Raw genomic sequence first — 225,917 nt, forward strand, 5'->3', positions numbered from 1 at the left:
CGTGCCGGGAAGCTTCCGTTCGATTTCCAGGATTGCATCGACGCCCGCGCCCAGATTGAAGACCGCCTTCAGATCCGGCCGGTTCGCGAACAACTCGGCTGGCGCGCGCCAGACGACGGCGTAGTCCGCGGGGGCGTTGTCGCCGGGTTGCCACAGGCGTACATCGGCGCCGGGAAGCGCGCGGGACAGATCGTCAAGCCAGAGCGAGGCTTCGGCGTGGTGCTCGTAGAGAATGATCTTCATCGAAAGTTCTTGTTCACGGGGGGAAAGGGCGCGCGGATCGAGCGTTGAATTGTGTCCGAAATTAAGCCTATTTTACGGTTTCGCCGCGTTTTTGCCGATTTGCACACGTAACGCGGGAGACTACGTGCGGCCATCGCCCGATCGCCGCCGATAACCAAATGACGAAAACTTGGTTCGCGCCGACGCGCTCACGCAGCAAAATTGTTCCTCACCATGCCGGCTACGAGCTGGCAGCGAGGTTCACATGAGTTCATGCAGCACATCCGCCTGGCCGCCGCGGCTCGTCACCGTACCGGGTCTGCACGGCAGCGAGGGCGCGCACTGGCAAACGTGGCTGGAGCGGCAATTTGCCAGATCTCGACGCGTCGAGCAGGACGACTGGGACGCGCCTCAACTGGACGCGTGGGCGCAATCGGTCGCGGATACCGTGACGAGCGTCCATGGTCCCGTGATTCTTGCAGCACATAGTTTCGGTTGCCTCGCGGCCGCGCATGCGATCGCACAAGGGCTAACTGGCGACGCCGTTGCCGGCGTGCTGTTCGTCGCGCCCGCCAGCCCGGACAAATTCCGTTTTGCCGGCGCGTTCGAATCGCGCCGTCTGGGTGTGCCATCGGTACTGATCGCGAGCATGACCGACCCGTGGATGCCCTTCGACCAGGCGATGCGCCTTGCGAGCCAGCTTGGCAGCGCGTTCGTGAATCTGGGAGACGCCGGGCACATCAACACGGCGTCAGGTTTCGGCCCTTGGCCGCGCGCAAAATATTTCGTCGATACCTTGATTCATTGCGCGGCCCCGGCCCATTTCGCGGAGCAGCCGGACATGTTCGACCAATTCGAGCACATCGAACAGGCGGCCTATGGATGAGTTGTCCGCTGAATTACATTCCTGACTTTTCGATAGAATCGCCGCTTCGCAGTGGTTTTCACTATTCGAACAATCGGGGGCTGTATGGCGGGTTTGAAGCATTGGGCAGCAATCGCGGCGCTGGGTTTCGCTACGTTCACCTCATTTGCTCACGCCGATACGGCGTTGCTCAACGTCTCTTACGACGTCACGCGCGAGTTGTACAAGGACATCGATACCGCTTTTATTGCCGACTATAAACAGAAGACCGGCGAGACGCTTTCCGTGCGCCAGTCGCATGGGGCGTCGAGTGCGCAGGCTTTGTCGGTGATGCAGGGTCTGCAGGCTGATGTGGTGACGATGAACCAGCCCAACGACATCGACTTGCTGGTCGAGCGTGGTGGTTTGGTGCCGGCCAACTGGCGCACACTTCTGCCGAATAACGCGGTGCCGTATACGACCACCATGGTGTTTCTGGTGCGTCATGGAAACCCGAAGAACATCAAGGACTGGAGCGATCTCGCGCGTCCCGGCGTGCAGGTCGTGATCGCGAATCCGAAGACGTCGGGTAATGGGCGTTATGCGTATCTGGCGGCGTGGGGCTACAAGAAGCAGCAAGGCGCAACCGATGAACAGGCTCAAGCGTTCGAGAAAGCCATCTTCAAGAACGTGCCGGTGCTGGATACCGGCGGCCGAGGCGCTACGACAACCTTCACGCAACGCGGTATTGGCGACGTGCTGGTGACGTTTGAAAACGAAGTCGCGTTGATGGATGCGGGCGCATCGGGCAAGGATTTCGACGCGGTGTATCCGTCAGTGAGTTTGTTAGCCGAGCCGCCGGTCGCGGTGGTTGCCAAGGTCGTGGACAAGCGCGGGACGCGCAAGGAAGCGCAGGCGTACCTGGATTATTTGTGGACGCCGGCGGCGCAGGAAATCATCGCGCAACATCATCTGCGGCCGCGTAATGCAGAGGTGCTGGCGAAACACGCCAGCGAATTCAAGCCGATCAAGACGTTCACGGTGGAGCAGGTTTTCGGCAACTGGCAGAAAGCACAGCAAACCCATTTCTCCGATGGCGGCACGTTCGATCAGGTGATCGTGGATAAGAATTGAGGGGTGGGAGCGGCATGAGCCTACCGGCATCAAGCACAATTATCATTCTTTCGATGCTACGCGACAAAATAGCTAGTTTTGGAGATGCCACGCGACATTTTCCGGGATTGTGGGCTCTTTCTTCGCTGGAAAGCGACATTTTCCCGCAAGCCCAACGGAAGGTAAAAATTTGAGTTTTTCGCTGCTACGCGACAAATAAGCTGGTTAAGGTGACGCTACACGACAAAATAGGGGGTTAGGTCTGTAAGATGTGACGTTACGCGACAACCGCTTCCGCTCCCATGAACGTCACGATCATCAAGAAGGCCGCTGCCGTCAAGCTCGCGACCGAGGACATCATTTTCCTGTCGCGCCTGAGTCCCGCCGCGCGACGCAAGGTGCAACGCAGCGCCGTTGGCGGAAAGCTGACCCGCGTGTTTAAAGGCCTGTACGCCAGCAACGAGGGTGGTCAGGCCGAAGTAGAACGGCGAGTGCGTGCGCAATGGGTGGAAATCGGCGGCATGCTCATTCCAGGGGGTGTCGTTTCGCATATCAGCGCCTTCCAAGGCCAGCCGCAAGACCATGTCTGGATGGTTTCGCACCCAAGCCTCGTGCGCAAAAAGCTCGAATTGCCCGGGCTCGCTTTCCAACTCGTCGAAGGGCCTGGGCCGCTGCCAGGGGATATGCCTCTCAGTCAGAGTGGACTGCACTGGGCGAGCCAGCCGCGGATGTTGCTTGAAAATCTTGGGCGCAAGGCGCCGCGCCGGGTAGGTCAGGAGGAGGTCGAGAAGTGGCTTATCGAGCGGCTAAATGCCTCAGGAGAAGCGTTCCTCAACGAGTTGCGTGACAAGGCTGCATCGCTGGCCGAGCCGCTTGGCATGAAGGAAGAACTCGAAACCTTGCGGGGCCTGATTGGCGAACTCCTTGGGACGCACGAGAAGGGTGAACTGAAGACGACTGAAGGGATTCTTGTATCGAAAGGCAAACCAGTCGATCGCGAACGTATCGAGCGCTTCGGCCTGCTTGCCGGCTACCTCCGTGGGGCTGCTCTGCCCCGCATCGCGGACGCTGTTCCGGCTGGTGTCGCACGGCATAACCGGGCTTTCGTCGAGTCGTATTTTTCGAACTACGTGGAAGGCACCAAATTTTCCATCGAGGAAGCGCGCGACATCGTCATCAACAACAAGGTCGTGACGACGCGCCCAAAGGACTCGCACGACGTCCTCGGTGTGTATCGGTTGGCGATCGAAGCACCTTACCGCCACAGTCCGCCAGTATCGGGAGAAGAATTTCTGCCCGCGCTGCTGGAGTGGCACGCAAAAATGCTTCATGCGCGGCCTGAGGCCAGCCCTGGAAAAATCAAAACGCAGACCAACTACGCCGGCACGACCCAGTTCGTGAACCCGGCGCAGGTACGGGGAACCTTCGAAGAAGGGTCGCGCATTGCGCTTAGCGTTCCGGAGGGACTAGCCCGCGCTATTTTCTATATGTTCCTGGTCGCCGAAATTCATCCGTTTGTCGACGGCAATGGGCGGGTGTCGCGGCTCGTGATGAATGCCGAACTCTCGCGTACAGGCTTGCACCGAATCATCGTGCCCACCCTGTTCCATCCGCAGTTCGTCGATTGTCTGCGCAAGCTCACGCAAGAAAACGAGCCCATCGACTTTGTGCGAAGCCTGGCCAAGATGGCGCGATGGTGTGCACAGTTTGACTACAGCAACCTGGACGTGGTCATTGAGAACCTGAAGAAGACCCATGCGATGGAGGAATCTCCGGCGCGGTTCCAACTGCACAACATTGACGGGACCCGCACGCTCACGGAGTGACGTCGTCAGTGCAATCGAAAAAATCCCCCGGATCAGACGATCGCGGGGGATTTCAGACCTATCAACTGCGCTTCAAGTCAGCAAATCAAGCGACTCGCCGATCACTGCACCTGCGCGTGCCCGCACTTAACCTCACAAGCCTCCGCCGCCTGCATCTGTTGCGACGCCTCCGCGCGCATCCCCAACCGCTCCAGCAACTTCCGGTCGGCTTCAGCCCGCGGGTTGCTCGTCGTCAGCAACTGGTCGCCGTAGAAAATCGAGTTCGCGCCGGCGAGGAAACACAGCGCCTGCAACGCTTCATCCATTTGCTCGCGTCCCGCCGATAACCGCACCATTGCCTTGGGCATCGTGATGCGCGCAACCGCGATGGTACGCACGAATTCAAACGGATCGAGCGGCGCGGTGCCCGTCAGCGGCGTGCCTTCCACTTGCACCAGATTGTTGATAGGCACCGATTCCGGATACGGCTCCATGTTCGCCAGTTGCGTAATCAGCCCTGCGCGCTCGCGCCGCGATTCGCCCATGCCGACAATCCCGCCGCAACACACGTTGATACCGGCATCGCGGACATGCTCGAGCGTATCCAGACGATCCTGATACGTGCGCGTCGAGATGATCTGGCCGTAGAACTCCGGCGATGTATCGAGGTTATGGTTGTAGTAGTCCAGCCCCGCGTCGCGCAGGCGTGCCGCCTGATGCCCTTCCAGCATGCCGAGCGTCACGCAGGTTTCGAGGCCCATCGCCTTCACGCCGCGAATCATGTCGGCGATCGGTTCCAGATGCTGATCCTTCGGATTGCGCCACGCCGCGCCCATGCAGAAACGCGTCGCGCCGTTTGCCTTGGCGATTTCGGCGGCCTTGAGGACTTCATCGACGGCCATCAGTTTGTCGGCCTTCAACCCCGTGTCGTGATGCGACGACTGCGGGCAGTAGGCGCAATCTTCCGGGCAACCGCCGGTCTTGATCGACAGCAGCGTGGAGAGCTGGACCGTGTTGGCATCGAAGTGTTCGCGATGCACAGCCTGCGCGCGAAACAGCAGGTCGTTGAACGGCAGGTCGTAGAGCGCGACGATATCCGCGACGCGCCAGCGAGCCAGGGTTTGCGGTGCGGAAGGTTGAGTCGTCTTCTCGGTAGATTGCACTTGCGTCATGTGAGGATCCTTATTCATATAGCGATGAATCATTGGCCCGCGCCGGCTGAACGAAGCGTGTCCAGCAGCAGGGAGGTATCGATATAAGTCGTAGCCGCGCGAGCATCCGGCGGCGTGAGGCGGGGAATCGTGCCAAGCAGCGGCGCGTTGTATTGACTGTCCAGCCGCAGCCGGATTGCTTCGATGTTTTCAGCGGGAAACAGCATGTCGGGATCGATCTGGTTAGCCACCCAGCCCACCAGATGCAGCCCGCGTGCCGCGATGGCCTCAGCGCTCAGCAACGCATGGCTGATGCAGCCGAGCCGCATGCCGACCACGAGCACGACCGGCAGGTTCAATGCGAACGCGAGGTCGGCGGTATCGTGGACATCGGTGAGCGGCACGCGGAATCCGCCCACGCCTTCCACCACGACCACGTCAGCTTGCTGCACGGCGAACTTGTGCGCGTCCACGATCCGCGCAATATCCAGCGACACATTCTCGCGGGCTGCCGCAATGTGCGGCGCGGCGGCGTCCTTCAGCAGGAACGGCGTGCGTATCGATGGTGGCAGTGCGACGTTCGCGGCGGCATCGAGTTGATCGGCGTCTTCGTTGTGCCACTCGCCGTCGCGTTCGAAAGCGCCGGCCGCGATGGGTTTCATCGCGGCGGCGCGCAGGCCGAGTGCAGCGAAGCCATGCAGCAAAGCAGCCGATACGAGCGTCTTGCCGATCTCGGTATCGGTGCCGGTGACGAAGAGAGAGAGCGGCGCGGTCATGATCGATTGCTCAGGGTTTGCAGTGCATCGTCGAGCTTCGCGAGGTCGTCGTGGCTATGCGCCGCGGAAAGCGAAATGCGTAGGCGCGATGTGCCAACGGGAACGGTCGGCGGCCGGATTGCGGGCACCCACATGTGGTGTTCATCGAGAGCCGCGGCGAGCTTCAGAGTCTCTTCATTGCCGCCGATGATCAACGGTTGAACGGCAGTATGCGAATCCACGGGCGACCAGCGCGTGCGTTGCAAAATGGCGCGCGTACTGTCGATCAACGTAGCAAGGTGCGCACGTCTTGCGTCGCCTTCCTGTCCGCCGATGATCTTCAAACTCGCCGATACCGCGTGCGCTACGGCCGGCGCCGATGCCGTCGTAAAGATGTACGGCCGCGCGCGCTGCACGAACCATTCGATCACCGTTTCATGCGCGATCACGAACGCGCCAGACACACCCGCTGCCTTGCCGAGCGTGCCGACATAAACCAGATGCGGCGAGTGCAACGCAGCCTCGGCCAGCGCGCCGCGGCCTTGCGGACCGAGCACGCCAAAGCCGTGCGCGTCGTCGACAACCAGCCACGCGCCGTGACGCTCCGCTAGTTTGAGCAGCTGCGCGAGCGGGGCGATATCGCCGTCCATGCTGAAGACGGAGTCCGTGACGATGATCTTCGTGCCGCCCTCATTCGCCGATGCCTCGAGCATGGCGTCGAGTGCTTCGGCGTCGGCATGAGGATAGATGCGAATCTCCGCGCGCGACAATCGCGCGCCATCGATCAGCGATGCATGGTTTAAAGCGTCGCAGAACATCAGCGCGTCGCGGCCGCCTGACTTACCCGCGGCGCCGAGCGTAGTCAGCGTCGCGAGATTCGCCATGTAGCCGGTGCTGAAATACAGCGCGCGCGCCTGGTCGACAAAACCGCCGGAAAACGCCGCGAGGTCGTATTCGAGTTGCGCATGTGCGCGCGAATGGCCGCCGAGCAGATGCGATCCGCCGCTGCCAGTGCCGTATTGTCGTGCGCCTTCCGCCAGTGCTTCGCGCAGCGTTTCATGCGCCGCGAGGCCGAGATAATCGTTGCTCGCGAAGCCGATGATCTCGCGCCCATCCACCGTCATGTGAGCGGCGCAGGCGCCATCGACAATGCGCCGGCGACGACGCAGACCGTTGCTATCGATATCGGCGAGACCTTGTTTCAGGGACTCGAAAAGAGCCGGCGATGTGTTGCTCATGCGGCCTCCGATAACGTGGCGTCGAAGACAATGCGGGTGCGTTCGGCGAGCAGCGCGAGTTCGTCGTCGCTGAGGATGTACGGCGGCATCAGGTAGACGGTTTTGCCTATCGGTCGCAACAATAGCTCGTGTTTCAGGGCCTTTTCGAAGAAGTGTCGTGAGAAAGAGCGTGCTTGAACAGGGTCTTCGATGATCGCATCGAACGCAAAGATGGTCCCGCGTTCGCGCAGGTTCCTGACGTGCGGATGATCCTGAAGTGGGCTAAGCGCATCGCGCAACACGGACGATTTACGGCGGTTCTCTTCGAGCACATTCCCGCTTTCGAACAGATCGAGCGTCGCCAAAGCGGCGCGGCAGGCGAGGGGATTGCCCGTGTACGAATGAGAGTGGAGGAAGCCGCGCGTCATGTCGTCGTCGTAGAACGCGGCGTAGATTTCATCGCGAGTTAGCACGATGGATAGCGGCAAATACCCGCCGCTGATTCCCTTCGATAAACACAGGAAGTCCGGCCAGATCGCGGCCTGTTCGCACGCGAAGAACGTGCCGCTGCGACCACAGCCGACAGCGATTTCATCGGCGATGAGATGCACGCCGTAGTCATCGCATAGCGCACGCAGGCCCTTCAAATATGAGGGATCGTGCATCGCCATGCCGGCCGCGCATTGAACAAGCGGTTCCACGATCACGGCTGCAAGCTGCGAAGCTTTGGCGTCGAACAGCGTTTTCATATCGGCGAGCGCGCGTTGTGCGACGTCGCGTGCAGTCTCACCTTCGCGGGCTTGCCGGGCATCCGGCGATGTCACCACGTGCGCATGTCGAATCAGCGGATCGTAGGCGTCCTTGAACAACGCGACGTCGGTCACGCCGAGCGCGCCGATGGTTTCGCCGTGATAGCTGTTCGCGAGGCAGACGAACTCGCGCTTCTCCGCGTGGCCGCTGTTGCGCCAGAAGTGGAAGCTCATTTTCAACGCAATTTCAACTGCCGATGCGCCATCGGATGCGAAAAATGCATGGCCTAGCGTTTGCTGTGTCAGGGCGTGCAGACGCTCGGCGAGCAGGACGGCGGGTTCGTGCGTGCAGCCGGCGAGCATCGCGTGTTCGAGCGTGTCGAGTTGATCTTTCAGCGCTGCATTGATGTGAGGATTCGCGTGGCCGAAGAGGTTGACCCACCACGAGCTGATGGCGTCGAGATATCGATGGCCGTCGTGGTCGTAGAGCCACGCGCCCTTGCCGCGAGCGATGGGCACGAGCGGTGTGCGCTCGTGATGTTTCATTTGCGTGCACGGGTGCCAGACGGCGCGTAGCGAGCGTGCGACCCAGTCATCGGGTGCAGGCTTTGGCTGGTTGTTCAGGTTCAAAACGACTCCAGGGGAGTGGCCGGTCATGCGGTCATACGAGCACTCAGGCAACACTCCCGATTACATTCAGGCGAGCCACGACGGCTTGCTCTTTTCCAGGAAACTGCGCACGCCTTCGCGCCCTTCGTCCGAGGCGCGAATGCGTGCGATACGGTCGGCGGTGTCCGAGATCAGCGATTCATTGATTGGCTTGTCCGCCAGATCGACAACGAGTTGCTTGCACTCGCGCACCGCGTTCGGGCTATTCGCGACGATTGAGGCTGCGACTGCGTTGACGGTGGCATCCAGCGCATCGGCTACAACGACCTGATGCACGAGGCCGATGCGCAGTGCTTCGGCGGCATCGAAACGTTCGGCGGTGACGAAGTATCGGTGCGATGCGCGCGCGCCGATTGCCCTGATCACGTAGGGCGCGATGGTGGCGGGCATCAGCCCGAGCTTCGCCTCCGACAGGCAGAAGTGCGCTGAATCCGCGCTGATGGCGATGTCGGCGACGGCTACGAGCCCCATGCCGCCTGCGTACGCGTCGCCCTGGACTTGCGCGATCACGGGTTTGTTGCAGGCGTAAATGGTGTTGAGCATGGTGGCGAGGCCGAGGGCGTCGGCGCGATTTTCTGCGTCCGAGTAGGCTGCCATGCGTTTCATCCAGTTGAGGTCGGCGCCTGCGCAGAATGCGGGGCCGTTTGCGGCGAGGATGATGACGCGGATGGCGTTGTCATCGGCGAGCGCGCGGAAGGCTGCGGTCAATTCGACGATGGTGGCTTCGTCGAAGGCGTTGCGGACGTCGGGGCGATTGAGCGTGACGCGTGCTACGTAGCCGTCGACGGTGACTTTCAGGCGCTGCAGGTTCATTGCATCGGTCATGGGGGTTTCTCGATGTGCGCGACACGGTTTCGCTGAGCACCAATTATCCCTAAATTCGCAGCGGGATTCGATTTTGGGAGGCCGGGGGACCTCCGGTGGGCGTGGGACGCGTTGGGTGATTGTCTGGCGTCGCTGCTAACTTCGCTTATCGTGGAGGGTGTTGGTGGGGTTTGGGGGTTATTTCGCGCTGGCGCTCGGTCAGAGGTTTTTCGCTCGCGCTTGGGGGCCAGGTTCCTGCATTAGCGGTCGGGGTCTATGCCGGGTTGCTGCTGCTTGGCTTGGCGGTCTGCGTGAGTGAGCTATTTTCTTTATCACTATTAGCCACTGCGCGTGGCGGCGCGTCATTTCTTTGTCCAAAGCGACAAAGAAACGAAGCAAAGAAAGCGCTTTCAAAACGAGGGCCCATAAGTTGACCTAGCGTGCAGTTTCCACGTTTTTGGCACCCCAAAAGCACGGTGCTCGCCAGAACGACGGATGTGTGAACCCCTCCTTCTCGCGAATTCTTACACGCACACGCTTCGCCCCGTACGCTCTCGGGCAAGCACCCTTGCCAAGAAACCCGCACGGCCCCACGCGTATTTACCGCTACAGGTCTTCATGGGTTAGCTGCTTAGTCGGCGTGATCGACCCGGTTATTTTTGCTGGTTGGGCCTCATCTATCCGAGCACCTTGTTTCGAGGCGGGTTGGTGACGTGGTTCGGCGTGCGTACAAATTCGGTGGGTGGTTGTCCGCGGATAGCGCGGGGTGCCCCTTGGGCAGATTCAGTCACTGGTGGCGAAGCGTGTGGGTATCGGTGTTCGGAGAAGGAGGGTTTCACACATCCGTCGCTCTTGCGAGCACCGTGCTTTTGGGGTGCCAAAAACACCAAAACTGCACGCTAGGTCAACTTATGAGCCCGCGTTTTGAAAGCGCTTTCTTTGCTTCGTTTCTTTGTCGCTTTGGACAAAGAAATGACGCGCCGCCACGCGCAGTGGCTAATAGTGATAAAGAGAATAGCCAACTCAGGCAGACCGCTAACCCCGAAAGCAGCAACCCGGCATAGACCCAGACCGCTAACCCCAGAACCTAGCAACCCGGCATAGACCCCGACCGCTAACGCAGCAACCTAGCAACCTAGCAACCCGGCACAACACCAACCGCCAGCAGAACCACCCCCAGCTACCAGCCTTTGGCTGCCTCAAAGGCCCCTACGCCCTACCGTGAGGCTGTCTGCGTCTGCGAAACATTCCGGTCATTCCACACCACAGCATTATCAACGGCATACAACCGGCATGGATCGCTGCTCTGCTTCTGGCACCCGTTCAACGCCACCGACATAGGGTCGTCGCCCCCTTCCGCCCACGACCACGCGCCTGAATCCGACACCGCGAACGCACGACTCGAATACTGATGCAGAAAATTCTCGTAGCCCTCGCGACCGCGCTCATCGAGGAACGGTACTGCCTTCACCGCATCCACGGATGCATAACCCGTCGGCGTGGGCGCTTGCGGATCCGAAACCTGATATTGCCGATCCGTCGGCATGCCGACATCCTCGAGGAACGTCTTCACGCGCGGCCACCAGATCGCCACACCGTCACGATCCCCCACCAGCCGATGCGCATCGTTCTTATACGCACCGAAGTTCACCATATCGGCCTTCGCGCCGTGCGCGCTATACGACGTGAACATTTCCTCAGGCAAGTTGCCCTGCCAAACGGAGTCGTTGGTCCCGTACATCCACAACGACGGCAACTTCACATGCTCACCGTATTCACCAAACGCGCTCGTCAGGTTCTTCTGCCAGCCGGGACACTCGTCCTGACGCAGGCCACCGGAGAAATTGATCAGGCCACGCACGCCCTTCGCCTCATGCGCGTCGCGGGCGCCATACGCCATGGTCACCAGCCCGCCATGCGAAGCGCCCGCCACCACTACATGCTGGCTGTCGACAAACGGCTGTTTGTCCATGTAAGCCAGCGTGGCCGTGACGTCGCGCGCTTGCGTGAAACCGTTGGCTTCGACATCGCAACCGTTGCCGGTATATTCGCCGCCCGAATCCGCAAAGCCACGGCGATTCGGCACAACGACGACATACCCATGACGCACGAACTCGCGCGCAAAGGCGATCGGACGCGCGCGCGCCTGGTCATGCGCATTGCCGGGGAGCTTGCCGTGATTGAAGACGACCATCGGGAACGGACCCGGGCCATCAGGTTTGAAGATGGTGGTTTCAAGCGAGACATCGCCTGAAGGCACTTCGACGACGGACTCGTTGAGGTTTGACTCAACGACCGGAAGCGAGGGATCGAACGACCGCGGCACCGTGCCGAAGGCGGGCCCCTCGAGCTTCGCGTACTGCTGCGCACCCGGGAACGGCTCTGCAAGCGCCGAGGCGGACACCGCCGCGAGCGCACACACCATGACACAACCTGACAACACTTGCCTCAATGCCATCCCCGAAACTCCACCCGCTTCTCGACCCGGCTGATTTCCCAAAGCACGAGCCAGCTTATTGTCACAATCCATCGATCCGGACGTTCGTACTGTAATTAGTATCGCTGGTCGGATCGTCAAGTCATGTCCCGAATAGACATGACAATGGGCTTCAATACGCAACACCGCTGCACTGACAGATATTTAGCTTATGAAACAGTGACTTAATATCATTCGCCAGTGACTGGCGAAAAGCTAGGGTACCCGGACAAAATGAATAGGCGCAATTAGAAAGTACCCGCGCGACAGACAAATTTCGGGGCGAAAGCAGTCGTTAAGGAAATTATTGCCGCGATGCAGCAAGTTTCGTCGCTATGACGTTTCAATCGCGGAGATCACCGTCAACATAACGCCACAACCCGGCGGCATCACGTTCGAAACGGCTCGTCTCATGCAAGCGGAATGCGCGGCCACCGAGCTTGTATCGGGCGACGAATTCGACCTCGGCGTGGTCCGCGTCAACGGGCGTGAAGCTTTTTATCTGTAAGCCGAGCCAGCGGGTGGCGGGATCAGCGGAGGTTTCCAGGTCGCGTGGGCAGGTGCTCTCGGCCCAGGTCGCGCGTAAATACGACGTGTTGCCGAGCACGTAGGCCGTGTAGCGCGAGCGCATCAACTCCATGGCGTTGCCCGCCGGCACGCCGCCTTCTATGAAGCGTCCGCAACATTCGGCATATTGAGGCGGGCGCTTGAGAGCGTTGTTCGATCCCGGCGACGCGCCGCCGCAAGGGCATTCCCCGACCTCCTTCATACGTCGACGCCCGGCATCTCGATGTGTCGCGGCTGCGCCTTTACGCGAGCCAGCCATGCGCGAATGGCGGGATACCGGCCAAGGTCGAGGTTGGCTTCATCGGCGACATGGGTGTACGCATACAGCGCAATGTCCGCGATGGTGTATTGCTCATCGACGAAATACGTCCGCGTCGCGAGATGCGTTTCCATCACGTCGAGCGCGCGATACGAACCCGCGGTTTTCTCGGGCAGGCGCGGATCGTCAGGGTGTTTGGCGAACTGAAGAATGAAGCGCGCAACCGCGATGTTGGGTTCGTGGCTGTATTGCTCGAAGAACATCCATTGCAGGACGCGCGCCCGCGAGAGACGGTCGGTCGGCAGTAGCGGCGTGCCTTCGGCGAGGTAATACAGGATCGCGTCCGATTCGAACAGGCACGTGTGCTCATCGATCTGCAGCACCGGCACCTTGCCGTTCGGATTCAACTGACGGAACGCCTCGGTGCGCGTGGCGCCGTTCATCATGTCTACTTCATGCCAGACATACGGCCGGCTCAGTTGTTCGAGTGCAAGCCGGACCTTGTAGCAATTCCCCGACGACGCCACGCCATGTACTTGATACGCCACTTCATGTCCTCTTCGTTTGTTTGAAATGCTCGCTTCGGAACCCGTACTGACGCACAGCACTCACCACGCGAGCGGCGTACCGTCGTACTGCACGAACGAACCATTAAATTTTTTAGGGTTCGCCGCCGCTGCTGCGATCACCGCGCGCATTCCGGAAATGCTGTGCGCCGGTTCGATCGCCGCCGACGCGCCGCCCATCTCGGTGCGCACCCATCCCGGATGCAAAGCGATGCAAGTCGAGCCGCGCACTTCCAGCGATGCCGCCTTCAACGCCGCATTCACCGCGGCCTTGCTCACCCGATACAGCCAGCCCGCCGTCCCGTTCATCTCCGCAATCCCGCCCATCTTGCTCGACACGACCGCGAGCACGCCATGCGCTGCGTCGGTGAGCGGCAGCAGAATGGGCAGCAATTGCATCGGGCCGCGGACATTGGTCTGCATGACCTGATCGAAATCTTCTGACAGCACGGTTTCCACGTGTTCGGTTCGCGGACCATACACGCCCGACACGATGATCGCGACATCCAGCTTCTCGCCGTCGAGGTGCCAGCCGAGCGCCGCGATCTGCTCGGGTTGGGTTGTGTCGACCGAGAAGGTTTTTGCGCCCATGGCCTCAAGTGCTTCCAGCGAAGCAGCGTTGCGGGCCGTGGCGAGCACGCGCCACCCATCGCGGCAATATCCTCGCACGAATTCGTGGCCGAGCCCGCGCGACGCGCCCACGATCAATACCGTTTTCATGATGTTCTCCTGCACGCTGCTTTAAACCAGTTCCTTAAACCAATTCGATACCCATCGCCGTAGCTTCCCCGCCGCCGATACACAAGCTCGCCACGCCTCGTTTCAATCCGCGCTGACGCAACGCGCCGATCAAGGTCACGAGAATCCGCGCGCCCGATGCGCCGATCGGATGTCCCAGCGCGCATGCGCCGCCGTTGACGTTGACCTTGTCGTGAGGCAAATCGTGTTCCCGCATGGCGGCCATCGCGACCACGGCGAACGCTTCGTTGATCTCGAACAGATCGACTTCGTTTGCGCGCCAGCCGTTTTTATCGAGCAGCTTGCGGATCGCGCCGACTGGCGCCGTCGTGAACAACGCCGGTTCTTGCGCGAAGGTGCTGTGTCCGACGACCCGCGCGAGCGGCGTGACGCCGAGCCGCTTCGCCGTGGATGCACGCATCATCACGAGCGCGGCGGCGCCATCGGAGATAGACGATGCGTTCGCCGCCGTCACCGTGCCGTCCTTTGCGAACGCGGGTTTGAGCGTAGAAATCTTGTCGATATTCGCCTTGAACGGCTGTTCGTCGTGGTCGATAACGGTATCGCCCTTGCGTCCCGCGACCGTCACCGAAGCAATTTCCCAATCGAACGAACCGTCTTCGTTTGCCCGCTTCGCACGACGCAACGACTCAACGGCAAACGCGTCCTGCGCTTCCCGCGAAAACTTGTACGACCCGGCGCATTGCTCCGCGAACGCGCCCATCAGCCGGCCTTTTTCATACGCGTCCTCAAGGCCATCGAGGAACATGTGATCGAGCACCTGACCGTGGCCCATGCGCATGCCGCCACGTGCCTTCGGCAGCAAGTACGGTGCATTGGTCATGCTCTCCATCCCGCCCGCGACAATCACGTCCGCCGAGCCGGCCAGCAACATGTCGTGCGCGAACATGGCGGCGCGCATGCCGGAGCCGCACATCTTGTTGACCGTCGTGCTGCCGACGGACAACGGCAAGCCCGCGCCGAGCGCGGCTTGCCGCGCGGGCGCCTGACCGAGTCCGGCGGGCAGCACGCAACCCATCACGGCTTCTTCGATCTGCTCCGGCTTGAGGCCGGCGCGCTCGACTGCGGCGCGAATCGCGATCGAACCAAGTTGCGGCGCTGTCACCGTGGCGAAGTCGCCTTGGAAAGCGGCCATCGGCGTACGCACAGCCGATACGATCACCACCGGATCAGTCACGAAATCAGTCATGTTTCAGCTCCTTGATCACACCTTTCACAATAGCGGGGATATCGCCGAGACGGGCGGCGTCGGAGGCGAGCACATCGTTTTCCGCTGAATGTTCGCCGCCGCGCGCCAGCGACGCGATGCATTGCTGATACGTCGGTTCCACTTCCTCCGATCCGCTGATCATCATCCCCAGGTTGCGCACACGGCCGTCGTGTACGCCGTAGGTCCAGCCATGAACCGTGATCTCCTGGCCACGCGCCCACGCATCGCGCAGGATGGTCGTATGGCACACGTTCACCGTCTGTTCGATGGTGTTCAACTCCACCAGCCGGCGATTCCGCGCGACGCCCATCGGCCATTCCTCGAGCAGCGCGGAATGCTTGTCACGCACGTCTTCCACGTGACGCAGCCAGTTATCGGCGAGACCGACGCGCCGGCCGAGGAGCGCCGCACCTACGCCGGAACAGCCGTAGTGTCCGACCACCATGATGTGCTTGACCTTCAGCAGGTCGACCGCGAACTGGATCACGGACAGGCAGTTGAGATCCGAGTGAACGACCACGTTCGCGATGTTCCTGTGCACGAACACCTCGCCCGGCGGCAAGCCGATGATCTGGTTAGCCGGCACGCGCGAGTCCGAGCATCCGATCCACAAGTACTCGGGCGCTTGCTGGTCCGCGAGACGTGAGAAATACTCGGCGTCTTCCGAGAGCTTGCGATCGACCCACTTCAGGTTGTTATCGAACAGGTGGGAGAGCGGGTTGTTGTCGTGGCTTTCAGGGCTGTCGATGTTTTCGCTATTGGACATGGTATTCAGTTCGGATAGGTTTCATGCGGCGCGTGCTGCGGGTGCGCCGGCCAGAAAACGCTCAGGATAACGAACGCAAAAACGGATACCGCGTTCGTACGGAAAGAAGTCGGCGAGCTCGCCGTTAAGGATCTGTTCCTTGTGCTTTTGCCAGAGAGCGGGGTCGAAGAAATCGGGGTGATGCTTCATGAACACGTTGCGCACGCGCGGGTCGCCGAGCAGGAACGTGTCGTAGGTTTCGGGGAAGATGTCATGCGGCCCGACGGTGTACCACGGCTCGCCCGACATCTCGTCTTCCTCGTTGCGCGCTTGCGGCACCCGGCGCACGTTGCAGTCGGTCAGGTACTCGATCTCGTCGTAGTCATAGAACACCACGCGGCCGTGGCGCGTGACGCCGAAATTCTTGTAGAGCATGTCGCCCGGGAAGATGTTGGCCTGGATCAGTTCCTTGATCGCGTTGCCATATTCCTTGATGCCATGCTCGATTTCCAGCAGCGTGCCGTTCTGCAAATACAGGTTCAACGGGGTCATGCGGCGCTCGATGTACAAATGCCTGATCACCAGGTTATCGCCTTCGTGTTCGATCATCGAAGGGACCTCTTTGATGAGCTCTTTGAGCAGCGCATCGTCGAGGCGCGACAACGGTAACGCGACGCTCGAATACTCGAGCGTATCGGCCATGCGTCCAAGACGGTCATGGCGTTTGACGAGCTGATACTTGTCCTGGATCTTCTTGCGCGTGGTTTCCTTGGGCGGCGGAAAGGTGTCCTTGATCAGCTTGAACACGTACGGAAAAGAGGGCAGCGTGAACACCAGCATCACGAGCCCCTTGATGCCTGGCGCGATGACGAATTTATCGCTGGAATGCGAGAGATGATGCAGCAAGTCGCGATAAAACAGGTTCTTGCCCTGCTTCTGCAAGCCCACCGATGTATAGATTTCCGCCTTCGGTTTGCCCGGCATGATCGAGCGCAGGAACTGCACATACGCCGACGGCACTTCCATATCCACGAGGAAATACGAATGCGAGAAGCTGAAGATGATCAGCACTTGTTCGCGTTGCAGCAGGACCGTATCGAGCGCAAGCAGGCCGGGCGACGCGTGACGTATGGGCACGACGAAAGGTATCACCAGATCACCGTTGATGATCCGCCCCACTATGTACGCCGCCTTGTTGCGAAAGAACAGCGACGACAGCACGTGAATCTGGAAATTAGGCGCAGCCTTGAACTCGCCGAACGCTTCGGTAATGGCTCGCATCAGGCATTGAACATCGCGCTGCAGATCCTCGAACGGCGGCTCGAGCTGGAAGTTCGTCACGATCCGTTCGAATGTCGCGGTGAGGCCATCTTTACCCGGGTAATACGCGCGATAGGTCGGCTTGGCCGCGGGCTCGTCGTTCTCGATGTACTCCGTCGAAATAGCGGGCCGCACGAAGATGAAGTCGTTGCTGAAGTACGAACGATGCAGGATCTTGCAGCACACGGAGTTGAAGAAAGTCTCCGCGCACTCGGGCTGCCGGTGCGAAGTCAGCAAGCCGATGTAATGCAGCTTGATCTGCTGCCAGATTTCATCGTCTATGTTCTCGGCGTCGTACTCGTCTTCCAGACGCATCACGCACTCTTCCACCCGATCGTCGTACGACGTGATGCGCTCGCGCGCCAGCCGCTGCAGCGCGTGCCAGTCGCCGGCCTCGAATAGCCCCTTCGCCGCGATGGCCGCATCGCGAAACACGCAATAGTGACGGTCGAAGCCTTCGAGCAGCGTTTCCGCGACATCGAAGCCAATCTGCGACGACAGCAACTTGGGAAAGTGATTCATTTCGACCCTGCACTTCGTGTGGTGTCGTCCGACATGCGCTCAGTGCGCTACGTGATTACGTCTTTGCGTTAGTGATAAGCATCAAACCCGACTTCGAATCCGGCCGACGAATCCGGCCGATATTGTATCGCCGGACGTTTTTGTTCCTCGACAGCAGCCGTTCTTGCCCGTTGCAAGCTCAGGGCACTTTCACCCGTGTCTCCGTCGGAACAGTCGAAACTGCCGCCTTGCCCGTGCGTTTTTCAGCGTTCGCTGAAAGCAGCGCACGGCCTTGCGTTTCGTACGCCGAGAGCTCGGCGAGCGTCGCGTTCAGGTCCTCCAGTTGCCGCTCCAGCACCGCGCGATGCGCCGCGATAGTGTCCAGGAACGCATGCAACTGTGCGGTCGTGCCGGTAGGCGAGTCGTAGAGATCGAGCAGCCTGCTCACCTCCAGCAACGTGAATCCAAGCCGTTTGCCACGCAGCGTCAGCTTGAGCCGCGTGCGGTCGCGCGCCGAATACACGCGACGCATGCCGTTCGTGCCAACGCGTGCCGGCGTGAGCAAGCCCTGGTTCTCATAGAACCGGATCGCCCGCGGCGTGATCTCGAATTCGCGTGCCAGTTCGGTGATGGTGTAGCGCGTGTCTGTCATTGAAATTACAAGGTTCCCAACGCTTTTCTGAAGCCGACGCTAAAATGAAGGTTAACGTTAGCGTCAACTTGGCGGCAATGCAACAACTGACAACCCGGAGACCCGACCCGCATGAACCCGCTCGAACAGCAACTCGATTACGTTTTCGCAGACCGTCTTCCTGAGAGCGGCCATTCGATGGAAGTCACGCCCGGCGTGTTCTGGGTGCGCATGCCGCTGCCGTTCGCGCTCGATCACATCAACCTGTGGGTCATGCGCGACGAGATCGACGGCGTGGCGGGCTGGACCATTATCGATTGCGGTATATCAGACGAAACGATCCGGGCGAACTGGGAGCGCATCTTCGACACGCTGCTGGACGGCCTGCCGGTGCTGCGCGTGCTCGTCACGCATTGCCACCCGGACCATCTCGGTCTTGCAGACTGGATCTGCAATGGCGGCGACAAGAAGCGATGGGAGCCGGTCAGGCTCTGGATGTCGCTTGGCGAGTACGCGATGGGCCGCGTAATGTCCGCCGGCGATGGTTCCGACGCGGGCGGCGAGCGCGCGGCGCGGCACTTCGCCCGGCATGGCATGACCGACCCGGCATCGCTTGAAGCGCTGCGCAAGCGCGATACGTATTACCCGAAGCTCGTACCGTCGATCCCGCCGGTTTATCGCCGGCTACGCGATGGCGATAAGGTGCAGATTGGTGGCCGCGAGTGGGAGGTGGTGACGGGCTTTGGTCATTCCCCTGAACATTGCGCGTTCTTCTGTGCTCAGACGAAGGTACTGATTTCCGGCGATATGGTGCTGCCGCGCATATCGACGAACGTCTCGGTGTTTGCAATCGAACCGGAGGGCAATCCGCTCGCGCTGTTCCTGGGTTCACTGGGCCGCTACGAGTCTCTTCCCGCCGACACACTCGTGCTCCCTTCGCATGGCAAGCCGTTTCGCGGCATGCATACGCGCATCGGACAGCTTCGGGATCACCACTCGGCGCGTTTGCAGGAAGTGCGTGAAGCTTGCGCGCTCAAACCGCAAAGCGCCGCCGACATCGTCCCGCTCATGTTCAAGCGCCCGCTCGATGTGCATCAGATGACGTTCGCACTCGGCGAAGCGCTGGCGCATTTGCACCTGCTTTGGCTGCAAGGCGAACTCGTGCGCCAAACCGACAACGAAGACGGCGTGATCCGGTTCGCGCCAAAGTAAAAAAGCCGGGCGTTTGCACGCCCGGCTTCATCAGTGAGCCACCGCAGTGACTACTGTACCGCGACGTTAGCGAAGTTCTGCCGTCCGAACGGACTCACGCGATATCCGCTGACATTGCTGCGTGTAAGCGCCGCTGCCGTCGGATAACCGAGCGGAATCCACAGCGCCTGGTCATGGATAATCTGCTGCGCCTCGGTATAAGCCTTGGTCCGCTTGCCTAGATCCGCAGTTTCCTTGCCTTCATCGATCATGCGGTCCAGCGTCGGATCGCAGAAACGCGCGAAGTTGATGCCCGAGCGCACGGCGGCACAACTGAAGAGCGGCGACAGATAGTTATCCGGATCGCCGTTGTCACCGGCCCAGCCCATGAACAACATGTCGTGCTGACCCTGCTTCGCTTCCTTGATCAGCTCACCCCATTCGATCACCTTCACCTGCGCCTTCACGCCGATCTTCGCCAGGTCCGCCTGCAGCAACTCCGCGCCCACCTTCGGATTCGGGTTCAGCACGCTGCCGTTCGGACGCACCCAGATTGTCGTGTCGAAGCCATTCGGGAAACCGGCATCGGCGAGCAGCTTTTTCGCGCGATCGACCGAATACGGATACGCCGTGATCTGCTTGTCGTAGCTCCAGGTGTTCGGCGGAAACGGATTCACAGCGGGCGTGGCGGTGTTTTCGAAGACCGTCTTCAAGTACGTCGTGCGATCGAAGGCGACGTTCAACGCCTCGCGTACCTTGGGGTTATCGAGCGGCTTCTTCTGCGTGTTCAACGCAACGAACGCCGTCATGAACGCCGGCGTCTCGACCACTTTCAACGAGCTGTCCTTCTTAGCGTCGATCACGTCCTGCGGTTTCGGCGACAACGCGATCTGGCATTCACCCGCCTTGATCTTCTGCGCGCGCACGGAGGCGTCGGGCGTGATGGCGTAGATCAGCCGGTCCACTTTAGGCTTGGGTCCCCAGTACGTCGGGTTGACGTCGTATCGGATCACGGCGTCTTTCGTGTAGCCCTTCAGAACGAACGGACCGGTGCCGATCGGCTTTGAATTCAGGTCGGTTTCATGGCCGGCCTTGAGCAGCTGGTCGGCGTATTCGGCCGAATAGATCGATGCAAAGCCCATGGTGAGAATGGGCACGAAGGTCGCGTTCGGCGTGTTGAGCTCGAACTTGACCGTGTTGTCATCGACCTTGGAGACGGACTTGATCAGCTTGATCAGGCCCATTGACTGCGCGTGCGGGAAGCCGCTCGCCCCCGCCACCTTGTGCCACGGGTTGCTCTCGGAGAGCATGCGGTCGAAGGAGAACACCACGTCGTCGGCGTTCAGTTTTCTCGATGGCGTGAAGTAGTCCGTGGTCTGGAACGCCACGTTCGGCCGCAGATGAAACGTGTAGGTCAGGCCGTCGGGGCTCACGTCCCATTTCTCGGCTAGCGCGGGCGTGACCTTTTTCGCGACTTCATCGTAGGAGACGAGCGTGTTGAAGATCACATCCGCCGATGCGTTGGTCGTCACCAGCGAATTGAATTGCACGACGTCGAAGCCATCCGGGCTCGACTCGGTGCACACAGTGAGCGGTTTCGCGATCGCGAGCACCGGCGCGATGGCCAGTACAGCGGCTGCGAGCATTCTGAAGCGCATGGGATCTCCCGTTACGAGCGTGGTCGCAAAGTGTTAGTCAGTCAGACGTTTCTTATCACGGCGGTTGCAGCCTATTGTACGGTGCGCTCGATCGGCTGCTTCAGCGCAACGAACGGCCCCCGTGGCCGTAGCTTACTGAACCGTTATTTCCGCTACAACGACCGATTCGGGATATCCATATGGGGTTAGTGACAGTTTCTTGAACATCCCTGCGGCCGGTTGCCTAATCCACGGACCCACGCTAAACTCGTGGCCGTCTTTGGGGAGTAGCCTTCCTTCCGCAATGGGAGGAGGACGCGTCAACATACTCGGCTTGTCTGCCGTGGCGCGTTCGACCGGTCAGGTTTGGCGAGACCATGGGTGCATCTTGTCGTTCACGGTCGGACGGCGCGGGATTGCATCCTGGTTCGCTGACGTCCGACCGTGAAATTATCGTGTCCCCAAAACAAAAACACCCCAGGCCTGCCCCAGGCCAACTTCTTCGTGCCTCGGTTTCCCTGCCGTTGTTCCGCCGTTTTCACTGCGTCCCCTGTTCGCTAGTTTCATCGCGAGGTGCCGCATGACGCTGCTTTTCGTGCAACTTGCGCTGATGCTCGTGGTGATCCTGGCGGCATCGGAACTCTTCACCAACGCGCTTGAACATCTCGGCGAAAAGCTGGGCATCTCCGAAGGGGTCACCGGTTCGCTGTTCGCGGCTATCGGCACGGCGCTGCCGGAAACTACCGTGCCGATCATCGCGTTGATGGGCGGCACGGCCAGCCGTGCGGTGAACGAGGAAATTGGCGTGGGCGCCATCCTCGGCGCACCGCTGATGCTCGCGACTTTGTCCACCTGCCTGATGGCCGTCGCCGTGCTCAAGATGCGCGGTTTCAAGGGGATCGTCGCGCCGGAACACAGCGGTTTCACGCGCGATCTCAACTTCTTCCTCTGCGCTTTCCTGATTGCCGCCGGCGCCATGTTCGTGCCGCATCACGCATGGCAAGTGCGCGCGCTGTTCGCCGTGGGGCTGGTCGGCGTGTACGTCGCGTATGTGGTGTCGACGTTCCGTGCGTCCGCCGGTCTTGTCGAAAAAGGCCACGGCACTGAAGCGCCCGAGCGGCTCCTGATCTCGCGCTTCGGGTTACCTACTTCGCTCGCGACCATCGTGTTGCAGATGGTTCTGGGCACGGCGCTGCTGGTTGGCGGTGCGAAGGGGTTTATCGCCGGCGTTGAAGGGGTCTCGCAGGTGCTGGGGATATCGGCGTTGCTCCTATCGCTGATCATCATCCCGATCGCAACCGAGCTGCCCGAGAAGGTCAATAGCATCATCTGGGCGCGGCGCGGCAAGGACACGCTCGCGTTCGGCAATATCACCGGCGCAATGGTCTTCCAGGGCACGCTGCTGCCGGGTATCGGCATCATGCTGACGCCGTGGGAACCGCGCGTGGAGGTGATGACCGGCGTTTTCATCACGCTCGCGGCGGCCGCATGGCTGCGCTTCAACGCGAAGAAGGGTGGGATCGTGCTGTGGGCGCTGCTGGTGAACGGCGGGCTTTATGCGCTGTATCTGGTGCTGACGCTCGGGCGTTAGCCCATAAGAAAACACCCCGGAAGCACGCAGGCGCCCGGGGTGCTGACGCGGCCAAAGCGCCAGGCGCGCGGGGTTTTTTGCTGCTGTAGCAGAACCAGGATAAGGCGCCGTCAGGTCAGAGCTTGGCGACCTGGTGATACTTGCTGGTAGCCTGGATTTTCTTCATCGCCGAACTGTATTCGACCTGCAATTCCGATTGCGTCGTCTTCGCATCCGCGGCAATGGCGACATCGATTGCCTGGATCCGGTTGATCACCTCCATGGCCGTGGCGTCCTGTTCCGGCGTCAATTCCATGAAAAGCGGCGTCCGCTCTTCAGTCAGGCGGGCGGCTTCCTGCCAGTCCGCCATGGCCGCTGCGTGCTGGATCGCGAGCGTCAACTCGAGCAGGCGGTCGATCAAACTGTTCTGTTCCATGTCGATTTATCCTCTGCGGACCTTGGCAGCTTAGCCGCTCGCCCCTGTTGCGAGTGCACCCGCGCTATTTGAGCCGCCGAACAGTTGCGTCAGGTACTGCGAATTGTTGTTCATCGTGGCCATCAGAGTATTGAGCGCGGTGAATTGCGCCTGATACTGGCTGGTCAACTGCGCCGTGTAGGCGGTCAGGCTGGTTTGCTGCTTCGTGACGCTCGCCAAGTCCGTGTTCACCGCACTCTGGCTGTTCGAAATCAAGCCGCCCGTGCCCAGCCACGAGTTAAGGCTCGTCGTCATTTGCGCAGCTACGCCGGTGGTCGAATTAAACAGGGCCGCGACCCCCGACGGATTGCTTTGAAGCGCTGCGGCGAGCTTGGTGGAATCGATTACCAGTGAGCCCGCCGGCTGCGTCGCGCTGGCTTGTCCCTGCAGCGTGATCCCCAGCGCCCCAAGAGAAATTGTGGAGCTGCCGTTCTTCACGCCGCTGCCGGCAATCTCCGCCAATGTGTTCTGGATGGTGGCAAGCATCGGGTTGGAGGCCAGCACGCCGCCCTGCGAACTCGCTGCCTGCGAGTTGTCGTTGCCGACCTGGCCGTACGTGGTGACCAGGGTGTTATAGAGGGTGACGAAGCTGTTGATCGCGGTCGATGCCGTGGCGGTGTTCTGCGCCACAGTCAGCGTCTGCGCCGTGCCGGCCGGTGTACCAATAGCCGCAGCCGTGAGGTTCAGGGTGACACCCTGGAGTGCGGTGGTCACCGAGTTGGTGGAACTCGTCGCTGCTGTCCCGTCGATAGTGAACGCGGCGTCTTGTGCGGCCGCGGTTTGCGTCCACGCGCTCGTGCTCACCGCCGACGTGAATGTCGATGGATTCCCGCTGGTGCCGGCAGTGGACGTAACGCCGAGGCTGGACAGGCCGGCATCGCTCGCGACGTTGCTCACTGAAACATTGATCGTGTTCGATGCCCCCGTGGCCGTCGAGCGCAAGACCAGATGCGCGCCGTCCGAGCCGGTCACGACCGTGGCCGTGACGCCCGGGTTGTTCGACGCCGAGTTGATCGCGCTGGCAATGCCGCTTACCGTGTTGTTCGACGACGTGATGGCGAGACTCATCGACTGGCTGCCGACCGAGATGTTCATCGTGCCGGTACCGAGCGCCGTCGTGCTGCCGAACGCGGCCGATGAAAGCGTCTGCGAGCTGGCAATTTGCGTGACCGCAACGGAATAAGTGCCCGCTGACGCAGTGCTGCCGGCGGTCGCCGTCAGTCCGGTACCGCTTGCGGTCGCGGTGTACTGGCCGAGAGCGGTGCCGTTGGAAAGTGAGGCGATACCAGCCTGCAAGGCGGACAGTGCCGCCTGCAACGCGCTGATGGCCGAAAGTTGGGTGTTGTCGTTCGTCTGCTGCGCGGAGAGCGTGGCGGTCTGACCTGCCACCTTCGCATTGACGAGGCTCGTCACGAGCGACGAGACATCCAGCGACGAATTTCCCGTAGAACCGCTGATGATGGATTGCGCGGCGGCCGCTTCGGCTGCCTGGGTGGCGGCTAAAGTGGCGGCTGCTGTGGCCGCGGCCGTGGCGGAGGCGCTGGAGGCGCCGGAAATCGTCGACATTGAGATGCTCCGTACGTCGGTTTTGCTTTTGAGCCTGAATGATAAACGTTTGTAAAACGTGTAGGGGAGGCAAGCCTCCCCAAGCAACACATTCGGCCGGCGCGTAGTGCGGTAGTGCGATGCGCCGCACTACGCGAGGGCCATTACCGCAAAAGCTATTACTGGAGAAGCTTCAGAACTTGCTGCGGGTTGGAGTTGGCTTGCGCCAGCACCGAGATACCTGCTTGTTGCAGCACTTGCGCCTTGCTCAGGTTAGCCGTTTCTGCAGCGAAGTCGGCGTCCGTGATTTGCGACTGGGCGCCCGACAAGTCGGTCGATTGCGATTGCTGTGCCGAGGAGATCGACGTGAAACGGTTTTGAGCAGCACCCAGGGTTGCCTGGATGTTGTTGACCGTTGCGAGCGCGTTGTCGATCGATTCCATTGCAGCGTTCGCGCCTGCCGTCGTGCTGACGTCGACTGCCGAAATTGCCGGCGGTGCATTGTTGCTGGCAACCTGGGTCAGCACGCCACCGGTGGTGCCCGTGCCACCGGCCGCACCCGGAGTACCAAGGGTTGAGGGTGCTTTACCGGCGACGAGCGCAAACGTCGCAGGCGTCGTGCCAGGAACAGCGGCCGTGATGGTGAAGTTGGTCGTCACAGCGGCGCTGTTGTTTGCGAGCTGATTGCCGTTCTGATCAAAGAACTGCAATCCCGAGTTGCCGTCCGACTTCACTGTAATCGACGTGATAGCGCTGGCGCTGGTCGACGCAGCTCCCGTGGAGGGGTCGATCGCGATGTTCGAAATCGTGCCAAGGGTTTCGCCGGCGGTCGCAGTAATGGTGTTCGCAGCGCTGATCGTGGTCACAGCATTCGCGGTAGTCAGCGGGTTAGTCGCTGTCGCGCTGTTGACCGTGAGTTGGCCGCTAGCATTCGTGGAGAACAACGCGCTCGACGTCGCTGTCGAGATGGCCTGGTTGTTCTGGTCCGTAAAGGTGTAGCCGCCGTTGCCATCGGACAAGACGTTGATCGACGTGATGGCGCCTGCTACGCCCGCGGCAGGAATCCCGCCGGCCGATGTCAAGTCAAGACCGGTAATCGTGCCCAGCGTGTTGCCCTTTTGCACCGTGCCGCCACCAAGCGAAGCTGCCGACAGGCTTTGCGTCAGGTTCAGGCTGATCGTCTGGCCGACGTTCGCGCCGACCTGGAAGCTCACGTTACCTGCGGAGCCGTCCAGAACGTTCTTGCCGTTGTAGTTCGTTTGCGATGCCACGCGGTTCACTTCAGCGACTTGCTGCGCTACTTCTTGTTGCAGAGCTGCCTGGTCGCTTGACGACAGCGAGCCGCTCGATGCCTGCACGGCCAGTTGACGAATGGTTTGCAAGCTCGTCGTGATCTGCGCCAGACCGCTCGATGCCGTCTGGATCATCGAAACGCCGTCGTTCGCATTCGAAACGCCTTGGTTCAAGCCGTTGATCTGCGTTTGCATACGGTTCGAGATCGCGAGACCAGCTGCATCGTCTGCTGCGCTGTTGATGCGCTTACCGGACGACAGGCGCGTGATGGCCTGCGACAGCGCGCTTTGCGAGGTGTTCAGGTTTTGCTGAGCGACCAGCGAGTTGATATTGCTATTGATACCGATCATTTGGATTTCTCCTGAAAGAACTTAAAGGGCTGTTATGGCTACTGCACGGTCCTGTTGCTTGGCGGTTCCGAGCGTGGTAGCCGGCCGCCTACATGGGTTAGCGGCCCATGAAAAAAAAACTTGAGGACTAAGGTAAGGATTTGTAGGGAGAATAGTGATTGCCCGGCCGCCTGCGAGCCGCGGGATTCGCGGGTATTCTTTTTCGTTCAGTTATCGCGCGTTTGCCTACAACAGCCCGGGAGCAACCATGCAGCAACGCACTATCGGTACGTCAGACCTCAAAGTCGCGCCGCTCGTTTTCGGCGGAAATGTATTCGGCTGGACCGCCGACGAACGTACGTCGTTCTCCATCCTCGACGCCTTCGTCGACCACGGTCTTAATTTCATCGATACCGCCGACGTCTATTCCGCCTGGGTCGACGGCCACCAGGGCGGCGAGTCGGAGACCATCATCGGCAAGTGGCTCAAGGAAAGCGGCAAGCGCGACAAGATCGTGCTGGCGACCAAGGTCGGCCTGCTGAGCACGCGGACGGGGCTGTCGGCGGCAAATATCGAGGCTGCCGTCAACGACTCGCTCAAACGCCTGAAGACGGATTACATCGACGTCTACTTTTCTCATCGGGACGACGATAAAACGCCCCTGCTCGACACGCTCGGTGCATATCAAAAGCTGATTACGGCTGGGAAAGTGCGCGTAATTGGTGCGTCCAATTACAGCGGCGAAAGACTGGAAGAGGCACTGAAGATATCGGCGAAAGAGGGGATCGCGGGTTATCAGGTGCTTCAGCCTGAATACAATCTCTACGATCGCGCTGGCTACGAGAACGACCTGGAACCGGTTATCAAGGCGCACAAGGTGTCGGTGGTGACGTATTACAGCCTGGCGAGCGGCTTTCTGAGCGGAAAATATCGATCCAAAGCCGATACCGAGAACAGTGCCCGAGGCGCGAAAGTGTCGGGCTACCTGAACGATAGGGGCTTGAGAATCGTGAACGCGCTGGTTAAAGTGTCAGACCGCCATGACACGGAGCCGGCGGCGGTCGCGCTTGCATGGCTGATCGCGCGGCCGGGCGTCACGGCGCCGATCGCGAGCGCGACATCGGTCAAGCAGCTCGAAACCTTGGCCCACGCGACCCGGATTACTTTGACGCCTGAAGACGTCGCACTCCTCGACGAAGCCAGCAATCCGGACTGAAATCGGCAAAAAGCACGCATCATCATGGGGTTGCCCGTCTCCAAACCTCCGTGCAGAGGTGTTTCGGGGTTGGCGACGGGGCGGCGATCTGATAACATCTCGCCCGAATCGAGATTTTTGCCCGATGGCGCAGCTATTTTTAAGCGACGCCGGGCGGCCCGAAGTGCGCTGTTCGTTTTCGACAGACTGCGCATGCCGTGATCGGCGGTGAAATCCCACCTCTCTCTTTTCCGGCCTCCGTGGCCGCTTTGCTCGTGTCCGCTGTTGTTGGGTGGACGATCGGAGTGCCGGCGCGCGGCGTTGCCTTAGTCGGTACGCTTCGCCGCGCAGTCAGAAAAACGTATCAGCGATTTAGGACATCCATGACCACTATTGTTTTGAAAGAAAACGAGCCGTTCGACGTTGCGATCCGTCGCTTTCGCCGGACCATCGAAAAGAACGGCCTGATCGCCGAACTTCGCGAACGTCAGTCGTATGAAAAGCCGACGACGGCACGCAAGCGCAAGAAAGCGGCAGCAGTCAGCCGTCTGCGCAAGCGTCTGCGCAGCCAGATGCTGCCCAAGAAGCTTCACTAAGTCTTGGCCGGTTGCAGCCGGATTGATAGGCTGCACCAAGCAAAACGGCGATGCCGCCCGCAAGGGTTGCATCGCCGTTTTGCTTGTCTGGTTTGATTTGCCGGTTTTAGTTCTGGCGTTACTTCGGCTCGCGGCTCAACTGGTCCGCCCGCCTTGGCTGGAATTCTGCGGCTGAATTTTGGATTCCTGGCTCACGCACGCCTGAGTGAACCTTCCTCATTTTTCGCTCTTGTCCCGCCTTGGCGAGCCATCGCCTGAGCTGGCGGGCGTCTATTCGCGCCTAAACAAACGCGTGCCGTTCGCCCACGCGCGCCAGGAGCTGGGGCCATTCGTCTACGTCGGAATCGTCGTGAACTTCTTCCAGTTCGATCAGCAACTCGACGATGTCCGGATCGTAGGCATCAACCTCCGACGCATACAGCGCGCGCAATAATGAGCCGTCCTTTGCGTGCCGGTAGTACGAGATTCCAACGCCCTCGATCTCCGGCCGATACAACTCGTCGGCGATCAGCGAACCGATAGCGCACTTGCGGCCGTTGCCGCTGCGCAGGCGGCACGAACCGTTTTCATCTTCTGACACAGCCCGTTGGGTAAGCAGATGGTTGCTCACGCGTTCGTAGATGTCTCTCGCGGTTAACATGGCATTGCTCGTTGCTTTGACTATTGCGTTACTCGCATGCGGCGTATTTATTTATTCGTTCGATATCTGCGCGGACACGGTTCCTTCATGGGTCAGTGCGAGGGAATCGTTTCAGCAACCTAAGTGCCCCGCGGAGCCTCTCAAATTCCTGCCCAGGTCCGCTCAGGCTGCTGACTTAAGTCGATCCGCCGACAAGTTGAACTGCCGGGCAATTGAGGCAAAGCGTTCACGCCATTCCCACTTGCCGAACACGTCGTGCACGTTTTGCAGGCAACTAAGCAGATCGACGGTTGTTGGATCGTAGACGTTGATGTTCGAGCGCAAAAGCGCGCGCTTCAGCGCAGCCACCCCGACGTCCATGTATGCCGGCACGGTTTCGGGCCCTTTGCCGACAAAGCGAATGGGCACGCCTTCCATGGCGGTCATGTAGTCGCGCGCCTTGATGAAGCTGCCGACAGGACAACCGCCGCAATAGCCGCGATATGCACCGCCGCCGTGCGGCAACAACACTGCGTGGCCCTGGCCAAACAAGTGATGCACGGCACGATCGAAGATTTCCTGGTGCGTCAAAAAGTGGAGGTTTTTCATTTTGGGTTCTCCCCTGCACCGACAACCGCGGTGCTTCATGGGTTTTCTTCCAACAGCGTTATCAGTATCGGACGCGGACTCGGTAGCCATAGCGCGGTCGACCACATAACCGCGTCATTTCTACGGGTTGGCTACTTTGCCGCGATCGTTCGCAAAGTCTGAATACGCTTTGGTAAGCAGAAGGAAGAGGCAGTTGCTTCGGAGTGCAACTGGCTCGCCGGAAAAAGCCGCTTACAGTGTATTTATAGCGGTTCTTTTCGGTAAAAAAGTAGTGCTATGTGCGGTTGGCCGCAATTCTGACATGATGTCTGACTTCTTGCACAGGGGCACAATTCCCTCAGAGGCTTTGTAGTAAAGGCTTCAGAGCATGATTCACCAAGCGGACACGGCTATCGTCGGGATTTTCCCTGACGAGGGCGTAAACCGCGGAAGATGTTGCGAAAACGCAATACGCGTATCGGAAATTGCTAGAGCAAAGTACCTAATTTGTTCGAGACTTGGCCGATTCGCGCTTGGGGACGGCTGTGCTGTTGCGTAACCGGCAGAAACAGGCGGTCTCGTGGTCGTTGACCATGCCGGTTGCCTGCATGAACGCGTAGCAGATGGTCGTTCCAACGAATTTGCAGCCGTATTTTTTGAGGGCGCGGCTCATGGCGTCGGAGATTTCGTTGGAGGCGGGCGCCTCCGCATAGGTTGGGCGCGGGGTGTCGATGGGCGTGTTGCCGACGAACGACCACACGAAATCCGCGAGCGAATTGTGTTCCGCCTGGATGCGCTGCACCGCGCGGGCGTTGGCGACGGCCGCGGAGATCTTCGCGCGATTGCGGATGATGCGGCTGTCGAGCAGCAATCGGGCCGCGTCGTCTTCACTGAAGGCGGCCACCCGGTCGATGTCGAAGTTGTGGAACAAAGCCCGGTAACCCTCACGCTTGTTCAAAATCGTCAACCACGACAGCCCGGCCTGCGCGCCTTCCAGTACGAGCATTTCGAACAGGTGACGATCATCACGGGACGCAACGCCCCATTCCTCGTCGTGATAGCGGGCGAGTGATTCGGTTGTTACCCAGCCGCAGCGGTGCGGCTCGGTGTTGTCGTCTGGACGGGCTTTCTTCGGGTTTGTCATGTCGGATTCGGGGAGTGCGTGGTTAGCGTTCGATCAGCATAGGCGCAAGGGCAAGGGGAGAACAGTCGGCCGATTGGCCGGGTTCTCGGGCGATTTGCCGCGTATGCCCCGTTTCCAGCGGCTCTCCGGACGCGTGGGTATAACGAACAAGCACAATGTTCAGTCCCAACGGAAGTTGCCCCATGACAGAAGGTTGCCCGATGGTTACCCGATACGCTGGTTGTCCTGCTGCGCGTCAGACCCCATAGCCCGTTTGGCCGAGTGGCGGCGCGCCGATCGTGCCGTTAAGCTTGCAGGCATGACTACTTCAATCTACACACATAAGTACCTGATCGGTGTCGATGGCGGCGGCAGCGGTACGCGCGTCGTCCTGGCGGACACGGAAGGCATTGAACTGGCACGTGCGATGAGCGGGCCGTCGGGCCTGGCGCTCGGCGTCGAGCGTGCATGGGACTCTATCGAAGTGGCGTGCTTGCGGGCGTTCGAAGCAGCGGGACTGCCGTTCGAGTGGAGCGCATGTGCGCTTGGCTGTGGCTTGGCCGGCGTGAACCACGCGGGTTGGCTGGCGCAGTTCCATGCAGCCGCGCCGGATGGGTGCGCGCTTGCCGTCGAAAGCGACGCTTTCACCACGTTGCTCGGCGCGCATGGAGGAGAACCGGGTGTGATCGTGGCGTTGGGAACGGGCAGTATCGCCGCGTCGCTGGATGCGGGCGGTCAGTTCGCGATTGCAGGCGGTTATGGTTTTCCGAGCGGCGACGAGGCGAGCGGAGCGTGGCTGGGCTTGCGGGCGGCCGTGCATCTGCAGCAGGTGCTGGACGGCCGGGCGCCCGCCGACGACTGGTCCGCGGCGTTGCTTGCGTGTACGGACGCGACTGATCGGGACAGCCTCGTCGTCTGGCTATGTGCGGCGAACCAAACGGCTTATGCAACGCTGGCGCCAACGGTTTTCGAACACAGAAAACACCCGTTTGCGGCGCGCCTTCTTGAGGAAGCGGGACGCGAGATCGCAAAAATGGTGTCGGCGCTGGACCCGGATCGGTCCCTGCCGGTCGCGTTGTGTGGCGGGTTGGCTGTACCGCTGGCGCCATTCGTTCCGGACGAACTCCGCAGCCGCTTGCGTCCGCCGCTCGCGGACTCCGCTGCAGGCGCTCTGCAACTTGCCCGCCGCGCCGCAAGCCGGAAATCGGCCCATGAGGGCTAAAATGCCAGGTTCCTAACGGCTTAAAGGAAAGCGCTTCCCATGTATTCCATTATCGCAACCGATCTCGACGGCACCTTGCTCAATAGCGACCATCAGGTCGACCCGTTCACTGTCGAAACGGTCCGCGAGCTGGAGGCGCGCGGTGTGCGTTTCATCATCGCGACGGGCCGGCATTATCGCGATGTGGTCGGGATTCGGAAAGTGCTCGGCATTGACGCGTATTTGATCACATCGAATGGCGCCCGCATTCACGCGCCGGACAACGAGCGTATCTACGCTCGCGACATCGCTCCGGCGGCGGTGCGCCGTCTTGCCCAACCCGATCTGGCGGGAAGCGAGCGCGTGATCGTGAATCTCTTCGCCGACGACGCCTGGCTGATCGACCGTCATGCACCCGAACTGCTGGCGTTCCATCAGGATTCGGGCTTTGACTACGACGTGATGGACCTGCGTGAGCACAACGGCGAGAACATTGCGAAGGTGCTGTATATCGGTGAGCCGGACGATCTCAAGGTGACTGCGGCGAATCTCGAACGTGAATTCGGTGATTCTGTCTACGTCACTTATTCGATGCCGGATTGTCTCGAAGTGATGACGTCTGACGTCTCGAAGGGGCGGGCGTTGCAGTTCGTGTTGGACCGGTTGGATATTGACACTGCGCATTGTGTCGCTTTTGGCGACAACATGAACGACATCGATCTGCTCGAAACCGCGGGCCGGCCGTTCATGATGAACAACGCAAATCCTGCGCTGAAAAAGCGGCTGCCGAATGTCCCGCGGACCGGCAACAACTTCGAGGCCGGCGTTGCGCATCAATTGCGTGCGTTGTTCGGCATGACGGATGAGCTCGCCGCGCCGGCTCGAGCTGACGAATAAAGCACCGAAGGCTACAGGCGCCGGGAACAACCGAGACCGTCACTCAATGCGGGGTCGGCCGGCATTGCAGGGGTAGCCTGAACCCGTAACAAAAAAGGGAGCGCCTCGATCAGCCGCTCCCTTCGTCCGAACAACCCTTAACGAACTTCTTCACCTCGCGTTACTTACCCGCGACGATTCCAGCCGTCGTGACCGTGGTCACTGTGATCCCAACCGGTACGGTTCCAGCGTCCGCGATCCGGTCCGCCCCGGCGATCGTCCCGATGACCCCAGACGGGCGGCGGAGCCTGATAGTACGGCGCGGGCTGGACATAGACCGGTGCAGGTTGCACATACCCGGGCACGCCTAGCGACAGCCCAATAGAAAGATCCGTGTGAGCTTGCGCGGCGCCAACAGCGCCTATCGCGAGACCGGTGGCAACCAGCAGATGAGTGACGATGCGCTTCATGGTGTTCTCCTTTTAGGGCGACGCGTGTCGCATGACTCCAATCTACGCAATGGCTGTTTTACGAGTATCGACGAGTTGTTAGCAGATGAAAGTGCTGCGAAAGTTGAAAGTCAGGGTTTGTCCGCAGAGTAAATACCAGTAAAGCCTTGCCAGCCCTCGTCTGTCGGACAATTCCCCTGCCTCATATAGGTAAACCCACATTTAAAACCCTCGCAGGCCGTAAGCCGCCATTACATTTGTCGCGGATTATTCATATTGCAGCATCGTATCGACGCGATAAAAACGAATTGCGTAATAAAAAACGGGCGCTTAGCGCCCGTTTTTTATCTGTGTTCACCGCTTTTTATTTATGCTGCAGCAAGCGCCCGGTTCTTCGCACCCGTCAGCAACGGATAAACCACACCCGCGATGATGGCGCCAACGATAGGAGCCACCCAGAACAGCCACAGTTGTTCCAGCGCCGCGCCGCCCACGAACAGCGCAGGGCCCGTGGAACGCGCCGGGTTTACCGACGTATTCGTGACCGGAATCGAGATCAGGTGGATCAGCGTCAGGCACAGGCCAATGGCGATTGGCGCAAACCCGGCTGGTGCGCGGCTGTCGGTGGCGCCCAGGATCACGAAGAGGAAGAAGAACGTCATCACGACTTCACACACGAGCGCTGCGATCATTGTGTAATGACCCGGCGAGTGATCGCCGTAACCATTGGTGGCAAAGCCGCTGGCAACCAGGTCGAAGCCCGGCGCGCCACTGGCGATCACCGACAACACGTACGCGCCGATCACGCCGCCCACGACCTGGGCCGCAATGTACGGAACCAGGTCGCGGACCGGGAAGCGTCCTGCGACCGTCAAACCGACGCTCACCGCCGGGTTCAGGTGGCAACCCGAAATGTGGCCGATGGCGTAGGCCATGGTGAGAACAGTCAGGCCGAACGCCAGCGCTACGCCCGCGAAGCCGATACCAAGTTGAGGGTAACCCGCGGCCAGCACTGCGCTGCCGCAGCCGCCCAGCACGAGCCAGAACGTACCAAACATTTCTGCGCCGAGGCGCTGTCCTAATCGCATGATTCGTATTCCTAAAAATATATAAAAAACCGAAACAATTCCGACGCTTGTGACCATGGGTATTTGTACGGATCACTGCGGCGGGTAAGCAGTGTAATCCGAGTCTCGGGACTAGTTGTCAACAATTGTTAAATCGTCAGGAACTAACGGAACTCTTATTAGGAATGCCCTATAGTTTCAAGACTCTTCTCATTCGCATTAGGACTTTTTGCAATTGCGTGTTCAAACGTTGCATCTTTTAATCGATGCCGCTACGCTTCTCAATAATCGCGGGCTATTAGAAAGGATTGGGAAATGTCGCAATACACCGAGCTCAAGGCGCAGATCGCCAAGCTTCAGGAACAGGCGGAGGAGGCACGCCGCGCAGAACTGGAAGCAGTACTGGCGGATATCAGGCGCAAGATCGTCGAATATGGGCTCACGGCCCAGGATCTGGGACTGACAGTCGTCCGTCGAGGCCGGCCTCCCAAGAAGGAGCCGCTGCCGCCGATCTATCAGGACCCCAAGTCAGGCAGCACCTGGAGCGGCCGCGGCAAACCGCCGAAATGGATTGCAGGAAAGAATCGAGAGCGCTTCCTGATTAGTCAGGCGCATTCTTAAAAGTGCTTGGTGACTGCATCGAATAGTGCAGACAAAAGTAAAACAAAATCTCGTCATCAATGACAACAAAAAAAATCCGCCCGAAAGGGCGGATTTTTTTGCCTTGCAATAAAACGGTGGGTGAATGATGCGACCAACGTTCATCGTCGTTTCCAATCGAATCGCCGCCGTAATTTAGAACAATTCCAAGCGGCGCCCGGTCTCCAGGCAGCCGAATAACTTAGCCGATCGCCACCCGGCGCAATACCGGACGCCTGGCGGCTTGCAACAACGCGGTATAGCTTTCGACGTAGTTCAGCGCCATGGTCTTGGCACTAAAGCGACGTTCGAATTGCGCGCGAATTTCGGTACGCGAGAGCTCGTCCAGGCGTTGAAGCGCGCCGACCGCGCCTTGCACGTCTTCGCAAATGAAGCCCGTCACCCCGTGGTCGATCACTTCCGGCACCGAACCACGATTGAACGCGATCACCGGCGTACCGCACGCCATCGCCTCGATCATGACCAGACCGAACGGCTCCGACCAGTCGATAGGGAACAGCAACGCCTTGGCGCCCGACAGGAACTCGGGTTTTTGCTGCTCGTTGATCTCGCCGACGAATTCCACACTGGCTTTCGACTCAGCCAGGAGCGGCTCGATCACGGTCTTGAAGTATTCCTGGTCGACCTTGTCTACCTTGGCGGCAATCTTCAGCGGAAGACCACTTTGCGCCGCGATCTTGATGGCGAGATCGGCCCGCTTTTCCGGACAGATACGGCCGAGGAACGCGAGATATTCTGGCTTCTTGTGCGTTTGCGGCGTCAGCAACTTTTCCGGCAGCCCGTGATAGATCGTGTTGAGCCATCCAGCCTGCGGAAGCGGCACGCGCTGCGAATCCGAGATCGATACGACCGACGCATCAGGAAACGCGCTGAACACAGGTTGCAGCTCGGGCAAATCCAGCCGGCCATGAAGCGTGGTCAGAAACGGCGTGTCCATTTGCGAGAAAATCGAGAACGGCATGTAGTCGAGGTGAAAGTGCAGCACATCGAACTCATGAGCCCGGCGGCGGACATTCTCAAGCAGAAGCGCATGCGGTGCATTCCAGTCGCGGATGGACGGATCCAGGCGCAACGCGCGCGGCCAGGCGGCTTCCAGCTTCGCCTTGGTTTGCGAGTCGCCGCTTGCGAATAGCGTCACATCGTGGCCGAGATCAACCAGTGCGTCTGTCAGATACGACACGACGCGCTCAGTGCCGCCGTAAAACTTCGGGGGGACCGCTTCGTGCAACGGTGCAATTTGTGCGATACGCATAACGTGACTCTCCTGTTCGTGAGGGCTTCGACGCGCAGTCTTCGGAACAAAAACAACGAAAACCGGTAAAGCCTTGGCAGACGGGCCAGCGTCAATGCTGCCGCCCCCTGAAAGTAGGACCCGGATGAATCGGGTTATCCCTTACGACCCATTATCGGGATGACCCTGTGCATCAACGAGTCATTTTTCAAACGCTTAACCTTGTTACAGGCCGAAACACCGGCCGTTACGAGGCTTGGGCGAATTGCCGACGTCCTTACTTGGCAAGCGATTGCGCCTTCGTCATCAAATTGCGCAGTGCAAGATGCATTGCCCAGGACGCCAAATACAGCAATGCGTGTGCCACCGCGCAGGCATGGTGGTCATGGCTCTCTTGTGTTGGCTTCAGCGCTTGCCCGGGAAATTAAATGCTCGCCGCGTAAAGATTTACCTGGGTTCGCCGTTACTCAGGCAGTCAGCCCGGCCGGCTCGAAACATCGATTCGTCCGATCTCGAAGCGCAAAAGCTTGCTTACAACTTGGTACCGATTCGTAAGCTTCGAATCGGCATCTTTGCCCGGGTTTCTTGCTGACGCGAGCCCCCGCGGCGTAGCAAGGCGGCCGAACCGGCTCGCCAGCCGACTGCCTTGGAGGCGTGAATGCACCGCCACTCAAGACGCTGCACGGTGTCCGACCCGCTGTCCCCATCCGCGATTTCCCTTCAAAGTTTTCCCGCCACTTGCCGTAAACCACTTAACGGCGGTTTCGCCGATGCAACCAAGAGGGTTCGATTGTGCTGATTTTCATCGGAACACTAGTGACGCTGTTGTCCGTTTTCGGCGGTTATGCGCTGGAAGGCGGCCATCTCGGCGCATTGGTCCAGCCCGTTGAAATCCTGATGATCGCCGGCGCCGGCGTGGGAGCGTTCATCCTCGGCAACGGCATGAAGACGATCAAGTCCACGCTGCGCGTGATCCCGACGCTCTTCAAGGGCTCCAAGTACAACAAGGACGTGTACATGGAGCTGATGGCGCTGCTCTATGTGCTGCTCGCAAAAGCGCGCAAGGAAGGCACGCTGACGCTGGAGTCCGACATCGACGATCCTTCCAAAAGCCCGATCTTCGGCCAGTACCCGAAGATCCTGGCGGATCACCACATCGTCGAATTCCTTACTGATTATTTGCGCCTGATGGTCGGCGGCAACATGAACGCGTTCGAGATCGAAAGCCTCATGGACGAGGAGATCGAGACGCATCACGCGGAAGGCGAAGGCCCGGCGCAGGCGCTGCACAAGGTAGGCGACGCAATGCCGGCGTTCGGTATTGTCGCGGCCGTGATGGGCGTGGTTCACACCATGGCGTCGGCCGACCAGCCGCCGGCCATCCTTGGCGAAATGATCGCGCAGGCGCTGGTCGGGACGTTCCTCGGCATCCTGCTTTCCTATGGATTGATCGGCCCGCTCGCGAGCGTCGCGGAACAGCGCGTGGCGGAGTCGACGAAGATGTTCCAGTGCATCAAGGTGACGATCCTGGCGAGCCTGAACGGCTACGCGCCGGCTATCGCGGTGGAGTTCGGCCGCAAAGTGCTCTTCTCCACCGAGCGTCCGTCGTTCTCCGAACTGGAAGAACACGTGCGCCGCGTGAAGGCGAAGTAAGCACCTTCAGCGACCGAGCGCCCCGAGCCCGCCATGCCGACCAACAAAGATCGTCCGATTTTCATCAAGCGCATCGTATCGAGCAAGAAATCGCATCACGGTGGTGCCTGGAAGCTGGCGTACGCCGACTTCATGACGGCAATGATGGCGTTTTTCTTGCTGATGTGGCTGCTGAGCGCGGTCTCGCCGGTGCAGCGCCAGGGGATTGCCGAGTATTTCAACATGCCGCTGAAGAACGCGATCATGGGCGGGCAGGGTAGCGGCATGGACTCCAGCATCATCAATGGCGGCGGGCGCGATATTTCAAGCCCCGAGCCGGGCACGACCCGCATGAGCGACGGTACGCGGCACGTGCAGCGGCTCGACGAACAGACGTTGAGAGCGGCGCAAGGTGAACTCGAACGGCGCGACCTGGCTCGCCTGCACGACCTGCAGGTCAAGCTGATGGCCGCGATTGAAGCAAACCCGGTGTTGCGCCAGTTCAGGCAGCAGATCCGGATTGATTCGACGCAGCAGGGTCTGCGCATCGAGATTGTCGATACCCAGAAGCGCCCGATGTTCGCGCTCGCAAGCAATAACGTCGAGCCCTACATGCGCGACATCCTGCGCGAGATCGGCAAGGCGCTCAACGACGTACCGAACCGGATCGTGGTGCAGGGACACACCGACGCCACGCAATATGCGGGCGGTGAAAAGGGTTACAGCAACTGGGAGCTGTCGGCGGACCGCGCGAACGCTTCGCGGCGCGAGCTGATCTCGGGCGGCATGGACGAGTCGAAGGTATTGCGGGTGCTTGGACTTGCATCGACGCAGAACCTGAACAAGCAGGATGCTTTCGATCCCGAGAACCGGCGCATCAGCATCCTTGTGTTGAACCACAAGTCGGAAGAGTCCATGACGCGCGAGGACCAGCCGGCGACCACGATTACCAGCAACGCAGGCGGCCCGGGCGAGCTCAAGCCCAACTTCGGCTCGCTGGCGCCGGCATTACCGGCCAAGCCGGCTGCGCCGTGACGGTTGCACCAGGACACACGCTCACGAGAACACGAGAGCACCAGAGGCACGACAAGAACATCGGACAGAGGGCTGCAAACATCATGATCAAGAACATTCTGGCTGTCGACGACTCGGCTGCCATGCGGCAAATCCTTTCGGCGACGTTTGTCGCGGCGGGGTATCGCGTGGTGGTGGCTTTAGATGGGGCGCAAGCGTACGAAGCGGCGCTCGCCGAACAGTTCGATCTCGTGATCACCGACCAGAACATGCCGGCAATGAGCGGCCTGGAGCTGATCGGAAAATTGCGCGGGCATCGTGCGTATGCGAATACGCCGATCCTCGTGCTGACAACCGAGTCGGGCGAGCCCTTCAAAGCCGCCGCGCGCGCAGTGGGCGCGACCGGCTGGCTCGAAAAGCCGTTCGACCCTGACATGCTGACCGAACTGGTCGTCACGTTGTCGGGAGCGGAACACCCGCACTGAAGCAAACCGTTTTTGCATGAAGCATCAGGCACGAAGAAAACATCAGCTTTTACGACGCGCATAGCGACGACAGACAAGGCATCCCGTGGTGACCCAGGCATGACACTCGACATTACGCAGTTCTATCAAACATTCTTCGACGAAGCCGACGAGCTGCTCGCGGACATGGAGCAGTTGCTGCTCGCGCTGGATCTGGCGAACCCCGATCCCGAAGATCTCGGTGCGATCTTCCGCGCGGCGCATTCGATCAAGGGCGGCGCGGCCACGTTCGGTTTTTCGGCGCTGACCGAGACCACGCACATCCTCGAGTCGTTGCTCGATCGGGCGCGCAATAACGAGCTGGTCCTGCGTCGCGACATGATCGATACGTTCCTTGAAACGAAGGACGTGCTGTCGGATCAGCTCGGCGCGTATCGCGCCAGTGCTGAACCGGACGCAGCGGCCGCGAAGGCGATCTGCGCAAAGCTTGAGTACTTGCGGGACAACGATCCGGCTGACGGCGCCGTCGCCGCGGCGGAAGTTGCGCAGCCGCAGCCGTCGTTCACGGAAGCCGCCGCGATCGCGCAGGATCTCGCGCAAGTCGCGCTGGCGCTCGGCCCGAACGAACCGCCGCCGCACGTCGTCGAGCAAGCGAACGAGGCGGTCGAGGAAGACGGCGAATGGGCCGAGTTTCCGGCTGCACCCGATGCAAGCCACGGTGCTGAAAGCGCCGGGCAAGAAGGTCCTCACCTGAAAATTACGCTACGGGGGGTGGGGGAGAAGGACCAGGCTCTGCTGACTGAGGAGCTTGGAAACCTGGGTACTGTCGTCGGGGAATTGAAGTCGGGTAGTGATTTGACGTTGTGGCTCGACTCGGATGTGTCCTCTGACGATATCGTCGCCGTGTGCTGTTTCGTGATCGATGAAGCGCAGATCGCGGTGAGCCGCGGCAATGCAGCCGATGCGGCGCCTGCTGGCGGGTCGCAAGCTGCTGCAGAGCAGGAAGACTTAGACGAGGTGGCAGCAAAAGCACCCGCACCTGAGAAGACGGAACCGGCGGCAGTCTCTGCTGCTGCCGCCGAGTCCCGCACCAAGATATCCGCAAGCCCGGCGGTGACGGAACCGTCCGAAGCGCCGAAGGCGCCGGAAGGCGACAAGAAAGCGAAGGCAGCCGCGCCGGCTGCCGCGGAAGGCAGTTCCATCCGCGTGGGTGTGGAGAAGGTGGATCAACTGATCAACCTCGTCGGCGAACTGGTGATCACGCAGGCCATGCTCGCCGAAACCACGAGCACCTTCGATCCCGCCTTGCACGACCGCCTGTTCAACGGCATGGCGCAGCTCGAACGCAATGCGCGCGACCTGCAGGAAGCGGTGATGTCCATCCGCATGATGCCGATGGACTACGTCTTCAGCCGTTTCCCGCGCCTCGTGCGCGATCTCGCCGGAAAGCTCGGCAAGGAAGTCGAACTCGTCACGTTCGGACAGGCAACGGAGCTGGACAAGAGCTTGATTGAACGCATCATCGACCCGTTGACGCACCTCGTGCGCAACTCGCTCGACCATGGCATCGAAACCGTGGAAGCACGGCGTGCGGCGGGTAAAGCGACGGCGGGGCAGCTGGTGCTGTCGGCGGCGCATCACGGCGGCAACATCGTGATCGAAGTCAGCGACGACGGCGCGGGCCTGCGTCGCGACAAGATTCTCGCGAAGGCGATGAAACAGGGCATGCAGGTCAGCGAACAAATGTCCGACGACGAAGTCTGGCAACTGATCTTCATGCCGGGCTTTTCCACCGCCGAGCAGGTCACGGACATCTCCGGCCGCGGCGTGGGCATGGACGTGGTGAAACGCAACATCCAGGCGATGGGCGGCCATGTCGAGATCCAGTCTCGCGAAGGCCGTGGCACGACCACGAAGATCGTATTGCCGCTGACGCTGGCGATTCTCGACGGCATGTCGGTGAAGGTAGGCGCCGAGATTTTCATCCTGCCGCTGAACTTCGTGATGGAGTCGCTGCAACCCGTTGCCGACGATATCTATACGGTTGCCGGCGGCGAGCGCGTGGTCCGCGTTCGCGGCGAGTACCTGCCGCTGGTAGCACTCCACCAGGTCTTTGAAGTGACCGATGCGCGCACCGAACCCACGCAGGGAATCATCACGATCATCCAGTCGGAAGGACGCCGCTTTGCCATGCTGATCGATGAACTGGTCGGCCAGCAGCAAGTGGTGGTGAAGAACCTGGAAACGAATTACCGCAAGGTGCACGGCATTTCCGCCGCGACCATCCTGGGCGACGGTCGCGTCGCACTGATCGTCGACGTCGCGGCGCTGAACCGTGAAAACCGCTCGGCGCATGGCGCGCTGACTCACTAAACAGATAGTCGGAACTCCCAACCAATTTTTGGAGGCTAACGTGGCAGCAGACATCCAATCGATTACTTCGGCAGTACAACGCCGTGACGTCCAACGTGTCAGCCAGGCCGAAGCGGCAGGACAGGAATTCCTCGTCTTCACGCTGGGCGCGGAAGAGTACGGCATCGACATCCTGAAGGTTCAGGAAATTCGCGGCTACGACAATGTCACGCGCATCGCCAATGCGCCGGCGTTCATCAAGGGCGTGATCAACCTGCGCGGCATCATCGTGCCGATCGTCGACATGCGCATCAAGTTCAATCTGGGTCGCGTGGAGTATGACAACCAGACCGTCGTGATCATCCTGAACGTCGCGCATCGCGTGGTCGGCATGGTGGTCGACGGCGTGTCCGACGTGCTCACGCTGCAAGCCGACCAGGTCATGCCGGCGCCGGAATTCGGCGCGACGCTCACGACCGAATACTTGACGGGCCTCGGCACCGTCGATGGCCGGATGCTGATCCTGATGGACATCGAAAAATTGATGACGAGCAAGGAGATGGAGTTGATCGACTCCGTCGCCGTGCCCGCCTGAGTCTTCATATAGTTGGTTACCAATACGTTGGTCGGGAAGAAGACATGCTTAAGAACTGGTCGATTCGTACCACGCTGACGCTCGTGGGCCTGCTGTTCGTCGGCTTTGCGGCAGTGGTGAGCGCGTTGTCGCTGAACGGCCTGCGCTCGGCCGGCAACTCGCTTTCCCTGTTGGCGGACAGCGACATGGTGTCCATGCGCGCGCTCAGCGACGCGTCGTCGAACCTGCTGCGCTCACGCGTGGCGCTCGACCGCGTGCGCGGGCTGACTGAGGCGAACAACGCCGACGAAGCCAAGAAGGTGCTCGAGCGCGGGCAGTTCCTGCTCGATAAATCGAACGAGAGCTGGAAGCTGTTCCTGTCGACGCCCAAGCCGATGTTGCCGCAAGCCACGCTCGACGACATCGTGACGAAACGCGACGCGCTGATGCATGACGGCGTCGAACCCGAGTTCGCAGCGATGCGCGCCGGCGACATGGCCGCGTATCACGCCATTGCGGACACCAAGATCAGCCCGATGTTCGTCGCCCTCGATGCAGCGACGGCCATCACGGCCGACTTGACGCAGAAGCACGCCGAGCAATTGCGCGCGGACGCGGCGGCGAACATTACGCTGCTGATCGAGGTGATCGTCGGCGTGATGGTGCTGGCCGTGCTCACGTTGATCGCCACCCGTGTCGCGCTGGGCGGCATGATCGTGCAGCCGATCAACGACGCGGTCGATCACTTCGAGCGCATCGCCAAAGGCGATTTGACGAAGTCGGCGCATACGGACAAGACAAATGAAATCGGCCGGTTGTTTTCGGGTATCGAACGGATGCGCACGAACCTGACCACGATGGTGGGATCGGTGCATCACGGAGCGGAATCCATCGATGTCGGCGCGCGCGAGATTGCGAGCGGCAACACGGATCTCTCGCAACGCACGGAAGAACAGGCGGCGTCGCTGCAGGAAACCGCGTCGAGCATGGAGCAGCTCACGAGCACGGTGAAGCAGAACGCCGAGAACGCGCGCCAGGCTTCGCAACTGGCTGTGAACGCGTCGGACATTGCGTCGCGCGGCGGTCAGGTGGTAGAGCAGGTCGTGGACACCATGAGCGCGATTTCATCGAGTTCGAGCAAGGTGGTCGACATCATCGGCGTGATTGAAGGCATTGCGTTCCAGACCAACATTCTCGCGCTGAACGCGGCCGTGGAAGCGGCGCGGGCAGGAGAGGAAGGGCGCGGTTTCGCCGTCGTGGCAGGTGAGGTGCGCAGTCTCGCGCAACGCAGCGCGGCAGCGGCGAAAGAGATCAAGTCGCTGATCGGCGACTCCACCGCGAAGGTGGAAAGCGGCTCCGTGCTGGTCGCACGCGCCGGCGAGACGATGGACGAAATCGTGCAGGCCGTGCGCCGCGTCACCGACATCATGGGCGAGATCAGCGCCGCGTCGGACGAGCAATCGCAAGGCATTGAACAGGTGAGCCGCGCCGTCGGGCAGATGGACGAAGTCACGCAGCAGAACGCGGCGCTGGTTGAAGAAGCGGCTGCCGCAGCGGCGTCGCTTGAAGAGCAGACGCGCAAGCTGAAGGACGTGGTCGGCCATTGGCAAGTCAGCAGCGACGCACCTTCCAGCGATCCGCGCTCGCGACTCGAACCGAAGGTTGTCGCCCGCGCGCATGCGAACGCAAATTCAAACGCAAGCCCGGCGATTAAAGTTGCCGCGCGGCCTAACGTCGCGGCCAATCGCGCCGTTAATAAGCTTAGTGCCTCACCGGCTCCGGCCGCTCCGGCACCGGCAACACTGGTCGCGAAAGCGCCCGCAGCAAAGCTCGCAGTGGCCGCGTCCGGCGACTGGGAAACTTTTTAAGGCAGTGTCAGACAGCATGCAGGCCCATCGAATCGCGCTCCTTGATGAGCATTTCAATGAAGCGCGACGGGCCGTGTGGTTGTCGAAGAGACGCGGTGCAACGCCCCATGGGAACCCGACCGGAGACCCGTACCGGGCCGCCGCCGATGCACGTTCCAGCAGAACAAAGGCTAGATGATGGCAACGCGCCCGCCCGTCGATTTACCCCGCGACCGGACCCGAAACGGTTCGGAAGTGGAACGCGACTTCGAATTCACCAGCGCCGATTTTGGCCGCATTCGCGACCTGATTCACCGGCGCGCCGGGATTTCGCTGTCCGAGCATAAACGCGACATGGCGTACAGCCGTCTCGCGCGACGTCTGCGCGCCTGCAATATCGATACGTTCCGCCTGTATCTCGACCGTCTCGAATCTCAGCCGGATAGCGACGAGTGGGAAGCGTTCACCAACGCGCTGACCACGAACCTGACCGCGTTCTTCCGCGAATCGCACCATTTCCCGATTCTCGCCACGTTCGCGAAAGGCCGCCCGCAGCCATTCTCGGTGTGGTGTTCGGCGGCATCGACGGGAGAGGAGCCGTATTCCATCGCCATGACGCTGATGGAAACACTTGGCGACGCCGGCGCGCGCCATTGCTCGGTGATTGCAACGGACATCGACAGCCAGGTCCTGCAGAAGGCCGACGCGGGCGTCTATACGCTTGATTCCGTGAAGACACTGGGGGCCGACCGCCTGAAGCGGTTTTTCCTGAAGGGCACGGGCGCGCATGCCGGGATGGTGAAGATCCGCCCGGAAGTGCGCGCGCTGGTGAAGTTCGAGCAACTGAACCTGACCGACGCGAAGTACGCGCTGCCCGGCCAGTTCGACGCGATCTTCTGCCGCAACGTGATGATCTACTTCGATAAACCCACGCAGGCGCAAGTGCTCGCGCGCTTCGAGCCGCTGATGAAGTCGGGCGGTTTGCTGTTCGCCGGGCACTCGGAAAACTTCACCTATGTGACGCAGGCGTTCAAGCTGCGCGGCCAGACGGTGTACGGTTTGTCGCGTGACGCAGCTGCTGCGGCAGCGTCACTCGCCGCGGCGAAGAAAGCGGGCAAGACGCTCGCCGGGGAGCTGGCATGAGCGGCTTGCCGATCGCATCGAATCTTTACTTCGACAACCATTTCAAGCTCCCGGGCGTGAAGCTGTTGCCGAACGAGTTCTACATGACGAGCGAAGACATGGTGCTCGTCACGGTGCTCGGTTCATGCGTGGCGGCATGTATTCACGATCGCTCGGCGGGCATTGGCGGAATGAACCATTTCATGCTGCCCGACGACGGTTCCGACGCGTCGCAATCCAGTTCGGATTCCATGCGTTACGGCGCCTATGCAATGGAAGTGCTGATCAACGAGATGATCAAGCGCGGCGGCCGGCGCGAACGCTTCGAAGCGAAAGTGTTCGGCGGCGGCGCGGTGCTGGCGGGCATGACGACGATCAATATCGGCGATCGCAATTCGGAGTTCGTGCGCCGGTATCTCGCGCTGGAAAAGATTCGCATCGTGGCCGAGGACCTGCAAGGCATGTATCCGCGCAAAGTCGCGTTCATGCCGCGCACCGGCCAGGCCATGGTCAAGAAACTCATCACGCAACAAGACCCGAGCGTGGTCGAACGCGAGCAGGCACTCGCGCGGCAAACACCTGAAGCACGCAGCGAACGGCTCGCGAAGGCGCGTGCGCGTGTCGAGATGTTCAGCCGGCCCAAAGCCAACGTTACCGATAAACCCCGCATCGAATTATTCGGTGCCGCAGCCGGCCTGCAGCGAACCGTCCGCACGAAGACGGCGGAGGAAGCATGACAACGGCCCGGAGCACGGAACCGAAAATCAGCGTGCTGTGCGTCGATGATTCGGCGCTGGTTCGCAGCCTGATGACCGAGATCATCAACTCGCAACCCGACATGCACGTGTGCGCAACCGCGCCCGATCCGCTGGTCGCGCGTGAGCTCATCAAGCAGCACAACCCCGACGTCCTGACGCTCGACGTCGAAATGCCGCGCATGGACGGCCTCGATTTCCTCGAAAAGCTGATGCGGCTTCGGCCGATGCCGGTGGTGATGGTGTCGTCGCTGACGGAGCGCGGCTCGGAAATCACGCTGCGCGCGCTGGAACTGGGCGCAGTGGATTTCGTGACGAAACCGCGCGTGGGCATTCGCGACGGCATGCTCGAGTACGCCGAAAAGCTCGCCGATAAAATCCGCGCTGCCGCCCGTGCACGGGTGCGGCAGACGCCTCACGTCGTGCACGCGGCGCCTGGCGCAAGCGGTGCGGCAGCGGCCACGAAACCCACGCCGAACCTGAACAATCCGCTGGTGAGTACGGAGAAGCTGATCATTGTCGGGGCATCGACAGGCGGCACCGAAGCGATCCGCGAACTGCTGGTGCCGCTGCCGCCCGACGCGCCCGGCGTGATGATCGCGCAGCACATGCCGCCGGGCTTCACGAAGTCGTTTGCACAACGTCTTAATGGCCTGTGCCGGATCGCGGTGAAAGAAGCGGAGCACGGCGAACGTGTACTGCCGGGTCACGCGTACATCGCACCCGGCGACGCCCATCTGGTGCTCGTGCGCAGCGGTGCGAACTACGTGGCGCATCTCTCCGATGCCCCGCCGGTCAACCGCCACCGTCCTTCGGTCGATGTGCTGTTCCGCTCCGCCGCGCAGAACGCCGGCAAGAATGCGCTCGGCGTGATCCTGACCGGCATGGGCCGCGACGGCGCGCAGGGCATGCTGGAAATGCAGCAAGCGGGCGCCTACACCTTCGCGCAGGACGAAGCGAGCTGCGTGGTGTTCGGCATGCCGCGCGAGGCTATCGCAACAGGCGGCGTCAGCGAGATCGCGCCGCTGGCGGAAATGACCCGGCGCGTGATGACGCGGCTCAGTTCAATGGGTGAACGCACGCAGCGCGTTTAATCGACGCCGGCAGAATTTGGATAGAAAACGCGGCGCGATGCGCCGCTTGCAGAAAACACAGGAACACAAGGAGCAGTGATGGTGGACAAGAACATGAAGATTTTGGTCGTCGATGACTTCCCGACGATGCGGCGGATTGTGCGAAACCTGCTGAAGGAGCTGGGTTTCTCCAACGTCGATGAAGCTGAAGACGGCGCGGCCGGTCTTGCGCGCCTGCGTGGCGGTGGTTTCGAGTTCGTCATTTCCGACTGGAACATGCCGAACCTCGATGGCCTCGAAATGCTCAAGCAAATTCGCGCCGACGCCGCGCTGTCCCATCTGCCCGTGCTGATGGTGACGGCGGAATCGAAGAAGGAAAACATCATCGCCGCGGCGCAGGCTGGCGCGAGCGGATACGTGGTCAAGCCGTTCACGGCGGCGACCCTCGACGAGAAGCTGCAGAAGATTCTCGAAAAGATGGCTAAGGCCGGGAGCTGATCGTGAACGAAATGACAAACCACGAGACGCTTATCGACGTCGAGCAAGAAGGCGATGCATCGAGCGACCGCATCCTGGCGCGCATCGGCCAGCTGACGCGGACCCTGCGCGATTCCATGCGCGAACTCGGCCTCGACAAACAAGTGGAAGCCGCCGCCGAGATGGTGCCGGACGCGCGCGACCGCCTGAAGTACGTCGCCACGATGACGGAGCAGGCCGCCGAGCGGGCGCTCAACGCCATCGAGCTGGCCAAGCCGCTGCAGGAGAACATGCAGCGTGACGCACAGGCGCTGGATGCGCGCTGGGAGCAATGGTATGGCGCGCCGCTCGAGAAAGCGGAAGTGAAGACCTTGCTCGCCGACACCCGGGGCTTTTTGCAACAAGTGCCGGTGCACACGGTCGCGACCAACACGCAGTTACTCGAAATCATGCTCGCGCAGGATTTCCAGGATCTGACCGGTCAGGTGATCAAGAAGATTACCGACGTGGTGTACGTGATAGAGCAGCAATTGCTCGGCGTGCTGCTGGAGAACATTGCGCCCGAGCGGCGGGAACAATTTGCGGCACAGGCAGCGGCGTTGGCGGCGGCATCGAGCGTGTCCGATACGTTGCTGAACGGTCCGCAGATCAATCCGGAAGGCCGCACCGACGTAGTCCAGGACCAGACTCAAGTCGACGATCTGCTCGCCAGTCTCGGTTTCTGACCATACGAACGCTCGACGCGCGCGGGCCTGGCGCTGCGCAGGTGCATGCGCAGATGCCGGCGCTTGCGCGCGTCGAGCCGCTTCCTGCGGCGTCAGCCCCCTGAAAGTATTCGGCGGCGCTCGACCATCCGCGTTTGTACGAGCCGTTGTTTTCCCGGTTCCGACTCAATCGGCTGGCATACTGACAGCGCTTTCTTATTAACTTTTGTGGCGCGGACGTTGCAGAAGGCAAAATAGCGAATATTGAGATAATCGAAACGAAGGAGCCGAAGTGAACACTTCGATCATTTCATTTAGCTTGCGGCGCGCAACGGCGCTCGCTAGCCTGGCAGCAGGGCTGACATTGAGCTTGCTAGCTGTATCGCCGGCTTATGCCGTGCTTGGCGGCGCGCCAATGACGCCGCCCGCCGACGCCACCGTGAGCAACGCCGTGTCGCATGCGGCAGTTTCCGCGGTTGCTTCGGCAGCGGGTGCTACGGCCAGTTCTTACACCGTGCGCACCACGACGCTCGCCGTCGGGACGGTGGTGAACGAGTATGTCGGCACGGACGGCGTGGTGTTTGGCATTGCGTGGCAAGGTCGAAGAATTCCCGACCTGCCGACCTTGCTCGGCAGCTATTTCCCTCAATACGTGCAAGGTATCCAGAATCAGCGCGCCAACGGCGGCGGCCGCGGACCTGTCAGCGTGGCAGGCAGCGCGCTGGTGGTCCGCTCAGGCGGCCACATGGGTGCATTTGCCGGGCAGGCCTACCTGCCGCAGTCCTTGCCCGCGGGCGTCAGCCCCAGCGACATCCAATAACGGACGGAGACTTTTATTATGCGTCCGACGATTTCCTCGTCCAATCCGACCTCGCGTTCGGGCTTGTTCCGGTGGCTTGCCGTGCTGAGCGTGTCGGTGTTACTCGCTGCCTGCGGCGGCGGAGGCGGCGATTCAGGCAGCAGTTCTGTCAGCAGCAGTAGCAGCGGTAGCGGCAGCAATAGCACGCCGGTCGTATCAACAGCGTCGAACACGGTGTCTATCACCGTCGGTCCCGGTGCTCAAAACTTCGTCAATATCCCGAACGTATCGGTGACGGTGTGCGCGCCCGGCACGAATACGTGCCAGACCATCAACAACATTCAGCTTGATACCGGTTCGTACGGCTTGCGGCTGGCCAGCGACGCTGCCACGCAGATTTTGGGCAGCTTGCCGGTGGCCCAGTCGACGAGCAATGGTCAACTGGCGGAATGCACGCAATTCGCCGATGGCTTCACCTGGGGCACCGTGCGTACCGCCGATGTGAAGATCGGCGGCGAAACAGCGAGCGGCATTCCGATCCAGGTCGTGGGCGATTTGCCCGATTCCACGGTGCCGCTCAATGGCTGTATCAACGGCAGCAACGAGAGCACCTCGCGGCAACTGGGCGCGAACGGGATTCTCGGCGTGGGTGTGGCGGCGACCGATTGCGGTGTGGACTGTACGAACGCCGCGACCAGCAACTACTATTCGTGCCCGAACGGGACAAACTGCTCGGCCATTGCCGTGCCGCTTGCCCAGCAGGTGGTCAATCCGGTTACGAAGTTCGCGGTGGACAACAACGGGGTGATCGTGCAATTGCCGTCGGTCGCGACGTCGGCGGCTTCTGCGACAGGCACGCTGGTATTCGGGATCGGCACGCAGAGCAACAACGCGCTGACTGGCGTGACGTCGTATCGCACGACGGATTTTGGCAACTTGATCGGCACCTATAAGGGCTCGTCGGTGACGACCATTGTGGATTCGGGTTCGAACGGCCTGTTCTTCACCGACAGCTCATTACCGACCTGTAAATCGACGTTTACCGACTTCTACTGTCCGACGAGTGCGCAAGCGCTCTCTGCGACCGTTACCGGGGTAAATGGAGTAACGACAGGCACGGTGAACTTCACGGTCCTGAACGCGCAGACGCTGGCCGCCAGCGGTACGAACTATGCGCTTAATGGACTGGCCGGCAGCATTGGCTCGTTTCCGACGCTGTTCGACTTCGGCTTGCCGTTCTTCTTCGGCCGAAATGTTTATTTCGGCATTAACTCCAACGGAAATTCGCCGTTCATCGCGTTTTAGCCAGCGTCATTTTTTAGCAGAAACCCGGCGGATGCTGACCTCGCCGGGTTTTTTATTTTCCGCTCCAGGCGCGCTCATTCGGGTTGCCGCGCAAGCTCCTCATCTCGCTTGATGTCTCTGCGCAAAAGGCTCGGGGCAATGCCTAGCCGTTGCGTAAAAGCAGCCGTCATGTGGGCGTGGGAGGCAAAACCCGCAGCGAGCGCGACTTCGCGCAAATCGTGGTTGGACGTGCGCAACAGCAAGCGGGCCTGCGCAAGACGCCGATCAATGAGATAGCTATGCGGGCTCTTTCCAGCCGCGGCTTTGAACGTGCGAATAAAGAATCCTTCTGACAGTCCCACTGCCGCAGCCATTTCCTGGACGCTCAGCTCCCGGCTGATGTTTGCGTCGATGAAGTCGTCGATTATTTTGAGGCGCGCCGATGTCATCCAGCGGGTAGCGACGGATTCGCTCAAAGAACCGGCGAGCTCGAGCTGAACCCGGTCGAACAGCTCCATCACCTTCTCCTCGATCGATAGGGCGGCGAGGACGTTGCCCAGAAGCGCGCTTCGGATGTCATGTGCCGCTGCGATGGCGGCCGGGTCTATCACATCATTGAACTGCCGGGACTTGATCCGGCCGATTTTCAAATCATTGTCGTTCGAGATGAGCAGATACTCCCCGCCTCTTGTTGAAGAAGAAAAGACCTCGCAACCGCTTGGCACAAAAGCGAGGCTGTTGGGCTTGGTACGAAATGGCTTGACCCTGTCGCTTGCGAACGCGTGGACACCGGATTGACTTTCAAAGGCGAATCCGATTGTGGATGTGTCAGGGTAATAGGATGCCTCGTATGCACGCTGTGGCAGCAACGTGATCCGAAACGTGCCCACCGTCGCCTCGCGAATTAACTTATCTTTTGCCTCGGCCATTTTTTGAGACAAGGGGCGCCCCTCTCGATTGCGATCACCAACTCTGCTGTCGGGACACATTTTAGGTCAGTTTTCTGATAGCGCTGTTTGCTGCGCGGTTTACGATAATAGACCCTAAGCATTCCATATCACATGGATGAAACACTCTCCGATGATTTGATCGGCCCTCATTGCGTCATCAAGGAGGAGATCGCGACAGGATCCATCGTCACGCTGAAAACTCAACTCCAGATTACCCGCGGGCCGCAATGCCGCGATATATGCAACCAGCTCCTCACCGCAGCGATAGAAAAATCATGTTTGCTCTGAATCGGAAAACACAGAAGCGGTATTACGACGATCCGTCTTTAGTGGAGTGCATCGCTCAAGTTGTGAAGGTGGACGGAAACCATGTCGAACTCGACGCAACCGTGGCCTATCCCGAGGGAGGCGGGCAGGATGCCGATCAGGGAGTGATCGTCCTTCCCGATGGCCATCAGATCCGCTTTGTTCATGTGCGGAGGATGTACGGAAATCGGGCACTGATCCCGGATTTTCCTGACATCCAGGTGGATGGAATCATCGAACATGTCGTTCACGATGACGATATGGCGCTCGTGGCGCTGCTCACAGCGGGCCAGCAGGTGGTGGTGCGCATTGACCGGTTGCGGCGGGCCCGGCTGTCACTTAGCCACACGGCATCGCATCTTCTTTATCTCGGGGTGATGGAAGTGCGGCCGGATGCCATTGCTGCGACGTTGGGGTGTCATATCCGGCCCGATGCCGCACGATTTGATTTCGGAATCGCCGATCGATTCACCGCCGAAGAAGTGGCTGAGATCGAGCGGCTTGCCAATGCGCTGGTGTCGCGTGGAAGCGCAGTGCGCGTGTATGCGCATGAACAATTTTCCGATGCGCGTTATTGGGAATGCGAAGGAAAAGTGATCCCGTGCGGCGGTACGCATATCCAGTCGACATCGGCAATCGGACCCATGCAGGTAAGTCGAAAAAGCTTAGGTAAGTGCAAGGAACGGCTGTCCGTCAATTTCCATGAAGCAATGTTCGAAGCTACTCTCGGTCATTTATGACTCTGGTCTATGGTACGCACCCGCTCTTCGATCTGCCGATAACGCACACACAGGACATCGCGTTTCGCTCATGCGATAGAGCCAGGCGTAATTGACTACTGGGCAGCGACGTTCGCGCGAGTGAGGCGCCGCGCCGTCCGGAGATACTAATTGTCTGTCGAAACGCTGATCTGATTGACGAAACCAACTCTGATGGCCGCTGCCCAAGGGAGCAGCTAGCAGGCGCCGCAGGGGTGTTGGATCTCGAGGCAAAGCCCGACGTCTCATTCCCCCGCGCGCGGTTTCCTCGGCGCCTTCTCCATCAGGCGGTCATACAGCCAGCGCGGCACTACGTGCAGCAGCGCGCCGGCTACGCGCATCTGCCAGGGAAACGTCGCAAACCGGACTTTCCTCGCGATCGCATCGGCGCTTTTGGCGGCAAATACATTAGCGTCCATCAGGAAGGGCATCGGATACGGATTGTGCTCGGTCATCGCGGTACGGATATAACCCGGTGCAATAGTCACCACCGATACCCCCTTCGGCCGCATCTCCACCCGCAACGCTTCGAGATACTTCAGCGCCGCCGATTTCGACGCGCTGTACGCGCCCGAACCCGGCAAGCCGCGAATGCCCGCCACGCTCGCGATGCCAACCAGTGTTCCGCGCCGCTCCGCGACCATGCGGGCGACAAACGGCTCAAACGTCGCGATCATCCCGAAGTAGTTGATATCCATCACGTCGCGAAAGGTATCGAGGTCGCCATGACCGGTCAGCGCGCCGCGGCTGACACCGGCGTTGGCGATCACCACATCGGCGCCGCCATGCTGCGCACAGAACTGCGCTGCGGCGTGGCCAAGCGCGGCGGCGTCGCGGACATCGGCCGGATAGATCGAGATGGAATGGGAGGGGAAGCGCGCGGCGAATGCCGCAAGAGTGTCGCCACGACGGGCAACGAGGCCAAGCACCGCACCGCGCCGCAGATATTCCTCGGCGAGCGCGAGGCCAATGCCGCTGGATGCGCCCGTGATAAAAACTCTCAGCCGGGCTAGCTCGGCATCCCTGCCATTGCCCGGCGTGTCCTTCATGGCGGCGCTCACGCCTTTACATCTTCTTCGCGCGGATCTGGGCGACGAGGAAATCGAGGACCTGGATCGTGCCCGGCAGGCTGTTCGTGGTGGCCGGACCCGTTTCGTACTTGCCCTGCACGGCGAGCGTCGGCACGCCGTCGATCTTGTAGTCCTGCATCAGCTTGGTATCACGTTGCAGATCGCTTTGCGTCGAGAAGGAGTTGTATGCGTCCAGGTACTTCTTCTTGTCGACGCCTTGCGTGGCGAGGAACGTAGCCTGCGCTTCCGGCGTCAGCAGGTAGTTCTTCTTCACGTGGATCTCGTTGAACACGGCGGGCGTCAGCTTGTCGGCGAGGCCGAGTGCGTCGAGTGCGTGGTACATCTTCGAATGCGGAATGAAGTCATCGCGGAACGCAACCGGCACGCGCTTGAAGACGACATCAGGACCTTGCTTCTTGATCCATGCTTCCAGATACGGGTCGAATTCGTTGCAGTGCGGGCAGCCATACCACATGAATTCGATCACTTCGATCTTGCCCTGCGCGTCCACCGGCTGCGCAGCTTGCAGCACCGTATAGTCGGTGCCCGCGACGGGCGCTGCCGGCGATGCGTGCGCCGCATTCATGGCGCTCAGGGTACCGGCTGCGAGGCCGAGGGACAGAGCGAGGGCGCTGAAGAATTTTTTCATAATGACCGAGAAAGGGCGTGGAGACGCGAAAGGGGAACACACGACGCTTAAAGGAGGCTTAAACCTGCCTGGCCGGGCCGTTACTACGGCCATGCCTTCATAGACCACGCCACTGTCTGCCATTGCTCAGTGGCGCTCGCCGCTCATGCTATCAACCCGCGCCAGCCTTTAACCAAAGGCCGCGCGGGCTGCGGGGTCTACTGCGCATTCACTGCTTGGAGAAGCGGATGACCGCAGTGTCCACGCCGGCATCGGAAAGCCGCTGGCGCACGTTGTTCATGTCCTCGAACTTCGTGAACGGTCCGATCCGCACGCGGAAATACGTGACGTTACCGGCATCGCGTTGCGTGACCTTCGACTCGAAACCCTGGAAGCCGAGTCGTGCGCGCTGCTGCTCTGCATCCGCCTGGGTCTTGTACGCGCCAACTTGCAGGAAATAGCCCGTGTTCGCGTCGCCGGGTGCGGGCGGCGTGACCTTGGCCGTCGATGAAGCCTGCGTCTCAGCCGGCTTCTTCGCAGGCGTGGCGCTCGACGAGCCGCCCGGCGCGTTCGCAACCGGCGGCACAGTGGCCGGCTTCGGCGCGACAGCCGTACCGTTCGCAGCCGACGGCGGCACTTCCAGGATCTCCGGCTCATCCTGCACGCCGGACGACTGCGTCTGGTTGTTCGTCTGCCCGGGCGCGGTGTTCGGCGGCGCGGGCTGAGCCGCTTGCGGCACGGCCTGGCCGGGCGTCTTGCCCTGGAGCGGCCGGTTCGGGTCATACGGCTGTCCCGTGGCGGGCGCGGAGACCGCGTCGGCTGGAGCCGGCGCGACCTTCGCGACGAACGGCGTGGGCGCGCGCGTGATGTACAGCGCCACGATGACTGCAATTGCAAGGCCGACAATCAAGCCCAGCACGATACCGAGAAAAGTGCCCCCGGTTTGCTTCGACTGCTTCGACGTGCTGCGTGGTTTTGCCATCGTATGAATAACCTGCAAAAAGTCTTCTGAATGGCCGTCGATTATAACGGCGGCCTTAAGCGCGGTTTGGCGTTGCGCGGTGTTGCGTTAAGTCATTTACCGGCCGTCAGCCGTCTTCGCACTTCATACGCGCGCCGGGCATATGACACGCCCGGGGCGGCGGAAGTGCCCGGCATGGAAATTACATCTTGACGGGGGCGGACACGCCGATCAGCGCGAGGCCGTTCTCGAGCACTTGCCGCGTAGCGGCAAGCAATGCGATACGCGCGTTGCGCACGCCGTCTTCCTCCACCAACACGCGCTCCGCATTGTAGAACGAGTGGAATTCGCCCGCGAGGTCACGCAGGTAGAACGCGACCGCGTGCGGCGCGAGTTCGTCTGCTGCGTGCGAGAGCATGTCCGGATACTCGGCGAGCTTGTTGAGCAACGCCATCGCGCGTTCGCTCGACAGCGGCGACAAATCGACGTTCGGCAGCGTCTCTGCATTGCCGGCGTATTTCGTTTTCCAGTCGCCCAGGATCGTGCAGATCCGCGCGTGCGCGTACTGCACGTAATACACCGGATTTTCGTCGCTTTGCTTGAGCGCCAGGTCGATATCGAAGACGAATTCCGTGTCGGCCTTGCGCGAGATCAGGAAGAAACGCACGGCGTCGCGGCCGCGGCGAATGGTGTCTTCATCGATCTGATCGGGCGCGACTTCCTCGCCCGGCGTCATGCCGCCCGACCATTCGATCAGGTCGCGCACCGTCACATAGCTGCCCGCGCGCTTCGAGATCTTCACTTCCACGCCGTTGCGCATGACCGTGACCATCTTGTGCAGCACGTAGTCGGGATAGCCCTTCGGAATGCCGATGCCAAGCCCCTGCAGCCCCGCCCGCACGCGCGCGATGGTGCCGTGGTGGTCAGAGCCCTGCACGTTGATGACCTTGGTGAAGCCGCGCTGCCACTTCGCCACGTGGTACGCGACGTCCGGCACGAAATACGTGTACGTGCCGTCGGACTTGCGCATCACGCGGTCCTTGTCGTCGCCGTCGTCGGTCGTGCGCAGCCAGAGCGCGCCGTCCTGTTCGTAGGTTTTGCCTGCGGCGACGAGCGCATCGACGGTAGCTTGCACACGGCCTTCGTTATACAGCGACGACTCCAGGTAGAACTGGTCGAAGTTCACGCCGAATGCGGTCAGGTCCAGATCCTGTTCGTGGCGCAGGTACGCGACGGCAAAGACGCGAATAGCGTCGATATCGTCCACATCGCCCTTCGCCTTCACCGGCGCGCCATCCTTGGCCGCGACCGTTGCGCCGGCCAGATAGTCGCGTGCGATATCCGCGATGTACTCGCCGTTGTACGCGTTCTCCGGCCATTCCTTGTCGTCTGGCGTGAAGCCACGAGCGCGCAATTGCGTGGACGTGGCGAGGTTGCCGATCTGCACGCCGGCGTCGTTGTAGTAGAACTCGCGATGCACCGCGTTGCCTTGCGTGCCGAGCAGGTTCGCCAGCGCATCGCCGAGCGTGGCCTGACGTCCATGGCCGACATGCAGCGGCCCGGTCGGGTTGGCAGAAACGAATTCGATCAGCACGCGTTTGCCTTCGTCGCGGGCGTTGTAGCCGTAGCGGGCACCTTCCACAATCACCGCAGGCACCACGGCCTGTTTCGCCGCTGCAGCCAAGCGCAAGTTGATGAAGCCCGGGCCGGCGACTTCGGCTGCATCGACCAGGCCAAGAGCTGCCGGCAACGCGAGCACGGCATCGACAATCTGCTGCGCGAGTTGGCGCGGATTGGCCCGCAGCGGCTTGGCGAGCTGCATGGCCACGTTCGATGCAACATCTCCGTGCGCCGCGACTTTCGGGCGCTCGAGCACGATGACCGGCGCGACAAAATTCGCTTCCGATGCGCCTTGCGACGCCTGTACGACTTGCCTGACCGCGTCGGCGAGCAGCGTTTCGAGTGTATGTTTTTGTGCGGGCAGCATGCTGATTCCCAGATCCGGTAATTGTTTGCTTATTTATTTGTTGGTTTCAATCCACGCGCTCACTGAGAACGCGGCAAAAAGTGCGATCGAGCATCAAACGCCGACGTGACGCCTGCCCGAATGTTTCGGTCCCGTTTCAATCCATTACGCTCGTTTTGAGCGGGAACGGATTTCGGACACTCGGTCGAGATGCAACCCACGTCTGTGTATGCGCGTCCGGAGGTATATCCGGAGCCGGTTGCAGCCATAACGCCAAAACCGGGGTTTTGTAACCGGCGCAACATTTGCTCGGGTAAATCGGGATTTTAGCAGGTGCTAATATGTCGAATCAGGGTCTAGTCGGGGAAACAAGTCAGGAATTAAAACAATGCGCCGGCGTGTGAGGTAGCGGCCTGAGCTGTTACCGCGCTTGGCGTATGTCGCTCACTAGCCACAAGAAGCCAACATAAGGAGAGGACCTTGCCATGCTGATCACATTCAAAACCAGAGCTGCACCGGACGTTCAGATGCTCGACAACCTTGCTGATTACCTGCTTGGCATCATCGGCAAGCGGCTTGGCGAGCGCGGCGTCATTACGCATGAAGAACTGCCTGAATGCATCCAGAAGCTGGAATCGGCGGTTGCAGTGGACAAGCAGGAACGCGCCGAGCACGACGGCCACTTCCACGAAGGCGAGCCCGGCCACGAACCGCACGAGATTCCCGTCGGACTGGCGCAGCGCGCATACCCCTTCCTCGACATGATGCGTTTGGCCCATCAGGCAGACGGCGACATCTTGTGGGGCGTGTAAGCCTGGGGTGGCGCGGCGGTATGTGCTCGCTGACTTAGCCTGACGCGAACCAGTGAGTCAGTATTAAAAAAACCCGCCTCGTCGCCGATGCGGGTTTTTTTGTTCCGATGAATATGGAGCCGCAGCGTTTTATTGCCCGGCTCCAGCTGCCGGCGCGCTCGCGCCTTTTTTCGCACGGGGTTTGCGGGGCTTTTTCTTGTGCTCCTGGATAGGCGGCGAATAACTCGACGCGGTGCTCGAGCTTGCGCCCGTACCCGGCTTGGCGTTGCCCTGCGCGAAGGCAGCCGGGCTTCCCGACGTGAACAGCACAGCAATAGCGACGGCGAGGACAGGCGTCAGCTTGATCATGTTCGACTTTCTCCGTGACGAGTGAAGGAATGCGTGACCGCCGCCATGGCGGCCTTTGCACTCCTCCGAGTGTAAGGAAAGTCAAAATAACCGTAATAGACTTCGCCAATATTGCGGCTTTGTGATTCCCGGTATTTGCTCGCGCCTGATTTTTGCCTAGAGTAAGGGCGCCAGTGCGCGTTCGGCGTCGTTCTTCGAAATCGCCATGCGTTGCGCGAAGCTTTCCACCTGATCGTCGGCGATTTTTCCAACCGAAAAGTACGTGCTTTCAGGATGTGCGATGTAGAACCCCGACACGCTCGCCGCCGGCAACATGGCGAGCGACTCGGTCACCGTCATGCCGATTTCGTTCGCTTGCAGCACGTCGAACATGTCCTGCTTCACCAGGTGATCCGGACATGCCGGATAACCCGGCGCCGGACGAATGCCGCGGTACTTTTCTTCGATCATCGCGGCGTTGTCGAGCGTTTCGCCTGCCGCGTAACCCCACAGTTCGCGGCGCACCCGCGCATGCAGCGCTTCGGCGAAGGCTTCAGCAAAACGATCGGCCAGTGCCTTCAGCATGATCGCGCTGTAGTCGTCGTTATCGGCTTCGAACTGCTTTTCTTTCTTCTCCACGCCGAGGCCCGCCGTCACCGCGAACATGCCGATGTAATCCGCCACGCCCGAGTCCTTCGGCGCAATGAAATCCGCGAGCGAGCGGTTGGAACGCTGCACGCCATCGACGATCGGACGCACGGTTTGCTGGCGCAAGTTACGCCATGTCATGGCGACTTGCGTGCGGGTATCGTCGGTATAGATCTCGATGTCGTCGTCGTTCACCGTGTTCGCCGGCAGCAGCATCACCACGCCGTTCGCCTGCAACCACCGGCCCTGGATGATGCGCGAGAGCATCGACTTGCCATCGGAGAAGACGCGTCGCGCGGATTCACCCACGATCTCGTCGTTGAGAATGGCTGGATACGGGCCCGCGAGATCCCAGGTTTGAAAGAACGGCGCCCAGTCGATGTAATTCGCCAGCTCCGCCAGATCGTAATTCTTGAAGATGCGCCGTCCGATGAACGTCGGTTTCTTCGGCTCGTAACTCGCCCAGTCGAGCTTCGTTTTATTCGCGCGGGCTTCGGCGTACGTGACCATCGGCGTCGCCTTGCGGTTCGCGTGCTGCGTGCGGATGCGTTCGTAGTCGGTCTTGAGGTCTTCGAGATATTTCTTCGCGCCATCGTCGGACAGCAGGCTCGACGCCACCGATACCGACCGCGACGCATCCGGCACATAGACCACCGGACCATCGTAATGCGGGGCAATTTTCACGGCCGTATGCACGCGTGAGGTCGTTGCCCCGCCGATCAGCAGCGGCGTTTGCTTGCCGCGGAAATAGTCGTCGCGCTGCATTTCCGACGCGACGTAAGCCATCTCTTCGAGACTCGGCGTAATCAGCCCCGACAAGCCGATGATGTCCGCGCCTTGCTCCTTCGCCATCGCGAGGATGGTCGCGCAGGGCACCATCACGCCCATGTTGACGACTTCGAAGTTGTTGCACTGGAGCACGACGGAAACGATGTTCTTGCCGATGTCGTGCACATCGCCCTTGACGGTCGCGATCACGATCTTGCCCTTTGGCCGGACGTCTTCGCCGGCATCGGCCATGCGCTTCTTTTCTTCCTCGATATACGGAATCAAATGCGCCACGGCCTGCTTCATCACGCGCGCCGACTTGACCACTTGCGGCAGGAACATCTTGCCCGCGCCGAACAGGTCGCCGACTATGTTCATGCCGTCCATCAACGGCCCTTCGATCACGTTGATCGGGCGCCCGCCCTCGGCTTCAATGCGCGCGCGGACTTCCTCGGTGTCTTCCACGATGAAGTTCGTGATGCCGTGAACCAGTGCGTGGGCGAGGCGTTGATCGACGCCCTGGTTACGCCACTCGAGGTTCTCTTCTTTCTTCGCGGCGCCGGTTTTGAATTTATCGGCGATTTCGAGCAGGCGATCCGTGCCGTCATCGCGACGATTCAGCACCACGTCTTCCACGCGTTCGCGCAACTCAGGATCGAGATCCTGGTACACGCCGAGCTGACCCGCGTTCACGATACCCATGTCCATGCCCGCCTGAATCGCGTGGTAGAGGAACACGGTGTGGATGGCTTCACGCACCGGGTCGTTGCCGCGAAACGAAAACGATACGTTCGACACACCGCCGCTGATCTTCGCGTGCGGCAGGTTTTCCTTGATCCAGCGCGTGGCGTTGATGAAGTCGACGGCGTAGTTGTTGTGCTCTTCAATGCCCGTGGCGATCGCGAAGATGTTCGGATCGAAGATGATGTCTTCCGGCGGGAAGCCCACTTCGTTCACGAGGAAATCGTACGAGCGCTTGCAGATTTGCGTCTTGCGTTCGTAGGTATCGGCCTGGCCGTCTTCGTCGAAGGCCATCACGACAGCGGCGGCGCCATAACGGCGAATCAGCGTGGCATGGTGTCGGAACGCGTCTTCGCCTTCCTTCAGCGAGATCGAGTTCACGACCGCCTTGCCCTGTACGCATTTCAAACCCGCTTCGATCACTTCCCACTTCGACGAGTCGATCATGATCGGCACGCGTGAGATGTCCGGTTCGGACGCGATCAGGTTCAGGAAGCGAACCATGGCCGCTTTCGAATCGAGCATGGCTTCGTCCATGTTGATGTCGATGATCTGCGCGCCGTTCTCAACCTGCTGACGCGCAACCGCCAGCGCTTCGTCGAACTGGTTGTTGAGGATCATGCGCGAGAACGCCTTCGATCCCGTCACGTTGGTCCGCTCGCCCACGTTGATGAAAAGCGAACCGTCGGTGACGTTGAACGGCTCGAGGCCGGAAAGGCGCATGGTGTGATCGGTCATGGGCTGGGCTTTAGCTTGTAAATTCTGGGAGACGGGCGGCCAATGGCTGCGCGCCGATTTGCAGCAGTCGTTCAAACCACTGCCGGAAATGCGGGCACTGTTCGCGGATTTTATCGAGCGTGATTCTTATCGCGCTCGCTGGGCCGTGTGTTGTCTTTCTGTAACGAGGACGGAGAATTTCGAGGCGCTTCGATGGCGCCGTCTGGGGAGAGTCGTTGATCCATTCGGGGTTCGCGACATCGGCGCGGATCTTTGAAAGTACCGTGCGATGCTTATCCCATTCCGGCTCCGCGTCGCAGAGCTTGCCGATATCCGAGAACAACAACGTCTCGAATTCGTGCGGCTGGACGTGTGGGATAAAGCGCTCCGGACGGCATCCAACGCGCGCGACAATGTCTGCATGCAACAGATGTTCAATGTGCGCGGCGCGCTTTGATGGCGCAAAGCTGACTGATTCAAGGACACCTGCGAAAGACGTATCGAGAGCGTAGAGATCGAACATCGTGCTTATGTACGCGTCGTTATGCTCCTGCAGCGCGTTTCTGACGGCGCGTCTCGTGCGATCGAGATTGAGCCCGCCACCATAATGCCCACGGGACGTTTCCATGAGCAAAGGCTTGGCGAAGATGTTGGATAACCGGAGGACCGGTGCCAACACCGCTTTTACAAAAGCCTCTTCGGTTGGACCCTCGCCGATGATAAATAAACGGGTCATCAGGACGGTCTCCCACCCAGCACGTTTTGATTCCAAAGCTCGCCGAGCGAATAGTCTTCCAGCCAACCTTTAAGACGTTCAGCATCCAAACGATGAAACGTCGACGCGCCGTCTTCCCGGTCCACGACGACGATATCCGCCGGTTCCATCAAGTTCATCAATTCCACGGATTGGGTGGAGACGATTACTTGCTTTCGCTCGGCCGCGCGCTTGAGCAGATCGGCGAGGATAACGATGGCGTACGGATGCAAACCAAGTTCCGGCTCATCGATGAGGATGGTATCCGGCATCAAGTCCCACGGTTGCAGCAAAAGCGTGCTAAGGCAGATGAAGCGAAGCGTGCCGTCAGATAGCGCGTGGGCGTTGAACACCACGTCGGGCTTTCCTTTTTCCAGCCACTCCAGTTGAACCAGTTTGCTTTCTTCGCGGGCCGGAACGAAGTCATCGAAGAACGGGGCAACAAGTCCGATTGTCTCCACGATCATTCGGTAGTGGTCCGGGTATGAAGTCCGCAATAGACCAAGGTAGGCGGCTAGGTTTGCGCCATCGACTTGCAGGCGCAGTGTGTCGAATGGGGCGTGTTGCTGCTTTACCTTCGCGTTCTCGCCGGTATCGTGGAAATGGTACACACGAAGATCGCTTATAACGCGTCGGATGAATGGCGGCTCTTCATCAACGATTTTCGATTCAGAGTGCCCCGTGCCGGGACCGCCTGCAAGTCCACCCGCAAGATTGGAAGCTAATAGACCATCAGGCCCAAAATCGAACCGAATGTCTTCATTCGCAAAAATCAGCCGGTTGTCATGCGTTGGAATGAGCGTGAACGTATAGGCGTCGCCGTTTCCGTCAAATACGAGTTCAGCAGTGATTTCGGTTGTCAGCTTTCGCGTGTAGTGAAGCAACGCATCCGGCCCCTGAACCCCCACAAACAACTGAAATCGCTTCCCAACGATCTCCGCCAGCATCCGAAAGAAGCTAATAAAGTTCGATTTCCCTGCCCCATTGGCCCCAATCAACACGTTCAGGTTGCGCAACTCGAAGTCACGCAATTCACGTATCGATTTGTATCCGGTGATCGTCAGTTTTTTGACGGCGGCCATTGATCAGTTCCAGTAGGAAACAGCGGGAAACAGCGAATCAAACCGTTTCGGTTTCAGCTTCCCGATAATGCGACGGCCACTTCCTTGGCTTCACATCGGCCAGTGCTTTCGCGATCTCCGCGATATGTTCCGGCGTCGTCCCGCAGCACCCGCCCGCCAGATTCACCAGGCCCGCTTGCGCGAACTCCTTCAGCAAGCTGGACGTGACGTCGGGCGTTTCATCGAAGCCGGTATCGCTCATCGGGTTCGGCAAGCCGGCGTTCGGATAGCACGAGACATACGTGTCGCAGAGCTTCGACAATTCGGCGATATACGGCCTCATCAGCGCCGCGCCCAGCGCGCAGTTCAAGCCGAACGTCAACGGCCGCGCATGACGTAGTGAGTTCCAGAACGCCTCGACCGTCTGCCCCGACAAGATACGCCCGGAAGCATCGGTGACGGTGCCCGAGATCATGATCGGCAGCAGTTCTCCCGTGTCTTCGAACAGCTGATCAAGCGCGAATAACGCGGCCTTCGCGTTCAAGGTATCGAAGATGGTTTCAACCAGGAACAGGTCGCAGCCCGCATCCATCAGCGCCTTTGCCTGCTCGTAATAGGCCTGGCGAAGTTCGTCGAAGGTCACGTTGCGCGCGGCCGGATCGTTGACATCCGGCGAGATGCTCGCGGTCTTCGGCGTCGGTCCGATCGCGCCCGCGACAAAGCGCGGCTTGTCCGGCGTCGAGTACTTGTCGCAAGCCTCGCGCGCCAGCTTTGCCGACTGCATGTTCATCTCGACCGCGAGCGATTCCATGCCGTAATCGGCTTGCGCTACGGTCGTCGCGCCAAAGGTGTTCGTCTCCAGAATGTCCGCGCCGGCAGCCAGATACTGGTCGTGAATCTCGCGAATCACATGCGGCTGCGTGATCGACAACAACTCGTTATTGCCCTTGATATCGCGGGGATAATCGGCAAAACGTTCTCCACGATATGCCGCTTCGTCGAGCTTGTAGCGCTGGATCATGGTGCCCATCGCGCCGTCGAGAATGAGAATGCGCTGTTGCAAAAGGGCAGGCAACACGGCGCCGCGCGTGTACGGGCGGCGCTCTGCGGCGGATTTCGGGGCGACAGTTTCGAGGGACGGATTCATGATTCACATGGCTCCAAACAGGCTGAAATAACCCAACATTGTATCTGTAGTGGGGTTCGAACGTTTTCTGATGGCGCTTTCCAAAACACCGGGCAATCCAGGCGTCAGGAACAAAAAACCCCGCCACTTTCGTGGCGGGGTTTTTAGAGTGTGTCGCTGAGGGTTCTTACCGCTTGGCCATGCTTCAACGCGGGATACAACGTTTAGTGAAGGATCACCGGCTGATTCATCAAGATGTCGAACTGGCCAAGAAACTCGTCCACATCTTCCAACGATTGTTCTTCCTGCATCAACTTCTGGACATGCTCGCGAAACCGCGCAGCAAGCGCGCCGTCAATGAAGATTTCACGTTGCATGGTCTTGTCCACGATCTCGTAACCGCCCGCCTTCATCGCGAGATGGTTGTCCTGCGGGGGGAATTCAACTACACAATAGTTAGGGCTGTTGTAGATCATTTGCATGGCGACACTCCTTATTCCTGTTTGCCCGTAAGGCGTTTCTGCGTCTTACATTGAGCGTTTGGGTTGGAATTCAAGGGGTGGCCTCGACGTTAAGACCGAAAGCCCATCGAGGACCTTTGTTAGACATTCTCCCGCAAAAATGTTTCCAGAAGTGCCCTGAAACGCTGTGTTTCTTCTACTAGGGACAGATTTACCACGTCAAGTATTGCGAATCTTGCATTCATGGTGGAATTCACCACCATTTTCATCTGCATCGACAGCAATGACCCTCTTGGGCGTTTTGATCGATGTCAATTGCTCTCTCAGGTCGATATAGCGGCGTGTTTTGGCGACCTTCGCGAAACCTTCCACCGATGTACGTACAACCATTTCATCCCGTGCTGACCGCTTGATCGACAGTTCCATACTGGCCCCGTTGGGAAGCGGCATCAGTTCGCGATCGAACTATCTTCACACTTTCACGAATCCTCTTGCATCACCTGTTTAACGGAGTTTTGCGTCAAATCTTGATGTTATTCAGTCTAGATGGCCTGACTTAAGCCTGTGTTAAATCGAGCCGATATCAGGGTTTGTCGGTTCCAGGCGCAGCGGGTGTTGCATCTGCTGTCGCATCTGGCGTGCCCGCACCGGATTGGCCCGGCGCGCCGGACGGCGGTTGCAGCTTGCCGCGCCAGAGCATTTCGATCTGCATGCCGTTCGGCTCCGTCTGCAGAATACGCACGGGCAACCAGCCCAGCGCAGGCGCGAGCCAGATGTCGAGACGCCGGCGATCGCCTTCGCGTCGCGGCAGGCGGGTGAAATGGCGAGCCTGTATGTAGCCGTCGGCGGTCTGCACGTTTTCATCGCCGACGGTTTCGATTGGCCAGATCTCGTTGCTGTCGTTATCGGCGACACTGAATTGACGCACTACGCCGGGCTTGTAGGTATCGGGTGAACCGCGCACCAGAGTTGATAACTGCATGACAACGCTGAAGCGGTCTTGCGCACCATCGGCGAGCGGCTGGTTGTTCGGCGTGCGGGTGTAGACCAGTTGCTTCGTGGTGCGATCGAAGACCGTGATGTCGGCGGCGCGGCGGCCACGCTGCTCCGAATATTGCTCGGGCGCAATCCCGAAGCCATCAATATGCCCTTTGCTCGAATAGACATATGGTCCGACGAACGGCAAGGGGATGGACACGACCATCTCGTAGTGCTGGCCATCGTTGACCCAGTGGATATTGCCGACCTGATTCATCACGCCGTTGATCCGCGTGTCGTAACGAAGTTCGCCGGTGGGCGGGACGCTGAATTTATCGCCGGATGTGGCGGCTGCCGAGGCGGCCGCAGCTGCTTGGGAGGCTGCAGCTTCGCTTGCTGCTTTCGCGGCGGCTTGGGCTGCTTGAGCCGCTTGTTCCGCCTGCGCTGCTTCGGCTGCTTGAGCTGCCTCTGCTACTTGTGCTGCCTTCGCGGCTTGAGCCGCTTGTTCAGTCTGCGCAGTCGTGATGGCGTGCGTGGGCTGGGGTTTGGGTTGCGGCGCCGGCTTGGGCTTGGGAGCGGGCGGAGGTGGCGCGGCAGGCTTCGGCGCTTGCGCTATCGGCTTGGGCGTCAGCAACTCGACCTGCACCGGGACATGTTCAGCCGGTTCCGGATTCGACGCGTTCCTGCTCCTCTCCACCCATCTCCCGGCTAGCCAATGCAGTGCCAGGACAACGAGCAGCACGACCAGCCACACGACCCATCGAAGGGAACGGTTGGCGGATGAATTGTCGGACGATGCGCCAGCAGTGGCGCGGCGGCGAAACAGTGAGGACGGCAGGGAGAACGGCATCGGCTAGCTCGGAAACGCGCGTGGTGAGGCAAACGGTACAACACTGCAGGGCGAATGATCGGCAACCATCACGAAAGCAAGCGACTGATCAAAGGACCATGCAAATGCGAAAACACCCACGAAACGCATATGACTCTCGGGCACGCCGCGATGTTCCGCGCGTGTGACGCATCATGCAATCCCCAGGCCTTACCGTTCTCCCGGTGTGTACCCGAGTTCGTAAGACAGTTGCGCAGCGCATTCGCGCAAGGCGGTGTCGATTACGCCGCCCCAGCGGGTATCGAATGATCCTTCGTGGCCGAGCGCAATCAACCCGAGCGCGAGATCCCCGGTCGAGTCGAACACCGGCGTGCAGAACGCATGGATCGTCGGCAGCAACATGCCCTCCACACGTGCGGCCCCGTGTGCGCGGATCTCGGTGAGCACCGGTTCAATGTCTGCCATCGACTGCCGCGTGGCGGCGAGTTCGCGATCGAGCATCGCTTGCGTCTTGCTGCGCGGCAGCCACGCGGCAAACAGCAAACCCGTCGCCGATGACAACAGCGGCATCACATCGCCCAGTTTCAACGACGCCTTCGCGGGATAGCTCGACTCCATCCAGTGCACGACAGTCGGGCCCTGATTGCCCCACACCGCGATCCCCACGGTGAGGTCCAGCCGGTCGCGCAAACCTGTGAGCGCGATGCGCGCCAGCTTCACGCCATCGACTCGGGCGAGGCGCGCCAAACCCATCTGCAACGCGAAACCACCGAGCTCATAGCGCCCGGAAACCGGGTCCTGAGAGACCGCGCCAAGCCGCAGGAAACTTACCAGGTATCGATGCGCCTTCGCCGGGCTCATGCCGGCCCGCTGGGCGAGATCGCGCAACATCATCGCGCGCGGCTCGTTGGTCAGCACATCGAGCAGGCGGAAGCCGACTTCGATCGACTGGATGCCGGAGCGGGACTTTTCTTCGGCGGGGTCGGCGGGGTCGCTTGGGTCGGAGGAATCGGCGCGGTCGAGGGTATCGTCCGCTTCGGCCTGTTCGGACAAGGGCAGCGTGGGCGAGACGGACGAACCGGGACGGCTGGGAGAGGGCATGGAGAAATCGATGAGGGCGCGAGCCGGTTCAAATACAAGGTCAGGTCGGGTGCGTGGGCGGCCAATATGGCGACGGTAACAGCTAAGCGAACGGCAACCGGCAAACGCCATCACCGCTCAAAACCGACGTCCACCAGCCCTGGAAACGAAGCGACAAACGCGGCAAACCATTTCACCGCATCAGCCCGAAACATCTCAAAACCGCCCCGACATGATTCACCATCGTAAAATAGATTTCCTCCATCGTCACTAAACGTACAAAACGGGTTATGAAACTTGCCACGCTGAAGGACGGAACGCGCGACGGCCAACTGGTCGTCGTATCGCGTGATTTGCGCACGGCGGCCATTGCCGACGCGATCGTGCCAACGCTGCAACGCGCGCTGGACGACTGGACTTTCTACGCGCCGCAGTTGCTGGATCTCTCGGATTCGCTTAACCAGGGCCGCGCGCGCCACTCGTTCGCGTTCGACCCCAAAGCCTGTATGGCGCCACTTCCCCGCGCATTCCAGTGGGCGGACGCATCGGCTTACGTGAACCACGTCGAGCTCGTGAGACGCGCCCGCAAAGCGGAAATGCCACCTGAATTCTGGACCGATCCCTTGATGTACCAAGGCGGCAGCGACGATCTGCTCGGACCTGAGGACGATATCGTGTGTGCATCGGAGGCTTATGGCATCGACTTTGAAGCCGAAGTGGCCGTGATCACCACCGACGTGCCGATGGCCGTCAAACCCGCCGACGCGCTCAGGCACGTGCGCCTCCTGATGCTGGTCAACGACGTCTCGCTGCGCAACCTGATCCCGGCGGAACTTGGCAAAGGCTTCGGTTTTTTCCAGGGCAAGCCGGCGACCGCGTTCTCGCCGGTTGCGGTCACGCCCGACGAACTGGGCGATGCATGGCGCGAAGGCCGTGTGCATCGGCCGATGATCGTGCACTGGAACGGCAAGAAGGTCGGCCAGCCCGATTGCGGCACCGACATGGTCTTCAACTTCGGCGAGTTGATCGCGCACGCGGCCAAGACTCGCAACGTGCGCGCGGGATCGATCGTCGGTTCAGGCACGGTGTCGAACAAGGATACGAAGCGGGGCTATTGCTGTATTGCCGAGAAGCGTTGCCTGGAAACCATCGAACATGGCGCGCCCACCACCGAGTTCATGAAGTTCGGCGACAGCGTGAAGATCGAGATATTCGATGACGCCGGCAAGTCGATTTTCGGCGCAATCGATCAGTCGGTCGTGGCGCTGAATGGATAGCTGAACGCATAGCCAAGGCCATCGGCAAGGGGTTTCGCCCGATGCGCTCCTATGCTGCGCCGCCCTACACTTGCCGCATTGCGTCGAAACGCTTACAAAAACCTGCGTCGACGCGCCCATAACAAGGAGACTTCGATGCAGTCAGGCGGCGGATGGGGAACGGCGTTCAAGCAGTTCGCGGCGGGTGTTTTGATCACACTTTCAACGGCAGCCTTGGCGCAGACGCCGCCTGTGAAGATCGGGCTGGTGTTGTCGCTGACGGGGCCGGCCGCGTCGCTGGGCATTCCGGCACGCGACACGGTGGCGCTGTTGCCGAAGGAAATGGGCGGCCGCCCGGTGGATTACATCATTCTCGATGACGCCTCCGACACCACGCAAGCCGTCCAGACCACGAAGAAGCTGATCTCGGAAGATCACGTGGACGCGATCATCGGTTCATCGATTACGCCGAACTCGCTCGCTATGATCGATGTGGTCGCCGATGGTCAGACGCCAATGATCTCGCTCGCGTCTTCATCGAAGATCATTGAACCTGTTGATGCCAAACGTCACTGGGTCTTCAAGACGCCGCAAACCGACGCGATGATGGCGTCCGCGATTGCCGAGCATGCCAGCAATCACGGCGTGAAAACGATGGCGTACATCGGTCAGGCCGACGCGCTCGGCGAGACCTTTTATGCTGAAGTAGCGAAGTTCGCGCAGCTTCACCACATCACGATGGTGGCGAACGAGCGCTTCAACCGGACGGACACCAGCGTGACCGGTCAGGTGCTGAAGATCCTGGCTGCGAAGCCCGATGCGGTGGTCGTGGGCGCTGCGGGAACGCCTGCCGCGCTGCCGCCGAAGACCTTGAAAGAACGCGGCTACAAAGGCACGATTTATCATAATCACGGCACGGGCAATCGCGATTTCCTGCGCGTGTGCGGCGCGGATTGCAACGGCACGTTCCTGCCGACGAGCCCGGTGCTCGTCGCCTCGCAACTGCCCGACGATCATCCGGCCAAACATCTCGCGCTCGAGTACATCAAGCTGTATGAAACGAAGTACGGCGCGGGCACGGTCTCGGCGTTCGGTTCGTATGCATGGGATGCAGGCATGTTGCTGAATCGCGCAGTGCCGCTGGCGTTGAAAGCGGGCGCGCCGGGCACGCCCGAGTTCCGTACGGCGTTACGCGATGCGCTGGAAAACACGAAGAATTTTGCGGACTCGAACGGCTTGGTCAACATGACGCCGAACGATCACATCGGTCTCGATCAACGCGCCCGTGTGATTGCGGAGATCGAGAACGGCAAGTGGATCTATCAACCGCGTTGATCTTTCTTAAGCCAAGAGACGACCATGAGCGACCTTTCCCTTTACGCGCATTACACGTCGCTGGAATTGCGGCGGCACGATCACGGTGTGCTCGAAATCGTGATGAACGGCGCTGGCGCGAACAAGAGCGGACTCGCGACCGCGGATGCCAACATGCATCGCGAACTGGCGGATATCTGGCGTGACGTGGATCGCGATCCTGATACGCGCGTGGCGTTGATTCGCGGCGAAGGCAAGGGTTTTTCGGGCGGCGGCGACCTGGGTCTGGTCGAACAGATGGCCTCCGACTTCGACGTCCGCGCACGCGTCTGGCGCGAGGCGCGCGATCTTGTCTATAACGTGATCAACTGCAGCAAGCCGATCGTCTCGGCCATGCACGGACCAGCGGTCGGCGCGGGACTGGTGGCAGGCCTGCTCGCCGATATTTCCATCGCGGCGAAAACCGCGCGCATTATCGATGGACACACGCGGCTCGGCGTGGCCGCCGGCGATCACGCGGCCATCGTGTGGCCGTTGCTGTGCGGCATGGCGAAAGCGAAGTATTACCTGCTGTTGTGCGAACCGGTGAGCGGCGAGGAAGCGGAGCGCATCGGGCTGGTGTCGCTGGCGGTGGACGAAAGCGAACTGATGCCGAAAGCCATTGAAGTCGCGAATCGTCTGGCGCAAGGTTCACAGACGGCCATCCGCTGGACGAAATATGCGCTGAACAACTGGCTGCGCACGGCCGGTCCGGCCTTCGATACCTCGCTGGCGCTCGAATTCATGGGCTTTTCCGGGCCCGATGTTCAGGAAGGCATCAAGTCGCTGCGTGAGCGGCGCGCGCCGGATTTCCCGGGCGGATCGCCGTTTTAGGTCCGCATCGACTATCTTGTGGTTTTATCCCCATCTCGTACGTACCCGTAGCATCAAGGAGAAAGTCTCATGACCGATACGCCCGGTGGTACGCCGCCCTTTGGAAGTTTCCCAGGCATGACCGGTTTCCCCCAGGGCGACATGATGGAAAAGATGTGGGACATGATGAAGCTGAACCCCTTCGCGGCAGCGGCCGCACCCGGCGGGTCCCCGTCGCTGTCCATGATGTCCGACATGCTCGCGCCGCTCACGAACGTCGAAGAACTCGACAAGCGCATCAAGGATATGCGCGCGGTCGAGCAATGGCTCAAGCTCAACCTGAACATGCTGCAGTCCGCTATCCAGGCGCTGGAAGTGCAGCGCGCGACGCTTGCTACGCTGCGTGCTTTCGGGGCGTTCGCGCAGTCGTCGGTGGAGAAGGCTTCATCGCCGGCGCCATCGGCCAGATCCGGATGGCCTGCGCCGCCGCCGGAAAAACCGAAGGCGGAAGCGGAGCCGCAACCACAACCGGGAACGGAGGCGCCCAATGAGACCGGCGCGAGCGAGGCTTCATTCGATCCTTCGGGCTGGTGGAACCTGCTTCAGTCGCAATTCAACGGCCTTGCGGCCTTGGCGATGGCGCAACAAAATGCCGGCGCGGCGACGCCGAGCATGAGCACGGATGAAGACGAAAATGGCGACGATGATGACGATATAGAACCGCCCGACGCCGATGCTCCGCCTGAGGCGTCTGAGGCCGACGCACCATCCGCGGCCAGGAAAGCCGCAGCGAAGAAAGCGCCTGCGAAGAAAGCGGCGCCACGAAAGAAACCGCTTTGACCGATGCTTCAGGCGGCTCGGCGCAGAGGCTGAACGCTTGAGCTACTGCGCCGCGCCGTTGGCGAGCAGCTGGTTGCGCAAGCCCGGCGCGGACGTGCGCGGATCGAACCAGATCGCGAAGAATGCGCGAGCGAAATCGTCGCCGGGAATGGTGCCGATGACTTTATCGTCGGCATAAAACGTCGTGCCGCGTTCGGGCACGAATACGCCAATGACATGATCTCCCGGCTGCACGTCCGGGAAGATCGTTTCCATCTCCTCTTGCCATTGCGCCGTCTGGGCCTTGCTGGCCACCTTCAGTTCATCCATTTCCTGGCGGCCTCTCTTGGCGATCGCGGCGCCCTTGAAGGCACGACCGTATTCGATATCCAGCGCAAACGGCCGCACCGTCAATTCCTTGCTCGACAGACCCGTTGGCCCGACAAACAGCGTGGCGTCGTAGATATGAAAACCGTACATGCGCAACTCGCCTTCGCCCTGCACGCGCGCCTGGGGAATCGTCTGACGCACGACCGATGCGGCGTCGAAAGCAAACGCCTGCAGCGGCAAGACGATCAGCACAAGCGCGAGCGCAGCAGCAAAGGCGCTCGCAATCAGGCGTGCTCCAGCGTGAACTGGATGACGTCGGTGTTCGAGTGCGCGAACGCGGCCTCGCAATAACATAAGTAAAAGTCCCACAAGCGGATGAATCGTTCGTCGAATCCTTGTGCACGGATCTGGTCGAGGTGAGCAACAAACGCATTGCGCCATATCCTGAGCGTGCGGGCATAGTCGCGGCCAAAGGAGAACTGGTTGACCACTTTCAGCCCATGGCGTTCCGCCGTTTGCACGAATACGGCAGGCGAAGGGAGCATACCGCCTGGAAAAATATACTGCTGGATAAAGTCGGTGCTTGTCCTGTAACGATCGAACAACGCATTGTCGATGGTAATCGTCTGCACGCATGCCCGACCGCCGCGCTTGAGATTGCGCTTGATGCATTCAAAGTAGCTCGGCCAATATTCCTCACCGACGGCTTCGAACATTTCTATCGATGCAATCGCGTCGAACTGGCCGTGGGTATCGCGGTAATCCTGCAGGCGAAGATCGGTTTGATCGCTTAAGCCCGCATCAGCCACACGCTGCTGCGCGTAAGCGAGTTGTTCGGTGGACAGCGTCAGGGCGGTCACGTGCGCTTTCGCCTCGCTTGCAGCGAGTTGCGCAAACCCGCCCCAGCCGCAGCCGATTTCCAGCACGTTCAGATCGACATCTTCGAGCTTCAGTTCGTTCAACAGCCGCCGGTATTTTGCACGTTGCGCATCATCGAGCGTCTGGTCCGGCGAGCCATCGAAGAGGGCGCTCGAATAGGTCATCGTGCTGTCGAGCCAGAGCTTGTAGAACGCGTTGCCAAGGTCGTAATGCGCGTGGATATTGCGCCGGCTGCCTTCCTTCGTATTTGCGTTGCGCAGGTGCCGGAAGCGGTTCGTCAGCTTGCCCAGCCACGAACCGTAGACGACCGTTTCAATCGTCGTGCGGTTACGCACCATGATGTCGAGCAGCGCGGCGAGATCGTCGGTATGCCAGTCGCCCGCCAGGTACGTGTCGGCAAAGCCGATATCGCCGCTCTTGAGCGCCGCCGCGCACACGTTCCAGTTGGTCAGCACGACCCGCGCGTGCGGCGGGTTGCCGGGGGCGTCTGATGCTTGCCCGAAGCGGCGCGTGGTGCCGTCGGGGAGGTGGACATCGAGGACGCCGTATTGAAGCTGGCTCATCAGCCTGAGCACCACGCGCGCAGCCGCGGGTTTGCGCAACGCGCCATGGGTCCGCAGCAAAGGCCGCATGAACCATGACGATGCCGGCCTGCGAAGCGATGAAGGAGAGGAGGGCTGTGTCGACATTTGCAAGTCACCTGGTCGGCAATTCGGCCCGCTCGTGCGAGACGTTCGCAGCCGGCGGAGTGGGTTTGCTGAGGAGCGGCACGCGCTTGAAGAACAGCTTCAGCGCCTGCCAATGAATTTTCGCGACGACGCCAAACGTCATCAGCGGGTAGCCGAAGAACACGCGCAGCACGTTGCGGGCATCGAGCGGGCGTGCGCTTCCCGCGATGCTGGTGAGCAGCAGCGGACCCTCGCCGTCGTCGTAGTCGATGCGCGCGAGCGAGCGCATCGGCTTACCGCTTTTCGGCGATGCAAACATGAAGCGGAAGGTGTAATGCCCTTGCACCTTGCAGAACGGCGACACGTGGAAGACCTTGGCGGCCGTGAGCGGCGCGCCGTTCAGGACGCCGCTGCCCGGATCGAGCAGATAGCAATGGCGCTCGCCGAAGGTGTTGTTCACTTCGCAAACCACGGCGCGCAACGAGCCGTCCCAGCGCTCGCAAAACCAGAAGCTCACCGGATTGAAGACGTAGCCCAGCACCCGCGGGAAGGTGTGCAGGAAGATCTCGCCGGTGGCGTCATGGATGCCGTTTTCATGCAGCATCGATTCGATCCATTGAAGCGCCGTTTGTCCGTCGGCGCCATGGTCGCTGTCGTAAAAGCTTAGTAAACCGAATCGATTCGTTGCGAACAGGCGCGAGTCTCGTTGCGACCCTTGAGCCAGCCTGGCCGCGCGAGCGCGCAGGGGTAGCCTCAACGTATAGACGCCGTACGAAAACGCGTTGCGTGCCGGGCGCAGCCGCTTGTGACGCACTGGTCCAACGAGCAGCAGGTCGGGGGCATCGAAGGATTGAGGGGCGGGCGTACTCATGCTGCAAGCGCCGGTTCATTGCTGCCTGGTGCCGCGACCGCCGCAACGGCCGCGATGGCGGTCAGCTTCGCGGCCGCTTCCAGCCCCGACTTCAGGCCGTCTTCGTGGAAGCCGTAACCGGTCCATGCACCCGCGAACCACGTGTTGCGTACGCCTTGCATCGACGGCAAGGTGCGTTGCGCCTGGACAGCCGCTTGATCGAAGACCGGGTGGCTGTAGGCGAACTCGCGCATCACCGTGTCGCGACGCGGCTCACGCACCGGATTCAGCGAGACGATGACCGGCGTCTTGAACAGCAACGGTTGCAGCTTGTTGATGAGGTAATGCACGCATAACTGCGGCTCGCCGCCAAGCTCACCGGTGCGGCTTTCGTAGTTCCATGCCGACCATGCGCGTTGTGCCGGCAAGAGCGAAACATCCGTATGCAACACGGCGCGGTTCGGCGCATAGCCGATCGCGCCGAGCGTCGCCGATTCGGCGTGTGAGGGATCGGCGAGAAGCGCCAGTGCCTGATCGCTGTGGCACGCAAGCACGACGTGATCGAAGTGTTCCAGTCCCCTGGTGCTATCGATCTCCACGCCGCGCGCGCTGCGCCTCACCGATGTCACGGCCGCACCGGCGCGGGCATCGCCTATGACCGGCAGCATTCGCCGCACGTATTCGCGCGCGCCGCCGTTGACGGTATGCCATTGCGGCCGGTCGTTGACCTGCAGCAGGCCGTGGTTATGACAAAAGCGAATCAGCGTGCCGATGGGAAACGCCATCATCTGCGATGTGGAGCATGACCAGATTGCGCCGATCATCGGCAGCAGGTACCAGTCACGGAATGCCGTCGAAAACTTTTCGCGTTCGAGAAAACCGCTCACCGGCTCGGCGAGTTGCACGTCCTTGCCAGCCAGCGCCAACGCGGTGGTCGTGCGGTTGAAGCGGAGGATATCGGCGAGCATGCGCAGGAACGCCGGGCGCAGCAGATTGCGGCGCTGTGTGAAAACCGTGTTGAGGTCGCTGCCCGCCCACTCCAGCCGACGATCCGTCAGCGATACGGAGAACGACATATCGGTCGCGGTGGTGGGAACGTCGAGTTCTTCGAAGAGCTTCACCAGGTTCGGATAGGTACGGTGATTGAAGACCAGGAAGCCCGTATCCACGCCATGCGTAATGCCGTCGAGCGTCACATCCACGGTGTTCGTATGACCGCCAAAGTAGCCGTTGGCCTCGAACAGCGTTACGTCGATACCCGCGTTGGCCTTCGCCAGCCGGTACGCGCACGCGAGCCCAGAAATCCCCGCTCCGATTACCGCAACTTTCATGACGTTGCTCCGTGTGTCTTTGTCTTTTGTGTCGACTGCCTGATGGCTCTGACGGCTCTTTGTCTGGAACAAGCGGCGGTGGCTCATGCCGCGTTCAAGTTGATTTACGCATTCCCAGGCGCGATGGATGCACGCAGCCGGAATTAAACGGCCGTTTGTTGACGAAATTTTGTCCACTACAAAAAAGAAATTTCGTCTATGATTAATAATGTTTCGGATCGTTGGAAAAGTCCATAAACATTAGATATAAGTCGAATTTTGCTTCGTTGATTAATTTGTTTGCTTAAGAGTTTGTCCATGACAAATGAATCAGAAACCGGTCCATCCTTGAACACCTCGGCGGCTGGCCGGACAGAAACCGGAAGCGCGACGGCGGTCAGTCCCGACCCGGCGGGCACAGCGGAGGACGATGCTGCGACAGGCGGCGCTGGCATCGGAATTGGTATCGGTATTGGTGCGATTGCAAACGAGATCGGGTTGACCAAGGACACGTTGCGGGTCTGGGAGCGTCGATACGGCTTCCCGCAACCGTTGCGGTCATCGGGCGGCGAGCGGCTATATCCCCAGGAGCAGGTGACCAAGCTGCGTCTGGTCAAGCGCCTGCTCGACGCGGGCCACAGGCCGAGCAAGGTCCTGCCGCAATCCATCACGCATCTGCAGCAGCTGGCTGAGGATTCGGGAGTGGGACAGGACGCGCCGGACGCGGCACTCGATCGGCTCGTTGAGCTGTTGCGCGTGGGCCGATACGACGACTTCCGCTTCGAGCTGCTCAAGCGGGCCACGCGCGAAGGGCTCTCGCGCTTCGTTCTCGATACAGCCGCGCCTCTGTCGGCGCGAGTGGGCAATGCATGGGCGGCAGGCACGCTGCAGGTCTATCACGAGCATCTGTTCAGCGAAGCCATGCAGATCACGCTGCGCTCGCTGATGCGCCCGCTCTCCGAAGCTTTGCGCGGGCGCGGCGCGCACCCGCGGGTGGTGCTCACCACGCTTCCGGGCGAGGCGCACGGGCTCGGCATCCTGATGGCGGAGGCCATGCTTGCCCTGGTGGATTGCGAATGCATGGCGCTTGGAACCCAGACGCCGCAGCAGGACATAGTGAACGCCGTTCTCGCCCACGAAATCGAGATTGTCGCTCTGTCGTTTTCCGCTTCCATGCCGGTGCAGGCCGTGCTCAACGGACTCGCGGAGTTGCGCACGGTGCTGCCTCCGGAGGTGGCAATCTGGGTTGGCGGCAGCAGTCCTGCATTACGGCGCAAGCTCCCTGACGGCGTGTTGAACGTCGCGGGACTCGGGCCGATTGAAGAGGCTGTAGCGCAGTGGCGTCATAGCGCCATGCTATGATCGACGCGCGGTTTGCGGCATTGTCCTGCGTTGTCCGCTTAGCACTGCGGTCGATGCAGCGTGGCTAGCCCCGGCGTGACCAGGAACACGATTCATGGTCACGCCCGAGGGTGTGGTCAGTGGGCGGGGTGTAAAACATGTTGCGCCTTGTGCCTGTCACGCGCCAAAGGCATGCTTCATGCGAAGTACTCAGCAGGACGGTGGCGCAAGTCTGGCGAGGTTCTCGCCCAGGCAACCGGGTTTTTACAAAGTATTAAACAGGCTTTAAACAAACAGGCTTTAACGAGCTGCATCACGGCTCGCGCTTCGTACTTACCTCAGGCACAGGGTTCGCTCCTCACCCACGGTAGATAGTGCAACGCTGCTTAATGGTGCGCGTTTGCAACGGGCAAAAAGTCGCAGAGGGACGCGACAGGTGCTTCTTTACCGTTTTTGCATCTGAGCGCCTGATTCCCGCGTAAAATTGAAAGCTTCGCCGCCGGCGGCGCGGATTCCCGCGCGTAGCCGGCTAAAGTTACAACAGACAGAACTGTCGCGCTACGTTGCAAACCAGGGGTGGACTATGAACACGATGCTTTATCCGGAACTGTATAAATCGCTGGAATCGGTTCGTTGGGACATGGAGAAAGATATTCCCTGGGACAAATTCGACTCGGCGCTGCTCACCGACGAACAAGCCAAGACCATCAAGATGAACGCGATCACCGAATGGTCCGCGTTGCCCGCGACAGAAATGTTCCTGCGCGACAACCACAACGACAGTGATTTTTCGGCGTTTATCAGCGTGTGGTTCTTTGAAGAGCAGAAACACTCGCTCGTGCTGATGGAATACCTGCGCCGCTTCAAGCCTGACATGGTGCCGACCGAAGCAGAGCTGGATGCCGTTCGCTTCGAATTCGATCCCGCTCCCCCGCTCGAAACGCTGATGCTGCACTTCTGCGGCGAGATCCGCCTGAACCATTGGTACAGGCGCGCGGCTGAGTGGCATACGGAGCCGGTGATCAAACACATCTACGAAACCATTTCACGCGACGAAGCACGTCACGGCGGCGCGTATCTGCGTTACATGAAGAAAGCGATGACGCAGACCGGCGATATCGCGCGTGCCGCATTTGCGAAGATCGGTGTCCTGATGGCATCGGCACGGCGCACGGAAAAACCGCTGCATCCGACCAATCTCCACGTGAACCAGGCGCTGTTTCCGCGCGACACGATCCAGTCGCGTTTGCCGGACCCGGAGTGGCTCGAACACTGGCTCGACGAACAAATTCGTTTCGATGACAGCTGGGAAAAGAAAGTCGTCGAACGGATCCTGCATAACCTTTCCATTCTGTTCGAACGCTCGTTCGCCACGGCGCAGGAGTTGAACAGGTATCGTAAGGAAGTGGTGTTGCGGCTGCAAGCTGCACAAAGCGCGACGCAACTGCCGGCCTGACTGGAATCCTGACTCGTTGCTTTGAACAGCCCGCCGGTTTGTGACCGGCGGGCTGTTTTGTTTATGAAGGATGCGTTTCATACGCAACGCGCGCAGTACGCGCAGGCGTGCCTGCACGCGTGGCACACTATGGCCCTTCCGAATCCCCCATCGCTTAAAGACACGGACATGCCCGCTCCCTTCGAACGCAAGATCATGACGCGCGACGCGCTCGCTGCTGTGCGCCCACAATTTACTTCGCCGGTGATTTTCACGAACGGCGTCTTCGATATCCTGCATCGCGGCCATGTGACCTATCTCGCCGATGCCAAGGCGTTGGGTGCAACGCTGATCGTGGGTGTGAACAGCGACGCGTCGGTGCGTATGCTCGGCAAAGGCGACGATCGGCCGATCAATCGCGAAGACGACCGCATGGCGCTATTGGCCGCGCTGGAAAGCGTGGATTGGGTGGTGAAATTCGAGGAGTTCACGCCGTTGGAGCTGATCGGCGAATTGCATCCGGACGTGCTGGTGAAAGGCGGCGACTACGACATGGACAAGCTGGCGGAATCGGCGCTGGTGCGCAGTTGGGGCGGCAAGGCGCTCGCCATTCCATTCGAGCACGATCGCTCGACGACTGCTTTGCTCAAGAAAGTGCGCACTCAGGGCGCGGAGAAATAAGCGCGTCGTCGTCGTCGCCGGAAAACAGTTTATTGCGTGAGCGGCGCCGCCTGAACGGAAGCCGCGGGCGCGGGACCACCGACCACGGGCTGATCGGCGGCTTCTTCGGGACCGATCGGACGAACCCGAACCAGTTCCGGATGCACTTGCCGGTCGAGATGTTGTGGTTCGCGTCCGCCGGCCGCCGGCAGCGGTCCGAACACGCCTTGTAGAACAACGAACATCAACAGGTTTGCCAGAAATAAAACGGCGAGCAGCCAGCGCAACATGGAAAGCGCTCCATCAAACAGGTGAACGGGAAACGGTGGCTTCGCGAGCGATCAGTGCAAGTCCCGCGAGCACGAGTGAGTCGTGGCGAGTATGCGGCACCTTGAGCGCGCCCGCCACTTCGCTGGCGCCGCCGCCGCTGAGAATCAGGCGTACGTCGTTGTTCCATTGGGCGCGCAGATCGTGCCACGCGCGTTCTATCAAACCCGCCTGCGCGAGCAGGCATCCCGACGATAAAGCCGTGCGCGTGTCGGTCGCGAAAATTCCGCTCGATGAACTGATCGCCCGACGGGCAGTGTCAGGCAGAAGGGTGGGCAATTGTGCCGTGTGGGTGCCGAGCGATTGCATCATCAGCAGCCAGCCGGGCGCGATCAGGCCGCCTGTAAACGTGCCATCGGCGAGGAGCGCTTCAAGCGTCGTTGCCGTTCCGATGGTGGCAATCAGCAGGTTTTCCCCCGGGTACGCAGCGTGCGCGCCGATCATGCCGCACCACCGGTCGCTGCCGAGCGCAGCCGGTTCCGTGTAGCGGTTCGTCACGCCCGATTGTTGCGCCTGAGCGTGCACGATCGTGCTGGGCAAGCCGGGCCAGTGCGCATCGAGAAGGGCTGTAATGCGCTCGCCCACGCGTGCTCCCGCCACATTGGAAATCCATGCGCCCGCGGGCGTTGGCAAGCTGGGCCAATCGGCTATATCGGCAAGCAGGGCTTCAGCGTCGACGTGTTCAAACGCGCCGCCGCCCAGCGGTTCATGCGTGGCGCTCAGCAGTGACCACTTGATCCGGCTGTTGCCTGCATCGATAAGCAGAAACGGTGCATCCCTCACGGCCGTTGCTCCGCGAGCCGCAGCGATACGTCGCCGGTGGCGGCGGTTCTCAGGCCAGTTGGCGTGTCGATCTGCAGCTGGCCGTTATCGTCGATACCCACCGCCAGGCCGCGCGCCACTTCCACACCCTGTTCCAGCAGCACCACCTCGCGGCCCGCATAAGCGTGCGCGGCGAGCCACTGCTGGCGAAACGGGCGGAAGCCATCGGCGGCAAAACGCGCGAGGGTGGCGTCGAGCGCGTTCAGGACGGCGGCGAGGGTATCGGTGAGATTCGCTTCGGGCCACGCCCGCGACAAGGACGCCGGTGTGTTGCCCGGCACAGGAAGAGCGTTTCGACGCTGGGCTTCATCGAGTTCGGCCGCCAATTCCGCCGCACCGTGCAGGTTGATGCCAATGCCAATCACCACCGCGCTTGCGCGCGGCGTGTTCCACGCCGTCTCGATCAAAATGCCGGCGAGCTTGCCGTCGTCGAGCAGGATGTCGTTCGGCCATTTCAGCGCCAGTCTGGCCGATGCCGTCAGCGGCAGGCTGTTCAGCGCGTCGAGCACGGCCGTGCCGACGGCGAGGCTAAGCCCCGCGAGCCCTTCCAGCGGCCGCGGCAATACGCAGGCCGTGGAAAACAACAACGCGTTGCCCGGTTGCGCCAGCCACGCGCGGCCCCGGCGGCCTCGGCCGGCTGTCTGCAGGTACGCAACCCGCACGAACGGCGTGCCATCGGCAGCCTTCAGCGTGGAACGTGGCGAGAACGAGTCGGGTGCCGACGCCGATGTCTTGTTGCGGGGCTGCTCCTTGAGCTGCGCCATCAGGTCGGCATTCGTGGAGCCCGTTTCATCGACGATCTCGATTGGCCAGTCGCGCACCGGCCGCGCGGCCAGCGACATCAGCCGGTCGCGGTCGATCCGCCAGGCGGCGTCGAGCGGGAAAGACGAGTTGGATGAGTTCATATCCGCATTGTAGCGATCTGAAGCCCGGGAGTTGGGCGGGGGAAACGCGCACGCCGGTTGTTGCAACGCGCCTGAGCGCGAAAACACTGGCCGCTTGGCCAACGCCCCGCCTGTTCGAGATTCCATCACGTACCTTCGCTACAATGACTTCTCCCTCCACCTTACCCGGAGCGTTTTCCAGCCTTGAACTTCGACACTCCGCCCGGCCTGAAGGTCGAGTCCGGCCAGCAGGGCAAGGTTGTCCGGCTTTCCGGCCAGTGGACGGCATTTGCACTGGCCCGCGATCACGCGAGCTCCAAGCGCGGCGTCGTGGACCGGTTGCGCAGTGTCGGGCAGGAAGCCATCAAGCAGTGGGACCTCTTGCCCGTCGAGCGGCTCGATCACGTCGGCGGACAGGCGCTGTGGCGCGTGTGGGGCAGGAAGCTGCCGGAGCGCGTCGCGCTCTCGGACACGCAAAGGGAAATTTTCGAACGGGTCGCGTTGCTCGACGCGAATCGCGACGAGCCCGAGCAAATCGATCGTGTTGATCCGATCACGCGCTTCGGCCTGATGCTGTTCTCGTTCTTCGAGCATCTGCACGGCGGCCTCGCCATGTTCGGCGGCTTCGTGCTCGACCTGATCGGGCTGGTGCGGCGTCCGAAGCGCATTCCGTGGACCGAAATCTCGGCGAACGTCTATTCCGCAGGCACGCAGGCGCTCGGTATCACGGCGCTCGTGGCGTTCCTGATCGGTATCGTGCTGAGTTACCTGTCCGCGCAGCAACTGCGCATGTTTGGCGCGAACCAGTACATCGTGAATATCCTGGGGCTTTCGGTGATCCGCGAACTCGGGCCGGTGCTGTCGGCCATCCTGGTTGCCGGCCGCTCCGGCTCCGCCATCACCGCGCAGATCGGCGTGATGCGCGTGACGGAAGAACTCGACGCCATGCAGGTCATGGGTATCCCGCACGGCCTGCGGATCGTGCTGCCGCGCGTGCTGGCGCTCGGCATTGCCATGCCGCTGCTGGTCATGTGGACCAACATGGTCTCGCTGCTCGGCGGCGCGCTGGCGGCGAAGCTGGTATTGGGTATCGACTTGTCCTTTTTTGCGCGTTCGCTGCCCTCGGTCGTGCCGATCGCCAACCTGTGGATCGGGCTCGGCAAGGGCGTGGTGTTCGGTATGCTGATCGCGCTGGCCGCGTGTCATTTCGGCTTTCGCATCAAGGCGAATTCGCAGAGCCTGGGCGAAGGGACGACCACCTCGGTGGTGTCGTCCATCACCATCGTGATTCTCGCCGACGCCGTGTTCGCGATCCTCTTCCAGTCGGTGGGCCTCTGATGTCGGCTACTCTCGCCTCCGCCGTTCGCGACAAACCAACGCCCGTCACCGCCGAACCGGTGATCGAAGTCGTGGACGTGACAAAACGCTACGGCCATACGGTGATTCACGAGCATCTGAACCTGGAAGTGCGGCGCGGAGAAATCCTCGCGTTGCTGGGCGGCTCGGGGTCCGGCAAGACCACGCTCGTTCGGCAGATGCTCGGGCTGGAGTCGCCGACGTCGGGCACGATCCGCGTGCTCGGCGACGAGTGGGCGAACATGGACGACGACACCGCGCGCATCCTGCGCACGCGCTCCGGCATGATGTTCCAGCAGGGCGCGCTGTTCTCGTCGCTATCGGTGTACGACAACATCGCGCAGCCGTTTCGCGAGCTGGGCAAGATTCCGGAGGACCTGATCCGCGAATTCGTCATGCTCAAGCTGGAAATGGTCGGCCTGTCGTGCAAGAACATGAGCAAGATGCCGTCGGCGTTGTCGGGCGGCATGGTCAAGCGCGTAGGAATTGCGCGCGCCATTGCGCTTGAACCCGAACTGCTGTTTCTCGACGAACCCACGGCGGGGCTGGACCCGAAGGCGTCGGACGAATTCGTCGACCTGATCGCCACGCTGCACCGGGCGCTCGGGCTGACCGTGGTTCTCGTCACCCATGACCTCGACACCATGGTCGCGCTATCCACGCGGGTGGCTGTGCTGGCCGAGCGGCGCGTGCTGGTGGCGGCTCCTGTGGAGCAGGCGGTGGCCGTGGATCACCCGTTTATCCGCGAATATTTTCTTGGGCGGCGCGGCAGGCGCGCGTTACAGGCGCTGCCGCCCGAGCGCCGCGCAAAATTACCGGCGATCGCGCTGGAAGACGCGCCATGCGGTCCCGCGCTTTAATCGTTCTAACGAACGGTTTTTAGGAAAGCTCTGGCAGTAAGTAGTAAAAAAAGGAACCTGCTGATGGAAAACAAATCCCATGCGTTCTGGGCCGGTCTGTTCACTATCGGGCTGTTGGCTGCTATCGGCGTCGCGGTGTTTTTTTTCAACGTGGACCGCACCGTGCGCGTGCCGTACGACCTGGTTGCGCGCACCAATGTGACGGGCTTGTACACCGACGCCGACGTCCGATATCGCGGGCTCGGCGTGGGCAAGGTGGCGTCCATCAAGTTCGATCATGCTAATCCGGGGCAGATCCGCATCCGTATCGAGGTCGACAAGAACGCGCCGATCACAAAGTCCACGTTCGCCACGCTCGGTTTCCAGGGCGTGACGGGGATCGCGTTCGTGCAACTCGACGACACCGGCAAGAATCTCGCGCCGTTACCTTCATCGGCGAAGGATGTGGCCTCGCTGCCATTACGTCCGGGCTTGTTCGACCAGTTGCAGCAACGCGGTGACATCCTCATCAAAAAGTTTGAACGCATAGCCGACGATGCCGACAAATTCATGTCCGACGACATGCGTGACCAGGTGCAGCAGACCGCGAAGAGCTTGCAAGGCGCGGCTGACAGCATCGCGGTGTTGAGCAAGCAGGTCGGCCCGGTGGCGGAGCAATTGCCGCGTACGCTGAACCAACTGGACCGGACGCTTGAGTCGACCAATGCGCTCGCGAACAGCTTGAGCCGGCCGGACGGCCCGTTTGTCACCAACATGAACAAGGCGGGTGACGCGGCTGAACGTGCCGGCCGGGCCCTGAACGAAGTCAACGAGTCGTTGCAGGAGATGGCCGCGCGGGTGGGTTACGAGACCTTGCCACGCGTGAATTCCCTGGCCGACGACGTGGGCAGTGCGGCGCGCTCGGTGGATCACGCCGCCGAGACATTCAACCGGAATCCGCGCAGCGTGCTGTTCGGTGCGCCACGGCCGGCGCCGGGACCTGGCGAGCCGGGGTTCCAGTGGCCGTCGGCGCCATCGAAATGAAGTCGTGGAAATTGGCGCCGAGTCCGCTGGCCTCACGAATCTGGCGGACCAGAGTTCGATGTCCAGGCGTTTTTTGATCTTGAAAAGGAAACTGTGATGCCACACACGATCTTGCAGGCGATGCGCTTATCGAAGCGCGCTGCGCGCCCGCTGCCGCGGGCGCGCTCCGGTTTTATCAGCGTGGCTGTTATTGCCTTGCTCGCAGGTTGCGCGTCGGGACCGCCCGCGGCAGTGTCGAATATCCGCTACGACCTGGGCGATCCCACGCCGCTTGGCAACGGCATGAACATGCCGCCGGTGAAAGTGCTGGCGGTGAACTCGGCGAAAAACCTGGATACCGACGCGTTCGTGTATCGCCTGAAATATGCCGATACCCAGCGCACAGGCAGTTACGCGGACAGCCGCTGGACCATGTCGCCGGCGGATCTGCTCACGCAGCGTCTGCGCGCGGCGCTGGCCTCGCGCGGACCGGTGCTCACGGGCGCGGACCCGATGCGCGCACCCACGTTGCAGGTCGATCTGACGGACTTCGAGCAAGTCTTCGATGCCCCCGAGCAAAGCCATGGCGAAGTGTCGGCGCGGGTGACGTTGTCGCAGCATGGGCAGGTGGTCGGCCAGCGCACGTTCATCGCGCGGGCGCCTTCATACACGGCCGATGCCGCCGGGGGCGCGCGTGCGCTCGCCGCTGCGTCCGACGACCTGATCGCGCAAATGGCGGCATGGCTCGGCGTGCAGCCGCTGGTCGCTTCGCAGTGACAGCGGTAAAGGCCGCGAACGTGCCCAGGACGGCCCAGTGAGTGCCACGTACGTCGACGCCGCACGCGGCTCCACATCGCAAGAACCGGGGCGGCGCGCATGATCCTCAAGCACTGGCAGCGGCGGCCGTCCGCGCTCTCGCGGCAGGCGCTGGCGGCATACACCATGCTCGTGGTCTACGGGTCGCTGTATCCGTTTTCCGGCTGGCGTTCGCAGGGAATCGGCCCGTTCGCGTATCTCACCGATCCGCTGCCGCAATATCTCACCGCGTTCGACGTCATCACCAACGTGCTCGGTTACATGCCGTTCGGCGCGCTCGCCGTGCTTGCGCTCTATCCGCGCTGGCGCGGCGCGCTCGCGGCGGGCGTGGCGTTTATCGGCGGGGCGATGTTGTCGGGCTCGATGGAAGCGGTGCAGACCTATCTGCCCACGCGCGTGGCGTCGAATCTCGACCTGGCCGCCAACGCCCTCGGTGCGCTGCTGGGAGCCGCGCTCACCGCGCCTGCGACCAGCATGCTGCTCGACCGCGGCTTGCTGCGGCGCATGCGTTTCATGTGGTTCGAGCGCGATGCCGCGTACATGATCGGCTTATCCGGGCTCTGGCCGTTCGCCGCGATGTATCCCGCACCGTTCCTGTTCGCCGTCGGCGATTTGCCGCGTGTGCTGTGGTCGAGTATCGATCCGGTCATGCAGGACGCACTGCTCGCGTGGACACCGGCCGCATGGAACGTCGCGGCGTGGCCGGCGCATCTGGGCGCGAAGCTCCCCGACGCCGCCTGGGAAACGCTCATCACCTCGCTCAACCTGTTCGCCGCGCTGGTGCTGGCCACATTGCCGATGCGCACCCGCGCGCCGCGCGTGCGGCTGTTGCTCGGCGTGGTGATCGCGACGCTTGGCGCGAAGGCGGGCGCGACCTTCCTGCAATCGCGTTCCGGGCTCACCTTTAACTGGGCTACCGATGGCGCCATTGCCGGCATAGCGTGCGGAACGCTGGCGAGTCTGCTTTCCCTGCGATGCTCGCGGGCGTGGCGGGCGACGCTGGCAGGTCTTGCGCTCATCGTGGCGCTGGTGCTGGTGAACCTGCTGCCGGTCAATCCCTACTTCGATATCGTGCTGGCCGACTGGCGCCAGGGGCGCTATCTGCATTTCAACGGCCTTTCGCAGTGGCTTGCGTGGGTGTGGCCGTATGCCGCACTTGGCTGGCTGGCATCGACTGCGGAGCGCGCATTTCTGGCCCGGCGGCGCGGCGGCGGCGAAAAGCGCGGGTCGTTATAATCGGCCGAAAGCAACACAAAAATCCCTACGACATCAAACATCTTCCGGCCAAGCTCATGGACCCGTTCTACAAATATCACGTGTTCTTTTGCCTCAACCAGCGCGACCCCGACGCCGCGCGTCCGAGTTGCGCGAATTGCAATGCGCAGGCCATGCAGGAGTACGCGAAGAAGCGCGTGAAACAGCTCGGCCTCGCCGGCGATGGCAAGGTGCGCATCAACAAGGCCGGTTGCCTCGAGCGCTGTGAGCTGGGGCCGGTGGTCGTCGTGTACCCCGAAGGAACCTGGTACACGTATGTGGATGAAGCGGATATCGATGAAATCGTCGATTCGCATCTGGTGAACGGCAAGATCGTCGAGCGTTTGCTGCTCGATCAGCCTGTGGTCTGAGGGCTCGCACAATGAACACACAGACCGAACGGTTCCTGATCGACGGCCCCGTAGGCAAGATCGAAGTCGCACTGGATCGTCCCGGCGACGGAGCGCCCACAAGAGGCATTGCGCTGGTTGCGCACCCGCATCCGCTATACGGCGGAACGATGGACAACAAGGTCGCGCAGACTCTCGCGCGCACGCTCGTCCAGCTTGGGTACATTACGTATCGCTCGAATTTTCGCGGGGTGGGCGAAACGCAAGGCGAGCACGACAACGGCACGGGCGAACGCGACGATCTGCTGGCCGTGGTCGCTCATATGCGCGCACAGCCGGGGCAATCAGATGTCCCGCTGGTGCTCGCCGGTTTCTCGTTCGGCACCTTTGTGATGTCGCATGTGGCGAAGCACTTGCGCGAATCGGGTGAGCTTATCGAGCGGATGGTGTTCGTCGGGACGGCAGCGAGTAACTGGCAGGTGGCCGAGGTGCCCGACAACACGCTCGTGATCCACGGTGAAGTCGACGAGACCGTGCCTATCAGTTCGGTCTACGAGTGGGCCCGGCCGCAGGAATTACCGGTGGTGGTCATTCCCGGCGGCGAGCATTTCTTTCATCGGAAGCTGCATGTGCTGAAGAAGATTATCGTCGATGCATGGCGTTGAGTTCAGCTCGGCATTAGGCTTCATTGAAACAAGGCTTCACTGAAACAAACCTTCTGTTGAATCAACGCGCGGCGCGAGGCTTTCAAAGGCTTTGCGCCGCAGCCGTTTTTATCGCTGTTTTTATCGCTGTTTTCACGAATCCCGGGCACATCCAGCCACTTTCGCGGCAAAAGCGGTTTGGCGCACGCGTATAATGGCGCAGACTTTTGCGCGACCGCTTGTCGGTTCAGCGCTCGCCGTAGCGCATGCGGCTTGCGTCCGGCATCTGCACAGCCGGGTACGCAAAGCCCATGCGCCGCTCGAGTATCGAAGCGCGCGGAGGTCAGTCCAGCGAGCGTTTTATGCCGCGCCGGCGGATTGAGGATTCAACCGGGACGCGTCCGGTTTGTATTGGGTTTTGCTGTGTTGCGCGCTTTACATCGTCGTTTAAAACCGTCTGCCATTCAGCAGTAGTTCGAGCCCGATTAAAAAGCCGTCAAACGAAAACCAATGCAACCCGAGCGGTCCCGACGGGTCCAATAATCCGCCTTTCGCGCGGCGTCCAACGATTTTGTTCATCCAAGCGCTCTACTGGACTGACCCTCCGCCTGTACAACCCGCGCGTTGAGTGTTTCCTTGAAGGGAATGCCTGACCCGCCGATGTTTTTTCTGCCGATCCGAACCTATGCGCTTTCCCCCTTCAAGCTTGTCCTTCGTCGCTCCTTCCACCATTCACCGCGCTGTCACTGCCGCTATCGTCTTGCCTGCGACGCTTGTCGCGGCGACTGCGTTTGCGCAAGTGCCGCCGCCCGATGTCACGGCGAACTCCTGGGTTCTCGTCGATGCAACCAGCAACCAGGTGCTTGCTTCCGGCAATCCGGACGAGCGCTCGGAGCCGGCGTCGCTGACCAAGCTCATGACCGCTTATCTCGTCTTCGACGCGCTCAAGTCGAAGAAGATCAACATGGACCAGACAGTCATGCCGAGCGAGGCCGTGCGCCGCGTGGGCACGGACGAGTCGCGCATGTTCATCGAGGCGAACAAGCCGGTGACCGTGCACGATCTCGTTTACGGCATGATCATCCAGTCAGGTAATGACGCGGCGATCGCGTTGGCTGAACTCGTGGGCGGCAGCGAGTCGAACTTCGTCGCGCTGATGAACGCGGGGGCGAAACAGATTGGTATGAAGAATACCCATTTCGCCGATGTGAACGGCATGCCCGACCCGCAGCACTACACCACGGCGGGCGATTTGGCCGTGTTGTCCACGCGCCTGATCCGCGATTTTCCCGAGTACTACAGCATCTTCTCGGTGAAGGATTTCACCTATAACAAGATCAAGCAGCCGAACCGCAATCGCTTGTTGTGGATCGATTCCTCCGTCGATGGGTTGAAGACCGGCCATACCAAAGCTGCGGGATATTGCCTGATCGCGACCGCGAAGCGTCCGCTGGACGGTGTACCCGACGCTAGCCGTCGCCTGGTCGCCGTGATGATGGGCGAACCGAAAGAGCACAACCGGGTGCAGGACAGCCTGAAGATGCTGAACTACGGCTATACGGCCTATGACGCATTGCGCCTGTACAAGGCGGGTCAGGTGATTGATTCACCGCGCGTCTACAAGGGCACGGAGAACCTGGTGAAGGCCGGTGTGGAGACGGATCAGTACATCACCGTGCCGAAGGGCATGGGCGACAAGGTCAAACCGACCGTCACGCACAACGACACCATCATCGCGCCGATCAAGAAGGGCCAGCAGATCGGCACCGTGAAGATGATGGCGGACGGCAAGGAAGTGGCGCAGTTTCCGCTGGTGGCGCTGCAGGACGTGCCGCAAGCCGGCTTTGTCGGCCGGACGTGGGACTCGCTGCTGATGATGTGGCAAAAGAAGAAGTAAGCGGCAAGGCAGGGCGGTGGTTGGATTCAGATGATCCGGCTCCATCTATGCCTGCTGTAAGACGCCCGGACGGCCCGGGCGTCCTGTGATGGAGAACACCATGAGCTCACCCGATATCGACGCCCTGTTCGATTTCCCCTGCGATTTTCCGATCAAGGTGATGGGCGCGACGCATCCGGAATTCCGCGATGCCGTCGTCACCGTCATCCGCGAATTTGACGACGAGTTCGACATCGAGCGCATTGAAGTGCGTCCGTCGTCGGGCGGTAAATACACCGGCCTGACCATTACCGTGCGGGCGCAAAGCCGCGCACATCTCGACGACATCTATCGCGCGCTGACCGGTCACCCGATGGTCAAAGTGGTGCTCTGAGCCTGAGTTCGGGCGCGGCCGGCAACGGTGGCGGCATGGGTGCATCGCAGGCGGCCGGTGTGCACTCGTAGAGCTGCTTGAAGCGTGCGATTTCATCGAAGAGCCAGGTGCGAAAGACCTGCACGCGTTGCGTTCCCAGCAACGCGGGCGGGCAAACGAAGTAGTAATTCCACGGGCTTGGCCCATCGACATTGAACAGCCGCACGAGCCGGCCCGCCACGATCTCATGCATGGCGAGCGACCGGCGCACGAGTGCGATCCCCTGGCCTTGAATGGCCGCCTGCAGCAAATTCGACGAATCCTCGTATAAAACTCCGCGCTTCGGCTCTGGAAGGTCCACGAGTCCGGCTGCATCGAACCAAGGCTTCCAGAGCTCGTCGTGCGATCGCAGCAGCGGCACATCGGCCATATCAGCGGGCTTGCGCGGCAGCTTGCCGCCGTTGAAGCTCGGCGAACACGCCGGGAAAAACACTTCATCGAGCAATTCTTCCGCGTGCAGTCCGGCATATTTGCCCAGGCTGCTGAAACGGATGGCGACGTCGACGTCGTCACGGGTGAAATCAGTCAGTGTGTTGGTCGAGAGCAATTCGAGGTTGATTTCCGGATGCTCCTCGATAAACCCGCCGATCCGCGGCGTCACCCAGCGCGCTGAAAACGACGACAACATGGACACCACCAGCCGCCGGTCCCGCTCCCCTGAACGCAGCCGGCGCGTGGCGTCGGCGAGGGCGGAGAGCGTGGCGCGGACCTCCGTGGCGTATTGGCGGCCGATGTCCGACAGGCGCACGCGTTTGCCGTCGCGAGCGAAAAGGGTGACGCCGAGATCGGCTTCGAGCGCGCGAATCTGATGGCTGACGGCGCCGTGGGTGACGAACAGTTCGTCGGCGGCGCGTGAAAAGCTTTCGTGACGCGCAGCGGCTTCGAAGGCGCGCAGCGCGTTGAGGGCGGGGAGTTGTCGAAGGTCCACGGGCGTTCACTCGAGTTGTGTATGTGAATTTATCTCACAAACCGAAGAAAATTGCTCGTTTTGCTTAAAGCCATGCTGAGCCTATCTTATAGCCATCAACACGATTTTTGGCGGAGGCTGTCATGCGAGAAATATCCACAAGCATCACGTTTGAGATTGGTGATGGAGAAACCGTTCCGATGAAGATTGGCCGCAGCGTCAGGCTGGTCGTTCAGGGCGCACCGGTGTGGGCTACGCGTAGTAACGATACGGAAGATTACTGGCTTGTCCCAGGCGATAGCCTGAAGCTGCGTGAGCGCGAACGGTTGTGGCTGAGCACGGAAAAGGGACGCACCGCGCAAGTGGTGTTCACGTTGGCGCCGCGGCCCGATCAGCGCGCGATTGGATGGTTGGCGCGCCGGTTCGAGAAGCTTGGCCAAAGGTTCCGGTCTGGGTGGCGGACGGTTTGAGAAGCGCTTGTTGTCCATGCCGAGCGACGTTCTGCTCGGGAGCGTCGGCTGAGAGGCTAGCGGTCGGAATGGAGGTCTGTTGTTAGCCTCCGGCCGCTAATCCCGATCCAGCGTTCGAAAAGCGTCCGTCGGCGCGAGCAACCGAACTTCGGTAAACTAGCGGCACTATGTCCGCCCTGCCGGTAATAACTTCCCCCTCAGCGTCAATTGATCGCGCGGTTCCTGGCGCCTTGGCTCCCGCGGTCAATTTCTGCTGGCGCGGCCTCGAGCCTTACACACAAAGTTTCGACGCCATGCGCGCCTTCACTGAAACGCGCACGCCCGAGACCCCTGACGAAATCTGGCTCGTCGAGCATCCGCCCGTTTTCACCTTGGGCCTCGCCGGCGACCCGGCGCATCTGCTCAATCCCAACAGCACTATCCCGCTCGTCAAAGTCGATCGCGGCGGCCAGATCACCTATCACGGTCCCGGACAAGTCGTCGCGTACCTGCTGCTCGACCTGCGCCGCCGCAAGCTGATGGTGCGTGAACTCGTGCATCGAATTGAGGCAGGCGTGATCGAAACGCTAGCATCGTATAATCTTGCAACGGAGCGCAAGGAGCGTGCGCCGGGCATCTACGTCGCGCCAACGCCGTCGCAGCCTGCACAACAATCGCACGCGGGCGCAAAGATCGCGGCGCTCGGGCTGAAAATCCGCAATGGCTGCAGTTATCACGGTGTGAGCCTCAACGTGAAAATGGACCTGCAACCGTTTCTCGCGATCAACCCGTGTGGCTACGCCGGACTCGAAACCATCGACATGGCAACACTCGGCGTGACAGCAGAATGGAACGAAGTGGCTCAAACGCTGGCTGAAAACCTTACTCACCATATCGGCGGCCTTCGCGCGACCGCCGCCCAACCGCAGAACGGCGTGGCCGTCTGAATGGACCGACCGAATGACTGACGTAACCGGAAATCTGGCTGGCAGCACCCATGCATCGACCCCCGCTGCTGCGCCCTACGACGCCACCGCCAAACAGAAGGCGCAAGCAAAGACGGCGCGCATTCCGATCAAGATCATCCCGATCGAAAAGCTGAAGAAGCCCGAGTGGATTCGCGTGAAGGCCGCAACGGGCAGTTCGCGTTTCACCGAGATCAAGCAGATCCTGCGCGAACATAATCTTCATACGGTCTGCGAAGAAGCAAGCTGCCCGAACATTGGCGAATGTTTCGGCAAGGGCACCGCGACTTTCATGATCATGGGCGACAAATGCACGCGTCGTTGCCCGTTCTGCGATGTGGGTCATGGCCGCCCCGATCCGCTCGATGCCGACGAACCGCTGAACCTCGCGCGCACGATTGGCGCGCTGAAGCTGAAGTACGTGGTGATCACGAGCGTGGACCGCGATGACCTGCGTGACGGCGGCGCCGCGCACTTCGTGGAATGTATCCGGCAAGTGCGTGAGCATTCGCCGCTGACGCGCATCGAAATCTTGACGCCGGATTTCCGTGGCCGTCTGGACCGCGCGATCGGGATTTTGACCGCCGCGCCGCCTGACGTGATGAATCACAATCTTGAAACGGTACCGCGTTTGTACAAGGAAGCGCGTCCGGGTTCGGACTATGCGCATTCGCTGAAGCTGCTGAAGGACTTCAAGGCGCTGCATCCGGAAGTGGCGACGAAGTCCGGCCTGATGGTTGGCCTGGGCGAAACGGAAGAAGAAATCCTTCAAGTCATGCGCGACCTGCGTGAGCACAACGTCGATATGCTGACGATCGGCCAGTATCTGCAGCCGTCCGAGCATCACCTTCCGGTGCGTTCGTACGTCCATCCGGATACGTTCAAGATGTACGAGGAAGAAGCGTACAAGATGGGCTTCACGCACGCCGCTGTTGGCGCCATGGTGCGGTCGAGCTATCACGCGGATCAGCAGGCTCACGACGCGGGGCTGGTCGGCGCGATGTGAGGTTTCTGGTTTCGGTTGATACGGTTGATATGCAAAAACCCACGGAAACGTGGGTTTTTGCGTTTTGAGATGATGGCAAATTCGAGTAGCACCGGAGCAAATTTGGTGCGTATTGGTGCGTATTGGTGAGGATTACGGGCTTATGGAAGGGACTTCCTCGCCTTGACCATCGTTATCAGCATCCTTAAACTTGCTCCTGAAAACTACGTGCGAGCGGGTGAGAAAAGCGTAGTGCCGCCTGAGTAATCAGGTCCCACCTGGAGTGGGAATTCCATCGCAAGATGGATAGAGAATCCCGCATGCGACGGCTGCCGAAAGGCAGCCGTTGGTCATTCTGGGCTGCGCTCGATTTTTTCGACCATCCACTACCGCTCGCCGGATGCTCCGGGAGTTGCGGCGCGTGTCAATTGCGTTTTCAGACTGGTCCCATAGCCCGGAAATGAGACCCTCTCAAACCCCATCCAAACAGCCCCAAAAACCTCGGGAAAGCCCGTAGATAAAGCGTCTTAGGGATAACCCGCATGCCGTCCGGATGACCGGACTGTCCAATTCCCGAATTCCAGAAACGCGGATTCCTCCTGCTCCGTGTCAACAAAAAACCCTTAAAAATCAAGGTCAAACGCCAGTCAAAAACTGGCATCGACCTTGCAATACAACGAGTGGCCAGACAGGCCATAAAAAAAGACACGGAGACGATTCAATGCAACCCATCCCATCCAGCCGCACCTGATTTTGCCGACGCCAGACGCGCTTCGCCGCAGCCTCGCGCCGGCGCGTTTTTGTCTCACCCCTTTGCCATTCGCCGACCATGCCCGGAACCACTGTGACAACCGTGAAGAAACCTTTTTATAAAGTCCTGTATGTGCAGGTGCTGATGGCTATTGCCATCGGCATTGCGCTCGGGCACTTCTATCCCGCGCTCGCCACCGACATGAAGCCGCTCGGCGATGGGTTCATCAAGCTCATCAAGATGGTGATCGGCCCGATCATCTTCTGTACGGTCGTGACCGGGATCGCCGGCATGGAGGACATGAAGAAGGTCGGGCGCGTGGGCGGCAAGGCGCTTCTGTACTTTGAAGTCGTCTCCTCCTTCGCACTCGTGCTCGGCCTGGCGGCCACGCACCTGCTGAAACCGGGCGTGGGCTTCAACATCGATCCGGCTACGCTCGACGCCAAGGCGGTCGCCTCGTACGCCGCGAAGGCGCACGGCCAGACGACTACCGATTTCCTGATGCACATCATCCCGGACACGATCTCGTCGGCATTCGCTCAGGGCGAAATCCTGCAGATCCTGCTCGTCGCGCTGCTGTTCGGCGCGGTGCTGGCGACGGCCGGTGAGAAGGGCCGCGTGGTGACGAGTTTTATCGAAGGCTTGTCGCACATCCTGTTCGGCATCGTGCGCATCATCACGAAGCTGGCCCCCATCGGCGCGTTCGGCGCAATGGCGTTCACCATCGGCAAGTACGGCATCGGCTCGCTGGTGCCCATGCTCAAGCTGATCGGCACGTTCTATCTGACGTCGATCGTGTTCGTGATCGTCGTGCTCGGCGCAATTGCAAAGATGGTCGGCTTCAACATCTTCCGCTTCGTCGCGTATATCAAGGAAGAAATGCTGATCGTGCTGGGCACGAGCTCATCGGAAGCCGCCTTGCCGCAACTGATGCTCAAGCTCGAAAAGCTCGGCTGCTCGCGCTCGGTGGTGGGCCTGGTGGTGCCGACCGGTTATTCGTTCAACCTCGACGGCACCAACATCTACATGACGATGGCCGTGCTGTTCATCGCCCAGGCGACGAACACCGACCTCACGTGGACCCAGCAACTGACGCTGCTCGCGGTGACCATGCTGACCTCGAAGGGCGCAAGCGGCGTGACCGGCGCGGGGTTCATCACGCTGGCTGCAACGCTCGCTGTCGTGCCGACCATTCCGCTGTCGGGCATGGTGCTGATTCTTGGCATCGACCGCTTCATGAGCGAGTGCCGCGCGTTGACGAACATCGTGGGTAACGGCGTGGCGACGGTCGTTGTGTCAGCATGGGAAAAGGAACTGGACCGCAACAAGCTGCGCGATCAGCTCAAGCACGGCGCGGTGGATACCGAAGCCGAAACCGTGTCCTGATCGGGCAAGGCAGCGGCTTATCCAGGCGCGCTGTCTACCCGACACTCACGCGAAAGGAATCAACAGCAATGAAAGCGGCGAAGCATTCGGTGGCGGATGCTTCGCCGCGTGCGTTTACGGGGGTTTCGGCGAAGGAGTCGGCGAAGGTGTCTGAAGCAGCCGCGTTCGAAGTGGCGCGTGCCACAATCGGGGGTCCCCATCGTCTGGAACCCGTTTACGTGACGCGGCGCTTGGTCGTTTTCCTGCTTCTTCTCTCGGCGCTCGCCAGCGTGTGCGCGCTGACGTGGAGCATCGCATGGCAACGCGGGCTCGACACGTTGCGTCAAAACGCGGCGGCGCGCGTCGACCGCACGACGGCCGAGCTGAAAAGCACGCTCGACCGTTACGAATACCTGCCTTACCTGCTCTCGCGCCATCCGTTCGTGCAGGAAGTTCTCGCCGATCCCAACGCCCGCTTCGCCGCACGCGCAGACAGTTATCTCGCCGACCTGAACACGCACGCGCGTGCCACGGCGACTTACATCATCCAGTCGAACGGGCGCTGCGTAGCGGCAAGCAACTGGAACGGCCCGGATAGCTTCGTGGGCGCGGAATACCTGTTCCGGCCGTATTTCGTCGATGCCGTCAAAGGCGGCACCGGCCGCTTTTTCGGACTCGGCACGATTTCGCGCGAGCCCGGTTATTTCATCTCGCAACCGGTATTCAAAGAGGGTACGCGGGACATTATCGGCGTGGCGGTGGTCAAGCTGAACCTGGAGTGGCTGCAGGGCGCCGATGCCTCCGAACCACTGCTCGTCACCGACGATCACGGCGTGATCTTCCTGTCGTCGGTGCCGGCGTGGAAATATCACACGCTGCGGCCGTTGCCGAAGGATATCGAGGCGTCGGTTTATTCGGCGCGGCAGTATGCACAGCATCCGATCACCGCGTTGCCGATGACCATCGTGCGCACGCTCGAGGGCGGCGCACAGATTGTGCGCGTAGGAGGCGGTCGCGACGCACCGAGTTTTCTCGCCACTCAGCGCGCGCTCGGCGAGCCCGATTGGCACTTGATCACGATGGTGTCGCTCGATCCGGCGGTCGATGCCGCCTGGAACGCGACTATTGTGACGGGGCTGATATTCGTGTCGCTGTGTTTGGTCGCGTTCTACTGGCGCATGCGGCGTGTGCGTGTGCGGGAAATGATCCGCAGCCGTGCGTTGTTGCAGACCGCGTATGCCGAGCTGAACGAACGCGTCGCGGAGCGGACGGTGGATTTATCGGAGGCGAACGCGTTGCTGACGAGAGAGGTGAGCGAGCGCACGCGGGCCGAACAGGACTTGCGCGCCGCGCACGACGAGCTGATCCAGGCGAGCAAACTGGCCGCACTGGGGCAGATGGCGGCGGGCATCACGCATGAGTTGAACCAGCCGCTCGCCGCGTTGCGCAGTTTCTCCGACAACACCCGCGTGCTGATCGAGCGCGGCGATCACGCGGCGGCGCATGAGAATCTCGAGGCGATTGCCGCGTTGACGGAGCGCATGGGAAAGATCACGAACCAACTGAAGTTGTTCGTGGCGAAGGCCCGTCCGAAAAACGCGCGCACCGATGTCGGCCGCGCCTTGCGCAACGTGCTCGCCATGCTGCAGCCACGCATGAAAAACGTGGCGCTCGCCTTCGATGCCAGCGAACGCACCGATTCCAGTCCGCCGCTCTATGTGCGCTGCGAAGATCTGCGGCTTGAGCAAATCCTGATCAACCTGATTGGCAACGCGCTGGACGCGGTGGCCGCGTGCGATGTGCCGCGTATCGAGATCCAGCTGGTGAGGCACGAAACGACCGTCGATATCGTGGTGCGCGACAACGGGCCGGGCATTCCACCCGATGTCCTGCCGCGCCTTTTCGAGCCGTTTTTCACGACGAAGGAAATGGGCCACGGATTGGGGCTTGGGTTGGCGATTTCATCGGCTATCGCGCGGGATTACGGCGGCACGCTGGTCGCGCGTAACCTCGTCCCGCAGATGGAAGTGGACGGACCCGAGGGCGGCACGCAGGCGGACGCGGATCGCTCGCACGGGGCAGAATTCGTGACTACGCTGCATCGAGCGTGACGAACGCAGCAGCGATACGTTCCTGATGCTGAGAAAATGCGGAAGCACACGGCGATTCGCCGCTGAAACACGCAATACCCCGCAGGAGTAGAAACCCATGACCACAGGCCTTCAGGTGATCTTCATCGAAGACGATGAACTGGTGCGCCGCGCGAGCGTGCAAAGCCTCCAGCTCGCAGGTTTCGAGGTAACCGGATTTGGCAGTGTCGAGGCAGCATCGCGCCTGATCGATGCCAGTTTCCCCGGCGTAATCGTGAGCGATATCCGCCTGCCCGGTGCGAGCGGTCTCGACCTTCTGGCTCAATGCCACGAACGGGCGCCCGAAGTGCCGGTCATCCTCGTGACAGGCCACGGCGACATCTCCATGGCCGTTCAGGCCATGCGCGACGGCGCCTACGATTTCATCGAGAAACCGTTCGCGTCGGAGCGATTGATCGAAGCGGTTCGTCGTGCTCTGGAGCGTCGCACACTCGTGCTGGAGAATCGCGCGTTGCGGCGTGAGCTCGCGGGTCAGAGCAGCGTGGCGCCAAGGATCATCGGACGCAGTCCGGCGATTGAACAGGTGCGCAAGCTGATCGCCAACGTGGCGCCCACCGACGCCTCCGTGCTGATCAACGGCGACACCGGCGCCGGCAAGGAGCTGATCGCGCGCAGCCTGCACGACTTGTCTCCGCGCCGGGACAAACCGTTTATCGCCGTAAATTGCGGCGCGTTGCCGGAACAGATGTTCGAGTCGGAGATGTTCGGCTACGAGGCCGGCGCGTTTACCGGTGCGCAGAAACGCCGCATCGGCAAGCTCGAGCATGCGTCGGGCGGCACGCTGTTCCTCGATGAAATCGAAAGCATGCCGCTCGCGCTGCAGGTGAAATTGCTTCGCGTGCTGCAGGACGGTGTGCTGGAGCGACTTGGCTCAAATCAGCCGATCCGGGCGAATTGCCGTGTCATTGCGGCTGTTAAGGGCGATATGGCGGAGCATGTCGCGGCAGGTACGTTCCGGCGCGACCTGATGTATCGGCTAAACGTGGTGACGATCACGCTGCCGCCGCTCGCTGAGCGCCGCGAAGACGTGGTGCCGCTGTTCGAACATTTTTTGCTCGATGCCGCCGTGCGATACGAGCGTCCCGCGCCGTTGCTCAATGATCGTCAGCGAGCCGAGCTGATGCAGCGCGACTGGCCGGGCAACGTGCGTGAACTGCGCAACGCGGCGGACCGGATGGTGCTGGGTATCATCGATGAAACGGGTGTTCCGCTCGATGCCGCCACGCAGTCGCTCAAGGAACGCACCGAGCAGTTCGAGCGCGCGGTGATCGGGGAGGCGCTGGAGCAGTGCGGCGGTGTGGTGGCAGCAGCGGCCGATCGGCTGCAACTCGGCAAGGCCACGCTCTACGAGAAGATCAAGCGTTATGGGCTGGCGGCGAAGGGTGAGGTTGAGCGTTAGACCGCTGGCGCATTTTTCACGTCTCCAAAAAGCAAAACGCCCGCCGATGTTGAATCGGCGGGCGCTTTGCTTTTGCCCGTTTGACGCCCGTGTGAAGCGCCGGGCCTAATCGGCTTCAGGCTGCGTTCAGCGCTTTGTCGAGAAGCGCATCGAGTTCCGCGAACGTCGGCTCACCCACGTAACGCTTCAGGATCTTGCCGTCCTTATCCACGACAAACGTGGTCGGCGTCAGCTGCACATTGCCGAACTGCTTGGCGGCGCTGCCGTCGTCCATCGCGACCTTGAACGGCAGGTTGCGCGTCTGCGCGTAGTTGGTCACGTACATGGGCGCGTCGTATTTCATCGCCACCGCGACGAATTCCAGGCCGCGGCCCTTGAAGCGGTTGTACGTGTCGACCATGGCCGGCATCTCTTTCATGCAGGTTTCGCAGTCAGTCGCCCAAAAATTGATCAGGTAGACCTTGCCCTTGAGATCCGTCGATGTCGAAATCTTCTGACCCGACAACAGCGTGAACGTGGCATCGGGAACTCGTTGCTGACCGCCGAACGCAAAATAGCCGGTGCACGCGATCACGCCGGCGACGACCGCCATCACGATGTAGCGCAGCGGGCTCTTGCTGCGCCCCGATGAGACCTGTGAATTCTCTGACATGGAAACCTCGAGCGTGCTCGGTTCGTACTTGGTTCGTGCCTGGCTCGTCGTTGGCCAACTCGCAACAACGCCAGCCTGACTGGATGCAGCGCATTTTAGCGCCAATCTCGAAAAAGCGTTCGGCGTACGTCTTGCTGTGAGCCGTTTGCAAGGCAGGACAGTGTCCCGTGCGAAAGCCGCCGTCCAGGTCACCGGCAACGGTTTCAGCACCGGCAGCGGATAATCATGCTTTTCCCTCAGCTTTTCCCATGATCCGATCTTTTCACCGCGCCTTGAAACACGCTGTTCTTCATGCTGAAGCGGGTTCCCCGCGCACATTCTTCAAGTCGGCTGTTTCGACAACCACGCTCTTATTCACCGCCGCCGCGCTGCTGGCCTGCACCCCGTCCTACGACTGGCGCACGATCCAGAACAACGACGACGCGTACGAAGTGACCTTCCCGGCGAAGCCGCACTCCGATGCCCGCGATATCGACGTCGCCGGCAAGCCGATGCATATGAAGATGCAGATGGCAGAAGCGGGCGACGCGGTTTTCGCTGTCGGCACCGTTGACTTACCTGATGCCGACCCCGCGACCCAGCGCGCCGCGCTCGATTTTCTTCAACAAGGCCTGGCGCGCAATCTCAACGCCGCGCCCGCTGCGCACCCGGTTGATATTGACGTGGCGGCAGGCGGACGTTTGTCCGGCGCGGAGATTACCGTCAATGGCATGAGTCCCAACGGCCAGAAAAGCGAAACGCATCAGATCCGGGCGCGTTTCATCGCCAAAGGGACTCACGCTTACCAGGTCGCAATCGTCTCAACCAAGACGCCGCCGCCCGATCAAATCGATCAATTTTTTTCCTCGTTCAAACTTTTTTAAGTATTTGCTCTAAATCGCATCTATTCGTTCGCGGATATTTCTCAAATTGAGCAGCGCGAAGCAAACGTTTCAGGCATGAGAAATCGCACAAGCATTTTCAGCTAAAACTAGGATTTATCTCAGTTTTTTGAACTATCCACAGAGGTTGTGGATAACTTTGTGGAAAACCTCACCGAGCCCTCGCCAAGCGCCCGCCCGACGCGGCTTTCCTTACTTTGCCTTGATTCAGTGCACCCGAAAATAGCTAATAAAATCAAAGGCCTGCCGATCATTGCCGAAATGAGTGTTTGATCAGATGTTAGAGAAACAAAGAACGCTGCAATGTGCATAAGTCAAGTCTTGACAGGCGAATTTTCTTTTTGTGAGGGGCGCGGTTCCGGTGGTGGTTTATGCGGTCGTCAATGCCCGTCGATACTGGATCGCTTCGGCAAGGTGCGCCGCGGTCGGTGAATCGGCTGCCGCGAGATCGGCGATCGTGCGCGCCACTTTCAGCACCCGGTAATACGCCCGCGCTGACCAGCCGAAGCGTTCCCCGGCTTCGCGAAGCAGGGCTTCCCCGGTGGCGTCGAGTTGGCAGACGGCGTCCACTTCGCGTCCGTCCAGCTCACGATTCGTTTTCCCTTGCCGTTCGAGTTGCCGGTCGCGCGCGTCGGCGACCCGCCGCGCAACGATCGCGCTGGTTTCGCCAATCGACGCACTCCTCCCCGATAACTCAGCCGGCGACAAGGCAGGCAATTCGATCTGGATATCGATGCGATCGAGCAGCGGCCCGGACAATTTGCGCAGATAACGCGTGGCGACGTCGGGCGTGCACCGGCACCGGCCGTTTGGATCACCGCGCCAGCCGCACGGGCAGGGATTCATGGCTGCGACCAATTGACACGCTGCTGGAAAATCGGCTTGATGCGCGGCGCGCGAAATAGTGATGCGGCCGGCCTCCAGCGGCTCTCGCAGCGTTTCGAGCACTTTCCGGTCGAATTCGGGCAGTTCATCGAGGAACAGCACGCCGAGATGCGCCAGCGTGATCTCGCCGGGTTGCGGCGGATTGCGCCCGCCTACCAGCGCGACGGAGCTCGACGAATGATGTGGCGCGCGAAACGGTCGCTGGCGCCATTGCGAGGGCGAAAACCCGAGCATGCTGGCGGAGAGTATGGCCGCCGACGACAACGCTTCGTCATCGGTCATGGGCGGAAGCAGGCTGGGTAGGCGGGCGGCAAGCATCGACTTGCCCGCGCCGGGCGGCCCGACCATCAGCAGATGATGTCCGCCGGCCGCCGCCACTTCGAGCGCCCGGCGTGCGCCAGGATGGCCGATTACATCGACGAGATCGGGCAACGGTGCGCGCCTGCGCAGCGGAGAATCGGGCGCCGCGCCGCGGATAGGCGCAAGACGGCCGTCGACCGAACCGCTAAGGTGTGCGCACAAAGCGGGCAGATCAGCCGCCCCGAATACATCGATACCCGGCACCAGCGCCGCTTCCGCCGCGCTTCCCAAAGGCAGATAGATTTCGGGCATGCGGGGATCGGTGTCGCGCAACGACCCGCCTTCGAGCGCCAACCCGGCGCGCGCATATTGACGCGCCGCCCCACAGGCCATGGCGAACGCGCCGCGCATAGGGCGCAGCGCGCCGGTCAGCGACAACTCTCCGGCGAACTCCCGATGCAGCAGCGCATCGGCCGGAATCTGGCCGCTCGCCGCCAGAATGCCCAATGCGATCGGCAGGTCGAAGCGGCCGGATTCCTTCGGCAGGTCGGCGGGCGCGAGATTGACGGTAATGCGGCGAACCGGGAAATCGAAACCGCAATTCTGGAGTGCTGCGCGCACCCGCTCGCGGCTTTCACGAACTTCGAGATCGGGCAAGCCGACGATTGAAAACGAAGGTAATCCATTGGCGAGATGAACCTCGACGGTCACCTCAGGCGCGCGCCCAGAGGCGGGCGCGCGGCTGCGCACCACGGCAAGCGACATGATTTTTTCCCCGCTGCCGCTGCCTCGCCAAATAGAGGCAACGGTTTAATGACCCAACATCACGGCTCGCTTAGCCGATGACACGCTTTAGACCATCTGCACTTCAGTCCTGAGCACTGGACGAACTGGACGTCGGTCCGCCGCCGAGCTTCGCTTCCAGTTGCGCGACGCGTTGTTCCAGTTCCTCCAGGCGAGCGCGCGTGCGCACGAGCACTTGTGTCTGAGTATCGAATTCGTCGCGAGTCACCAGGTCCAGCTTCGAAAAACCCTGCGACAGCATGGCTTTCATATTCTTTTCAATGTCCTTGGCCGGCGAATTCTTCAGCAGTTCGCTCATCTTGGCCTGGAAATCATTGAATACGTCGTTGGGTTGTTTCATACAATTTTCCTCTTGCGCACCATTAAAGTGCATTCATTGTTAGCTCAGTGCTCCGGCAAACCGGATGATCCATTTTGGTGCGTACTCTGGCGCGCTACGAGAACCTCATGGCCTCTACGCGGCACGATTTTGCGCTTTGGAGCGTGTCCGTTTGCCTGGACCTTGCGAGCACTCTAGCAACGATCCACGGTGCGCGCCAGCGACCGCAAGCGGCGTTGGCCATCCGGTCTACCCCACGCATTACAGGCCTTGCGAGCCAGACAGCAGGCCGCGGACGCGCGCATGGCATACGAGTTGCATATGTGCCCCGGGCCTTGTCCGTGCGCGCTTTTCCGGGCGGTTGACAATGCGGCGTGGCGCATCAGACGCCGCTCGCGACGGACATGAGGCAGCGAGGGATCAGGCATGGGACCAGATTAAGGCGCTATAGCGCCAACTCTGTTCGACACCACAGCGAGGGAAAAATGAAGCTCATTACCGCAATCATCAAGCCGTTCAAGCTCGACGAAGCACGCGAAGCGTTGTCGGCTATCGGCGTCTCGGGCATCACCGTGACCGAGGTAAAAGGCTTCGGCCGCCAGAAAGGCCATACGGAGCTGTATCGCGGCGCCGAGTACGTGGTCGATTTCCTGCCGAAAGTGAAGATCGAAGCAGCGGTCTCCGACGACATTGTCGACCAGGCGATCGAAGCGGTCGAGCGTGCGGCCCGCACGGGCAAGATCGGCGACGGCAAGATCTTCGTCACTCCGATTGAACAAGTCATTCGCATTCGCACCGGTGAAACCGGCGCGGACGCTCTCTAATAAAAGACACGGCGATAAGAGGAAACAGCAGAATGCGTAAATTATTGATGTCCTTGTTGATGGCGGGGTCGCTGCTGGGAGTCAGCGCCGGCACCGTGATGGCGCAGGATGCGTCCGCACCGGCGGCTGCTTCGGCCGCGGCTTCAGACACGACCGCGGCAGCGCCTGCAAGCGCACCCGATACAGCCAGTGCGGCCACGGCAGCATCGGCGGCGGCTCCCGCTTCCGGCGCATCCGATGCCGCAGCGGCGCCCGCCGCACCGACGGAACCGTTCTCTGTTGATTCGTCGAAGATCAACTCCGGCGACACCGCCTGGATGCTGACCTCCACCGCCCTCGTGCTGTTCATGACGATCCCGGGCCTTGCGCTCTTCTACGCGGGCATGGTCCGCAAGAAGAACGTGCTCGCGACCGTGATGCAGAGCTTCGCAATCTGCTGCCTGGTCACGATCCTCTGGACCGTGGTGGGCTACAGCCTTGCGTTCACGCCGGGTAACGCGTTCATCGGCGGCTTCTCGCGGGTGTTCCTGCACGGCATGAACTACATCCACGGCGACAAGGCGACCACCCTGACCGTCAGCCACCTGGCTCCGACGATTCCGGAATCGGTCTACTTCGTCTACCAGATGACGTTCGCGATCATCACGCCGGCGCTGATCGCCGGTGCGTTCGCAGACCGGATGAAGTTCTCCGCGATGCTCGTGTTCATGGGATTGTGGACGATCATCGTCTACTCGCCGATCGCTCACATGGTCTGGGAACCGACGGGCTGGTTGTCGGCCGCTGGCATCCTGGACTTCGCAGGCGGCACGGTGGTTCACATCAACGCCGGTATCGCAGGTCTGGTGTGCTGCCTGGTGCTCGGCAAGCGGGTCGGTTATGGCCGCGAAGTCATGGCGCCGCACAACCTCGTGCTCTCGCTGATCGGTGCTTCCATGTTGTGGGTCGGCTGGTTCGGCTTCAACGCGGGTTCGGCAGTGGCGGCTGACGGCCGTGCCGGTTTCGCGATGTTGACGACGCAAGTCGCGACCGCATTTGCCGCGTTCGGCTGGATGTTCGCGGAGTGGCTGGCCAAGGGCAAGCCTTCGGTGCTCGGCATTATCTCGGGCGCGGTGGCAGGCCTGGTGGCCATTACGCCGGCTTCGGGTTATGTCGGCGTGACCGGCGCAATCGTGATCGGTATTGCGGCTGGCGTGGTCTGCTTCTGGTCGGCAACGTGGCTCAAGACGAAGCTCGGCTACGACGATTCGCTCGACGCGTTCGGCGTCCACGGCGTGGGCGGTATTCTCGGTGCGCTCCTGACCGGCATCTTCGCGGTCAAGGACATTGGCGGCGCGGACGGCAGCATCCTGCTGCAAGCCAAGGGCGTGCTCACCACGCTGGTCTACAGCGGCGTGGTCAGTTTCGTGCTTTTGAAGGTTATCGACATGGTCATGGGTCTGCGTGTCACAGAAGAAGAGGAACGTGAAGGCCTCGACGTGACGCTGCATGGCGAACACGTCGAATAAGAAGTTTTTTTGATGGGGGCGATGCCCGGCGCGAGAGGCCGCGGCGTCATCCCCATGATCGAGCGCAAGCTATGGCAATGCGGCTCCGAGACAAGCGCAGCGATTTTTGCCCGCCCATTACCGGCGGGCATTTTTTTGCCTTGGTTTTTGCCCTGGCTTTTGTCCCGATTTTGTACGAGGTAATGGTTTCTGGCGGACGGCATTGGTGCGAACAGCGGCACGAACCGTGCGAATAGGCTTGGGAAAAGGGAGTTCATACCCAAATACGTGGGGCGTTTGTTCTACAATCTTTCCTCTTAAGTCCGCGAGTCATCAATGGTTCCGCACCTCGTTACGGCTTTAAACGGCCCTTTGCTCGATCTCGAGCGAAAGATACTCGACGCGACGCCGTCCATCGAACGCTGGTTTCGGCTGGAGTGGCAGGAACATACCCCGCCGTTCTACTGCTCGGTAGACCTGCGCAACGCCGGTTTCAAGCTCGCTCCGGTCGATACCAACCTGTTCCCCGGCGGCTTCAATAACCTGCCGGTGGAAGTGTTGCCGCTTGCCGTGCAAGCCGCCATGGCGTCGATCGAAAAGATCTGTCCCGACGCGAAGAACCTGCTCGTGATCCCCGAGCGCCACACACGCAATGCGTTTTATCTCGAGAACGTCGCGCGGCTCGCGACCATCATGCGTCAGGCCGGGCTGAACATCCGCTTCGGCACGCTCGATGAAAACATTCACGGACCGGTCACCATCGCGCTCGCGGACGGGCAGAAGATCGTCCTGGAACCGCTCGAACGCACGCCGCGCCGGCTGGGACTGAAAAACTTCGATCCCTGCTCGATCCTGCTGAACAACGACCTGTCCGGCGGCATTCCGCCGGTGCTGGAAAATCTCCATGAGCAGTTCCTGCTGCCGCCGTTGCACGCCGGCTGGGCCGTGCGCCGCAAATCGAATCACTTTTCCTGCTACGACGACGTCGCGAAGAAGTTTTCAAAGCTCGTCGAGATCGATCCGTGGATGATCAACCCGTATTTCGCGCACGTGGAAGGCGTGGATTACGAGGCGCGTACCGGCGAGGAAGCGCTGGCGGATGCCATCGATGGCGTGTTGAAGAAGATTGCGAAGAAATACCGGGAGTATGGGATCAGCGAAAAGCCGTACGTCGTCATCAAAGCCGATGCCGGCACGTATGGCAAAGGCGTGATGACGGTACACGACGCGTCCGAAGTCGCCGCGCTGACCAAACGCGAACGCGTGAAGATGAACGACGCGAAGGATGGCCTCGAAGTCCACGACGTGATCGTGCAGGAAGGCGTGCATACGTTCGAGCGCGTGGAAAATGCAGTCGCCGAGCCGGTGGTCTACATGATCGACCGCTATGTGGTTGGCGGGTTTTATCGTGTGCATGATTCTCGTGACCGCGACCAGAACCTCAACGCACCGGGCATGCATTTCGTGCCGCTCGGCTTCGAGCACACGGCCCTGCCCGACGCCCACGCGAAGCCCGGCGCCGCGCCGCCGAACCGCTTCTATATGTATGGCGTGGTGGCCAGGTTGGGGTTGCTTGCGGCATCGGTGGAGCTGGAAAAGACCGATCCCGAAGCCATTCAGGTCTAAGCTTCACCCCATCACGACGGCCGCACGAAGTTGCGGCCGTTTTGCACTTCAGGCGCGAAGGCGCGCGACGTGTTAAAAATCGCGTATTGCAGGACTGACGGCAACGCGTATTTACATCGATCAAATCAAGGCCGAACGGCCGCTCTGGACGCTTATGGACATCCTTTTTATCGCCGATCCGCTCGATCACTTCAAGATCTACAAAGACACGACCTACGCGATGATGGCCGAAGCCGCGCGTCGCGGACACGCGATCTATGTTTGCGAGCCGCAGCATCTGGCGTGGGTCGGCACGAAAGTGGAAGGAACGGTTCAGCGCGTGACCATAGTCGGCGACGAAGCCGATTCCGCGCGCTCGCCATGGTACGAAGCTGCCGCGCCGGAGATCCTCGACCTCAAGCATTTCGGCGCAGTCCTGATGCGCAAAGACCCGCCGTTCGACATGGAATATGTGACGTCCACGTGGCTCCTGGAACTGGCCGAACGGACCGGCGCGCGCGTCTTCAACAAGCCGAGCGCGATCCGCGACCACTCGGAAAAGCTGGCGATCGGCGAGTGGCCGGAATTCGTCGTGCCCACGCTGGTTACCCGCGATGCCGCGCGCTTGCGTTCTTTCCATGCCGAACACGGCGACGTGATCCTGAAGCCGCTGGACGGCATGGGCGGCATGGGGGTGTTTCGCGTGAAAGCCGACGGCATGAACCTCGGCACGATTGTGGAAATGCTCAGCGACAACGGCGCGCGCAGCGTCATGGCGCAAAAGTTCATCCCGCAAATCACCGATGGCGACAAACGCATCCTGCTGATCGGCGGACAACCCGTGCCGTATTCGCTTGCCCGGATTCCGCAAGGCAACGAAGTTCGCGGCAACCTGGCCGCCGGCGGATTGGGCGTCGCGCAACCGCTCACCGAGAACGATCGCAAGATTGCCGAAACGCTAGGACAGACGCTTTTCGAGCGCGGCTTGCTACTGGTCGGACTCGATGCTATCGGCGACTATCTGACCGAAGTGAACGTGACCAGTCCGACGTGCTTCCGCGAGATCATGGACCAGACAGGTTTCGATGTAGCCGGCATGTTCATCGATGCATTGGAACGAGCGGCGGCTTAGTGGCGTGAGCAGGGACACGAAGGGAGGAATTAGAGGCGGCTGTCGAAGAGGGCAGTTCGCCCGTTGATTTCTCCTAGACTGTTACAATCTCCCCCTCATGAGATTCGTTTCGTGGCGCGATCCGGCCCCGAAATTGAGAGTGGAAACTTGCTGCAGCGCACTGCGCTGCGCATAACGTGCGAAATCCGACTAAGCTTAGGTATTGGCGATTGTTGAGATTTCTGCACCCGGATCGATGTTGCAGTCGCGTTTTGCAGTATTTGGCATCGCAATTGGCATACATAACGCAAGTTCCCACGATTTCCGACGTATCTCGTCGCTTTGGGGCAGCACACTCTGACATGGCTGGCATTCTAATCATTGCGCACGCTCCGTTCGCTTCGGCGTTACGTGAGTGCATTACCCACATCTACGGCGGTCTGCCCGCTCGCATCGGTGCGATCGATGTGAAGCCGGATTGCGATCCCGTCGAAGTCCGCGCGTTTGCACGCTCCGAAATCGACCGTCTGAAGGAAGAAAACGGCGCGATCGTCCTCACGGACGTGTTCGGGGCAACGCCTGCGAATATCGCGCAAAGTTTGGCGAGCAACAGCGTACGCGTGCTCGCCGGCGTCAATCTGCCAATGCTGGTGCGCGCGGTCTGCTACAGGACCACGCCGCTCGACACGCTGGCTGAAAAATCGCTGCAGGGGGGATCGAAGGGCATTCAGGAACTCGATGCCTCGACACCCGCCAACCCTTGCGCAATTGCCAGTGCGGCCGCCGCCGCCGCTGCTGCCGTGACCAGTTGCGCTGTAGGCGCTGCCGCGACCAGTTGCATGCCCGCCAAGGTGGCAAGTCACTGAGTGGCATCCGGGCTGAGTTGAGTTACCCCGGTGTCAGCACACTGGCAGCAAGTTGAAAAGTCCGTTAAAAAGCATTGACCCAGCTGCATTGCGTCAGCCCTCTCACTTAGCGCCCGGAGCATCATGCTGCAACAGGAAACAACCATCGTGAACAAGCTGGGTCTGCACGCGCGTGCTTCGGCCAAGCTCACACAACTGGCGGGAAATTTTCAATGCGAGATCTGGATGAGCCGCAACGGCCGCCGGATCAATGCGAAAAGCATCATGGGCGTGATGATGCTCGCAGCGGGAATCGGCAGCACGGTGACAATTGAAACCGAAGGCTCCGACGAAGCAGAAGCGATGAAGGGCATCCTTGCGCTTATCGCAGATAAATTTGGCGAAGGACAATGACGTTGTCCTGCCTGCAGCACTGAAAAAAGCCGCGCATCGACGCGGCTTTTTTGTGTCCGTAGTCATGGCGCCGACATGCGCGGCGGGGACTCGAGTGACGCTGACATGCCGCGCAATAAACTTCGTCATTTTGTGACAGAAACTTGCTGCACCGCAAAGGGTGCCGGATCGTGTTCGAATTTATAATGGTGCGCGGACTCGCACTGCCAGCCGGTGGTCGACAAACCGTGAGACACCCATAACTAGAGAGAGGTGCGCGTGTCGTTCACGCTGCATGGAATTCCCGTTTCGCGCGGTATCGCCATCGGCCGCGCGTATTTGATCGCGGCGGCTGCACTCGATGTCGATCACTATCTGGTCGAACCGGATCGCATCGACAGTGAAATTGAACGCTTTCACGCGGCGCAGGCGCAGGTGCACGCAGAGCTGGATGCGCTGCGCGACGACCTGGCTGCGGATGCCCCCAGCGAGATGGGCGCGTTTATCAACGTCCACTCCATGATCCTGAACGACGCCATGCTCGTTCACGAAACCATCGATCTCGTGCGTACGCGCCGCTATAACGTGGAATGGGCGCTGACCGAGCAGCTTGAAATCCTGAGCCGCCATTTCGACGATATCGAAGACGAATATTTGCGCGAGCGCAAAGCCGATATTCAACAGGTGGTCGAGCGCGTGCTGAAGGCGCTGGCCGGCGCACCGTCAACCGCTACGCTCGTCGTGGATGGGGCCGCGACCAACGGCCACAGCGACATGATCGTGGTCGCCCATGACATAGCGCCCGCGGACATGCTGCAGTTCAAGACCCAAGCGTTCAAAGGTTTCGTGACGGACCTCGGCGGCCGTACGTCGCACACGGCGATCGTCGCCCGCAGTCTCGGCATTCCCGCGTCGGTCGGCGTGCAGCAGGCAAGCGCGCTGATCCGGCAGAACGACTTGATCATCGTGGATGGGGATCACGGCATCGTGATCGTCGATCCCGCGCCGATCGTGTTGGAAGAGTATTCGTACCGGCAGAGCGAAAAGGTGTTGGAGCAGCGCAAGCTGCAGCGCCTCAAGTTCTCGCCGACGCAAACGTTGGACGGCACCAAGATCGACTTGTGCGCGAACATCGAATTACCCGACGACGCCAAGACGGCGCTCGATGCGGGCGCCATGGGCGTGGGTTTGTTCCGCAGCGAATTCCTGTTCATGAATCACAAGGACGAGCTGCCGGAAGAGGAAGAGCAATTCGCGGCCTACCGGCGGGCGATCGAGCTGATGAAGGGCCGGCCGGTCACCATCCGCACGATCGACGTGGGCGCGGACAAGCCGCTCGAATCCATGAGCGGCGGCGACGGTTACGAGACCGCGCAAAACCCGGCGCTGGGTTTGCGGGCGATCCGCTGGAGCCTGTCCGAGCCGCAGATGTTCATGACGCAATTGCGGGCAATCTTGCGGGCATCGGCGTTCGGCCGGGCGAAGATCCTGATCCCCATGCTCGCGCATGCGCAGGAAATCGACCAGACGCTCGACCTGATTCACGAAGCGAAGCGCCAGTTGGACGACGCGGGTATTGAGTACGATCGCAACATTCAGGTTGGCGCGATGATCGAGATTCCGGCGGCCGCGATTGCCGTGCGGCTGTTCCTGAAGCGGCTGGATTTCCTGTCGATCGGGACTAACGACCTGATCCAGTACACGCTGGCAATCGATCGCGCCGATAACGCCGTCGCGCATCTTTACGACCCGTTGCATCCGGCGGTGTTGCACCTGATCGCGTTCACGCTGCGTGAAGCGAAGGTCGCAGGCGTCCCCGTGTCCGTGTGCGGTGAAATGGCCGGCGATCCTTCCGTGACGCGCCTGCTGCTCGGCATGGGCCTCACCGAGTTTTCGATGCACCCAAGCCAGTTGCTCGTGGTCAAGCAAGAGATCCTGCGGGCGGATCTGAAGGCGTTGCAAAAGCCGGTGGCGGACGTGCTCGCCGCGTATGAACCCGCGGAGTTGCTCGCCGCTCTGGCGTTGCTTCAGAAGGTCTGAGCGAGGTTGCGCTCGTCGATGAGTTTATCGACGATGCGCATCACGAACTCAGGTGTGATGATGGCCGTGCATTGAAACGGCTGCGACTTGTCGAAGCGGTGCGGGCACCACGCGAAATTCTCCGAATCGAACTCGACGGTTGTATCGTTGAAGCAGCTATTGCAACTGTGGAAGTTGATCACGCGATACGGCGTGTGGAACTCGGTCGACGGATGCGAGAAACCGCTGATCATGATCACAGGTGTGCCTGCCGCCCATGCGAGCCACGACAGCCCGCTCCCCAATCCGATAAAAAAATCCGCGTGATGCAGCAGGCTTACGCGTTCCTGCAATGGCTGGTTGCCGGTGAAGTCTTCGGCGCCTTCCGGCATGGTGTTCATGTGTTGCGCGTTGCCGTAGCGCTTGTCGCGGTCGATGCATAACACCCGATAACCCCGCGCTTTCAAATGCTCGATCAACGTTGCCCAGCCTCGCGGGTTGTTCCAGTACTTGCATTGCGCGGTGGCCTGCGTCGCGATGCATACGTAACGTTCGGCAATCTTGCGCGTCTTATCCGCGATGACCAGATTCGGCTTGCGTTCCTGGCACGGTACACCAAGCAGATACGCGGCGATGTCCTGCAGGTTGCTCACGCGCGGATCGGTGGGTTGATGATCGCGTTCCGAAAACGGCTTGAACAGGCCGACGTAATACGTCGCGTAGTACGTGTCCCGGTTGCGATCCGGTTCGGCTTCTGCATCGATGTGGAGATGGGGATAGCTGTCGCGATAAAGCGCTTCCAGATGCGCCGGCAACAGCACGTGGATTTCGCATTGATGTTGCTCACGGAATGCATCGATGACCGGCAGCCACGCGAGCGAATCGCCTAACGCCAGCGAGCGCATGTGGATGCGCACTTTTTGGTTGGTGGCATCGAACGAATGGCGGAACACGAGCCGCTCGCCATCGAATACTTCCAGCAGGAAACGCACGAAATATTTGCGCCTGCTCGTGATCACCGCATTGGCTTGCGCGGTTTCGTCGAGAAGCACATTGAACGTGTCGAGATCGATCATCCGGACGCGCCATCCGTCTACAGGCACTTGCACGCGGCAGCCGTAGTTGAAATCGTAGAGGATGCCTTCGGGTCCGGTCTGGGACGCAATGCCAGGCTGAGCAAATTCGGTTTCCGTCCTGCCGCGTTGCGTGTGCCGCGTTTCGGTCTCGTTCATGTGTTCTCCAATTGCATTGAAAGCGTAGCGGCCACGATAGGCTGGCCCGGCGCTTAGGAAAATTGGAGAACTCTTAAATTTGAGACAGCGGCGTCAATAGACGTTCGCGTGGCAAGTGGATGGGGTTTTGCGATCGCGCTTGAACAGACTATTTCTGTGCGTGGCTTCCGCATACCGGGCAGGTTGCCTGCCGTGCGATGCGCATCGTGTTCCATTCCATACGCAGCGAATCGAGCATCATCAGGCGGCCTTCGAGCGTAGTGCCGAACCCGCCTACTACGCGCAACGCCTCGGCCGCCTGCATGGCGCCGATAATGCCGACCGTCGGCGAGAAGACGCCCATGGTCGAGCACGCGACTTCCTCGAAGGCGTCGTCCGGCGGAAACACACATGCGTAGCAGGGCGATTCATCCGAGCGAAAGTCGAAGGTGCTGATCTGGCCATCGAAGCGAAGTGCTGCGCCGGAGACGAGCGGCACGCCGTGGGCGAAACAGGCAGCGTTGATCGCGTGGCGGGTGGCGAAGTTATCGGTGCAATCGAGCACGACGGTGGCGCTCGGGACGTGGGCGTCGAGCCAGGCTGCATCGGCGCGAACTGCGACTGTGGTCACCTTCACGCCGGGGTTGAGCGCGGCGAGCGTAGCGCGGGCCGACTCCACCTTCGGTTCGCCGACCGATGCACTTGTGTGCAGGATCTGGCGCTGGAGATTGGTGAGATCGACGGAATCGGCATCGACCAGCGTGATCTCTCCGACACCCGCCGCCGCCAGATACATCGCGGCGGGCGACCCGAGCCCACCCGCACCGATGATGATGGCGTGTGCATCGAGAAAGCGTTGTTGCGCTTCAATGCCGATTTCGTCGACGAGGATGTGCCGGGAATAGCGGAGAAGCTGGTCGTCGTTCATCGAGCGCTCAAGTAGGCTACGACCGGAACGCCTGGCAGCAGGAAACAGGCGCAGGCGCGCGATCGCGAAACCGCTATTTTAATCGCGTGTCGAGGTGAGTTGGTGCGGAGCACTTGCTCCGGTCCCATGCAACAGGAAGCTGGGGAGGAGGCGGAAGAGTGCGACTGGCGCGGCGCTATGTTTTGCCGGACGGCGGTGAGGTGAGTTCGCTGCTTGCTGCTGAACCAGTCGGCGCAGACATCAAGCCCGCGCCGACTGAAACCGAGACAAAACTTACTGTGTAGCCGAAGCGGGCGCCGGTGCAGAGGCGGGCGCCGGCGTAGCGTTGGCGCCCGGCACACCTGACGCAGGCGTGTCCGCCCCTGGTGTAGCCGGCAACGCTGGTTTGACAGCGATGGGAGCCGAAGCCGACGGAGCCGGCTTATCCTGCGCGAGCTTGCGTTCGGAATAAGACTTCGATTCCTGCACCGGCTTGCCCTCAAGCTTGTTCAGCGCTTGCGTGAGCATGAAGTCGTCAGACGTGCCGAAGTCGACCGGCTTGCGCTCGCGATCCTTGCGGCGCTGTTCCGGGGTCTTCTTGTCGTTTTGCTCTTCAAGAATCCGCAGTTGCTCGAGCCGGTCCGCTTCGCGCGCTTCCTGTTCCTTCTTCTCGTCCGGATCCTGCGTATTGGCCAGGTGGTTCGAATAATCCACTTCGCGCGTGACGAGAGCGTCGTCCGGATCACCCTCAGCGTATTGATCGACTGGAACGTCCGGGCGGATGCCCTTGTTCTGGATCGATCTGCCGCTCGGTGTGTAGTAATACGCGGTGGTCAGGCGCAGCGCGGTGTCGGCGGTCATTGGCCGGACGGTTTGCACCGAGCCCTTGCCGAACGTGGTCTTGCCGACAATCAACGCGCGATGATGATCCTGCAGCGCGCCCGCGACGATCTCCGAGGCCGACGCCGAGTACGCATTGGTCAACACGACCATGGGCACCTTCTTGAAGATTTCCGGCAGGTTCTTCAGCGGATCAGAGTCGAAGGAGGGCAGGCGATAGTTGTCGTAGGTATCGCGGAAAGTTTGCTTCGCATCCGCGATTTGTCCATTCGTCGACACCACCACGGCGTTATCCGGCAGGAACGCACCGGCTACGCCGACCGCGCTCTGCAGCAAACCGCCGCCATTGTTACGAAGGTCAAGCACCAGGCCCTTCAGGTCCGGCTGCTGGCGCGCGAGATCCTGCAGCTTCGCGGCGAGATCCGGCACTGTGCGTTCCTGGAAGCTCGTGATCCGGATGTAGCCGTAACCCGGCGCCGGAACCTTCATCTTCACGCTCTGCACGCGGATGATTGCGCGCGTGACCGTGACCGGGAAGGTCCGGTCGTCGGTCTTGCGGAAGATGGTCAGCGTGACCTTCGTGCCCGGATCGCCGCGCATTTGCTTGACGGCATTATCCAGTGTCATGCCGCGCACCGGCTTGTCGTTGATGCGCGTGATCAGGTCGCCCGGACGAATGCCGGCGTGGAACGCCGGCGTATCTTCAATAGGCGAAATCACCTTGATCAAGCCATCTTCCGACGAAATTTCGATACCGAGGCCCGCGAAGCGACCCTTGGTCTGCTCCTGAAGCTCTTCGTAGTCGGTTTTATCTAAATATGACGAATGCGGATCGAGGCTCGACACCATGCCCTTGATAGCCGCGGTGAGAAGTTTTTTATCGTCGACCGGCTCGACGTATTCATGCTTGATCTGCCCGAATACTTCGGCAAACAACCGCAATTGATCTAGCGGGAGAGGCGCGGTAGCGGCTTGCTGGGCGGATGCGGACAGTTGCAGCGTTGCAAATACGCCGGTAGCAAGGCCCGCGGCGATCAGGCCGATGTTTTTCAGGTTCTTTCGCATAGAGTCTGTTGCGGTCGGAAGCGGATTAGGCTGCGTCGTGGTTGACTGGGCAGTATAACTGCAAGCCTCGGACCACGACTTAAACGCAGCTTAAAGGGCTTCGCCGGAAATTGAATGGGCGGGTTCTTTTTGTGTGCGGCGGTTTCCAAACCATTATCCGAGCGCAAATGTCGGGCCCGGTTTAAAGATGATTCGCGAAGAGAGAATTTGGGCTGCTTATTTTCGCCCATTCGGACGATAGACGCTGGTGAGCCGGTGGAATGAAGCGTCCGTGCACTCGCCCGGATGGCGGTCGAAATCTCGGCTGTGCCGGCTTGAAGCGTGCAGGCGAAAGGTGGCGTCGCCTTGAACCCGCGCCGCGAGGCCCATGAATCACGGCTGCCTCAAGCGCGCAGCGGCGCGACCCAGTTCGGCAGATCGCTCTGTGCTTAGCGTCGCGAGCGACTGGCACCGCCGGGGAAATACAAGGCCATGCTTCAAGCCAACGGTCACGAGTGCCGGATCAAAGCACCCGCAACCGTCGATCAATCTCGAAACAAAAGCCGTTACCCCGCCTTCCCTTGCTTCGCAACTGCCGCTTGCGCCTTGGCAATCGCCTCCGGGTCGCCGAGATAATAATGCTTGATCGGCTTCAGGTTCTCGTCGAGTTCATACACCAGCGGCACGCCGTTCGGGACATTCAGGCCAACGATGTCGTCGTCGGAAATGCCGTCCAGATACTTGATCAACGCGCGCATGGAATTGCCATGCGCGGCAATCAACACGCGCTTGCCCGACTTGATGGCTGGCGCAATGGACTCGTTCCAGATAGGCATGACGCGGGCGACCGTATCCTTCAGGCATTCGGTCAAAGGCAACTGCTCGCGCGGCACTTTCGCATAACGAGGGTCGTTGAACGCGGTGCGTTCGTCGGACGGATCGAGCGCGGGCGGGGGCGTGTCGTAACTCCTGCGCCAGATCAGCACTTGCTCGTCGCCGTATTTCTTGGCGGTCTCGGCCTTGTTCAGGCCGGAAAGCGCACCGTAATGCCGCTCGTTCAGCCGCCACGAATGGACGACGGGCAAATACATTTCGTCCATCTGGTCCTGCACGTGCCAGAGCGTGCGGATCGCGCGCTTGAGCACCGAGGTGTAGGCCAGGTCAAAGCTGAAGCCGGCTTCCTTCAGCAGCAGGCCGGCCTGCTGGGCTTCATGATTGCCTTGTTCTGTCAGGTCGACGTCGACCCAGCCGGTGAATCGGTTTTCCTTGTTCCACGTGGATTCGCCGTGGCGGATGAGCACTAGCTTGTACATGATGTCCGTTGAGAGGTCGGTTAGTTAGGAAGCGGCAAAAAGCAGGAAACTGGCATCGATTCTGTGCGGCAATGCGTTCTGGCGCAACTCGGCCGATCGGTCGAGTCCATCCCGGAGGACGGTTATTTTATAATGGCTGGATTGTCCCGATTTTTTTCGACCTTTCATTTTTCCACACTCCCAATCCGGCGGTCCCGACGTGAAGTTTTTCACCGATTACACCAACCTTGTTCTTATCGCCGTCGCCCTCATTTCTGGTGGGTTGCTGCTTTGGCCGACGTTTTCGAAGCGCGGCCGCGGAAGTGTTACCGCTCCCGAGGCCGTACAACTGATCAACCGGCGTAATGCCTCCGTGATCGACGTGCGGCCCGCTGCCGAGTATTCGAAAGGGCATCTGCCGGCGGCGCGAAACTTCGATATTTCGGAGCTTCAAGCAAAAAGTGGCCAAATCGCGAAGAATAAGAGCAATCCGGTCTTGCTCGTGTGTCAGACCGGCCAACAGTCCCAGAAGGCGAGCCAGATCGTGAGCGATGCCGGCTACGCTGAAGTCCACGTATTGCAGGGCGGGCTGGATGCCTGGCAGAAAGCCGGCATGCCGGTCGTGAAACAAGGAGCGGTGAAGTGAATAAAGTGATCATGTACAGCACGCAGGTGTGCCCGTATTGCCAGATGGCCGAACGTCTACTAAAGTCGCGCGGCGTGGAAAACGTCGAGAAGGTGCTGATCGACCGTGATCCGGCCCGGCGTGACGAAATGATGACGCGTACAGGGCGCCGAACGGTGCCCCAGGTGTTTATCGGCGAGACGCATGTTGGCGGTTACGACGATCTGTCCGCGCTCGATCGCAAAGGCGGCCTGGTGCCGCTGCTCGACGCCGCCTGAACAAGCAGCGGATCGCCCAGGCCGGGCGCGTCGGCGTGAATGCATTCGCTGCGCAATTAAGCCGCCCGCGGTTTTCAGCCGGAAAAAACCGGAAAAATCGCGAGCGGCACATTAAATAATCAAGGGAATCAACCATGTCTGACGACAACAACCAGCCGTTCTTCAACATCCAGCGCATCTATTTGAAGGACATGTCGCTCGAGCAGCCCAATTCGCCGGGTATTTTCCTCGAGCAGGAAATGCCGTCGGTGGAAGTGGAAGTGGACGTAAAGGCCGAGCGTCTGGCGGAAAGCGTGTTCGAAGTGCTGGTGACGGGCACCGTGACCGCGAAGGTCTCGGAAAAGGTCGCGTTCCTGATCGAAGCCAAGCAAGCCGGTATTTTCGATATCCGCAATATTCCGGCCGATCAAATCGATCCGCTCGTCGGCATTGCGTGCCCGACCATCCTGTTCCCGTACCTGCGCTCGAACATTGCCGACGCCATCACCCGCGCCGGTTTCCCGCCGATCCACCTCGCCGAGATCAATTTCCAGGCGCTGTACGAACAACGTATTTCGCAGTTGTCGGCAGCTCAGGAAGGCGTGGCCAACGGCGCGACGCTGAACTAAATTACGCACTTTCCGGAGCCGGGCATGCAAGTAGCCGTTCTCGGCGCCGGTGCGTGGGGCACCGCACTGGCTGGCCATCTGGCCACTCGCCACCCCACGGTGCTCTGGGCGCGCGATCGCGCGCTCATCGAGTCCCTATCCCAAACGCACGAAAACGAGCGCTACCTGCGCGGCATAACGCTGCCCGCAGCGCTTCAGTACGACGCGGATCTCGCTTCGGCGCTGGCCCACGGCGCGGCCGAAGACGCTCTGTGCGTGGTGGCAGCACCGGTCGCGGGCTTGCGTGCGTTATGCCGCAACATGCGTGAACTGGGTATTGTTCCTGCGCATATCGTCTGGTTGTGCAAAGGCTTCGAAGCCGATACGCAATGCCTGCCGAACGAGGTGGTGGCGGCCGAATTGCCTCAGCAGATAAGCAACGGCACACTTTCCGGCCCGAGCTTCGCGCGCGAAGTCGGGCTGGGTTTGCCCGTGGCGCTGACCATCGCGAGCGCGTCGGCCACGCTTGGCGAGCGGACCGTTGCCGCGTTTCATCACGGCGCCATGCGCATTTATACCGGCGACGACGTGATTGGCGTGGAAGTGGGCGGCGCGGTGAAGAACGTGCTGGCCATTGCAACCGGCATTGCCGATGGACTCGGCCTGGGCCTCAACGCCCGGGCCGCGTTGATTACGCGCGGACTGGCCGAGATGTCGCGGCTCGGTGTGGCGCTCGGCGGCCGCGCGGAAACCTTCACCGGCCTGACCGGGCTCGGCGACCTGATTCTCACGGCGACGGGAGATTTGTCGCGTAATCGCACGGTGGGTATGCAGTTGGCGACAGGCCGCTCGCTCACCGACATTCTCGCGGCGCTCGGTCATGTGGCCGAGGGCGTGCGATGCGCGCATGCGGTGCTGGCGCTGGCGGAGTCTCATGGCATCGAGATGCCGATCACGCAGGCGGTGTGTCGCGTGCTGTTCGAAAACATCGCCCCGCGTGACGCGGTTCACGCGTTGTTAAGCCGTGACGCAAAAGCGGAGTGAGGGGTCGGTTGGTGCGTAGAAACTATTCGCCGCCCTCGAACCCGGTTTGACGCCAGGCTTCGAACGTCACAATCGCCACCGTATTCGATAAATTCAAACTCCTGTTCCCCGGGCGCATAGGCAAACGCACGCGCCGGTCGTTCGTGAACTGCGTGAGCACCGCGTCTGAGAGACCCCGGGTCTCGGCACCGAAGACAAACCAGTCGCCTGCCTGGAACGCGTGCCCGAAAAATGGCGTTGAGCCGCGCGTGGTGAACGCAAACATGCGGTTCGCGTCGGGCGTTTCCGTTTCGATGAACGCGTCCCAGTTGGCGTGCACGTGCATCTGCGCGTACTCGTGGTAATCGAGGCCGGCGCGGCGCATCTTGGCGTCGTCGAGAGGGAAACCGAGCGGTTCGATCAAATGCAGCCGAGCGCCCGTATTGGCGCACAGCCGGATCACGTTACCGGTGTTCGGCGGAATTTCAGGTTCGACCAGTACGACATTGAACATAAGCAATAACTCTTGAAAATTAGTCTTGCGGCGTGCGCAGCGCGACAAAGTTGGTGACACGCCGCGCACCGGCGGCTTTCAGCGTAAAGGCCAGCGCGTCTAGCGTGGCGCCGGAGGTCATGACGTCGTCGACAATTGCCACGTGCTGGCCGCGTATATCACGCAGCACCGTGAACGCATTGCCGACGTTTTTGCGCCGGGTATCGAGATCGAGCTTTGCTTGCGGTGCCGTATCTCTGGTGCGCTCGATCAGCGTTGCATCCGCCAACGAGCCGAGCCGGCGCGCAAGCGGTTTTCCGATCGACCACGCCTGGTTGTAACCGCGCGTCCTCAGGCGCCGTGGCGACAGCGGCACGGGTGCGACGATATCCGGCGCCGCCGCGTTGGTGTCCTCGAAGGCGGCTTGCAACTGACGCGCAAATTCGTCGGCCGTTGCCAGCCGCGCGTGAAACTTGAGATCGAGCGCGAGTGTATCGAGTGGCGCGTGATAATCGGCCAGCGCGATGGTCGCGTCGAAATGCGGGGGTTCCGCAATACATCGCCTGCAAGGCAGATGCGCTCCACTTTTAACGCCGGCGGATGCGGCCGATGCCGCAGCAAGAACCGGCACCGGCAATGCACAAACCGGGCATCGTGTGCGTGTCTGGTTCCAATACTGTTCATCGCAGCCGGCACACAACACCTTCTGCGACAAATTGCCACACAATGCGCACTGATTGGGCAACGCGATGTCGCGCATCTGGCCGAGCCGCCGCAGCGCGGTGGCAGAAGCCGCGCGCAGCGAGCCTTGACCGTACGATGCGACACCAAACCGTAGCTTCATACGTTCGATCCAAAGAATGGGTGGCAGCGCAAAAATCCGGCCCGAGTGAGCGAGCGACCACACCGGAAAACCGGCGGGAACCGTTGCACCGCCTGGTTTTGGCTGAACGTTTCAGGAATCGACCGAGTATACTTCGCACTCTTAGAAAGTAGGTTGTCATGTCCCCAACTCCTGCCAACGCTGGCCGTCCAGCCTACGATTCGCGCCGTCTGCGGCGCATTTTCGACCGTCGCGCCGCGACGTTCGATGACGTCGCGTTCCTGCCGCGCGAGATCGCGCAACGCATGCGCGAGCGGCTCGACTACATCAAGGTAACGCCCGTGCGCGTGCTCGACGCGGGCTGCGGCATGGGCGCCGACCTGCCTGGCCTGCGCGAGCGTTTCGCCGAAGCATCGGTGCTTGGCATGGATTTGTCGGCGGCCATGCTGGCCCGGGCGAATCAGGCCGAGATGGCCGAATCCGAAGCCAACGCCGGCTGGCGGCGGTTTCTTCCCGCCACGCTGGGCAAGGCGTTCGGCGCCCGCGGCCCGCAATTGGCGCAGGGCGACTTCGCTCACCTGCCATTTGTTGCAAGTGCGTTCGAGATGCTCTGGTCGAATCTCGCGCTGCACTGGCACGCGCGGCCCGACCTTGTATTTCCCGAGTGGGCCCGTGTGCTCAAGGTGAACGGCCTGCTGATGTTCAGCACGCTCGGTCCCGACACACTGAAAGAGCTCAGCGGCGCGTACGCGCAGGCCGAAAAAACGCTTGGTCTGGCGCCTCAGCGCCACACCATCGAATTCGTCGATATGCACGATCTCGGCGACATGCTGGTCGAGAGCGGTTTCGAGATTCCGGTGATGGATCAGGAGGTGCTGACGATCACGTACAAGTCACCGGAATCGCTGCTGAAGGACGTGCGCCGCTGGGGTGCGTATCCGCGTGACGCCGCACCGCAAACGCATGCCCGCGCGTTGCGTGACGCGCTTCACGCGGCGCTTGAAGCGCGCCGCCGCGAAGACGGCACGATCCCGCTGACCTTCGAAGTGATCTATGGACACGCATGGAAGGCGGTGCCGCGAATGACGGCGGAAGGGCACGGTATCGTAAGGCTTGAAGACATAGGACGAGGCCCAAAACGAAGCAAGTAAACCAGTCGAAAAGGCCATTCGCACCCCTCGAATACGCGCGTTGACAAGCATCCAAAAGGATGCGGCAAAAGGGCGCAGAGGCTTGTGCGGCTTGGCTTTGCGGCGTGCACCACCTTGCTTGTGGATGCCGGGCAACGCGCCTATAATGCGTCAGTTTGTCGCCTGGCTGGCATGATTTTGGGTGTATTCCGAATGATTGGCGGTGGCTAACGGGCGAGCGCAAGTGAGCAATAGTTAGTCAGCAGGAAAGCAGCAGATACGCAACACGCAGCGCGGGTGAGACAAATCTGACGCGGGAGACGGCGATGCAAGCAACTGATCTGCCGATGGACGCCGAACCGGTCGTCAAGGACTGGTTGATCAAGCGGAACTGTTCTGCCTCGCCGCGTCAATTCGTGGCCTTCTACGTGTCGCTTGCGCTGTTTTCGTTGCTGATCGCGAGTTTGCTGGTGTGGGCAGGCGCTTGGCTGGTGCTGCCTTTTACGGGTATCGAATTGCTGGCGGTCGGTGTCGCGTTCGTCATTTATGCGCGGCATGCTGTCGACTACGAGCGGATTCTGCTGTTTCAAAACCGGCTTCTGATTGAACGGATGGATGCCGAAACGCTGACGCAGATGGAGTTCAATCCGCGCTGGGTGAGAGTAGAGCCAGGGGCAACGCCGAGAGATCCGGTGAAGCTGGTGTCGCGTGGGGAATCGGTGCCGGTCGGGATATATCTGGCGCAGCATCGTCGCAAGCAGTTTGCCATCGAGTTACGGATGTGGCTGACGCGTTGCGGCTGACGGTCCGAAAATGCGCCGGCTGGGCGCATTCAGGATGTCCGAATGGCAGCGCGCCGCAAAAAGGCAAGAAGCATGGAAGGGCGAAGCAAGCGGCACACGCATCGACACGCGCCGCCGAGTAGATCGTTTCCAGGGGAGGCGATGCATGAGTCGGACGGGTGCATACGGGGGTCGAGGGTCTGAATGGAAATTTTGGGTAAGGAAGCTATGAAAACAATCAAGCGAGCCCTGTCGGGCGTGCTGGCGTTAAGCGGACTCCTGTTCGCCGGCGCAGCCCTGGCGGTCACCGACGTTCCCGGCGGTCCTGGAGTGAATGAACTCAACTTCCAGACGCCGGTGACGAAGATCGCCGAGGAGCTCTACAGCCTCCATACGTTCATGCTGATCATCTGCACGGTGATTTTCCTCGGCGTGTTCGGCGTGATGTTCTATTCGGTCCTGATGCACCGGAAATCGAAAGGACACAAGGCTTCGAATTTCCACGAAAGCACCACCGTCGAAATCATCTGGACGATCGTCCCGTTCGTGATTGTCGTGCTGATGGCCCTGCCGGCCACGAGGACCGTCGTCGCGATGAAAGACACCACCAACGCTGACCTGACCGTGAAAGTGACCGGTTATCAGTGGAAGTGGGGCTACGACTATGTGAAGGGGCCGGGCGAAGGCATCAACTTCCTGTCCACGCTGTCCACGCCGCGTAGCCAGACGAACGGCCAGGCGCCGATTGGCGAGCTTTATCTGCAGGAAGTCGACAACCCGCTCGTGGTTCCGGTCGACAAGAAAATCCGCATCATTACCACGGCCAACGACGTCGTGCACTCGTGGTACGTGCCGGCATTCGGCGTGAAACAGGATGCAATCCCCGGCTTCGTGCGCGACACGTGGTTCAAGGCTGAGAAGGTCGGCACGTATCGCGGCTTCTGCACCGAGTTGTGCGGCAAGGAACACGCGTTCATGCCGGTCGTGGTCGAAGTTTTGTCGGCTGACGACTACGCGGCATGGGTCGATGGCCAGAAGAAGAAAATGGCCGCCAGCGCGGACGATCCGAACAAGACGTACACGATGGACGAGCTGAAGGCCCGTGGCGCTCAGGTCTATTCGTCGAATTGCGCTGTCTGCCACCAGCCGACCGGCAAGGGCGCAGGCCAGTTTCCGGCGCTCGATGGCAGCAAGATCGCCAATGGCCCGATCGCGGACCACGTGAGCATTGTGTTGAAGGGCAAAGGCGCGATGCCGAACTGGGGCGCGACGCTCAACAACGTCGAGATCGCATCGGTGATCACGTACGAACGCAATACCTGGGGCAACCACACGGGCGACATCCTGCAACCCCTGCAAGTTGCCGACGCACGTAACGGCAAGATGCCGGCCGGCGGCGATCATCTGGCAGGCGCAGGTGCTGCGGCCGCCGGATCGGATGCAGCTGCAAGCGGCGCAACTGCGGGTTCGGACGCAGCCAGTGCGGCTCCGGCAGCATCTGCTGCGGCGTCGGACGCCTCGGCTCCGGCGGCTTCGTTGCCGGCGAGCGTGTACTTCGAGACGGGCAAGGATGCATTGCCCGCCGACGCCGCCAGCGCCGTCCAGGCTGCAGCGGACTACGCGAAGGCGCATCCGGACGCCAAGCTGACGCTGTCAGGTTTCACCGACGCAACCGGCTCCGCCGCGAAGAACGCCGAACTGGCGAAGACGCGTGCGCAGGCTGTTCGCGACGCGCTGAAGGCCGCGGGCGTGGCGGAAGACCGCATCATTTTGAAGAAGCCGGAAACGATCACGGGCGGTACCGACGCGAGAGAAGCACGGCGTGTAGAGATCAGTCCGGCTGCCTGACGGTCGTACCCATTCGGTCAGCTTCTTTCTGAAAGGAAGCTGGCGTAGCGTAACGCCCAAGTGCCGCAGAATTCGCTTTAGGAGATTGTCATGTCTAGCATCGGACACGATGTAACCGCGGGCCACGAACATGGCCACGCTCATGATCACGGTCATGACCACGAAGAGCACGCGCACGAACTGCCGTACGGCTGGCGTCGCTGGCTGTTCGCGACGAACCACAAGGACATCGGTACGTTGTACCTGTTGTTCTCGTTCATCATGTTCCTCTCTGGGGGCGTGATGGCGCTGATGATCCGCGCCGAGCTCTTCGAGCCGGGCCTGCAGATCATGCGCCCCGAGTTCTTCAACCAGTTGACCACCATGCACGGCCTGATCATGGTGTTCGGCGCGATCATGCCGGCGTTTGTCGGTTTTGCGAACTGGCAGATTCCGCTGCAGATTGGCGCGTCGGACATGGCCTTCGCGCGGATGAACAACTTCAGCTTCTGGCTCTTGCCGGTTGCCGCCATCCTGCTGATCACGTCGTTCTTCGTTCCCGGCGGCGCAACCGCTGCCGGCTGGACGCTGTACGCGCCGCTCTCCACGCAGATGGGCCCGGGCATGGACTTCGCGATTTTCGCGATCCACTTGATGGGTGCGTCGTCGATCATGGGCGGTATCAATATCGTCGTGACGATCTTGAACATGCGCGCGCCCGGCATGACGCTGATGAAGATGCCCATGTTCTGCTGGACCTGGCTGATCACCGCGTACCTGTTGATTGCTGTGATGCCGGTGCTGGCAGGTGCGATCACCATGGTGCTGTTCGATCGCCACTTCGGCACGTCGTTCTTCAATGCAGCAGGCGGCGGCGATCCGGTGATGTACCAGCATATCTTCTGGTTCTTCGGGCATCCCGAGGTGTACATCATGATCTTGCCGGCGTTCGGGATTGTGTCGCAGGTGATCCCGGCGTTCTCGCGCAAGCCGCTGTTCGGTTATAGCTCGATGGTGTACGCCACGTCGTCCATTGCGATTCTCTCGTTCATGGTCTGGGCGCACCACATGTTCGCCACCGGTATGCCGGTGACGGGCCAGCTGTTCTTCATGTACGCGACCATGCTGATCGCGGTGCCCACTGGCGTTAAGGTGTTCAACTGGGTCGCCACCATGTGGCGCGGTTCGTTGACCTTCGAATCGCCCATGTTGTTCGCCATCGGCTTCCTGTTCGTGTTCACCATGGGCGGTTTCACGGGCCTGATCCTCTCCATGGCGCCGCTCGATATCCAGATGCACGGGACTTATTACGTGGTGGCGCACTTCCACTACGTGCTGGTCGCGGGGTCGCTGTTCGCGCTGTTCTCCGGGTGGTATTACTGGTCGCCTAAGTGGACCGGCTGGATGTACAACGAGACGCGCGGCAAGATCCACTTCTGGGCGTCGATGATCTTCTTCAACATCACCTTCTTCCCGATGCACTTCCTGGGTCTCGCCGGCATGCCGCGTCGATATGCGGATTACCCGGCGCAGTTCACCGACTTCAACCAGGTTGCGACGATCGGCGCATTTGGTTTCGGTCTGGCGCAGGTGTACTTCCTGTTTGCGGTGGCATTGCCGGCGTATCGCGGCGGTGGTGAGCTGGAGAAAGCCGGCGACAAGCCGTGGGACGGCGCCGAAGGTCTGGAATGGACCGTGCCGAGCCCGGCTCCGTTCCACACGTTCGAGCAGCCGCCGCACGTTGAGTAAGAGCACGCAGCGCGTTCCGTCCAGACTTTGCAAAACGGAACGCGCGCCAGCACGACAATGACAGCGAAGCGCATGACTAGTGGAATAAAGCCTGAACGGATGACCCGGAATTCACAGAAGCAACGCACGCCCGCACAGGTTCGCGCGGGCAACAAGCGGCTTGGCCTGATCCTGCTGGCAGTAGCCGCGTTGTTTTTCGCGGCGGTAGTCGTCGATCAGTACGTGCGTTCCAGAGGGTAGGAACGTGTCGACGCCTGAGGAGATCAAGGAAGATCGCGCGTTCAACCGCTCGATGATGGTCAAGCTGATCGTGGTGGCGGCAGCCATGTTTGGATTTGGCTTTGCGCTCGTGCCCATGTATCGCGCGATCTGCTCGATTACCGGCATCAACAATCTTGTGCAGCGCGACGTGGGTGCACGGGAAGCAAAGAATACGCAGGTCGACATGAGCCGCAAGATTTCCATCGAATTCGATGCAAACGCGCGCGGCCCATTGCAGTTCAAGCCGGAACAGAACACGCTGGACGTGCATCCGGGCGAAGTGATGACGGTGATGTACGAGGTGACCAACCAGCAAGCCCGCACGGTTCAGGCGCAAGCCATTCCGAGCTACGCGCCCATGCAGGCCACCGAGTACTTCAAGAAGATCGAGTGCTTTTGTTTCACGCAGCAAACGCTGAAGCCGAACGAGACACGGCGCATGCCCGTGGTGTTCGTGGTGGATCCGAAGCTGCCCAAGGATGTGAAAACGATCACGTTGTCGTACACATTCTTTGAATTGACCGCGCCGGCGTCGGTGTCGCGAAGCGGTACATAGCCCAACGTTGCGCTTTCCGGCAAATATGCGCGGCAGGTAGTACACAAGCCGTGCGAGCGGCGGAGACGTGAGATGGTTGAAACACAAAAGCCGGCGCCGAAGAACAGCTTTCTTCGGTTGCTGAAGGCGGTTTTCTGGTCGTTCTTCGGCGTGCGCCGTCGCAGCGACCTGGAAAGCGATGCCTCGCTGAACCCGCTGCATCTGATCGCGGCCGGGGTGATTGGGGCGGCGTTGTTTATCGTGGTGTTGCTGGTGGTAGTGCGGGCGGTGGTGAAATAACGCCAGTGGCGTTGCTGGGGAAGAATCAGGCGGCGGCGGTGGCAGCAAAAAATTCAAGCAACTGGATCGAAGTGGAGAATCAATAATGAGCGGTCACAACGAAAGCGCGTACTATTTCGTCCCGCAGCCGTCGAGACATCCGATCATGGCCGCCACCGGGCTGCTGATCTCGATGGCTTCGCTGGCGTCGTGGGTCAATGGTGAACCATGGGCGCCGATCACATTTGTCGTCGGCCTGCTTTGGCTGCTGTACACGTTGTGGCACTGGTTTGGAGACTCCATCGGGGAATCTGAGGGCGGGATGTACGGCAAGAATGTCGATTTGTCGTATCGATGGAGCATGAGCTGGTTCATCTTCTCCGAAGTCATGTTCTTCGGCGCATTCTTCGGCGCGCTGTTCTATGCGCGCCAGATTGCGCTGCACGAACTGGGCAGTCTCGATTACAAGCTGATCTGGCCGGATTTCACGGCCGTATGGCCGAACAACGGTCCTGCCGGGCTGGTGTCGCATTTCCGTTCCATGACGCCGTGGCCGCTGCCGACGATCAACACGGCGCTGTTGCTTAGCTCGGGTGCGACGTTGACGGTTGCGCACCATGCGTTGCGCGAGAATCATCGGAACAAAACGATTATCTGGCTGGGTGCGACCATTCTGCTCGGCCTGTGCTTCCTGTTCTGCCAGGGCTACGAATATTTCCACGCGTACAACGAGCTGAACCTGACTTTGGCTTCGGGCGTGTACGGTTCAACGTTCTTCCTGCTGACGGGCTTCCACGGTTTTCACGTGTTCCTCGGCGGCACGATGCTCACGGTGGTTCTGGTGCGTGTCATCCGTGGGCATTTCACGGCGGAGCATCACTTCGCGTTCGAAGGGGCCGCGTGGTACTGGCACTTCGTCGACGTGGTGTGGCTTGGACTGTACGTGGTTGTGTACTGGCTGTAAGCGTTCAGGCAACGTTCAGCGGGGCGATGCGGGGGATTTAACGAACCGCTTCCGGGCCGAACGGATGATCTGAAGTGGATTGAAACGAAGTGAAGTCGATTGAAAAGATGCTTTGCAAAGCGCCGCCTCGACCTGACTCGGGCGGCGTTTTGCTTTTGAACGCCGCTCGGCGGCATGTTGGGGATGAAGTTTCCCGCGCGGTTTTGTCGCAGAGCTGAGTGCAACGACCCGCTAGTATTCCGCGATCCAGGGCGAACCTTCGGGCCGACGAAAGACCCAACGCAGGCATAACCTAAGACGTTACTCAGGCCTTACTCAGCGTCCGAGCGGAATCCCGGTCGACTGAATCCAGCCCATCCAGTGCGCGAACAGGATGAAGAGGAACAGCGAGATCGACAGCCCGACCCGCATGGCGAGCGACCACACCATACGCTTGGTCTTGCCCTTGTCGGTCATCATGAAGTACAGCGCCGAACCCAGGCTCCCGATGATGAGAATGAATGCAACAGCAACGAATATATGCATGAAAACAGCCAGTTGGCCTAAGAAGTTCGATTCATCGATTATCGCACCGCAGGTAACATGCCGCGTGGGCGTTCAGGTTTTCATCGGCGGGAACGCGGCATGAAAATTCGCTTCTGGCCAACGCTGATCATCCTGATCGTCATGGCGGTTACGGTGCGGCTCGGCTTCTGGCAACGGGACCGCGCGCATCAGAAAGAGCAGTTGAACGCACGGATCGTCGCATTTGAAAACGCGCCCGTGCAACGCGTCGGCGTGACGCCGATTGCGTTGAAGGATATCGAGTTTCATCGTGTGCTGGCGCGTGGCACGTTCGTGCCCGATCGAGTCGTTTATCTCGATAATCGGCCCTATAACGACCAGCCGGGTTTCTACGTCGTGATGCCGCTCAAGCTCGATGGCGGCGGGGTGGTCCTGGTGAATCGCGGCTGGTTGCCACGTAGTCTGGTCGATCGCACGGGCATTGAGCCGTATGACACGCCGTCCGGTGAAGTCGAGATTGAAGGCATTGCGCGGGCGAATGCGTCTCAGGCCTTCGAACTGGGGCACGGTGGTTCCGCGGCGCAGCAAAAGATTCGGCAGAATCTCGATGTCGCTGCGTACGCCGCCGAAACGGGATTGCCGCTGCAACCGTTCGTGATTCAGCAACTGAACAACAGCGGTGACAAGCTGGTGCGTGACTGGCCGGCGCCGACCATGGGCGTGGAGACCAACTACGGTTATATGCTGCAGTGGTGGGGCATGGCGCTTGCAGCGCTCGGATTCGGGCTGTACGCCGCGAGGCGTGCGGCGAAGAACGAAGGGAAGAAGGACGGCGACGGGCAGAGCGCACCGGAAACGCTGGATGGGAAGGCTTGATCCGACAACCTCTCGAGCTCAAGCACGACGGATTGATTATCGTGTGTACGGTTCAGGTGGGTTTAACCAGAAGTGGCAGGCATTCGGCCCGCACCCGCTCTGGTCATCGGCCGCAAAGCAGGCGCCACACGCTTGAACGAACGCATCGCGTGAAAGAAGTACGCGATGCAGCAAACGAATAGAGGCAACATTTTGTCCATGCAAACTCCCCGACCGTCCGCGTCCGCCATTCACAAGGCGCGTGCCCAGCAGCAGGAACGTACACCCGGACGCACGCCCGGCTCATGGAACAAGGGCCGCTGGATGCTGATCCTGCTCGCGGCCGTTTGCGCGGCGCCGGTCCTCGCGTCCTACTTTATGTACTACGTCGTCAAGCCGACCGGTGGCACGACGAGCTACGGTGCGCTGATCGAGCCGCAACGGCCGATTCCCGAGCAACTTGCCGTCACCGACGAACAAGGCAAGCCGATGCCGCTCACCGCCTTGCGCGGTAAATGGCTGATGGTCACGGTCAATGGCGGCGAGTGCAACGAACAGTGCGTCACGCGCCTGTTCTTCATGCGGCAGGTGCGCGTGCTGCAAGGGGCGGAACGGGATCGGGTGGTCAACGTCTGGCTTCGTACCGATGACAAACCGGTGTCGAGCGTGATCCGCACGGCTTATCCGCAGCCGGACACGCGCATGCTGGTCGCCGATCCGAAAGCGGTGGCAGCGTGGCTGCCGGCCGGCGCCGATACACAACTCACCGATCACATCTTCCTGGTCGATCCGAACGGCAACCTGATGATGCGGTTCCCGAAGAATCCGGAGCCGGAGAAGATCAAGGCGGATCTGGCAAAGCTGCTGAAGTGGTCGCGGATCGGTTGAGGACAGTGCACGCATGACCTACGTTTTACAACTTGGATTGATCGGCATCTGCATTGCGTTGCTGCCGCTTTCGTACGTGTGGGTGAAAGCCGACGACAACAAATTTCGCAAGCTCGTCTGGCTGACCACGTTCCTGACGCTCGACCTCGTGATGTTCGGCGGTTTTACGCGCCTGACCGATTCCGGTCTCGGTTGTCCTGACTGGCCGGGCTGCTATGGCACGTCGTCGCCGTTTATTGCGCACGCTGCCATTAACGCTGCCTATCAGGCGATGCCGACGGGGCCGGTGAGCATCGGCAAGGCGTGGATCGAAATGATCCACCGTTATTTCGCCATGGCGATCGGCGTGTTGATCATCGCGCAGGTCCTGATCGCATGGACGGCGCGTCTCAAGCGTCGGCCGCTGCACGTGTCGCCCTGGTGGCCGACCGGAATCCTGATGCTGATCGTGGTGCAGGGCGCGTTCGGTGCGTGGACCGTCACCATGAAGCTGCAGCCGGTCATTGTGACGACGCATCTGTTGCTCGGGCTGGCGCTGCTCGGCGCGCTCGGCTGGCTGGCCGCGCGCCTGACGCCGATTCCCGCTATCGATCCCGCCGCCGCCCGCTGGTTGCCTGCAGCGCTTGTCGGCTTATTGCTGCTGGTGGTTCAGATCGCGCTGGGCGGCTGGGTCAGCACGAACTATGCGGTGCTCGCCTGCACGGACTTCCCGCTGTGCAACGGCGCCTGGATTCCGCCGATGAACTTCGAGCACGGCTTCCACCTGTGGCGCGCGCTCGGCATGACCGGCGACGGCGATGTCATCTCGCAGGACGCGCTCGTCGCGATTCACTGGACCCACAGGAACTTTGCGATCGTCGTCGTGCTATACACGTTGTGGCTTGCCGCAAAACTGCGGCGATTTGAGTCGTTGAGAAAACCCGCCAACGGCATCATGATCGTGATCCTCGTGCAGTTCCTGACGGGATTGTCGAACATCCTGCTGCAGTGGCCGTTGCCTATTGCCGTGGCCCACAACGGCGGGGCGGCCATCCTTTTGCTGTTGAGCGTTATGGTAAACTTTCGAATCTCTTCCAGCCGTCCCGGCCACGTTGTGGGGTCGCCTGCCACCGCCCCGCGCGACGCCGTTCCCGCAGCACTCCCGCGCCAAGCTCCGTGAGTTTCTATGGACAGCACGACACTGATTTCCCCTTCCGGTAACCGCCTCTCGCAGTACATCGCGTTGACCAAACCGCGCGTGACGCAACTCGCGGTTTTCTGCGCGGTCATCGGTATGTTCCTGTCTACGCCGGGTATGGTGCCTTGGACCGTGCTGATCGGCGGAACCGTGGGCATCTGGTTGCTGGCCGGAGCCGCGTTCGCCATCAACTGCCTGATGGAACAGAAGATCGATGCAATGATGCGCCGCACCGCATGGCGCCCCTCCGCACGCGGCGAGATCACGCCTGCACAGATCCTGCTGTTTTCTGCTGTGCTCGGCGGCGCCGGCATGTGGACGCTCTATACGTTCACAAACGCGCTGACCATGTGGCTGACGATCGCCACGTTCGTCGGCTATGCGGTGATTTATACGTGCTTGCTGAAACCCGCAACGCCGCAAAATATCGTGATCGGTGGTGCGTCGGGCGCCATGCCGCCGGCGCTCGGCTGGGCGGCCGTCACCGGCCATGTACCCGGCGATGCGTGGATTCTTGTGCTGATCATCTTCGTATGGACGCCGCCGCACTTCTGGTCGCTGGCGTTGTACAGGCGCAAGGACTACGAGAACGCCGGCTTGCCCATGCTGCCGAATACGCACGGCGAGAAATACACGCGCCTGCATATCCTTTTGTACACGGTAATCCTGTTTGCCGTGACCATGATGCCGTTTATCTCGGGCATGAGCGGCGTGCTCTATCTGGCGTCGGCTGTTGTGCTTGGCGGCATTTTCCTGGGTTATGCGTGGAAGATTTATCGTGAATATTCCGATGCTCTCGCGCGCAAGACCTTCCGGTTCTCCATCGTGTATTTGTCGCTGCTGTTCGGCGCGCTGCTCGTGGATCATTACGTGCGCACGGTGATCGGTTTATGAAGTGTTCTGTTCGAGGGATCGCTGTCTGGTTGGGATTCGTTTTGGCCGCGGCGCTGCTTGCAGGATGCGATAGCAAACCGGCGTTCACGAATCTCGACATCACCGGCAATACGCAGTTCGGCAGCGATTTTTCGTTGCCGGACACCAGCGGCAAAACGCGCACGCTGGGCGATTTCAAAGGCAAGGCCGTGGTGCTGTTCTTCGGTTACACGCATTGCCCGGACGTTTGCCCAACCACGCTCGCTGAACTTTCACAAGCGCTGCAAAAACTCGGCGATGACGGCAAACGCGTTCAAGTGCTGATGGTCACGGTTGATCCGGCACGCGATACCGCGCCGCTGCTGGGTGAATATGTGTCGGCGTTTAGCCCGGCGTTCGTCGGCCTGCGTCCCGCCGATACGGCCGAACTCGTCAAGATCACGAAGGATTTTCGCGTGTATTACGCGCAGGTTCCGGGCAAGACGGCTGGCGAATACACCATGGACCACACGGCTGCAAGTTATGTCTTCGATCCACAAGGGCATCTCAGGCTGTTCGCACGCGACGGGCAGGGCGTGGATACGTGGGTGCACGATCTGAAGTTGTTGCTCGACTGAGCGCACGTTTGTTTCAAGAGCGTCAAGGCCGTTTCAACTCGCGTTGAAACGGCCTTTTTAATGGCAGTCCGCGCCCGAAATCTTCGAGGAAGATCGACCGATGAAAATCATCACAACTACGGCGATTGCGGCAAATTCAGATCGGGTGCGAGCCGCGTGGCCTTGAACTCGATGATGTCGTAGTGCACAAGCCGCTGCTGCGAGAACGGGTCTTCCGCAATGATCGCGTCAAGCCGGTCACGCTCCATACTCGCCGCCAGGATGATGCCGCCGTCGCGCGGTACTTTGGGCCCCGCGATGATAAACGCGCCCGCGTCGAACTGCCGTTCGAGATAGAGGCGATGAGCGTCGAGCGCGTCGTCGATTTCAGCGAGCGCGCCGGTGTAGCGTAGATGGATGACGTACATGGGCGATTCCAACCGATAGAGAACGGGCCTCAATCTTAAGCTTAAGCCCGCTCAGTCGCCTCGGTGCGCAGGCTTCAATTGGCGCAGGTTTCTTCCAGACGCTTTTCCCATTCCCCCTGACCGCTTAGCTCCTCGAAACCAAACGGCCGGAGCAGAGGGGCAACCGGAGACGGGTTCAGATCGGTCGCGCAGACAATGCGGTCATATCCGGACTCGATGGCGAACGTCACGCACGCATTGACCAAACGGCGGGCGATACCGCCTCGCCTTACACCCGGTTCCATGAACAACGCCGAAATCCGTGCAGTCCCGGCTGATGTGCCTATCAGCAGGCTCGCGCCTGCGCTGACGCCGTCCTGCTCGGCGATCCAGCACGCATTGCGCGCCGGATCGGTTGCAGTCAGGTAATCCGCTACGACCATCGCTGTGCGAATCTCTCGCTCACGTTGCGCTTGCATTCCACCGGGGGCGAGTTGCGCCTCACGCTCGACGATCCAGCCGAAATCGCCCGGTCGCGGACCGCGCAGCCGAACACGCTGCGCGGCCCCGTTCGGCCCGAGCAGGCGCTGGACGCATCCCATCGATGCAAGCAATTGCGCGCCTTCGTCCGGCGTCATTGCGTCCAGCGTGGCAGAAACGTCGTCGCGCACATGCGTGCTGACCGCAGCCAGCGCCGTTTCTCCGGCTACGGTCAATGAAACCTGGTTGCGGCGGCCATCGCCGGAAAATGGCTGCCGCTCGATCAATCCGGCGCACTCGAATTGCGTCAGCATCCGGCTCAGATAACCGGTATCGAGGCGGAGCGTGCGCGAGATATCCGCTGCCGTGCATGTGCCCGCATGCATGACAGCAAACAGCACGCGCATTTCCGTCAGCGACAACGCGCTGTGCTCGACCAACTCATGGGGTGCCCTGACGTGGCACGCGTAAAACCATTGGAAGCGGCGCACCGCATCGGTCAGGCCGCCGTTCATGGAACTGTCCATATCCACCTCGCTCTCTCGTTTTTATGCCGTTCACCGTTTTCCCCGGTGAATCGATCGAGGCTATTGTGCCGAATAAAAGCATGATCGTGCAGAAGAGCGTCGACGGCACCTCCTGCGGCGGCCGAAGGGCGTCTATAGTGTGCAGACCAGACGCATTGAAGTGGGCTGCGTTATAGGGTAATCACCGATATAAGCGTGATTGGGAAATAAATTTGAGATACGTTCAACCTATTGATAAGTAACAAGTTTGTTAGGGGTGACCCGAATGATTTTGAAAATTGACTGGTATTATTTTGGTTATATAATGGGCTCGCCAAAGACGTCTGCCTTGTGACCATTCCTATGCATAATCGCTCGACCGGGTGATCGTAAAAATTGGTCGCAAAGTGTGAATCAACGTGTCCAGTCGGCATCGTGTTCCAGTGTTGTTCGTGCAGTAAGCATCGCGCCAGAGTCCCTCCACTACCGGGCCGGCGAGACGTCGAAACAGGCGTCGCAAAACAAATCCAGAGGCGAAAAACGCCATCGCGGGAAGTCACCGGGGAAAGGTTGTATCGGCGGCTTTCGCCCTGCTCGCAGCGGGTGCGACGGTTGATGGAGCTTCATCATGCGCACGGCGCGCCTTCAGACGCGTGCCTCGCGGCAGGTTTCACGAGAGAGATTCATGCTGAAAGGAAACATCCTCACGACCGACGGCTGGATATACGGCTCGGTCGAGTTTGCGAACGGACGGGTGACCGCGCTCGAAGGCGCGCGCGTGGACCCGAAGACCAATGATGCGCCGTACATCCTGCCGGGCTTCGTCGACTGTCACGTGCACGGCGGCGGCGGCGCGGACATCATGGAAGGCGGCGACGCCGCGAATACCGTTGCGCGCGAGCACGCGAAGCACGGCACCACCAGCATGCTCGCCACCACCATGACCGCTCCACGAGACGAACTCATGGCGGTCGTCGCAGGTCTCGGCGAACAATCCATCCGCCGCGCGCCCGGTGGCGCGCGAGTGCTTGGCGTGCATCTGGAAGGGCCCTACATCAATCCCGGCAAGCTCGGCGCGCAGCCGGACGCGGCAGCCGTTGCGGTGCGCGACGAAGTGCTGAAGTACTTGTCGCTCGCGCCTATCCGCGTGGTGACCATCGCGCCGGAAATTTCCGGGCATATTGAAGTGATCCAGGAAATGGCGGCGCGCGGCGTGCGCGTGCAAGTGGGCCATTCGCTTGCGACTTACGAAGACGCCGTCAATGCGCTCAAACACGGCGCACGCGGGTTCACGCACTTGTTCAACGCCATGTCGCCGCTGCATCACCGCAATCCCGGCGTGGTCGGCGCGGCGCTCGCGCATGCCGAATACGCTGAACTGATCCCCGATCTCCTGCACGTGCATCCCGGTGCGATTCGCGCCGCGTTGCGCGCCATTCCGCGACTGTATGTGGTCACCGACAGCACCTCGGCATCCGGCATGCCCGACGGTGAATATCGGCTGGGAAGCCAGCACGTCACGAAGTGCATGGGCGGCGTGCGTCTTGCCGACGGCACGCTCGCCGGCAGCACGCTGACCATGGATCAGGCGCTGCGCAATCTTGTCTCCATCGGCTTGCCGATGGCGGACGTTTCCAATCGCCTGTCACGCTACGCCGCCGATTATCTCGGCCTCGAAGACAGAGGCCGCATCGCGCGTGGCGCGTGGGCGGACCTCGTCGTATTCGATCGCGAACTTGCGTTGACGGCAACTTATGTAGAGGGTGAATCAATTGTCGAATATGCTTGATGAGGCACTGGCTTCCGCCGACGTGGTGGTCGCCCAGCTCGCCGATACTTCCCACATTGAAGCACTCGCCGCACGGCTCGCCGAAGAGCCGCGCCATGTTGCGCTGACCGTTGCGCGCGGTTCGTCGGATCACGCCGCCAGTTACTTCGCAGGCCTGACCATGAGCCGGATCGGCGTGCCGGTCGCTTCGTTGCCCATGTCGGTGGCGACTTTGCAGCAAGCGCCCTTGCGTGTGAGAGGCCAACTGGCCGTGGCGTTCTCGCAGTCGGGCAAGAGCCCCGATCTGGTCGGCACGATGCAGGCGTTGCGTGCTGCGGGCGCGCTGACCGTGGCTGCTGTCAACGTGCCCGGGTCGCCGCTTGCCGAAGCATGTGAATGGACTCTTCCGCTTTTGGCCGGCCCCGAGTTGTCGGTGGCGGCCACTAAAAGCTATATCGCCATTTTGTCGTTGTCGGCGATCGTGATTGCGCACGTGCAGAAAGACGTCGAGTTGCTGAACGCGCTGAAAACGCTGCCCGACGCATTGCGCGCAGCGGGCAAGCTCGACTGGTCGCACGCTGTCGATGAATTGAAAAACGTCGATCGCATGATCGTGATCGGCCGTGGACTCGGTCTCGCGATTGCCCAAGAAGCGGCGCTCAAGCTGAAGGAAACATCGGGTATCCAGGCTGAAGCGTTTTCTAGCGCGGAAGTGCGGCATGGTCCGATGGAACTCATCGGCGAGGACTATCCGCTGCTCGTGTTCGCGCCGCGCGGTCCGGAGCAGGCCGGTTTGATCCAGCTTGCCCGCGACATGCGCGCACGAGGCGCACGCGTGCTGCTTGCCGCGCCCTCCGATGTGCCCGAAGCCAGGTTGCCGCTGGTCGAGACCGCTCATTTCGCGCTCGATCCTATCGCAGCAATCCTGTCCTTCTATGTGATGGCCGACGCCCTGGCTGCCGCGCGCGGGCGCAATCCCGACGCGCCGCGCCATCTGGCGAAAGTCACCGAAACCCGTTAATCGAGAATCATCCGATGCGCCGTGCCGAGGAGTCCCTGTTGAATCATTCCACTGAAAACCCGAACGATTTCGTGTTGCTCGCGCCGTTCACCGGCCCGATGGTGCCGCTCGCCGACGTCCCCGATCCTGTGTTTGCGGACGGAATGTTCGGCGATGGCATTGGTATCGATCCGCTCTCAGGTGCGCTGCTTTCCCCGTGCGATGGCGTCATCACGCATCTCGCGCGCACGCATCACGCCGTGACCCTGCGCACGTCGCAAGGCGCGGAAATCCTGGTGCATATTGGTATCGATACGGTGGAGCTTGGGGGCAAAGGTTTTACGCCCAAGGTCGAGCAGGGCGCGAGCGTGCGCACCGGCCAGGTGCTGATCGAATTCGACGCCGACTACGTCGCGCAGAACGCACCGAGCCTCGTCTCCGTGATTGCAATCGCCAATAGCGACGCGTTCGAGGTGGTCGACCGTGCCGGCCGCGGCATGCTGAAGGCCGGCGAAAGCCAGTTGCTGGTGCTGCGCGGCAAGGGCGGCGTGAAGGCGGACGCGGCCCGCAGCGATGCAAATTTCACCGATGAAGCGCGCCGCACCGTGACGCTTGGGCATGCCGGCGGTTTGCACGCGCGGCCCGCGGCCCGGGCCCGCGAAGCGGCGCGCGGTTTCGACGCTAAAGTGGAAGTGCGTTTCAACGGCCGTAAAGCGCCGATTGAAAGTGTGGTCGGTTTGCTTGGCCTCGGCGCCGGCGAGGGCGCGACTATCGAGTTGCTTGGGGTAGGCGCGCAAGCGGTTGCGGCGGTTGAAGCGGTCGCGGCGGAATTGCTGCGCGAAGCGCATGGCGAAGTGGAAGAAAAACCGGCGCGCACGCAATCGCCCGCACCGGTCGCCGTCGCCCGTGATCCGGGCAAGCCGCTCGATCCGAACACGATTGCCGGCGTATGCGCATCGCCGGGAATTGCGGTCGGCAAGCTCGTGCGCTGGGACGACAACGACATCACGCCGCCCGAGCAGGCAACCGGGACGTCGGCCACGGAAAGCCGTTTGCTGGACAAGGCCATTGCCACCATCGACGCGGAACTGGGTGAAACCGTCCGTACTGCTTCGCAGCGCGGTGCAGTGGGCGAGGCGGGGATTTTCGCGGTGCATCGCGTGTTGCTGGAAGACCCCACGCTGCTCGACGCCGCGCGCGATCTGATCAGCCTCGGCAAGAGCGCCGGCTTTGCATGGCGTGAAGCGATTCGCGCACAGATCGCGGTGTTGTCGACTATCGAAGATACGTTGCTGGCTGAGCGTGCAGCCGATCTCCGCGATATCGAAAAGCGCGTGCTGCGCGCGCTCGGTTATACGAACACGGCGGCGCGTGAATTACCCGACGAAGCCGTGCTCGCCGCCGATGAATTCACGCCCTCCGACCTGTCGTCGCTTGATCGCACGCGTGTGACCGCGCTGGTGATGGCACGCGGCGGCGCGACGTCGCACGCGGCGATCATCGCGCGCCAGATTGGCATTCCGGCGCTGGTCGCGGTGGGCGACGCGCTGCACGCGATTCCCGACGGCACGCAGGTTGTGGTGGATGCATCGGCGGGTCGCCTGGAACACGCACCGACCGCACTCGATGTGGAGCGCGCGCGCCTCGAGCGCCAGCGTCTCGCGGGCGTGCGTGAAGTGAATCGCCGCACATCGCAGGAAGCGGCGGCCACGAAAGATGGCCGCACGATTGAAGTGGCGGCGAACATCGCGACACTGGATGACGCAAAAACCGCCGTCGATAACGGCGCGGACGCCGTCGGGCTTCTGCGCACCGAACTGTTGTTTATTCATCGCCAGTCCGCTCCGACGGCCGCTGAACATGAGGAAAGCTATCAATCGATTGTCGGCGCATTGAACGGGCGCACGGCGATCATCCGCACGCTCGATGTGGGCGCGGACAAGGAAGTCGATTACCTCACGCTGCCGCCTGAAACGAATCCGGCGCTCGGCCTGCGCGGCATCCGCCTGGCGCAGGTGCGCCCCGATCTCCTCGACGACCAGTTGCGTGGCCTGCTCGCGGTGAAGCCATTCGGCACGGTGCGCATCCTTCTGCCGATGGTCACCGATTCCGGCGAGCTCGTGCGCTTGAGGAAGCGCATCGATGAACTCGCGGCGGAAATTGGCCGCACCGATCCGATTCAGGTGGGCGTGATGATCGAAGTGCCGTCGGCGGCGCTGCTGGCCGATCAGCTCGCTCAACACGCGGATTTCCTGTCTATCGGCACGAACGATCTCACGCAATACACGCTCGCCATGGACCGATGCCAGGCCGATCTTGCGGCCCAGGCAGACGGTCTGCATCCGGCCGTGCTGCGCCTCATCAAGGCAGCGACAGACGGCGCGGCCAAGCACGGCAAATGGGTCGGTGTTTGCGGCGCGCTCGGTGGCGACCCGGTCGCCGTGCCCTTGCTCGTGGGACTTGGCGTGACGGAATTGTCCGTGGACCCGGTTTCGGTTCCCGGCATCAAGGCGCTCGTGCGCAAACTCGATTACCCACTGTGCCGTCAGCGCGCTGAGGACGCCTTGGCGCTCGAATCAGCACAGGCAGTAAGAGCAGCAAGCCGCGAAATCTGGCCGCTGGACTAACACGTCCGTCCGGCGACCGGCCTTCGCGTTCATTAGTAAAAAAAGCTTCGATCGACAACATGCAGCACCAACACGATCAACGACAAGACACTTATCTCTGGAGAACCTGATGGACGCCAACCTGTTTGCAAGAATGCAGCGACTCGGCCGCGCGCTGATGCTGCCGATTGCCGTGCTACCGGTGGCCGGGCTGCTATTGCGCCTCGGCCAGCCGGATGTCTTCAACATCAAGATGATCGCCGATGCAGGCGACACGATCTTTTCAAACCTGCCACTCTTGTTCGCCATCGGCGTGGCGGTTGGTTTTGCGAAGGACAATAACGGTACGGCCGGTCTGGCGGGTGCGATCGGTTACCTGATCGAAATCGCGGTGATGAAGGACATCAACGACAAGCTCAACATGGGCGTGCTGTCGGGGATCGTTGCAGGTTGCGTGGCCGGGTTCCTCTACAACAAGTACAAAGACATCAAGTTGCCTGAGTACCTCGCGTTCTTCGGAGGGAAACGCTTCGTGCCGATTGTCACGGGGGTGACCTGTCTGGTGATCGGGATTGTGCTGGGGTATGTGTGGGCGCCGGTCCAGGCGGCTATCGATGCAGCCGGCGGCTGGCTCACGGGCGCAGGCGCGCTGGGCGTGTTCGTGTTCGGCGTGCTGAACCGGATCCTGCTGGTGACGGGTCTGCACCACATCATCAACTCGCTTGCATGGTTCGTGTTCGGTTCATACACGCCCCCGGGCGGCGGCGCGGCGGTGACGGGCGACTTGCATCGCTTCTTCGCCGGCGATAAAACCGCAGGCGGCTTCATGACGGGTTTCTTCCCGATCATGATGTTTGGCTTGCCGGCAGCGTGTCTTGCCATGTTCCATGAAGCACCGAAGCATCGCCGCGCAATGGTCGGCGGCCTGCTCTTCTCGATGGCCCTGACCGCGTTCCTGACGGGCGTGACGGAGCCGATCGAATACACCTTCATGTTCCTCGCCCCGGCGCTGTACGCGATCCACGCGGTGTTGACTGGCCTGTCGCTTGCCATTTGCTCGGCGTTGGGTATTCACCTCGGCTTCACGTTCTCGGCTGGTGCTATCGACTATGTGCTGAACTACGGGCTGTCGCAGCGCGGCTGGCTGGCGATTCCGGTGGGCCTGGTCTACGGTCTGGTGTACTACGGCCTGTTCCGCTTCTTCATCCGCAAGTTCAACATGGCGACGCCGGGCCGTGAGCCTGCTACGACCGACGCGGAAGTCGAGTCCTATGACAACACGGGTTTTGTGTCCCCGACCGCCGGCGCTACCGTGCCGCGCGCAGTGCGCTACATCGCCGCTTTGGGCGGCGCGTCGAACCTGACGGTCGTCGATGCATGCACCACGCGTCTGCGTCTGTCGGTGGTGGATTCAGCGAAGGTGTCGGAACCCGAGTTGAAGGCGATTGGTGCGCGTGGCGTGTTGAAGCGCGGCGCGACGAGTGTGCAGGTCATCATCGGGCCGGAAGCCGATCTCATCTCCGATGAAATCCGCACCGAACTCGAGCGGTCGTCCACGGGCGGCGCAACGTCGGCTTCGTCCAAGCCTGCTGCTGCTCCTGCGGCCGCTGTCGCCCCGGGCGAGCAAGGTCCGCTCGATCCCGATCCGGTGCGTTGGCTTGCCGTGTTCGGTGGCGCGACCAACGTGGCTTCGCTCGATGCCGTCGCCGCGACGCGCCTGCGGGTGGTGGTGCGCGATCCGTCGTCAGTGGATCGTCAACGCTTGTCGGCACTCGACGTTGCATGGGTTTCCGCCGACACGTTCCACATTGTCGTGGGTAACGCGGCTGATCGTTATGCCGCCACCATGGCGAAGCGTCTTTCGCCGGGTCATGGCGCGGCTCCGTTAGCCGTCTGAGCCTGCCAAGGCTTACCGGCAGCTTGCGCATCGAAAGCTGAGCCGGACATAAGCAGTTAGCAATGCGGCCCCATCGTTACCGATGGGGCCGCATTTTTTTTGGCTGTTTCAGTTTGGCGCTCAATCAAAACCATCTGTCGCGAAAGACAACGACCGCGTTTATTCTGGGTGGCGATTAATAAGTTTACCTAAATAAAATCGCCTTGAGAAATCAACCCCTTCATTGTTGCTGTTTCGTTTCAGGAGCCGTTCATGAAGCTACGCATCGTCATCTGGATCACGCTTATGCTTGGCGCGAACATTGCCCACGCCGGTACCGAGTTCAATTCCGACTGCAACTATTCGCACACGCTGGCCGATGATCCCATTGTTTATCCGGGGAAACCGGGAGAGGCCATGGTGCATGATTTCTTCGCCAATCCCGGCACAAATGCGAATAGCACCTACGAGTCGCTGAGCACCAACAAGGCCGTGAACTGTGATTCGACTGCCGACCGCTCGGCCTACTGGGTGCCGCAATTAAAGCGCGCGTCCGGGATCGTCACGCCAACCTACGAGAAGACCTACTACAAGAATGATCAACCGGTGGACTCCGCGCCGGTTCACGCGATTCCGCCGGGCCTTCAAATGCTGGCCGGCGATCACATGGGCACGGCTCCCAACCCGCATGTGAACTTCATATGCATGGGGACCAACAAGTTCACGACGACAATGCCAACAAGCTGTCCGCCCAATAGCGCGAGCACTGGCGAGCCCTCCGAACTCCATATCTCCGTGCATTTTCCGGATTGCTGGGACGGCAAGACGCTGAAACCTAACCTTGGCAACAGCAGGGCGGAGCGGATGAACAGCCTCATGCGGGCTGCAAACGGCGCGCTCAACGTGGCGTATCGAAACTCTGACGGTACGTGTCCCGCTGCTTATCCGGTCAAGATTCCGGAACTGCAGTTGAATGTTGTGTATCCCCTTGGAAGCGACCCGGACTTGTCCACCGCGCAGTTGTCACTGGATCCGGTATTCCAGAACGGCCAGTGGGTGCCGCAATGGGGCAGCATGTATACGGCGCACGGTGATTTCATCAATGCGTGGCACGCCGAGAGCATGCAGTACATCGTCGATACCTGCATGAACAAGGGTGAAGTCGCTGGTTCGACCTGCAGCAAGTACATCCCCGCTTATTATTCGAAGGCCAGCGCGAATGTTCAGTTGGACAGCAAGGGCGCCGTTCGTCCGACGAGCGCAACGTTGGTCTCGGCGCCGGGCGACGTCATCCTGATCAAATTTCCGATGCCGGAAAACCTGGACGACTACGCGTATGCCGGTTCGTACCTCCAGACTCTCGGTGGGAACATCACCGATTCCAGCGCCGTCATGCTCTGGATCTATTCCGCGACCACGGACTGGGACGACACCTCGAACCTCCCTTCGGCATCTGCGTGCCATTCGAGCGACAGTGACTACCTCGGCGGAATTTATGCGGACAACGTTCAGCAGGTTCGCGACAACGACATCAGCGCCTATATAGCGTCGCAGAAGCAGGCCGGAGCGAAGCAGATTGCGATCTGCATTCGCAATGCGACGGGAAAGACCTTCCAATTTTCTTCGCGCGAAGGATCGTGGGCGCCGGGGCTGTACCTGAAGTGATGGTTTAGTCGGCTTGCCGGCGTGACGCGAAGGCCTGCGAATCCAGGCCTTCGTTTTTTATTATCCTGATTTATAAACAATGGTTATTATCTCGATAATCCAGGTCAAATCGCCGCATCTGCAGCGCATATAAGTCTGCGGCAATAAGACGCGCCAAACAAACACAAAATATTTTTCGAAAAAGTTGGATTAAATGACCGGTTGAAATCGCGCTACCCTTCTCCCGAGGCTGGTTAAAAGTCGAAACGTAATATCTCAAAAACGTTGAAATCGGGCAAGGTATGAAACAAAAATCCGGGTCGGGGTTTTGCAAGCGGTTAGCAATTTTCCCTGCTCTTCTTCTGTCGGGCTGTGGCCAGATGGATCTACTCGATCCTAAAGGCAGCATCGGGCTGGCTGAGAAGAATCTTATTCTTACGTCCACGTACGCCATGCTGATCGTGGTGGTACCGGTCATCTTCCTCACGCTGCTGTTTGCGTGGAAATATCGGCAATCGAATACGTCTGCCGAGTATTTGCCGAAGTGGGCTCATTCCAACAAGATCGAAGCCGTGGTCTGGCTCGTCCCTAGTTTGATTATCCTGTATCTCGGTATTCTGACCTACAAGAGCACACACGCGCTTGATCCTTATAAACCGCTTGTGTCTGCGGTAAAGCCGATCAATGTTGAAGTTGTCGCACTCGACTGGAAATGGTTATTCATTTATCCAGATCTGGGCATTGCTTCGGTTAATCGGATTGAGTTTCCCGTTGGCACGCCGGTGAACTTCAAGATCACGTCGGATTCGGTGATGAACTCATTCTTCATCCCGCAATTGGGCGGTCAGATCTACGCAATGGCGGGCATGCAAACCAAGCTGCATTTAATCGCCGATGAAGCCGGTGACTACGCCGGCATCTCCGCGAATTTCAGCGGTCAGGGCTTCTCGGACATGAAATTCCGCGCCGTCGCGACTACGCCTGAAGAGTTTGCCGCCTGGGTGGCGAAGGTTAGGTCATCTCCGGGTCAGCTCGACGGCGTGAACTACGCGGCCGTGGCCGCGCCGACCGAAAAGCATCCGGTCCAGTACTTCTCCAAGGTCGACGCGAATCTGTTTCAGAGCATCGTCGCGAAATATAACAACGGGCATGCTCGCAACATACCCGACCCGATCTGCCGCACGAAGGGGTAAGCCATGTTTGGAAATTTGTTGGGAAAATTAACGCTATCGGACATACCGTTCGATCAGCCGATCATCATGGCCGCGGCGGCGTTCATGGCCGTCATTGTGCTGGCCGTGGTCGTCGGGCTGACATGGTTCAAGAAGTGGGGTTATCTCTGGAGTGAATGGCTGACGTCGGTCGATCACAAGAAGATTGGCGTGATGTATATCGTCGTGGCGGTGTTGATGCTGCTGCGCGGTTTTGTCGATGCGCTCATGATGCGCACGCAACTCGCGCTGGCCTACAACGGCCCGGGATTTTTGCCGCCCGAGCATTACAACCAGATCTTCACGGCGCACGGCGTCATCATGATTTTCTTCATGGCGATGGCGTTCATGATCGGCTTGATGAACATTGTGGTGCCGCTGCAAATCGGCGCACGCGACGTCGCATTCCCGTTCATCAATTCGCTTAGTTTCTGGATGACCGCGATTGCCGCGATGCTGATGAATATCTCGCTGGTTATCGGAGATTTCGCGCAAACCGGATGGCTCGCGTATCCGCCGTTGTCGGAGCTGCAATTCAGTCCGGGGGCGGGTGTCGACTACTACTTATGGAGTCTGCAGCTTTCCGGCATAGGGACGGTGCTGACCGGCATCAACTTCTTCGTGACGATCGTCAAGATGCGCGCGCCGGGCATGACGTTCATGAAGATGCCGGTGTTCACCTGGACCGCGCTGTGCTCGAACGTGCTGATTCTCGCGACGTTCCCGATCCTCACCGCAACGCTCGCATTGCTCGCGCTCGACCGTTATTTCGGCATGCATTTCTTCACGAACGATGCCGGCGGTAACGCCATGCTTTACCTGAACCTGATCTGGGCGTGGGGCCATCCGGAGGTGTACATCCTGGTGTTGCCGGCGTTCGGCATCTACTCGGAAGTGGTGGCTACGTTCGCGAAAAAACCGCTGTTCGGCTACAAGACGATGGTCTACGCAACATGCTCCATCATGGTGTTGTCGTTGCTCGTGTGGCTGCATCACTTCTTCACGATGGGTTCCGGCGCGAACGTGAATGCGTTCTTCGGGATCATGACCATGATCATCGCCATTCCGACCGGCGTGAAGATCTTCAACTGGCTGTTCACCATCTACAAGGGCCGGCTGGAATTTTCGTCGCCGGTGTTGTGGACGATCGGCTTCATGATCACGTTCACCGTGGGTGGCATGACGGGTGTGTTGCTGGCCGTGCCGGGCGCGGACTTTGTACTGCATAACAGCCTGTTCCTGATCGCTCACTTCCATAACGCGATTATTGGCGGCGTGGTGTTCGGGTATCTCGCCGGCTTCACGTACTGGTTCCCGAAGGCGTTCGGTTTCAAGCTGAACGAAACGCTTGGTAAATGCGCATTCTGGTGCTGGTTCGGAGGCTTCTGGACTGCGTTCATGCCGCTGTACGTGCTCGGCTTCATGGGCGCTACACGCCGCATGAATCACTACGACACGCCGGGCTGGCAGCCGTACATGGTCGTTGCGCTGATCGGCGCGTTGATCATTCTCGTGGGCGTGCTGTTCCAGGTCGCTCAGGTCGTGGTCAGCGTGGTGAAGCGCAACTCGCCCGCGTACAAGGACGTCACAGGAGATCCGTGGAATGGCCGCACGCTCGAATGGGCGACGAGTTCACCGCCGCCCCTCTACAACTTCGCGGTCCTGCCTGTAATTCATGACCTCGATGCCTTCGCGCACATGAAGGAGCGCGGCCGCACGCGCCATGCAGTCGAGGACTATCGCGACATCCATATGCCGCGCAATACGAGCGCCGGGTTGATCATCGGCTTGTTCAGCCTCGCTATTGGATTCGCGCTGGTCTGGCATATCTGGTGGCTGGCGATCGCCGGGTTCCTGGGCGTGGTCGTCACGCTGATCCTGCGAAGCTACGACGACGATATCGACTACATCATTTCCGCTGAAACTGTCGCCGGCATGGACGGCACGCCGACAACACCGGCGCGCTCGCTCGACCTGCAGGAGGCACTGTAATGCTGCAAAAAACCATCTCACTCGATCTGACGGGATCCCACGACGACCACGGTGCATCGAATACCGTGTTCGGGTTCTGGGTGTACCTGATGACCGACTGCATCATCTTTGCGTCGTTGTTCGCTGTGTTCGCGGTCATGGGTCATCAGTTCGCGGACGGTCCGTCGGGCAAGGACGTCTTCGAGCTTCCCGGCGTCATGCTGGAAACGGCCATTCTCTTGCTGAGCAGCATCACGTTCGGCTTCGGCATGCTGGCCGCGCACAAGGGCAAGTCGGCCGCGCTGCTGGCGTGGCTCGGTGTGACGTTCGTGCTGGGCGCTTTGTTTATTGGACTGGAAATCCACGAGTTCAGCATGCTGATCGCGCAGGGTTACGGACCCGATCGCAGCGCATTTTTGTCAGCGTTCTTCACGCTGGTCGCAACCCACGGCTTGCACGTAACGGTTGGCCTGATCTGGATGGTGGTCCTGGCCATCCAGGTCATCGGCAACAAGAAAGTCACCCAACGCGATCTGACGCGCCTCACGTGTCTCAGCCTCTTCTGGCACTTTCTGGACATCGTGTGGATTTGCGTCTTTACCTTTGTTTATCTGACGAGCGTCGTATAAATGGCACACGCACATTCAATCGATACCGGCGCGGGCCACGGCAGCATGCGCTCGTATGTCATTGGCTTCGTCCTGTCGGTCGTGCTGACGGCCGCGGCTTTTGGACTGGTCATGCAACAGGCGTTGGGGCCGACCGAGACGATCATCGCGATCGCGGTGCTCGCGTTCGTCCAAATCCTCGTGCACCTGGTGTTCTTCCTGCATATGAACACGTCTTCATCGCAGCGATGGAACGTGCTCGCGTTCGGCTTCACCGTGATGGTGGCGGTGATCCTGATCGGCGGGACGTTGTGGGTCCTGCATAACGTCGGCGCGCACATGATGTCGCGCTAGGCCGCAGACGGACTGCCGGCTGAACGCTGGGCGGCGCCATGGGGAAACCTCTGGCGCCGTTTTTTTGGGGTACGCGTCGCGCACACGCAAATCGAGCAGGCAAAGAAAAGCCCGCCGTCTTTCGACGGCGGGCTTTCAACTCTTCCCTATGCACCGCTAGAAATCAGGTGGCGAAAGTTCTGCCTTCAACCCTTAAGCGTATTCAGTCAGCGCCGAACGCATTTTCTTCATTGCGCTGGCTTCGATCTGACGAATTCGTTCAGCCGATACGCCAAACTCGTCAGCAAGTTCATGCAGCGTCTTGCCACCCGAGCCATCGTCTTCCACTTCAAGCCAGCGCGCCTGAACGATCCGGCGGCTGCGTTCGTCGAGCGACTCGAGGGCGGTCGACAACCCTTCGCTTTGCAGCTTGTCGAACTGACGCGAAGCCAGCACGTTGGTCGGCTCATTGTGCGAGTCGGCGAGATACGCGATAGGCGCATACGATTCCTCGCCGTCATCGATCTGACCTTCCAGCGCGATGTCCCCGCCTGAAAGACGCGTTTCCATCTCCGACACTTCTTCGCGCTTCACATTCAGCTCTTTCGCCAGGCTATCAACCTCGTCCGGCGTGAACGCGTTATGTCCCGTCTTGTGGCTGCGAAGGTTGAAAAAGAGCTTGCGCTGCGCCTTCGTGGTCGCCACTTTCACCGTGCGCCAGTTGCGCAGGATGTACTCGTGAATCTCAGCCTTGATCCAGTGCATGGCATATGACACCAGCCGCACGTTCTGTTGCGGATCGAAGCGCTTCACGGCTTTCATCAAGCCGATATTGCCTTCCTGAATCAGGTCGGCGTGGGGCAGGCCGTATCCCAGGTAATTGCGGGCAATCGATACCACCAGCCGCAGGTGCGACAGCACGAGCTGACGAGCGGCGTCCAGGTTGTCGTTGTCACGGAATTCGGTGGCGTACTGACGTTCTTCCGACGGCGTTAGCATCGGAATCCGGTTGACAGCCGAAATGTAGGCGTCGATGTTGCCGATCTGGCCAGTCAACATGGACGACTGCGCAAACGTCAGCGCACCTGCCGAAGCGGCCTTGGCCGGCGCCGAGTGTCCAGTGTTCGGGAGGGTCATCGCATTGGTCACGCTTGTGTGCTCCTTATCAACAAAAAACCCGATGAAAAACCGGGTCTAGCAGGATATTAGCACTCTGCTATTTCGAGTGCTAAGGATTAGAGGTGCGTTGTGTGGTGGAGTTCCCATACGCTATTAGAATCTTCGTTCCAATAGGCTCTAAGTGGTTTCCCGCACTGTTACACGCCGCGAAACACTCTCTTTGTCAAAGTTACCGAAAGAAATTTGCAAGATTTCGCACGATTCAACCGCCAACCGGACTTCGACGAAACTTTATTCCGTGTTTTCCCCATTCAGCAGAACTCTTCCGAGCACTTTTTTGAGAGCGTCTCTAAAATGGCGCTTGCTGCATTAGTGACAAGCCCGACTTGTGAGAATCCCGTTCTGGAGTATTCATGCAGAAGAACAAAAGTGTCTGGCAAAAGCGCTCTTTTTATGGTGCGTTGTTTGGTGCGTTGGTCCTGACTTCGGCCACTGCCCGCGCCGATCAGTTCGGCGTGCAGATCGCGGGCGGGGTTGCCGACCATGACGTCCGGAAGGCGGATGTCGGTGTGGTCTGGGACCCTAACTGGACCTGGTGGGAAATCGGCGGCTTCCACTTCACCGTTGTGGGCGAAGCCCACGTGGCCTACTGGGATATACGCGAAAGCCAGGCATCGAATCCGGGAATCTGGGAATTCGGCGTGACGCCGGTGTTCCGCTTCATCAAGAGTTCGGGATGGTTTCGGCCCTATGTGGAAGCGGGCGTGGGCGTACGTCTCCTGTCACACGTTCGTGAAACCGAGACGCGTACCTTCTCTTCGGCCTTTCAGTTTGCTGACGTAGTGGGCGTCGGAGCCCAATTCGGCGCTCATCAAAACTACCAGGCTGGCTTCCGGTTTCAGCATTTATCCAACGGCGGTATCGAACACCCGAATCCTGGTATAAATTTCAGCCAGATATATTTGCAATACAACTTCTGACGGGGACCGTGTCCATCGGTTCCTCAAGTGTGAGAGGAACTGCAGATGCCGGCACAACCCATCGATACGCCCATCGAGGCAATCCGCGAACTTGAGCGCGAGCGTTTTCGCGCGATGGTCGACGGTGACGGCGAATTGCTGGACGCGCTGCTGGCGGAGAACGCCAGCTACGTCCACACCAATGGCAAGCGCGAGACGAAGCGTCAGTTTATTGATGCGATCACGGCGGGCCGCAGGCGTTATCGGCAGATCGAGATCCAGTCGCAGGACGTGATGCCGGGCGGGCGGGACACGTGGATCGTGTTTGGCCGCGCTTTGCTCGAGATGGAGTCGAAGAACGGCGCCTTGCTGTTTCCCATCGCGTATACGGCCATCCACATCCAGGTCGATAAGCAATGGCAGTTGCTCGCAATGCAGGCGACACGCGTGGCGCTGGATTAGCACCGTTTCGACGCCGTTCGATGGAGCGTCGCGGTTCGACCGGCGGGGCGGCGCCTCGTGAGCGCCGGCCGCCATGTCGATACCGGTTGTCGTGTTTTATCGCCTGCTTCGCGAATGCCTGCCGCGCTGAGCAAGAAAGCGGTGCCTGATAACACCACCGCTCGTCACTTAGTTACTTCTTGCCTCAAAACCAAACCCCTTCACGCCGCGACCGCTTCGCTTTCCACTTCCTTGCGCCCAACCCAGCGCACGCGATTGACCGCGCTGACAATGGCATCGGCGACCGCCTGAGTTGCGTTCGCATTCACCGCAACGCCGAACCGCATGGCCTGGTCGCCAATCCGGCAGCCGATGAACACCGCCGTCTCACCCTTCGCGGTCGCGGCGGTTTCAAACGATGTCACCTCGATCGACACACCGGCCACGCTGGCTACCGCTGCTGCGATTGCCTGCGCTTGCGCTTCGTCGGCGACCGCGGATACGGGCAGCTTCACGTGGCGTCCATCGAAGTAAATAGTCGATGCATCGCGCGACGCCGGGCCTTGCGCATCGAAGTATTCGCGCTGGAACAACGCGCAAATGGCTTCGCCGGACACTTCCGCGCCGGAGGCGTCGGCGACTTTCTGCACGGCGTGGCTGAATTCGATCTGCACGCGGCGCGGCGGCGTGAAGCCCAGCCCGCGTTCAAGCAGGTACGTCGCGCCGCCTTTACCCGACTGGCTGTTCACGCGGATCACGGCATCGTAGCTGCGGCCAAGATCGGCAGGGTCGATGGGCAGATACGGCACGTCCCATATCGTGCCCGGTTCACGCTGGGCGAAACCCTTGCGGATGGCATCCTGATGTGAGCCGGAGAAGGCCGTGAACACGAGATCGCCGGCATACGGATGCCGCGGATGTACCGGAATCTGGTTGCATCGCTCGACCACGCGGCGCACGCCGTCGATATCCGAAAAATCCAGACCGGGGTCGATACCCTGCGTGTACAAATTCATCGCGAGCGTGACGAGATCCACGTTGCCCGTGCGCTCGCCGTTGCCAAAGAGGCAGCCTTCCACGCGATCGGCGCCGGCAAGGATCGCGAGTTCCGCTGCGGCGACTGCCGTGCCGCGATCGTTATGCGGATGCACCGAAAGCACGATGCTGTCGCGGAAACTCATGTTGCGATCCATCCACTCGATCTGATCGGCGAACACGTTCGGCATGGCCGCTTCCACCGTGGCCGGCAAATTCACGATCATCTTGTGCTCGGGCGTGGGACGCCACATTTGCGCGACGGCGTCGCAGACTTCGCGGGCAAACGAAAGCTCGGTCATGCTGAACGTTTCCGGCGAATACTGATAGATCCAGTGCGTGCCGGGGCGTGCGGCGGCGCACTCCTTGATGATTCGCGTGCCTTCCACGGCGAGTGCCTTGGTTTCTTCCTTGGACTGCGCGAAGACGATCTTGCGAAACGACGGCGAAATCGCGTTGTACAGGTGCACGATCACCCGGGGCGCACCTTCCACTGCTTCAAAGGTCCGCTCGATAAGTTCTCGACGCGATTGCACGAGCACTTCAATGGTGACATCGGCGGGAATGCGGTTCTCCACGATCAGCTTGCGTACGAAGTCGAAATCCGTCTGCGATGCCGACGGAAAGCCCACTTCGATTTCCTTGAAACCCACCGCCACCAGCATCTCGAAGAATTCGAGCTTGGCTTCAATGCTCATCGGGTCGATCAGCGCCTGATTGCCGTCGCGCAGATCGGTGCTCATCCAGATGGGTGCGCGCTCGATCGTACGAGTGGGCCATCGGCGGCCGTTGAGGTTGACCTGGGGGAAAGGGCGGTATTTCTCGGAAGGGTTGCGCATCATCATCGTGGGCCTCGGCTGAACGCGTTGTACGCGTGAAAGCGCAGTCGTTGCGAGGCGGGCGAGCGGCCGGCGGCTTGCCGGCATCGTTCCGATGCGCGCTCGACAGGTTCGCGATGTCCCATGGCGTGGGTGACGCCGGTGACGAACGTGAACGATGCAAATGCAGCGTGCATGTGATCCTCGCGTTTTCGATCCGTGGATGAACGGACGAAAGCAGACGACTACGGGTGGTGAAAAGAGAACTGCAAAAGGGGAACTACGAAACTGCGGGAGGGACCGCGCGAGGAACGCGCGGCGCCACGTTTAGCGACTTACGCTAGACGTAGCGATAGGGGCCGCGCTAGGCGACCCTGAGTAATTCGAAGGGAGGGGAACTCGGTAAAGCTCATTTCTGCACATTAGCGCAGGGCGCGCGCTTTTGTCAACAGAGAGGGTTTATCGGCTGAAGAATGCTTTGGCGAATGCTCTAGCGCCTGACGATGTCCGCAATCAACTCCGCCTGGCGCGCGAGCGCAGGCGGAATCGGTGCTTCGCCCCGCAGAACGGTTTCGATCCAGCGGGCAGTGGTCGCGGCGTCCAGGGCCTCGGGCAACGCCACTGCCGGCGCGTCCGGCGACGAGCGCTCCGGCGAAATCAGCGTCTCCGCGTGGCCGTCGTGGAACCAGTCCACCTGCACTTGCCGGCGGGTGTCCGCTACCGCTTCGCCTTCCGTCCCGCGTGCGAGCAGGGCGCCGCCGGCGGCAGCATCGGGATGCTCGGTGAACAGTCCCGTCAGGCTCTCGCGATACTCCGGATGGGTGTAGTTCACCAGCCGCAAGCCCGGCTGCGCGAACGGCTGAAGGATCTTGACGAGCGTATGCGTGGAATTTCTCACGCCCATGATCCGGCGGATCGCGAGCAGGCGCGCGAGCTTGGGTGCGAGCACGGTGATCGGCGCGAACGCCAGCCGCCGCGAGGCGAGGTTGTCCTCGATTTCATCGTGGGAAGTGCATTCCGGAATGCCCAGTTCGGCGAAAATCGCCGCGCTCGTGATGCGGCCAGGGTCAGTCGTGACGCCATGCACGAGCACCGGGACGCCGTCGCGCGCGAGCAGCATCGCCAGCAGCGGGGTCAGGTTGGGTTGCTTGCGCGCGCCGTTGTAGGTAGGGATGGACACGGGTCGTGCGTGGTCGCGGCCGTTCTGGATATGCAGCGGTGCGAACGAACGATGCGCGGCCGCCAGCATCGCGGCGAGTTCCGCAGCCGTCTCTCCCTTTACTCGATACGCCAGCAACACCGCGCCGAGTTCGAGATCGGAGACTCGGTTGTCTAGCATTGCTTCGTAGAGAGCGTAGGTGTCTTCGCGGGTCAGCGCTCGCGCGCCGTTCGGCCCGCGGCCGATTTCCTTGATGAAGCGGGCACACGGGAAAGGAGTTGTGTCGGTCATTGATTGGTCTGCGAGGGCTGTGCACCTTTGTACACGATCGGCCGCTGCAATTCTGGAAATACAGGAATCACATTCAGTACCGCATTTGAGCCGGGCGTGCAAGTCGCGGGGTTGGGACCGCCAGCGGGAGCCGCAGACGGCGCGGCATGCTTTGCCATGTGATGCCGAGGGGCTCATAGGCCATCCAGCCGAATCGCGATGCGCAACCGTGCACGTTAAACTTGAGGTTCAGGTCGATGCTTAATCAAACAGGAGAGAACGCAATGAGTCACGTATTTGCTCCGGCACCCGCGGTCGCGGTGCCTGTTGTCGGTTCCAGCGACCAATTTCCTGTTCGCCGGATCTATTGCGTTGGCCGGAACTACGAGGCGCACGCACGCGAGATGGGACATGACCCCGATCGTGAACCGCCGTTTTTCTTCGGCAAGCCCGCTGACGCCGTGCTGTATGTCGCGCCAGGTGCGACTGGCGAATTCCCATATCCGTCGCAGTCGAAGAACGTCCACTTCGAAATGGAGCTGGTGGCGGCAATCGGCAAGCAAGGCAAGGACATTCCCGCGGGCATTGCACTCGACTACGTCTATGGGTACGCGCTCGGTCTCGACATGACCCGCCGCGACCTGCAAGCCGAAGCGAAGAAGCTGGGCCGTCCGTGGGATACGGCCAAGGGTTTCGATCACTCGGCGCCCCTGGGCCCGATTCATCCAGTTGCGAAGGTCGGGCACCTGGAAAAAAGCGCGATCTGGCTCACCGTCAATGGCGAAGAGAAGCAACGATCGGACATCTCGCAACTGATCTGGTCGGTAGGCGACACGATCGCGTATTTGTCCACGCTGTTCGAATTGTTCCCCGGCGACCTGATTTTTACGGGCACGCCTGAAGGCGTGGGCGCGATTCAGAAGGGCGACCTGATGAAGGGCGGTGTCGATGGAATCGGAGAGTTCTCCGTGCGCGTGGTCTGACTATAAAAACGGAAGGGAGCCATGAAGCTATACAGCTATTTTCGTAGCTCGGCGGCGTACCGCGTGCGGATCGCGTTGAATCTCAAGGGACTCGCCTATGAGTACGCGCCAATCCATCTTCTGCGCGACGGCGGTCAACAACTGAAGCCGGAGTATCGCGAGCTGAATCCGGACGGGATCGTGCCGACGTTTATCGACGGCGATGACGTGCTCACGCAGTCGCTTGCGATCATCGAATATCTGGAAGAAACGCATCCCGAGCCAGCGTTGTTGCCGGGCTCGCCATTGGATCGTGCGTTCATTCGTTCGGTCGCGCTTCAGATTGCGTGCGAGATTCATCCGGTCGACAACCTGCGCGTGCTCAAGTATCTGAAGCACACGCTGAAGGTTGGGGACGAAGCGAAAGACGCGTGGTACCGGCATTGGCTGGAGTCGGGTTTCGAGTCGCTCGAAAAACGGCTTGCGAACGACTCGCGCGTGGGCAAGCTGTGTTTCGGCGATACGGCAACGCTCGCGGATCTGTGCCTCGTGCCGCAGGTGTACAACGCACGGCGCTTTAATCTCGATGTAAGCCGTTATCCAACGATCGAACGCATCGCCGATCACGCCGCGCAAATCGATGCGTTCGCGCGCGCCGCGCCAGGGCAACAACCGGACGCCGAATGACGACAGCAGTTTTTCTTTCCGGCGCCGGGCTCGGCGCAAGTTTGATTATCGCGATTGGCGCTCAAAACGCTTTTGTATTGCGCCAAGGCTTGAAACAACGGCACGTAGGCTGGGTCGTTTTTATCTGCGCGCTGATCGACGTGTTGCTGATCGGGCTGGGTATTGGGGGAATGGGGGCGCTGATCGCCCGAGCACCCGTGCTGCTCGGGGTCATACGCTGGGCAGGAGCAGTGTTTTTGTTCCTCTACGGCCTGCGGGCGTTTCACGCGGCGTGGAAGGGGCCGGGACATTTACACGCCGAGAACGGCGAGTCGCAGACGGCGTTGAGCGCGGTAACAACGGTGCTCGCTTTATCGCTGCTGAATCCGCACGTCTATCTCGATACCGTCGTACTGCTCGGTGGCATTGGTGCACGGTATGGCTGGCCGGGGAACGCGTGGTTTGCCGCAGGGGCAATGTGTTCGTCGATCATCTGGTTCACCGCGCTCGGGTTCGGTGCGCGTTTGCTCCAGCCTCTGTTCGAGAAAGATGTCTCGTGGAGAGTGCTCGATGTGATCGTGGGGATTGTGATGTGGTGGATTGCCGTGGCGTTGCTCGTCTCAAGCTGAAACGGCCGCGACCGCGGCCGCGGTCTGGCTGAACGCCAGGCCGCGGCGCCGGTTTAATTTCCGAGCAAGGCGTCGGCGAACTCGTCGGCGCTGAACGGCTGCAAGTCCTCCACCTTTTCGCCCACGCCAATGAAGTACACCGGAATCGGCCGCTGGCGCGCGATGGCCGCGAGAATGCCGCCCTTCGCCGTGCCGTCCAGTTTGGTCACGATCAAACCGGTCAAGCCGAGCGCATCGTCGAAAGACTTTACCTGGGCGAGTGCGTTCTGGCCCGTGTTTGCGTCGATGACCAGCAGGACCTCGTGCGGCGCATCGGGCTGTGCCTTCGCAATCACACGCTTCACCTTGCGCAGTTCTTCCATCAAGTGAAGCTGTGTGGGCAGACGGCCCGCCGTGTCGGCCATCATCACGTCGATCTTGCGGGCACGGGCGGCGCCGACTGCATCGAAGATCACGGCGGCGGCATCGCCACTTTCCTGCGACATCACCGTCACGTTGTTGCGTTGCCCCCAAACCGTGAGCTGTTCGCGCGCGGCAGCACGGAACGTGTCGCCGGCGGCGAGCAGCACGGACTGGTCGAAGCGCTGCAAATGTTTGGCCAGCTTGCCGATGCTCGTGGTCTTGCCCGCGCCGTTCACGCCGGCGATCATCATCACGAGCGGTTGGGCGCGACCGAGCATCAGGGACTTCTCGAGCGGCCGAAGCAGGTCGGCAAGCAGCGAGCGCAGTGCGGCCTTGACCTGCATTGAATCAGTGAGCCGTTCGCTGCGCACTTTTTCACGCAGCGCTTCGAGCAGGTATTCGGTGGCATCGACACCTGCATCCGACATCAACAACGCCGTTTCAAGTTCCTCATACAAATCCTCATCGATCTTCGCGCCGATGAAAATCCCCGTCAGGCCCGAACTGGTCTTCGATAGCCCCGTTTTCAGGCGCGTCAGCCACGAACGCTTCGCGCTCGCTTCGGGTTCCGGCGGCGGCACAATTTCAACGGTTTCGGCCGGCGCTTTCCACTGGGATGTCGTGCGGCCTTGCCAATAGGGTTTGGTTTGTGGCGTGGTGGTTGCAGCGGGGCTTGTGTTCACAGGCGAGGCTTGCGTCGCCGGCGTGGGCGTCCCCGCTGCCGCTACGCCGGGGGCTTCGGTCCGCGTCGGCTCGACAACCGTGGCCGTTGACGCGACCGGCTGTGCGGGCGTAACCGGGGCCGTGGCGTGTGACAGCGAAGCGCTCGATGCAGGCGGTGTCGTACCTGCGGGCGCTGCGTTACCAATAGGCGCGGCTTCAGCCGACCCAGTCCCTCGCAGCGGCGCTTCCGAAGCCCGATCCGAAGCGGCAACGCCTTCCCGCGCAGTCGCCGGGGTACCAGCGTGCTGAAGCCCTCCAGCGTCCTCAGAACGTGCCTCGGCGACGTCCCCGGTTTCGTTTTCCTCGGGCGCATCGGTATCGATATCGATATCGGAATCGGTCGATTTGCCTATTAATCGTTTGAAAAAGCTGAACATGATCTGCAGTGGTGGGGGTGGCGCGTTTTATCGATGCCGTCGCAACCGCGTTGCTGCGTCGAACGAGCGAACAACGCAAACGCAAGATGACGATGGCTGCCGTGCCGCGAAAAACCGCCGAAAAGCCGGGCGTATGCGCAAAAAAAGCGAAAGACAGCTATTTTATCAGCCGGCACCGATTGTAGTGGCCGCCCGGGCGGCGAACCCCAGCATCCGGCGCGGCGGGGCTGTGGTAACGTGCCCGCATCGGCGACACGCCAATTGTCGAAACCGATGACGTTCTCACCCGGCCCGCGCGGGTCATCCCGCCGCCTTTACCTACGCTCCACCCACGCCCCACGCACGTCCATGTCCCGTTCATCGATCACCCGCGCATTAGAGCGAAACCCAGAGCGAAATCGCGAACGCAGCCCCGAGCGTACCGCTGAGCATACCCCCGTGCGCGCACCGAAAGTCCGCGAAGCCGCGCCATCGCGGGGCGGCAAGGCGCATTCCATCCGTATCATTGGTGGCGACTGGAAACGCACGCCACTGCCCGTCCTGAGCCTGGATGGCCTGCGGCCGACACCGGACCGGGTCCGCGAGACGCTGTTCAATTGGCTCGGCCAATCGCTCGATGGCAAGCGTTGCCTCGATCTCTTTGCCGGCAGCGGCGCATTGGGCTTCGAAGCGGCGTCGCGCGGCGCGCTACGCGTGCTGATGGTGGAACGCAGCGGACGCGCGGTAGCGCAACTGAAGTCGAACCAGACGCGCCTGGCCGCGAAAAACATCGAAATCGTCGAAGCAGACGCGCTGCGGCTCGCTGCGGGCCTCGCGCCGAATTCCTTCGATGTCGTGTTCCTCGATCCCCCTTTCGGAGACACCACCATGCTCCAGCGCGCCATTGAACTGGCCGTGCCGCTGGTGTCGCCGGGCGGCGCGTTGTACATCGAATCGGGTGAACCTGTCGATCTCGCGCAAACGCCGGCGTTGTCCGGATGGGCGATTACCCGCGAAGGCAAGGCTGGCGCGGTCCGCTATCATTTGCTGCGGCGCGAAAATGAGGAATAATGCGCGTTCCCAAACACTGGCGGGGCAATGTGTGGCCGACAGTGGACGGGGCGTGCTCTGCATTCGGTCTTGCTGGTACCGGCAGCGGCCCAATCTGTAACGAAAGACATACCAGAAGAAGTATCAGAAGAGGAGATGCCCCATGGTTGTAGCCGTTTATCCCGGAACGTTCGACCCGCTCACGCGCGGTCACGAAGACCTCGTGCGACGTGCATCGAGTATTTTCGATACGCTGGTGGTTGGAGTGGCAGACAGCCGGAACAAGAAGCCGTTCTTCAGTCTGGCGGAACGGCTGGATATAGCGCATGAGGTGTTGGGTCATTATCCGAACGTGCAGGTAATGAGCTTCAAGGGGCTACTGAAGGATTTCGTGCGCACGAACAATGCGCGCGTGATCGTGCGGGGTTTGCGTGCCGTCTCCGACTTCGAATACGAATTCCAGATGGCGGGCATGAATCGTTATCTGCTGCCGGACGTCGAAACCATGTTCATGACGCCGTCGGATCAATATCAATTCATCTCGGGCACGATCGTGCGCGAGATCGCGCAACTCGGCGGCGATGTCAGCAAGTTCGTTTTCCCATCGGTGGAAAAGCGCTTGCAGGACAAGGTCGGTCCGATTCCGCAAGACCCAACGGTGCCGTGAGCGCTTCTGGCGCTTGTTGACACGCGCGCTTATTTAAGGGCGCGCGGGCACCAAAAAAGCCGGCGAGATGCCGGGCGAAGAGAGTAAAGCATGGCCCTGTTCATTACCGATGAGTGCATCAACTGCGACGTATGCGAGCCCGAGTGCCCGAACGACGCTATCTCGATGGGTGTCGACATCTACGTGATCGACCCGAACAAGTGCACCGAATGTGTCGGCCACTACGACGAACCGCAATGCCAGCAGGTGTGTCCGGTGGATTGCATTCCTCGCGACCCGGCGCACGAGGAAAACGCCATCCAGCTGATGGCGAAATATCACGGGTTGATGAAAGCGAAGGGCGCCTGATTCAACGTCAAGCCTCTGGCGCCCTCGACGCGCGTGGCCTCAGACCAACGCGCGCAACGCCGCTAGCAGCGCGTCGCAGTCGGCATCGGTGCCGACAGTAATCCGCAGATGCTGATCGATTCGCGGTAGTTTGAAATGCCGCACGAAAATCTCCTTCTCCTTCAGACGTGCAGCCAGCGTGGCGGCGTCGTGTTCCGGATGGCGCGCGAATACGAAGTTCGCGGCAGACGGCACTACATCAAAGCCCAGCGCTTGCAAGTCCGCCGTCAGCCGTTCGCGGCTGACGATGACCTTCGTACAGGTTTCACGAAACCAGTCGTCGTCTTCAACGGCCGCGATCGCCGCGGCTTGCGCCAGCCGGTCGAGCGGATACGAATTGAAGCTGTCCTTCACGCGTGTCAGCGCCTCGATCAATGCTTCGTGCCCGAGTGCAAAGCCCACGCGCATGCCTGCCAGTGAACGCGCTTTCGAGAACGTCTGCACGACCAGCAGATTCGGATTTTCATCGATAAGCGTCACCGCCGATTCCGCACCGAAATCCACATACGCTTCATCGATCACCACAACCGAATCCGGATTCGCCGCGAGCAAAACCTTGATCTCGGCGAGCGGCAACGCGCGTCCGGTCGGCGCGTTCGGATTGGGCAGCAGCACGCCACCATTGGGCGCGCGATAGTCGTCCACATCGATACCAAAATCCGCGTTCAGCGGTATCACGTCGACCGCTACGCCGTACAACTGCGCGTACACGGGATAAAAGCTGTAGGTAATATCCGGAAAACGGATTGGCTTGTCGTGCTTGAGCAGCGCCTGGAACGTGTGCGCGAGAACCTCGTCCGAGCCATTGCCGACAAACACTTGTTCCACCCGCAAACCGTGATGCTGCGCGATGGCCGCGCGCAACGCATGTGCTGTCGGATCGGGGTATTTGCGCAGCGAATCGCCGTCCTCGCCGAGTTCGCGCCGGATTGCATCGACAACGCGTGGCGAGGGCGGATAGGGGTTCTCGTTCGTGTTGAGCTTCACGGGACGCGCGAGCGCGGGTTGTTCGCCCGGCACATACGGCGTCAGCTTATTGACGATATCGCTCCAGAAACGGCTCAAGGTTCGCTCCTTAGTTGTCCCTGCGGGACGGGTAGTGCAAATTCGCTACTGCGAGTTGCGATGCAGGTTCATCATCGCGCGTTCCATCTCGTCATTGATCGCGATCGGCATGACAGCAAGCGCGCGTTCGATCGATGCATCGATGACGTCCTGCTCCTCGCGCCGCGGCGGTTTCAGCACAAAATTCGCCACATCCGGTTTCGCGCCGGCACGCGCGGCTTCGGGAATGAGATCACGCGGATGCCCGATGCCGATCCGCAACCGCCAATATTGTTGCACCGACAAATGCGCGGAAATGTCCTTCAGGCCATTGTGCCCGCCGCTGCCGCCGCCGAGTTTCAGCTTCACCGTGCCGGGCGGCAGATCGAGTTCATCGTGTGCGACCAGGATCTCGTCCGGCAAAATCTTGAAGAATTGCGCAACGGCGACTACGGATTGCCCGGACCGGTTCATGAAGGTTTGCGGCTCGAGCAAATGAATCTCTTGCCCGTTGAGCCGGCCGCGGCCGTAGTGCCCATGAAACCGGCGCTCATCACGTAACGACGCACCCGCATCGCGCGCCAGTTGATCGACGAACCAGAAGCCGGCGTTGTGACGGGTCGCGGTGTATTCGGCGCCCGGATTGCCGAGCCCGACGATCAGTTTGATCATGTTCAATCTTGGCGGCGTAGCAAATCCACCGCGCCAGAAAAAGGCCAAAAAAAACCCGCCGGAGCAGAGCAACGGCGGGTCACTTCGTCCGCTCTTGCGGGCGGACCCGAGCGGACTCAAGCGGACAGGCTTCAGCCAGACTTATGCAGCCGGCTTGTCGCCTGCGCTCGGAGCAGCAGCGCCACCCGAAGCGGCTTCGTCGGACACGACGGCAGCCGGGATGGTCGCCGAAGCGATCACCGGGTTTTCTGCGTCGAGGTGAGCGACCAGCGCCACGCCCTTCGGCAAAACGATGTCCTTCACGTGCAGCGTGTGACCGGCTTCGATCTTCGCCAGATCGAGTTCGACGAATTCCGGCAGGTCAGCCGGAAGGCATTCGATTTCGACTTCGTTCAGCACGTGGGAGATCACCGCGCCGCCAATCTTCACAGCCGGATTCGTTTCTTGATTCATGAAGTGCACCGGTACCTTGGTATGCAGCTTCTTCTTCGAATCGACACGTTGGAAGTCAACGTGCAGGACCATTTGCTTGAACGGATGGTATTGCACATCGCGCAGCAGAACCTGTTGCGACTTGCCAGCGATTTCCAGGTCGAGAATCGACGAATGGAACACTTCTTTCTTCAGCGCGTGCCAAAGTGCGTTGTGATCGAGCTCAACAGCTTGAGCTTCAGCATTTGCGCCATATACGATGCCCGGGGTCTTGCCCGAGTTACGCAGGCGGCGGCTCGCACCCGTACCTTGCAGATTGCGCTCAAAAGCGACTACTTTCATGATTCAACTCCATAATCTGCCCGCGACCAGGCAGTGAAAACGGGGCTGTCCGCGTGTTCGCGTTCAGCCCCAGAGCAGCGGTCCAGGCCTTCGTTCGCCTGAACCGATTACGCAGTTCCGCAGAGCTTTAACGCCCCGCCAAACCGCCAATACTGTTTAACCTTCCGCGAACAGCGACATCACCGAGTCGCCGCGACGGATACGCGAGAACGTTTCGGCCAGCAATCCCGCGCTCGACAGAATACGCACCTTCGGGCACGCCCGGGCTTCGTCGGAGAGGGGGATGGTGTCGGTCACGACCAGTTCGTCGAGTTCCGAAGCCGTGATCCGCTCTGCTGCGCCACCGGACAAAACCGGGTGCGTGGCATACGCGAATACTTTCGTCGCGCCGCGTTCCTTCAAAACCTGTGCTGCTTTGCAGAGCGTGCCGGCGGTGTCGACCATGTCGTCCATGATCACGCACGTGCGGCCTTCCACTTCACCAATGATGTTCATCACTTCAGCGACGTTCGCCTTCGGGCGACGCTTGTCGATGATCGCCAGATCGGTGTTCAGTTGCTTGGCCAGTGCCCGGGCGCGGATGACACCGCCCACATCAGGCGACACCACCAGCAGGTTCTCGTAGTTCTGCTTGCGCAGATCGCCGAGCAGCACGGGGGTGGCGTAGATGTTGTCGACCGGGATGTCGAAGAAACCTTGAATCTGGTCGGCGTGGAGGTCCATGGTGATGACACGATCCACACCGGCAATTTCCAGCATGTTCGCCACGACCTTCGCCGAGATGGCGACGCGAGCCGAACGTGGCCGGCGATCCTGGCGGGCATAACCGAAGTACGGGATGGCTGCGGTGATCCGGCCAGCGGATGCGCGCTTGAGCGCATCGACCATGATCATGAGTTCCATCAGCGTGTCATTGGTCGGCGCGCAGGTGGACTGCAGCACGAACACGTCCTTGCCGCGCACGTTTTCCTGGATCTCGACCATGATTTCGCCGTCGGAGAAACGGCTGACCATTGCCTTGCCAAGCGGGATTCCAAGGATTTTGACGACTTCCTGTGCAAGCGCGGGATTCGCGTTGCCAGTGAATACCATCAGGCCGTCACTGCTCATCGTGCACCTGTGTCTTGGCTGGGGCGAGAGGGAAAACGCGAGAAATTATGGCAGGGGAAGAAGGATTCGAACCTTCGCATGCTGGAATCAAAATCCAGTGCCTTAACCAACTTGGCGACTCCCCTACACTAACTTTGAGTCTTGCCGGGCAGTGTAGGACAAACCCGTCAAAACAAAACTTTACGACGCGAAAGCAAAGAGAGGATGCGAATCCAGACTTTCGGTCACTGTGCTCTTCCAGCTTGCCGGGAGTTTGGCTTGCGCCATCTCAGCTTCGGCCTTGCTACGAAAAGCGGCAAACACGCTCGCTCCGGATCCGGTCATTCGCGCAGGTGAAAGATTCGAAAACCACTCGATCACCGTTGCTACTTCCGCGTACTTCTCAACCACAACTGCCTGCATATCATTTCGGCCGAAGCTGTCAGGCCAATCTGCGTCAGAACTATGTTGTGCAAGGAAGTCCGTAATTGTGAGGACTTTTGAGTCCCTCGTCAACCCTTTCTCTGAAAAAATCGCAGCGGTTGGAACATGCACCGCAGGACTCACCACCAAGAAGAAGCGTTTCGGCAGATCGACGGCTTGCAGCGCTTCACCGACACCTTCCGCGAAAGCATTCTGCCCGAAGATAAAAAACGGCACATCGGCGCCGAGTTTCAACCCCAGGTCCTGCAACGCTTCCCGAGACAAATCCAGGCCCCACAAGCGATTCAGGGCCAGCAGCGTGGTCGCGGCGTCAGAACTGCCGCCGCCGAGACCCGCGCCCATGGGCAGTATTTTATCAATTTCTATGTTTACGCCAAGGGGGCTGGCCGTTGTCGACTGCAGCAAACGAGCAGCACGTACGACCAGGTCATCCGCTTCAGGCACACCCGGAACATCGGATTTGCGCGCGATCACGCCGTCGTCGCGACGGGTGAAGTGCAGCCGGTCACCCCAGTCGAGCAACTGGAACACCGTCTGCAACGCGTGATAGCCGTCCGGGCGGCGCCCCGTGATGTGCAGGAACAGGTTGAGCTTGGCCGGCGCGAGACAATCGCGCAGCGAAGCGCCGGCCAGCGGACGCGCTGAGCCCGACGATGAACTCGATAAAGATGACGGCATGCGATTGAACTAAGGCGTTACTGGTCGAGGACGAGTTTGATATCGAGCGGCGGTTCGTCGCGCGACAGATTCAGGCGCTTTACGCCGGTCGCAGGGGCGTCGGCATAGGCCAGATAGTCGATGGTCCAGCCGTCCTGCTTGATTTCCTTCAGGCGGCCGTTCTCCGACGACGAATCCATGGTCGTACGCGCTCGCGAGCTTGGCGCAGGCGATGGCTGGAGCCAGTACCGCAAGCCTTCCACCGGCAGCGCGAAACCAAGGGTGGTGCGCATCAGTTCGGAGACGTTATCGGCGGTCTGCGGCTGGCGATTCGGCAGTTCAAGCGTGGCCGAAGACGGCGACGATGTCACGATAGCCAGCGTTTGCCCAAGCGGATTACGCAATTGCAGCGTGACGGTGTCGCCGGTTTCCTGCCAGTCGAAGTTGCCGTACGCGTTGCGCTGCTGACCGTTCTGGTCGTCGTACTGAACCGAAAAACGGCCGTGATATGCGCGGCTGGTCTGCGCGGTGATCTCGGTCGCTGCATTCGATGTAGTCGGCACGCGCGGTTTGATCGCGCACCCCGACAGCACCACCGCACCCGCTGCCATCAGCGCGAGCGCGCCGCGACGCACACGCTGACCGCCCAGAAAATTCGTTGCAATCAAGTTCAAAGGTCGTTTACCTGGAATCGTTTGAGCGTTTTCAACAATGTGTCGTTGCCGGGTTCGAGCTTCTGCGCCTGACGCCATGTGTTGCGCGCCTGATCCTGCTGCCCTGACTTCCACTGCACTTCGCCGAGATGTGCGCCAATTTCGGCGTTCGGCTGCAGGTCATAGGCTTTCTTCAGGATATTGGCAGCTTCCGCCTGATTACCCATCCGATATTTCGCCCAGCCGAGGCTGTCCATGATGAACGCGTCGTTCGGCGCAAGCGACACAGCCTTCTCGATCAATTTTTCCGCCTCGTCCAGACGCTGGTTGCGATCGACGAGCGAATAGCCGAGCGCGTTATACGCCTGGGCGTTGTCCGGCTGCTGCGCCATCAGCTTGCGCAACTGCGTTTCCATGGTGTCGTAGTGACCGTTCTTCTCGGCCGCCATGGCGTAGTCGTAGGAAATGTCGGGATCATCAGGGAATGCCGCCGACGCCTTCGCCAACGCCGCTTCCGCCTCCGGATACCGCTGCGCCTGGAACAGCATCGCGGCGTCGGTACGCGCAAGCAACGCCAGGTCGCGTGGGTCCGACGTCTGCAGGCTGCCCAGCAATTGCCGCGCTTCATCGACCTTGCCGTGCGAGGCGAGGATCTGCGCCCGTGTGACTTGCGCCGGCAGGTACTGCTGGCTGGCACGCGGAATCTTGTCGAGCCACTGGTTCGCGGCTACATCGTCTTTCTTCTCCAGCGATAACTGCGCCAGATAGATGTAAGCCTGTCCCGGATCGGCGTTCGGCGTGCTTTCAGCCGCCGCCGCGTATTGCTTCAGGTAATCCTGCGCCTTGTCCGGCTGTTTCTTCTGAATGTTGATCAGCGCAAGCGCCATCAGCGGCGTCAGATCCTTCGAATCGTTCTTGCGCATGATTTCGAACTGCTTCTGGGCGTCGTCGAGACGATCCGCCGACAGATACAGTTGCGCCAGCGCAAGCCGCGCGTCATGCGACTTCGGATCCTTCTCGAGGTACTTCTCGAACGAAGCAATACCTTCGTTGCGTTCGTTCGGCCCCATGCGCGCAAGCGTCAACGCGGCAGGCAAGTAGTCGGGCTTCAGTTTCAGCGCTTGTTCAAGCGATGCCTTCGCGCCCGGCTGGTCGTCGGCGGCAATTTCCTGCCGGGCGAGCGCCAGTTGCGTTTCCGGCCGGTCGAGATCGTTCCTGACCAGATCCTTCAGCACATTCAATCCGCCTACGCGATTCGGTCCGCGCGACAGCAGGATCTGCAGTGAAAGGATGGCGTCGCCACGCTGGTTCGCAGGGACTTTCGCGAGCTCGGTCGTGAGGATCGGCTTGGCGTCGTCGGGCTTGCCGGAAAGGATCAGCAGCGACGCGCTCAACTGCGCCGCGCGTTCCGAATTCGGTGAAAACTGCTGCCAGAGCTGGACTGCCGTCAGCGCGTCGTTGGGGCTTTGTGCGGCGATTGCAATCTCTGTCGCGCGCTGCGCGAAGCGTGGATCGTGCGTGTCGCGCGCGAGCGCGAGATAAGTCTGATAAGCCGGCGCCGCCTGATTGCGTTGCAACGCGACTTCCGCCGCGAGCACCTGGAACACGATCTGGCTAGACGCGGCCACATTCGGTAAGTCCTGCACTTCCTTGCCCGTGGGCGGCGCGGTGATCAGGTCTGCAGCACTGATGGCGGATTGGTCGTCGTCAGGCGTGGGAAGTTGCGCGGGAGTCTGCGCGTAGGCGGGCGCAAGCGCAAACGCGGCCACCGCGAACGCCACTGCGGCCGCGAGCTTGCTCGGGTAGACCGGCTTACCGCGTGCGGCGCTCGTTTGCGCGGTCGCTGCACGCTGCTTCGAAAACAACTTTACGAAGGACAAGTTCATGGAAATCCGATCAATGTTTCAGTCGATTGTAACGCGCTCGCTACAATACGCGCACATCCCACAGCAAGTTGCAGACCAGTAAAACATGCCAGAGTTGCCGGAAGTCGAAGTAACCCGCCGCGGGATCGAACCGTTCGTCGCCGGACGCCGGGTAGAGCGTGTCGATGTCCGTACACCGGCGCTGCGCTGGCCGATTCCGCAGCATCTCGCGAAGACGATGAAGGCGCTGAAAATCGAGAAGGTCGAGCGGCGCGGCAAGTACCTTTTGTTCGAAACCTCCGAAGGCTGGCTGATCGTGCATCTCGGCATGACGGGGACGTTACGGGTACTGCGTAACGTGCCACGACCGCCGGATGCGGCGAAGCATGATCATATAGACCTGATCTTCGATGACTTTATTCTGCGCTTTCGCGACCCGCGACGCTTCGGCGCGGTGCTCTGGCATGCGCGTGCAGACGGCGATGTCCTCGACCATCCGCTGCTGGCAGGCCTGGGCGTGGAGCCGTTCACCGCTGAGTTTTCCGGCGCGCTGATGTACCGGCAGACGCGCGGGCGCAAAGTGTCCGTCAAGCAGGCCTTGCTCGCGGGCACGATGGTCGTCGGTGTGGGCAATATTTATGCGTCCGAGAGCCTGTTTCGCGCGGGTATCCGGCCGACCGTCGCCGCCGGGCGCGTCTCGCTCGTGCGCTACGATCTCCTCGCCGACGCCGTGCGCACCACGCTTGCCGCGGCGATCGAAAAGGGCGGCAGCACGTTGCGCGATTTCGTGGGCAGCAACGGCGAGTCAGGCTATTTCCAGCTCGATTATTTCGTCTATGATCGCGCGGGTTTGCCGTGCCACGTCTGCGGAACGGCCATCAAACAAATCGTGCAAGGCCAGCGATCCACGTACTTTTGCCCGCGCTGCCAGCGCTAGCCGACATGCTCCAGCTCACCGACTTCTCCACGCGCCTGATCGCGTGGCAACGCGTTCACGGCCGTCACGACCTACCGTGGCAAAACACGCGCGATGCCTACCGGATCTGGTTGTCCGAAATCATGTTGCAGCAGACGCAGGTATCGACGGTGATTCCGTACTACGCGCGTTTTCTCGACCGTTTCCCCACTGTAAACGCGCTCGCTTTCGCCCCGCTCGACGACGTCATGGCGCTCTGGGCCGGACTCGGCTACTACTCGCGCGCGCGGAATCTGCATCGATGCGCATTTGTGGTGTCGACAGAGCACGGCTGCGAGTTTCCCCGCAGCGTAGATGAGTTGGCTGAACTGCCGGGTATCGGGCGGTCGACGGCGGCGGCCATCGCGTCGTTTGCGTTCGGCGCGCGCGCGACCATTCTCGATGGCAACGTGAAGCGGGTGCTCGCGCGGGTGTTTGGTATCGATGGATTTCCGGGCGAAAAGCGCGTGGAAAACACGATGTGGACGCTCGCCGAATCGCTGCTTCCGGACGCCGCGCACAAGGACGAAGTCACCGCGTACACGCAGGGTTTGATGGATCTGGGCGCCACGTTGTGCGTGCGTGGCAAGCCGGATTGCGCGCGCTGTCCGTTTGCTGCCGACTGCGTGGCGAACGTGACCGGACGGCAAAAGGAATTGCCCGCGTCGCGTCCGAAAAAGACCGTGCCGACACGCAAGACCTGGATGCTGGTGCTGCAGGACGGCGATAGCGTCTTGCTGGAAAAGCGCCCGCCGACGGGCATCTGGGGCGGACTATGGAGCCTGCCGGAAGCAGCCGATGAAGACGCGCTCGCGGCCGTCTCACATAGCTTCGGCGGGTCGGCCGAGCTTCAGCGGCTAACTCCCTTCACGCACACGTTCACGCATTTCAAGCTGGATATCGAGCCGCGTCTTGGTCAGGCGACCGGCGTGCCCGACGCTGCCGATAACCGGACCGTGTGGGCGCCGCTTGCGAATATCGATGCGTTCGGGGTGCCGGCTCCAGTCCGCAAACTCCTCAATGCACTGCAGGGTTCGCTGATCTGATATCGCGGGCTGCCGAGCGGATTCAAAGCAGTTGATGCTGCTGCATATAGTGATGCACGACATCGATTCGCGCGGCAGCGTCCTCAAGCTCCATCAGTTTTTGCCGGGCGCGCATGGGGATCGGCAGAATTTCCGATAACCGGTTGGAAACCCACGTCGGATCGTCGAGAAGGAAGGGTTCGGTGAACGGCAAGTCCTTTGGCTCGCGCGCCTTGATTGCATCGATGATCCGCTCCAGCACCTCCGCGCACGCACCAAATTTCATCAACGCTTGGGCGTCGTCCATGGGCGTGTCGTCGCCAATGGTCTCCGCTACGCCGACGAGCAGGTTGCTCGGTTCCACGCGATGCGACAACAGCCGAAAGCGTGTCGTGCCGCGCGCCTGGACCAGCAGCATGCCGAACGTGTCGACGTCGCATTGCGTGATCTCGGCCAGGCAGCCAATGCTCTCGGGCACCGACGGGTCCCCCGGCGACGCGATCTCACTACCGCTTTTCAACAGGCACACGCCGAACGGCGTGCCTTCGCGCAAACACGCACGCGCCATGTCCAGATAGCGGGCTTCGAAGATTTTCAGGGGGAGATGGCCGCCCGGAAACAACACGGTGTGCAGCGGAAACAGCGGCAGGTCGGCGAGCAGGGGATTGGTGGACATCGCGCGCTTCTTTTAAAAGGCCGCCCGAAGGCGATCAGGTTTGCAAGGACGCGACGTGTCCATCCAGAGCGATGGGTGCGTCGCGATGCCGCACAATCACATTGGCCTTGTCACCGAAGCGCGCGGCGAGCGCCTGGGCGATGAATACCGAACGATGCTGGCCACCCGTGCAACCGATCGCGACCGTCAGGTAGCTACGGTTGTCGTCACGAAATTGCGGCAGCCATTTGGCGATGAACGTGCCTACGTCATCGATCATCTGGTGGACCATCGGCTGGGCAGACAAAAAGTCGATAACCGGCTTGTCCAGCCCGGTCAGCGGCCGCAGTTCGTGGTCGTAGTAGGGATTCGGGAGCGTGCGGACATCGAAGACGAAATCAGCGTCGAGCGGCACGCCGCGCTTGAATCCGAACGATTCGAACATCAGCGTCAGCCCGGCCGTCTCCTGCTCGATAAAACTCTTCACCCACGCGCGCAAAACGTTCGCCCGCAGATTGCTGGTGTCGATCTGATGGCCGAATTCGGCGAGCCCCGAGACGAGTTCACGTTCACGTTCGATAGCTTCGCCCAGCGAGGTGAGCAGCCCGACATCGGCGTCGTGACCCGGCGAACCCGACAACGGATGCCGGCGGCGGGTCTCGGAAAAGCGCTGGATCAGCGACTGCGTACTGGCGTTGAGAAACAGCACGCGCAGGTCGAACGCTTGCGACAGGTCTTTGATGATGGCGGGCACTTCGTCGAGCGAGCGGCTCGAGCGTGCATCGATAGCGACAGCCAGGCGCGGCTGCCCCTGACTGTCAAGATACTTGGCGAGTTCGGGCAGGAAGCGCGGCGGCAGGTTGTCGACGCAATAGTAGCCGGCGTCTTCGAGCGCGTTCAGGGCAACCGATTTGCCGGAGCCGGAAATACCCGTAATCAGAATGATGCGCATGAATAAGGACTCGTTCGCTCGATGTAAAAGCACGCAAAAATTCGGGTCCGGGCGGCGGCTGAGTGCTCGAGCCGCCGGTCTTGCCAGCCTGGCTCGTCAGATCAGCTTGCCGGGGAACTGGCTCTCGGGGTCCTGCATCGCCAGGCGTTGACGATCCATGAAGTCGCGCAAGGTGTCGATACCCCGCAACTGCAGGATCGTGTTACGCACCGCAGCTTCGACCAGCACCGCCAGGTTTCGGCCGGCAGCCACCTGGATAGTGACCTTGCTGATCGGCAGGCCGAGCACGTCGACCGCCTGGCTTTCGAGCGGCAGCCGCTGAAATTCACCGTCTGGACGACGCACAAGCTGAACGATCAGCTTGAGCTTCATTTTCCGCCGAACAGCGGTTTCCCCAAAGATGGTTTTGATATCAAGCAGGCCAAGGCCGCGGACTTCAAGCAGGTTCTGCAGCAGCGGCGGGCATCGGCCTTCGACAAAATCCGGACCGAGGCGCACGAAGTCTACGGCGTCGTCAGCGACAAGACCGTGACCGCGGCTGATCAACTCGAGTCCGAGTTCGCTTTTGCCCAGACCGGAGTCGCCGGTCAGCAGCACGCCCATGCCGAGGATGTCGAGGAACACGCCGTGCAGCGTGGCGCGCGGAGCAAGAATCCGCGACATGTAGAGCCGCAGGCTGTCGATCACAGCCGCCGCGGACATGCGGGTTGTGAAAAGCGGCGTGGAGGAGCGGGTGCAGCGCAAAACCAGTTCAGGCGGCGCGCCGACTTCGCCTGCAACCACCAGGAAGGGCGGTTCGAGCGCGATCAGTTCGGCCATGTTGCGCGAGCGGTCTTCGTCGGACTGACGCTGGTAGTAGGTGATTTCGGCGTCGCCGAGTACCTGGATACGGTTGGGGTGAATCAGGTTCAAGTGCCCGACGAGATCGGCGCTCGAGGTCGCATTGGCAACGGTTTCGGTCGAGAAGCCGCGCTCCCAGCCTTCGTGTCCCGTGAGCCAGCTCAGTTTCAGCGCGGCTGCGTTGTCGTCAAAAATGCTCTGGGCGTTGATGCTGGACGTATCCATGAGGGCCGGAACTCCGAGAGAGGCCGCGAGCATGACGCAATTGAAGAGCCGGGGTTGGTCTCTTCAATGCTCCGCTCAATAGGACTGATTGTGCGCTAGAAGGGCCGCCGGCGCGAGAGGGCCGTGCGGCCTGGTCTTCGCGCCGGTTCGGCTCAACTCCCCGGCTTCAAGTCCAGCACGAGGTCTGGCTCAGGAGAGCTCAGGGCTGCCACTGCGTGAGCACCTGATACAGCGCTTCACGGTTTTCTTCAGTATTCAGGCGTTCGCGTGCATCCCGGTCGGACAGCAGTTGCGCTATCTCCGAGAGGATTTCGAGGTGCTGTTGAGTGGCCTGTTCGGGAACCAGCAGGAAGATCAGCAGCGACACGGGCTGCCCGTCCGGCGATTCGAAAGCGATCGGCTCAGCCAGGCGCACGAAGGCGGCGAGCGGATGCTTCAGGCCCTTGATGCGTCCGTGGGGAATGGCGACACCTTCACCGAGACCGGTCGAGCCAAGGCGCTCGCGCGCAAAGAGATTGTCGGTGACGATACTGCGGCCAATGCCGTTCTGGTTCTCGAAGATCAGGCCCGCTTGCTCGAATACACGTTTCTTGCTGGTGACGGACAGTCCGAGGACGACATTTTCGAGGGGAAGAAATTTGGCTAAACGATTCATGTTGGCAGGCAGATGCGTGGCCTGAATTCTCCTCATCGTGGCGGCTGCAGAACCTGCACGAAACGCTCACGGCGATTTTGGTAAGGAATGCGCGGGAGACCAAGGTCTCGCTTCACTCCGATTAACAACCCCGGTACCCGGTACTAAACTACTGACCAGACCATTATAGAACAGCGGAATCAAACGATGGTGCGGCGCGCCATACAGTGAACGCGTTTGTTGCTCGTTTGTTGCTCGTTTGTTGCTCATATCACAACGCTTGCGGCTGCGCGCCAGTTGACCCCTGTCGCTGCAAAAAAACGCTCGAAACCGGCGGTGACAAAAAAAGCCGCCTGCTTACAGGCGGCCATTTCAGGCGACTCCTCCGGGCGACTCGTGCCGACTATCGGTCCGATGGGTTCCGGTCCACGTTGCTCCAGAATCCGACGCATCGAAAACCTCCAGCCGATGCGTCGTTCAACCCTTTTGAATCGTTCCTCTAACCGTTCACGGACCCCGACGGTGACCCTTACGGCGCCGGAACTTCGCTCTCCTGCGGTTCGTGCCCGTATTTCATCGTGGCGTGTGCATGGCCCTGGATCTTGTCCTTGTGGCGGAGCACTTGCCGGTCCAGCTTGTCGACCATCAGGTCGATGGCCGCGTACATATCAACGTCACAACTCTCGATGAAAATGTCCTTGCCCTTCAGGTGCAAGTTGATTTCGACCTTTTGCCGCTTGTCCTTTTCCCTATGATTGTCGACCGAGAGGACCACACTGCCATCGATCACCTGATCGAAGTGCCGTAGCACTCTATCCAGTTTGGTGATCACATATTCTCGCAACGCAGGCGTCAATTCGAGATGGTGTCCACTGATCTGCAGATTCATAGTTGCTCTCCAAGCTAATGGCCGCCTGGACGCTATCACGCTGCCGAAACCGGTCGCTGCAAGCCCGCACGTGTCCATTCTGTGGAACGGTGGTACGGAACGGGAATCGCATCGGCCAGCTCGCTCGCGCTTTCGCGACGCGGCCGGTAAAGGCCCGCCGCAACATGCAGCGGGCTACAGAGACTTTCGCAAATTCACTGCCGGGATTTTCAGAGCTTCGCGATATTTGGCCACCGTGCGGCGCGCAACCACGAATCCCTGTTCTGCCAGCAACTCTGCGATGCGGCTGTCTGAAAGAGGAGATTTTGAGTCTTCGGCTCCTATCAGTTGCTTGATGAGTGCCCGGATCGCCGTAGACGATGCCGCGCCACCCGTGTCGGTTGAAACGTGCGATCCGAAGAAGTACTTAAATTCAAGCGTCCCGAACGGGGTCAGCATGTACTTACCGGTTGTCACACGTGAGACAGTGGATTCGTGTAAACCCAGCGTATCAGCAATCTCCCTCAAAACCAAGGGCCGCATTGCAATTTCGCCGTGCGCAAAAAAGTTCTTCTGACGCTCCACAATGGCTTGTGCAACGCGAAGAATCGTCTCGAATCTTTGTTGAATATTCTTGATCAGCCAGCGCGCTTCCTGGAGCTGCTGACGCAACGAACCACTGCCCGGATCGCCTCGATTGTTGCGCAAAATATTCGCATAGAGGTGATTGATGCGAAGCCGCGGCACGATTTCCGGATTCAATTCTGCTGTCCAGCCGCTCGACATCTTGCGCACCAGGATGTCAGGTACCACGTAATCCGCTTCGCTCTTCCCGAACGCCGCGCCAGGGAACGGTTCCAGTGAACGAATCAGCAAATGGGCGTCGCGCAAGGCGTCATCGGATGCCTTGAGCTGCTTGCGCAAACGCGTGAAATCGCGTGCCGCCAGCAATTCCAGATGGTGTATCACAATATCGAGCGCCAGCGTGCGGATGGGTGACGGCTCCAGGCGCAGCAACTGCAGCTTCAGGCATTCGGACGCAGAACGTCCGCCCACGCCCGGCGGATCGAAACTCTGCAGGAGCGCGAGCGCCGCGCTCAGTTCGTCCACATCGACTTCCAGCTCGTCCGGCAAATCCGCCTTCACTTCTTCGAGCGATGACGTGAGGTACCCGTCTTCATCGAGCGATTCGATCAGGAAGGTAATGAGCGCACGATCGCGCTGATTCGCCTTCGTCATGCGCAGTTGCGCGGTCAGGTGGTCGCGCAGCGTAGTCGTGGATTCGTGGATCTGCAGCGGCGGCAGGTCATCGTCGTCCGAACCGCTGTTCGAGCGGCCGTAATCCTCCAGATTCCACGAACTCGAATCCGTTCCGTTGTCCGACGAACTCATGCCGTTGTATTCGTCTACACCCTGAGGCTCGCCGTTTTCGGAGCGGTCGGTCGTGGTCGTGCTGCTGCTGCTCGACGACGTGCCGTTGCTCATCATGGGATCGGGCGCGTTCACCGACGCCCCCGACGTGATCAGCGAGCCGTCCGCCGCCACGCGCAGCGGGCTGGTCGTCCAGTCGTCCTCGTTCTCGAGCAGCGGATTTTGCGCGACAGCCATCGCGACCTCCTGCTGCAGTTCGAGCGTCGACAACTGCAGCAGCCGGATGGACTGCTGCAGTTGTGGGGTCAGCGCAAGATGCTGCGACAGGCGGAGTTGGAGGCTGGCTTTCATGGCAAGGTTTTAATCATTGTAGAGAGTTTGCCACGGGCGCGACACCTCGCGGGGATCGACCAAAAACAAGTGCCGCCTCGCGGGCGGCACGTAAGATTTGCTGGCGGCGCGGGACGCCTTTCACAACGGTGTTGCAAGGGGCGACGGACGCTACGCCCCCGCGCTCACATGCGGAAATGTTCGCCGAGATAAACGCGCCGGACACTCTCATTTTCGATGATATCGCTTGGCGCGCCTGCTGCGAGCACGCTGCCGTCGCTGATGATGTAAGCATGATCGCAGATGCCGAGCGTCTCGCGCACGTTGTGGTCCGTGATCAGCACGCCAATGTTGCGCTGCTTCAGGAACTTCACGATCTTCTGGATTTCGAGCACGGCGATCGGGTCGACACCGGCGAAGGGTTCATCCAGCAGGATAAACGCCGGATTGGTCGCGAGCGCACGGGCAATTTCCACCCGTCGGCGTTCTCCGCCCGACAGTGACAACGCCGGGTTTTCACGTAGATGCGCGATCTGAAGTTCGTCCAGCAACGCTTCCGCGCGGTCCGTAATGGCCTGCTTGGAGAGCGGCTTTTCGCTTTCGTCCGTCTGCAGTTCAAGCACCGCACGAATGTTCTGCTCGACGGTGAGCTTGCGGAACACGGACGCTTCCTGCGGCAAATAAGAGAGCCCGAGGCGCGCACGCTTGTGAATGGGCAGCAGGCTGATTGACGTGCCGTCGAGCAGGATCTCGCCTGCATCCAGCGGCACCAGCCCGACGATCATATAGAACGACGTCGTCTTGCCCGCGCCGTTCGGCCCGAGCAGCCCGACCACTTCCCCGCTTTTCACATCGAGCGAGACGTCTTTCACGACCGTGCGCGAGCCGTAGCGTTTCTTCAGATTGCGGACGGTGAGCGAACTGCTCGTGCCGGCCGGCTTACGATGAGGCATGGCGGGCGAATTCACGGCTGCTGCGTTCCTTGCATCTTGGTGGACGGCGTGAGGGTGGCCGGCGCGCCGGTCAGCGGCGCGGCGCCGCCGTTACGCGGGGCGAGCATGGCGCGCACGCGGCCGGTCGGGTTGCCCGGGCCGGCGACGTCAGGTCCGGCTTTCGCCGTATAGAAGTCCTTCTGGCCGTCGTAGGTAATCACGCTGCCGTGCACTTCGTCCTGGATTTTGGTGAGGCCCACGAGGCGGCGCACCACGGCACGCGTGGTTAGCGTAGTGAGATCCTGCTTGCCGTCGTAGTCGATCCGCACCGCATTGCCTTCGATATATTCATCGAGCCCATCGCGTTTCTGGCGGAAATACGACAGGTTGCCGCCGGTGGAGGTACCGGTTGCGTACTGATATCCCTGCGGGTCCTGCGTTACGTCCACACGGTCAGCTTTGATGATGATCGTGCCTTTGGTCGCGACAACGTGGCCGGTGAAGATGTTGACCTGCTTCAGGTCGTCATAGGTCATGTTGTCCGCTTCAATATTCAGCGGCTTGTCGTTGTCGGCGCGTTCGGCGTGCGCGGCGGGGGCGAATGCCGCCAGGGGCAACGCCACGCTCATTGCCGCGATCCCGAATTGCACGATACGTGCGGCGCGGCGCAAAAAAGCAGCGCGCGCTGCGCACAGACGGCCGGATTCGGGTCGGAGAAACGGTTTGTTCATGCAGTCACACTTGAATGGATTAAGCGCAATTCGTCGGAACTGCCGGGGTTATTTGGATGAGGTGCCGAGGGTATCGGAAGCGGCGATCTGGCCGCGCACCGTCCCGAACAGCTTCATCACCCGGGTCGCGTTGTTGTAGTTCATGCCGTCGCCCGTCATCACGGACGGACCGCGCTGAAGTTTAACCGGCTTTTCCGTTTCGATGACATCGTCGTTCACAAGGATGCGAAAGTGCGTCGAATCCGCCGTCATCTGCGGGTCGCCGTAGCCTGCCACGCGCAAGATGTGGGCGTTTTCGTACAAGTCGACGATCGAGACATCGCCATTCACCGTACCGCGCTCGGACGTTGCCGTCACCGTGGGCCGCAGCGGCTGGAACATGCGCATCGCAGGTTTCGTGAGGTCGCTGACTTCATCGTCCTCGTAATGGACCATCGAAATCGCGGTCAGCCGGTATTGCGTCGTGCCCGTGGTGTCGAGTTCCGAGACCGAAAAATTGGACGCGAAATAGTCGGGCGCGTGTTCCTTCGGGCGCTCGGGTTCCTGGGGCTTGGGCATCGTGGCCTGCATGAGCCAGTACGTGATGCCCGCGAGCACGGCCATCACGACCACGGGCAGCGCTGAGGTCAGTTTCTTGGGTCGTTGCATGGGATTCAGGTTCCGATAGCCGCGGCAAGCAGGCCGTCGTAGCGATTCTGCGCGCGCAGGATGGTGTCGCACACTTCGCGCACCGCGCCTTCGCCGCCGCGTTTTGACGTGGCGAAATGTACTCGGTTCAGCACTTCTTCATGCGCGTTGGCGGGCGCCGCTGAGAAACCGCACAGCCGCATCACGGCGAGATCGGGCCAGTCGTCGCCCATGTAGCCGCATTCGGTGGCCGGGATGCCGGTGGTTTGCAGCAATTCGGCGAGCGCGATGGTCTTGTCGGCGACGCCTTGGTACAGGTGCGTCACACCCAGCTCGCGCGCCCGCGCCGCCACAATGCCGGAGTTGCGACCGGTGATGATCGCCGTCTGCACGCCCACCGATTGCAGCAGTTTCACGCCATGGCCGTCGAGCGAATTGAAGGATTTCATGGCGTCGCCGTCGGCGCTGAAAAACAGGCTGCCATCGGTGAACACGCCATCGATGTCGAAAATCATCAGCTTCACGCGGCTCGCGCGCTCGTGCGCGTTTTCCGTCACAGCAACATCCGGCGTGAAAGACAAGGTCGACATCAGATTACCTTCTTGGAAAAGAGGTCATGCATGTTCAGGGCGCCGATCAGGATCGCGTTTTCATCGACGACCAGCATCTGATTGATGCGATAACGCTCCATCAGTTCCACAGCTTCCACCGCGAGATGGTCCGGACCGATCGTGCGCGGATTACGTGTCATGACGTCGATCAGCGGCAACGCGCGGAAATCGCCGTCGCGCTGAAGGATCCTGCGCAGGTCGCCGTCGGTGAAGATGCCTTCCACGTGACGCTTTTCGTTGACCACAGCCGTCATGCCCATGCGCTTGGCGGTGATCTGGAAGAGGGCGTCGGAGACGGTGGCGTCAAGCGGCACTTCCGGCACTTCCGACCCGACACGCATCACGTCGCGTACGTAAGTGAGCAGGCGCCGGCCGAGTGCGCCGCCCGGATGCGAGCGGGCGAAGTCCTCGGGGCCGAAACCGCGGGCGTCGAGCACGGCGACCGCGAGCGCGTCGCTCAACGCAAGCACGGCGGTCGTGCTCGCGGTAGGCGAGAGATTCATCGGGCAGGCTTCTTTATCGACGTGCGCATTCAGGTGCACGTCGGCGAGTTTCGCGAGGCTTGATTCCGGCCGCCCGGTGATGGCGATCAATTTTGCCCCGAGGCGCTTGATGATGGGCAGAATGGCAACGAGTTCCGCGGTTTCGCCCGAGTTCGACAGCGCGATGAACACGTCGTCGGCGGTCACCATGCCGAGGTCGCCGTGGCTCGCTTCGGCAGGATGAACGAAGAAGCCGGGCGTGCCGGTGCTCGCGAGCGTAGCTGCGAATTTGCGGGCGATATGCCCGGATTTGCCGATACCCGATACCACCACGCGGCCCTTGCATCCGAGCAGGAATTCGACGGCGCCGGTGAAGTTGTCGTCGAGATGGGCGGACAAGCCGCGCACAGCGTCGGCTTCAATTTCGAGCACGGTGCGAGCCAGCGCGAGTGCCCGGTCGCCATTGATTTTCGCTATCATGCGCGGAGTATAACAAAGGCATCTTTGCGCCGCGCCGGACCCGGGGCGGCTTCCAGCCGCTCATCCGCCCCCGCAAGGCCGTGTGTTTTGTTGCGTGCATCGCTCGCGCGCGTTAAAAAACACAAGATCCGGATGTGCTCATCGAGCCGCCATCCGCCGACAAACGAGGACGCTAGACGGATGACTTCCCCGCTTGAAATGACGTTGCTATTGCTGCTGTGTTCAGTGGCAGGGGTCGTCGTATTCCGCTTTTTCAACCTGCCGCCCATGTTGGGTTACCTGGCGGTTGGGATCATCGTGGGACCGCACGCTGCCGGCATCGCGCCGGATAGCGATCGCGCGCAGCATCTGGCCGAATTCGGTGTGGTGTTCCTGATGTTCTCGATCGGGCTTGAGTTCTCGTTATCGAAGTTGCGTTCAATGCGCCGGATCGTGTTTGGTCTGGGCGCCAGCCAGGTCGCCGGGACGATCGCGCTGGCGCTGTTGTTCGGGTGGATCGCCAACTTCTGGACGGACATGTCGTGGGAGGCGAGCATCGCGCTGGGCGGCGCGTTGTCGATGTCGTCCACCGCCATCGTTTCGAAAATGCTCGCCGAGCGGCTCGAACTGGAATCCGAGCATGGCCGGAACATCTTCGGCGTGCTGTTGTTCCAGGATCTGGCTGTGGTGCCGCTGCTGATCATCATTGCCGCGTTTGGCAACGGGAATTCGAAGGAGCTGGCGTTCTGGCTCATGCTCGCGGCCGTCAAGATCGTGGTCGCGTTGACGGTGCTGCTGTTCATCGGCCAGAAGTTCATGACGCGCTGGTTCAACATAGTCGCGCGCCGGCGTTCGCAAGAACTGTTCATGCTGAACCTGCTGCTGGTCACGCTGGGCGCGGCGTTCATTACCGATAAATTCGGCCTTTCGCTCGCGCTCGGCGCGTTTATCGCGGGCATGCTGATCGCGGAAACGCCTTACCGGCATCAGGTGGAAGAGGACATCAAGCCGTTCCGCGACGTGCTGCTCGGGCTGTTTTTCGTGACCACGGGCATGCTGCTCAATCCGCGCGTGATCTGGGAACATCCGTTTCTCGTGGCGGCGTTTTTCTTCCTGCCGATCCTGCTGAAAGCCGTGATGATCACCGGCCTCGCCCGGCTGTTCGGTTCGCCGCCAGGCGTGGCGATGCGCACCGGGCTCAACCTCGCGCAAGCCGGTGAGTTCGGGTTCGTGCTGCTGAACCTGATCCTAGATAAACATCTCGTCGAGCCGGTGCTGCTGCAAGCCATCCTTTCGTCGATGCTGCTTTCCATGCTGGCCGCGCCGTTCATCATCCAGAACGCCGACCGGATCGTGCTGCGGCTGTCGTCCACTGAATGGTTGCGGCAGTCGCTGCAAATGACGCGGATCGCGACGCAAAGCATCAAGCAGAGCGGGCACGTGATCATCTGCGGCTATGGCCGGGCGGGGCAGAATCTGGCGCGGATGCTGGAACATGAAGGTCTTTCGTATGTCGCGCTCGACCTGGATCCGGATCGGGTTTCAGCAGCGGCCGCGGCGGGTGAAAGCGTGGTGTACGGCGATGCCGGGCGGCGCGAGGCGCTGGTTGCAGCCGGCATACATCGCGCGGCGACTGTCGCGATTACCTTCGCGAACACGCCGTCCGCGTTGCGCGTGCTGCACAGCATCCACGAGTTGGAGCCGACGTTACCGACCATCGTGCGTACCGTCGATGACGCCGATCTGGAAAAGCTGATTGCATCGGGCGCGACGGAAGTGATTCCGGAAATCGTGGAAGGCAGTTTGATGCTGGCGTCGCATACGCTGGTGCTCATGGGCGTGCCGATGCGGCGCGTGGTCCGGCGCGTGGAAGAAATGCGCGATGAGCGTTACAGCTTGCTGCGCGGATATTTTCACGGCGCGGATGAAGACGACGATGAGCGGCGCGAACAGGTCCGGCTACAATCGGTTCCCGTCGATGAAAACGCCGACGCAGTTGGCCGCACGCTAGATGAGCTTGGACTGGTGGGCGACGGCGTGGAAGTGACGGCCATTCGCCGGCATGGGATTCGCGGCGTGGCGCCGGACCCGGACACCAAGCTGCGGGCGAGTGACATTGTGGTGCTGCGCGGTTTGCCCGAAGCGTTGCAGCAGGCGGAAGAACGGTTGTCGCGCAATCGCCGTGCGGGCGCGGTAGCCTGACGTTTTCCAGGAGACATCAAACATGGCTGAGTTCGCAGCGCCGCTGGCGCCCAATCCTGCCGCGTTTATCCGTGAACGGATTCGCACGGTGCCGGACTGGCCGCAGCCCGGCGTGCAGTTCCGCGATATCACGCCGGTTTTGCAGGATCGGCGAGCATTGCGCACGCTGATCGACATGCTGGTGCAGCGCTATATAGATGCACGAATCGATACCGTCGCGGGGCTCGATGCGCGTGGTTTTATCATCGGGCCAATTCTCGCTTATGAACTGGGCCTGGGATTCGTGCCGATCCGCAAGAAGGGCAAGTTGCCGTTCAGGACGTTGTCGCAATCGTACGAACTCGAGTATGGCAGCGCGACCGTCGAAATCCACGAAGATGCGTGCAAACCGGGCGAGCGGGTGGTGCTGGTCGACGACCTGATCGCAACCGGCGGCACGATGATGGCCGGCAAGATGTTGCTCGAACGGCTTGGCGCGGTGGTGGTCGAGGGAGCGGCGATTATCGATTTGCCGGAGCTCGGCGGGTCGAAACTCTTGCGCGAGTCAGGTTTGCCTCTCTATACGGTCTGCGAATTCAGCGGCCACTAATTTTCTGAAACATGCCTAATTTCCTTCTGTTTCTCGCGGCTTCAGTTGCCATTACCATGGCGCCGGGTCCTGACAACCTCCAGGTGCTCGCGCGCGGCATTTCGCAAGGGCGTGCGGCCGGCTTGGTTGCCGCGCTTGGATTTGCCGCCGGTATCTCATTTCACACGACGCTCGCCGCGCTTGGCGTAGCAGCCTTGCTCAAGTCTTCTCCAGTGGCTTTCGAAGCGGTCAAGCTGGCTGGCGCGGCTTATCTGGTCTGGATTGGGATCAAGGCGATTCGCAGCAAGGGTTTGTCGAGTGCGCACGAGCGGCCCAGCCAGCCGTTGGCGGTGGTGTTTCGGCAAAGCGTGATTGGCAATTTGCTGAATCCGAAAGTGACGCTGTTTTTTATCGTATTCCTGCCGCAGTTCGTTAATCAGCATGGCGGGCAGAGCGTCATGTTGCAGATGTTCGAACTCGGCGGCGTGTTCATGTTGCAAACGGTGGCCGTGTTCTCGATTTTTGGCGTTGCCGCCGGGATGATCGGAGCCTATTTGAAGCGCCGTCCGAAGGTGGGCGTGTGGCTCGACCGGCTGGCCGGGGCGACGTTTATCGGGCTGGGGATCCGCGTGGCGTTGAAGAATTGAGAGAGGCTTCGTTCTGAGCTGAGCGGGAAATACTTCGGCCTGCCGCGAACGAAACCCCCTGTACAATTTCCGGCTTTGCGTCGCCGGAGCCCATCATGAGCTTGCCTGCCATTGTCGCTGCGCGTCGTTTCGATGCTTCGGCGCACCTCCCGTTTTACATCGGCCGTGAACGGGTCGGCTGGATTCGCCGCACTGACGCGCCCGCGCTGCACGCCTGGCCGGATGTGTTTCATATCGATCAAACATCGATTCATCTCGCCGAATCCTTCTCCGATCTCAACACACGCAGCGCCGCGCTCGGCGCAGTAATCGGCATGCTGGCGGCCGACGGCCGCATCCCCGGCTGGCGCAACGAAACTTACGCCATCCGCAATGCCTTCGACGCCGAGCCGCTTGCGTTCATCGAACGGGCTGCGTCGCGGTTCTTCGGCACAATGACGTACGCTGTCCATTTGAACGGTATCGTCGAAGCGCCGGGCCGCGCGCCGGAGCTCTGGATCGCCCGGCGCAGCGAAACAAAAGCGACCGATCCAGGCATGCTCGATAACGTGGTGGCAGGCGGTATCGGCTGGGGGATGGCGATTGAGGAAACGCTCGTGAAGGAGTGCTGGGAAGAAGCGGGCATGCAGCCGCAGCTTGCCGCCAAGGCCGTGCGCGGGCGCGAGTTCTACGTGCTGCAATCACTGCCCGAAGGCACGCAGGCCGAGCTGATTTACGTTTTCGACCTGAGCTTGCCCGCCGATTTCGCGCCGCGCAATCAGGATGGCGAAGTGGGTGAACATCGACTCGCGCGCATCGATGAAGTCGCGCGATGGATCGAAGAGGGCGCAATGACAGTCGATGCCAGTCTGGCCACCCTGGATTGCCTGCTGCGCCGCAAGTGGATAGACGAAGACGCGTGCGAGGGTATGCCGGCGATTTATTTGCCGCCGGCGGTTTGAACACGCGTTGAATGTGCTTTGAAACATCTCTAAGGAGTATCGGTTCATGTCGACCGAACATAGTTTTATCTTGAAGTTGTCGTGTCCGGATCGTCCCGGCATCGTGCATGCCGTGTCTGGATTCCTGTTCGATCTCGGCAGCAATATTCTCGATTCCGCGCAATTCGGCGACAGCCACACTGGCGAATTTTTCATGCGCGTGCATTTCCAGCAGGTCGGCGGCGACCCCGGTCTCGCTGCGTTGCGCACGTCGTTCAGCGCGCTCGCCGACGGATTCGGCATGCACTGGGAACTGCACGATGCATCGGTGAAGCCGCGCGTGATGATCATGGTGTCGAAGATCGGGCATTGCCTGAACGACTTGCTGTTTCGATATCGCACGGGTCAACTCGGGATCGAGATTCCGGCGATCGTTTCGAATCATCGGGATTTCTATCAGCTCGCCGCCAGTTATGACGTGCCGTTTCATCATCTGCCGTTGATTGCGTCCACGCCTGAAGGGAAGGCTGCGCAGGAAGCGCGGGTGCTGGAGATCGTCGATCAGGAGAAGATCGATCTCGTCGTGCTCGCGCGTTATATGCAGATCTTGTCGCCGGGAATGTGCGGGGCGCTCAATGGCCGGGCGATCAATATTCACCACTCGTTCCTGCCGAGCTTCAAGGGCGCCAGGCCGTATTACCAGGCGTTCGATCGCGGAGTTAAGTTGATTGGTGCTACTGCGCATTACGTGACGACGGATCTTGATGAAGGGCCGATCATCGAGCAGGGAGTCGAGCGCGTGGACCACAGCATGACGCCGGATCAGTTGACGGCAATCGGACGTGACGTGGAATGCGTGACGCTGGCGCGCGCGGTGCGGTGGCACGTGGAGCACCGGATCGTGCTGAACGGGAGCAAGACGGTGGTGTTCAGGTAGGGGCGTTCGCACTTGTTTTAGGGGGGGCGATCGGGGTCAATGCCGGGGTGCTAGGTTTTGGGGTTAGCGGTTTTGGGTCATTGCGGGGTTGTTGCTTTCAGCGTTAGCGGTCTGCAAGAGTTGGCTATTTTCTTTATCACTATTAGCCACTGTGCGTGGCGGCACGTCATTTCTTTGTCCAAAGCGACAAAGAAACGAAGCAAAGAAAACGCTTTCAGAACGAGGGCTCGTAAGTTGACCTAGCGTGCACTTTCCAAGTTTTTGGCACCCCAAAAGCACGGTGCTCGCCAGAACCACCGATGTGTGAAACCCTCCTTCTCGCGAATTCTTACACGCACACGCTTCGCCCCGTACGCTCTCGGGCAAGCACGCTTGCCAAGGAAACCCGCACGGCCTCACGCATCGTCGCGGCCTCATTTCGTGGTGGATTGACTACGTGGTTCGGCATGCGTACAAATTCGAAGGGTGGTTCACGCGGATAGCGCGGGGTGCACCTTGGGCAGGTTCAATCACTGGTGGCGAAGCGTGTGGGTATCCGTGTTCGGAGAAAGAGGGTTTCACACATCCGTCGCTCTTGCGAGCACCGTGCTTTTGGGGTGCCAAAAACGCCGAAACTGCACGCTAGGTCAACTTATGAGCCCTCGTTTTGAAAGCGTTTTCTTTGCTTCGTTTCTTTGTCGCTTTGGACAAAGAAATGACGTGCCGCCACGCACAGTGGCTAAAAGTGGTAAAGAAAATAGCCAACTCAAGCAGACCACTAACGCCGAAAGCAGCAACCCGGCACTGACTCAGACCGCTAACGCAGGAACCTGGCAACCCGGCATCGACCCTGGCCATCAACCCCCATCCGTCCACCGGCGCGAGCGAAAACCCCTCCCTTAAACCAGCCTCAAATAAACCAGCTCGCGCTTGAGATAAGCATAAAAAATCGGCGCGGCAATGACGCCCGGCAGTCCAAAAGCGGCTTCCATCGCGAGCATTGCCAGCAACAATTCCCAGGCGCGCGCCTCGATCTGCCCACCTATGATCCGCGCATTCAAGAAGTATTCGAGCTTGTGAATGATGATCAGGAAGGCCAGCGAAGCCACAGCGGTCCCGAACGACACCGACAATGAAATCCCCACAATGATCGCGTTCGAGACCAGGTTACCGATCACCGGCAACAACCCGACAATAAACGTCACCATCACCAGCGTCTTCGACAGCGGCAGCCGCTCGTGAAACACCGGCAGCGCAACCAGCAAGTACAACGCCGTGAACGTGGCGTTGATCGCGGAAATCTTGACCTGCGCGAAAACGATCCGGCGAAACGCTTCTGAGAAACGCGTTACACGCGTCACGAGCGCCGTAGAAAGCGGCAGCCGATGTGTCGTTCGCGGCACGCCCACCGCGATAATCGCGCCCACGATCATGCCGATCAGCACATGCCCAAAACCGCGGGCCGCGTCTTTCCCACCCTGCTGCAACATGGCGGCATGCGTTTGCATCAGCTCGGTCGCCTTGTCTTTCATCTGCTCTGCATCGACAGGAAGGTAGTTCGCGATCCAGTCGGGCACCTGCAGGCGAGCATGCGACGTCAGCTTCATCAACTGATCGAGAAGCTTCTGGACGCTCGGGACATCGCGTTGAAAATGATCGATGAGCAAGATCGTCCCGCCCGCCAGCCCTCCCACGATCACTGCCGCCACGATCACGACCGAGACCCAGCGCGCCCGGCCACTCGTCATGGTCTTTTCGATCAGCGGTGCAATGGCGTGCACGAGCTGAAACACGAGCATTCCTGCCAGCAGCGCGCCGAGCAACTGCAAATGCAGCACGAAGAACAAACCGGCGAACGCGGCGATATAGCTGCCAATCTCGACCGCCGACAACTTCGGCATGCTCATATCGCTTGTCAGCCGGACGGGCCGGACAGCGGGCCTGCTTTCGGCCGCTTCGTTGCGCTTTGCCATGAATCCTTCTGTCTCCTGCCGCTAACGGGTTATGGACTGCCGCAGCCCGGACGGCGCGCGGCTCCTGGTTGCGGTGTGGGCGAATCTGTCATGCGGCCGATCTCGGCCTTTGCAGCAAAGGCGCAAGATACCGGCCCGTAAAACTGGCCTTCGATTGTGCGACATGCTCCGGCGTCCCCTGCGCGATGATCTGGCCGCCGCCGGCGCCACCCTCCGGACCCAGGTCGATGACCCAGTCCGCAGTTTTTATTACATCCAGATTATGCTCGATGATTACGACAGTATTACCCTGATCTCGCAGCCGGTGAATCACTTCGAGCAACAGCGAGATATCGTGGAAGTGCAGGCCGGTGGTCGGTTCGTCGAGAATGTAGAGAGTCCGACCCGTATCGCGCTTGCTCAGTTCCAACGAAAGCTTCACGCGCTGCGCTTCGCCGCCCGACAACGTGGTCGCTGACTGACCCAGCCGGATATACCCGAGACCCACATCGAGCAAGGTTTTCAGCTTGCGCGCGACGATCGGCACGGGCTTGAAAAACTCGTAAGCGGCTTCTACCGTGAGGTCGAGCACCTCGTGGATGTTCTTGCCCTTGTACTGGACGTCGAGCGTTTCCCGGTTATAGCGCTTGCCGTGACAGACGTCGCAAGGCACGTAGACGTCGGGCAAAAAGTGCATTTCCACCTTGAGCACGCCATCACCCTGGCACGCTTCGCAGCGCCCGCCCTTCACGTTGAACGAGAAACGGCCGGGATCGTAACCCCGTTCCTTCGATGCCGGCACACCCGCGAACAACTCGCGGATCGGCGTGAACAAGCCGGTGTAGGTCGCCGGATTCGAGCGCGGTGTACGGCCGATCGGCGATTGATCGACGTTGATGACCTTGTCGAAGTGTTCCAGCCCTTCAATCGCCTCGTAAGGTGCGGGTTCGGCGGACGAACCGTACAGATGCTGCGAGACCGCGTGGTAGAGCGTGTCGTTGATGAGCGTGGATTTGCCCGAGCCGGACACTCCTGTCACGCACGTCAGCAGCCCGACCGGCAGATCCAGCGACACGTGCTTCAGGTTGTTGCCGTACGCCTCGATGATCCTCAGCCGCCGTTCATCGGGCGGCGTGCGGTCGGTCGAATAGCTGATGCTCCGTTTGCCCGACAGATACTGTCCGGTCATCGAATTCGGGTCGTTCTCAACGTGCTTCGCCGTCCCTTGCGAGACAATTTCGCCGCCGTGCACGCCCGCGCCCGGACCCATGTCGACAACGTAGTCGGCCATGCGGATCATGTCTTCGTCGTGTTCGACCACAATCACCGAATTGCCGATATCGCGTAAGTGCTTGAGCGTGGCGATAAGCCGGTCATTGTCGCGTTGATGCAAGCCAATGGACGGTTCGTCGAGCACGTACATCACGCCCGTCAAGCCCGAACCAATCTGCGATGCCAGCCGGATACGCTGCGCTTCGCCGCCGGAGAGCGTTTCGGCGCTGCGTTCCAGCGACAAATAATCCAGCCCAACATTGTTCAGGAACGTGAGCCGCGCGACGATTTCCTTGATGACCCGATCGGCGATCTCGCCCTTCGCGCCTTCCAGGTGCAGCGTGTGAAAATAGCCGAGCGTCTCGCGCAGCGGCCAGCCGCTCACTTCGTAAATGGCGCGCGCGTTTTCGCCCGTGCCGAGCTTGACGTTGCGCGCTTCGGTCCGCAGCCGCGTGCCGTCACACGCCGGGCACGCCTGGTTGTTCTGATACTTCGCCAGTTCCTCGCGGACCGCCGCCGAATCCGTTTCCTTGTAGCGGCGCTCCAGACTCGGGATGATCCCCTCGAACGCATGCTCGCGGACCGTCGTGCGGCCGCGCTCGTTGATATACGAGAACGGAATGACCTCTTTGCCGGAACCGAACAGCAGGATCTTGCGGACGTTTTCGGGCAGATCCTCGAAGGCCGCGTCTATATCGAAGTCGAAAAACGACGCCAGGCTTTGCAGCATCTGGAAATAGAACTGGTTGCGCCGGTCCCACCCTTTCACCGCGCCCGCCGCAAGCGACAGCGACGGATGCGCGACCACCCGCTTCGGATCGAAGAACGTGATCTGGCCGAGGCCGTCGCATTCGGGGCACGCGCCCATAGGGTTGTTGAACGAGAACAGGCGCGGCTCGAGTTCCTGCAGCGAATACGAGCAGATCGGACAGGCGAACTTCGAGCTGTAAAGATGCTCTTTCTCCGAATCCATTTCGAGCGCGATGGCGCGGCCATCGGCGAGACGCAGCGCCGTTTCGAAGGATTCCGCGAGCCGTTGCTTCATGTCCGGCCGCACTTTCAACCGGTCGATAACAACATCAACCGTATGTTTGTCGTTCTTCTTCAGCTTGGGCAGCGACTCGATTTCGTAGATCTTCGCCACGCCTTCGTTCGCCGTTCCCCCGCCCGAACGCACCCGAAACCGGATGAAACCCTGCGCCTGCATGGCCTCGAACAATTCGAGGTGTTCACCCTTGCGATCCGCCACCACGGGCGCGAGGATCATCAGCTTCGTTTCCTCGGGCATGGCGAGCGCGGCGTCGACCATTTGCGACACGCTTTGCGCCTGCAGCGGGATGTGGTGGTCCGGGCAGTGCGGCGTACCGACGCGCGCAAACAGCAAGCGCAGGTAGTCGTGAATCTCGGTGACCGTGCCGACTGTGGAGCGCGGATTATGCGAAGTCGCCTTCTGTTCGATCGAGATAGCCGGCGACAATCCTTCGATCAGGTCGACGTCCGGCTTCTCCATCAACTGCAGGAATTGGCGCGCGTAGGCTGACAAGCTTTCGACGTAGCGGCGCTGGCCTTCCGCATAGAGCGTGTCGAACGCGAGCGAAGATTTCCCCGAACCCGACAAGCCCGTAATCACGATCAGCTTGTGACGCGGCAAGTCGAGATTGATGTTCTTAAGGTTGTGGGTACGAGCCCCACGAATACGAATTTCTTCCATGAACCGGGCGGAAAGTAAGGGGGCTAAACCTGCTACTATAACGACTTTTCGAGGGCGCGTTGCCCGCGCTCATCGGCGTCAATCAAGCGTGCGGCGGGGTTGCGAAGGGTGTTGGCTGATTACCGATGGTCCACTAATGGTCCATTTCAGCCGTGCTCGGGCGACAATCGGACGACTTTTGCGTGCTGCCCTGACGCCAAGTTGAAATAGGTCCAGACGCTTCAGCCACCCGTCTCATATAGTGCCGTTCCGGGCAACCACAAGGCGGCCGTGCTTGAGTTCCGCGTCCGCGCGCACGGCCAGACGCGTTTCCACATTACCTCGTCCCGATGTCCAATCCGTCTGCTACGTCCACACGTTTGAGCGCGCCCGAGTTGCGTGCGACCGTGTCGCTTGCCGCGATCTTCGCGCTGCGCATGCTCGGTCTCTTCATGATCATGCCGGTGTTTTCCATTTACGCGAAAACCCTTCCCGGCGGTGATAACGTGCTGCTGGTCGGCATAGCGCTCGGCGCTTATGGCGTGACGCAATCGCTGCTGTACATTTTTTATGGCTGGGTGTCCGACAAGCTCGGGCGCAAGCCGGTCATCGCGTTCGGACTGGTTGTGTTCGCCATCGGCAGCTTCGTGGCGGCGATCGGCCATTCCATGACGTGGATCATCGTTGGCCGCGTGATCCAGGGCATGGGAGCGGTATCGTCGGCGGTGCTCGCGTTTATAGCTGACCTGACTTCTGAAGAAAACCGCACCAAAGCCATGGCCATGGTGGGCGCGAGCATTGGTGTGTCGTTCGCGGTGGCCATAGTCGGTGCGCCGATCGTGTTCCAGTGGGTCGGCATGAGTGGCCTGTTCACGCTGATCGGCTTTTTATCGATACTCGCAGTCGGCGTCGTGATCTGGGTCGTCCCGGACGCACCCACGCCGCCAGTGCACGTGAAGGCGCCGTTCGCCGAAGTGCTGCACAACGTGGAATTGCTGCGCCTGAACTTCGGTGTGCTCGTGTTGCACGCTACCCAAACGGCGCTGTTTCTTGTTGTGCCGCGCATTCTGGAAGCGGGCGGTTTGCCGGTGGCAGCCCATTGGAAAGTCTATTTGCCCGTGATGGGCCTGGCATTCGTCATGATGGTGCCGGCCATTATTGCCGCGGAAAAACGCGGAAAAATGAAGGCCGTGATGGTCAGCGCCATAGGTCTTATCCTGATTGGCCAGTTGTTACTCGGCGCCGCTCCGCATACCCTGTGGTCAGTGGCCGCGGTTTTGTTCGTGTACTTCCTGGGCTTCAACGTACTGGAAGCGTCGCAGCCGTCGCTCGTCTCCAAACTCGCGCCTGGCACGAGAAAGGGGGCGGCGGCAGGCGTCTACAACACAACGCAGTCCATCGGCCTGGCCATTGGCGGGGTGATCGGTGGCTGGCTGCTGAAAGTAGACGGGCAAAGCGCAGTATTTTTCGCGTGCTCAGGGTTGGTTTTTGCATGGCTGATCGTGGCGGCGAACATGAAACCGCCGCCGCAGAAAGTCCGGCGCACGGTTTAAACGGGTTTAGTTAAAGGGTTTTGGGTCTTGGGTTTTAGTTTCGAGTCGGGCGTGTTTCGCCGTGCTGGCGAAACTTTGCCGCAACGTGGTGCATGAGGTTTGCTGGTTTGTAGATCTTGCTGAACAGGTCGACTGCCACCGCATGTCGCGTTGCGAGTGCACCGCATCAGATCAAATTGAATTGAATTGAATCAACTGGAGAAATCATGGCATCCGTCAATAAAGTCATTCTCGTCGGCAATCTGGGAGCCGATCCGGAAACGCGCTATCTGCCGAGCGGCGACGCCGTGGCCAACATCCGCCTTGCCACCACCGATCGCTTCAAGGACAAGACGTCCGGCGAGATGAAGGAGCTGACGGAATGGCACCGAGTATCGTTTTTCGGCCGGCTGGCTGAGATCGTCAACGAATATCTGAAGAAGGGCTCATCGGTGTATATCGAGGGACGGATCCGTACCCGCAAGTACACCGATCAAGCAGGCGTGGAAAAGTACGCGACGGAGATTGTCGCCGAGCAAATGCAAATGCTGGGTGGACGCAGCGGTGCAGGCGGTGGCGGTGGTGGAGATGAAGGCTACAGCAGCCGTGCGCCGGCCGAGCGCAGCGGCGGCGGTGGTGCCAGCCGAGGTGCTGCAGCGGGTGGACGTCCGGCGGGCGGCGGTAACGCTGGCGGCGCAAGCCGTCCGAGCGCGCCGGCAGGCGGTGGTTTCGATGAAATGGACGACGATATTCCGTTCTAAATCTGCACATCCGCAGTTTTTGCTCTGTTTGACTAAAAAGCCCGCCTCGTGCGGGCTTTTTGCGTTATCCGCATGTCGATGTAATGAACCATCGATCGCTGGCGTTCAGCGCACCTTGCCGGTGCCGATGCGGTTCGGCGATGATATCGGGAAGATATGCGTTGCAATCGCGCCACGTGGCGACGCGCCAGCACGCGATGGCCGAGAAACATGAAGCCAAGAAAAAATGGCCGATCTGAAACGGAGGATGCCTCCGCTTTCACTTCGCGTGCGCCGGCGTACGGCCCCGGATGAATGCCGCACCGGATCTATTCATCACCAGAATGAAAGGCGGCCGGGCAGGCGATCGCGCCATTTCGTGATGAATTTCAACAAAGCCCAGTCTCGGCCACGCGCTCTGTCGACAGGTACATATTGCCGTCTTTCGCGTAATCGTTGGATTGCAAATTAAGAATCGAATTCGAGCATTGTTTCTAAACCGGGTGGATTAGGATAATTCGTATAGAACTGTCGGCTATTTGAAAACTACTCTGATCCACGTTGAATCGTGCAATGCGCCGTGATGGCCACAAGCAGCCCATAGCAAGCAAAGCAACGCATAGCCGCGCGTTGACCCGCGCCGCAATAAGACAAGTCTTGGAAGTAACGCGCTGTATAGCGGGAACATTGAGAGTGTTCCTATATAGGGCGGTCGATCGCCGTGTTCTTATGTGCAACGGCGCATTACCAAATCGATCGTTGCCAGCCGGCGCGGATTCAACCCGAAGTGCATACAAAAAAACTGAGAGGCAGCATTGAAACTGCGAATCGTTTTGGCGGACGATCATCCGTTCGTTTTGCTTGGCATTCGAGCCACGTTCAGCATGGATGAAAATCTGGAAGTCGTGGCCGAAGCTGCAAGCGCTGCGGAGCTGCTGAGGCTGCTCGCGTACACCCCGTGTGACGTGCTGGTGACCGACTTCGCCATGCCCGAGCAAGGCTTGCAGGCGGAAGACGGCCTGCGCCTCATCAAGCGTTTGCGGCGAGACTGGCCGGCCATCAGCATTGTCGTGCTGACCAGCATGAGCAACGTCGCCATCCTCCGGTCAATCCTGGCCGCTGGTGCAATGAGCCTGCTCAACAAGGTCGAGTCCATGGACGAGCTCGCGGCGGCAGTGAGGTTTGCAGGCGTTGGACGCCGTTACCTGAGCACGTCGATCGTATCGGCGCTGGCGGTAGCGGGAGCAGAAACCGACGGTCTAGGAGAGGGCCCGCGCCTGTCGCCGCGGGAGATTGAAGTCGTGCGGATGTTCGCGAGTGGTTTGTCGATCACCGAGATCGCACGTTTCATGCAACGCGATGTCCGCACGATCAGCCGGCAGAAGCGCGACGCCATGGGCAAGCTCGGGGTCCAGAACGATCCGGGATTATTCGCGTTTGCGCGCGCACATGGGCTGACGTGATGCTGCGGATCGCGAAAGGCTTTCGGAGGCATCTTATGTCGATCATGGCGCGGATCAACGATCCTTCAGCGGGCCGGGCGAGCACCGGCAAATTGAAACCCGCCCCGAGCGGACGCATCACCTGGGCGAATTTCAGGTTAGAAGAGGTTAGTAAATGATTGCGTTCACTCAACGAATCAGATTAGCGGTAGCGGACGATCATCCATTAGTTGTTCTTGCCATCGAGCGCCTGATCGCTAATGCGCAGAACATTGAAATTGTATGTCGCGCGCAGGATTCAACGGGGCTGGTCGAAGCACTCGAGAATCAGGAGTGCGACGTTATCATCATGGATTTCTACATGCCGGGCGGCGAGTATGGCGATGGTATCGACTTGATCAAATACATCGTCGAACATCATCCGGAATCGGCAATCGTCGTTCTATCCATGACGAGGGATGCGGACCTGATCGCACGTGCGCTCGATGCGGGCGCCAACGCGGTGGTCAGCAAGCAGGATCGGCTCGAGCTTATCTACGTGGCGATCGTGACGGTGCTCGCGCACGAGGATTATCTTGGACCGTCCGTGCGCATACTGCTCGCGGACGCGAATTCGGCAAACCGGGTGGATCTCATTCGACAAAAACTCACGCGCCGTGAACTCGACGTCATTGCCCGCTATGCCCGCGGTGGCAACGTCACCGAAATTGCGCGCGAACTCGGCCGCAGCGTCAAGACAATTAGCGCGCAAAAATGCGCCGCGATGCGCAAGCTCGATTTATCGACGGATGCCGAGCTTTACCGTTTTGCATTTGACAGTGGCCTGGTCCAGGCACAAATGCTGGGGGCGTAGCCAGCGGCATTAAAAGTCTTCGCGATGCAAGTACGACTTGTATCCATCGGGCCCAGGAGACACGTGGGCCATCACGTACCAGGCGTATAAAACAAAAATGGATTCCAAAATCCGGATTATCGTGGCAGACGATCATGCTGCGGTGCGAGAGGGCATCCGCATCTGGCTCGAGCGAGACCCGCGAGTAAAAGTAGTGGCTACGGCTGTAGACACTGAATCGCTCGCAGACCGGATCGACAGCTTTCCATGCGATGTCGTGATATCCGACATTGGCATGCGAGGCATCAATGGCGAAAACAACGCCATAGCGTATCTACGGCGTTTCCTGAGGCAGGTGCTGCGGCCGCGCGTGATCATCGTGACCATGATCGCGCAGCCCCAAATGCTGACGGGGTTGCTGGAACTGGGTGTGGACGGCCTGGTCGACAAGCGCGATTGCATGGAAGCGCTGAACGGGGCCGTGATCGAGGTGATGGATGGCGGACGTTTCGTTTCGAAGCACGCGGGGGAGCTCCTGGGCAACGAACTCGTCAATACCGGCGGTCGTGCCGGCGTACTGAGCGCCCGCGAATGGCAGGTTTTCCAGTTGTACGCGAGCGGCTTGTCGCTACTCAGCATCGCGCAACGTCTGAAGCGCAGCGTGAAAACCATTGGTACGCAAAAACGCAGCGCGATGCGTAAGCTTGGGCTGAGAAGCGAGACCGAACTGATCGATTATTTGAGACAAATCGGCCTCGCGTAACGATGAAACTACGTCAAGATTCCTTTTGCAATCGACACTACCGGAATTGGATGGCCAGCAAACAAACGCTCATTGTTTCTCAGAAATATTTAGGAATGCTCTGATTAAATCTAGACGCCTTTCACTCCAGACTTAAACGCTTTACTTTGCCAACGTGCGTGATCCAGACGAACTTTTCTGTTCGGTCGGGCGTGTGTCGGCCGAGGGCGAATTTCAGACGGGGTGACGGCATGTTCAGGAAACTGATAGGCGAGTGCGTGGGAAGCTTTTCGCTTGTCTTCTTCGGCTGCGGAAGCACCGCACTGGCGAGTGGTTATTTTCGCCCTGACCTGGGGCTTGTTTGCCAGGCTGTAGCCTTCGGCCTTGCGGCAACCACGCTTGTCTACATCCTACGTCCCGTTTGCGCCGCTCATTTCAATCCCGCGGTCACGGTCGGGTTCGCGATTGCCAACCGGTTTCCCGTGCGCGACCTCCTCCCGACCATAGCCGCTCAGGTTGGGGGAGCGACCGCCGGCGCCTGGCTCTTATATATCGTTGCGAGCGCCCGCCCGGGAATCCCGCCCGATCTCATCGCGTTCGGCGCCAATGGTTACGGGGCTCATTCGCCCGCCGGATACCAGATGCACGCCGCGCTGATCGTCGAGGCGCTGATGACCTTCGTGTTCGTCCTTGTGACTCTCTCGGTCGCGTCCGGCAGACACCCGCGTTTCAATAGCGCGGTGCTAATCGGGCTGTCGCTGACGCTGTGTTCGCTGCTCGCCATTCCGGTGACAAACGCGTCGATGAACCCGGCCCGCTCCACCGGCGCCGCGCTCGTGGCCGGTGGTTGGGCGCTCGATCAGCTCTGGCTTTTTTGGGCGGCGCCGCTTGCGGGCGGCGTGTTGGCAGGTCTCTTCCATCCCATTCTCCAGCGCAGCGCAACGAGCAAGAGCGAGTCAATTGCGCGCGTCGGCCGTATCGACGGCGGGTTTGATAAACAGGTGTCGTAAGGACCGCACATCATGTTTCCTCCCTCCCTCCTCCGCCTGGTTCGCTTGATGACGCTGTTTGTGCTCGTATGCGCAGCATCGAGCGTTTCGGCTGATCCTATGCGTGTCGAACGCGCGAAGCAAATCAAGCAAGACTATTCGGCCCTGATCCGCGACGAATCCCAAGTTCGCCGCCCAGAACCCATGCACGAAGGCGCGGGTCCCGAACAATCGCAGACGCTGAGCCTGAGCGACGACGAACGCGCCTATTTGCACTCGTTGCCGCGTCTTGCTCTGGGCGTCGACACCAGTTGGGCGCCGTTCACCTATGTGGATTCCAGCGGCGAGCCGAGTGGAATCGCAATGGCATACACGGCGTATTTATCGAAGGCGCTCCATATCGATTTCGAGCGGCGTGTGTATCCGAATTGGGCCGGTGTGGTGCATGCGTTTGCTCGCGGCCAGGTTGACATGGTCACGACTACCGAGCGCGAGACGCCGCGTCTTGCCGGAGGGATTCCGACCGGATCGGTAGCGGACCTTCCATTGGTGGTCGTCGGGCGGCTGGATGAGCCGGCGATAATGGATCTCGGAGAGGTGTCGGCTCGGCGTATTGTCGTGACGGCGCGTCTGGCGGCTAGCGGGCGGCCCGGCAATGTGCCGCGGGACGCGAAGCTTGTCGTTGCGCCGAACCTCAATGCCGCGCTCGACCGGGTGTCCCGAGGCGAGGCGGATCTGCTCGTCGGCGATCTCGTCGCCGTTGATATTGCACTCTCTACGCGTTATGAAGATGACCTCAAGATCGTCGGAATGGCCGGCGAGTTCGAGCACCTGGGCTTTGCGTTGCGTCCGGAGTTCAGCCGGCTTGTGCCGCTGATCGACCGTGCGCTGCGCGCCATGCCGGCAGCCGATAAACAGCGCATTCGCGCCGCACGTCAGGCCGCGTTCGACCCGCCGTCGGGCGGCTGGAGTGTCACCGCCATGCGGCTGTTGCCGGCATTGATTGCTATTGGCGTGGTGCTGGGGGTCACGTTGCGCGCGTTCGTCCTCCTCCAGCGTGAAATGGCAAAGCGCGTGGAAACGGAGCAGCGCCTCGCTACGCAACTCAGTTTTCAGCAGACCATGATGGAAGTCGTGCCGTATCCGCTGGTCGCGAAGGATCGGGAGAACCGGTATATAGCGGTGAATCGTGCGTTCGAAAAGACGCTCGGGCTGAAACGCGAGGACATCATAGGACGCACGACGCTCGAGGTTGAATCGTGGGGACCCGAGAACAGCCGGCGCCTGCATGATCTCGCGCGCATGAGTATCACGCACGGGCGGCGCGAGCAGGTCGAAATCGACTTTCTCGATTGCGACGGCGCGCCGCGCCACGGGCTCTTCTGGAGCGGCGCATTTACAGCGGCGAATGGGGCCATGGCGGGCGTCGTCGGTACGATGATCGACATCACGGATATCCGCGACGCTGAAATGCGTGCGCGCGAAAACGAACGCCGCCTGCACGACGTCACCCGCTCGCTGCCGGCGGTCGTGTTTCAGTTGCGGCGCGCGAAGGATGGGTCGTACAGCTTCCCGTACATCGGTGGCGATACGCGTCATTTATTCGGCGTCGATCTTGCGACGCTCGGCCACGATCTGGCGGCGGGCTTATCGCTGATTCACGCCGACGACAAGCGCAGTGTGCTCGACTCGATCGAACGTTCGGCGTTCACGCTCGAACCGGTGCACAAGGAGTTTCGCTCGATTGTCGACGAGGGCCGCCGCTGGATTCGTGCGGAACTCGTGGCGCACCGTGAGGCGGATGACGTGGTGGTCTGGAACGGCTATTGGGTCGATGCCAGTGTTGAGCGTGCACGCGCTGACGAACTCGCCGCGGCGCGCGATGCTGCCGAAGCGGCCTCACGCGCCAAGGACGATTTTCTCGCGATGATGAGCCACGAGATTCGTACGCCCATGAACGGCGTGCTCGGATTGGTGGAAGTCTTCGAGAACACACCGCTCAATCCTGACCAGTCGCAGATGCTCGGCATGATCCAGGATTCGGCAAGCGCGTTGCTGCAGATTCTCGACGACCTGCTCGACTATTCGAAGATCGAGGCCGGGCGTCTCACTATCGAGTCGATGCCGATCGACCTGCGTGAACTGGTCGATAACGCCGTTGGTCTGCTCGCAGGACGAGCGCATGAAAAAGGCTTGCGGGTGCGGGTGGATGTTTCGCCGGGAATTGCCGCGAGCTTGCGCGGCGACAGCGTGCGGCTGCGGCAAGTGCTGTTCAACCTGCTAAGCAATGCCATCAAGTTCACGATGAAAGGCGAAGTCGCTCTCTCGGTGAATCTGGTGGATGGCACGCACGGCACGCATGGCACGCAGACCGTGGAACTGGTCGTGGAAGATACCGGCATCGGCATTGCGGCCGACGCGCAGGCAAGCCTGTTCGAGCCGTTCGTGCAGGCGGAATCGTCCACTACACGCCGCTTCGGCGGCACGGGCCTCGGCCTGACAATCTGTCACAAGCTGGTCGAACTGATGAGTGGCACGCTGGAGCTGCAAAGCCAGGTGGGTGTGGGCACGCGAATGATCGTGCGGCTCGACATGCCGGTAGAAACGGCGAACTATCAGATCGACGGCATGCGGGGCAAGAGCGGAATTATTGCTATCGACGATCAGCGCGTGGCGCGCGCGCTGGTTGACTATGGTCAGGCGCTCGGCCTCAATCTGACGATCCGGTCTCGCGATGACGTGGCGCTGCGTGATCCGCATACCTTCGACGGCGTCGATCTCGTGTTTCTCAGCGAAACGCATCCGGAAGCGCTGCCGCTGAAAACGCGTGTCATTCACGTCACGGAAAAACCGAAGCCTACGGGCTATCGCATTCTCGACAACGACATTCGCGTAAGCGTCAATCCGATCTCCTGGCGCGGCCTCGGCGCCGCATGCATGGCCGCGTTGACGGGGTTGCCGCAGCTCGTTTCGCGTGCGACGCGCATCGATACGAACAGCGAGCCTCCTGACCGCGAGCGCGCACTTCGCACGGGACGGCTTGTGCTCGTCGCGGAAGATCATCCGGTGAACCAGGCGCTGATCCGGCATCAACTGGCGCTGCTTGGTTTCGCGTGCGACGTGGTGCCGGATGGTGTCGAAGCGCTCGCAGCACTCAGGCACACACACTATGGCTTTCTCATCACCGACTGCCACATGCCGAACATGACCGGGTATGAACTGGCGCGGCGCGTGCGCGCGAGCGAGTTGGGGTTGTCGAAGAGATTGCCGATCCTGGGCATTACCGCGAGCACCGCGCCCGAGGAGTTGTCCATGTGCCGAGAAGCGGGCATGGACGACTGCTTCGTCAAGCCTACGCGGCTCGTCACGTTGCGTGACCATTTGAATCGATGGCGTGTCATGGACAGCGGATCAGCGGGATCGGAACCGGTTGTTGTCGAGGAACAGGATATTGAGACATTCGACGCAGAAAACGACGAGATCGATCTGGACTACATGACGCAACTCTGGGGCAGCGAGACCACGGTCAAGGCGTTGCTCGACGCGTTCGTGTCGTCGTTCCGCGATGATCTCGACACGCTCAGAGCCCTGCTCGATGGCGGTAGCGTGGCGCAGTTGCGCGAGTGGCACCATCGAGTGATCGGAGCGGCTAGTGTCTTGCAGTATCGGCCGTTGCAGATTGCGCTCGATAACTTCCGGCATGATTCCGTCGATAAACCCGATGCCCTTCGACGCGAAGATGGCGCGGCGCTGATCGTGCGCTGCGAGGCTTTGCTTGAGCATATCAAGGCGCAATGCTCGGAAATGGCATGATGTTGGCGGACTAAGGCACAGCCAACAAAACGGGCCGATTCCAACGCAAGTTGGAATCGGCCCGTTTTTGTTCGTCGTACTGGTGTTTTCAAGCCCTTTAAAACAGTGCGTTCATCGCCGAGTCCCTCCTGAAATGCGCGAGCGCGAAATCAACAAACGAACGGGTTTTCGCGGATACGTGACGGCGTCCTGGATACACCAGCGACACTTCCTTGTCCGCGTTACTGACCACGTAGTCAGTGAGCAAACGCACGAGCGCACCGTGCTGAAGGTCGTCCGCGACATGGCTCTCCGGCAGGGCGGTGACACCCATTCCGGACAGCGCGGCTTGTTGAAGCATTTGCGAATTGTTGACCGTGTAATCCGGATCGATGACGATATCTTCGTCCTCGCCTGCCGGGCCCGTGAACGACCACGTGGACCCGTGTATATCCGCTGACGGTGACAGGAACGCGTGGGCGGCAAGATCCGCGGGCCTCAGCGGGACGCCGTGTTTCGCGAGGTAATCCGGAGCGGCCACAATAACCGGCGTCACCTTGAACAAAGGGCGGTTGATCAACGTGCCGCTATTCACCATGCGCGGCACGACAATACCGACATCGAAACCTTCATCCACGAGATCCACCGGCCGATGCAGCAGCGTGAGACGCAACTTCACGTTGGGAAACGCCTCGCGATACTCGCACAACAGCGGCGTGAGTCCGAACAAGGAGAACGACGCCGATGCCACGAGCTTCAGCGTGCCGGAGGGATCGAACGAAGTTTGCGACACGGTCGATTCAATCGTCTCGACCTGTTCTATCACTGCCCGGCAGCCTTCGGCGTACGACGCGCCGGCTTCAGTGAGCGATACGCTTCGCGTCGTGCGGTTGAGCAGTCGCGTATTGAGATGCGCTTCGAGCAACGCGACGTAACGCGTAATCACAGCGTTCGATAACTCTAGCGCAGCCGCGGCCCGGCCGAACGACCCGGTTTCAGCGACCTTCACGAAAACGCGCATGGCTTGAAGATGATTCATTGACCGACCGATGAACAAAGAGTCGCCCCGTGTATGTCACGCCTCGGGGCTGAAAAGACACGGGTGAGGGCGGTCTTTCTCAAGTCTCCCACTCGCGTGCGCGATGCTAATGCGGTGGGGTTATCGATGAAATAGGAATCGGACGAAAGCCGATCAAAGTGCACATGTGTCGTGCGGTTGCGACTGTCGCAACTCTGCAACGGGTGCGACTAATTAGGTATCCGGATGTTAATTAGAGATAGCTCGAATGCCTGACGGATCAAGCGGTTGAGCAAAAGGAAACCCTATTTTTCGACTTTTTCGAAAAGCCTTTTGTGTGTGTCTTGATGGTTCGGTTAAAAGCCAGCGCCCTAAACTTTGTTTCAGCCGAATCACGGTGTCCGGTGAAGGCCGGAAACGAGTCGCCTTGATGTCACGCAGGAAGGCGTCGCGTTATGCAACCAGTCGAGTCGTCAGACTCATTAAAGGGATCACACATGAAAAAGACTCTGATCGTCGCGGCCGTTGCCGCTTCTTTTGCGACCGCCGCAAATGCGCAGAGCAGCGTTACGCTGTACGGCCTTATCGATGCCGGCTTCACCTATGTGAACAACGAAGTTGCTTCGAACGTTGCCAAGGGCAGCGCTGCAGCATTCCGCCTGTCGAGCGGCAACATCAACGGTAGCCGTTGGGGCCTGAGGGGCACGGAAGACCTCGGCGGCGGCATGAAGGCAATCTTCACGTTGGAAAGCGGTTTCAGCATGGGCGATGGTTCGGCGCTTCAAGGTGGCCGTGAGTTCGGTCGTCAGGCATTCGCCGGTATCTCGACGGCCCAGTTCGGCACGGTAACGCTTGGTCGCCAGTATGACTCCCTGGTCGACTATCTCGCGCCGATGACGGCTACCGGCAGCTGGGGTGGTACGTACTTCGCGCATCCGTTCGACAACGACAACGCGAACAACTCGTTCCGCGTCAATAACTCGGTCAAGTACCAGAGCGCGAACTACTCGGGCCTCACGTTTGGCGGCCTCTACGGCTTCTCGAACCAGGCTGGCGGATTCGCTAACAATCGTGCTTACAGCGCTGGCGCACAATACGCAAACGGCCCGTTCAAGATTGCAGCGGCTTACCTGCAACTGCAAAACCCTACCACTAACGCTGCAGGTGCGATGACGGATGCCGGCGCCACGGCAAACACTTTGACCAAGCTGACGGGCGCGGCGGTCCAGACGCAACGCACGTACGGTGTTGGCGCGAACTACGCGATCGGTCCGGTGACGGTTGGCGGTGCATGGACGCAAAGCCGCTTCCAGTTCGCGGTGGGCGATTCCACAGCGCGCTTCAACAACTATGAAGTGAATGCACGTTATGCACTGACGCCGGCATTGGCACTTGGCGCCGCGTACACGTACACCGATGTGAAGGGTTACACCACGGGGCCGAACAACAACGACCACATGAAGTTCCATCAATTCGGTTTGCAGACGGACTACGCGTTGTCGAAGCGCACGGATATCTACGCGGAAGGCATCGTTCAGTTGGGTAAGCAAGGTGCTGAAGCGCAGGTTTATGGCACGAACGCTGTTTCGGCACACGGCAACCAAGTGGTGGTATCGACGGGTCTGCGTCACCGCTTCTAAATTGCTGAAGGTTTGACGTAGTAACAAAGGTAGTAGCGAAAAGGCGCCTCGCGGCGCCTTTTCGCATTTCCAGCCGGGATCGGCCACCCGGATTCACGGGCAAAGGCTTGACACGCAAAATGCACTACTATGGCGCGACGATGAGCAGACGACTCGTCCACTCGTCAGTCACCCAGGGGAGAGCAAACATGTTCACGAGATTCAGTCTGCGTAACAGTGTGTTGGGTTTGAGCGTTGTGTTGATGTCGTCCGTTGCGTCAATAGCGTCGAGCCCGGCTTTCGCCGATACCGTCGCTTTGCAAGCGAACCTGCAACCGTCGAGTGAAGTGCCGCCGCGCGTAAGCAAGGGGCATGGGGTGCTGAAAGCCACCTTTGACACTACGTCCAAGACACTGCAGTGGAGCGTGACGTACGCCGATTTGTCGGGTCCCGCGACCATGGCCCATTTCCACGGCCCCGCGCCCGTGGGACAGAACGCGAAAGTGCAGGTTGCTATCGACAAGAACGCGCTGCCCAGTCCTATCAGCGGACAGGCCACGCTTTCCGAGCAACAGGCGACCGACCTCATGGCCGGCCAGTACTACTTCAACATCCATACCGAGCAGAACCCGACAGGGGAAATTCGCGGGCAGGTCATGCCGGCGAACTGAACCCATCCGGCCAATCGTGCGGCTTTTGGGATACGCTGCCTGGCACACGGCTTCCCGGGCGATCGTATGATCGACGTTTGCCCAAAACAGGAGTCGCGATGAGTTGGCAGAGTGCGCTGACGTGCTGGGCTTTACGGCGCTGGACGCGTCCCGAGACGGCGAAGCCGGGCATTGATGTCGCACGCGCACGCGCGATGACGTCAAGACGCGTGTGGTCACCGAAAGCCCCCGCCGGGTGGCAACTCGTTGAGCGGTACGGCGAGCATGACGCGCCGTTGCGTGGTGAGTGGCTGACGCCCGAGAAGCCGTCTGATGTGACGATGCTCTATCTACACGGAGGCGGCTATTACTTCTGCTCGCCCGCTACGCATCGCGGCATCGTTTTCCCATTCGCCAAGCGCTCAGGTGCACGCACTTTTTCCCTCGACTACCGGCTGGCGCCTGAACACCCGTTTCCCGCCGCACTGGATGACGCGTTGGCAGCATATCGAAGGCTGGTGGCCGATGGTGTATCGCCAGCGCGTTTGGTCATTGCCGGAGATTCGGCCGGCGGCGGCCTCGCACTGGCCACGCTGCTCGCTTTACGCGATGCCGGCGATCCGCTCCCCGCAGGCGCCGTGATGTTTTCACCATGGACGGACCTGGCGGCGACCGGCGCGTCGATCACGACCAACGAGGGCCGCGATCCCATGTTCCACGGCAGGGCGTTTGCGCCGGCGGGGAAGCTTTATGCGGCAGAAACCGACGTGCGTCATCCGTACGTGTCGCCGCTATATGGACGGCTCGACGGACTGCCGCCGCTATTTTTCCAGGTCGGCGATACCGAAGTGTTGTTCGACGATTCCACGCGCGCAGCAGAGAAAGCGCGCGCGGCGGGCGTGAGCGTGGAGCTCAACATCTGGCCGAAGATGCCGCACGTCTTTCAGATGTTCGCGCCGTTCATGCCGGAGGCAAACCGCGCGCTGGAGCAGGCGGCGGCGTTCGTGCATCGCGTGACAGCTGCGCAAGCCGTGGAAACTCCGTACACAAGCTAGCGGTTCACTTCCCGCTCGCTATATCGATGGTCTGAAACGCGCGCTCGACCGCCAGTTGCCCATATTGGCGCTCCAGCCGGCGCACCGTGAAATGCCCGTGCGCCATCTGCTGGAAGTGATCCATGAAGACTGTGTTGACCATGGCGCCCAGCACTGCGCCAATTGCCGGAATGGACTTGGCGGCGACTTGTTCGCTCACCTGCACCGAAAACCGCGACGCCACCGTCTGCAAGAACTTGAGCAGTGCGGTCGATCCGTGTCCGCTCAAACCCTTCGACGCAATCTCGCTCGTCGCCTTCGATACCGACTGCGCCAAGGTCCCGCGCACGATGAAATAGCCGATATCGGCGTTGTCGTCGCTCGAACTCGGCCCGCCCATGCCGAGCACCATCAGGCATTGCAACTGCGTTTCGATCAGATGCACGTCTTCGCCCTCGCTGCGCGCAATGTCGCAAATGGAGCGAAACATCAGCGTGGTGGTGACAGGCAATTCCACCGGCAGCGCGAACAGCCCAAACGCGCCGCCAGCCGCGCCGGTAGTTGCGACGGCCAGTTTGTGCATCAGGTTATGCGGCTTTTCGGGCGGCAGGACGACGCCGTCGATGGTGCTTTTACTCAGCGTGCGCAACGCGAGTTGCAGGCATTTCTTCAGTGCGGCCTGAGTCGCATCGTCGATTTTTTCCTGCGCGACGGTCGGCATTTTCGCCATCAGCTTCTCGATGGGCGAGCCGACCAGGCTCGCCAGTTTCATCGTGAGCGACGGGCTTTCCAGCGCTTCCTTGGCGCGGCGCAAGGAAGCAAGATCTTCCTGCGATAGAGGCGAAGCGGCGATTGGCGTCGGTTCCATGGCGAATTTTGTAAAGGGTTGAGAAGGCGTCTGGCCTCAGATTAGAGCCTTTCACCGTGCTATGATTCCCGTTCTGTTGACAAGTCAATCATTGCGGTATCAAAAAAATGGCCGTTCATACTGCCGAGCATCACTCCGCAGGACAAGTGCTCCCGTTTCGCGAATCGCTGATGGCGATGCTGGGCGTCTGCTTCGTGACCATGCTGGTCGCGCTCGATCAAACCGTGGTCGGGACGGCATTGCCGACCATCGTCGCAGAACTCAGGGGTTTTGACCTCTACGCCTGGGTCGCCACTTCATACTTGCTCACGTCTGTCATCACCGTGCCTATTTTCGGCCGGCTCGGCGACTATTACGGCCGCAAGCCATTCGTGATCGCGTCAATCGTCGTGTTCACCGTTGCATCCGCGCTTTGCGGCCTCGCCAACAACATGCTGTTCCTCGTGCTTGCACGCGGCCTTCAGGGTATTGGCGGCGGCATGCTGGTCGGCACTGCGTTTGCCTGCATCGCCGATCTCTTTCCTGACTCCGTCGTGCGCCTTCGCTGGCAAGTGATGATGAGTTCGGCGTTCGGTATTGCGAACGCGGTCGGTCCGTCGCTTGGCGGGATTCTGACTCAATACTACGGCTGGCGCTCCGTGTTCTACGTGAATCTGCCCGTCGGCCTGCTATCGGTGTTTTTCGTCTGGCGTTTCCTGCCGCATCTTCGACACGTCAAGCATGAAGGCAAGATGCGTCTCGACTGGCCGGGCGCGGGCCTGATCGCGATTGCGCTCGGTTCGCTGCAACTGTTTGTCGAAATGTTGCCGAAGCACGGCTTGTCGGCGGAGTCGCTGATGTTGCTGGTTGTGAGCGTTGCGTCCGGTTTCGCGCTCTGGAAGTGGGAACGGCGCTGCGATTACGCCATTCTTCCCGTCGATATGTTCCGCAACAAGAGTCTGTCCGCGCTCTTCACGCTGGCGATACTCGGCGGTTTCTCGATGTTTTCGCTGCTGTTTTACGCGCCGCTGCTGTTCCAGGGCGGTTTTGGGATGTCGCCGAAAGACGCCGGTCTCATGATCACGCCGCTGGTGGTGTTCATCACGATCGGCAGTATCGTGAACGGCCGGATCGTGACGCGCGTGAAGAATCCCAACGCCATGTTGTTCGTCGGTTTCGCGCTGCTCGCGGTCGCGTGTCTTGGCGTGGTGATCGCCACGCGCTCAATGCCGCGCCCGCTGTTGATGGTGTTCATGGTGCTGGGCGGAATGGGGCTGGGTTTTGTCATGCCGAACCTCACCGTGTTCGCGCAGTTGACCGCGGGACGCGAGCATCTGGGGATTGCGACGGCGCTGCTGCAGTCGCTGCGCATGATTGGCGGGATGATCGGCACGGCGCTGACGGGCACGCTGATCGGCCATCTGTATGCGAGCGGCGTGCAACTCGCACTCGATAAAGACAACGCCACTCACTGGCTCAGCGACCTGAGCGATCCGCAGATCCTGATCAACCATGACGCGCAGACCACGTTGCTTTCGCAACTCGCGAACGCCGGTCATAACGGCGCGATGCTGCTTGAATCAGCGCGCGAATCCCTGGTTGCGGCTATCCACATCGGTTTGGCGGTGGCGGCGCTGGTGGCGGTACTGGCTGTGTGGCAATCGCGTCGCGTACCGACAGTGCGTTTGAAGGGCGCGAAAATCGAACCGTCGATAGTGGCCGAATGAGTTCGATATCGGAAACCAAGGGCGCCGCGGGCACCACGGCCGCGAACGACACGCAAACGCGCAACACTGAAGCAACCAGCATTAAAGCGGTCAGCCGGGAATCAACCAGCATGGACGAAACGGAACGTATTGCCTTCATACACCAGTTCGGGCGCACTTATCGTGTGTTCATGCAGGCGTTCGAGTCGCAGGTCGGTCATCCGATGCCGCGCTGGCGTATCCTGCTCGCGCTGCATGAGCACGCGGGCGAGTTGTCGCAGAAGCGGCTGGTGGAGCGGTTGCGCGTGGACCCGGGCGCGCTCACGCGGCAACTGAAAACGCTGGAGACGCTGGGCTGGATTGCGCGCAGTGTCGACCAGCGCGACAACCGGGTATCGAACGTGATTCTCACCGATGCCGGCCGAGCCGTGACCGAAGCCGGCATGCCGCGCCGCAACGAGTTCCTTCACGAGACGCTGTCGACGCTTCCCGACGATGCCGTCGAAGCGCTCTCCGACGCGTTGCGCGCGCTGGAGCAACGGATTCAGGAAGTGGCCGCGGGAACGGCCGAGGCCAGCGGCACGGACAGTGCCGCTCTTCCCGACGAAGCTTAAAACGACGTTTCGATCACTTCCTTCACGCGATATTTCGTATCGACGACCAGGATCTGGCGCCATTTGTCGAACGTGAGGCAGGGGTGCGAGATGTCGAACGCGATCATGTCGCCGACCTTGATGTCGTCGCCCGGCTTGATCCGCAGGTAGGCGTGCTGATCCATCATGCCGAAGATCTCCCAGCCTTCATCCGCTTCGATATCGCGCGGCCATTGCGTGCCGGGACGGAAGTGGCGCGCGGGTTCGGGCATGCCGGAGTCGAACGCGGCATCGCGTTTTCCCAAGCCGATGATCACGCGATCCGGCTCCGGAATCGACTGCACGTAGGCCCACAATTGCAGCGCCGGCTTCAACCCTTCGCCCATCTTTTTCGCGATCGGATTGCGCGCGAAAATTTCGTTCTGCGCTTTCTTGTACACACCCACGTCGTGCGTCAGGTAACAGCCTGGACGCAAGATCACTTCGATTGCATCGCTATTCGCTTTGGCGAATTCATCGGCGACGACGTCGTACCACGCCGATCCCGCGCCCGACAGAATGGCCGGCTTGCGTTCAATCTTGCCGTCGGCGACCAGCTTGCGCGTGACGTCGACCGCGTTCTGCAGAAACGTTCGTACCTTCGATTCGTCCTGCAAAACACCTTCATATATTTCGACGCCCGTGAGCTTCACGGCATCGGGCCAGCGTGCAATGGCTGCCAGCACCGCGTCGCGCTGTGCGTCGTCGCGAATACCGGTCCGGCCGCCCGCCACACCGAGTTCGAGCAGCACGTTCACGTGCTTGTTCACATCGCTGAAAAACGCGCCGAGCTGATCGACGTTGTCCGCCGAATCCACGAGGCAATGGAACTCGAAACCGGGATCGGTCAGCAGCTCCGCGATCATGCCCATGTTGCGCTTGCCGACCAGCTGGTTTGCCATCAGCACGCGGTACACACCGCCTCGATACGCCGCGCGCACCTGATGCGCGGTCGCGAGCGTAATGCCCCACGCGCCGGCGTCCAGTTGGCGACGGAACAATTGCGGCGCCATGGTCGTCTTGCCGTGCGGCGCGAGCTTCACGCCGTATTCGGCCACGAAGGCCTGCATCCACTTCAGGTTGTGCTCGATCCGGTCCGCGTACAGCACGGCGGCCGGCAGGCTCACGTCCTCGTCCAGCAGATTCCAGTCAAGGCGCGCGGCATCCACCAGATGCACGCTGACGCCCGGCACCATGCCCAGACCCTTGCCGAAAGGGTCGATTGTCGCGCTTTGATAGTTTGTAACTTTCATGTGCTGCTACTCCATCGTTCGTTTGTATAGAGTCAGGGGCTTGTTTTGCTGTGTCCGATGCAATATCGAGATTGACTCTACAATGGTACAGAAAGTACGATGCCTGAGAAATTGTTATTTAGTACCACGTTTGCTTAAAAAGGGTCTCGATGAACGTTTCGTCCGAACCGGCCGCCTTTGACATCGTCGCCCGGATTGCCGAGCGCGCGCCGGAATTGCGTTCGGCGGAACGGAAGGTCGCGGCGCTCATTCTCGACGATTTGACCGGTGCATCGCGTGCCAGCATCGGCGCGCTCGCAAAAAAAGCCGAGGTCAGCATTGCGACCGTGACGCGCTTTGCGAAGGCGGTCGGATGCCAGGACGTGCGCGAGCTCAAATTGCGGCTGGCGCAGGCGGCGGCGGTCGGTCAACGGTTCTTGCGCGGTGCTTCGTACGATGAAACCGATATTGAGGACCCCGCCGATTCACTCGCCGCCCGTATTTTCGACGATATCCATACTACGCTTGCGCACAATCGCGGTGCGCTCCGAGCGGCGCCGATTGCCGCCGCCGCCGATGCGCTCGCCGATGCGCAGATGATCTACGTCTTCGGCATGGGCGGTGGATCGACCGCGTTAGCCGATGAAATGCGCTTTCGGCTGGTCCGGCTGGGGCGGCCGGTGGCGTCGTATCAGGATGGATTGCTGCAGCGGATGGTCGCCGCCACGCTTTCGCGAGAGCATGTCGTGGTGGCGTTATCGGTGACGGGGCAGACGCCTGAAATGGTGGAGAGCTGCCGGATCGCGCGGGAATATGGCGCGCGCGTGATTGCACTGACCGCGCCCGCGTCGCCGTTGGCGCAACTGGCCGACTGGCTGATTCCGATCATCGCGAACGAAACGGATTTTATCTACAAGCCATCGACGTCCCGCTACGCCATGTTGATGGCGCTCGACCTGCTGGTCACCGAACTGGCCGTGAAGCAGGGCGAGACGAGCCGCGAGCTTTTGCGGCGCATGAAACACGCGCTGGATGCTTATCGGGGCGGCGGTGGGGACGAACGGCAGCCGTTGGGCGATTGATCTGCGCTTGGAAAAACGCACGGATATTCAGGAGATAAAAGCATGGCATCGGATGGAGAACACGTCGATACGCTGATCAAAGGCGCGCGGATGATCGACGGAACGGGCGCGCCGGCAGTTCAGCGCGATGTGGCCGTGAGGGATGGCCGGATTGTCGCGATCGGCGAGCTGAGCGGGTGGACGGCGGAGAACGTCGTTGAGGCTGAAGGGCGAGTGCTGGCGCCGGGTTTTATCGATGTCCATACGCACGACGATACCCACGTGATCCGCTCGCCGCAGATGCTGCCGAAGATATCGCAGGGCGTGACGACAGTGATTGTCGGCAATTGCGGGATTAGCGCGTCGCCGGTGACGCTGAAAGGCGAACCACCCGATCCGATGAACCTGCTCGGCGCTCAGGGCGACTTCCAGTACCCGACGTTCGCCGCTTATATCGATGCGGTGAATGAGGCGCGGCCGGCCGTGAATGTGGGCGCGTTGATCGGGCACACGGCGTTGCGCAACAACCATATGGATCGGCTGGATCGCGGGGCTTCATCGGCGGAAATCGATGGCATGCGGGCTCAGCTGGAAGAAGCGTTGGCGCATGGCGCGCTTGGATTGAGCAGCGGTCTTGCCTATGGTTCTGCGTTCAGCGCACCGCCGGAAGAAGTGATGGCGCTGGCCGAGCCTTTGGCCAACGCGGGCGCGCTGTACACCACGCACATGCGCACCGAATTCGATGCAATTCTCGATGCAATGGACGAGGCGTATCGCGTGGGCAAACACGCGCGTATTCCCGTCGTGATTTCGCATTTGAAGTGCGCGGGGCCATCGAACTGGGGTCGCAGCGTCGAGGTGTTGAAGTCGCTTGAAAACACGCGGGAAGGGCAGCCGGTCGGGTGCGATTGTTATCCGTACAACCGGAGTTCATCGACGCTCGATTTGAAGCAGGTTACCGGCGATATCGACATCACGATTACGTGGTCGGAACCGCATCCGGAGATGGCCGGCAAGCTGATTTCGGCCGTGGCCGCCGAGTGGAACGTGACGCAGCAGGAGGCGGGCAAGCGCTTGCAGCCGGCGGGCGCGGTGTATCACAACATGTCGGAGGACGATGTGCGGCGAATCCTGTCGCATCCGGCGACCATGGTTGGTTCAGATGGTTTGCCCAACGACCCGTTGCCGCATCCGCGCTTGTGGGGCGCGTTTCCGCGGGTGCTCGGGCATTACGCGCGCGACACGTCGCTGGTGCCGCTCGAGGAAGCGGTGCGGAAGATGACGGGGTTATCGGCGCGGCGGTTTGGGTTGTCGGAGCGCGGTCAGATTCAGGTGGGATATCACGCGGATCTGGTGCTCTTCGATGCCGACAAGGTCATAGATACCGCGACGTTTGCCGAACCTAGGCAAACGGCTGACGGGATCGATGCGGTTTGGGTGAATGGGGTGCTGTCGTATCTCGATGGCGCCGTGACGGGATTGAGAGCGGGACATTTTGTGGCGCGTGGCGAGGGTTCCAGACTCGATGCGCTTGGGCACTTTTGATTAACGTTGAGGATAGGCAATGAAACGATATGGCGTAGAAGGCGGAAAGGGGCAGGGCGGCGCGGTCATGCCGTTTTCGCGGGCGGTTGAAGCGGATGGATGGCTGTATGTTTCAGGCCAGACGCCGATGGAAAATGGCGAAGTGATCGAGGGCGGAATCGTGGCCCAATCGCATAAGGCGATTCAGAATGTTTTCGCGATTTTGAAGGAAGCCGGGTATGGCGCGGAGCATGTGGTTCGTTGCGGCGTATGGCTTGATGATCCGCGCGACTTCGCTTCGTTTAACAAGGTCTTCAAAGAGTACTTCGGTGAACATCCGCCGGCGCGCGCTTGCGTGGTTTCATCGATGGTGATCGATTGCAAGGTTGAAGTGGATTGCGTGGCTTATAAGAAGGCTTAAGGCCGATTGGTTCGCGCCGGTGGCCGGTCAAATGCCGGCACCGGCGCGAATGCTTTTATTGCCGCGCAAGCCGTGCGTTATCCGGCAATGGCAGATTAAAGTTGGTCCGGAACGGATTGATATCCAGTCCGCCGCGCCGTGTGTATCGCGCATAAACGGCAAGACGTTCCGGTTTGCATTCACGCATCACATCGAGAAATATCTGTTCGACGCATTGCTCGTGAAACCCGGTATGTTCGCGATAAGAAATGATATATCGCAGCAATCCAGCGTGATCAATTGGCACACCGACATAACGAATCTGCACGCTGCCCCAATCCGGTTGCCCGGTCACGGGGCAATTCGATTTCAGCAAGTTCGAAAACAGCGTCTCATCAACCGGCGATTCGCCAAAAGACGCGCGCAGCAACGAAGGATCTGGAGCATAAACATCGGTATCGAGATCCAGCCGATCCAGCGACAAACTCTCAAACTCTTCCATCTTGAGCTTCACGCCAAACTCATACGGCGGGACAAGCTGAACAGACACGTTCGCGCCGCACACCGCGGAAACATCCTTGCGAATGGCTGCACGAACCTCGTCGATAGACTCAAAAGCCGTCTGCGAGAAAGATCCCAGATACAGCTTGAATGACTTCGACTCAACGATATTCGGCGAATCCGCCGGCACGATGAACGTCGCTACCGCGATCTGCGGTTTGCCTTTCTTGTTCAGCCACGAAAGCTCATAGGCATTCCAGATATCGGTGCCGAAGAACGGCAGCGGACCCGTGAGCCCAAGCGCTTCACGTCCCTGCTTGCGGCCGATAGGAAAAAGCAGCGCCGGATCGTACTGTTCGCTGTAGTGGACCGGCTTGCCAAGGGAGGACTGTTCGGGCGTATTCATGATGATGCGTTCGATATGCCACTCGGAACGTGCCCCGTCGCCGTCACGACGCGGGCCGACTCGCAATGGCCAATTTGGTCGTCGAAGAAAAAGTCGGGTTCGAACTGGCCAAGGAACGGGCCTTTGTTCAATCCACCGAGGAACATCGCTTCGTCGATTTCAATGTTCCAGGCCATCAACGTCCGGATCGCCCGTTCGTGCGCGGGCGCCGATCGCGCGGTGACAAGCGCCGTGCGAATGCGCATTCGCGTGGTGTCGTGGCTGAGTTTTTGCAGCTTGTGAAGCGCTTCCAGCAACGGTTTCAACGGTCCGTTCGCCAGCGCCAGATCCTTCTTGCCGACTTCATGTTCCACAAATGCCGGCAAACCCCGCGCCTGGAACACTTGCTCGGCTTCATCGGAGAAAAGCACGGCATCGCCGTCGAAAGCTATGCGTATCTCGTCAGGATACCGGCTCGCGGCAAGCGGCGCTCGCGGCACGACCGTCGCGGCGGGAAAGCCGGCGGCGAGGGCATCGCGGACATCGGCGGAATTGGCGGACAGAAACAGCGACGCCCGGAACGGCTCCAGATAACCGAACGGCGACTCGCCACGCGTGAACACGCCGCGCTCGATCGCGAGGCCGTGTTCCTTGCACGAACTGAACGCGCGCAAACCGCTGATAGGATCGCTGCGCGACAGGATCACGCCTTCCACGCGCCGTTCGCCATCCACGTTCAATGCGAGCAGCTTCTCGACCAGCGAGAACGCGATGCCGGGTTTGGCCGGCACATGAAGCCGCGAACGCTGCAGCGCTTCGTATTCACGCAAGTCACCGGCTTCGTAGACTTCGTTCTCTTCTTCGAAGTCGAACAGCGCCCGCGATGAAATCGCGACCACGAGCTTGTCTTCCAGCGTGAATGCCATCCGCGCGTCAGGCGAGGAACAGCTTGTAGACGGGGTTCGCGCCTTCGTCCCACCACTGATAACCCAAGGTGGCGAGGAATTGCCCGAACTCGACGTTCTCCGATGCCGGCACTTGAACGCCAACGAGAATCGAGCTCGTATCCGCGCCCTGGTTCCGATAGTGGAACAGGCTGATATTCCAGTTCGGCGCCATCGACGAGAGGAATTTCATCAGCGCGCCCGGACGCTCCGGAAACTCGAAACGCAGCAGGCGTTCGTCCTGCGCGAGCGGCGAATGGCCGCCCACCATGTAGCGGATATGTTGCTTCGAGAGCTCGTCGTGGCTGAGATCGACCGTAGCAAACCCGTGTTCGATAAACGCATTCGCCATCTGCACCGCTTCGCCGCGCGTCTTGATCTGCACGCCGACGAAGATATGCGCGGCGTTGGCATCGGCGATCCGGTAGTTGAACTCGGTCACGCTGCGTGTGCCGACCAGCTCGCAGAACCGCTTGAAACTGCCGCGTTCTTCGGGAATGGTCACCGCGAACACCGCCTCGCGCGCTTCACCCACTTCAGCGCGCTCGGCGACAAAACGCATGCGGTCGAAGTTCATGTTCGCGCCGGACGTCACGGCGACCAGCGTCTGCGCTTCCAGCCCGTCGCGTTCGGCGTATAGCTTTGCACCCGCGACCGCCAACGCGCCCGACGGTTCCAGCACGCTGCGCGTGTCCTGGAAGACGTCCTTGATCGCGGCGCAGAGGGCGTCGGTATCGACGGTAATGACTTCATCGAGCAGCTCGCGGCACAGCCGGAACGTTTCTTCGCCAACGAGTTTCACCGCTGTGCCGTCAGCAAACAGTCCGACTTCGGCCAGCGTGACGCGCTCGCCGGCTTCAATGGATTGCTTCATCGCGCATGAATCGATGGCTTGCACGCCGATCACGCGGATCTCCGGGCGCACCGCTTTGACATAAGCCGCGACGCCTGCCGCGAGACCGCCGCCGCCGATGGGGACGAAAATCGCGTGGATCGGGCCTTGATGCTGGCGCAGGATTTCCATCGCGACGGTGCCCTGGCCGGCGATGACATCGGGGTCATCGAAAGGATGCACAAAGGTCAGGCCGCGTTCTTCCTGCAACTTCACGGCATGCCCGTACGCGTCGCTATAGGATTCGCCGTGCTGGACGATCTCCACGGTCGGACCGCCGAACGCGCGCATGGCGTCGATCTTGACCTGCGGCGTGGTGACCGGCACGACGATCACCGCCTTGCAGCCGAGCCGCGTGGCTGAATACGCGACGCCCTGAGCATGATTTCCCGCCGATGCCGTAATCACGCCGCGTGCGAGCACGTCGGCGGAAAGCTGCACCATCTTGTTGTACGCGCCGCGAATCTTGAACGAGAACACCGGCTGGTTGTCTTCACGCTTCAGGTAGACCGAGTTGTGCAGCCGCGCGGACAAATTGCGCGCGGGTTCGAGCTCGCTTTCGCGGGCGACATCGTAGACGCGCGCCGTCAGGACTTTCTTGAGGTAATCGGGGTGTGTCATTCCGGAGCCGTTCGCGCGGTCAGGGTGCGCGCCATTTTGAGAGCGAAAACGTCAATGATAGCTCAGGGTTTCGCCGGCGCTTCGGTCCGGGTGGCTTTGCTTCGCGCTCAGGTCCAACTCAACTGTGCCAACCACCGGATTCCGCCTGCATGCGCTTTTCGCCAAAACCGTCAAAGATTGTTGCAATTAAGCGTGCGCTGCGTACGGCGTTCTATTCTTGATATGAATGTACGAACACCCGATGTTCCAGTCCTCGAGGCTTTCCATCTCCAGCCTGATTTGAATGACTCAATGCATCGAGGCGGGGACGGCATGCAGTGAGCCAAATCATGCCTGCCCTATGTGTTCGTGTGGCTTCGACTGTTCACGCTGGGTTATTTATATGCATAAGCATGCGGATTGGCCGTTGGACAAGCCTGAAAAGCACAGTCTCGACCCTCGTGTACTGGCCTGCGTACTGGAGGAGGGCGCGCAAGAGCCCGGCCTTCGCAGCCTGTTGGTGGTTCGCAATGGGTTCCTGGTCGGCGAGCGTTACTACGGCGGCGCGTCGGCGGACGACCTTCAACCCCTCAATTCAATTACCAAGAGCGTGACCTCTGTCCTAGTTGGGCAGGCACTGCAACGTGGCGTTATTCGGGGAGGTTTATCGGCGACGGTTCGCGAACTATTGCCGGGGCCGGTTGCCATGGCGCCCGATTCGCCCGCAGCCAATGTGACGGTCAAACAGATCCTTTCGGGAAGAACGGGGCTGAGCTACGACTGGCAAATGCAGTATGACGAACTCATTAGCACGCCCGATCTGGTCTCCATGGCCCTCGCGCTCCCGGCTGATCCCGCGGGTCCGCACACCTGGACCTACAACGATCCCGCTGTGGCCCTGATTTCGTCGATTCTCGCAACGGCACAGGGGGCCGACCTTGCGGACATCGCTCATCGCGACCTTTTCACGCCGCTCGACATCAAGTGCTATGAATGGGAACGCGACAACGCCGGCCGGTCGCTGAGCTACGCCGGCTTGGCACTGCGCCCGCGCGACCTGATGAAGGTGATATGGACCATGGCTGAACACGGCAAATGGCAAGGCCATGCGGTGATCCCCGCGGATTGGGTGGGCGACAGCACGAGATCCCGTGGTGCCGCAAGCTGGCACGTCACGCCCGTCACCCAGATTGGCTACGGTTATTTGTGGTTCACCGGCTTTCTTTACGGCCATGCGGTTGTGTTGGGATGGGGCTATGGCGGGCAGTTTGCGCTCTGGGTACCGGCATTACGCATGGCGGTGGCGAGCGCAGCCGTATCGCCGCCGGCAGAACAATTGGCCGCCCAAACTGATGCAATCATGGCGCGTATTGCCCGGCTGGTACGGGCTGCAACGTAGATTGGCGATTGCGCGGCATGGGCGACATAAGCAATGCCCTCCCACACCCGCCCAGCGGGAGCCGATCATTGGCTCCCGGTGAAACCCTGGCGCGCGAAAAAATGGTCAAGAATCTGTCCAAAACCGGCACGCACAAAGCCCTTCAACCTGCTACCGGCTGCGAACGGCAAACATTCCGATGAGTTAGAATTCCTTTTTCGATACAGGATCGGAAGATGCAACGGCAGTCCCGGACCGGCTTTTCGACGCATGTTCCCCGCGGCGCTCTACGCGAGTGCTGCGCGCTCTGCTGCGCTATCCACGCGGCTTCGGAACGGCATGCGCGCCATCAGCGATCGTGGCGCTGATTCCGGTACCGCGAAGGTTTTGCATCGCTCGCCAACCCCTGCCGGCGGGCACCTTCACAAAAAAGTAGCACTCGAAAATCTGCGCCTCCCCGCGCTTTGCCGGCTATCGCGCTGCTCGTGATTTCATTTTCAGCGCAAGCGCCGGCTCACCGAACTGTCGAATATGAACGCACCCCAAGCCTTCGATCCGAACGGCGCCGCGCATGCCGTGGCCCTGGATACCGAGCCGCGCCTGCGCGAAATTCCCTATAACTACACGTCGTTTTCCGATCGCGAAATCGTCATTCGCCTGCTGGGCGAGGAAGCCTGGGCCGCGTTGGCCATCCTGCGCAGCGAACGCCGCACGGGCCGCTCGGCACGCATGTTGTACGAAGTCCTCGGCGATATCTGGGTCGTGCGCCGCAATCCGTACCTGCAGGACGATTTGCTCGATAACCCGAAACGCCGCGCCTTGCTGATCGAAGCGTTGAATCACCGTCTGGGCGATATCGAAAAGCGTCGCAAAGCGGATTTGTCGCAGCATCAGGACGATGCCGGACGCGACCGCGCAGCGCGCGTGGAAATACTGATCAGCGCCGCCTGTCGCGCGGTCGAAGATTTCAAGAAAGAGTTCGAGCAAACCTACGATCTGCGCAAGAAAGCATCGAAGGTGTTCAGCAAGGTCACCGAGAAAGACAACATCAAGTTCGACGGTCTGTCGCGGGTTTCCCACGTGACGGACGCAACCGACTGGCGCGTCGAATACCCGTTCGTCGTGCTGACGCCGGATACCGAGGCGGAAATCGCCGGCTTGATCAAGGCGTGCTTCGAACTCGGTTTGACTGTGATTCCGCGCGGAGGCGGCACGGGTTATACGGGCGGCGCGATTCCCTTGACGCCGTTCGCGGCCGTCATCAATACGGAAAAGCTCGAACAACTTGGACCCGTCGAAATGACGGATCTGCCGGGCGTCGATCACAAAGTCGCGACCATTTTCTCGGGCGCGGGCGTGGTCACTCGCCGTGTGACCGAAGCCGCCGAACACGCCGGTTTCGTGTTCGCCGTCGATCCGACATCGCTCGATGCATCGTGTGTAGGCGGCAATGTCGCGATGAACGCCGGCGGCAAAAAGGCCGTGCTATGGGGCACGGCGCTCGACAATCTGGCCTGGTGGCGCATGGTCGATCCGCAAGGCGACTGGCTCGAAGTCACGCGCCTGGATCACAACTGCGGCAAGATTCACGACATTCCCGTGGCGCGTTTCCGGCTCGACTGGTTCGATGGATCACGTGCACCGGGCGAGAAATTGCTGCGCACCGAATCGCTCGATATTTCCGGCAGCAAGTTCCGCAAGGAAGGGCTCGGCAAGGACGTGACGGATAAATTCCTGTCGGGCCTGCCGGGCGTGCAGAAGGAAGGTTGCGACGGCCTGATTACATCGGCGCGCTGGATCCTGCACAAGATGCCCGCGCATACGCGCACCGTCTGCCTCGAATTCTTCGGCCAGGCGCGCGACGCGATTCCGAGCATCGTGGAGATCAAAGACTATCTGTTCGAGACATCGAAGCAGGGCGGCGCGATTCTCGCCGGCCTCGAGCATCTGGACGAACGTTATCTGCGCGCGGTCGGTTACGCGACCAAGAGCAAGCGCAACGCGTTTCCGAAGATGGTGCTGATTGGCGATATCGTCGGAAACGATCCGGATGCCGTGGCTCAGGCTACGTCCGAAGTCGTGCGCATGGCGAACGGCAAGAGCGGCGAAGGGTTTGTCGCTGTGAACGCCGAAGCGCGCAAACGCTTCTGGCTGGATCGCTCACGCACGGCCGCTATCGCCAAGCATACGAACGCGTTCAAGATCAATGAAGACGTCGTGATCCCGCTGAACCGCATGGGCGAGTACACGGACGGGATCGAGCGGATCAACATCGAGTTGTCGATCAAGAACAAGCTGCAACTCGTCGATGCCCTCGAAACGTTCTTCAAGACGGGCAAGCTGCCGCTCGGAAAGAGCGACGACGCGAACGAGATCCCGAGCGCCGAGCTGCTCGAAGACCGCGTGCAGCAAGCGCTCGATCTGTTGAAGCGCGTGCGTGAACGCTGGACGTTCGTCGGCGAAAAACTGGATCTGCCGTTGCGCGAAGCGCAGCACTATATGGTTCAGCTCGGCTATGAAGGGCTGGCCGAGAAGCTGGCGGATCGCGTGGACTCGCAGCCGGGTGTGCGCGTATTCGACGTCGCCCAGGACCGCACGATTCGCGTGTCCTGGAAGCAGGAAATCCGCGCTGAATTGCGCCATATCTTCAATGGCGGCGAGTTCAAGCCGATCCTCGAAGAAGCGCAGAACATCCACAAGACGGTGCTGCGTGGCCGCGTTTTCGTCGCGCTGCACATGCACGCGGGCGACGGCAACGTCCACACCAACATCCCCGTCAACTCCGATAACTACGAGATGCTGCAGGACGCGCACGTCGCGGTCGCACGGATCATGAAGCTGGCGCGCGACCTTGATGGCGTGATCTCGGGCGAACATGGCATCGGCATCACGAAGCTGGAATTCCTGACGGAAGACGAGATCGCCGAGTTCCGAGAGTACAAACAACGCGTCGATCCGCAAGGCCGTTTCAACGCTGGCAAGCTGCTGGCGGGCGCCGATTTGCGCAATGCCTACACGCCGAGCTTTGGCTTGATGGGCTATGAATCGCTGATCATGCAGCAGTCGGATATTGGCGCGATCGCGGATTCGATCAAGGACTGCCTGCGTTGCGGCAAGTGCAAGCCGGTCTGCGCGACCCACGTGCCGCGCGCCAACCTGCTCTACAGCCCGCGCAACAAGATCCTTGCGACCTCGCTGCTGGTCGAAGCGTTCTTGTATGAAGAGCAGACGCGCCGAGGGGTATCCATCAAGCATTGGGACGAATTCAATGACGTCGCCGATCACTGCACCGTCTGCCACAAGTGCGTGACGCCGTGCCCGGTGAAGATCGATTTCGGCGATGTCACCATGAACATGCGCAACCTGCTGCGCAAGATGGGCAAGAAGAAGTTCAACGCCGGCAACGCGGCCGGCATGTTCTTCCTGAACGCCACCAATCCGCAGACCATCAACCTCGCCCGCACGGCGATGATGGGCGTCGGCTACAAGGCGCAGCGCCTCGGCAACGAAGTGCTGAAGAAGTTTGCGAAGAAGCAGACGGCGAAACCACCGGCAACGGTCGGCAAGCCGGCGGTGACGCAGCAGGTCATCCACTTCATGAACAAGAAGATGCCTGGCAACTTGCCGAAGAAGACTGCGCGGGCGTTGCTGGATATCGAAGACAACAAGATTGTCCCGATTATCCGCAACCCGAAGACCACGACATCGGATACGGAAGCGGTCTTCTACTTCCCGGGTTGCGGCTCGGAGCGCTTGTTCTCGCAAGTCGGCCTCGCCACGCAAGCCATGTTGTGGGAAGCCGGCGTGCAGACGGTGTTGCCTCCGGGCTACCTGTGCTGCGGATATCCGCAACGCGGCGCGGGACAATTCGATAAAGCCGAGAAGATCGTCACGGATAACCGTGTGTTGTTCCACCGCGTGGCCAATACGCTGAACTATCTCGATATCAAGACGGTAGTGGTGTCCTGCGGGACTTGCTACGACCAACTGGCCGGGTATGAATTCGAGAAGATCTTCCCGGGCTGCCGGATTATCGATATCCACGAATTCCTGCTGGAAAAGAACATCAGGCTGGAAGGCGTGACGGGCACGCGCTACATGTATCACGACCCCTGCCACTCGCCGATCAAGACGATGGACCCGGTCAAGCTCGTGAACGAACTCATGGGTTCGGCACACGATGGCTACAAGATCGAGAAGAATGACCGATGCTGTGGCGAATCGGGCACGCTCGCAGTCACGCGGCCGGACATTTCGACGCAAGTGCGCTTTCGCAAGGAAGAGGAAATCCGCAAGGGCGCAGCCAAGCTCCGCGACATTCCGCTGCTGGCTGAAACGGGCGCGAACGGCGTCAATCTGGCGAACGCGTCGGCGGGAACGGCGGGTGCTGCGCCGGGTTCAGTGCTAAAAGCAGGCGATGGCGCTCAATCCGCCGGAACCGACGTCAAGATCCTCACGAGCTGCCCGTCCTGCTTGCAAGGTTTGTCGCGCTATAACGAGGACGCGAACATGGAGGCGGATTACATCGTCGTGGAAATTGCCCGCAAGGTACTCGGCGCGAGCTGGATGGAAGACTACGTGGCGCGCGCTAACGATGGCGGTATCGAGCGCGTGCTGGTGTAATAGCGGAATCGGGGTTGTTTCGCTAGAGGAAAATGATGGACTGTGTCTTTTGCCGTGAAGACGGCGGCGAGGTCTTGTGGTCGGACGACGCGGTGCGCGTCGTCCTCGCCGATGAGCCCGAGTGGCCGGGTTTTTGCCGCGTGATCTGGCATGCGCACGTGGCGGAGATGTCCGATCTCGACAACGCCGCCCGCCTCAAGGTGATGACGGCGGTGAACGGCGTGGAACGCGCAATCCGGCGAGTGATCGCGCCGGCGAAGATCAATCTGGCGAGCCTCGGCAACCAGGTTCCGCACGTTCATTGGCACGTCATTCCGCGCCACTCCAACGATTCCCGTTTCCCGCTTCCCATTTGGGCGCCGCGCCAGCGCACGGTGTCCCAGGCGCTGCTGTCGAATCGCCGGGCGCAGGCCACGCTGCTGCGCGAAGCAGTGCGCGCCGAGATGGCGCTGGCGTTCGGCTGACCCTTCGTCCCGGGCTAACTGACCACCTGATTCAATAAAGGCTCACCATGAGCGGACTCACCAAACAAACGCCGATTCCGACGGGAATTGTCGTGCATTCGAAAACGCGCGCCCTCGAACTGCAGTATGCGAACGATCAGACGTATCGGATCCCGTTCGAGCTATTGCGCGTATATTCGCCCTCGGCGGAGGTGCAGGGTCACGGCCCGGGACAGGAAACGTTGCAAACGGGCAAGCGCGACGTGCTGATCCAGGCGATTGAGCCGGTCGGCCACTACGCGTTGCAGCTCGTTTTCTCCGATGGCCACAATACCGGTCTCTATTCCTGGGACATTCTCCACGACCTTGCGGTCCGCCAGGATGAACTCTGGGCAGACTATCTCGCCAAACTGGAAGCGGCAGGCATCGACCGCGATGCGCCAATGACGCCAAAAGCGTCCGGCGGCCACCGCCATTAACTGTTTTTCACCTTGCAGCGGCAATTTGCCGCTGCAACCGGCCGAAAGCCCATATCAAGGCGCGGCCAAACAACACGAACAAATTAAGGACGAACGCGATGAGCAAGACCCACTTCGGTTTTGAAACGGTCGACGAACAGGAAAAAGCGAAGAAGGTGGCGGGCGTTTTCGATTCGGTCGCAAGCAATTACGACTTGATGAACGACCTGATGTCGGGCGGGCTGCATCGCGCGTGGAAGTTCTTCGCAATCGGCCAGGCGAAGGTTCGCCCAGGCTACAAAGTCCTCGACCTGGCAGGCGGGACGGGCGATCTGGCGAAAGCGTTCGCGAAACAGGCGGGTGAAAAAGGCGAGGTCTGGCACACGGATATCAATGAATCGATGCTGCGCGTCGGGCGCGATCGCCTGATCGACCGGGGTGTGATCACCCCCACCCTGATCTGCGACGCGGAGAAAATTCCGTTCCCGGACAATTATTTCGATATCATTACAGTTGCCTTTGGACTTCGTAATATGACGCACAAAGATGGTGCGTTAGCGGAAATGTACCGGGTATTGAAGCCGGGTGGCCGCGTCCTGGTCCTGGAGTTTTCGAAAGTATGGGAGCCGTTAAAGAAAGCGTACGATCTCTACAGTTTCAAGTTTTTGCCGTGGCTTGGCGACAAATTCGCGAAAGATGCAGATAGCTATCGGTATCTCGCGGAGTCGATCCGGATGCATCCGGATCAGGAAACCTTAAAAATAATGATGGAACGCGCGGGATTGGATCGAGTCGAATATTACAATTTGTCAGGTGGCGTGGTAGCGTTACACGTCGGGACCAAATTTTAGTGTTCCACTTTTAGAAGGATTCGAAATGTCCGATTCGCGCTTACCCCAAACTCGGGGTTTCCTGAAGTCATTTTTCAGGAAAGCCGGGGTTGTTGCGCTGGCTGGCGTAATCATGGCCGGTGCTTTGATCGCTGAAGATGCAGAGGCGCGGCGCATGGGTGGCGGCCGCAGCATGGGCCGTCAATCAACGTCCGCAGCCCAGCAAAATCAAGCCACGCCGCCCTCGCAGTCCATGCAGCCGAGCCAGGCCGGCAATGCCCAGCGTGCCGCACCGGCAGCGGCACCTGCCGCCGCGGCCGCGCAGCCGGCGCGTAACCGCTGGATGGGTCCGCTCGCCGGTCTCGCCGCAGGTCTTGGCATCGCCGCGCTGCTGTCGCACTTCGGCCTTGGCGGCGCGTTCGCCGGTGCAATGGCGAACATGATCATGATCGCGTTGATCGTCATGGCCGCTGTGATGCTGTTCCGCTTCATCATGAACCGCAGGAAAAACGCCAATACGCCGGCGTATGCGGCCGGCGGCGCGGGTTCGCCGTTCGGCGGGTCGGCACGTACCGGATATGAACCCGGTTACGCGCCGTCGCCAGCATCGGGTGGTTATGGTCCGTCCGCTGCTGCGCTGGGCAGTGCGAACACGGTCGAGGCCGCACCTCACGTCGACGTGCCCGCGGGCTTCGACAGCGAAGCGTTCGTGCGTAACGCGAAGGTTTATTTCGTGCGCTTGCAGGATGCATGGGACCGCGGCAACTCCAACGACATCCGCGAATTCACCACGCCGGAAATGTTCGCGGAAGTGAAGCTGGACATCGATGCACGCGGTACGCAGCCGAACCGCACCGACGTCGTGCAACTTAACGCCGACATCCTGGGCGTTGAGGAGCGCGGCACGGAAAGCCTTGCAAGCGTGCGTTTCCACGGCCTGATTCGCGAAACGGAAGGTGCGGCTGCCGAGCCGTTCATCGAGATCTGGAACCTGTCGAAACAGAAATACGGCAATGAAGGCTGGTTGCTGGCCGGGATTCAGCAGGTCAGCTAATTGGTCGCATGGCGGGCTGAAAGGCCGGTCATCCGGGCGTTGGAGGGTAGGCCTTAGGGCTAACGCGATGTTCGCGGTACCGGGGGCCAAACGATAACGCCGGTTGCAAAGGTAGAATAGAAACCCGCGCGAGTGACCGCTTGCGCGGGTTTTTTCATCTCAGAGCCGATGACGCACGCAGACGAATTTGCCCCCCCAGCAGTACCTTCTGCCACTCAGGCCGCAGCCAGAACCGCATCGAAAGCGTTCGCGGCTGCTGTGAACCACGTGCTCGCGCGCGAATCCTGGGCGCGCGAGCGTCTCACGCCCTACGCCGGCAAGACCGCGCGGCTGGCGCTCTCACCGTTTTCGCTGTTGCTGATGGTCCAGCCGGACGGGCTGATTGCCGCTGTCGACGAAACCGAAGCGCGCACTTTCGACGTGACCCTTACCATCCCCGCCGACGCCGTTCCCGCGTTCCTGCAAGGGGGACAGGCCGCTGTTATGAAACACGTCCGCATAGAAGGCGATGCGGAGTTCGCGACCACGATCGCGAAGCTGGCCGAACATCTGCGCTGGGAGCCCGAAGAAGATCTGGCCCGCGTGATTGGCGACGGCCCGGCTCATCGGATAGGCTCGACTGTTCGCAAGGCGGGTGAACAGGCGCGCCGCTCGGGACGGAACCTGCTTGAATCGGTAGCCGAATACCTGCTCGACGAACAACCTCAACTCGTGCGCCGCAGCGCCCTCGACACGTTCAATGACGAACTGTCGGTAGCCCGGGATGCGCTCGCGCGCGTCGAAAAGCGCATCGAGCGACTCGAACAAAAAGCCGAAGCCCGAGGCGCGTCAGCGTCCGGCGCCGCGTCAGCGCGCGGCACGAGCAAGTAATGGGCTGAACCATGCGTCTTCTGCGTTTCCTCAAGATCTTTTTTACCGTAGTGAGATTCGGGCTCGACGAACTGGTGATGAGCGGCATCCAGGACCGGCGTGTCCGCCTGCTCATGCGCGTCACCACGTTCGGCCGCAAGTTCGACGTCCCACGCGGGGTGCGGTTGCGCCTCGCGCTCGAAAGCCTCGGGCCAATTTTCGTCAAGTTCGGGCAGGTGCTGTCAACGCGGCGCGATTTGCTCCCCGTCGATATAGCGAACGAACTCGCCAAGCTGCAGGATCAAGTGCCGCCGTTCGATTCGGACGTCGCTATCGCCATCGTGGAGAAGTCGCTGGGTTCACCCATCGACGTTTTGTTCGACGACTTCGAGCGTGTGCCGGTGGCGAGCGCATCAATCGCGCAGGTGCACTTCGCCAAGATCAAGACCGGCGGCCATGCTGGCAAAGCGGTGGCGGTGAAGGTGTTGCGGCCAAACATGCTGCCAGTGATCGACTCGGATCTCGCGTTGCTGCGCGACATTGCATACTGGACCGAGCGGTTGTGGGCGGACGGCAAGCGGCTGAAGCCGCGCGAAGTGGTCGCCGAGTTCGATAAATATCTTCACGACGAACTCGACCTGATGCGCGAGGCTGCGAACGGCAGCCAGTTGCGGCGCAATTTCGCAGGCCTCGATTTGCTGATGGTGCCCGAGATGTATTGGGACTATTCAGCGCCCTCGGTGCTGGTGATGGAGCGCATGGTCGGCGTGCCGATCAGCCAGGTGGAAGTGCTGCGAGCGGCCGGCGTGGATATCCCGAAACTGGCGCAGGAAGGCGTCGAGATATTCTTCACGCAGGTATTTCGCGACGGGTTTTTCCACGCCGACATGCATCCCGGCAACATCCAGGTGAGTCTCGCGGAAGAGACGTTCGGGCGCTATATCGCGCTGGACTTCGGGATTGTCGGCGCGTTGTCCGACTTCGATAAAAACTATCTGGCACAGAATTTCCTGGCGTTCTTCAAGCGCGACTATCACCGTGTAGCCACGCTGCATCTGGAGTCGGGCTGGGTGCCGCCGAGCACGCGTGTCGAAGAGCTGGAAAGCGCTATCCGCGCCGTCTGTGAACCGTACTTCGACCGGGCGTTGAAGGATATCTCGCTGGGTCAGGTGCTGATGCGGCTCTTTTCCACTTCGCGCCGCTTCAACGTCGAGATTCAGCCGCAGCTCGTCCTCCTGCAGAAAACGATGCTGAACGTGGAAGGACTCGGCCGCTCGCTCGATCCTGAACTCGATCTGTGGAAGACCGCCAAGCCGTATCTCGAACGCTGGATGAACGAGCAGGTCGGCTGGCGGGGCTGGTACGAAAGGCTGAAACTGGAAGCGCCGCAATGGAGCAAGACGTTGCCGCAACTGCCGCGGCTGATCCATCAGGTGCTGGCCGACCGTCATGATCAACCGGGCGGTGGCAATGATGAACTGATGCGCATGATCCTGCTCGAGCAGAAACGCACGAATCGCTTGTTGCAAGCGTTGCTGATATTCGGGCTGGCGGTGGGCGCGGGCGCGGTGATTGCCCAGTTCTGGCAAGTGTTGGCATACGGAGGTTGAGGGCGCCATGATCGACACTCGCAAACCCGCTGTGCCTTCTGTGCCTCCCAGCTTCGACACGCGTGACCCGAATTCCCCCGAGTTCTGGAATGAGCGCTTCGACCAGCGCTTTACACCTTGGGATCAGGCAGGCGTGCCGGAAGCGTTCAAGGCGTTTGCCCTCAAGCACCGGAACGCCTCGGCGAACGTCCTGATCCCCGGCTGCGGCAGCGCGTACGAAGCGCTATGGCTTGCCGAGGAAAACTGGACGGTCAGGGCTATCGATTTCTCGCCAAGCGCTGTTGCAGCGGCGCGTGAACAATTGGGCGAACGCGCCGGCGTGGTTGAACAAGCCGATTTCTTTGCATACAAGCCGCCGTTTGAAGCGAGCTGGATTTATGAGCGCGCGTTCCTGTGCGCATTGCCGCGCGACCGATGGCAGGACTACGCCGTTCGCATGGCCGAATTGCTGCGGCCCGGCGCGTTGCTGGCGGGTTTCTATTTCCTCGGCGAGACGCCCAAGGGGCCGCCGTTTGGCATTGAGCGAGGCGCGCTCGATGCGTTGCTCACGCCCTATTTCGAACTCGTGGAAGAGCATGAGGTAACCGGATCCATTGACGTCTTCGCCGGACGCGAACGCTGGCTTACCTGGCGTCGGCGCGCACCGGAAGCTAACCCCGCTGCCTGAATCCACCGTATCCAGGGCGTCGCCTGCGGCGGCTGACAACCGTCTGATATACCCCGTACTTGCATCGATCGGCGGCAGTTGCATACCTTGGGTTTCGGCAAAAGAAACCTGCGCAAACCTGCCGCATCCCCTTGAAACCTAAGCCTGCAGGCCCAAAATTAGGGGTTGGCCGATGGTTTGCGGCTATAATTCAAGGCTTTGCAAGCGCCGAAACGTTAATCGTAGGAAGAGTGACATGCCGATCTACGCGTACCGCTGCGAGTCCTGCGGCTTCGAAAAAGACGCGCTCCAGAAAATGAGCGATGCACCGCTCACCCAGTGCCCGCAGTGCGGGAAGGAAACATTCGCCAAGCAGGTTACCGCGGCCGGCTTCCAGTTGAAGGGTTCCGGGTGGTACGTAACCGACTTCCGCGGTGGCAACAACGGCGCCTCTGCTGCCAAGAAAGACGAGGGTGGCAAGAAGGAAGAGGGCGCCAAAGCCGAAACGAAAAGCGACGGCGGATCGGATTCGAGTAATTCGAGTAAAGAGTCGGGCAAGGATTCGGGCAATCAATCGTCGAAGACCGATTCGGCCACTGCAAGCGCGCCAGCGGCAGGTAGCACGACGTCGGCTGCGGCGTCATCGAGCAAACCGGCGTCACCTGCATCGAATTGACGCTCGTCGCTTGTGCGTCATGCGAAGCTGGAAGCAATCTTGTCCGACCCATGCCGCAAGCACGCTCAGTTGCACGACCTGCTCGATCTGTCCGATCGCACGCAAGAAGATGACCGCCCGAAGCCATGAATGTGTGCCGGGCGGCGAACCAGCCAAACCGTGAAAGCCCAAGCGGGGCGGCCTTCCGGCTGTGTAAATGACGACCAAAAAGACTACGTTGAAATCCGTGTTCGCAACCGGCCTGCTGGTGCTGGTTCCGCTCGCCATCACGCTGTGGGTGATCGGGCTCGTGATCGGGACCATGGATCAGACGCTCCTGCTGCTGCCGGAATCCTGGCAACCCGAGCGGGTCTTCGGCTTCCATCTGCCGGGCCTCGGCGCTGTGCTGACGCTCGCCTTCATTTTTGTCGTGGGCTTGCTCACGCAGAACTTCGTCGGCCAGAAACTGGTCGAGTGGTGGAATGTGATCGTGCGTCACATTCCCGTGGTCGGACCGCTGTATACCAGCGTTAAACAAGTGTCGGACACGTTGCTCTCCAGCAGCGGCAACGCGTTCCGCAAGGCACTGCTGATCCGTTACCCGCATTCGGGGTCCTACACCATCGGTTTCCTGACGGGCATTCCCGGCGGCGACGTAGTCAATCACCTGACTGAAGAACATGTGAGCGTCTATGTGCCGACCACGCCGAATCCCACCTCGGGATTCTTCCTGATGGTGCCGAAAAGCGAAGTCATCGAGCTCGACATGTCCGTCGATGCTGCGTTGAAGTACATCGTATCGATGGGAGTAGTCGCGCCGTCCATGCCGCAAGCGCAGGCCGCGCCGCGCCGCCCCGTCGATCCGCCGCTGTAATGCCGGCGCGCCGCGAACAACGCTTTGGGCTTGTGCGCGCGCACCGTTGATCAATGAATAACGAAAGACACAACATCATGTCGATGAGATCTGAATACTGCGGTCTGGTGACCGAAGCTCTGCTGGGCCAAAGCGTTTCGCTGTGCGGCTGGGTACATCGCCGGCGCGACCATGGCGGCGTTATTTTTATCGATTTGCGCGACCGCGAGGGCCTCGTGCAGGTCGTATGCGATCCGGATCGCGCT

212 protein-coding genes, 1 tRNA gene, 1 pseudogene and 1 riboswitch (2 of these 215 cut by a window edge) are annotated in these 225,917 nt (G+C 60.5%); of the genes and pseudogenes, 124 read left to right on the top strand and 90 right to left on the bottom strand.

Annotated elements, in window-relative coordinates; all coding sequences use genetic code 11:
• On the bottom strand, nt 1–243 hold the beginning of the coding sequence (locus tag ACSOSP_RS14215) for a 2-hydroxyacid dehydrogenase (protein WP_455307602.1). Its footprint begins 699 nt before the window's first position; 243 of the gene's 942 nt are visible here — the first part of the coding sequence; its start codon is at nt 241–243; its stop codon lies off the left edge, out of view.
• 244 nt (nt 244–487) lie between these two features.
• Between ACSOSP_RS14215 and ACSOSP_RS14220 the strand changes: the two genes are divergently transcribed.
• The 3 genes from ACSOSP_RS14220 (at nt 488) to ACSOSP_RS14230 (ending at nt 4,005) form a co-directional block, all read left to right on the top strand.
• On the top strand, nt 488–1,108 hold the full coding sequence (locus ACSOSP_RS14220; protein ID WP_455307604.1) for an RBBP9/YdeN family alpha/beta hydrolase: 621 nt from the start codon (nt 488–490) through the stop codon (nt 1,106–1,108).
• An 84-nt stretch (nt 1,109–1,192) separates the two neighbouring features.
• On the top strand, nt 1,193–2,200 hold the full coding sequence (locus tag ACSOSP_RS14225) for a sulfate ABC transporter substrate-binding protein (RefSeq protein WP_455307606.1): 1,008 nt from the start codon (nt 1,193–1,195) through the stop codon (nt 2,198–2,200).
• Nucleotides 2,201–2,481: 281 nt separating this feature from the next.
• A complete protein-coding gene (locus tag ACSOSP_RS14230; protein ID WP_455307608.1) occupies nt 2,482–4,005 on the top strand; it encodes a Fic family protein in 1,524 nt (507 codons plus the stop codon).
• A gap of 101 nt (nt 4,006–4,106) precedes the next feature.
• Here ACSOSP_RS14230 and bioB read toward each other — a convergent pair whose 3' ends face one another.
• The 13 genes from bioB to ACSOSP_RS14295 form a co-directional block, all read right to left on the bottom strand.
• The gene (gene bioB / locus ACSOSP_RS14235; RefSeq protein ID WP_455307610.1) at nt 4,107–5,156 is read right to left on the bottom strand and encodes a biotin synthase BioB; all 1,050 of its coding nucleotides are present in this window, start codon (nt 5,154–5,156) and stop codon (nt 4,107–4,109) included.
• 29 nt (nt 5,157–5,185) lie between these two features.
• The gene (bioD, locus tag ACSOSP_RS14240) at nt 5,186–5,911 is read right to left on the bottom strand and encodes a dethiobiotin synthase (RefSeq protein ID WP_455307612.1); all 726 of its coding nucleotides are present in this window, start codon (nt 5,909–5,911) and stop codon (nt 5,186–5,188) included.
• Complete coding sequence (bioF, locus tag ACSOSP_RS14245) at nt 5,908–7,128, bottom strand: 8-amino-7-oxononanoate synthase (RefSeq protein WP_455307614.1); 1,221 nt, start codon at nt 7,126–7,128, stop codon at nt 5,908–5,910. The genes bioD and bioF overlap by 4 nt, the downstream gene beginning before the upstream one ends.
• On the bottom strand, nt 7,125–8,486 hold the full coding sequence (gene bioA / locus ACSOSP_RS14250; protein ID WP_455307616.1) for an adenosylmethionine--8-amino-7-oxononanoate transaminase: 1,362 nt from the start codon (nt 8,484–8,486) through the stop codon (nt 7,125–7,127). The genes bioF and bioA overlap by 4 nt, the downstream gene beginning before the upstream one ends.
• A gap of 66 nt (nt 8,487–8,552) precedes the next feature.
• Nucleotides 8,553–9,338, bottom strand: coding sequence for an enoyl-CoA hydratase/isomerase family protein (locus ACSOSP_RS14255; RefSeq protein ID WP_455310967.1), 786 nt, complete (start codon nt 9,336–9,338; stop codon nt 8,553–8,555).
• Between the two features lie 1,207 nt (nt 9,339–10,545).
• Entirely contained in the window at nt 10,546–11,787 is a 1,242-nt protein-coding gene (locus tag ACSOSP_RS14260) for a dienelactone hydrolase family protein (protein ID WP_455307619.1), read from the bottom strand.
• 361 nt (nt 11,788–12,148) lie between these two features.
• Nucleotides 12,149–12,574 carry a YchJ family protein gene (locus ACSOSP_RS14265; RefSeq protein ID WP_455307621.1) on the bottom strand — a complete coding sequence of 142 codons (426 nt, stop codon included), beginning with the start codon at nt 12,572–12,574 and terminating at the stop codon, nt 12,149–12,151.
• Nucleotides 12,571–13,179: a glutathione S-transferase family protein gene (locus ACSOSP_RS14270; RefSeq protein WP_455307623.1), complete on the bottom strand. Its 609-nt coding sequence runs from the start codon at nt 13,177–13,179 to the stop codon at nt 12,571–12,573. The genes ACSOSP_RS14265 and ACSOSP_RS14270 overlap by 4 nt, the downstream gene beginning before the upstream one ends.
• Before the next feature lie 60 nt (nt 13,180–13,239).
• Entirely contained in the window at nt 13,240–13,917 is a 678-nt protein-coding gene (locus ACSOSP_RS14275) for an SDR family oxidoreductase (RefSeq protein WP_455307625.1), read from the bottom strand.
• Between the two features lie 34 nt (nt 13,918–13,951).
• Nucleotides 13,952–15,145, bottom strand: a complete 1,194-nt coding sequence (locus tag ACSOSP_RS14280) for an acetyl-CoA C-acetyltransferase (protein ID WP_455307627.1) — start codon at nt 15,143–15,145, stop codon at nt 13,952–13,954.
• On the bottom strand, nt 15,138–15,932 hold the full coding sequence (can, locus tag ACSOSP_RS14285; protein WP_455307629.1) for a carbonate dehydratase: 795 nt from the start codon (nt 15,930–15,932) through the stop codon (nt 15,138–15,140). The genes ACSOSP_RS14280 and can overlap by 8 nt, the downstream gene beginning before the upstream one ends.
• A gap of 21 nt (nt 15,933–15,953) precedes the next feature.
• A complete protein-coding gene (gene aceK, locus ACSOSP_RS14290) occupies nt 15,954–17,753 on the bottom strand; it encodes a bifunctional isocitrate dehydrogenase kinase/phosphatase (protein WP_455307631.1) in 1,800 nt (599 codons plus the stop codon).
• Nucleotides 17,754–17,931: 178 nt separating this feature from the next.
• On the bottom strand, nt 17,932–18,384 hold the full coding sequence (locus ACSOSP_RS14295; protein ID WP_455307633.1) for a MerR family transcriptional regulator: 453 nt from the start codon (nt 18,382–18,384) through the stop codon (nt 17,932–17,934).
• A 111-nt stretch (nt 18,385–18,495) separates the two neighbouring features.
• On the opposite strand from ACSOSP_RS14295, the gene ACSOSP_RS14300 reads away from it, so the two are divergent.
• The gene (locus tag ACSOSP_RS14300) at nt 18,496–19,575 is read left to right on the top strand and encodes an MBL fold metallo-hydrolase (protein ID WP_455307635.1); all 1,080 of its coding nucleotides are present in this window, start codon (nt 18,496–18,498) and stop codon (nt 19,573–19,575) included.
• 50 nt (nt 19,576–19,625) lie between these two features.
• Here the strand turns inward: ACSOSP_RS14300 and ACSOSP_RS14305 are convergent, their stop codons facing one another.
• On the bottom strand, nt 19,626–21,212 hold the full coding sequence (locus ACSOSP_RS14305) for an ABC transporter substrate-binding protein (RefSeq protein WP_455307637.1): 1,587 nt from the start codon (nt 21,210–21,212) through the stop codon (nt 19,626–19,628).
• A 245-nt stretch (nt 21,213–21,457) separates the two neighbouring features.
• Nucleotides 21,458–21,631, top strand: a riboswitch (yybP-ykoY riboswitch).
• Between the two features lie 140 nt (nt 21,632–21,771).
• Between ACSOSP_RS14305 and ACSOSP_RS14310 the strand changes: the two genes are divergently transcribed.
• The gene (locus ACSOSP_RS14310; protein ID WP_455307639.1) at nt 21,772–22,782 is read left to right on the top strand and encodes a sodium:calcium antiporter; all 1,011 of its coding nucleotides are present in this window, start codon (nt 21,772–21,774) and stop codon (nt 22,780–22,782) included.
• Nucleotides 22,783–22,897: 115 nt separating this feature from the next.
• Here the strand turns inward: ACSOSP_RS14310 and fliT are convergent, their stop codons facing one another.
• From fliT to ACSOSP_RS14325, 3 genes are all read right to left on the bottom strand, one after another.
• Nucleotides 22,898–23,197 carry a flagellar protein FliT gene (fliT, locus tag ACSOSP_RS14315; RefSeq protein WP_455307641.1) on the bottom strand — a complete coding sequence of 100 codons (300 nt, stop codon included), beginning with the start codon at nt 23,195–23,197 and terminating at the stop codon, nt 22,898–22,900.
• Nucleotides 23,198–23,227: 30 nt separating this feature from the next.
• Nucleotides 23,228–24,802 (bottom strand): flagellar filament capping protein FliD, encoded by a 1,575-nt coding sequence (fliD, locus tag ACSOSP_RS14320; RefSeq protein ID WP_455307643.1) that lies wholly within the window; start codon nt 24,800–24,802, stop codon nt 23,228–23,230.
• Nucleotides 24,803–24,960: 158 nt separating this feature from the next.
• Nucleotides 24,961–26,424 carry a flagellin N-terminal helical domain-containing protein gene (locus ACSOSP_RS14325; protein WP_455307645.1) on the bottom strand — a complete coding sequence of 488 codons (1,464 nt, stop codon included), beginning with the start codon at nt 26,422–26,424 and terminating at the stop codon, nt 24,961–24,963.
• A 247-nt stretch (nt 26,425–26,671) separates the two neighbouring features.
• On the opposite strand from ACSOSP_RS14325, the gene ACSOSP_RS14330 reads away from it, so the two are divergent.
• Together ACSOSP_RS14330 and rpsU are read left to right on the top strand one after the other, a co-directional pair.
• Nucleotides 26,672–27,619 carry an aldo/keto reductase gene (locus ACSOSP_RS14330; RefSeq protein WP_455307647.1) on the top strand — a complete coding sequence of 316 codons (948 nt, stop codon included), beginning with the start codon at nt 26,672–26,674 and terminating at the stop codon, nt 27,617–27,619.
• Nucleotides 27,620–27,981: 362 nt separating this feature from the next.
• Nucleotides 27,982–28,194: a 30S ribosomal protein S21 gene (gene rpsU, locus ACSOSP_RS14335; RefSeq protein ID WP_031357080.1), complete on the top strand. Its 213-nt coding sequence runs from the start codon at nt 27,982–27,984 to the stop codon at nt 28,192–28,194.
• A gap of 280 nt (nt 28,195–28,474) precedes the next feature.
• On the opposite strand, the gene ACSOSP_RS14340 is transcribed toward rpsU, so the two are convergent.
• The 3 genes from ACSOSP_RS14340 to ACSOSP_RS14350 form a co-directional block, all read right to left on the bottom strand.
• Entirely contained in the window at nt 28,475–28,834 is a 360-nt protein-coding gene (locus ACSOSP_RS14340) for a hypothetical protein (RefSeq protein WP_455307649.1), read from the bottom strand.
• A 162-nt stretch (nt 28,835–28,996) separates the two neighbouring features.
• On the bottom strand, nt 28,997–29,422 hold the full coding sequence (locus ACSOSP_RS14345) for a hypothetical protein (protein WP_455307651.1): 426 nt from the start codon (nt 29,420–29,422) through the stop codon (nt 28,997–28,999).
• A gap of 481 nt (nt 29,423–29,903) precedes the next feature.
• Entirely contained in the window at nt 29,904–30,545 is a 642-nt protein-coding gene (locus tag ACSOSP_RS14350; RefSeq protein WP_455307652.1) for a DNA-3-methyladenine glycosylase I, read from the bottom strand.
• 298 nt (nt 30,546–30,843) lie between these two features.
• Between ACSOSP_RS14350 and ACSOSP_RS14355 the strand changes: the two genes are divergently transcribed.
• Both ACSOSP_RS14355 and ACSOSP_RS14360 read left to right on the top strand, forming a co-directional pair.
• A complete protein-coding gene (locus ACSOSP_RS14355; protein WP_455307654.1) occupies nt 30,844–31,746 on the top strand; it encodes a BadF/BadG/BcrA/BcrD ATPase family protein in 903 nt (300 codons plus the stop codon).
• A 39-nt stretch (nt 31,747–31,785) separates the two neighbouring features.
• The gene (locus ACSOSP_RS14360; RefSeq protein ID WP_455307656.1) at nt 31,786–32,622 is read left to right on the top strand and encodes a Cof-type HAD-IIB family hydrolase; all 837 of its coding nucleotides are present in this window, start codon (nt 31,786–31,788) and stop codon (nt 32,620–32,622) included.
• Between the two features lie 164 nt (nt 32,623–32,786).
• On the opposite strand, the gene ACSOSP_RS14365 is transcribed toward ACSOSP_RS14360, so the two are convergent.
• On the bottom strand, nt 32,787–33,071 hold the full coding sequence (locus ACSOSP_RS14365; RefSeq protein ID WP_455307658.1) for a hypothetical protein: 285 nt from the start codon (nt 33,069–33,071) through the stop codon (nt 32,787–32,789).
• A gap of 347 nt (nt 33,072–33,418) precedes the next feature.
• Complete coding sequence (gene aqpZ / locus ACSOSP_RS14370; RefSeq protein ID WP_455307660.1) at nt 33,419–34,138, bottom strand: aquaporin Z; 720 nt, start codon at nt 34,136–34,138, stop codon at nt 33,419–33,421.
• Nucleotides 34,139–34,432: 294 nt separating this feature from the next.
• On the opposite strand from aqpZ, the gene ACSOSP_RS14375 reads away from it, so the two are divergent.
• Complete coding sequence (locus ACSOSP_RS14375; protein ID WP_031357088.1) at nt 34,433–34,738, top strand: H-NS histone family protein; 306 nt, start codon at nt 34,433–34,435, stop codon at nt 34,736–34,738.
• 220 nt (nt 34,739–34,958) lie between these two features.
• Here ACSOSP_RS14375 and ACSOSP_RS14380 read toward each other — a convergent pair whose 3' ends face one another.
• Complete coding sequence (locus ACSOSP_RS14380) at nt 34,959–36,029, bottom strand: glycosyltransferase family 4 protein (RefSeq protein WP_455307662.1); 1,071 nt, start codon at nt 36,027–36,029, stop codon at nt 34,959–34,961.
• A 771-nt stretch (nt 36,030–36,800) separates the two neighbouring features.
• On the opposite strand from ACSOSP_RS14380, the gene motA reads away from it, so the two are divergent.
• From motA to ACSOSP_RS14445, 13 genes are all read left to right on the top strand, one after another.
• The gene (gene motA / locus ACSOSP_RS14385) at nt 36,801–37,661 is read left to right on the top strand and encodes a flagellar motor stator protein MotA (protein WP_031357091.1); all 861 of its coding nucleotides are present in this window, start codon (nt 36,801–36,803) and stop codon (nt 37,659–37,661) included.
• Nucleotides 37,662–37,694: 33 nt separating this feature from the next.
• The gene (gene motB, locus ACSOSP_RS14390; RefSeq protein ID WP_455307664.1) at nt 37,695–38,675 is read left to right on the top strand and encodes a flagellar motor protein MotB; all 981 of its coding nucleotides are present in this window, start codon (nt 37,695–37,697) and stop codon (nt 38,673–38,675) included.
• A gap of 83 nt (nt 38,676–38,758) precedes the next feature.
• Nucleotides 38,759–39,139 carry a response regulator gene (locus ACSOSP_RS14395; RefSeq protein ID WP_455307666.1) on the top strand — a complete coding sequence of 127 codons (381 nt, stop codon included), beginning with the start codon at nt 38,759–38,761 and terminating at the stop codon, nt 39,137–39,139.
• A 99-nt stretch (nt 39,140–39,238) separates the two neighbouring features.
• The gene (gene cheA, locus ACSOSP_RS14400; protein ID WP_455307668.1) at nt 39,239–41,491 is read left to right on the top strand and encodes a chemotaxis protein CheA; all 2,253 of its coding nucleotides are present in this window, start codon (nt 39,239–39,241) and stop codon (nt 41,489–41,491) included.
• A 40-nt stretch (nt 41,492–41,531) separates the two neighbouring features.
• Entirely contained in the window at nt 41,532–42,065 is a 534-nt protein-coding gene (cheW, locus tag ACSOSP_RS14405; RefSeq protein ID WP_031357095.1) for a chemotaxis protein CheW, read from the top strand.
• Nucleotides 42,066–42,109: 44 nt separating this feature from the next.
• On the top strand, nt 42,110–43,912 hold the full coding sequence (locus ACSOSP_RS14410) for a methyl-accepting chemotaxis protein (RefSeq protein ID WP_455307669.1): 1,803 nt from the start codon (nt 42,110–42,112) through the stop codon (nt 43,910–43,912).
• Nucleotides 43,913–44,086: 174 nt separating this feature from the next.
• The gene (locus ACSOSP_RS14415) at nt 44,087–45,034 is read left to right on the top strand and encodes a CheR family methyltransferase (RefSeq protein WP_455307670.1); all 948 of its coding nucleotides are present in this window, start codon (nt 44,087–44,089) and stop codon (nt 45,032–45,034) included.
• Nucleotides 45,031–45,750, top strand: a complete 720-nt coding sequence (cheD, locus tag ACSOSP_RS14420) for a chemoreceptor glutamine deamidase CheD (RefSeq protein WP_455307672.1) — start codon at nt 45,031–45,033, stop codon at nt 45,748–45,750. The genes ACSOSP_RS14415 and cheD overlap by 4 nt, the downstream gene beginning before the upstream one ends.
• Entirely contained in the window at nt 45,747–46,862 is a 1,116-nt protein-coding gene (locus ACSOSP_RS14425) for a protein-glutamate methylesterase/protein-glutamine glutaminase (protein ID WP_455307674.1), read from the top strand. The genes cheD and ACSOSP_RS14425 overlap by 4 nt, the downstream gene beginning before the upstream one ends.
• An 81-nt stretch (nt 46,863–46,943) precedes the next feature.
• Nucleotides 46,944–47,339 carry a chemotaxis response regulator CheY gene (cheY, locus tag ACSOSP_RS14430; protein ID WP_455310969.1) on the top strand — a complete coding sequence of 132 codons (396 nt, stop codon included), beginning with the start codon at nt 46,944–46,946 and terminating at the stop codon, nt 47,337–47,339.
• Nucleotides 47,340–47,350: 11 nt separating this feature from the next.
• Complete coding sequence (gene cheZ / locus ACSOSP_RS14435) at nt 47,351–48,043, top strand: protein phosphatase CheZ (protein ID WP_455310971.1); 693 nt, start codon at nt 47,351–47,353, stop codon at nt 48,041–48,043.
• Between the two features lie 271 nt (nt 48,044–48,314).
• On the top strand, nt 48,315–48,842 hold the full coding sequence (locus tag ACSOSP_RS14440; RefSeq protein WP_455307676.1) for a DUF2844 domain-containing protein: 528 nt from the start codon (nt 48,315–48,317) through the stop codon (nt 48,840–48,842).
• Nucleotides 48,843–48,860: 18 nt separating this feature from the next.
• Nucleotides 48,861–50,126 carry a DUF3443 domain-containing protein gene (locus ACSOSP_RS14445; protein ID WP_455307678.1) on the top strand — a complete coding sequence of 422 codons (1,266 nt, stop codon included), beginning with the start codon at nt 48,861–48,863 and terminating at the stop codon, nt 50,124–50,126.
• Between the two features lie 74 nt (nt 50,127–50,200).
• Here ACSOSP_RS14445 and ACSOSP_RS14450 read toward each other — a convergent pair whose 3' ends face one another.
• Nucleotides 50,201–51,046, bottom strand: a complete 846-nt coding sequence (locus ACSOSP_RS14450; protein WP_455307680.1) for a helix-turn-helix domain-containing protein — start codon at nt 51,044–51,046, stop codon at nt 50,201–50,203.
• A 120-nt stretch (nt 51,047–51,166) separates the two neighbouring features.
• Between ACSOSP_RS14450 and ACSOSP_RS14455 the strand changes: the two genes are divergently transcribed.
• Together ACSOSP_RS14455 and ACSOSP_RS14460 are read left to right on the top strand one after the other, a co-directional pair.
• Nucleotides 51,167–51,343: a hypothetical protein gene (locus ACSOSP_RS14455; RefSeq protein ID WP_455307682.1), complete on the top strand. Its 177-nt coding sequence runs from the start codon at nt 51,167–51,169 to the stop codon at nt 51,341–51,343.
• A complete protein-coding gene (locus ACSOSP_RS14460; protein WP_455307684.1) occupies nt 51,331–52,101 on the top strand; it encodes an alanyl-tRNA editing protein in 771 nt (256 codons plus the stop codon). Before ACSOSP_RS14455 ends, ACSOSP_RS14460 begins: the two co-directional genes overlap by 13 nt.
• Nucleotides 52,102–52,364: 263 nt before the next feature.
• Here ACSOSP_RS14460 and ACSOSP_RS14465 read toward each other — a convergent pair whose 3' ends face one another.
• From ACSOSP_RS14465 to argS, 4 genes are all read right to left on the bottom strand, one after another.
• On the bottom strand, nt 52,365–53,168 hold the full coding sequence (locus ACSOSP_RS14465) for an SDR family oxidoreductase (protein WP_455310973.1): 804 nt from the start codon (nt 53,166–53,168) through the stop codon (nt 52,365–52,367).
• A 16-nt stretch (nt 53,169–53,184) separates the two neighbouring features.
• A complete protein-coding gene (locus tag ACSOSP_RS14470; protein WP_455307686.1) occupies nt 53,185–53,838 on the bottom strand; it encodes a thiol:disulfide interchange protein DsbA/DsbL in 654 nt (217 codons plus the stop codon).
• Nucleotides 53,839–54,046: 208 nt separating this feature from the next.
• Nucleotides 54,047–54,799 (bottom strand): SPOR domain-containing protein, encoded by a 753-nt coding sequence (locus ACSOSP_RS14475; RefSeq protein ID WP_455307687.1) that lies wholly within the window; start codon nt 54,797–54,799, stop codon nt 54,047–54,049.
• Nucleotides 54,800–54,980: 181 nt separating this feature from the next.
• Nucleotides 54,981–56,765 (bottom strand): arginine--tRNA ligase, encoded by a 1,785-nt coding sequence (argS, locus tag ACSOSP_RS14480; protein ID WP_455307689.1) that lies wholly within the window; start codon nt 56,763–56,765, stop codon nt 54,981–54,983.
• Nucleotides 56,766–57,229: 464 nt separating this feature from the next.
• Here argS and ACSOSP_RS14485 point away from each other — a divergent pair, with 464 nt between their 5' ends.
• Entirely contained in the window at nt 57,230–57,556 is a 327-nt protein-coding gene (locus tag ACSOSP_RS14485; protein ID WP_455307691.1) for a DUF1840 domain-containing protein, read from the top strand.
• Between the two features lie 129 nt (nt 57,557–57,685).
• Here the strand turns inward: ACSOSP_RS14485 and ACSOSP_RS14490 are convergent, their stop codons facing one another.
• From ACSOSP_RS14490 to ACSOSP_RS14530, 9 genes and pseudogenes are all read right to left on the bottom strand, one after another.
• Nucleotides 57,686–57,904, bottom strand: coding sequence for a hypothetical protein (locus tag ACSOSP_RS14490; RefSeq protein WP_455307693.1), 219 nt, complete (start codon nt 57,902–57,904; stop codon nt 57,686–57,688).
• A 156-nt stretch (nt 57,905–58,060) separates the two neighbouring features.
• Nucleotides 58,061–60,784: pseudogene (gene metH, locus ACSOSP_RS14495) on the bottom strand (methionine synthase); the annotation flags it as partial.
• A gap of 4 nt (nt 60,785–60,788) precedes the next feature.
• The gene (locus ACSOSP_RS14500; protein ID WP_455307695.1) at nt 60,789–61,493 is read right to left on the bottom strand and encodes a DUF4276 family protein; all 705 of its coding nucleotides are present in this window, start codon (nt 61,491–61,493) and stop codon (nt 60,789–60,791) included.
• Nucleotides 61,493–62,593 carry an AAA family ATPase gene (locus ACSOSP_RS14505; protein WP_455307697.1) on the bottom strand — a complete coding sequence of 367 codons (1,101 nt, stop codon included), beginning with the start codon at nt 62,591–62,593 and terminating at the stop codon, nt 61,493–61,495. Before ACSOSP_RS14505 ends, ACSOSP_RS14500 begins: the two co-directional genes overlap by 1 nt.
• A gap of 37 nt (nt 62,594–62,630) precedes the next feature.
• Nucleotides 62,631–63,719, bottom strand: coding sequence for a homocysteine S-methyltransferase family protein (locus ACSOSP_RS14510; protein ID WP_455307699.1), 1,089 nt, complete (start codon nt 63,717–63,719; stop codon nt 62,631–62,633).
• 203 nt (nt 63,720–63,922) lie between these two features.
• Nucleotides 63,923–64,180, bottom strand: a complete 258-nt coding sequence (locus ACSOSP_RS14515) for a BTH_I0359 family protein (RefSeq protein ID WP_056358215.1) — start codon at nt 64,178–64,180, stop codon at nt 63,923–63,925.
• 198 nt (nt 64,181–64,378) lie between these two features.
• On the bottom strand, nt 64,379–64,585 hold the full coding sequence (locus tag ACSOSP_RS14520; RefSeq protein WP_455307701.1) for a hypothetical protein: 207 nt from the start codon (nt 64,583–64,585) through the stop codon (nt 64,379–64,381).
• A 157-nt stretch (nt 64,586–64,742) separates the two neighbouring features.
• Nucleotides 64,743–65,987 carry a DUF3108 domain-containing protein gene (locus ACSOSP_RS14525; protein ID WP_455307703.1) on the bottom strand — a complete coding sequence of 415 codons (1,245 nt, stop codon included), beginning with the start codon at nt 65,985–65,987 and terminating at the stop codon, nt 64,743–64,745.
• Between the two features lie 189 nt (nt 65,988–66,176).
• A complete protein-coding gene (locus ACSOSP_RS14530) occupies nt 66,177–67,067 on the bottom strand; it encodes an IclR family transcriptional regulator (protein ID WP_455307705.1) in 891 nt (296 codons plus the stop codon).
• Nucleotides 67,068–67,336: 269 nt separating this feature from the next.
• On the opposite strand from ACSOSP_RS14530, the gene ACSOSP_RS14535 reads away from it, so the two are divergent.
• The 4 genes from ACSOSP_RS14535 to ACSOSP_RS14550 all read left to right on the top strand — a co-directional run bounded on the left by ACSOSP_RS14535 (nt 67,337) and on the right by ACSOSP_RS14550 (nt 71,308).
• Nucleotides 67,337–68,323, top strand: coding sequence for a fumarylacetoacetate hydrolase family protein (locus ACSOSP_RS14535; protein WP_455307707.1), 987 nt, complete (start codon nt 67,337–67,339; stop codon nt 68,321–68,323).
• Between the two features lie 135 nt (nt 68,324–68,458).
• Nucleotides 68,459–69,637 (top strand): ABC transporter substrate-binding protein, encoded by a 1,179-nt coding sequence (locus tag ACSOSP_RS14540; protein ID WP_455307709.1) that lies wholly within the window; start codon nt 68,459–68,461, stop codon nt 69,635–69,637.
• Nucleotides 69,638–69,661: 24 nt separating this feature from the next.
• Nucleotides 69,662–70,489, top strand: coding sequence for an enoyl-CoA hydratase/isomerase family protein (locus tag ACSOSP_RS14545; RefSeq protein WP_455307711.1), 828 nt, complete (start codon nt 69,662–69,664; stop codon nt 70,487–70,489).
• Nucleotides 70,490–70,558: 69 nt separating this feature from the next.
• Nucleotides 70,559–71,308, top strand: a complete 750-nt coding sequence (locus tag ACSOSP_RS14550) for a PhaM family polyhydroxyalkanoate granule multifunctional regulatory protein (RefSeq protein WP_455307713.1) — start codon at nt 70,559–70,561, stop codon at nt 71,306–71,308.
• A 42-nt stretch (nt 71,309–71,350) separates the two neighbouring features.
• Here the strand turns inward: ACSOSP_RS14550 and ACSOSP_RS14555 are convergent, their stop codons facing one another.
• Genes ACSOSP_RS14555 through ACSOSP_RS14570 form a run of 4 tightly spaced genes read right to left on the bottom strand, consistent with a single transcriptional unit; the run spans nt 71,351 to nt 75,345 of the window.
• A complete protein-coding gene (locus ACSOSP_RS14555; protein WP_081889349.1) occupies nt 71,351–71,971 on the bottom strand; it encodes a chalcone isomerase family protein in 621 nt (206 codons plus the stop codon).
• Nucleotides 71,902–73,185: a class I SAM-dependent methyltransferase gene (locus tag ACSOSP_RS14560; RefSeq protein ID WP_455307715.1), complete on the bottom strand. Its 1,284-nt coding sequence runs from the start codon at nt 73,183–73,185 to the stop codon at nt 71,902–71,904. The genes ACSOSP_RS14555 and ACSOSP_RS14560 overlap by 70 nt, the downstream gene beginning before the upstream one ends.
• A 7-nt stretch (nt 73,186–73,192) precedes the next feature.
• Entirely contained in the window at nt 73,193–74,035 is an 843-nt protein-coding gene (locus ACSOSP_RS14565; protein WP_455307717.1) for a DUF1365 domain-containing protein, read from the bottom strand.
• A complete protein-coding gene (locus ACSOSP_RS14570; RefSeq protein WP_455307719.1) occupies nt 74,032–75,345 on the bottom strand; it encodes an NAD(P)/FAD-dependent oxidoreductase in 1,314 nt (437 codons plus the stop codon). Before ACSOSP_RS14570 ends, ACSOSP_RS14565 begins: the two co-directional genes overlap by 4 nt.
• Nucleotides 75,346–75,642: 297 nt before the next feature.
• Between ACSOSP_RS14570 and ACSOSP_RS14575 the strand changes: the two genes are divergently transcribed.
• From ACSOSP_RS14575 to rfaE2, 3 genes are all read left to right on the top strand, one after another.
• Nucleotides 75,643–76,686, top strand: a complete 1,044-nt coding sequence (locus ACSOSP_RS14575) for a MerR family transcriptional regulator (protein ID WP_455307721.1) — start codon at nt 75,643–75,645, stop codon at nt 76,684–76,686.
• Nucleotides 76,687–77,248: 562 nt separating this feature from the next.
• Nucleotides 77,249–78,121: a ferritin-like domain-containing protein gene (locus ACSOSP_RS14580; RefSeq protein WP_455307723.1), complete on the top strand. Its 873-nt coding sequence runs from the start codon at nt 77,249–77,251 to the stop codon at nt 78,119–78,121.
• A gap of 168 nt (nt 78,122–78,289) precedes the next feature.
• A complete protein-coding gene (gene rfaE2 / locus ACSOSP_RS14585) occupies nt 78,290–78,781 on the top strand; it encodes a D-glycero-beta-D-manno-heptose 1-phosphate adenylyltransferase (protein WP_455307725.1) in 492 nt (163 codons plus the stop codon).
• Between the two features lie 29 nt (nt 78,782–78,810).
• On the opposite strand, the gene ACSOSP_RS14590 is transcribed toward rfaE2, so the two are convergent.
• The 3 genes from ACSOSP_RS14590 to ACSOSP_RS14600 are packed head-to-tail and all read right to left on the bottom strand — an operon-like array spanning nt 78,811 to nt 80,814.
• The gene (locus ACSOSP_RS14590; protein ID WP_455307727.1) at nt 78,811–79,050 is read right to left on the bottom strand and encodes a hypothetical protein; all 240 of its coding nucleotides are present in this window, start codon (nt 79,048–79,050) and stop codon (nt 78,811–78,813) included.
• Nucleotides 79,051–79,063: 13 nt separating this feature from the next.
• On the bottom strand, nt 79,064–79,870 hold the full coding sequence (locus tag ACSOSP_RS14595; protein WP_455307729.1) for a type III pantothenate kinase: 807 nt from the start codon (nt 79,868–79,870) through the stop codon (nt 79,064–79,066).
• Nucleotides 79,867–80,814 (bottom strand): biotin--[acetyl-CoA-carboxylase] ligase, encoded by a 948-nt coding sequence (locus tag ACSOSP_RS14600; RefSeq protein WP_455307731.1) that lies wholly within the window; start codon nt 80,812–80,814, stop codon nt 79,867–79,869. The genes ACSOSP_RS14595 and ACSOSP_RS14600 overlap by 4 nt, the downstream gene beginning before the upstream one ends.
• A gap of 183 nt (nt 80,815–80,997) precedes the next feature.
• Between ACSOSP_RS14600 and ACSOSP_RS14605 the strand changes: the two genes are divergently transcribed.
• From ACSOSP_RS14605 to ACSOSP_RS14645, 9 genes are all read left to right on the top strand, one after another.
• Complete coding sequence (locus ACSOSP_RS14605; RefSeq protein WP_455307733.1) at nt 80,998–82,131, top strand: MlaE family ABC transporter permease; 1,134 nt, start codon at nt 80,998–81,000, stop codon at nt 82,129–82,131.
• Nucleotides 82,131–83,009 carry an ABC transporter ATP-binding protein gene (locus ACSOSP_RS14610; protein ID WP_455307735.1) on the top strand — a complete coding sequence of 293 codons (879 nt, stop codon included), beginning with the start codon at nt 82,131–82,133 and terminating at the stop codon, nt 83,007–83,009. The genes ACSOSP_RS14605 and ACSOSP_RS14610 overlap by 1 nt, the downstream gene beginning before the upstream one ends.
• A gap of 63 nt (nt 83,010–83,072) precedes the next feature.
• Complete coding sequence (locus ACSOSP_RS14615) at nt 83,073–84,032, top strand: MlaD family protein (protein ID WP_455307736.1); 960 nt, start codon at nt 83,073–83,075, stop codon at nt 84,030–84,032.
• Nucleotides 84,033–84,152: 120 nt separating this feature from the next.
• Complete coding sequence (locus ACSOSP_RS14620) at nt 84,153–84,788, top strand: ABC-type transport auxiliary lipoprotein family protein (protein ID WP_455310974.1); 636 nt, start codon at nt 84,153–84,155, stop codon at nt 84,786–84,788.
• A 99-nt stretch (nt 84,789–84,887) separates the two neighbouring features.
• Nucleotides 84,888–86,063, top strand: coding sequence for a VanZ family protein (locus ACSOSP_RS14625; protein ID WP_455307738.1), 1,176 nt, complete (start codon nt 84,888–84,890; stop codon nt 86,061–86,063).
• A gap of 56 nt (nt 86,064–86,119) precedes the next feature.
• The gene (locus ACSOSP_RS14630; RefSeq protein WP_031357137.1) at nt 86,120–86,452 is read left to right on the top strand and encodes a (2Fe-2S) ferredoxin domain-containing protein; all 333 of its coding nucleotides are present in this window, start codon (nt 86,120–86,122) and stop codon (nt 86,450–86,452) included.
• An 11-nt stretch (nt 86,453–86,463) separates the two neighbouring features.
• Nucleotides 86,464–87,096 carry an alpha/beta hydrolase gene (locus ACSOSP_RS14635; protein ID WP_455307740.1) on the top strand — a complete coding sequence of 211 codons (633 nt, stop codon included), beginning with the start codon at nt 86,464–86,466 and terminating at the stop codon, nt 87,094–87,096.
• Between the two features lie 664 nt (nt 87,097–87,760).
• Nucleotides 87,761–88,972 (top strand): D-alanyl-D-alanine carboxypeptidase family protein, encoded by a 1,212-nt coding sequence (locus tag ACSOSP_RS14640; protein ID WP_455307742.1) that lies wholly within the window; start codon nt 87,761–87,763, stop codon nt 88,970–88,972.
• A gap of 100 nt (nt 88,973–89,072) precedes the next feature.
• Nucleotides 89,073–89,345: a DUF493 family protein gene (locus ACSOSP_RS14645; RefSeq protein ID WP_051887725.1), complete on the top strand. Its 273-nt coding sequence runs from the start codon at nt 89,073–89,075 to the stop codon at nt 89,343–89,345.
• Here the strand turns inward: ACSOSP_RS14645 and ACSOSP_RS14650 are convergent.
• A complete protein-coding gene (locus ACSOSP_RS14650; protein WP_455307744.1) occupies nt 89,329–90,312 on the bottom strand; it encodes a transcriptional regulator GcvA in 984 nt (327 codons plus the stop codon). The two genes, ACSOSP_RS14645 and ACSOSP_RS14650, sit on opposite strands and share 17 nt — an antisense overlap.
• A 122-nt stretch (nt 90,313–90,434) precedes the next feature.
• On the opposite strand from ACSOSP_RS14650, the gene ACSOSP_RS14655 reads away from it, so the two are divergent.
• The 6 genes from ACSOSP_RS14655 to ACSOSP_RS14680 all read left to right on the top strand — a co-directional run bounded on the left by ACSOSP_RS14655 (nt 90,435) and on the right by ACSOSP_RS14680 (nt 98,355).
• A complete protein-coding gene (locus ACSOSP_RS14655) occupies nt 90,435–90,761 on the top strand; it encodes a DUF2917 domain-containing protein (protein WP_455307746.1) in 327 nt (108 codons plus the stop codon).
• A 167-nt stretch (nt 90,762–90,928) separates the two neighbouring features.
• Complete coding sequence (gene lipB, locus ACSOSP_RS14660; protein ID WP_455307748.1) at nt 90,929–91,687, top strand: lipoyl(octanoyl) transferase LipB; 759 nt, start codon at nt 90,929–90,931, stop codon at nt 91,685–91,687.
• Between the two features lie 13 nt (nt 91,688–91,700).
• The gene (gene lipA / locus ACSOSP_RS14665; RefSeq protein ID WP_455307750.1) at nt 91,701–92,711 is read left to right on the top strand and encodes a lipoyl synthase; all 1,011 of its coding nucleotides are present in this window, start codon (nt 91,701–91,703) and stop codon (nt 92,709–92,711) included.
• 832 nt (nt 92,712–93,543) lie between these two features.
• Entirely contained in the window at nt 93,544–94,827 is a 1,284-nt protein-coding gene (locus tag ACSOSP_RS14670; protein ID WP_455307752.1) for a dicarboxylate/amino acid:cation symporter, read from the top strand.
• Between the two features lie 68 nt (nt 94,828–94,895).
• A complete protein-coding gene (locus ACSOSP_RS14675; RefSeq protein WP_455307754.1) occupies nt 94,896–96,917 on the top strand; it encodes a sensor histidine kinase in 2,022 nt (673 codons plus the stop codon).
• A 97-nt stretch (nt 96,918–97,014) separates the two neighbouring features.
• Nucleotides 97,015–98,355 carry a sigma-54-dependent transcriptional regulator gene (locus tag ACSOSP_RS14680; RefSeq protein WP_455307756.1) on the top strand — a complete coding sequence of 447 codons (1,341 nt, stop codon included), beginning with the start codon at nt 97,015–97,017 and terminating at the stop codon, nt 98,353–98,355.
• 115 nt (nt 98,356–98,470) lie between these two features.
• On the opposite strand, the gene ACSOSP_RS14685 is transcribed toward ACSOSP_RS14680, so the two are convergent.
• A complete protein-coding gene (locus ACSOSP_RS14685; RefSeq protein WP_455307758.1) occupies nt 98,471–99,007 on the bottom strand; it encodes a peroxiredoxin family protein in 537 nt (178 codons plus the stop codon).
• A 167-nt stretch (nt 99,008–99,174) separates the two neighbouring features.
• On the opposite strand from ACSOSP_RS14685, the gene ACSOSP_RS14690 reads away from it, so the two are divergent.
• The gene (locus ACSOSP_RS14690; RefSeq protein WP_455307760.1) at nt 99,175–99,870 is read left to right on the top strand and encodes a hypothetical protein; all 696 of its coding nucleotides are present in this window, start codon (nt 99,175–99,177) and stop codon (nt 99,868–99,870) included.
• Nucleotides 99,871–100,257: 387 nt separating this feature from the next.
• On the opposite strand, the gene ACSOSP_RS14695 is transcribed toward ACSOSP_RS14690, so the two are convergent.
• A complete protein-coding gene (locus tag ACSOSP_RS14695) occupies nt 100,258–101,838 on the bottom strand; it encodes a YifB family Mg chelatase-like AAA ATPase (RefSeq protein WP_455307762.1) in 1,581 nt (526 codons plus the stop codon).
• A gap of 103 nt (nt 101,839–101,941) precedes the next feature.
• On the bottom strand, nt 101,942–102,217 hold the full coding sequence (locus ACSOSP_RS14700) for an accessory factor UbiK family protein (RefSeq protein WP_455307764.1): 276 nt from the start codon (nt 102,215–102,217) through the stop codon (nt 101,942–101,944).
• A gap of 464 nt (nt 102,218–102,681) precedes the next feature.
• Here ACSOSP_RS14700 and ACSOSP_RS14705 point away from each other — a divergent pair, with 464 nt between their 5' ends.
• The 7 genes from ACSOSP_RS14705 to ptsP (ACSOSP_RS14735) all read left to right on the top strand — a co-directional run bounded on the left by ACSOSP_RS14705 (nt 102,682) and on the right by ptsP (ACSOSP_RS14735) (nt 110,501).
• Nucleotides 102,682–103,020, top strand: coding sequence for a P-II family nitrogen regulator (locus ACSOSP_RS14705; RefSeq protein WP_031364354.1), 339 nt, complete (start codon nt 102,682–102,684; stop codon nt 103,018–103,020).
• Nucleotides 103,021–103,052: 32 nt separating this feature from the next.
• Nucleotides 103,053–104,528, top strand: coding sequence for an ammonium transporter (locus tag ACSOSP_RS14710; protein ID WP_455307767.1), 1,476 nt, complete (start codon nt 103,053–103,055; stop codon nt 104,526–104,528).
• A 315-nt stretch (nt 104,529–104,843) separates the two neighbouring features.
• Nucleotides 104,844–106,133: a glutamate--cysteine ligase gene (gshA, locus tag ACSOSP_RS14715; protein ID WP_455307769.1), complete on the top strand. Its 1,290-nt coding sequence runs from the start codon at nt 104,844–104,846 to the stop codon at nt 106,131–106,133.
• A gap of 154 nt (nt 106,134–106,287) precedes the next feature.
• Nucleotides 106,288–107,244: a glutathione synthase gene (gshB, locus tag ACSOSP_RS14720; protein ID WP_455307771.1), complete on the top strand. Its 957-nt coding sequence runs from the start codon at nt 106,288–106,290 to the stop codon at nt 107,242–107,244.
• A 341-nt stretch (nt 107,245–107,585) separates the two neighbouring features.
• A complete protein-coding gene (locus tag ACSOSP_RS14725; protein WP_455307773.1) occupies nt 107,586–108,089 on the top strand; it encodes a PTS sugar transporter subunit IIA in 504 nt (167 codons plus the stop codon).
• A 123-nt stretch (nt 108,090–108,212) separates the two neighbouring features.
• Entirely contained in the window at nt 108,213–108,482 is a 270-nt protein-coding gene (locus tag ACSOSP_RS14730; RefSeq protein ID WP_031364349.1) for an HPr family phosphocarrier protein, read from the top strand.
• 258 nt (nt 108,483–108,740) lie between these two features.
• Nucleotides 108,741–110,501: a phosphoenolpyruvate--protein phosphotransferase gene (ptsP, locus tag ACSOSP_RS14735; RefSeq protein ID WP_455307775.1), complete on the top strand. Its 1,761-nt coding sequence runs from the start codon at nt 108,741–108,743 to the stop codon at nt 110,499–110,501.
• On the opposite strand, the gene ACSOSP_RS14740 is transcribed toward ptsP (ACSOSP_RS14735), so the two are convergent.
• From ACSOSP_RS14740 to gpmA, 4 genes are all read right to left on the bottom strand, one after another.
• Entirely contained in the window at nt 110,489–111,712 is a 1,224-nt protein-coding gene (locus ACSOSP_RS14740) for an autotransporter strand-loop-strand O-heptosyltransferase (RefSeq protein WP_455307777.1), read from the bottom strand. The two genes, ptsP (ACSOSP_RS14735) and ACSOSP_RS14740, sit on opposite strands and share 13 nt — an antisense overlap.
• A 148-nt stretch (nt 111,713–111,860) precedes the next feature.
• A complete protein-coding gene (locus ACSOSP_RS14745; RefSeq protein ID WP_455307779.1) occupies nt 111,861–112,619 on the bottom strand; it encodes a HesA/MoeB/ThiF family protein in 759 nt (252 codons plus the stop codon).
• 273 nt (nt 112,620–112,892) lie between these two features.
• The gene (locus tag ACSOSP_RS14750; RefSeq protein WP_455307781.1) at nt 112,893–114,503 is read right to left on the bottom strand and encodes a S41 family peptidase; all 1,611 of its coding nucleotides are present in this window, start codon (nt 114,501–114,503) and stop codon (nt 112,893–112,895) included.
• Nucleotides 114,504–115,048: 545 nt separating this feature from the next.
• A complete protein-coding gene (gene gpmA, locus ACSOSP_RS14755) occupies nt 115,049–115,795 on the bottom strand; it encodes a 2,3-diphosphoglycerate-dependent phosphoglycerate mutase (RefSeq protein ID WP_158937138.1) in 747 nt (248 codons plus the stop codon).
• A 199-nt stretch (nt 115,796–115,994) separates the two neighbouring features.
• Here gpmA and ACSOSP_RS14760 point away from each other — a divergent pair, with 199 nt between their 5' ends.
• From ACSOSP_RS14760 to ACSOSP_RS14775, 4 genes are all read left to right on the top strand, one after another.
• The gene (locus ACSOSP_RS14760) at nt 115,995–116,420 is read left to right on the top strand and encodes a rhodanese-like domain-containing protein (protein WP_455307783.1); all 426 of its coding nucleotides are present in this window, start codon (nt 115,995–115,997) and stop codon (nt 116,418–116,420) included.
• Nucleotides 116,417–116,677, top strand: a complete 261-nt coding sequence (gene grxC, locus ACSOSP_RS14765) for a glutaredoxin 3 (protein ID WP_455307785.1) — start codon at nt 116,417–116,419, stop codon at nt 116,675–116,677. Before ACSOSP_RS14760 ends, grxC begins: the two co-directional genes overlap by 4 nt.
• A 134-nt stretch (nt 116,678–116,811) precedes the next feature.
• On the top strand, nt 116,812–117,285 hold the full coding sequence (secB, locus tag ACSOSP_RS14770) for a protein-export chaperone SecB (protein ID WP_031364341.1): 474 nt from the start codon (nt 116,812–116,814) through the stop codon (nt 117,283–117,285).
• A gap of 24 nt (nt 117,286–117,309) precedes the next feature.
• Nucleotides 117,310–118,308: an NAD(P)H-dependent glycerol-3-phosphate dehydrogenase gene (locus ACSOSP_RS14775; RefSeq protein ID WP_455307788.1), complete on the top strand. Its 999-nt coding sequence runs from the start codon at nt 117,310–117,312 to the stop codon at nt 118,306–118,308.
• A gap of 22 nt (nt 118,309–118,330) precedes the next feature.
• Here ACSOSP_RS14775 and trmL read toward each other — a convergent pair whose 3' ends face one another.
• Nucleotides 118,331–118,801, bottom strand: coding sequence for a tRNA (uridine(34)/cytosine(34)/5-carboxymethylaminomethyluridine(34)-2'-O)-methyltransferase TrmL (trmL, locus tag ACSOSP_RS14780; RefSeq protein WP_455307790.1), 471 nt, complete (start codon nt 118,799–118,801; stop codon nt 118,331–118,333).
• 19 nt (nt 118,802–118,820) lie between these two features.
• Nucleotides 118,821–119,624: a ComF family protein gene (locus tag ACSOSP_RS14785; protein ID WP_455307792.1), complete on the bottom strand. Its 804-nt coding sequence runs from the start codon at nt 119,622–119,624 to the stop codon at nt 118,821–118,823.
• A gap of 158 nt (nt 119,625–119,782) precedes the next feature.
• Between ACSOSP_RS14785 and ACSOSP_RS14790 the strand changes: the two genes are divergently transcribed.
• The 8 genes from ACSOSP_RS14790 (at nt 119,783) to ACSOSP_RS14825 (ending at nt 127,130) form a co-directional block, all read left to right on the top strand.
• Nucleotides 119,783–120,754, top strand: coding sequence for a methyltransferase domain-containing protein (locus ACSOSP_RS14790; RefSeq protein ID WP_455307794.1), 972 nt, complete (start codon nt 119,783–119,785; stop codon nt 120,752–120,754).
• Between the two features lie 305 nt (nt 120,755–121,059).
• The gene (locus ACSOSP_RS14795; RefSeq protein ID WP_455307796.1) at nt 121,060–121,536 is read left to right on the top strand and encodes a DUF2244 domain-containing protein; all 477 of its coding nucleotides are present in this window, start codon (nt 121,060–121,062) and stop codon (nt 121,534–121,536) included.
• Between the two features lie 183 nt (nt 121,537–121,719).
• Nucleotides 121,720–123,363, top strand: coding sequence for a cytochrome c oxidase subunit II (gene coxB / locus ACSOSP_RS14800; RefSeq protein ID WP_455307798.1), 1,644 nt, complete (start codon nt 121,720–121,722; stop codon nt 123,361–123,363).
• 90 nt (nt 123,364–123,453) lie between these two features.
• Nucleotides 123,454–125,091 (top strand): cytochrome c oxidase subunit I, encoded by a 1,638-nt coding sequence (gene ctaD / locus ACSOSP_RS14805; RefSeq protein ID WP_455307800.1) that lies wholly within the window; start codon nt 123,454–123,456, stop codon nt 125,089–125,091.
• 99 nt (nt 125,092–125,190) lie between these two features.
• Nucleotides 125,191–125,331, top strand: coding sequence for a cytochrome oxidase small assembly protein (locus ACSOSP_RS14810; protein ID WP_455310975.1), 141 nt, complete (start codon nt 125,191–125,193; stop codon nt 125,329–125,331).
• 4 nt (nt 125,332–125,335) lie between these two features.
• Nucleotides 125,336–125,908 (top strand): cytochrome c oxidase assembly protein, encoded by a 573-nt coding sequence (locus ACSOSP_RS14815; RefSeq protein ID WP_455307802.1) that lies wholly within the window; start codon nt 125,336–125,338, stop codon nt 125,906–125,908.
• Between the two features lie 72 nt (nt 125,909–125,980).
• Complete coding sequence (locus tag ACSOSP_RS14820; protein WP_158937150.1) at nt 125,981–126,187, top strand: DUF2970 domain-containing protein; 207 nt, start codon at nt 125,981–125,983, stop codon at nt 126,185–126,187.
• Between the two features lie 85 nt (nt 126,188–126,272).
• A complete protein-coding gene (locus tag ACSOSP_RS14825) occupies nt 126,273–127,130 on the top strand; it encodes a cytochrome c oxidase subunit 3 (RefSeq protein ID WP_455307804.1) in 858 nt (285 codons plus the stop codon).
• 315 nt (nt 127,131–127,445) lie between these two features.
• On the opposite strand, the gene ACSOSP_RS14830 is transcribed toward ACSOSP_RS14825, so the two are convergent.
• The gene (locus tag ACSOSP_RS14830; protein WP_031357641.1) at nt 127,446–127,655 is read right to left on the bottom strand and encodes a twin transmembrane helix small protein; all 210 of its coding nucleotides are present in this window, start codon (nt 127,653–127,655) and stop codon (nt 127,446–127,448) included.
• A gap of 99 nt (nt 127,656–127,754) precedes the next feature.
• Here ACSOSP_RS14830 and ACSOSP_RS14835 point away from each other — a divergent pair, with 99 nt between their 5' ends.
• The 5 genes from ACSOSP_RS14835 (at nt 127,755) to ACSOSP_RS14855 (ending at nt 132,044) form a co-directional block, all read left to right on the top strand.
• The gene (locus ACSOSP_RS14835; protein ID WP_455307807.1) at nt 127,755–128,510 is read left to right on the top strand and encodes an SURF1 family protein; all 756 of its coding nucleotides are present in this window, start codon (nt 127,755–127,757) and stop codon (nt 128,508–128,510) included.
• Between the two features lie 198 nt (nt 128,511–128,708).
• Nucleotides 128,709–129,377, top strand: coding sequence for an SCO family protein (locus ACSOSP_RS14840; protein WP_455307809.1), 669 nt, complete (start codon nt 128,709–128,711; stop codon nt 129,375–129,377).
• Nucleotides 129,378–129,390: 13 nt separating this feature from the next.
• Nucleotides 129,391–130,536 carry a COX15/CtaA family protein gene (locus tag ACSOSP_RS14845; RefSeq protein WP_455307811.1) on the top strand — a complete coding sequence of 382 codons (1,146 nt, stop codon included), beginning with the start codon at nt 129,391–129,393 and terminating at the stop codon, nt 130,534–130,536.
• Nucleotides 130,537–130,542: 6 nt separating this feature from the next.
• Nucleotides 130,543–131,448: a heme o synthase gene (gene cyoE / locus ACSOSP_RS14850; RefSeq protein WP_455307813.1), complete on the top strand. Its 906-nt coding sequence runs from the start codon at nt 130,543–130,545 to the stop codon at nt 131,446–131,448.
• Complete coding sequence (locus tag ACSOSP_RS14855) at nt 131,445–132,044, top strand: SCO family protein (protein WP_455307815.1); 600 nt, start codon at nt 131,445–131,447, stop codon at nt 132,042–132,044. The genes cyoE and ACSOSP_RS14855 overlap by 4 nt, the downstream gene beginning before the upstream one ends.
• Before the next feature lie 116 nt (nt 132,045–132,160).
• On the opposite strand, the gene ACSOSP_RS14860 is transcribed toward ACSOSP_RS14855, so the two are convergent.
• Together ACSOSP_RS14860 and ACSOSP_RS14865 are read right to left on the bottom strand one after the other, a co-directional pair.
• Nucleotides 132,161–132,451 carry a YciI family protein gene (locus tag ACSOSP_RS14860; RefSeq protein WP_455307816.1) on the bottom strand — a complete coding sequence of 97 codons (291 nt, stop codon included), beginning with the start codon at nt 132,449–132,451 and terminating at the stop codon, nt 132,161–132,163.
• 74 nt (nt 132,452–132,525) lie between these two features.
• Nucleotides 132,526–133,437 carry a bifunctional helix-turn-helix transcriptional regulator/GNAT family N-acetyltransferase gene (locus tag ACSOSP_RS14865; RefSeq protein WP_455307818.1) on the bottom strand — a complete coding sequence of 304 codons (912 nt, stop codon included), beginning with the start codon at nt 133,435–133,437 and terminating at the stop codon, nt 132,526–132,528.
• A gap of 664 nt (nt 133,438–134,101) precedes the next feature.
• Here ACSOSP_RS14865 and nagA point away from each other — a divergent pair.
• From nagA to cyoD, 9 genes are all read left to right on the top strand, one after another.
• The gene (gene nagA, locus ACSOSP_RS14870) at nt 134,102–135,205 is read left to right on the top strand and encodes an N-acetylglucosamine-6-phosphate deacetylase (protein ID WP_455307821.1); all 1,104 of its coding nucleotides are present in this window, start codon (nt 134,102–134,104) and stop codon (nt 135,203–135,205) included.
• Nucleotides 135,198–136,205, top strand: a complete 1,008-nt coding sequence (locus ACSOSP_RS14875) for an SIS domain-containing protein (protein ID WP_455310976.1) — start codon at nt 135,198–135,200, stop codon at nt 136,203–136,205. The genes nagA and ACSOSP_RS14875 overlap by 8 nt, the downstream gene beginning before the upstream one ends.
• A 14-nt stretch (nt 136,206–136,219) precedes the next feature.
• Nucleotides 136,220–138,811 carry a phosphoenolpyruvate--protein phosphotransferase gene (ptsP, locus tag ACSOSP_RS14880; RefSeq protein WP_455307824.1) on the top strand — a complete coding sequence of 864 codons (2,592 nt, stop codon included), beginning with the start codon at nt 136,220–136,222 and terminating at the stop codon, nt 138,809–138,811.
• Nucleotides 138,812–138,920: 109 nt separating this feature from the next.
• Nucleotides 138,921–140,687 (top strand): N-acetylglucosamine-specific PTS transporter subunit IIBC, encoded by a 1,767-nt coding sequence (gene nagE / locus ACSOSP_RS14885; protein ID WP_455307826.1) that lies wholly within the window; start codon nt 138,921–138,923, stop codon nt 140,685–140,687.
• A gap of 252 nt (nt 140,688–140,939) precedes the next feature.
• On the top strand, nt 140,940–142,331 hold the full coding sequence (locus ACSOSP_RS14890) for a DUF1996 domain-containing protein (RefSeq protein ID WP_455307828.1): 1,392 nt from the start codon (nt 140,940–140,942) through the stop codon (nt 142,329–142,331).
• Between the two features lie 281 nt (nt 142,332–142,612).
• On the top strand, nt 142,613–143,503 hold the full coding sequence (gene cyoA / locus ACSOSP_RS14895) for a ubiquinol oxidase subunit II (protein ID WP_455307830.1): 891 nt from the start codon (nt 142,613–142,615) through the stop codon (nt 143,501–143,503).
• Between the two features lie 15 nt (nt 143,504–143,518).
• The gene (gene cyoB, locus ACSOSP_RS14900; RefSeq protein ID WP_455310977.1) at nt 143,519–145,513 is read left to right on the top strand and encodes a cytochrome o ubiquinol oxidase subunit I; all 1,995 of its coding nucleotides are present in this window, start codon (nt 143,519–143,521) and stop codon (nt 145,511–145,513) included.
• On the top strand, nt 145,513–146,121 hold the full coding sequence (gene cyoC, locus ACSOSP_RS14905; RefSeq protein WP_051887828.1) for a cytochrome o ubiquinol oxidase subunit III: 609 nt from the start codon (nt 145,513–145,515) through the stop codon (nt 146,119–146,121). Before cyoB ends, cyoC begins: the two co-directional genes overlap by 1 nt.
• Complete coding sequence (gene cyoD / locus ACSOSP_RS14910) at nt 146,122–146,454, top strand: cytochrome o ubiquinol oxidase subunit IV (RefSeq protein WP_455307832.1); 333 nt, start codon at nt 146,122–146,124, stop codon at nt 146,452–146,454. It abuts the gene before it with no gap.
• 192 nt (nt 146,455–146,646) lie between these two features.
• On the opposite strand, the gene rpoH is transcribed toward cyoD, so the two are convergent.
• The gene (rpoH, locus tag ACSOSP_RS14915; RefSeq protein ID WP_031357624.1) at nt 146,647–147,582 is read right to left on the bottom strand and encodes an RNA polymerase sigma factor RpoH; all 936 of its coding nucleotides are present in this window, start codon (nt 147,580–147,582) and stop codon (nt 146,647–146,649) included.
• A gap of 383 nt (nt 147,583–147,965) precedes the next feature.
• Here rpoH and ACSOSP_RS14920 point away from each other — a divergent pair, with 383 nt between their 5' ends.
• A complete protein-coding gene (locus ACSOSP_RS14920; RefSeq protein WP_455307834.1) occupies nt 147,966–148,532 on the top strand; it encodes an acyloxyacyl hydrolase in 567 nt (188 codons plus the stop codon).
• 45 nt (nt 148,533–148,577) lie between these two features.
• Nucleotides 148,578–148,973: a nuclear transport factor 2 family protein gene (locus tag ACSOSP_RS14925; RefSeq protein WP_455307836.1), complete on the top strand. Its 396-nt coding sequence runs from the start codon at nt 148,578–148,580 to the stop codon at nt 148,971–148,973.
• 200 nt (nt 148,974–149,173) lie between these two features.
• On the opposite strand, the gene leuA is transcribed toward ACSOSP_RS14925, so the two are convergent.
• The 3 genes from leuA to ybiB form a co-directional block, all read right to left on the bottom strand.
• Nucleotides 149,174–150,829 carry a 2-isopropylmalate synthase gene (gene leuA / locus ACSOSP_RS14930; protein ID WP_455310978.1) on the bottom strand — a complete coding sequence of 552 codons (1,656 nt, stop codon included), beginning with the start codon at nt 150,827–150,829 and terminating at the stop codon, nt 149,174–149,176.
• A complete protein-coding gene (locus ACSOSP_RS14935) occupies nt 150,829–151,002 on the bottom strand; it encodes a hypothetical protein (RefSeq protein WP_455307838.1) in 174 nt (57 codons plus the stop codon). Before ACSOSP_RS14935 ends, leuA begins: the two co-directional genes overlap by 1 nt.
• 293 nt (nt 151,003–151,295) lie before the next feature.
• Nucleotides 151,296–152,255, bottom strand: a complete 960-nt coding sequence (gene ybiB, locus ACSOSP_RS14940; protein WP_455307840.1) for a DNA-binding protein YbiB — start codon at nt 152,253–152,255, stop codon at nt 151,296–151,298.
• Between the two features lie 263 nt (nt 152,256–152,518).
• Here ybiB and ACSOSP_RS14945 point away from each other — a divergent pair, with 263 nt between their 5' ends.
• Genes ACSOSP_RS14945 through ACSOSP_RS14955 form a run of 3 tightly spaced genes read left to right on the top strand, consistent with a single transcriptional unit; the run spans nt 152,519 to nt 154,491 of the window.
• Entirely contained in the window at nt 152,519–153,217 is a 699-nt protein-coding gene (locus tag ACSOSP_RS14945) for a fumarylacetoacetate hydrolase family protein (protein ID WP_455307842.1), read from the top strand.
• A gap of 21 nt (nt 153,218–153,238) precedes the next feature.
• On the top strand, nt 153,239–153,883 hold the full coding sequence (gene maiA / locus ACSOSP_RS14950) for a maleylacetoacetate isomerase (protein WP_455307844.1): 645 nt from the start codon (nt 153,239–153,241) through the stop codon (nt 153,881–153,883).
• Nucleotides 153,880–154,491: a LysE/ArgO family amino acid transporter gene (locus ACSOSP_RS14955; protein ID WP_455307846.1), complete on the top strand. Its 612-nt coding sequence runs from the start codon at nt 153,880–153,882 to the stop codon at nt 154,489–154,491. Before maiA ends, ACSOSP_RS14955 begins: the two co-directional genes overlap by 4 nt.
• 53 nt (nt 154,492–154,544) lie before the next feature.
• Here ACSOSP_RS14955 and ftsY read toward each other — a convergent pair whose 3' ends face one another.
• Nucleotides 154,545–155,993, bottom strand: a complete 1,449-nt coding sequence (gene ftsY / locus ACSOSP_RS14960; RefSeq protein WP_455307847.1) for a signal recognition particle-docking protein FtsY — start codon at nt 155,991–155,993, stop codon at nt 154,545–154,547.
• Between the two features lie 438 nt (nt 155,994–156,431).
• Here ftsY and rsmD point away from each other — a divergent pair, with 438 nt between their 5' ends.
• From rsmD to ACSOSP_RS14975, 3 genes are all read left to right on the top strand, one after another.
• Entirely contained in the window at nt 156,432–157,043 is a 612-nt protein-coding gene (rsmD, locus tag ACSOSP_RS14965) for a 16S rRNA (guanine(966)-N(2))-methyltransferase RsmD (RefSeq protein WP_455307849.1), read from the top strand.
• Between the two features lie 142 nt (nt 157,044–157,185).
• On the top strand, nt 157,186–157,689 hold the full coding sequence (gene coaD, locus ACSOSP_RS14970; RefSeq protein WP_455307851.1) for a pantetheine-phosphate adenylyltransferase: 504 nt from the start codon (nt 157,186–157,188) through the stop codon (nt 157,687–157,689).
• Nucleotides 157,690–157,779: 90 nt separating this feature from the next.
• The gene (locus ACSOSP_RS14975; protein WP_031357612.1) at nt 157,780–158,037 is read left to right on the top strand and encodes a YfhL family 4Fe-4S dicluster ferredoxin; all 258 of its coding nucleotides are present in this window, start codon (nt 157,780–157,782) and stop codon (nt 158,035–158,037) included.
• Between the two features lie 39 nt (nt 158,038–158,076).
• On the opposite strand, the gene hisC is transcribed toward ACSOSP_RS14975, so the two are convergent.
• From hisC to ACSOSP_RS15015, 8 genes are all read right to left on the bottom strand, one after another.
• Nucleotides 158,077–159,141 (bottom strand): histidinol-phosphate transaminase, encoded by a 1,065-nt coding sequence (gene hisC, locus ACSOSP_RS14980; RefSeq protein ID WP_455307853.1) that lies wholly within the window; start codon nt 159,139–159,141, stop codon nt 158,077–158,079.
• 45 nt (nt 159,142–159,186) lie between these two features.
• On the bottom strand, nt 159,187–159,792 hold the full coding sequence (gene pth / locus ACSOSP_RS14985; protein ID WP_455307855.1) for an aminoacyl-tRNA hydrolase: 606 nt from the start codon (nt 159,790–159,792) through the stop codon (nt 159,187–159,189).
• 141 nt (nt 159,793–159,933) lie between these two features.
• Entirely contained in the window at nt 159,934–160,566 is a 633-nt protein-coding gene (locus ACSOSP_RS14990; protein WP_455307857.1) for a 50S ribosomal protein L25/general stress protein Ctc, read from the bottom strand.
• Nucleotides 160,567–160,722: 156 nt separating this feature from the next.
• Complete coding sequence (locus ACSOSP_RS14995) at nt 160,723–161,676, bottom strand: ribose-phosphate pyrophosphokinase (RefSeq protein ID WP_455307859.1); 954 nt, start codon at nt 161,674–161,676, stop codon at nt 160,723–160,725.
• Between the two features lie 48 nt (nt 161,677–161,724).
• A tRNA-Gln gene (locus tag ACSOSP_RS15000) sits at nt 161,725–161,801 on the bottom strand.
• 55 nt (nt 161,802–161,856) lie between these two features.
• Nucleotides 161,857–162,777, bottom strand: coding sequence for a 4-(cytidine 5'-diphospho)-2-C-methyl-D-erythritol kinase (gene ispE, locus ACSOSP_RS15005; RefSeq protein WP_455307860.1), 921 nt, complete (start codon nt 162,775–162,777; stop codon nt 161,857–161,859).
• Between the two features lie 17 nt (nt 162,778–162,794).
• Nucleotides 162,795–163,367 carry a lipoprotein insertase outer membrane protein LolB gene (gene lolB, locus ACSOSP_RS15010; RefSeq protein ID WP_455310979.1) on the bottom strand — a complete coding sequence of 191 codons (573 nt, stop codon included), beginning with the start codon at nt 163,365–163,367 and terminating at the stop codon, nt 162,795–162,797.
• 59 nt (nt 163,368–163,426) lie between these two features.
• Nucleotides 163,427–165,295 carry a tetratricopeptide repeat protein gene (locus ACSOSP_RS15015; protein ID WP_455307862.1) on the bottom strand — a complete coding sequence of 623 codons (1,869 nt, stop codon included), beginning with the start codon at nt 165,293–165,295 and terminating at the stop codon, nt 163,427–163,429.
• A gap of 85 nt (nt 165,296–165,380) precedes the next feature.
• On the opposite strand from ACSOSP_RS15015, the gene mutM reads away from it, so the two are divergent.
• Nucleotides 165,381–166,211: a bifunctional DNA-formamidopyrimidine glycosylase/DNA-(apurinic or apyrimidinic site) lyase gene (gene mutM, locus ACSOSP_RS15020; RefSeq protein WP_455307864.1), complete on the top strand. Its 831-nt coding sequence runs from the start codon at nt 165,381–165,383 to the stop codon at nt 166,209–166,211.
• Between the two features lie 5 nt (nt 166,212–166,216).
• On the top strand, nt 166,217–167,275 hold the full coding sequence (gene mutY, locus ACSOSP_RS15025; protein WP_455307866.1) for an A/G-specific adenine glycosylase: 1,059 nt from the start codon (nt 166,217–166,219) through the stop codon (nt 167,273–167,275).
• Nucleotides 167,276–167,297: 22 nt separating this feature from the next.
• Here mutY and ACSOSP_RS15030 read toward each other — a convergent pair whose 3' ends face one another.
• The 11 genes from ACSOSP_RS15030 to kdsD form a co-directional block, all read right to left on the bottom strand.
• Entirely contained in the window at nt 167,298–167,930 is a 633-nt protein-coding gene (locus ACSOSP_RS15030; RefSeq protein WP_455307868.1) for an LON peptidase substrate-binding domain-containing protein, read from the bottom strand.
• A gap of 34 nt (nt 167,931–167,964) precedes the next feature.
• Nucleotides 167,965–168,861 carry an RNase adapter RapZ gene (gene rapZ, locus ACSOSP_RS15035; RefSeq protein ID WP_455307870.1) on the bottom strand — a complete coding sequence of 299 codons (897 nt, stop codon included), beginning with the start codon at nt 168,859–168,861 and terminating at the stop codon, nt 167,965–167,967.
• A gap of 96 nt (nt 168,862–168,957) precedes the next feature.
• The gene (hprK, locus tag ACSOSP_RS15040) at nt 168,958–169,926 is read right to left on the bottom strand and encodes an HPr(Ser) kinase/phosphatase (protein ID WP_031357600.1); all 969 of its coding nucleotides are present in this window, start codon (nt 169,924–169,926) and stop codon (nt 168,958–168,960) included.
• A gap of 199 nt (nt 169,927–170,125) precedes the next feature.
• Nucleotides 170,126–170,617: a PTS IIA-like nitrogen regulatory protein PtsN gene (gene ptsN / locus ACSOSP_RS15045; RefSeq protein WP_165086018.1), complete on the bottom strand. Its 492-nt coding sequence runs from the start codon at nt 170,615–170,617 to the stop codon at nt 170,126–170,128.
• A 472-nt stretch (nt 170,618–171,089) separates the two neighbouring features.
• Nucleotides 171,090–171,449, bottom strand: coding sequence for a ribosome hibernation-promoting factor, HPF/YfiA family (gene hpf, locus ACSOSP_RS15050; protein WP_031357598.1), 360 nt, complete (start codon nt 171,447–171,449; stop codon nt 171,090–171,092).
• A gap of 174 nt (nt 171,450–171,623) precedes the next feature.
• Nucleotides 171,624–173,150: an RNA polymerase factor sigma-54 gene (locus tag ACSOSP_RS15055; RefSeq protein WP_455307873.1), complete on the bottom strand. Its 1,527-nt coding sequence runs from the start codon at nt 173,148–173,150 to the stop codon at nt 171,624–171,626.
• 164 nt (nt 173,151–173,314) lie between these two features.
• The gene (gene lptB, locus ACSOSP_RS15060; protein WP_031357596.1) at nt 173,315–174,082 is read right to left on the bottom strand and encodes an LPS export ABC transporter ATP-binding protein; all 768 of its coding nucleotides are present in this window, start codon (nt 174,080–174,082) and stop codon (nt 173,315–173,317) included.
• Between the two features lie 11 nt (nt 174,083–174,093).
• Nucleotides 174,094–174,792, bottom strand: coding sequence for a lipopolysaccharide transport periplasmic protein LptA (gene lptA, locus ACSOSP_RS15065; RefSeq protein ID WP_455307874.1), 699 nt, complete (start codon nt 174,790–174,792; stop codon nt 174,094–174,096).
• A 48-nt stretch (nt 174,793–174,840) separates the two neighbouring features.
• The gene (gene lptC / locus ACSOSP_RS15070; RefSeq protein WP_455307876.1) at nt 174,841–175,440 is read right to left on the bottom strand and encodes an LPS export ABC transporter periplasmic protein LptC; all 600 of its coding nucleotides are present in this window, start codon (nt 175,438–175,440) and stop codon (nt 174,841–174,843) included.
• 5 nt (nt 175,441–175,445) lie between these two features.
• The gene (locus ACSOSP_RS15075) at nt 175,446–176,009 is read right to left on the bottom strand and encodes a KdsC family phosphatase (protein ID WP_455307878.1); all 564 of its coding nucleotides are present in this window, start codon (nt 176,007–176,009) and stop codon (nt 175,446–175,448) included.
• Nucleotides 176,009–176,992 (bottom strand): arabinose 5-phosphate isomerase KdsD, encoded by a 984-nt coding sequence (kdsD, locus tag ACSOSP_RS15080; RefSeq protein WP_455307880.1) that lies wholly within the window; start codon nt 176,990–176,992, stop codon nt 176,009–176,011. Before kdsD ends, ACSOSP_RS15075 begins: the two co-directional genes overlap by 1 nt.
• A gap of 180 nt (nt 176,993–177,172) precedes the next feature.
• Here kdsD and ACSOSP_RS15085 point away from each other — a divergent pair, with 180 nt between their 5' ends.
• The 5 genes from ACSOSP_RS15085 (at nt 177,173) to purU (ending at nt 182,245) form a co-directional block, all read left to right on the top strand.
• Complete coding sequence (locus ACSOSP_RS15085) at nt 177,173–179,173, top strand: cation:proton antiporter domain-containing protein (protein WP_455307882.1); 2,001 nt, start codon at nt 177,173–177,175, stop codon at nt 179,171–179,173.
• Between the two features lie 22 nt (nt 179,174–179,195).
• Nucleotides 179,196–179,762, top strand: a complete 567-nt coding sequence (locus ACSOSP_RS15090; RefSeq protein WP_455307884.1) for an adenine phosphoribosyltransferase — start codon at nt 179,196–179,198, stop codon at nt 179,760–179,762.
• A gap of 11 nt (nt 179,763–179,773) precedes the next feature.
• Nucleotides 179,774–180,388: a LysE family translocator gene (locus ACSOSP_RS15095; RefSeq protein WP_455307886.1), complete on the top strand. Its 615-nt coding sequence runs from the start codon at nt 179,774–179,776 to the stop codon at nt 180,386–180,388.
• 95 nt (nt 180,389–180,483) lie between these two features.
• Complete coding sequence (locus ACSOSP_RS15100; RefSeq protein ID WP_455307888.1) at nt 180,484–181,329, top strand: DUF4743 domain-containing protein; 846 nt, start codon at nt 180,484–180,486, stop codon at nt 181,327–181,329.
• Nucleotides 181,330–181,375: 46 nt separating this feature from the next.
• Nucleotides 181,376–182,245, top strand: a complete 870-nt coding sequence (purU, locus tag ACSOSP_RS15105; RefSeq protein WP_455307890.1) for a formyltetrahydrofolate deformylase — start codon at nt 181,376–181,378, stop codon at nt 182,243–182,245.
• A gap of 878 nt (nt 182,246–183,123) precedes the next feature.
• Here the strand turns inward: purU and ACSOSP_RS15110 are convergent.
• Together ACSOSP_RS15110 and uvrA are read right to left on the bottom strand one after the other, a co-directional pair.
• Nucleotides 183,124–184,197, bottom strand: coding sequence for an AI-2E family transporter (locus tag ACSOSP_RS15110; protein WP_455307892.1), 1,074 nt, complete (start codon nt 184,195–184,197; stop codon nt 183,124–183,126).
• An 88-nt stretch (nt 184,198–184,285) separates the two neighbouring features.
• A complete protein-coding gene (uvrA, locus tag ACSOSP_RS15115; RefSeq protein ID WP_455307894.1) occupies nt 184,286–187,159 on the bottom strand; it encodes an excinuclease ABC subunit UvrA in 2,874 nt (957 codons plus the stop codon).
• A 329-nt stretch (nt 187,160–187,488) separates the two neighbouring features.
• On the opposite strand from uvrA, the gene ACSOSP_RS15120 reads away from it, so the two are divergent.
• The 7 genes from ACSOSP_RS15120 (at nt 187,489) to ACSOSP_RS15150 (ending at nt 197,228) form a co-directional block, all read left to right on the top strand.
• Complete coding sequence (locus tag ACSOSP_RS15120) at nt 187,489–188,691, top strand: MFS transporter (RefSeq protein WP_455307896.1); 1,203 nt, start codon at nt 187,489–187,491, stop codon at nt 188,689–188,691.
• Nucleotides 188,692–188,897: 206 nt separating this feature from the next.
• On the top strand, nt 188,898–189,431 hold the full coding sequence (locus tag ACSOSP_RS15125) for a single-stranded DNA-binding protein (RefSeq protein ID WP_455307898.1): 534 nt from the start codon (nt 188,898–188,900) through the stop codon (nt 189,429–189,431).
• A 794-nt stretch (nt 189,432–190,225) separates the two neighbouring features.
• Nucleotides 190,226–190,873 (top strand): response regulator, encoded by a 648-nt coding sequence (locus tag ACSOSP_RS15130; protein WP_455307900.1) that lies wholly within the window; start codon nt 190,226–190,228, stop codon nt 190,871–190,873.
• Between the two features lie 154 nt (nt 190,874–191,027).
• Nucleotides 191,028–191,705, top strand: coding sequence for a response regulator (locus ACSOSP_RS15135; protein ID WP_455307902.1), 678 nt, complete (start codon nt 191,028–191,030; stop codon nt 191,703–191,705).
• A gap of 97 nt (nt 191,706–191,802) precedes the next feature.
• Nucleotides 191,803–192,447 carry a response regulator gene (locus ACSOSP_RS15140; RefSeq protein ID WP_455307904.1) on the top strand — a complete coding sequence of 215 codons (645 nt, stop codon included), beginning with the start codon at nt 191,803–191,805 and terminating at the stop codon, nt 192,445–192,447.
• A 230-nt stretch (nt 192,448–192,677) separates the two neighbouring features.
• Nucleotides 192,678–193,436, top strand: a complete 759-nt coding sequence (locus ACSOSP_RS15145) for an aquaporin (protein ID WP_455307905.1) — start codon at nt 192,678–192,680, stop codon at nt 193,434–193,436.
• 12 nt (nt 193,437–193,448) lie between these two features.
• Nucleotides 193,449–197,228, top strand: coding sequence for an ATP-binding protein (locus ACSOSP_RS15150; protein ID WP_455307907.1), 3,780 nt, complete (start codon nt 193,449–193,451; stop codon nt 197,226–197,228).
• A 97-nt stretch (nt 197,229–197,325) separates the two neighbouring features.
• On the opposite strand, the gene ACSOSP_RS15155 is transcribed toward ACSOSP_RS15150, so the two are convergent.
• A complete protein-coding gene (locus ACSOSP_RS15155) occupies nt 197,326–198,246 on the bottom strand; it encodes a LysR family transcriptional regulator (RefSeq protein ID WP_455307909.1) in 921 nt (306 codons plus the stop codon).
• Nucleotides 198,247–198,722: 476 nt separating this feature from the next.
• Between ACSOSP_RS15155 and ACSOSP_RS15160 the strand changes: the two genes are divergently transcribed.
• The 3 genes from ACSOSP_RS15160 to ACSOSP_RS15170 all read left to right on the top strand — a co-directional run bounded on the left by ACSOSP_RS15160 (nt 198,723) and on the right by ACSOSP_RS15170 (nt 201,549).
• Complete coding sequence (locus ACSOSP_RS15160) at nt 198,723–199,865, top strand: porin (RefSeq protein WP_455307911.1); 1,143 nt, start codon at nt 198,723–198,725, stop codon at nt 199,863–199,865.
• Between the two features lie 242 nt (nt 199,866–200,107).
• Nucleotides 200,108–200,515 (top strand): CHRD domain-containing protein, encoded by a 408-nt coding sequence (locus ACSOSP_RS15165; protein WP_455310981.1) that lies wholly within the window; start codon nt 200,108–200,110, stop codon nt 200,513–200,515.
• Nucleotides 200,516–200,613: 98 nt separating this feature from the next.
• A complete protein-coding gene (locus tag ACSOSP_RS15170) occupies nt 200,614–201,549 on the top strand; it encodes an alpha/beta hydrolase (protein ID WP_455307913.1) in 936 nt (311 codons plus the stop codon).
• 4 nt (nt 201,550–201,553) lie between these two features.
• Here ACSOSP_RS15170 and ACSOSP_RS15175 read toward each other — a convergent pair whose 3' ends face one another.
• Nucleotides 201,554–202,396 carry an EcsC family protein gene (locus tag ACSOSP_RS15175; RefSeq protein WP_455307915.1) on the bottom strand — a complete coding sequence of 281 codons (843 nt, stop codon included), beginning with the start codon at nt 202,394–202,396 and terminating at the stop codon, nt 201,554–201,556.
• A gap of 107 nt (nt 202,397–202,503) precedes the next feature.
• On the opposite strand from ACSOSP_RS15175, the gene ACSOSP_RS15180 reads away from it, so the two are divergent.
• Both ACSOSP_RS15180 and ACSOSP_RS15185 read left to right on the top strand, forming a co-directional pair.
• Entirely contained in the window at nt 202,504–204,102 is a 1,599-nt protein-coding gene (locus ACSOSP_RS15180) for an MDR family MFS transporter (RefSeq protein WP_455307917.1), read from the top strand.
• 110 nt (nt 204,103–204,212) lie between these two features.
• Nucleotides 204,213–204,695, top strand: coding sequence for a MarR family winged helix-turn-helix transcriptional regulator (locus ACSOSP_RS15185; protein ID WP_455310982.1), 483 nt, complete (start codon nt 204,213–204,215; stop codon nt 204,693–204,695).
• Here the strand turns inward: ACSOSP_RS15185 and ACSOSP_RS15190 are convergent.
• Nucleotides 204,692–205,966, bottom strand: a complete 1,275-nt coding sequence (locus ACSOSP_RS15190) for an amino acid deaminase (protein WP_455307919.1) — start codon at nt 205,964–205,966, stop codon at nt 204,692–204,694. The genes ACSOSP_RS15185 and ACSOSP_RS15190 overlap by 4 nt on opposite strands.
• Nucleotides 205,967–206,115: 149 nt before the next feature.
• On the opposite strand from ACSOSP_RS15190, the gene ACSOSP_RS15195 reads away from it, so the two are divergent.
• From ACSOSP_RS15195 to ACSOSP_RS15205, 3 genes are read left to right on the top strand one after another with little or no spacing between them, the layout of a single operon-like run.
• On the top strand, nt 206,116–207,027 hold the full coding sequence (locus ACSOSP_RS15195) for a MurR/RpiR family transcriptional regulator (protein WP_455307921.1): 912 nt from the start codon (nt 206,116–206,118) through the stop codon (nt 207,025–207,027).
• A gap of 42 nt (nt 207,028–207,069) precedes the next feature.
• Nucleotides 207,070–208,551 (top strand): N-acyl-D-amino-acid deacylase family protein, encoded by a 1,482-nt coding sequence (locus tag ACSOSP_RS15200; RefSeq protein ID WP_455307923.1) that lies wholly within the window; start codon nt 207,070–207,072, stop codon nt 208,549–208,551.
• 19 nt (nt 208,552–208,570) lie between these two features.
• Nucleotides 208,571–208,951, top strand: a complete 381-nt coding sequence (locus tag ACSOSP_RS15205; protein WP_455307925.1) for a RidA family protein — start codon at nt 208,571–208,573, stop codon at nt 208,949–208,951.
• Between the two features lie 55 nt (nt 208,952–209,006).
• Here the strand turns inward: ACSOSP_RS15205 and queF are convergent, their stop codons facing one another.
• The 3 genes from queF to ilvA are packed head-to-tail and all read right to left on the bottom strand — an operon-like array spanning nt 209,007 to nt 212,273.
• Entirely contained in the window at nt 209,007–209,837 is an 831-nt protein-coding gene (gene queF, locus ACSOSP_RS15210; protein ID WP_455307927.1) for an NADPH-dependent 7-cyano-7-deazaguanine reductase QueF, read from the bottom strand.
• Nucleotides 209,834–210,742 (bottom strand): 5'-nucleotidase, encoded by a 909-nt coding sequence (locus ACSOSP_RS15215; protein ID WP_455307929.1) that lies wholly within the window; start codon nt 210,740–210,742, stop codon nt 209,834–209,836. The genes queF and ACSOSP_RS15215 overlap by 4 nt, the downstream gene beginning before the upstream one ends.
• Before the next feature lie 7 nt (nt 210,743–210,749).
• Complete coding sequence (ilvA, locus tag ACSOSP_RS15220; RefSeq protein WP_455307931.1) at nt 210,750–212,273, bottom strand: threonine ammonia-lyase, biosynthetic; 1,524 nt, start codon at nt 212,271–212,273, stop codon at nt 210,750–210,752.
• A gap of 406 nt (nt 212,274–212,679) precedes the next feature.
• Here ilvA and ACSOSP_RS15225 point away from each other — a divergent pair, with 406 nt between their 5' ends.
• From ACSOSP_RS15225 to aspS, 12 genes are all read left to right on the top strand, one after another.
• The gene (locus ACSOSP_RS15225; RefSeq protein WP_455307933.1) at nt 212,680–213,651 is read left to right on the top strand and encodes a serine hydrolase domain-containing protein; all 972 of its coding nucleotides are present in this window, start codon (nt 212,680–212,682) and stop codon (nt 213,649–213,651) included.
• 510 nt (nt 213,652–214,161) lie between these two features.
• On the top strand, nt 214,162–218,253 hold the full coding sequence (locus ACSOSP_RS15230) for a DUF3683 domain-containing protein (protein ID WP_455307935.1): 4,092 nt from the start codon (nt 214,162–214,164) through the stop codon (nt 218,251–218,253).
• A gap of 35 nt (nt 218,254–218,288) precedes the next feature.
• A complete protein-coding gene (locus tag ACSOSP_RS15235) occupies nt 218,289–218,717 on the top strand; it encodes an HIT family protein (RefSeq protein ID WP_455310984.1) in 429 nt (142 codons plus the stop codon).
• A 47-nt stretch (nt 218,718–218,764) separates the two neighbouring features.
• Nucleotides 218,765–219,175 carry a gamma-butyrobetaine hydroxylase-like domain-containing protein gene (locus ACSOSP_RS15240; RefSeq protein WP_455307937.1) on the top strand — a complete coding sequence of 137 codons (411 nt, stop codon included), beginning with the start codon at nt 218,765–218,767 and terminating at the stop codon, nt 219,173–219,175.
• A 98-nt stretch (nt 219,176–219,273) separates the two neighbouring features.
• Nucleotides 219,274–220,005, top strand: a complete 732-nt coding sequence (gene ubiE / locus ACSOSP_RS15245) for a bifunctional demethylmenaquinone methyltransferase/2-methoxy-6-polyprenyl-1,4-benzoquinol methylase UbiE (protein WP_031357560.1) — start codon at nt 219,274–219,276, stop codon at nt 220,003–220,005.
• A gap of 25 nt (nt 220,006–220,030) precedes the next feature.
• Nucleotides 220,031–221,038 carry a Tim44 domain-containing protein gene (locus tag ACSOSP_RS15250; RefSeq protein WP_455307939.1) on the top strand — a complete coding sequence of 336 codons (1,008 nt, stop codon included), beginning with the start codon at nt 220,031–220,033 and terminating at the stop codon, nt 221,036–221,038.
• A 168-nt stretch (nt 221,039–221,206) separates the two neighbouring features.
• Nucleotides 221,207–221,908, top strand: a complete 702-nt coding sequence (locus ACSOSP_RS15255) for a ubiquinone biosynthesis accessory factor UbiJ (RefSeq protein WP_455307941.1) — start codon at nt 221,207–221,209, stop codon at nt 221,906–221,908.
• Between the two features lie 11 nt (nt 221,909–221,919).
• Nucleotides 221,920–223,497, top strand: coding sequence for a ubiquinone biosynthesis regulatory protein kinase UbiB (ubiB, locus tag ACSOSP_RS15260; protein WP_455307943.1), 1,578 nt, complete (start codon nt 221,920–221,922; stop codon nt 223,495–223,497).
• A 7-nt stretch (nt 223,498–223,504) separates the two neighbouring features.
• Nucleotides 223,505–224,164, top strand: a complete 660-nt coding sequence (locus ACSOSP_RS15265) for a methyltransferase (protein ID WP_455307945.1) — start codon at nt 223,505–223,507, stop codon at nt 224,162–224,164.
• 235 nt (nt 224,165–224,399) lie between these two features.
• Complete coding sequence (locus ACSOSP_RS15270; protein ID WP_455307947.1) at nt 224,400–224,819, top strand: FmdB family zinc ribbon protein; 420 nt, start codon at nt 224,400–224,402, stop codon at nt 224,817–224,819.
• 196 nt (nt 224,820–225,015) lie between these two features.
• Complete coding sequence (locus ACSOSP_RS15275) at nt 225,016–225,672, top strand: DUF502 domain-containing protein (protein ID WP_031357554.1); 657 nt, start codon at nt 225,016–225,018, stop codon at nt 225,670–225,672.
• 77 nt (nt 225,673–225,749) lie between these two features.
• On the top strand, nt 225,750–225,917 hold the beginning of the coding sequence (gene aspS, locus ACSOSP_RS15280) for an aspartate--tRNA ligase (protein WP_455307950.1). The gene runs 1,635 nt beyond the window's last position; the window shows 168 of its 1,803 coding nt (coding positions 1–168); the start codon lies at nt 225,750–225,752; its stop codon lies off the right edge, out of view.

It is taken from the genome of Caballeronia sp. KNU42 (assembly GCF_053760385.1).

What these genes read in the sequence shown, in the direction of transcription:
- ACSOSP_RS14310 (WP_455307639.1), top strand. Translation starts at nt 21,772, where the DNA reads ATGACGCTGCTTTTCGTGCAACTTGCGCTGATGCTCGTGGTGATCCTG.
- coaD (WP_455307851.1), top strand. Translation starts at nt 157,186, where the DNA reads ATGGTTGTAGCCGTTTATCCCGGAACGTTCGACCCGCTCACGCGCGGT.
- ACSOSP_RS15085 (WP_455307882.1), top strand. Translation starts at nt 177,173, where the DNA reads ATGACTTCCCCGCTTGAAATGACGTTGCTATTGCTGCTGTGTTCAGTG.
- fliD (WP_455307643.1), bottom strand. Translation starts at nt 24,802, where the DNA reads ATGTCGACGATTTCCGGCGCCTCCAGCGCCTCCGCCACGGCCGCGGCC.
- ACSOSP_RS14860 (WP_455307816.1), bottom strand. Translation starts at nt 132,451, where the DNA reads ATGTACGTCATCCATCTACGCTACACCGGCGCGCTCGCTGAAATCGAC.
- ACSOSP_RS15270 (WP_455307947.1), top strand. Translation starts at nt 224,400, where the DNA reads ATGCCGATCTACGCGTACCGCTGCGAGTCCTGCGGCTTCGAAAAAGAC.
- fliT (WP_455307641.1), bottom strand. Translation starts at nt 23,197, where the DNA reads ATGGAACAGAACAGTTTGATCGACCGCCTGCTCGAGTTGACGCTCGCG.
- ACSOSP_RS14925 (WP_455307836.1), top strand. Translation starts at nt 148,578, where the DNA reads ATGCCGGCACAACCCATCGATACGCCCATCGAGGCAATCCGCGAACTT.
- ACSOSP_RS15015 (WP_455307862.1), bottom strand. Translation starts at nt 165,295, where the DNA reads ATGAACTTGTCCTTCGTAAAGTTGTTTTCGAAGCAGCGTGCAGCGACC.
- ACSOSP_RS14820 (WP_158937150.1), top strand. Translation starts at nt 125,981, where the DNA reads ATGGTTGAAACACAAAAGCCGGCGCCGAAGAACAGCTTTCTTCGGTTG.
- ACSOSP_RS15255 (WP_455307941.1), top strand. Translation starts at nt 221,207, where the DNA reads ATGACGCACGCAGACGAATTTGCCCCCCCAGCAGTACCTTCTGCCACT.
- ACSOSP_RS15090 (WP_455307884.1), top strand. Translation starts at nt 179,196, where the DNA reads ATGGCTGAGTTCGCAGCGCCGCTGGCGCCCAATCCTGCCGCGTTTATC.
- ACSOSP_RS15175 (WP_455307915.1), bottom strand. Translation starts at nt 202,396, where the DNA reads ATGGAACCGACGCCAATCGCCGCTTCGCCTCTATCGCAGGAAGATCTT.
- ACSOSP_RS14500 (WP_455307695.1), bottom strand. Translation starts at nt 61,493, where the DNA reads ATGACCCGTTTATTTATCATCGGCGAGGGTCCAACCGAAGAGGCTTTT.
- ctaD (WP_455307800.1), top strand. Translation starts at nt 123,454, where the DNA reads ATGTCTAGCATCGGACACGATGTAACCGCGGGCCACGAACATGGCCAC.
- ACSOSP_RS14700 (WP_455307764.1), bottom strand. Translation starts at nt 102,217, where the DNA reads ATGAAACAACCCAACGACGTATTCAATGATTTCCAGGCCAAGATGAGC.
- ACSOSP_RS14375 (WP_031357088.1), top strand. Translation starts at nt 34,433, where the DNA reads ATGTCGCAATACACCGAGCTCAAGGCGCAGATCGCCAAGCTTCAGGAA.
- ubiB (WP_455307943.1), top strand. Translation starts at nt 221,920, where the DNA reads ATGCGTCTTCTGCGTTTCCTCAAGATCTTTTTTACCGTAGTGAGATTC.
- rfaE2 (WP_455307725.1), top strand. Translation starts at nt 78,290, where the DNA reads ATGCCCGCTCCCTTCGAACGCAAGATCATGACGCGCGACGCGCTCGCT.
- mutM (WP_455307864.1), top strand. Translation starts at nt 165,381, where the DNA reads ATGCCAGAGTTGCCGGAAGTCGAAGTAACCCGCCGCGGGATCGAACCG.
- ACSOSP_RS15230 (WP_455307935.1), top strand. Translation starts at nt 214,162, where the DNA reads ATGAACGCACCCCAAGCCTTCGATCCGAACGGCGCCGCGCATGCCGTG.
- gshA (WP_455307769.1), top strand. Translation starts at nt 104,844, where the DNA reads ATGGTTCCGCACCTCGTTACGGCTTTAAACGGCCCTTTGCTCGATCTC.
- ACSOSP_RS14845 (WP_455307811.1), top strand. Translation starts at nt 129,391, where the DNA reads ATGACCTACGTTTTACAACTTGGATTGATCGGCATCTGCATTGCGTTG.
- ACSOSP_RS14345 (WP_455307651.1), bottom strand. Translation starts at nt 29,422, where the DNA reads ATGAAAAACCTCCACTTTTTGACGCACCAGGAAATCTTCGATCGTGCC.
- ACSOSP_RS14635 (WP_455307740.1), top strand. Translation starts at nt 86,464, where the DNA reads ATGAACACACAGACCGAACGGTTCCTGATCGACGGCCCCGTAGGCAAG.
- ACSOSP_RS14425 (WP_455307674.1), top strand. Translation starts at nt 45,747, where the DNA reads ATGACAACGGCCCGGAGCACGGAACCGAAAATCAGCGTGCTGTGCGTC.
- nagA (WP_455307821.1), top strand. Translation starts at nt 134,102, where the DNA reads ATGCTGAAAGGAAACATCCTCACGACCGACGGCTGGATATACGGCTCG.
- ACSOSP_RS14620 (WP_455310974.1), top strand. Translation starts at nt 84,153, where the DNA reads ATGCGCTTATCGAAGCGCGCTGCGCGCCCGCTGCCGCGGGCGCGCTCC.
- ACSOSP_RS14630 (WP_031357137.1), top strand. Translation starts at nt 86,120, where the DNA reads ATGGACCCGTTCTACAAATATCACGTGTTCTTTTGCCTCAACCAGCGC.
- ACSOSP_RS14360 (WP_455307656.1), top strand. Translation starts at nt 31,786, where the DNA reads ATGTATTCCATTATCGCAACCGATCTCGACGGCACCTTGCTCAATAGC.
- ACSOSP_RS15140 (WP_455307904.1), top strand. Translation starts at nt 191,803, where the DNA reads ATGGATTCCAAAATCCGGATTATCGTGGCAGACGATCATGCTGCGGTG.
- ACSOSP_RS14560 (WP_455307715.1), bottom strand. Translation starts at nt 73,185, where the DNA reads ATGTCGACACAGCCCTCCTCTCCTTCATCGCTTCGCAGGCCGGCATCG.
- ACSOSP_RS14255 (WP_455310967.1), bottom strand. Translation starts at nt 9,338, where the DNA reads ATGAACCTGCAGCGCCTGAAAGTCACCGTCGACGGCTACGTAGCACGC.
- ACSOSP_RS14995 (WP_455307859.1), bottom strand. Translation starts at nt 161,676, where the DNA reads ATGAGCAGTGACGGCCTGATGGTATTCACTGGCAACGCGAATCCCGCG.
- ACSOSP_RS14340 (WP_455307649.1), bottom strand. Translation starts at nt 28,834, where the DNA reads ATGTTAACCGCGAGAGACATCTACGAACGCGTGAGCAACCATCTGCTT.
- ACSOSP_RS14535 (WP_455307707.1), top strand. Translation starts at nt 67,337, where the DNA reads ATGAAACTTGCCACGCTGAAGGACGGAACGCGCGACGGCCAACTGGTC.
- ACSOSP_RS14265 (WP_455307621.1), bottom strand. Translation starts at nt 12,574, where the DNA reads ATGAAGGAGGTCGGGGAATGCCCTTGCGGCGGCGCGTCGCCGGGATCG.
- lptB (WP_031357596.1), bottom strand. Translation starts at nt 174,082, where the DNA reads ATGCCTCATCGTAAGCCGGCCGGCACGAGCAGTTCGCTCACCGTCCGC.
- ACSOSP_RS15200 (WP_455307923.1), top strand. Translation starts at nt 207,070, where the DNA reads ATGGCATCGGATGGAGAACACGTCGATACGCTGATCAAAGGCGCGCGG.
- ACSOSP_RS15170 (WP_455307913.1), top strand. Translation starts at nt 200,614, where the DNA reads ATGAGTTGGCAGAGTGCGCTGACGTGCTGGGCTTTACGGCGCTGGACG.
- ACSOSP_RS14485 (WP_455307691.1), top strand. Translation starts at nt 57,230, where the DNA reads ATGCTGATCACATTCAAAACCAGAGCTGCACCGGACGTTCAGATGCTC.
- ACSOSP_RS14365 (WP_455307658.1), bottom strand. Translation starts at nt 33,071, where the DNA reads ATGAAGCGCATCGTCACTCATCTGCTGGTTGCCACCGGTCTCGCGATA.
- ACSOSP_RS15180 (WP_455307917.1), top strand. Translation starts at nt 202,504, where the DNA reads ATGGCCGTTCATACTGCCGAGCATCACTCCGCAGGACAAGTGCTCCCG.
- lipB (WP_455307748.1), top strand. Translation starts at nt 90,929, where the DNA reads ATGTCCGCCCTGCCGGTAATAACTTCCCCCTCAGCGTCAATTGATCGC.
- ACSOSP_RS15135 (WP_455307902.1), top strand. Translation starts at nt 191,028, where the DNA reads ATGATTGCGTTCACTCAACGAATCAGATTAGCGGTAGCGGACGATCAT.
- lptC (WP_455307876.1), bottom strand. Translation starts at nt 175,440, where the DNA reads ATGCAACGACCCAAGAAACTGACCTCAGCGCTGCCCGTGGTCGTGATG.
- ACSOSP_RS14810 (WP_455310975.1), top strand. Translation starts at nt 125,191, where the DNA reads ATGACCCGGAATTCACAGAAGCAACGCACGCCCGCACAGGTTCGCGCG.
- ACSOSP_RS14655 (WP_455307746.1), top strand. Translation starts at nt 90,435, where the DNA reads ATGCGAGAAATATCCACAAGCATCACGTTTGAGATTGGTGATGGAGAA.
- ACSOSP_RS14530 (WP_455307705.1), bottom strand. Translation starts at nt 67,067, where the DNA reads ATGCCCTCTCCCAGCCGTCCCGGTTCGTCCGTCTCGCCCACGCTGCCC.
- ACSOSP_RS14740 (WP_455307777.1), bottom strand. Translation starts at nt 111,712, where the DNA reads ATGAACGAGACCGAAACGCGGCACACGCAACGCGGCAGGACGGAAACC.
- ubiE (WP_031357560.1), top strand. Translation starts at nt 219,274, where the DNA reads ATGAGCAAGACCCACTTCGGTTTTGAAACGGTCGACGAACAGGAAAAA.
- ACSOSP_RS14725 (WP_455307773.1), top strand. Translation starts at nt 107,586, where the DNA reads ATGGCTGGCATTCTAATCATTGCGCACGCTCCGTTCGCTTCGGCGTTA.
- argS (WP_455307689.1), bottom strand. Translation starts at nt 56,765, where the DNA reads ATGCTGCCCGCACAAAAACATACACTCGAAACGCTGCTCGCCGACGCG.
- ACSOSP_RS14515 (WP_056358215.1), bottom strand. Translation starts at nt 64,180, where the DNA reads ATGCAAATGATCTACAACAGCCCTAACTATTGTGTAGTTGAATTCCCC.
- ACSOSP_RS14955 (WP_455307846.1), top strand. Translation starts at nt 153,880, where the DNA reads ATGACGACAGCAGTTTTTCTTTCCGGCGCCGGGCTCGGCGCAAGTTTG.
- ACSOSP_RS14575 (WP_455307721.1), top strand. Translation starts at nt 75,643, where the DNA reads ATGACAAATGAATCAGAAACCGGTCCATCCTTGAACACCTCGGCGGCT.
- ptsN (WP_165086018.1), bottom strand. Translation starts at nt 170,617, where the DNA reads ATGAGGAGAATTCAGGCCACGCATCTGCCTGCCAACATGAATCGTTTA.
- ACSOSP_RS14280 (WP_455307627.1), bottom strand. Translation starts at nt 15,145, where the DNA reads ATGACTGATTTCGTGACTGATCCGGTGGTGATCGTATCGGCTGTGCGT.
- ACSOSP_RS14260 (WP_455307619.1), bottom strand. Translation starts at nt 11,787, where the DNA reads ATGGCATTGAGGCAAGTGTTGTCAGGTTGTGTCATGGTGTGTGCGCTC.
- leuA (WP_455310978.1), bottom strand. Translation starts at nt 150,829, where the DNA reads ATGATGCGCAACCCTTCCGAGAAATACCGCCCTTTCCCCCAGGTCAAC.
- ACSOSP_RS14415 (WP_455307670.1), top strand. Translation starts at nt 44,087, where the DNA reads ATGATGGCAACGCGCCCGCCCGTCGATTTACCCCGCGACCGGACCCGA.
- ACSOSP_RS14610 (WP_455307735.1), top strand. Translation starts at nt 82,131, where the DNA reads ATGTCGGCTACTCTCGCCTCCGCCGTTCGCGACAAACCAACGCCCGTC.
- ACSOSP_RS15160 (WP_455307911.1), top strand. Translation starts at nt 198,723, where the DNA reads ATGAAAAAGACTCTGATCGTCGCGGCCGTTGCCGCTTCTTTTGCGACC.
- ACSOSP_RS15120 (WP_455307896.1), top strand. Translation starts at nt 187,489, where the DNA reads ATGTCCAATCCGTCTGCTACGTCCACACGTTTGAGCGCGCCCGAGTTG.
- cheD (WP_455307672.1), top strand. Translation starts at nt 45,031, where the DNA reads ATGAGCGGCTTGCCGATCGCATCGAATCTTTACTTCGACAACCATTTC.
- ACSOSP_RS15215 (WP_455307929.1), bottom strand. Translation starts at nt 210,742, where the DNA reads ATGGCATTCACGCTGGAAGACAAGCTCGTGGTCGCGATTTCATCGCGG.
- ACSOSP_RS14685 (WP_455307758.1), bottom strand. Translation starts at nt 99,007, where the DNA reads ATGTCAGAGAATTCACAGGTCTCATCGGGGCGCAGCAAGAGCCCGCTG.
- ACSOSP_RS15165 (WP_455310981.1), top strand. Translation starts at nt 200,108, where the DNA reads ATGTCGTCCGTTGCGTCAATAGCGTCGAGCCCGGCTTTCGCCGATACC.
- pth (WP_455307855.1), bottom strand. Translation starts at nt 159,792, where the DNA reads ATGATCAAACTGATCGTCGGGCTCGGCAATCCGGGCGCCGAATACACC.
- ptsP (WP_455307824.1), top strand. Translation starts at nt 136,220, where the DNA reads ATGCGCCGTGCCGAGGAGTCCCTGTTGAATCATTCCACTGAAAACCCG.
- lipA (WP_455307750.1), top strand. Translation starts at nt 91,701, where the DNA reads ATGACTGACGTAACCGGAAATCTGGCTGGCAGCACCCATGCATCGACC.
- ACSOSP_RS14625 (WP_455307738.1), top strand. Translation starts at nt 84,888, where the DNA reads ATGATCCTCAAGCACTGGCAGCGGCGGCCGTCCGCGCTCTCGCGGCAG.
- lptA (WP_455307874.1), bottom strand. Translation starts at nt 174,792, where the DNA reads ATGAACAAACCGTTTCTCCGACCCGAATCCGGCCGTCTGTGCGCAGCG.
- ACSOSP_RS14550 (WP_455307713.1), top strand. Translation starts at nt 70,559, where the DNA reads ATGACCGATACGCCCGGTGGTACGCCGCCCTTTGGAAGTTTCCCAGGC.
- ACSOSP_RS14230 (WP_455307608.1), top strand. Translation starts at nt 2,482, where the DNA reads ATGAACGTCACGATCATCAAGAAGGCCGCTGCCGTCAAGCTCGCGACC.
- ACSOSP_RS15235 (WP_455310984.1), top strand. Translation starts at nt 218,289, where the DNA reads ATGGACTGTGTCTTTTGCCGTGAAGACGGCGGCGAGGTCTTGTGGTCG.
- ACSOSP_RS14225 (WP_455307606.1), top strand. Translation starts at nt 1,193, where the DNA reads ATGGCGGGTTTGAAGCATTGGGCAGCAATCGCGGCGCTGGGTTTCGCT.
- ACSOSP_RS14545 (WP_455307711.1), top strand. Translation starts at nt 69,662, where the DNA reads ATGAGCGACCTTTCCCTTTACGCGCATTACACGTCGCTGGAATTGCGG.
- ACSOSP_RS15240 (WP_455307937.1), top strand. Translation starts at nt 218,765, where the DNA reads ATGAGCGGACTCACCAAACAAACGCCGATTCCGACGGGAATTGTCGTG.
- queF (WP_455307927.1), bottom strand. Translation starts at nt 209,837, where the DNA reads ATGAATACGCCCGAACAGTCCTCCCTTGGCAAGCCGGTCCACTACAGC.
- bioF (WP_455307614.1), bottom strand. Translation starts at nt 7,128, where the DNA reads ATGAGCAACACATCGCCGGCTCTTTTCGAGTCCCTGAAACAAGGTCTC.
- ACSOSP_RS14490 (WP_455307693.1), bottom strand. Translation starts at nt 57,904, where the DNA reads ATGATCAAGCTGACGCCTGTCCTCGCCGTCGCTATTGCTGTGCTGTTC.
- ACSOSP_RS14580 (WP_455307723.1), top strand. Translation starts at nt 77,249, where the DNA reads ATGAACACGATGCTTTATCCGGAACTGTATAAATCGCTGGAATCGGTT.
- cheA (WP_455307668.1), top strand. Translation starts at nt 39,239, where the DNA reads ATGACACTCGACATTACGCAGTTCTATCAAACATTCTTCGACGAAGCC.
- ACSOSP_RS15265 (WP_455307945.1), top strand. Translation starts at nt 223,505, where the DNA reads ATGATCGACACTCGCAAACCCGCTGTGCCTTCTGTGCCTCCCAGCTTC.
- ftsY (WP_455307847.1), bottom strand. Translation starts at nt 155,993, where the DNA reads ATGTTCAGCTTTTTCAAACGATTAATAGGCAAATCGACCGATTCCGAT.
- ispE (WP_455307860.1), bottom strand. Translation starts at nt 162,777, where the DNA reads ATGCCGTCATCTTTATCGAGTTCATCGTCGGGCTCAGCGCGTCCGCTG.
- ACSOSP_RS14865 (WP_455307818.1), bottom strand. Translation starts at nt 133,437, where the DNA reads ATGGACAGTTCCATGAACGGCGGCCTGACCGATGCGGTGCGCCGCTTC.
- ACSOSP_RS14730 (WP_031364349.1), top strand. Translation starts at nt 108,213, where the DNA reads ATGCTGCAACAGGAAACAACCATCGTGAACAAGCTGGGTCTGCACGCG.
- coxB (WP_455307798.1), top strand. Translation starts at nt 121,720, where the DNA reads ATGGAAATTTTGGGTAAGGAAGCTATGAAAACAATCAAGCGAGCCCTG.
- ACSOSP_RS14830 (WP_031357641.1), bottom strand. Translation starts at nt 127,655, where the DNA reads ATGCATATATTCGTTGCTGTTGCATTCATTCTCATCATCGGGAGCCTG.
- ACSOSP_RS14775 (WP_455307788.1), top strand. Translation starts at nt 117,310, where the DNA reads ATGCAAGTAGCCGTTCTCGGCGCCGGTGCGTGGGGCACCGCACTGGCT.
- cyoC (WP_051887828.1), top strand. Translation starts at nt 145,513, where the DNA reads ATGCTGCAAAAAACCATCTCACTCGATCTGACGGGATCCCACGACGAC.
- cyoA (WP_455307830.1), top strand. Translation starts at nt 142,613, where the DNA reads ATGAAACAAAAATCCGGGTCGGGGTTTTGCAAGCGGTTAGCAATTTTC.
- ACSOSP_RS15195 (WP_455307921.1), top strand. Translation starts at nt 206,116, where the DNA reads ATGAACGTTTCGTCCGAACCGGCCGCCTTTGACATCGTCGCCCGGATT.
- ACSOSP_RS14220 (WP_455307604.1), top strand. Translation starts at nt 488, where the DNA reads ATGAGTTCATGCAGCACATCCGCCTGGCCGCCGCGGCTCGTCACCGTA.
- ACSOSP_RS14540 (WP_455307709.1), top strand. Translation starts at nt 68,459, where the DNA reads ATGCAGTCAGGCGGCGGATGGGGAACGGCGTTCAAGCAGTTCGCGGCG.
- ACSOSP_RS15030 (WP_455307868.1), bottom strand. Translation starts at nt 167,930, where the DNA reads ATGTCCACCAATCCCCTGCTCGCCGACCTGCCGCTGTTTCCGCTGCAC.
- ACSOSP_RS14520 (WP_455307701.1), bottom strand. Translation starts at nt 64,585, where the DNA reads ATGGAACTGTCGATCAAGCGGTCAGCACGGGATGAAATGGTTGTACGT.
- ACSOSP_RS14380 (WP_455307662.1), bottom strand. Translation starts at nt 36,029, where the DNA reads ATGCGTATCGCACAAATTGCACCGTTGCACGAAGCGGTCCCCCCGAAG.
- bioD (WP_455307612.1), bottom strand. Translation starts at nt 5,911, where the DNA reads ATGACCGCGCCGCTCTCTCTCTTCGTCACCGGCACCGATACCGAGATC.
- ACSOSP_RS14975 (WP_031357612.1), top strand. Translation starts at nt 157,780, where the DNA reads ATGGCCCTGTTCATTACCGATGAGTGCATCAACTGCGACGTATGCGAG.
- can (WP_455307629.1), bottom strand. Translation starts at nt 15,932, where the DNA reads ATGTCCAATAGCGAAAACATCGACAGCCCTGAAAGCCACGACAACAAC.
- ACSOSP_RS14475 (WP_455307687.1), bottom strand. Translation starts at nt 54,799, where the DNA reads ATGGCAAAACCACGCAGCACGTCGAAGCAGTCGAAGCAAACCGGGGGC.
- purU (WP_455307890.1), top strand. Translation starts at nt 181,376, where the DNA reads ATGTCGACCGAACATAGTTTTATCTTGAAGTTGTCGTGTCCGGATCGT.
- ACSOSP_RS14455 (WP_455307682.1), top strand. Translation starts at nt 51,167, where the DNA reads ATGGATGAAACACTCTCCGATGATTTGATCGGCCCTCATTGCGTCATC.
- gpmA (WP_158937138.1), bottom strand. Translation starts at nt 115,795, where the DNA reads ATGTACAAGCTAGTGCTCATCCGCCACGGCGAATCCACGTGGAACAAG.
- hpf (WP_031357598.1), bottom strand. Translation starts at nt 171,449, where the DNA reads ATGAATCTGCAGATCAGTGGACACCATCTCGAATTGACGCCTGCGTTG.
- ACSOSP_RS14840 (WP_455307809.1), top strand. Translation starts at nt 128,709, where the DNA reads ATGCAAACTCCCCGACCGTCCGCGTCCGCCATTCACAAGGCGCGTGCC.
- trmL (WP_455307790.1), bottom strand. Translation starts at nt 118,801, where the DNA reads ATGTTCAATGTCGTACTGGTCGAACCTGAAATTCCGCCGAACACCGGT.
- ybiB (WP_455307840.1), bottom strand. Translation starts at nt 152,255, where the DNA reads ATGACCGACACAACTCCTTTCCCGTGTGCCCGCTTCATCAAGGAAATC.
- aqpZ (WP_455307660.1), bottom strand. Translation starts at nt 34,138, where the DNA reads ATGCGATTAGGACAGCGCCTCGGCGCAGAAATGTTTGGTACGTTCTGG.
- ACSOSP_RS14790 (WP_455307794.1), top strand. Translation starts at nt 119,783, where the DNA reads ATGTCCCCAACTCCTGCCAACGCTGGCCGTCCAGCCTACGATTCGCGC.
- aceK (WP_455307631.1), bottom strand. Translation starts at nt 17,753, where the DNA reads ATGAATCACTTTCCCAAGTTGCTGTCGTCGCAGATTGGCTTCGATGTC.
- ACSOSP_RS15275 (WP_031357554.1), top strand. Translation starts at nt 225,016, where the DNA reads ATGACGACCAAAAAGACTACGTTGAAATCCGTGTTCGCAACCGGCCTG.
- ACSOSP_RS14275 (WP_455307625.1), bottom strand. Translation starts at nt 13,917, where the DNA reads ATGAAAACGGTATTGATCGTGGGCGCGTCGCGCGGGCTCGGCCACGAA.
- ACSOSP_RS14350 (WP_455307652.1), bottom strand. Translation starts at nt 30,545, where the DNA reads ATGACAAACCCGAAGAAAGCCCGTCCAGACGACAACACCGAGCCGCAC.
- ACSOSP_RS15155 (WP_455307909.1), bottom strand. Translation starts at nt 198,246, where the DNA reads ATGAATCATCTTCAAGCCATGCGCGTTTTCGTGAAGGTCGCTGAAACC.
- hprK (WP_031357600.1), bottom strand. Translation starts at nt 169,926, where the DNA reads ATGGATACGTCCAGCATCAACGCCCAGAGCATTTTTGACGACAACGCA.
- rapZ (WP_455307870.1), bottom strand. Translation starts at nt 168,861, where the DNA reads ATGCGCATCATTCTGATTACGGGTATTTCCGGCTCCGGCAAATCGGTT.
- ACSOSP_RS14710 (WP_455307767.1), top strand. Translation starts at nt 103,053, where the DNA reads ATGCGTAAATTATTGATGTCCTTGTTGATGGCGGGGTCGCTGCTGGGA.
- ACSOSP_RS14325 (WP_455307645.1), bottom strand. Translation starts at nt 26,424, where the DNA reads ATGATCGGTATCAATAGCAATATCAACTCGCTGGTCGCTCAGCAAAAC.
- ACSOSP_RS14615 (WP_455307736.1), top strand. Translation starts at nt 83,073, where the DNA reads ATGGAAAACAAATCCCATGCGTTCTGGGCCGGTCTGTTCACTATCGGG.
- ACSOSP_RS14525 (WP_455307703.1), bottom strand. Translation starts at nt 65,987, where the DNA reads ATGCCGTTCTCCCTGCCGTCCTCACTGTTTCGCCGCCGCGCCACTGCT.
- ACSOSP_RS14785 (WP_455307792.1), bottom strand. Translation starts at nt 119,624, where the DNA reads ATGAAGCTACGGTTTGGTGTCGCATCGTACGGTCAAGGCTCGCTGCGC.
- kdsD (WP_455307880.1), bottom strand. Translation starts at nt 176,992, where the DNA reads ATGATAGCGAAAATCAATGGCGACCGGGCACTCGCGCTGGCTCGCACC.
- ACSOSP_RS14355 (WP_455307654.1), top strand. Translation starts at nt 30,844, where the DNA reads ATGACTACTTCAATCTACACACATAAGTACCTGATCGGTGTCGATGGC.
- ACSOSP_RS15150 (WP_455307907.1), top strand. Translation starts at nt 193,449, where the DNA reads ATGTTTCCTCCCTCCCTCCTCCGCCTGGTTCGCTTGATGACGCTGTTT.
- cheZ (WP_455310971.1), top strand. Translation starts at nt 47,351, where the DNA reads ATGACAAACCACGAGACGCTTATCGACGTCGAGCAAGAAGGCGATGCA.
- ACSOSP_RS15145 (WP_455307905.1), top strand. Translation starts at nt 192,678, where the DNA reads ATGTTCAGGAAACTGATAGGCGAGTGCGTGGGAAGCTTTTCGCTTGTC.
- ACSOSP_RS15205 (WP_455307925.1), top strand. Translation starts at nt 208,571, where the DNA reads ATGAAACGATATGGCGTAGAAGGCGGAAAGGGGCAGGGCGGCGCGGTC.
- ACSOSP_RS14460 (WP_455307684.1), top strand. Translation starts at nt 51,331, where the DNA reads ATGTTTGCTCTGAATCGGAAAACACAGAAGCGGTATTACGACGATCCG.
- ACSOSP_RS15075 (WP_455307878.1), bottom strand. Translation starts at nt 176,009, where the DNA reads ATGTCGACCTTGTCTTTCACGCCGGATGTTGCTGTGACGGAAAACGCG.
- ACSOSP_RS15055 (WP_455307873.1), bottom strand. Translation starts at nt 173,150, where the DNA reads ATGAAAGCCAGCCTCCAACTCCGCCTGTCGCAGCATCTTGCGCTGACC.
- ACSOSP_RS14990 (WP_455307857.1), bottom strand. Translation starts at nt 160,566, where the DNA reads ATGAAAGTAGTCGCTTTTGAGCGCAATCTGCAAGGTACGGGTGCGAGC.
- rpsU (WP_031357080.1), top strand. Translation starts at nt 27,982, where the DNA reads ATGACCACTATTGTTTTGAAAGAAAACGAGCCGTTCGACGTTGCGATC.
- cyoE (WP_455307813.1), top strand. Translation starts at nt 130,543, where the DNA reads ATGGACAGCACGACACTGATTTCCCCTTCCGGTAACCGCCTCTCGCAG.
- ACSOSP_RS14445 (WP_455307678.1), top strand. Translation starts at nt 48,861, where the DNA reads ATGCGTCCGACGATTTCCTCGTCCAATCCGACCTCGCGTTCGGGCTTG.
- ACSOSP_RS15095 (WP_455307886.1), top strand. Translation starts at nt 179,774, where the DNA reads ATGCCTAATTTCCTTCTGTTTCTCGCGGCTTCAGTTGCCATTACCATG.
- ACSOSP_RS14750 (WP_455307781.1), bottom strand. Translation starts at nt 114,503, where the DNA reads ATGCGAAAGAACCTGAAAAACATCGGCCTGATCGCCGCGGGCCTTGCT.
- ACSOSP_RS14565 (WP_455307717.1), bottom strand. Translation starts at nt 74,035, where the DNA reads ATGAGTACGCCCGCCCCTCAATCCTTCGATGCCCCCGACCTGCTGCTC.
- ACSOSP_RS14745 (WP_455307779.1), bottom strand. Translation starts at nt 112,619, where the DNA reads ATGAACGACGACCAGCTTCTCCGCTATTCCCGGCACATCCTCGTCGAC.
- ACSOSP_RS14890 (WP_455307828.1), top strand. Translation starts at nt 140,940, where the DNA reads ATGAAGCTACGCATCGTCATCTGGATCACGCTTATGCTTGGCGCGAAC.
- ACSOSP_RS14465 (WP_455310973.1), bottom strand. Translation starts at nt 53,168, where the DNA reads ATGAAGGACACGCCGGGCAATGGCAGGGATGCCGAGCTAGCCCGGCTG.
- cyoD (WP_455307832.1), top strand. Translation starts at nt 146,122, where the DNA reads ATGGCACACGCACATTCAATCGATACCGGCGCGGGCCACGGCAGCATG.
- bioB (WP_455307610.1), bottom strand. Translation starts at nt 5,156, where the DNA reads ATGACGCAAGTGCAATCTACCGAGAAGACGACTCAACCTTCCGCACCG.
- ACSOSP_RS15100 (WP_455307888.1), top strand. Translation starts at nt 180,484, where the DNA reads ATGAGCTTGCCTGCCATTGTCGCTGCGCGTCGTTTCGATGCTTCGGCG.
- ACSOSP_RS15185 (WP_455310982.1), top strand. Translation starts at nt 204,213, where the DNA reads ATGGACGAAACGGAACGTATTGCCTTCATACACCAGTTCGGGCGCACT.
- ACSOSP_RS14835 (WP_455307807.1), top strand. Translation starts at nt 127,755, where the DNA reads ATGAAAATTCGCTTCTGGCCAACGCTGATCATCCTGATCGTCATGGCG.
- mutY (WP_455307866.1), top strand. Translation starts at nt 166,217, where the DNA reads ATGCTCCAGCTCACCGACTTCTCCACGCGCCTGATCGCGTGGCAACGC.
- ACSOSP_RS14305 (WP_455307637.1), bottom strand. Translation starts at nt 21,212, where the DNA reads ATGCGCTTCAGAATGCTCGCAGCCGCTGTACTGGCCATCGCGCCGGTG.
- ACSOSP_RS14330 (WP_455307647.1), top strand. Translation starts at nt 26,672, where the DNA reads ATGCAGCAACGCACTATCGGTACGTCAGACCTCAAAGTCGCGCCGCTC.
- ACSOSP_RS14875 (WP_455310976.1), top strand. Translation starts at nt 135,198, where the DNA reads ATGCTTGATGAGGCACTGGCTTCCGCCGACGTGGTGGTCGCCCAGCTC.
- ACSOSP_RS14600 (WP_455307731.1), bottom strand. Translation starts at nt 80,814, where the DNA reads ATGAACTCATCCAACTCGTCTTTCCCGCTCGACGCCGCCTGGCGGATC.
- ACSOSP_RS15125 (WP_455307898.1), top strand. Translation starts at nt 188,898, where the DNA reads ATGGCATCCGTCAATAAAGTCATTCTCGTCGGCAATCTGGGAGCCGAT.
- ACSOSP_RS14645 (WP_051887725.1), top strand. Translation starts at nt 89,073, where the DNA reads ATGAGCTCACCCGATATCGACGCCCTGTTCGATTTCCCCTGCGATTTT.
- ACSOSP_RS14705 (WP_031364354.1), top strand. Translation starts at nt 102,682, where the DNA reads ATGAAGCTCATTACCGCAATCATCAAGCCGTTCAAGCTCGACGAAGCA.
- nagE (WP_455307826.1), top strand. Translation starts at nt 138,921, where the DNA reads ATGGACGCCAACCTGTTTGCAAGAATGCAGCGACTCGGCCGCGCGCTG.
- ACSOSP_RS14395 (WP_455307666.1), top strand. Translation starts at nt 38,759, where the DNA reads ATGATCAAGAACATTCTGGCTGTCGACGACTCGGCTGCCATGCGGCAA.
- ACSOSP_RS14680 (WP_455307756.1), top strand. Translation starts at nt 97,015, where the DNA reads ATGACCACAGGCCTTCAGGTGATCTTCATCGAAGACGATGAACTGGTG.
- ACSOSP_RS14825 (WP_455307804.1), top strand. Translation starts at nt 126,273, where the DNA reads ATGAGCGGTCACAACGAAAGCGCGTACTATTTCGTCCCGCAGCCGTCG.
- ACSOSP_RS14295 (WP_455307633.1), bottom strand. Translation starts at nt 18,384, where the DNA reads ATGACAGACACGCGCTACACCATCACCGAACTGGCACGCGAATTCGAG.
- uvrA (WP_455307894.1), bottom strand. Translation starts at nt 187,159, where the DNA reads ATGGAAGAAATTCGTATTCGTGGGGCTCGTACCCACAACCTTAAGAAC.
- ACSOSP_RS15250 (WP_455307939.1), top strand. Translation starts at nt 220,031, where the DNA reads ATGTCCGATTCGCGCTTACCCCAAACTCGGGGTTTCCTGAAGTCATTT.
- ACSOSP_RS14470 (WP_455307686.1), bottom strand. Translation starts at nt 53,838, where the DNA reads ATGAAAAAATTCTTCAGCGCCCTCGCTCTGTCCCTCGGCCTCGCAGCC.
- ilvA (WP_455307931.1), bottom strand. Translation starts at nt 212,273, where the DNA reads ATGACACACCCCGATTACCTCAAGAAAGTCCTGACGGCGCGCGTCTAC.
- ACSOSP_RS14795 (WP_455307796.1), top strand. Translation starts at nt 121,060, where the DNA reads ATGCAAGCAACTGATCTGCCGATGGACGCCGAACCGGTCGTCAAGGAC.
- ACSOSP_RS14590 (WP_455307727.1), bottom strand. Translation starts at nt 79,050, where the DNA reads ATGTTGCGCTGGCTGCTCGCCGTTTTATTTCTGGCAAACCTGTTGATG.
- ACSOSP_RS14695 (WP_455307762.1), bottom strand. Translation starts at nt 101,838, where the DNA reads ATGTCGCTTGCCGTGGTGCGCAGCCGCGCGCCCGCCTCTGGGCGCGCG.
- maiA (WP_455307844.1), top strand. Translation starts at nt 153,239, where the DNA reads ATGAAGCTATACAGCTATTTTCGTAGCTCGGCGGCGTACCGCGTGCGG.
- ACSOSP_RS14300 (WP_455307635.1), top strand. Translation starts at nt 18,496, where the DNA reads ATGAACCCGCTCGAACAGCAACTCGATTACGTTTTCGCAGACCGTCTT.
- ACSOSP_RS14570 (WP_455307719.1), bottom strand. Translation starts at nt 75,345, where the DNA reads ATGAAAGTTGCGGTAATCGGAGCGGGGATTTCTGGGCTCGCGTGCGCG.
- ACSOSP_RS15110 (WP_455307892.1), bottom strand. Translation starts at nt 184,197, where the DNA reads ATGGCAAAGCGCAACGAAGCGGCCGAAAGCAGGCCCGCTGTCCGGCCC.
- ACSOSP_RS14510 (WP_455307699.1), bottom strand. Translation starts at nt 63,719, where the DNA reads ATGAATCCGTCCCTCGAAACTGTCGCCCCGAAATCCGCCGCAGAGCGC.
- ACSOSP_RS14410 (WP_455307669.1), top strand. Translation starts at nt 42,110, where the DNA reads ATGCTTAAGAACTGGTCGATTCGTACCACGCTGACGCTCGTGGGCCTG.
- ACSOSP_RS14945 (WP_455307842.1), top strand. Translation starts at nt 152,519, where the DNA reads ATGAGTCACGTATTTGCTCCGGCACCCGCGGTCGCGGTGCCTGTTGTC.
- ACSOSP_RS14935 (WP_455307838.1), bottom strand. Translation starts at nt 151,002, where the DNA reads ATGCACGCTGCATTTGCATCGTTCACGTTCGTCACCGGCGTCACCCAC.
- ACSOSP_RS14640 (WP_455307742.1), top strand. Translation starts at nt 87,761, where the DNA reads ATGCGCTTTCCCCCTTCAAGCTTGTCCTTCGTCGCTCCTTCCACCATT.
- gshB (WP_455307771.1), top strand. Translation starts at nt 106,288, where the DNA reads ATGGACATCCTTTTTATCGCCGATCCGCTCGATCACTTCAAGATCTAC.
- ACSOSP_RS14505 (WP_455307697.1), bottom strand. Translation starts at nt 62,593, where the DNA reads ATGGCCGCCGTCAAAAAACTGACGATCACCGGATACAAATCGATACGT.
- secB (WP_031364341.1), top strand. Translation starts at nt 116,812, where the DNA reads ATGTCTGACGACAACAACCAGCCGTTCTTCAACATCCAGCGCATCTAT.
- motB (WP_455307664.1), top strand. Translation starts at nt 37,695, where the DNA reads ATGCCGACCAACAAAGATCGTCCGATTTTCATCAAGCGCATCGTATCG.
- ACSOSP_RS14920 (WP_455307834.1), top strand. Translation starts at nt 147,966, where the DNA reads ATGCAGAAGAACAAAAGTGTCTGGCAAAAGCGCTCTTTTTATGGTGCG.
- ACSOSP_RS14675 (WP_455307754.1), top strand. Translation starts at nt 94,896, where the DNA reads ATGAAAGCGGCGAAGCATTCGGTGGCGGATGCTTCGCCGCGTGCGTTT.
- ACSOSP_RS14855 (WP_455307815.1), top strand. Translation starts at nt 131,445, where the DNA reads ATGAAGTGTTCTGTTCGAGGGATCGCTGTCTGGTTGGGATTCGTTTTG.
- lolB (WP_455310979.1), bottom strand. Translation starts at nt 163,367, where the DNA reads ATGGCAGCGGGTGCGGTGGTGCTGTCGGGGTGCGCGATCAAACCGCGC.
- ACSOSP_RS15190 (WP_455307919.1), bottom strand. Translation starts at nt 205,966, where the DNA reads ATGAAAGTTACAAACTATCAAAGCGCGACAATCGACCCTTTCGGCAAG.
- ACSOSP_RS14555 (WP_081889349.1), bottom strand. Translation starts at nt 71,971, where the DNA reads ATGTTATTGCGAGGCCGCGTTCGCGCACTCGAACACCGACGTCATCCA.